This window comes from Pseudomonas graminis (assembly GCF_004364335.1).
In the GTDB taxonomy this organism is placed as follows: domain Bacteria; phylum Pseudomonadota; class Gammaproteobacteria; order Pseudomonadales; family Pseudomonadaceae; genus Aquipseudomonas; species Aquipseudomonas graminis_D.
This window is the reverse complement of record NZ_SOCR01000001.1, coordinates 1-230,686: the sequence shown is the minus strand read 5'-3', so window position 1 is coordinate 230,686 and position 230,686 is coordinate 1. Positions and strand designations below refer to the sequence as shown.

General features: G+C 60.1%; 192 protein-coding genes and 9 pseudogenes (1 of these 201 cut by a window edge). 91 read left to right on the top strand and 110 right to left on the bottom strand.

All coding sequences use genetic code 11. The features are described from left to right. On the bottom strand, positions 1–1,151 hold the beginning of the coding sequence (locus tag EC919_RS01000; protein WP_133770355.1) for a DUF3772 domain-containing protein. 1,279 nt of this gene lie to the left of the window's left edge; 1,151 of the gene's 2,430 nt are visible here — the first part of the coding sequence; it begins with the start codon at positions 1,149–1,151; its stop codon lies beyond the left edge, outside the window. Between the two features lie 346 nt (positions 1,152–1,497). Here EC919_RS01000 and EC919_RS00995 point away from each other — a divergent pair, with 346 nt between their 5' ends. Then, on the top strand, positions 1,498–2,442 hold the full coding sequence (locus EC919_RS00995; RefSeq protein ID WP_133770353.1) for a DNA/RNA non-specific endonuclease: 945 nt from the start codon (positions 1,498–1,500) through the stop codon (positions 2,440–2,442). An 86-nt stretch (positions 2,443–2,528) separates the two neighbouring features. Here EC919_RS00995 and EC919_RS00990 read toward each other — a convergent pair whose 3' ends face one another. Together EC919_RS00990 and EC919_RS00985 are read right to left on the bottom strand one after the other, a co-directional pair. Continuing rightward, positions 2,529–4,127, bottom strand: a complete 1,599-nt coding sequence (locus EC919_RS00990; RefSeq protein ID WP_133770351.1) for a J domain-containing protein — start codon at positions 4,125–4,127, stop codon at positions 2,529–2,531. 3 nt (positions 4,128–4,130) lie between these two features. Next, complete coding sequence (locus tag EC919_RS00985) at positions 4,131–5,828, bottom strand: molecular chaperone HscC (protein WP_133770349.1); 1,698 nt, start codon at positions 5,826–5,828, stop codon at positions 4,131–4,133. 349 nt (positions 5,829–6,177) lie between these two features. Here EC919_RS00985 and EC919_RS00980 point away from each other — a divergent pair, with 349 nt between their 5' ends. From EC919_RS00980 to EC919_RS00965, 5 genes and pseudogenes are all read left to right on the top strand, one after another. Next, entirely contained in the window at positions 6,178–6,879 is a 702-nt protein-coding gene (locus EC919_RS00980) for a DUF3053 domain-containing protein (protein ID WP_133770347.1), read from the top strand. 142 nt (positions 6,880–7,021) lie between these two features. Further along, on the top strand, positions 7,022–9,208 hold the full coding sequence (locus tag EC919_RS00975) for a M48 family metallopeptidase (RefSeq protein ID WP_133770887.1): 2,187 nt from the start codon (positions 7,022–7,024) through the stop codon (positions 9,206–9,208). A 323-nt stretch (positions 9,209–9,531) separates the two neighbouring features. After that, positions 9,532–10,932: pseudogene (locus EC919_RS00970) on the top strand (right-handed parallel beta-helix repeat-containing protein); the annotation flags it as partial. Between the two features lie 620 nt (positions 10,933–11,552). After that, positions 11,553–11,708 (top strand): hypothetical protein, encoded by a 156-nt coding sequence (locus EC919_RS27315; RefSeq protein ID WP_243842163.1) that lies wholly within the window; start codon positions 11,553–11,555, stop codon positions 11,706–11,708. A 21-nt stretch (positions 11,709–11,729) separates the two neighbouring features. Further along, positions 11,730–12,236 carry a DUF1835 domain-containing protein gene (locus EC919_RS00965; RefSeq protein ID WP_243842162.1) on the top strand — a complete coding sequence of 169 codons (507 nt, stop codon included), beginning with the start codon at positions 11,730–11,732 and terminating at the stop codon, positions 12,234–12,236. Here the strand turns inward: EC919_RS00965 and EC919_RS00960 are convergent. Then, complete coding sequence (locus EC919_RS00960; protein ID WP_133770345.1) at positions 12,233–12,694, bottom strand: GNAT family N-acetyltransferase; 462 nt, start codon at positions 12,692–12,694, stop codon at positions 12,233–12,235. The two genes, EC919_RS00965 and EC919_RS00960, sit on opposite strands and share 4 nt — an antisense overlap. 180 nt (positions 12,695–12,874) lie before the next feature. After that, positions 12,875–13,768, bottom strand: a complete 894-nt coding sequence (locus tag EC919_RS00955) for an AraC family transcriptional regulator (RefSeq protein ID WP_133770343.1) — start codon at positions 13,766–13,768, stop codon at positions 12,875–12,877. 137 nt (positions 13,769–13,905) lie between these two features. Between EC919_RS00955 and EC919_RS00950 the strand changes: the two genes are divergently transcribed. The 3 genes from EC919_RS00950 to EC919_RS00940 are packed head-to-tail and all read left to right on the top strand — an operon-like array spanning position 13,906 to position 16,065. Further along, on the top strand, positions 13,906–14,649 hold the full coding sequence (locus EC919_RS00950; protein WP_133770341.1) for an SDR family NAD(P)-dependent oxidoreductase: 744 nt from the start codon (positions 13,906–13,908) through the stop codon (positions 14,647–14,649). A 19-nt stretch (positions 14,650–14,668) separates the two neighbouring features. Then, entirely contained in the window at positions 14,669–15,070 is a 402-nt protein-coding gene (locus EC919_RS00945) for a VOC family protein (RefSeq protein ID WP_133770339.1), read from the top strand. Next, a complete protein-coding gene (locus tag EC919_RS00940; protein ID WP_133770337.1) occupies positions 15,067–16,065 on the top strand; it encodes a saccharopine dehydrogenase family protein in 999 nt (332 codons plus the stop codon). Before EC919_RS00945 ends, EC919_RS00940 begins: the two co-directional genes overlap by 4 nt. Before the next feature lie 18 nt (positions 16,066–16,083). On the opposite strand, the gene EC919_RS00935 is transcribed toward EC919_RS00940, so the two are convergent. From EC919_RS00935 to EC919_RS00920, 4 genes are all read right to left on the bottom strand, one after another. Further along, positions 16,084–16,983, bottom strand: coding sequence for an MFS transporter (locus tag EC919_RS00935; protein WP_243842185.1), 900 nt, complete (start codon positions 16,981–16,983; stop codon positions 16,084–16,086). A gap of 160 nt (positions 16,984–17,143) precedes the next feature. After that, positions 17,144–17,710: a manganese efflux pump MntP gene (gene mntP, locus EC919_RS00930; RefSeq protein WP_133770335.1), complete on the bottom strand. Its 567-nt coding sequence runs from the start codon at positions 17,708–17,710 to the stop codon at positions 17,144–17,146. A gap of 245 nt (positions 17,711–17,955) precedes the next feature. Then, the gene (locus EC919_RS00925) at positions 17,956–19,266 is read right to left on the bottom strand and encodes an ATP-binding protein (protein WP_133770333.1); all 1,311 of its coding nucleotides are present in this window, start codon (positions 19,264–19,266) and stop codon (positions 17,956–17,958) included. A gap of 154 nt (positions 19,267–19,420) precedes the next feature. Then, on the bottom strand, positions 19,421–21,493 hold the full coding sequence (locus EC919_RS00920) for a M10 family metallopeptidase C-terminal domain-containing protein (protein ID WP_133770331.1): 2,073 nt from the start codon (positions 21,491–21,493) through the stop codon (positions 19,421–19,423). A gap of 407 nt (positions 21,494–21,900) precedes the next feature. On the opposite strand from EC919_RS00920, the gene EC919_RS00915 reads away from it, so the two are divergent. Genes EC919_RS00915 through EC919_RS00900 form a run of 4 tightly spaced genes read left to right on the top strand, consistent with a single transcriptional unit; the run spans position 21,901 to position 25,498 of the window. Next, on the top strand, positions 21,901–22,941 hold the full coding sequence (locus EC919_RS00915; RefSeq protein ID WP_133770329.1) for an NAD-dependent epimerase: 1,041 nt from the start codon (positions 21,901–21,903) through the stop codon (positions 22,939–22,941). After that, positions 22,941–23,699, top strand: a complete 759-nt coding sequence (locus EC919_RS00910) for a glycosyltransferase family 2 protein (RefSeq protein ID WP_133770328.1) — start codon at positions 22,941–22,943, stop codon at positions 23,697–23,699. Before EC919_RS00915 ends, EC919_RS00910 begins: the two co-directional genes overlap by 1 nt. Continuing rightward, positions 23,696–23,974, top strand: coding sequence for a lipid-A-disaccharide synthase N-terminal domain-containing protein (locus tag EC919_RS00905; protein ID WP_133770326.1), 279 nt, complete (start codon positions 23,696–23,698; stop codon positions 23,972–23,974). Before EC919_RS00910 ends, EC919_RS00905 begins: the two co-directional genes overlap by 4 nt. Before the next feature lie 3 nt (positions 23,975–23,977). Then, complete coding sequence (locus EC919_RS00900) at positions 23,978–25,498, top strand: ArnT family glycosyltransferase (RefSeq protein ID WP_133770324.1); 1,521 nt, start codon at positions 23,978–23,980, stop codon at positions 25,496–25,498. Between the two features lie 535 nt (positions 25,499–26,033). Here EC919_RS00900 and EC919_RS00895 read toward each other — a convergent pair. Next, a complete protein-coding gene (locus EC919_RS00895; protein WP_133770322.1) occupies positions 26,034–26,234 on the bottom strand; it encodes a DUF2986 domain-containing protein in 201 nt (66 codons plus the stop codon). Between the two features lie 164 nt (positions 26,235–26,398). On the opposite strand from EC919_RS00895, the gene EC919_RS00890 reads away from it, so the two are divergent. Continuing rightward, positions 26,399–27,025, top strand: coding sequence for a pyridoxamine 5'-phosphate oxidase family protein (locus EC919_RS00890; RefSeq protein WP_133770320.1), 627 nt, complete (start codon positions 26,399–26,401; stop codon positions 27,023–27,025). Between the two features lie 62 nt (positions 27,026–27,087). Here the strand turns inward: EC919_RS00890 and EC919_RS00885 are convergent, their stop codons facing one another. The 9 genes from EC919_RS00885 to EC919_RS00845 all read right to left on the bottom strand — a co-directional run bounded on the left by EC919_RS00885 (position 27,088) and on the right by EC919_RS00845 (position 35,833). Continuing rightward, positions 27,088–27,963 carry an EthD domain-containing protein gene (locus EC919_RS00885; RefSeq protein WP_133770318.1) on the bottom strand — a complete coding sequence of 292 codons (876 nt, stop codon included), beginning with the start codon at positions 27,961–27,963 and terminating at the stop codon, positions 27,088–27,090. 73 nt (positions 27,964–28,036) lie between these two features. Further along, entirely contained in the window at positions 28,037–28,285 is a 249-nt protein-coding gene (locus tag EC919_RS00880) for a hypothetical protein (RefSeq protein WP_133770316.1), read from the bottom strand. A 33-nt stretch (positions 28,286–28,318) separates the two neighbouring features. Beyond that, positions 28,319–29,113 (bottom strand): NYN domain-containing protein, encoded by a 795-nt coding sequence (locus EC919_RS00875; protein ID WP_133770314.1) that lies wholly within the window; start codon positions 29,111–29,113, stop codon positions 28,319–28,321. Between the two features lie 119 nt (positions 29,114–29,232). Continuing rightward, positions 29,233–30,162 (bottom strand): 2-hydroxyacid dehydrogenase, encoded by a 930-nt coding sequence (locus EC919_RS00870; protein ID WP_133770312.1) that lies wholly within the window; start codon positions 30,160–30,162, stop codon positions 29,233–29,235. Continuing rightward, a complete protein-coding gene (locus EC919_RS00865) occupies positions 30,143–31,519 on the bottom strand; it encodes an MFS transporter (protein WP_133770310.1) in 1,377 nt (458 codons plus the stop codon). The genes EC919_RS00870 and EC919_RS00865 overlap by 20 nt, the downstream gene beginning before the upstream one ends. A gap of 311 nt (positions 31,520–31,830) precedes the next feature. Beyond that, on the bottom strand, positions 31,831–32,280 hold the full coding sequence (locus EC919_RS00860) for a thiol-disulfide oxidoreductase DCC family protein (protein ID WP_133770308.1): 450 nt from the start codon (positions 32,278–32,280) through the stop codon (positions 31,831–31,833). After that, positions 32,277–33,272 carry an aldo/keto reductase gene (locus tag EC919_RS00855; RefSeq protein WP_133770306.1) on the bottom strand — a complete coding sequence of 332 codons (996 nt, stop codon included), beginning with the start codon at positions 33,270–33,272 and terminating at the stop codon, positions 32,277–32,279. Before EC919_RS00855 ends, EC919_RS00860 begins: the two co-directional genes overlap by 4 nt. A gap of 67 nt (positions 33,273–33,339) precedes the next feature. Next, the gene (locus EC919_RS00850) at positions 33,340–34,971 is read right to left on the bottom strand and encodes a methyl-accepting chemotaxis protein (RefSeq protein WP_133770304.1); all 1,632 of its coding nucleotides are present in this window, start codon (positions 34,969–34,971) and stop codon (positions 33,340–33,342) included. A gap of 160 nt (positions 34,972–35,131) precedes the next feature. Further along, a complete protein-coding gene (locus EC919_RS00845; RefSeq protein ID WP_243842161.1) occupies positions 35,132–35,833 on the bottom strand; it encodes a glutathione S-transferase family protein in 702 nt (233 codons plus the stop codon). Between the two features lie 136 nt (positions 35,834–35,969). Between EC919_RS00845 and EC919_RS00840 the strand changes: the two genes are divergently transcribed. The 6 genes from EC919_RS00840 (at position 35,970) to EC919_RS00815 (ending at position 41,858) form a co-directional block, all read left to right on the top strand. Continuing rightward, positions 35,970–36,545, top strand: a complete 576-nt coding sequence (locus tag EC919_RS00840; RefSeq protein WP_133770302.1) for a TetR/AcrR family transcriptional regulator — start codon at positions 35,970–35,972, stop codon at positions 36,543–36,545. Between the two features lie 282 nt (positions 36,546–36,827). Beyond that, a complete protein-coding gene (locus EC919_RS00835) occupies positions 36,828–37,739 on the top strand; it encodes a LysR family transcriptional regulator (protein ID WP_133770300.1) in 912 nt (303 codons plus the stop codon). 106 nt (positions 37,740–37,845) lie between these two features. Next, a complete protein-coding gene (locus EC919_RS00830; protein WP_133770298.1) occupies positions 37,846–39,039 on the top strand; it encodes a CaiB/BaiF CoA transferase family protein in 1,194 nt (397 codons plus the stop codon). Continuing rightward, on the top strand, positions 39,036–39,974 hold the full coding sequence (locus tag EC919_RS00825; RefSeq protein ID WP_133770296.1) for a hydroxymethylglutaryl-CoA lyase: 939 nt from the start codon (positions 39,036–39,038) through the stop codon (positions 39,972–39,974). The genes EC919_RS00830 and EC919_RS00825 overlap by 4 nt, the downstream gene beginning before the upstream one ends. 108 nt (positions 39,975–40,082) lie before the next feature. Further along, positions 40,083–41,420, top strand: coding sequence for an MFS transporter (locus EC919_RS00820; RefSeq protein WP_133770294.1), 1,338 nt, complete (start codon positions 40,083–40,085; stop codon positions 41,418–41,420). Positions 41,421–41,477: 57 nt separating this feature from the next. Then, a complete protein-coding gene (locus EC919_RS00815) occupies positions 41,478–41,858 on the top strand; it encodes a VOC family protein (protein ID WP_133770292.1) in 381 nt (126 codons plus the stop codon). A gap of 1,473 nt (positions 41,859–43,331) precedes the next feature. Here EC919_RS00815 and tssA read toward each other — a convergent pair. From tssA to EC919_RS00740, 15 genes are all read right to left on the bottom strand, one after another. Next, a complete protein-coding gene (gene tssA, locus EC919_RS00810; RefSeq protein WP_133770290.1) occupies positions 43,332–44,432 on the bottom strand; it encodes a type VI secretion system protein TssA in 1,101 nt (366 codons plus the stop codon). Between the two features lie 101 nt (positions 44,433–44,533). Beyond that, positions 44,534–45,052 carry an Hcp family type VI secretion system effector gene (locus EC919_RS00805; protein ID WP_065988935.1) on the bottom strand — a complete coding sequence of 173 codons (519 nt, stop codon included), beginning with the start codon at positions 45,050–45,052 and terminating at the stop codon, positions 44,534–44,536. A 156-nt stretch (positions 45,053–45,208) separates the two neighbouring features. Then, entirely contained in the window at positions 45,209–47,704 is a 2,496-nt protein-coding gene (tssM, locus tag EC919_RS00800; protein ID WP_133770288.1) for a type VI secretion system membrane subunit TssM, read from the bottom strand. Continuing rightward, entirely contained in the window at positions 47,701–48,627 is a 927-nt protein-coding gene (tagF, locus tag EC919_RS00795) for a type VI secretion system-associated protein TagF (RefSeq protein WP_133770286.1), read from the bottom strand. The genes tssM and tagF overlap by 4 nt, the downstream gene beginning before the upstream one ends. Positions 48,628–48,682: 55 nt before the next feature. Continuing rightward, complete coding sequence (locus tag EC919_RS00790; protein WP_133770284.1) at positions 48,683–52,621, bottom strand: type VI secretion protein IcmF/TssM N-terminal domain-containing protein; 3,939 nt, start codon at positions 52,619–52,621, stop codon at positions 48,683–48,685. Positions 52,622–52,651: 30 nt separating this feature from the next. Continuing rightward, on the bottom strand, positions 52,652–53,449 hold the full coding sequence (gene icmH / locus EC919_RS00785; RefSeq protein WP_133770282.1) for a type IVB secretion system protein IcmH/DotU: 798 nt from the start codon (positions 53,447–53,449) through the stop codon (positions 52,652–52,654). Continuing rightward, positions 53,446–54,789 (bottom strand): type VI secretion system baseplate subunit TssK, encoded by a 1,344-nt coding sequence (gene tssK, locus EC919_RS00780; protein ID WP_133770280.1) that lies wholly within the window; start codon positions 54,787–54,789, stop codon positions 53,446–53,448. Before tssK ends, icmH begins: the two co-directional genes overlap by 4 nt. Next, positions 54,782–55,555, bottom strand: coding sequence for a type VI secretion system lipoprotein TssJ (tssJ, locus tag EC919_RS00775; RefSeq protein ID WP_133770278.1), 774 nt, complete (start codon positions 55,553–55,555; stop codon positions 54,782–54,784). The genes tssK and tssJ overlap by 8 nt, the downstream gene beginning before the upstream one ends. 38 nt (positions 55,556–55,593) lie before the next feature. Continuing rightward, on the bottom strand, positions 55,594–58,191 hold the full coding sequence (tssH, locus tag EC919_RS00770) for a type VI secretion system ATPase TssH (RefSeq protein ID WP_133770276.1): 2,598 nt from the start codon (positions 58,189–58,191) through the stop codon (positions 55,594–55,596). Continuing rightward, a complete protein-coding gene (gene tssG / locus EC919_RS00765) occupies positions 58,188–59,258 on the bottom strand; it encodes a type VI secretion system baseplate subunit TssG (RefSeq protein WP_108122374.1) in 1,071 nt (356 codons plus the stop codon). The genes tssH and tssG overlap by 4 nt, the downstream gene beginning before the upstream one ends. Next, the gene (tssF, locus tag EC919_RS00760; protein ID WP_133770274.1) at positions 59,222–61,054 is read right to left on the bottom strand and encodes a type VI secretion system baseplate subunit TssF; all 1,833 of its coding nucleotides are present in this window, start codon (positions 61,052–61,054) and stop codon (positions 59,222–59,224) included. The genes tssG and tssF overlap by 37 nt, the downstream gene beginning before the upstream one ends. Then, positions 61,054–61,536: a type VI secretion system baseplate subunit TssE gene (tssE, locus tag EC919_RS00755; RefSeq protein ID WP_133770272.1), complete on the bottom strand. Its 483-nt coding sequence runs from the start codon at positions 61,534–61,536 to the stop codon at positions 61,054–61,056. Before tssE ends, tssF begins: the two co-directional genes overlap by 1 nt. A 27-nt stretch (positions 61,537–61,563) precedes the next feature. Further along, a complete protein-coding gene (tssC, locus tag EC919_RS00750; protein ID WP_133770270.1) occupies positions 61,564–63,066 on the bottom strand; it encodes a type VI secretion system contractile sheath large subunit in 1,503 nt (500 codons plus the stop codon). Between the two features lie 14 nt (positions 63,067–63,080). After that, positions 63,081–63,614: a type VI secretion system contractile sheath small subunit gene (gene tssB, locus EC919_RS00745; protein ID WP_062387737.1), complete on the bottom strand. Its 534-nt coding sequence runs from the start codon at positions 63,612–63,614 to the stop codon at positions 63,081–63,083. A gap of 69 nt (positions 63,615–63,683) precedes the next feature. Continuing rightward, positions 63,684–64,433, bottom strand: a complete 750-nt coding sequence (locus EC919_RS00740; protein WP_065988947.1) for a hypothetical protein — start codon at positions 64,431–64,433, stop codon at positions 63,684–63,686. 597 nt (positions 64,434–65,030) lie between these two features. On the opposite strand from EC919_RS00740, the gene EC919_RS00735 reads away from it, so the two are divergent. Next, positions 65,031–65,612 (top strand): hypothetical protein, encoded by a 582-nt coding sequence (locus EC919_RS00735; RefSeq protein ID WP_133770268.1) that lies wholly within the window; start codon positions 65,031–65,033, stop codon positions 65,610–65,612. 362 nt (positions 65,613–65,974) lie between these two features. Here the strand turns inward: EC919_RS00735 and EC919_RS00730 are convergent, their stop codons facing one another. The 3 genes from EC919_RS00730 to EC919_RS00720 are packed head-to-tail and all read right to left on the bottom strand — an operon-like array spanning position 65,975 to position 67,162. Beyond that, positions 65,975–66,523, bottom strand: coding sequence for an HD domain-containing protein (locus tag EC919_RS00730; RefSeq protein WP_133770266.1), 549 nt, complete (start codon positions 66,521–66,523; stop codon positions 65,975–65,977). A 5-nt stretch (positions 66,524–66,528) separates the two neighbouring features. Continuing rightward, the gene (locus EC919_RS00725) at positions 66,529–66,885 is read right to left on the bottom strand and encodes an immunity protein Tsi6 family protein (protein WP_133770264.1); all 357 of its coding nucleotides are present in this window, start codon (positions 66,883–66,885) and stop codon (positions 66,529–66,531) included. A 13-nt stretch (positions 66,886–66,898) separates the two neighbouring features. Next, a complete protein-coding gene (locus EC919_RS00720; RefSeq protein WP_133770262.1) occupies positions 66,899–67,162 on the bottom strand; it encodes a hypothetical protein in 264 nt (87 codons plus the stop codon). A gap of 199 nt (positions 67,163–67,361) precedes the next feature. Here EC919_RS00720 and EC919_RS00715 point away from each other — a divergent pair, with 199 nt between their 5' ends. The 3 genes from EC919_RS00715 (at position 67,362) to EC919_RS00705 (ending at position 69,377) form a co-directional block, all read left to right on the top strand. Next, positions 67,362–68,090: a hypothetical protein gene (locus EC919_RS00715; RefSeq protein WP_133770259.1), complete on the top strand. Its 729-nt coding sequence runs from the start codon at positions 67,362–67,364 to the stop codon at positions 68,088–68,090. Positions 68,091–68,345: 255 nt separating this feature from the next. Further along, positions 68,346–68,591: a hypothetical protein gene (locus EC919_RS00710; protein ID WP_133770257.1), complete on the top strand. Its 246-nt coding sequence runs from the start codon at positions 68,346–68,348 to the stop codon at positions 68,589–68,591. Positions 68,592–68,645: 54 nt separating this feature from the next. After that, on the top strand, positions 68,646–69,377 hold the full coding sequence (locus tag EC919_RS00705) for a hypothetical protein (protein WP_133770255.1): 732 nt from the start codon (positions 68,646–68,648) through the stop codon (positions 69,375–69,377). 426 nt (positions 69,378–69,803) lie between these two features. Here the strand turns inward: EC919_RS00705 and EC919_RS00700 are convergent, their stop codons facing one another. The 10 genes and pseudogenes from EC919_RS00700 to EC919_RS00655 all read right to left on the bottom strand — a co-directional run bounded on the left by EC919_RS00700 (position 69,804) and on the right by EC919_RS00655 (position 74,770). Next, entirely contained in the window at positions 69,804–70,067 is a 264-nt protein-coding gene (locus EC919_RS00700; RefSeq protein ID WP_133770253.1) for a hypothetical protein, read from the bottom strand. Positions 70,068–70,272: 205 nt separating this feature from the next. Beyond that, complete coding sequence (locus tag EC919_RS00695; RefSeq protein ID WP_133770251.1) at positions 70,273–70,782, bottom strand: SMI1/KNR4 family protein; 510 nt, start codon at positions 70,780–70,782, stop codon at positions 70,273–70,275. 45 nt (positions 70,783–70,827) lie between these two features. Then, complete coding sequence (locus EC919_RS00690; protein ID WP_133770249.1) at positions 70,828–71,358, bottom strand: hypothetical protein; 531 nt, start codon at positions 71,356–71,358, stop codon at positions 70,828–70,830. Positions 71,359–71,450: 92 nt separating this feature from the next. Next, positions 71,451–71,882, bottom strand: coding sequence for a hypothetical protein (locus EC919_RS00685; protein WP_133770247.1), 432 nt, complete (start codon positions 71,880–71,882; stop codon positions 71,451–71,453). Between the two features lie 6 nt (positions 71,883–71,888). After that, positions 71,889–72,197 (bottom strand): hypothetical protein, encoded by a 309-nt coding sequence (locus tag EC919_RS00680; protein WP_133770245.1) that lies wholly within the window; start codon positions 72,195–72,197, stop codon positions 71,889–71,891. Positions 72,198–72,259: 62 nt separating this feature from the next. Then, positions 72,260–72,562, bottom strand: a complete 303-nt coding sequence (locus tag EC919_RS00675; RefSeq protein ID WP_133770243.1) for a hypothetical protein — start codon at positions 72,560–72,562, stop codon at positions 72,260–72,262. Between the two features lie 345 nt (positions 72,563–72,907). Further along, positions 72,908–73,225: a hypothetical protein gene (locus tag EC919_RS00670; RefSeq protein WP_133770241.1), complete on the bottom strand. Its 318-nt coding sequence runs from the start codon at positions 73,223–73,225 to the stop codon at positions 72,908–72,910. A gap of 127 nt (positions 73,226–73,352) precedes the next feature. Further along, positions 73,353–73,652, bottom strand: a complete 300-nt coding sequence (locus EC919_RS00665; RefSeq protein ID WP_133770238.1) for a hypothetical protein — start codon at positions 73,650–73,652, stop codon at positions 73,353–73,355. Positions 73,653–73,802: 150 nt separating this feature from the next. After that, positions 73,803–74,059, bottom strand: a pseudogene (locus EC919_RS27310) (hypothetical protein). A gap of 177 nt (positions 74,060–74,236) precedes the next feature. After that, positions 74,237–74,770, bottom strand: coding sequence for a hypothetical protein (locus EC919_RS00655; RefSeq protein WP_133770236.1), 534 nt, complete (start codon positions 74,768–74,770; stop codon positions 74,237–74,239). A 390-nt stretch (positions 74,771–75,160) separates the two neighbouring features. Here EC919_RS00655 and EC919_RS00650 point away from each other — a divergent pair, with 390 nt between their 5' ends. Both EC919_RS00650 and EC919_RS00645 read left to right on the top strand, forming a co-directional pair. After that, positions 75,161–75,703 carry a CbrC family protein gene (locus EC919_RS00650; RefSeq protein ID WP_133770234.1) on the top strand — a complete coding sequence of 181 codons (543 nt, stop codon included), beginning with the start codon at positions 75,161–75,163 and terminating at the stop codon, positions 75,701–75,703. A gap of 18 nt (positions 75,704–75,721) precedes the next feature. Further along, the gene (locus EC919_RS00645; RefSeq protein ID WP_133770232.1) at positions 75,722–76,192 is read left to right on the top strand and encodes a hypothetical protein; all 471 of its coding nucleotides are present in this window, start codon (positions 75,722–75,724) and stop codon (positions 76,190–76,192) included. A gap of 2 nt (positions 76,193–76,194) precedes the next feature. Here the strand turns inward: EC919_RS00645 and EC919_RS00640 are convergent, their stop codons facing one another. From EC919_RS00640 to EC919_RS00625, 4 genes are all read right to left on the bottom strand, one after another. Continuing rightward, positions 76,195–76,479: a hypothetical protein gene (locus tag EC919_RS00640; protein ID WP_133770230.1), complete on the bottom strand. Its 285-nt coding sequence runs from the start codon at positions 76,477–76,479 to the stop codon at positions 76,195–76,197. Beyond that, positions 76,476–77,402: a hypothetical protein gene (locus tag EC919_RS00635; protein ID WP_133770228.1), complete on the bottom strand. Its 927-nt coding sequence runs from the start codon at positions 77,400–77,402 to the stop codon at positions 76,476–76,478. The genes EC919_RS00640 and EC919_RS00635 overlap by 4 nt, the downstream gene beginning before the upstream one ends. A 574-nt stretch (positions 77,403–77,976) precedes the next feature. Continuing rightward, positions 77,977–78,279, bottom strand: a complete 303-nt coding sequence (locus EC919_RS00630; protein ID WP_133770226.1) for an immunity protein Tsi6 family protein — start codon at positions 78,277–78,279, stop codon at positions 77,977–77,979. Continuing rightward, positions 78,276–79,712 carry a polymorphic toxin type 46 domain-containing protein gene (locus tag EC919_RS00625; RefSeq protein WP_133770224.1) on the bottom strand — a complete coding sequence of 479 codons (1,437 nt, stop codon included), beginning with the start codon at positions 79,710–79,712 and terminating at the stop codon, positions 78,276–78,278. Before EC919_RS00625 ends, EC919_RS00630 begins: the two co-directional genes overlap by 4 nt. Before the next feature lie 749 nt (positions 79,713–80,461). Here EC919_RS00625 and tssI (EC919_RS00620) point away from each other — a divergent pair. From tssI (EC919_RS00620) to EC919_RS00470, 31 genes and pseudogenes are all read left to right on the top strand, one after another. Continuing rightward, complete coding sequence (tssI, locus tag EC919_RS00620; protein ID WP_133770222.1) at positions 80,462–82,315, top strand: type VI secretion system tip protein TssI/VgrG; 1,854 nt, start codon at positions 80,462–80,464, stop codon at positions 82,313–82,315. A gap of 11 nt (positions 82,316–82,326) precedes the next feature. Further along, positions 82,327–82,905 carry a hypothetical protein gene (locus EC919_RS00615; protein ID WP_133770879.1) on the top strand — a complete coding sequence of 193 codons (579 nt, stop codon included), beginning with the start codon at positions 82,327–82,329 and terminating at the stop codon, positions 82,903–82,905. A gap of 35 nt (positions 82,906–82,940) precedes the next feature. Continuing rightward, on the top strand, positions 82,941–83,408 hold the full coding sequence (locus tag EC919_RS00610) for a DcrB-related protein (protein ID WP_133770220.1): 468 nt from the start codon (positions 82,941–82,943) through the stop codon (positions 83,406–83,408). Positions 83,409–83,413: 5 nt separating this feature from the next. Further along, a complete protein-coding gene (locus EC919_RS00605) occupies positions 83,414–87,616 on the top strand; it encodes an RHS repeat-associated core domain-containing protein (protein WP_166650458.1) in 4,203 nt (1,400 codons plus the stop codon). Then, a complete protein-coding gene (locus EC919_RS00600) occupies positions 87,610–88,152 on the top strand; it encodes a hypothetical protein (protein WP_133770218.1) in 543 nt (180 codons plus the stop codon). Before EC919_RS00605 ends, EC919_RS00600 begins: the two co-directional genes overlap by 7 nt. Positions 88,153–88,171: 19 nt before the next feature. Beyond that, complete coding sequence (locus EC919_RS00595) at positions 88,172–88,480, top strand: hypothetical protein (RefSeq protein WP_133770216.1); 309 nt, start codon at positions 88,172–88,174, stop codon at positions 88,478–88,480. A gap of 450 nt (positions 88,481–88,930) precedes the next feature. Further along, positions 88,931–89,227 (top strand): hypothetical protein, encoded by a 297-nt coding sequence (locus tag EC919_RS27710; protein WP_432213781.1) that lies wholly within the window; start codon positions 88,931–88,933, stop codon positions 89,225–89,227. A gap of 32 nt (positions 89,228–89,259) precedes the next feature. Further along, the gene (locus EC919_RS27705) at positions 89,260–89,865 is read left to right on the top strand and encodes an RHS repeat domain-containing protein (protein ID WP_432213780.1); all 606 of its coding nucleotides are present in this window, start codon (positions 89,260–89,262) and stop codon (positions 89,863–89,865) included. Then, a pseudogene (locus tag EC919_RS00585) lies at positions 89,831–92,704 on the top strand (RHS repeat-associated core domain-containing protein); the annotation flags it as partial. The gene EC919_RS27705 and the pseudogene EC919_RS00585, both read left to right, overlap by 35 nt. 10 nt (positions 92,705–92,714) lie before the next feature. Then, on the top strand, positions 92,715–93,134 hold the full coding sequence (locus EC919_RS00580; protein WP_133770212.1) for an NTF2 fold immunity protein: 420 nt from the start codon (positions 92,715–92,717) through the stop codon (positions 93,132–93,134). A gap of 723 nt (positions 93,135–93,857) precedes the next feature. Beyond that, positions 93,858–95,264: pseudogene (gene tssI / locus EC919_RS00570) on the top strand (type VI secretion system tip protein TssI/VgrG); the annotation flags it as partial. Continuing rightward, on the top strand, positions 95,261–95,866 hold the full coding sequence (locus EC919_RS00565; RefSeq protein WP_133770208.1) for a hypothetical protein: 606 nt from the start codon (positions 95,261–95,263) through the stop codon (positions 95,864–95,866). The pseudogene tssI (EC919_RS00570) and the gene EC919_RS00565, both read left to right, overlap by 4 nt. Positions 95,867–95,901: 35 nt before the next feature. Continuing rightward, entirely contained in the window at positions 95,902–96,369 is a 468-nt protein-coding gene (locus EC919_RS00560; RefSeq protein WP_133770207.1) for a DcrB-related protein, read from the top strand. Positions 96,370–96,371: 2 nt separating this feature from the next. Beyond that, positions 96,372–100,607: an RHS repeat-associated core domain-containing protein gene (locus EC919_RS00555; protein WP_133770206.1), complete on the top strand. Its 4,236-nt coding sequence runs from the start codon at positions 96,372–96,374 to the stop codon at positions 100,605–100,607. Positions 100,608–100,620: 13 nt separating this feature from the next. Beyond that, entirely contained in the window at positions 100,621–101,106 is a 486-nt protein-coding gene (locus EC919_RS00550; protein WP_133770205.1) for an SMI1/KNR4 family protein, read from the top strand. A gap of 306 nt (positions 101,107–101,412) precedes the next feature. Further along, complete coding sequence (locus EC919_RS00545; protein WP_133770204.1) at positions 101,413–105,483, top strand: DUF6531 domain-containing protein; 4,071 nt, start codon at positions 101,413–101,415, stop codon at positions 105,481–105,483. Beyond that, positions 105,477–105,935, top strand: coding sequence for a hypothetical protein (locus tag EC919_RS00540; RefSeq protein WP_133770203.1), 459 nt, complete (start codon positions 105,477–105,479; stop codon positions 105,933–105,935). The genes EC919_RS00545 and EC919_RS00540 overlap by 7 nt, the downstream gene beginning before the upstream one ends. A 127-nt stretch (positions 105,936–106,062) precedes the next feature. Continuing rightward, positions 106,063–106,307 (top strand): annotated as a pseudogene (locus EC919_RS00535) (hypothetical protein); the annotation flags it as partial. A gap of 67 nt (positions 106,308–106,374) precedes the next feature. After that, positions 106,375–106,845, top strand: a complete 471-nt coding sequence (locus tag EC919_RS00530) for an SMI1/KNR4 family protein (protein ID WP_133770199.1) — start codon at positions 106,375–106,377, stop codon at positions 106,843–106,845. Between the two features lie 272 nt (positions 106,846–107,117). Further along, positions 107,118–110,653: pseudogene (locus tag EC919_RS00525) on the top strand (RHS repeat-associated core domain-containing protein); the annotation flags it as partial. Then, positions 110,650–111,168 carry a hypothetical protein gene (locus tag EC919_RS00520; protein ID WP_133770197.1) on the top strand — a complete coding sequence of 173 codons (519 nt, stop codon included), beginning with the start codon at positions 110,650–110,652 and terminating at the stop codon, positions 111,166–111,168. The pseudogene EC919_RS00525 and the gene EC919_RS00520, both read left to right, overlap by 4 nt. 751 nt (positions 111,169–111,919) lie before the next feature. Then, positions 111,920–112,306: a hypothetical protein gene (locus EC919_RS00515; RefSeq protein ID WP_133770195.1), complete on the top strand. Its 387-nt coding sequence runs from the start codon at positions 111,920–111,922 to the stop codon at positions 112,304–112,306. 608 nt (positions 112,307–112,914) lie between these two features. Next, positions 112,915–113,934 carry a hypothetical protein gene (locus tag EC919_RS00510; RefSeq protein ID WP_243842160.1) on the top strand — a complete coding sequence of 340 codons (1,020 nt, stop codon included), beginning with the start codon at positions 112,915–112,917 and terminating at the stop codon, positions 113,932–113,934. A 142-nt stretch (positions 113,935–114,076) separates the two neighbouring features. Beyond that, on the top strand, positions 114,077–114,280 hold the full coding sequence (locus EC919_RS27700) for an RHS repeat protein (protein ID WP_133770193.1): 204 nt from the start codon (positions 114,077–114,079) through the stop codon (positions 114,278–114,280). Positions 114,281–114,313: 33 nt separating this feature from the next. Beyond that, positions 114,314–116,497 carry an RHS repeat-associated core domain-containing protein gene (locus EC919_RS00500; RefSeq protein WP_133770191.1) on the top strand — a complete coding sequence of 728 codons (2,184 nt, stop codon included), beginning with the start codon at positions 114,314–114,316 and terminating at the stop codon, positions 116,495–116,497. A gap of 3 nt (positions 116,498–116,500) precedes the next feature. Beyond that, a complete protein-coding gene (locus tag EC919_RS00495) occupies positions 116,501–117,145 on the top strand; it encodes a hypothetical protein (protein ID WP_133770190.1) in 645 nt (214 codons plus the stop codon). 585 nt (positions 117,146–117,730) lie between these two features. Continuing rightward, on the top strand, positions 117,731–118,165 hold the full coding sequence (locus tag EC919_RS00490) for a hypothetical protein (protein ID WP_133770188.1): 435 nt from the start codon (positions 117,731–117,733) through the stop codon (positions 118,163–118,165). A gap of 186 nt (positions 118,166–118,351) precedes the next feature. After that, entirely contained in the window at positions 118,352–118,813 is a 462-nt protein-coding gene (locus EC919_RS00485) for a hypothetical protein (protein ID WP_133770185.1), read from the top strand. Between the two features lie 335 nt (positions 118,814–119,148). Continuing rightward, positions 119,149–119,520, top strand: a complete 372-nt coding sequence (locus tag EC919_RS00480; RefSeq protein ID WP_133770183.1) for a hypothetical protein — start codon at positions 119,149–119,151, stop codon at positions 119,518–119,520. 474 nt (positions 119,521–119,994) lie between these two features. Next, complete coding sequence (locus tag EC919_RS00475) at positions 119,995–120,681, top strand: hypothetical protein (RefSeq protein WP_133770181.1); 687 nt, start codon at positions 119,995–119,997, stop codon at positions 120,679–120,681. A 117-nt stretch (positions 120,682–120,798) separates the two neighbouring features. Then, complete coding sequence (locus EC919_RS00470; protein ID WP_133770179.1) at positions 120,799–121,518, top strand: hypothetical protein; 720 nt, start codon at positions 120,799–120,801, stop codon at positions 121,516–121,518. 117 nt (positions 121,519–121,635) lie between these two features. Here the strand turns inward: EC919_RS00470 and EC919_RS27695 are convergent, their stop codons facing one another. The 9 genes from EC919_RS27695 to EC919_RS00430 all read right to left on the bottom strand — a co-directional run bounded on the left by EC919_RS27695 (position 121,636) and on the right by EC919_RS00430 (position 126,749). Then, positions 121,636–121,917, bottom strand: coding sequence for an SRPBCC family protein (locus EC919_RS27695; protein WP_133770877.1), 282 nt, complete (start codon positions 121,915–121,917; stop codon positions 121,636–121,638). Continuing rightward, positions 121,878–122,075 carry an SRPBCC family protein gene (locus EC919_RS27690; protein ID WP_133770177.1) on the bottom strand — a complete coding sequence of 66 codons (198 nt, stop codon included), beginning with the start codon at positions 122,073–122,075 and terminating at the stop codon, positions 121,878–121,880. The genes EC919_RS27695 and EC919_RS27690 overlap by 40 nt, the downstream gene beginning before the upstream one ends. 126 nt (positions 122,076–122,201) lie before the next feature. Continuing rightward, complete coding sequence (locus EC919_RS00455) at positions 122,202–122,588, bottom strand: nuclear transport factor 2 family protein (RefSeq protein ID WP_133770175.1); 387 nt, start codon at positions 122,586–122,588, stop codon at positions 122,202–122,204. 61 nt (positions 122,589–122,649) lie between these two features. Next, on the bottom strand, positions 122,650–123,393 hold the full coding sequence (locus tag EC919_RS00450) for an SDR family oxidoreductase (RefSeq protein WP_133770173.1): 744 nt from the start codon (positions 123,391–123,393) through the stop codon (positions 122,650–122,652). A gap of 114 nt (positions 123,394–123,507) precedes the next feature. Further along, positions 123,508–124,611 carry an alkene reductase gene (locus EC919_RS00445; RefSeq protein ID WP_133770171.1) on the bottom strand — a complete coding sequence of 368 codons (1,104 nt, stop codon included), beginning with the start codon at positions 124,609–124,611 and terminating at the stop codon, positions 123,508–123,510. 58 nt (positions 124,612–124,669) lie between these two features. Further along, on the bottom strand, positions 124,670–125,251 hold the full coding sequence (locus tag EC919_RS00440) for a TetR/AcrR family transcriptional regulator (RefSeq protein WP_133770169.1): 582 nt from the start codon (positions 125,249–125,251) through the stop codon (positions 124,670–124,672). A 70-nt stretch (positions 125,252–125,321) separates the two neighbouring features. After that, positions 125,322–125,654 carry a GNAT family N-acetyltransferase gene (locus tag EC919_RS00435; RefSeq protein ID WP_347876975.1) on the bottom strand — a complete coding sequence of 111 codons (333 nt, stop codon included), beginning with the start codon at positions 125,652–125,654 and terminating at the stop codon, positions 125,322–125,324. After that, on the bottom strand, positions 125,651–125,806 hold the full coding sequence (locus EC919_RS27625; RefSeq protein WP_347876974.1) for a hypothetical protein: 156 nt from the start codon (positions 125,804–125,806) through the stop codon (positions 125,651–125,653). Before EC919_RS27625 ends, EC919_RS00435 begins: the two co-directional genes overlap by 4 nt. Beyond that, positions 125,799–126,749, bottom strand: coding sequence for a LysR family transcriptional regulator (locus EC919_RS00430; RefSeq protein WP_133770167.1), 951 nt, complete (start codon positions 126,747–126,749; stop codon positions 125,799–125,801). The genes EC919_RS27625 and EC919_RS00430 overlap by 8 nt, the downstream gene beginning before the upstream one ends. Before the next feature lie 130 nt (positions 126,750–126,879). On the opposite strand from EC919_RS00430, the gene EC919_RS00425 reads away from it, so the two are divergent. Both EC919_RS00425 and EC919_RS00420 read left to right on the top strand, forming a co-directional pair. Next, entirely contained in the window at positions 126,880–127,269 is a 390-nt protein-coding gene (locus EC919_RS00425) for a RidA family protein (RefSeq protein ID WP_108119461.1), read from the top strand. A gap of 122 nt (positions 127,270–127,391) precedes the next feature. After that, the gene (locus EC919_RS00420) at positions 127,392–128,087 is read left to right on the top strand and encodes a tRNA (adenine(22)-N(1))-methyltransferase (protein WP_133770165.1); all 696 of its coding nucleotides are present in this window, start codon (positions 127,392–127,394) and stop codon (positions 128,085–128,087) included. 67 nt (positions 128,088–128,154) lie between these two features. Here the strand turns inward: EC919_RS00420 and EC919_RS00415 are convergent, their stop codons facing one another. The 3 genes from EC919_RS00415 to EC919_RS00405 form a co-directional block, all read right to left on the bottom strand. Beyond that, on the bottom strand, positions 128,155–129,576 hold the full coding sequence (locus EC919_RS00415) for a sugar porter family MFS transporter (RefSeq protein WP_133770164.1): 1,422 nt from the start codon (positions 129,574–129,576) through the stop codon (positions 128,155–128,157). 196 nt (positions 129,577–129,772) lie between these two features. Further along, positions 129,773–132,469, bottom strand: a complete 2,697-nt coding sequence (locus EC919_RS00410; protein WP_166650456.1) for an ATP-binding protein — start codon at positions 132,467–132,469, stop codon at positions 129,773–129,775. A gap of 221 nt (positions 132,470–132,690) precedes the next feature. After that, positions 132,691–133,503 (bottom strand): phosphatase PAP2 family protein, encoded by an 813-nt coding sequence (locus tag EC919_RS00405; RefSeq protein WP_133770162.1) that lies wholly within the window; start codon positions 133,501–133,503, stop codon positions 132,691–132,693. Positions 133,504–133,840: 337 nt separating this feature from the next. Here EC919_RS00405 and EC919_RS00400 point away from each other — a divergent pair, with 337 nt between their 5' ends. Next, complete coding sequence (locus EC919_RS00400) at positions 133,841–134,527, top strand: histidine phosphatase family protein (protein WP_133770160.1); 687 nt, start codon at positions 133,841–133,843, stop codon at positions 134,525–134,527. A gap of 25 nt (positions 134,528–134,552) precedes the next feature. Here EC919_RS00400 and EC919_RS00395 read toward each other — a convergent pair whose 3' ends face one another. Further along, positions 134,553–134,846, bottom strand: coding sequence for a winged helix-turn-helix domain-containing protein (locus EC919_RS00395; RefSeq protein ID WP_133770158.1), 294 nt, complete (start codon positions 134,844–134,846; stop codon positions 134,553–134,555). A gap of 180 nt (positions 134,847–135,026) precedes the next feature. Continuing rightward, positions 135,027–136,958 (bottom strand): LTA synthase family protein, encoded by a 1,932-nt coding sequence (locus tag EC919_RS00390; RefSeq protein ID WP_133770156.1) that lies wholly within the window; start codon positions 136,956–136,958, stop codon positions 135,027–135,029. 456 nt (positions 136,959–137,414) lie between these two features. Between EC919_RS00390 and EC919_RS00385 the strand changes: the two genes are divergently transcribed. Next, on the top strand, positions 137,415–138,893 hold the full coding sequence (locus tag EC919_RS00385) for an ArnT family glycosyltransferase (RefSeq protein WP_133770154.1): 1,479 nt from the start codon (positions 137,415–137,417) through the stop codon (positions 138,891–138,893). Between the two features lie 289 nt (positions 138,894–139,182). Here the strand turns inward: EC919_RS00385 and EC919_RS00380 are convergent, their stop codons facing one another. From EC919_RS00380 to arnB, 8 genes and pseudogenes are all read right to left on the bottom strand, one after another. Then, positions 139,183–140,577 carry a UDP-glucose dehydrogenase family protein gene (locus EC919_RS00380; protein ID WP_133770152.1) on the bottom strand — a complete coding sequence of 465 codons (1,395 nt, stop codon included), beginning with the start codon at positions 140,575–140,577 and terminating at the stop codon, positions 139,183–139,185. Then, positions 140,555–140,960: pseudogene (gene arnF, locus EC919_RS00375) on the bottom strand (4-amino-4-deoxy-L-arabinose-phosphoundecaprenol flippase subunit ArnF). The gene EC919_RS00380 and the pseudogene arnF overlap by 23 nt, the downstream one beginning before the upstream one ends. 38 nt (positions 140,961–140,998) lie before the next feature. Further along, positions 140,999–141,343, bottom strand: coding sequence for an EamA family transporter (locus EC919_RS00370; protein ID WP_133770150.1), 345 nt, complete (start codon positions 141,341–141,343; stop codon positions 140,999–141,001). Then, entirely contained in the window at positions 141,340–142,992 is a 1,653-nt protein-coding gene (gene arnT, locus EC919_RS00365; protein WP_133770148.1) for a lipid IV(A) 4-amino-4-deoxy-L-arabinosyltransferase, read from the bottom strand. The genes EC919_RS00370 and arnT overlap by 4 nt, the downstream gene beginning before the upstream one ends. Beyond that, a complete protein-coding gene (gene arnD / locus EC919_RS00360; RefSeq protein WP_133770146.1) occupies positions 142,989–143,870 on the bottom strand; it encodes a 4-deoxy-4-formamido-L-arabinose-phosphoundecaprenol deformylase in 882 nt (293 codons plus the stop codon). Before arnD ends, arnT begins: the two co-directional genes overlap by 4 nt. Beyond that, positions 143,870–145,882 carry a bifunctional UDP-4-amino-4-deoxy-L-arabinose formyltransferase/UDP-glucuronic acid oxidase ArnA gene (gene arnA / locus EC919_RS00355; RefSeq protein ID WP_133770144.1) on the bottom strand — a complete coding sequence of 671 codons (2,013 nt, stop codon included), beginning with the start codon at positions 145,880–145,882 and terminating at the stop codon, positions 143,870–143,872. Before arnA ends, arnD begins: the two co-directional genes overlap by 1 nt. After that, positions 145,879–146,904 carry an undecaprenyl-phosphate 4-deoxy-4-formamido-L-arabinose transferase gene (arnC, locus tag EC919_RS00350; protein ID WP_133770142.1) on the bottom strand — a complete coding sequence of 342 codons (1,026 nt, stop codon included), beginning with the start codon at positions 146,902–146,904 and terminating at the stop codon, positions 145,879–145,881. The genes arnA and arnC overlap by 4 nt, the downstream gene beginning before the upstream one ends. Continuing rightward, entirely contained in the window at positions 146,901–148,049 is a 1,149-nt protein-coding gene (gene arnB, locus EC919_RS00345; RefSeq protein WP_133770140.1) for a UDP-4-amino-4-deoxy-L-arabinose aminotransferase, read from the bottom strand. Before arnB ends, arnC begins: the two co-directional genes overlap by 4 nt. A gap of 1,207 nt (positions 148,050–149,256) precedes the next feature. Between arnB and EC919_RS00340 the strand changes: the two genes are divergently transcribed. Beyond that, positions 149,257–150,144 carry a LysR family transcriptional regulator gene (locus EC919_RS00340; RefSeq protein ID WP_133770875.1) on the top strand — a complete coding sequence of 296 codons (888 nt, stop codon included), beginning with the start codon at positions 149,257–149,259 and terminating at the stop codon, positions 150,142–150,144. Position 150,145: 1 nt separating this feature from the next. Here the strand turns inward: EC919_RS00340 and EC919_RS00335 are convergent, their stop codons facing one another. Continuing rightward, positions 150,146–151,366, bottom strand: coding sequence for an MFS transporter (locus tag EC919_RS00335; protein ID WP_133770138.1), 1,221 nt, complete (start codon positions 151,364–151,366; stop codon positions 150,146–150,148). Positions 151,367–151,486: 120 nt separating this feature from the next. Continuing rightward, complete coding sequence (locus EC919_RS00330) at positions 151,487–152,866, bottom strand: HD domain-containing phosphohydrolase (protein ID WP_133770136.1); 1,380 nt, start codon at positions 152,864–152,866, stop codon at positions 151,487–151,489. Positions 152,867–153,187: 321 nt separating this feature from the next. Between EC919_RS00330 and EC919_RS00325 the strand changes: the two are divergent. After that, positions 153,188–154,096 (top strand): annotated as a pseudogene (locus tag EC919_RS00325) (ATP-binding protein); the annotation flags it as partial. A 3-nt stretch (positions 154,097–154,099) separates the two neighbouring features. Here EC919_RS00325 and EC919_RS00320 read toward each other — a convergent pair. The 15 genes and pseudogenes from EC919_RS00320 to EC919_RS00250 all read right to left on the bottom strand — a co-directional run bounded on the left by EC919_RS00320 (position 154,100) and on the right by EC919_RS00250 (position 168,378). Beyond that, entirely contained in the window at positions 154,100–154,912 is an 813-nt protein-coding gene (locus EC919_RS00320) for a DUF1206 domain-containing protein (protein ID WP_133770132.1), read from the bottom strand. Between the two features lie 363 nt (positions 154,913–155,275). After that, positions 155,276–156,256, bottom strand: coding sequence for an alpha/beta hydrolase (locus EC919_RS00315; protein ID WP_133770130.1), 981 nt, complete (start codon positions 156,254–156,256; stop codon positions 155,276–155,278). A gap of 67 nt (positions 156,257–156,323) precedes the next feature. Next, complete coding sequence (locus tag EC919_RS00310; RefSeq protein WP_133770128.1) at positions 156,324–156,959, bottom strand: LysE family translocator; 636 nt, start codon at positions 156,957–156,959, stop codon at positions 156,324–156,326. A 1,004-nt stretch (positions 156,960–157,963) separates the two neighbouring features. Beyond that, positions 157,964–160,306 carry a type II secretion system secretin GspD gene (gspD, locus tag EC919_RS00305; RefSeq protein WP_166650454.1) on the bottom strand — a complete coding sequence of 781 codons (2,343 nt, stop codon included), beginning with the start codon at positions 160,304–160,306 and terminating at the stop codon, positions 157,964–157,966. Further along, positions 160,303–160,818 (bottom strand): general secretion pathway protein GspN, encoded by a 516-nt coding sequence (locus EC919_RS00300; RefSeq protein WP_133770126.1) that lies wholly within the window; start codon positions 160,816–160,818, stop codon positions 160,303–160,305. Before EC919_RS00300 ends, gspD begins: the two co-directional genes overlap by 4 nt. A gap of 134 nt (positions 160,819–160,952) precedes the next feature. After that, positions 160,953–161,543 (bottom strand): annotated as a pseudogene (gene gspM, locus EC919_RS00295) (type II secretion system protein GspM); the annotation flags it as partial. Next, positions 161,533–162,564 carry a PilN domain-containing protein gene (locus tag EC919_RS00290; RefSeq protein WP_133770122.1) on the bottom strand — a complete coding sequence of 344 codons (1,032 nt, stop codon included), beginning with the start codon at positions 162,562–162,564 and terminating at the stop codon, positions 161,533–161,535. The pseudogene gspM and the gene EC919_RS00290, both read right to left, overlap by 11 nt. After that, positions 162,561–163,289 (bottom strand): type II secretion system protein GspK, encoded by a 729-nt coding sequence (locus EC919_RS00285; RefSeq protein ID WP_133770120.1) that lies wholly within the window; start codon positions 163,287–163,289, stop codon positions 162,561–162,563. Before EC919_RS00285 ends, EC919_RS00290 begins: the two co-directional genes overlap by 4 nt. Next, positions 163,286–163,897, bottom strand: a complete 612-nt coding sequence (locus tag EC919_RS00280) for a prepilin-type N-terminal cleavage/methylation domain-containing protein (RefSeq protein WP_133770118.1) — start codon at positions 163,895–163,897, stop codon at positions 163,286–163,288. Before EC919_RS00280 ends, EC919_RS00285 begins: the two co-directional genes overlap by 4 nt. Then, on the bottom strand, positions 163,894–164,262 hold the full coding sequence (locus tag EC919_RS00275) for a type II secretion system protein (protein ID WP_133770116.1): 369 nt from the start codon (positions 164,260–164,262) through the stop codon (positions 163,894–163,896). Before EC919_RS00275 ends, EC919_RS00280 begins: the two co-directional genes overlap by 4 nt. Beyond that, positions 164,259–164,696 carry a GspH/FimT family pseudopilin gene (locus EC919_RS00270; RefSeq protein ID WP_133770114.1) on the bottom strand — a complete coding sequence of 146 codons (438 nt, stop codon included), beginning with the start codon at positions 164,694–164,696 and terminating at the stop codon, positions 164,259–164,261. The genes EC919_RS00275 and EC919_RS00270 overlap by 4 nt, the downstream gene beginning before the upstream one ends. 1 nt (position 164,697) lies before the next feature. Then, positions 164,698–165,123, bottom strand: a complete 426-nt coding sequence (gspG, locus tag EC919_RS00265; RefSeq protein WP_133770112.1) for a type II secretion system major pseudopilin GspG — start codon at positions 165,121–165,123, stop codon at positions 164,698–164,700. A gap of 10 nt (positions 165,124–165,133) precedes the next feature. Continuing rightward, complete coding sequence (gspF, locus tag EC919_RS00260; protein ID WP_133770109.1) at positions 165,134–166,336, bottom strand: type II secretion system inner membrane protein GspF; 1,203 nt, start codon at positions 166,334–166,336, stop codon at positions 165,134–165,136. Between the two features lie 2 nt (positions 166,337–166,338). Continuing rightward, positions 166,339–168,057, bottom strand: coding sequence for a type II secretion system ATPase GspE (gspE, locus tag EC919_RS00255; RefSeq protein ID WP_166650466.1), 1,719 nt, complete (start codon positions 168,055–168,057; stop codon positions 166,339–166,341). 93 nt (positions 168,058–168,150) lie between these two features. Continuing rightward, on the bottom strand, positions 168,151–168,378 hold the full coding sequence (locus tag EC919_RS00250; RefSeq protein WP_133770106.1) for a hypothetical protein: 228 nt from the start codon (positions 168,376–168,378) through the stop codon (positions 168,151–168,153). A 468-nt stretch (positions 168,379–168,846) separates the two neighbouring features. On the opposite strand from EC919_RS00250, the gene EC919_RS00245 reads away from it, so the two are divergent. Beyond that, on the top strand, positions 168,847–171,588 hold the full coding sequence (locus tag EC919_RS00245) for a beta-glucosidase (RefSeq protein WP_133770104.1): 2,742 nt from the start codon (positions 168,847–168,849) through the stop codon (positions 171,586–171,588). Between the two features lie 141 nt (positions 171,589–171,729). Here the strand turns inward: EC919_RS00245 and EC919_RS00240 are convergent, their stop codons facing one another. Next, the gene (locus EC919_RS00240; RefSeq protein ID WP_133770102.1) at positions 171,730–172,356 is read right to left on the bottom strand and encodes a TetR/AcrR family transcriptional regulator; all 627 of its coding nucleotides are present in this window, start codon (positions 172,354–172,356) and stop codon (positions 171,730–171,732) included. A 290-nt stretch (positions 172,357–172,646) separates the two neighbouring features. Here EC919_RS00240 and EC919_RS00235 point away from each other — a divergent pair, with 290 nt between their 5' ends. Continuing rightward, positions 172,647–172,868 (top strand): hypothetical protein, encoded by a 222-nt coding sequence (locus EC919_RS00235; RefSeq protein ID WP_133770100.1) that lies wholly within the window; start codon positions 172,647–172,649, stop codon positions 172,866–172,868. A 46-nt stretch (positions 172,869–172,914) separates the two neighbouring features. Here the strand turns inward: EC919_RS00235 and EC919_RS00230 are convergent, their stop codons facing one another. The 6 genes from EC919_RS00230 to EC919_RS00200 form a co-directional block, all read right to left on the bottom strand. Continuing rightward, complete coding sequence (locus EC919_RS00230; RefSeq protein WP_133770098.1) at positions 172,915–173,055, bottom strand: DUF2256 domain-containing protein; 141 nt, start codon at positions 173,053–173,055, stop codon at positions 172,915–172,917. Beyond that, entirely contained in the window at positions 173,052–174,590 is a 1,539-nt protein-coding gene (locus EC919_RS00225) for a cryptochrome/photolyase family protein (protein WP_133770096.1), read from the bottom strand. The genes EC919_RS00230 and EC919_RS00225 overlap by 4 nt, the downstream gene beginning before the upstream one ends. A 147-nt stretch (positions 174,591–174,737) precedes the next feature. Continuing rightward, a complete protein-coding gene (locus tag EC919_RS00220; RefSeq protein ID WP_133770094.1) occupies positions 174,738–175,043 on the bottom strand; it encodes a protealysin inhibitor emfourin in 306 nt (101 codons plus the stop codon). Positions 175,044–175,068: 25 nt separating this feature from the next. Next, positions 175,069–176,133 carry a M4 family metallopeptidase gene (locus EC919_RS00215; protein ID WP_133770092.1) on the bottom strand — a complete coding sequence of 355 codons (1,065 nt, stop codon included), beginning with the start codon at positions 176,131–176,133 and terminating at the stop codon, positions 175,069–175,071. Positions 176,134–177,077: 944 nt separating this feature from the next. Next, positions 177,078–177,824, bottom strand: a complete 747-nt coding sequence (locus EC919_RS00205; protein ID WP_133770088.1) for a response regulator transcription factor — start codon at positions 177,822–177,824, stop codon at positions 177,078–177,080. Beyond that, positions 177,809–179,107 carry a GAF domain-containing sensor histidine kinase gene (locus EC919_RS00200; RefSeq protein WP_133770086.1) on the bottom strand — a complete coding sequence of 433 codons (1,299 nt, stop codon included), beginning with the start codon at positions 179,105–179,107 and terminating at the stop codon, positions 177,809–177,811. Before EC919_RS00200 ends, EC919_RS00205 begins: the two co-directional genes overlap by 16 nt. 265 nt (positions 179,108–179,372) lie before the next feature. On the opposite strand from EC919_RS00200, the gene EC919_RS00195 reads away from it, so the two are divergent. The 5 genes from EC919_RS00195 to EC919_RS00175 all read left to right on the top strand — a co-directional run bounded on the left by EC919_RS00195 (position 179,373) and on the right by EC919_RS00175 (position 184,811). Continuing rightward, on the top strand, positions 179,373–180,413 hold the full coding sequence (locus EC919_RS00195) for an ABC transporter substrate-binding protein (protein ID WP_133770084.1): 1,041 nt from the start codon (positions 179,373–179,375) through the stop codon (positions 180,411–180,413). 73 nt (positions 180,414–180,486) lie between these two features. After that, a complete protein-coding gene (locus tag EC919_RS00190; protein WP_133770082.1) occupies positions 180,487–181,944 on the top strand; it encodes a sugar ABC transporter ATP-binding protein in 1,458 nt (485 codons plus the stop codon). Beyond that, positions 181,941–182,930 (top strand): ABC transporter permease, encoded by a 990-nt coding sequence (locus tag EC919_RS00185; protein WP_133770080.1) that lies wholly within the window; start codon positions 181,941–181,943, stop codon positions 182,928–182,930. The genes EC919_RS00190 and EC919_RS00185 overlap by 4 nt, the downstream gene beginning before the upstream one ends. Then, positions 182,927–183,883 (top strand): ABC transporter permease, encoded by a 957-nt coding sequence (locus EC919_RS00180; protein WP_133770078.1) that lies wholly within the window; start codon positions 182,927–182,929, stop codon positions 183,881–183,883. Before EC919_RS00185 ends, EC919_RS00180 begins: the two co-directional genes overlap by 4 nt. A gap of 16 nt (positions 183,884–183,899) precedes the next feature. Beyond that, positions 183,900–184,811, top strand: a complete 912-nt coding sequence (locus EC919_RS00175; protein ID WP_133770076.1) for an SMP-30/gluconolactonase/LRE family protein — start codon at positions 183,900–183,902, stop codon at positions 184,809–184,811. Positions 184,812–184,855: 44 nt separating this feature from the next. Here the strand turns inward: EC919_RS00175 and EC919_RS00170 are convergent, their stop codons facing one another. Beyond that, positions 184,856–186,880, bottom strand: a complete 2,025-nt coding sequence (locus EC919_RS00170) for a methyl-accepting chemotaxis protein (RefSeq protein WP_133770074.1) — start codon at positions 186,878–186,880, stop codon at positions 184,856–184,858. A gap of 376 nt (positions 186,881–187,256) precedes the next feature. On the opposite strand from EC919_RS00170, the gene EC919_RS00165 reads away from it, so the two are divergent. Continuing rightward, on the top strand, positions 187,257–189,065 hold the full coding sequence (locus EC919_RS00165; protein ID WP_133770072.1) for a sensor domain-containing diguanylate cyclase: 1,809 nt from the start codon (positions 187,257–187,259) through the stop codon (positions 189,063–189,065). Between the two features lie 452 nt (positions 189,066–189,517). Here EC919_RS00165 and gloA read toward each other — a convergent pair whose 3' ends face one another. Then, positions 189,518–190,048, bottom strand: a complete 531-nt coding sequence (gene gloA / locus EC919_RS00160) for a lactoylglutathione lyase (protein ID WP_133770069.1) — start codon at positions 190,046–190,048, stop codon at positions 189,518–189,520. A gap of 200 nt (positions 190,049–190,248) precedes the next feature. Here gloA and EC919_RS00155 point away from each other — a divergent pair, with 200 nt between their 5' ends. Beyond that, a complete protein-coding gene (locus EC919_RS00155) occupies positions 190,249–190,752 on the top strand; it encodes a DUF4946 domain-containing protein (protein WP_243842184.1) in 504 nt (167 codons plus the stop codon). 493 nt (positions 190,753–191,245) lie between these two features. On the opposite strand, the gene EC919_RS00150 is transcribed toward EC919_RS00155, so the two are convergent. The 5 genes from EC919_RS00150 to mexE all read right to left on the bottom strand — a co-directional run bounded on the left by EC919_RS00150 (position 191,246) and on the right by mexE (position 199,136). Continuing rightward, entirely contained in the window at positions 191,246–191,611 is a 366-nt protein-coding gene (locus EC919_RS00150; protein WP_133770065.1) for a histone-like nucleoid-structuring protein, MvaT/MvaU family, read from the bottom strand. Between the two features lie 355 nt (positions 191,612–191,966). After that, a complete protein-coding gene (locus EC919_RS00145; RefSeq protein WP_208294935.1) occupies positions 191,967–193,064 on the bottom strand; it encodes a tetratricopeptide repeat protein in 1,098 nt (365 codons plus the stop codon). A 229-nt stretch (positions 193,065–193,293) separates the two neighbouring features. Next, entirely contained in the window at positions 193,294–194,691 is a 1,398-nt protein-coding gene (locus EC919_RS00140) for an efflux transporter outer membrane subunit (RefSeq protein WP_133770063.1), read from the bottom strand. Next, positions 194,691–197,882: an efflux RND transporter permease subunit gene (locus EC919_RS00135; protein WP_133770061.1), complete on the bottom strand. Its 3,192-nt coding sequence runs from the start codon at positions 197,880–197,882 to the stop codon at positions 194,691–194,693. The genes EC919_RS00140 and EC919_RS00135 overlap by 1 nt, the downstream gene beginning before the upstream one ends. A gap of 12 nt (positions 197,883–197,894) precedes the next feature. Beyond that, a complete protein-coding gene (mexE, locus tag EC919_RS00130) occupies positions 197,895–199,136 on the bottom strand; it encodes a multidrug efflux RND transporter periplasmic adaptor subunit MexE (protein WP_133770059.1) in 1,242 nt (413 codons plus the stop codon). A 291-nt stretch (positions 199,137–199,427) separates the two neighbouring features. Between mexE and EC919_RS00125 the strand changes: the two genes are divergently transcribed. From EC919_RS00125 to EC919_RS00090, 8 genes are all read left to right on the top strand, one after another. Beyond that, entirely contained in the window at positions 199,428–199,742 is a 315-nt protein-coding gene (locus EC919_RS00125) for a helix-turn-helix domain-containing protein (RefSeq protein WP_133770057.1), read from the top strand. Continuing rightward, entirely contained in the window at positions 199,735–200,994 is a 1,260-nt protein-coding gene (locus EC919_RS00120) for a type II toxin-antitoxin system HipA family toxin (protein WP_133770055.1), read from the top strand. The genes EC919_RS00125 and EC919_RS00120 overlap by 8 nt, the downstream gene beginning before the upstream one ends. 329 nt (positions 200,995–201,323) lie before the next feature. Next, positions 201,324–202,724 carry an LLM class flavin-dependent oxidoreductase gene (locus EC919_RS00115; RefSeq protein WP_208294941.1) on the top strand — a complete coding sequence of 467 codons (1,401 nt, stop codon included), beginning with the start codon at positions 201,324–201,326 and terminating at the stop codon, positions 202,722–202,724. A 626-nt stretch (positions 202,725–203,350) separates the two neighbouring features. Beyond that, positions 203,351–205,036, top strand: coding sequence for an ABC transporter substrate-binding protein (locus EC919_RS00110; RefSeq protein WP_133770051.1), 1,686 nt, complete (start codon positions 203,351–203,353; stop codon positions 205,034–205,036). Continuing rightward, positions 205,033–206,070, top strand: a complete 1,038-nt coding sequence (locus EC919_RS00105; RefSeq protein ID WP_243842158.1) for an ABC transporter permease — start codon at positions 205,033–205,035, stop codon at positions 206,068–206,070. The genes EC919_RS00110 and EC919_RS00105 overlap by 4 nt, the downstream gene beginning before the upstream one ends. Next, positions 206,070–206,933 (top strand): ABC transporter permease, encoded by an 864-nt coding sequence (locus tag EC919_RS00100; RefSeq protein WP_133770049.1) that lies wholly within the window; start codon positions 206,070–206,072, stop codon positions 206,931–206,933. Before EC919_RS00105 ends, EC919_RS00100 begins: the two co-directional genes overlap by 1 nt. After that, complete coding sequence (locus EC919_RS00095) at positions 206,930–208,645, top strand: dipeptide ABC transporter ATP-binding protein (RefSeq protein WP_133770047.1); 1,716 nt, start codon at positions 206,930–206,932, stop codon at positions 208,643–208,645. The genes EC919_RS00100 and EC919_RS00095 overlap by 4 nt, the downstream gene beginning before the upstream one ends. 26 nt (positions 208,646–208,671) lie before the next feature. After that, positions 208,672–209,880, top strand: coding sequence for an acyl-CoA dehydrogenase family protein (locus EC919_RS00090; RefSeq protein WP_133770045.1), 1,209 nt, complete (start codon positions 208,672–208,674; stop codon positions 209,878–209,880). A 454-nt stretch (positions 209,881–210,334) separates the two neighbouring features. On the opposite strand, the gene EC919_RS00085 is transcribed toward EC919_RS00090, so the two are convergent. From EC919_RS00085 to EC919_RS00075, 3 genes are all read right to left on the bottom strand, one after another. Continuing rightward, the gene (locus EC919_RS00085; RefSeq protein WP_133770043.1) at positions 210,335–210,736 is read right to left on the bottom strand and encodes an ExbD/TolR family protein; all 402 of its coding nucleotides are present in this window, start codon (positions 210,734–210,736) and stop codon (positions 210,335–210,337) included. Between the two features lies 1 nt (position 210,737). Further along, positions 210,738–211,475: a MotA/TolQ/ExbB proton channel family protein gene (locus EC919_RS00080; RefSeq protein ID WP_133770040.1), complete on the bottom strand. Its 738-nt coding sequence runs from the start codon at positions 211,473–211,475 to the stop codon at positions 210,738–210,740. 94 nt (positions 211,476–211,569) lie between these two features. Continuing rightward, positions 211,570–212,397 (bottom strand): energy transducer TonB, encoded by an 828-nt coding sequence (locus EC919_RS00075; RefSeq protein WP_133770039.1) that lies wholly within the window; start codon positions 212,395–212,397, stop codon positions 211,570–211,572. 541 nt (positions 212,398–212,938) lie between these two features. On the opposite strand from EC919_RS00075, the gene EC919_RS00070 reads away from it, so the two are divergent. The 6 genes from EC919_RS00070 (at position 212,939) to EC919_RS00045 (ending at position 220,983) form a co-directional block, all read left to right on the top strand. Further along, entirely contained in the window at positions 212,939–214,984 is a 2,046-nt protein-coding gene (locus EC919_RS00070) for a TonB-dependent receptor (protein ID WP_133770867.1), read from the top strand. Positions 214,985–215,052: 68 nt separating this feature from the next. Then, entirely contained in the window at positions 215,053–215,652 is a 600-nt protein-coding gene (locus EC919_RS00065; RefSeq protein ID WP_133770036.1) for a histidine phosphatase family protein, read from the top strand. A 200-nt stretch (positions 215,653–215,852) separates the two neighbouring features. Then, positions 215,853–216,893 (top strand): alpha/beta fold hydrolase, encoded by a 1,041-nt coding sequence (locus EC919_RS00060; protein ID WP_133770034.1) that lies wholly within the window; start codon positions 215,853–215,855, stop codon positions 216,891–216,893. A 147-nt stretch (positions 216,894–217,040) separates the two neighbouring features. Beyond that, the gene (locus EC919_RS00055; protein ID WP_133770032.1) at positions 217,041–217,550 is read left to right on the top strand and encodes a sigma-70 family RNA polymerase sigma factor; all 510 of its coding nucleotides are present in this window, start codon (positions 217,041–217,043) and stop codon (positions 217,548–217,550) included. Continuing rightward, positions 217,547–218,512, top strand: a complete 966-nt coding sequence (locus EC919_RS00050; protein ID WP_133770030.1) for a FecR domain-containing protein — start codon at positions 217,547–217,549, stop codon at positions 218,510–218,512. Before EC919_RS00055 ends, EC919_RS00050 begins: the two co-directional genes overlap by 4 nt. Positions 218,513–218,580: 68 nt before the next feature. Next, on the top strand, positions 218,581–220,983 hold the full coding sequence (locus EC919_RS00045; protein ID WP_133770028.1) for a TonB-dependent receptor: 2,403 nt from the start codon (positions 218,581–218,583) through the stop codon (positions 220,981–220,983). A gap of 250 nt (positions 220,984–221,233) precedes the next feature. On the opposite strand, the gene EC919_RS00040 is transcribed toward EC919_RS00045, so the two are convergent. Then, positions 221,234–222,403: a mandelate racemase/muconate lactonizing enzyme family protein gene (locus tag EC919_RS00040; protein ID WP_133770026.1), complete on the bottom strand. Its 1,170-nt coding sequence runs from the start codon at positions 222,401–222,403 to the stop codon at positions 221,234–221,236. Positions 222,404–222,515: 112 nt separating this feature from the next. Between EC919_RS00040 and EC919_RS00035 the strand changes: the two genes are divergently transcribed. Then, on the top strand, positions 222,516–223,424 hold the full coding sequence (locus EC919_RS00035) for a LysR family transcriptional regulator (RefSeq protein WP_133770024.1): 909 nt from the start codon (positions 222,516–222,518) through the stop codon (positions 223,422–223,424). A gap of 243 nt (positions 223,425–223,667) precedes the next feature. Here EC919_RS00035 and EC919_RS00030 read toward each other — a convergent pair whose 3' ends face one another. After that, positions 223,668–224,042: a hypothetical protein gene (locus EC919_RS00030; RefSeq protein WP_133770022.1), complete on the bottom strand. Its 375-nt coding sequence runs from the start codon at positions 224,040–224,042 to the stop codon at positions 223,668–223,670. 40 nt (positions 224,043–224,082) lie between these two features. Continuing rightward, positions 224,083–224,997 carry a LysR family transcriptional regulator gene (locus EC919_RS00025; RefSeq protein WP_065990323.1) on the bottom strand — a complete coding sequence of 305 codons (915 nt, stop codon included), beginning with the start codon at positions 224,995–224,997 and terminating at the stop codon, positions 224,083–224,085. Between the two features lie 485 nt (positions 224,998–225,482). Here EC919_RS00025 and EC919_RS00020 point away from each other — a divergent pair, with 485 nt between their 5' ends. From EC919_RS00020 to EC919_RS00005, 4 genes are all read left to right on the top strand, one after another. Next, the gene (locus EC919_RS00020; protein ID WP_133770020.1) at positions 225,483–226,505 is read left to right on the top strand and encodes a zinc-dependent alcohol dehydrogenase family protein; all 1,023 of its coding nucleotides are present in this window, start codon (positions 225,483–225,485) and stop codon (positions 226,503–226,505) included. A 521-nt stretch (positions 226,506–227,026) separates the two neighbouring features. Further along, the gene (locus EC919_RS00015; protein WP_133770018.1) at positions 227,027–228,529 is read left to right on the top strand and encodes a hypothetical protein; all 1,503 of its coding nucleotides are present in this window, start codon (positions 227,027–227,029) and stop codon (positions 228,527–228,529) included. 102 nt (positions 228,530–228,631) lie between these two features. Then, on the top strand, positions 228,632–230,029 hold the full coding sequence (locus tag EC919_RS00010; protein ID WP_133770015.1) for a PLP-dependent aminotransferase family protein: 1,398 nt from the start codon (positions 228,632–228,634) through the stop codon (positions 230,027–230,029). Between the two features lie 73 nt (positions 230,030–230,102). Beyond that, positions 230,103–230,686: transposase (locus EC919_RS00005; protein ID WP_208294934.1), on the top strand; the 584-nt coding region annotated here is incomplete at its 3' end.

Genomic DNA, 230,686 nt, shown 5'->3' with positions numbered 1-230,686 from the left:
AGCGAAACGGCCAGCGCCGTCAGGCCGTTGACCGCTACGGTCAGGGCCAGGCTGCTGGCAATGACACTGTTGATGCGCTCCTGGGTGCCGATGATCATCAGCGCCAGGGCCAGCACAGGCGGAAAGCGGCCCATGGCAGCAGCGATTTCGTCCGGTATGCCGGGCAGGCGCCACGAGGGGTGCGGCAGCATCAACAGCGCGCGACCCAGGCCCACAATGAAGGCGCAGAAGGTGATCAGCGTTTGCAGTTGGTCGAGCAGATTGACCACGTCGTTGCTGAGCACTGCATTATCGACGATGCCCCAACGCAGCAATGACGTGGCGGCGGTGATGGTCAGCACGGTCGACAGCCCGACGGCGAGTGCCAGGGCGCTGCGGCGCAGACGGCCCTCGGGCAGCCGACGGACCATCAGGCGGATCAGCAAGCTTTCCAGAAGCCGGCGCACGACCACCCAGATCAGCAGCGCGCCGATGACGACGCTGGCAAACAACATGCGGTTGCCGGGTGCGAGGGCGCTGGTGAACACGCTGCGGACGTCGTCCAGCAGACCGTTCATGCGCCTGAGGTCGTCATCGGTCGGGCGTATCAGGGTCGACCAGAACGCCGAACTGAGGGGGCTTGCGGTGCGAGTGCTGATCTGTGAATCAAACAGGCTCCGGCGCAGGCTAAAGATCTGCGTAGCGAGATCCCGAGCCGACTGACTCAAGGTATTGGTCTGGCGTTCGTCGCTGACCAGCGCGTTTTTCTGGGCGGTCAATGCCTTGCGCTGGCTGGTCAGGGTGGGCGCTTCGTCCGGTTGCACCGGGCCAAGGATATTCAGCTGATCGTTCAGGTGCTCGATGTCGACCGCCTGTTTGGCGATCAGATCATCGGCCTGCTTCTGCACCTGCAATGCGGCCTGGCGCAGGCTCGAGAGCAGGTCATCGTTGGCGCTCACGGTGACTTTTTGCCGGATCTGGTCAAGCTGCTCGCTCAGGTCATCCAGGCTTGGCGCCTCGACTTCCGGCGTTGCATCACTCTGGCTGGCGGCCTGTGTCGCGGGTTGGGGCGCGACCTGCGCCGCCGCAGCTTGTGCGAAAGCTGGCACGGTGACGCACAGCAACAGCGCGAGCAGCCCAGCGTGGAAACGGTTCAACGTAGCGTGTTGCATTCGGGTTCCTTTGGGGCGTTAACCGGTTGTGCGATCTGATCGTCTGGCGCAGGGATCGAACGGGAGGCGGGGGCTCTCGACCATTCGTGCGCGCGGGGGCGGATGATAGCAAGTATTGGGTCGGGACGACTCTCAAGCGATTTAGCGGCTCACTGGATATCCGCGATGAGTAGGACCGGCTTCAGCCGGGAAGGGGCCCTCTCGGTCAACATCAATTCGTGCTGTGAACCACCGTTAGCCGATACCCCCGTCAGGTCATGTGATATTCACATTTTGCGGCACATGATCGTGTTCGTTGTATCAAAAGGGGCGCCCGACGGGCCTCCATCAATCAAGAGGTAGCAGGATGCCAACACACAACGCTCCGGTGGATCTCGCCCACCGCCCCCGTCTCGCCGATCTTCAGCCCATCATCGCCGATCCGTCATCCCATGCCACCGCGCTGCGATCAACCCCACAAGGACGGGTCACGCCGGCGTCGCAACTGGAAGGCCGATCAGGCTACAGCGGCGATTTCCTCGGGGAGTTCGTCGTGCCATGGCCGACGACATCAACGCCTGACGACGTGTTTCCCCTGGGCAACCCGGAGAACCGTCTGGACTACACGCATTTCTCGATCAGCATGTCGCGGAGTCGGCGCATCGCGCTGTACGTCGGGGTGAACATCGAGGGGGGCAGCAGCGTCGAGATTGTGCGGAGTCAGGACGCCTGGGCCTACGACGGCCGCCTGCCGGTCGACGCGCAGATTGGCGATGATCTGTACCGCGACAACCTGCTGGATCGCGGCCATCTGGTTCGCCGGCAGGACCCGAACTGGGGAGCCGAGGCGCAGACCGCCAATCAGGACACCTTCCACTTCACCAACTGCTCACCGCAGATGTCTGCCTTCAACCAGAAAACCTGGCTGGAGCTCGAAGACTTCATCCTCGACAACACCCGCCGCTGGAAAGAGCGCGCCACGGTCTTCACCGGGCCGGTCCTGCGCAGTGATGACCCGCTGTACCGGGGCGTACAAATTCCCCGAGCCTTCTGGAAGGTCGTCGCGTTTCTCGGCGATGACGGCAAACCTTCGGCCAGCGCGTACGTCATCGACCAGACCCGCGAGCTGGGCAAGCTGGAGCTGGTCTTTGGCGCCCTCAGGACGTATCGACGCAGTGTCGCTCAGATTGAAGAGCTCACTGGCATCAGCTTTGGCGAGCTGGCGCGGTATGACGGGTTTTCCAATGAAGAACAGATCACCGGTACCCGCATCGAAGCGCTGATTCAACGGCCGGAGGATATTCGGCTCTAGCGCCATCCTGCGATGCCGCTGCCAGGGGGCCTCCATTTTTTACGGCCAGGCCTTCCTGTGCAACTTCTCCACGAAGCGGCTTGGTCTCAGGTGCCTCGCGTCAGCACAGTGTCGGGCATGTCCAGCTGCACATATACAATCACACCCACCATGACGATGCAGAACAGCCACTGCAGACGGCTGAGTCCGGCGATCCGGTAGATCGCCTGCAGCGGCTTGCGCCAGCGATATTGGCGATCCACTGGCACTGCACTTTTGGGTTGCAGTCTGCCGATCAGGCCAGTGATGACGTAGGTGGCCACCCCCAGAAGTCCCAGCCATTTCCAGAGCAAAAAGGCCAGGGCCAGCACCGGTACGCCGTTGCGGATCACCAGATAACGCCGATTTCGCGTCAGGGTCTGGCGTGCGCACCATGCGCTGAAGCGTTGATCCTCATCGTAGAAGGACTCCGTGAATCTGACCCAGGGCTCATACAGCTTCTTGCCGACGTAAGTGAGCACTATCCCTGCCATCAAGATGAGCGGCGATAAGACCGCAAGGAGCAGTAGAGCGGCGGGGACGGGGAGTATGCATTTCAGTGCGAGGGCAATGGTCAGAACAATGCCCGCCCGCTGCGTGACGTGCGGCGGACTTTCCGGGCCCACCAGTGCTTTCCAGAACCACGGATTGTGGTCCGGGAACCTCCTTGGCCAGTCGGGAAACCGCAGGGTGAACGCCTCGGATAGTTGTTCGCAAGCCTGCCAGTCAGCCTCGGTGAATGTCGCGACGCGTGCCTGAAGGCGTTCTGCAGATGAACCCGTCAGGAACAGCGCAGCTGCATTGCCGCGCGGGTTGGGATGCTGCTCGCCCTCGCGCACCAGCGCCCGCAGTTCGTCGAGCCATTTCTTCTCTTCGTTGCGCGCAAGCAGGGTGTGCCATTGCTCATCGACGATAGGAACAGCCGCTGCCTCAGTGTCCCAGCCGAACATCTGCAGGACCCTTTGAAACAAAGCGGGGGACCAGTTCTTGTGTTCGAGAAAAAGATCGAGCACCTGCACGTGAAGCGTCTGGCGACGCGCCAAATCGCCCAGCCACCCTTGTCGACTGTGGTGCTCAAGGCACCCGATGAAGCGTGTTTCTTCGCCGGCCGCCATGTACTGCTCAAGCCGGCGGTACAACCCCATGGAGAGCAAATGGCCAAGCCGCTGCTGATCGGCATCCCGCGGGCGAACCTGCTGCCAGGGTGTCAGCCACTGGCGGGTTTCAAGGCCCCAGTGCAACAGGTTCGAGTGCGCGTCCGGCGCCTGCACGCAACGCACGAACAGCAGGGCTTCGACGGTTGCTTCAATGCCACGCGCGATCGCCTCATTCCAGCATTGATCCACGGCAGCGTCGTCAAACGTATCGAGCAGCTCAGCGGCCTGCTCCTGAGCGGAACGCACCACTGGCCGAGTGACCGGCGCAGGCCTTTGCACCAGAGGCGCTGCTGAGGCCTGTACAAACGAAGCGTCACCCCCGACGCCATCGTCGCCCTCGCGGGCCAGATGCAATGCGCGCTCGTAGGCTTCACGCAGTTGCTGAAACGCGACGGGGTCTTCGTCCGGGCGGGTGACCTTCAGCAGTTTGGCGTACTGCCGCTTGACGCTGCGCTCATCGGAGCGGGCGGGGAGATCGAGAATCTTCCAGCAATCGAGAGTCGTGTCCATGGGTCAGTGCCAACCGCCGCGTTCCAGCTGGCCAAGCCGCTCGTCCAGCTCGGTGCGCGTCTGCCGGATGATCCGATCGTCCTGACTGTCGAGGGCGCGCTGAAACTGGCTTGCCCAGTTATCGATCAGCTCGCGGCGCGCGCCCAGGCTCTCCTGATAGAGATGCTCCAGGCGCGCCGTCAACAGCGTGTTGATCTGCTGATCACGCGGATGAACCTTGAGCGCAGCGAGTGCTTGCAGGCGCTGGGCAATTTCTTTGGGGCTGAGCACGCCGGGGTTGTTTTCGATGACCAGTGCAGACTGCTCGCCGGTGCTGGGAATGGTGACCTGACACTCGAGAATGCCGTTGTTGTCGTAGGTAAACCGTACATCGAGGTTGAGATTGCCACCGCTGCGCGGCGGTAGCGGTATTTCCAGTTCCCCCAAGGGTATGTTGTCGCGCACGAGGCGACTTTCGCCCTGGAAAATCTTCACCATCACGCTGGTTTGTGTGTCGTCGACGGGACAGACCGTTTCCACCCGGCTGACCGGTACGGTGGTGTTGCGCTCGATGATCGGCAGATAGTGCCCGCCCTCAAAATGCTGACCGACCTGGTGTGAGGTCGCGATACCCAGGGTGTAGGAGCAGACGTCGGTCAAGACTACTTCTTCCAGGGCTGCATCCCGGGATTTCAACGCCGCCTGTATCGCTGCGCCGTGGGCCACGGCTTCGTCCGGGTTGAGCTGAATAGAAGGAAAGCGCCCGAACATGCCGGCTGCCAGTTTGCGCACCAGCGGCATACGCGTGGTGCCGCCCACCATCAGGATTTCGTCGAGATCGCCGACCTGCAGCCTGGCATCGCGCATGGCGCGTTCGACCGGATTGCGCAGCCGCTCGAGCAACGGTGCATACAGCGCGGCCATGTCCTCCTGGGTGAAGGTCTGCTGCCACTGCCGGCCATCCACGCGCAGCACGAACGCGTCGCTACGGACCTGACCCAGGGCGATGCGCAGGCGTTGGGCCTCGCGATGCAGCGCGTGAACGATGGATTCGGGGGCGGGGAAGCCTGGCTGGTCGGCCTGGGTACGAACGAAAGCCTCGGCCAGCAGCCGGTCAAAATCTTCGCCACCGAGGAAGTTGTCCCCCGCGCTGGCGCGGACCTCCATCACGCCCTCGAACAGCTCGAGAATCGACACGTCAAACGTCCCGCCACCCAGGTCGAACACCAGAAACGAACATTCCTTGCCGTGCTGCGGCAAGCCGAACGCCAGTGCGGCGGCAGTGGGCTCGTTGATCAGCTTGTCGACCTTGAGGCCGGCCAGTTCCCCTGCGATACGCGTGGCTTTGCGCTGGGCATCGCTGAAGTAGGCCGGGACGCTGATGACTGCCTCGACGACGGTTTCGCCATAGGCACGCTCGACGTCTTCCTTGAGACTTCTGAGCACCAGCGCCGAAAGCTCCTCGGGACGAAAGGTGTGATTGCCCAAGGTGGTTGTGTGGGCGCTGCCCATGTGGCGTTTGAACAACGCGGTGGTCAGAGAAGGGTGGGTGTGCAGGCGTTCGCGGGCGGCTTGCCCGACCAGAATCCGGCCCTCATCGTCCAGCCCGACCACGGACGGCGTGAGTAATTGGCCCAGCGCGTTCGGCACCAGCATGCTGGCATCGTCTTTCCAGACCGCGACCAGGCTGTTGGTCGTGCCGAGGTCAATCCCGACAATCATGGGTGAGTGCCTGGGTACAGGCATGAGGAACCGTGGGCGTTGATGAGCGGTATGAGGTTCATGATCTTTGTCTTCCTTGAGTCAGGTGGCGGTGTGCGGGAATTTGAGAACGGTCATCGCGAGGGGTTCAAGTGCTCATTCGGACCCACTGCGCCGACTGCGTAACATTTCGCAAAAATACAAAAAAACAGGATCCAAAAGGAATTTATTTTTGCGTAAGCTATCTAGCATCACGCTTACAGTCGGTTCATCGGCATAGGCAAGCTGCCGACTGAGCCCGAACGCCGTACCGCCCCGCAGCAGAATGCATCTGCCACCGGTTTGTTTACTTCCTGGAGATTCTCCGACAATGACCGTCTCATTCAGCCGCCACTGGCTACTCGCCCTCGCACTGCCGCTACTACTGACCGCTTGCGGCAGCAGCGAGCCTGACCAGCGCGCCGCGTTCAAGCAGTTCCTGCAAACCCGCATCATCGACAAGCCGGGCGTGCACGTGCCCAAGCTGACACCTGAAGAATCGAAGTCTTTCGGCGATTACACCCAGCACTACGCCGTGATCACCGACTTCAACAGCGGGATGGACGCCAGCATCAAACCCCTCAACGGCTTCGTGCAGAAAGGCGCGTTCCATTCATTGGGTGATGTGATTGAGCGCCGCGATGATCTGAAGACGGTGCAAACCGGCGTGAATGACTTGATTGCGCAGCTTAAGCAGGAGTTGGCGAAAGCCGACGCAGCCCATGCCCAGCTCAAACAGCCGGACGATCTGAAAACGGTGTACGACAGCGCCTATGACCGCACCGTCACGGTGCCGGCCAACACCTTTCTGACCGTGATGCCGCAGGTTAACGGCACCTTCGAATCGGGCCTTAAAGTGGCCGACTACGTTGACGCTCACAAGGCGCAGATCCAGATCAATGGTTCGGTGATCCAAGTGACGGACCCCAAAGTGCAGGCTGAATTGAACACGCTGCTGCAGGACCTGAATGCTAAAGCCAAGGCGGTCCAGGAAGCACAGATACGCATGCAGGCCGTCATGTTGGGTCGCTGAATGCCGACCTGATAAAGCCCCGAGGATTCCTCAGCCCTCGATGTCGTAAAGCACGCAAAGGTCGTCTGGCCTTTGGTCAAGGACGTATGCGCGCGCCAGGGATGGCACTCGGCGGCGCAGTGAAGAGAGCCGCCACATGAACGTGAAAAAGCTGAAACTGATCGCGGTACTGGTCTTATTCCCGCTGGCGCTGAATCTGGTCGGTGTCTGGCAGCTGCAACGCAGCACCGACGACCGCGCCGAGTATGTCGCCTATCAAGCCGACCTCGCCGGATTTCTTCCAGAACTCCAAGCCATCGCCGACAAGAGCGGTTCACGACCGGTGATGGTCGACGTCGGCGACGGCGAGAAAATGGAAGTGAAGATGGCGTTGTCCCGCGTCACTGAGATGCAGGACGAGCTGGACACCTTGCTGCCGCTGACCAACGTCATGGTCTGGCTGGCAAGAGGCACCATCATCCTCGGTTTACTGGCTGCCCTGGTGGGCGGGCTCGGCTTGCTTGCCCTCACCTGGGCAGGCCGGCGTGCCATGCAATCACGGGAACAACTGCTGCACAGCTTCACCCGCGTGACCCGGCTGCTGCCCTTCGTTCTGGTCGGTCACGTGGTGGTCATGGGGGCGGCCATTGCCGCCATCGTTGCATTCGAAGCGTTGGGTGCCTGGCATGTCGGGCGACTGTCGGCAGGCGAAATGAAGTTCATGTTCTTCGCCATGGTCCTGGTCGCCGGTTGCCTGTACTCGATCTGGCAGATGGGCACGCAATTGCGCGTCATGCTCAACATGTTCCAGCCCACGCCGATGGACGTGATGGGGGAGGCGGTCAGCGCCGAACAGGCGCCGGTGCTCTGGGCTTACGTCAACGATCTGGCCCGGAAACTGGGCGCACTGCCGCCCGACCACATCGTGCTGGGCATGGCCGCCGGCTTTTACGTCACCTCCGGCGACATCCTCCTCGCGCCGGCCAATACCACCTTGGCGGGCCGCACCCTGCATGTGCCGCTGGTGTACTTGGGCATCCTCGATGAAGCCGAGACCACCGCGGTCATCGGCCACGAGCTGGGGCATTTTGCTGGCGCGGATACCGAGTTCAGCATGCGCTTCGTGCCGATTTACCACGGCATCGAGCGCAGTCTGGTGGTGATCGGCCAGACCCTGGTCGACAGTGAATGGCTGCAGCGCGCGACCCTGCACCCGGCGTTCATGCTCGGTGCCTGGTTCATGGAAAGCTTCGATCACGCGGTGATGCATTGGAGCCGTGTGCGCGAGCTGGAAGCCGACGCCGCCGGTGCGCAGCTGGCGGGCAATCTGGCGGCCGCTTCGGCGCTGGTGCGCATTTCCGCCATCGATCCGCTGCTTCAGGACCGCCTGGCGACCCACATCGCGCAAGCCGCCCATCTGACGCCGGAGCAGAGCGCCGTTCAGGATCTGCCCACGTCACTTCTGCATGAGATGGCTGCGCAGCCACTGACCCTGTCGGACGAGGAAATGGCCACGCAGCTGCCGCATCCGTCAGACACGCATCCTTCGAACGGCGAGCGCGTGGCGTCCCTCAAGGTGTCGATCGACGACGCCGTGCGCACGGGCACGCGGCCGCTGGATCCCGCAGTGGCCTGCGCTGCCATGGACCGCTATTTCGCTCAGCCCGAGGTGTTGCGCAGTCGCCTGACCCAGGACTACCTGACCCATCATGTTCAGCAGGACGCTGCCATCGTGGAGGCGTTGCGCACCCACGCCGGCAACGTAACCGGCGACGTAGCACTGCACGAAGGGGCGCGCTTGCGGGGTCAGATCCTGCTCGGGTTCAGTGGCCTGTCGGCGCTGGCGGGGCTGGCTCTGCTGCTTGCCCCACTGCTGTTTTCGGGGGTTGCAGGGCATGATCCGCTGCCGTTCTCTGTCGGTGGCGGCGTCGCTCTGCTCATCACGCTGTGCACGTTGCCCTTTGGATTGCGCTTCTTCAGACGCGCCCACAAAACCGCGCTGCTGCTGACGCCGGATCACTTCGTGTTCGCCAACCTCAAAGCGCCTCTGCCGATTCGCGACATTGCCGATTTCAGCCTTCACGTCGGCAATGTGCTCATGCTGACTGTTCTGCTTGAACACGACGCACCGCTGCCGGAGCTGACCCCACGTTCGTTTTTCTCGCCTGATGCCGTGCTCAACAAGAAGAAACGCTGGTTGATGTTGCCCCTCTCCCAGTTCTGCCGCGATGACAAAAAGCTCAAGCTCCTCGAGCTGGCCGAACTGATCGGGAGCTACGTCAACGCGGGTGCAGCGCGGCATTTGCTGCAGCAGCGGTTTGAGCAGGATGGGGAATTGAAGGCTGGTTAGATGAAAACAGCTTGCAGCGACATTTGGACACATCAGGCGTGTGAATAGTAGGACCGGCTTTAGCCGGGAAGGGGCCGGTCTGACCACCCTCAAATTCGCGGTATGACACCTGACGCTTTCCCGGCTAAAGCCGGTCCTACGAACCGCACGCGACTCGGCGACCCGATTGGGTCGCGAAGGCTTTGATCCCATGCCTGCGCTGAAAAGGGGAGAGACCGAGCACGGGATTTCCCCACCGCCCGTCACCTATCCCGTCAGATGACCTGCCTTTCACACAGCATGCCCATACTGCACCCGTCTCTTCAGTTGAAACGGAGCACGTTATGACACTGCAATTCAATGTCCGAGACTACGGTGCAGTTGGCGATGGACATACATCTGACACCGCAGCCATTCAGGCCGCCATCGATGCGGCGGCCAAAGCCGGCGGCGGCGACGTTTACATTCCTGCCGGCACCTGGAGCCTGACCCCGGGCGACAAGCCAGCCGACGGCGCGCTGATGCTCAAAAGCAATGTGTTCATCAAAGGCGAGGGCATGGGCACCACGGTGCTCAAGCTGGCAGACGGCACCGACCAGGCGGTCACCGGCATCATCCGCTCGGCCAGCGGAGAGGCGACCCACGATTTCGGCGTGAGCAACCTCACCCTCGACGGCAATCGAGACAACACCAGCGGCAAGGTCGATGGCTGGTACAACGGCTTTCTGCCAGGGCAGCCGGGTCAGGACAGCAATGTCACGCTCTCCGGCGTCGAGATCCGTGATTGCTCGGGCTACGGCTTCGACCCCCACGAGCGCACCGCGAACATGCTTATCGAAAACAGCGTGTCCCACGGCAACGGGCTGGACGGCTTCGTTGCCGACTACCTGATCGACAGCACGTTTCGCAATAACCTGGCCTACGACAATGACCGCCACGGTTTCAATGTCGTCACGACCACCCACGACCTGGCGCTGCTGAACAACGTCTCCCACGACAACGGTGGCGGCGGCATCGTCGTCCAGCGCGGCAGCGAAAACATTCCCTCGCCGTACCACATCACCATCGAAGGTGGCGAGGTGTACGGCAATGCGGCTGAAGGCGTGTTGGTGAAGCTGTCCAATGGCGTTGATATCAGCGGCGTGGACATTCACCACAACGGCACCTCCGGCGTGCGTGTCTATGGCAGCACGGACGTTGAGGTTCGCGGCAATCTGATTCACGAAAACGCGCAGAAAGCCGGCATCGCTGAAGTGCTGCTCCAGCCCTTCGACGATCGCGGCGGCGTCTCCGGGAAGCTTCATCCGTCTGATCACAACACCTTCGCCGACAACATCATCACAGGCGGCGACAACAGCACGTTTGGGGTTGCAGAGGAGAGCGGTCAGACCGGCAGCACCTCGGTATACGGCAACACCTTCGCCCATCTGCAACAGGGCGCCGTATCGCTGCAAGGCGGGGGCGACCACGTCGGGACCAACCCTGTGCTGAACGCCATCGACGGCGCAAGTGCCGGCGATTCCCTCAATGGCACGGCCAAGGCCGACTCGATCAATGGCAAGGACGGGGCAGACACCCTCGACGGCGGATCGGGGGCGGACCTGCTCTGGGGCGGCGCCGGCCATGACCGACTGCTGGGCGGCAGCGGCAACGACACCCTGATCGGCGGCGCCGATGCCGACGTGCTGTTTGGCGGCGCGGGCTCGGATCTGTTTCTGTTTACCTCAGTGTCCGACAGCTACCGGACGGCGACTGCCAGCCATGCCGACCGCATCGGCGACTTCGATGCCGCCCACGACACAATCGATGTGTCGGGCCTCGGTTTTACCGGTTTCGGCGACGGCCATGACGGCACCTTGAAGTTCGCCACCAACGCCGAGCACACCCGGGTCTACCTGAAAGACCTGGACGCCGACGTGCAAGGGCATCGGTTCGAACTGGTGCTGGACGGTGATTTCAAAGCCGGGCTCCCATCGAAGTCCGTGGTATTTGCCGACACACCCGCGTTGTTGGCCAGCCCATCCACGACAGCGGATGCGGCGTCAGTGGAGCTGGTCGGCGTGGCTCAGGATCATCCGGAGGTTGCGCTCGTCTGACGCAGCGTCGGGTCCTCTCCGGCAGCACGCCGTGATGATCCGAGACAGGCACGCGCCGTGAGGTAATACCCACGGCGTGATGCCATTCAATTCCTGCACCCATTTCCGCACCCACCTTTGCATCCTTGCGACCTTCCCGCTAAAGTCGGCCTCCGGGCGTTTGCTGCGCCTGCGGTCCGCGCGAAGGGGTTTCCCCAAGGCAAGCGTTTTCCCGATCATTCATTCCAGCTCCCGGCTTGTCGGCGGACCGAGCCCTGTAAGGAGTTGGCATGCCTGCCACGAATGCGTCCCGTCAACACGGTCTGCTCGATGCACCAGCGTTGCGCAAGCGCGCAAAACGTCTGCTCAAAGCCCTGAAAAACGATGAATCGGAAGACGCCCGGTCGCAACTGCGCGCGATGGGTCTCCCTGGCCCCGATTATTGACTCGCCGACACCCAATGGCTGGTGGCCCGCGAGGCCGGGTTTGCCAGTTGGCCCAAATTGATCGCCCACGCCGATGCCGTCGCGTTTGCCACCCGCCATCCGGATTTCGCGGCGACGGGTGAGGCAAGCGTTCAGCACTGGCGCTGCGGCAACGACATCGAGCGCAGCTTGCGCGTTGCCGGCTTCGCAGGCTCGTTCCAGATGTTCGACGACCCCATGGTCATGGGCCCGGTACCGGCACTGCCCGACGATGACTATTGGGCGGTGCGCGCTGCGTTTGCCCAACACGCCTTCGGCTTGTCAGCCGGTGATGCCGGGCAGCGCCAGGCGGTTCAGCGTCGTGCCTTGGCCCGCCTGAATGCCGACAGTGAACTGGTGCTGTGGTGCGAGGCCGATGCCTACGATCAGCTGTTTCTGGTGCGCTTGCTGGCGAGTCTGCGCAGCGCTGGGTCGGCGGTGTGCAGATTGTTGCCGATCGCTCGCCCTGGGTGGCCAACGAAGAAGGGCGGGTGTGGCGCCGCTGACTAGGACGGAGAGGTCAGCGACTTCTCCATGATGATCGTCCGCTCCTCGCCATGGTATTCATCCCGAATTGCCGAGTAGCCCAGTGACCGGTAGAAGCCCTCGGCCGTGATGGAAGAGGGCACACGCAACTGACTGACGCCGTGGGTGGTGGCGGCCGATTCCACGGCCGCCATCAACGCGCGCCCGGCCCCCTGGCCTTGGTATGCGGGTGCGACGAATACGCTGCGGACCGTGGCTTGATCAAGGCTCGCCGTGGCAATGATCTCTTCGCCGAGGCTGGCCACGTACACCTGCCGCTGCGCCAGCAAACGCAGGATCGCCGACGGGGAAAAACTCAGCTCCACCTGGGCGATGACGGCGGCAGAATAGTCCTGGCTATTGGACTCGCGCAGGGTGGCCACAATGACGTGGCTGATCGCGTTGGCATCCTTGTCCGTTGCCTTGCGGATCAGGCGGTTCATGGGGCTGCGCTCCTGAGAAAACTGAAAACTCCTGCCTTCTGACACGAGCTCTCGAAGTAATAGGGCAATGCCTTGATTGCGGCCATGGCCGCGCAATTTTCCTTCAGCTCACCCGGAAAATCTTGAGTTTGGGCCGTTTTGCCGAATTTTTCTTGACTGCATATATTCGTGTCTGTGCCTTCACCGCCCGACCACGCCGGTATCTTTGAGGATCCTGCCGGCATCCCGCGCCGGAGGAAGCCCGAACACCCGGGCGTAATCACGACTGAACTGGGTGGCGCTCTCATAGCCCACCTCGAACGCGGCCGCCATGACGCTCCTGGCGTTGGCGACCATCAGCGTTCTGGCCTGCAGCAGGCGAACCCGCTTCTGGTACTGCAAAGGGCTCAGGTGGGTGACCGCCTTGAAATGTCGATGAAACGCCGAGACGCTCATTGAAGCATGCTCTGCCAGCCGCTCCACCCCCAAGGGTTGAGCGAAGTCACGGCGGATCCACTGGATGGCCATGTTGACCCGGGCCATCGCGCTGTCCGGCGCGGCGATTTCGCGCAACATCCAGCCGAGCGGGCCCTGGAGCACGCGGAAGATGATTTCCCGTTCATAGACCGGGGCGAGGGCGGCGATGGCATCCGGGTCGCCCATCAGCCGCAGCATTCGCACCCAGGCATCCATGAGGTCATCTGTCATCAATGCGACGGAAAACCCCGCATCCTGTTCAGCGCGGCCGGCAGGTTTGGGCAGGTCGGCGAACAGCGTGGCGAGCACGGCCGGGTCCAGCGTCAGGCTGACCGCCAGATAAGGCTCGCCCGTTTCGGCCGGATGCACAGAACCCACTGCAGGCAGATCGATGGACATCACAAAATAGGTGGCCGGGTCGTACCTGAGCGTACGATTTCCCACGGTCATGCTTTTGCTGCCCTGCAAGATCACGTTGATCATCGGGTCATAGACCGCCGCCAGCAGGTGCTCGGGGACTTTGCCCTGGACCATGGCCACCCGGGGAATGCCCGTTTCGGTGCGACGGTTCTCAGCACCGGCGGCAAGCAGTCTGAGTTCATTCAGTTGTTTTTCCATGGGCAGCATGCTGAGGCTGAGCGTCATCCCACGCAAGGGAAAAGCAGAAACGGACAGGTTTGGAGCAGGAACGGACACGTCCTTGAACGCTGTGGTGGGTACTGTGGAGCCACATTCGAATCACAGAGGAACACGGCATGGGCGTTATCGTGATTACAGGCGGCAGCCGCGGGATTGGTGCAAGTGCAGCCGAACATGCGGCGAAGCGGGGGATGGGGGTCATCCTGACTTACAACGCCCACCCTCAGGCCGCGGCGTCGGTCGTCGAACGCATTGCACACGCCGGTGGTAAAGCCGTTGCGCTGAAACTCGACGTGTCTGACGTCGGCAGCTTCGCGGCGTTTCGCGAATCGGTGGTCAGTGCGCTGGGTGAAATCTGGGCGACAGACACGCTGAGTGGCCTGGTCAACAACGCCGGCTACGGCCTGTTCAACCCATTGGCGACGGTCAGCGAAGCGCAGTTCGACGGGCTTTTCAATGTACACCTCAAAGGTCCGTTCTTCCTGACTCAAGCGCTGCTGCCGTTACTGGCCGAGAACGCCAGCATCGTCAATCTCACCAGCGCCACCACGCGAGTGGCCACCGCAGGCGTCGCACCCTACGCCGCGTTCAAGGGCGGCCTTGAGGTGCTGACCCGCTACATGGCCAAGGAATTCGGCGAGCGGCGAATTCGTGCCAATGCGGTATCACCGGGGGCCATCCGCACAGAACTGGGTGGCGGCCTCAACGATGAGTTCGAAGCGATGCTGGCGGCTCAAACAGCGCTCGGCAGAGTGGGCGAACCGGAAGACGTTGGCCGGGTGATTGCCATGCTGCTGTCCGACGAGAGCGGCTGGATCAATGCCCAGACCCTTGAAGTCGCCGGCGGCTACAACATCTGACCACGGGAGGGTTTTCAGAATGCTGGATCATATTTTTCTGTCAGTGAGCGACATCCCGCGTTCCGTCCGCTTCTACGACGCAGCGTTGAGGGAACTGGGTATTACGTCACGGCTGGACTACGACGGCAGGGACGGCCCGCCTGGGCACCCTGACCTGAAAGGCTTCGGCGCCAACGGCCGGGTGTTTTTCTGGCTACGTGAAGGGGTTGTCGAAGGACGCGCTGTCCACGTCGGCTTCGTCGCCAACAGCCAGGCTGAAGTAGACGCCGCCTACGCCGCCGCCATGAATCACGGCGCGGTGGACAATGGCGCGCCGGGCGCACGCTTGCACTACGACCCCGATTACTACGCTGCCAATGTGCTGGACCCGGATGGCTACAATCTCGAATTCGTCTACAAAAAATGGCAGCACGGCCAATGAGCATCCTTCTGATCTATGGCGCCACGGGTTACACCGGGCGCATGGCCGCCGAGCGCGCGAAAGCCCAAGGGCTGGCGTTCGAAATCGCCGGGCGCAATCATCAGCGCCTCGAAGCACTGGCTGCACAACTAGACGTGCCTTATCGGGTGTTCGGTGCCGACGCCAATGCCGCCGCTTCGCTGTCAGGGATCTCGGTTTTGCTCAACTTCGCCGGGCCGTTTGCGCACACGGCCGGACCTCTGATGCGCGCCTGCATCCTCGCCGGGGTGGACTATCTGGACATTACGGCGGAGATCAACGTGTACCGGTTGGCCGAGCAACTGGGCGCCGAAGCGGCGGCACACGAGGTGATGTTGCTGCCTGGCGTCGGCTGGGATGTCGTCCCGACGGACTCGCTGGCGGTGCATGTCGCCAGGCGCGTTAACCAACCGCGCTCGCTGAGTATCGCGCTGCAGGTCCCGGGCTCGATGTCTCGGGGCTCCGCCATGAGTGTCAGCGAAATCATCGGCGCCGGGGTGCTCGCGAGGGTCAAGGGCGAACTTGTCGCAACGCCTGATGCACAGCCCCGTCAGTTTGATTTCGGTCAGGGACCACTGCTCTGTGCGCCGCTGTCCTTCGGGGATCTGGTGACGGCGTGGCATGCGACCGCCATTCCCGACATCACGATGTATGTGCACCTCTCGGGCGAAGCGTTTCCGGAGGGCGACCTTTCACTGCTTCCCGATGGCCCCGATGCTGCTGAGCGCGACACCCATCGCGCCCGGGCGGCGGTTGAGATAATGGGCGCCGATGGCTCGATGGCGCGGTCGGTCATCGAAACCGTCAACGGCTACACCTACACGCCACTCGCTGCGGTTGAAGCCGCCCGCCGCGTATTGGGCGGAGAGCGGCGGCCAGGTTTCGCGGCGCCGTCGCAGGTGTTCGGCGGCGGGTTTGCACTGAGCATCGCGGGTACGGCCATCACCGACCTGCCGGCCAGGCAGTGGCGGTCATGAAACTGCCGGCGGCGCAGCTCAGTTCGCTGCGCAGGGCAGTGCGGCGTTTCGTTTGACCCCGTGAGCGACCGTGAGCCAGCCCGAGGCGATGGCCAACAGCAAGGCGAACGTCGAGAGAATGCCGCCCACCCAGTTGGGCGCGGCGAAACCAAACCCCAAGGCGATGACCCAGCCGCCAAGCCAGGCGCCGATCGCGTTACCCAGGTTGAACAAGCCGATGTTCACGGAAGCAGCAAGGTTGGGGGCGCCTGCCGCGCGGGCCTTGTCCATCACCAGCCGCTGGATGGGCGCCACGCTGGCAAAGCCGAAGCCCGCCATCAGCAATACACAAATGGCCGATGCCACACGACTTTCCACCACGAAGAAGAACGCGAACAGCACCAGTGCCTGTCCCGCCAGCGTGGCATACAGCAGCGGCATCAATGCCCGGTCCGCCAGCTTGCCTCCGAGCAGGTTACCGATGAACAGGCCCAGGCCAAACAGAAAGAGAATGCCCGTCACGCCGTTGTTCGAGTACCCCGTCAGCTCCGTCATCATCGGCGAGATGTAGGTGATCGCCGTAAAGAAGGCCGCAGGACCCAGCACCGTGATGCCCATGGCAAGCAGCACGTGCACATTGACGAACGCGGACAGCTCGCGTCGCAGGCTCGGCACCGGATGCGGCTTGCCCTTGGGCACCAGCAAGGCCACGGCCAGCATGGCTACCACGCCGATGACGGTGATCGCCATGAAGGTCGCGCGCCAAGACACCATTTGCCCCAGCCACGTACCGGCGGGGGTGCCGACGAGGTTGGCGAGCGTCAGGCCGCTGAACATGAAGGCGATGGCACTGGTCCGGCGGTTGGGCGCTACCAGTTCGGAGTCGCCGCTGGTGTTTGACGCCCGTTGCGCCCCGCGCAGGGTGATGGGGCTGTTCACCGTCAAGTGGACTGACCCCGCTAGGCCAGACGTTCGCTCAGGCAGTCGAAATGCTCTACTGCTGGCGAGAGGACCACCCGCAAGCGCTGGACGATCTGGAGGCCAATATGGCCCGCGCCCGACCCGACAGTCTGTAAGCGCGGGCATTGTCGTCCCGTGATCACGCCGCCGACAGATGCTCGTACAGGATCGTCGCGCCGACCAGCATCAGCACAATGCCGCCGATGATTTCAGCGCGTTTGCCCACCACGGTCCCGAGCACGCGGCCCAGCATCACGCCGATGGTGACCATGATCGTCGTGGCGACACCGATGGCGGCGGCAGCGATCAGGATATTGACGTTGACGAAGGCCAGGCCAACGCCCACGGCCAGCGCGTCAATGCTGGTGGCGAAGGCGGTCACGGCCAATATCAGGAAGGAGTGCTGGTTGGGCTTTTCTTCTTCGGCCTCTTCGTGCTTGAGGCCGTTGTAGATCATGTGCACGCCGAGGATCAGCAAGAGCGTGAAGGCGATCCAGTGATCCCAGTTCTGGACGTAGGCTGTGGCGGCCTGGCCAATGAGCCAGCCGATCAGGGGCGTAATGCCCTCAATCACGCCAAAGATAATGCCGGTGCGCAGCGCTTCTATCAAACGAGGTTTGTGCAGGCTCGCGCCTTTACCGATGGCCGCTGCGAAAGCGTCCGTGGACATGGCCAAAGCCAGAAGAATGAGGGAAATCGGGTTCACGGTTATGTTCCAGTCGGGCTATGAGTCAACGACGCAACCACACGCCCGACTTTAGGCATGGATGCATCGTTGGTCTCGCCAACCCGAAGGTGTTCGTGCCACGGCAGGCCGCCGAGAATGTTGACACGAACGCTCTGTGACACGGGGTCCAGAGCAGGCTACTCCCCAACAAGGGCCGCTACTATAACCCGTGAATGTAAAAAAAATGTCGACTCACCCTGTGTTTCAGCGAGTCAGCTTTGCGCTTAACCCGCTTCCGACGTCGCGATACACCCCAGGATTCTCAAGTACAGGCTCACTGTCGTACCCGCCCCGGGCGCCGTTTCGATGCGGGCGTCACCGCCCGATTTGATCGCGAAATCTTTTACCTGAGCCAGCCCTAGCCCTGTGCCTTCGCCTGTCGCTTTGGTGGTGAAGAAAGGCTCGAACACCTGACGCGCGACCACGGCAGTCATGCCAGGGCCGTTGTCGCTGACGCTGACCACGAGGTAGTCGCCCTGTTGCAGCGACAGATCATCCTCCACATGCACCCAGCGGGTGGACACACGAACCTGGCCGGAACCCTTCAACGCATCACGGGCATTGCTGAGCAGGTTCATCACGACTGCGTGGAGTTGGGCTTCGACACAGAGGACGCCCCAGCCCCATTCCGCCAGATCGAAATCAAGATCGATGCCTTCGCTCATCGAGTGGCGCATCAGCGGCTGCGCTGCGTGAAGGCGTGCGGTGACATCGATGCAAATCAGTTCAGGCCCGTCACCGCGCACGCTGGACATCAAATAACTGATGAGCTGCCGGCCTTGCTCAACGGCTTGCAGACCGGTTTCGGCGAAACGCTCAACGTCTACTGGTCGCCGGGACCGCAGGCGGGTCATCTGAAACGCGGCGCTGACGCTTTGCAGCAAATTGTTGAAGTCATGGGCAATGCTCGCGGTAAGCATGCCCAGCGACGAAATGCAGCGTTCGTTCTGCAGCAGGGGCGTGACCTCGCCCGGATTTTGCTCGGCTTGGGTGAATTGTTCCTGAAAGCGCGCCAGTTGCTGGGCACGTTGCTTGCTGAGCAATCGGGCTTCCAGCAACGCCGCCGCCTGCCGGGCCAATGCCTGCAAGGCAAGGTATTGGCGTTCGCTCAGCTGCCGGGGTTGCGTATCGATCACGCAGACGGTGCCCAGTGCGAGGCCGCTGTCCGTAATAATGGGCGCGCCTGCGTAGAAACGTATGTAGGGCGGGCCGAGCACCAGAGGGCTGTAGGCAAAGCGAGGGTCCAAGGCCGCGTCTTCGACGACCAGCACCTGCGCGGGATCAAGAATCGCATGGCCGCAGAACGCCAGGTCCCGGTGGGTTTCCTGCACCCCGAGGCCCACGCAGGCCTTGAACCACTGGCGATCCCGATCCACCAGCGACACCAGCGCAATGGGCGCGTCGCACAAGGTGGTGGCCAGCAGGACGATGTCGTCGAATGCCTTCTCACTGGCAGAGTCCAGCACATCCAGGTGCTCGAGCGACAGGGCGCGCTCTTCCTCGTTGAAAGGAAATGGGGCGGGATGGTGGGCCATCGATAGTCTGCGTTGGGAAATAAATAATTGCGCATCATGCGCTGTGGCCAGTTGCCCGGCAAGGGCGGCGGTCTGTTGACCAGTCGCCGCAGTAGAGGGAATTGTCAAAGCGCCGTCAGGTGACCCGATCACCCGATTCTCCGGGCCAGGCCTGTCAGACATGGATAACCTCACTTGCCATGCCCACCAGGGTTACCTCATTCGTCGGGGCGAAGATCATGTCAGCATTGCGAAGGTCCTGGGTCCAGTCGCCGGTGAGCCCGATTTCGAACCGATGGCCCTGAGCGTCCGGTTCCACATCCTTCAGGTAGGTGCGGTCCAGGTCTTGGTTATAGACCATCTTCAGTGTGGTCCCGGTACCGTCTCCGAAACCTGTGTAACCCAACGCCGACACGTCGATCTTGTCGTTGTTGTCGGCGAACCGGACAATCAGGTCCACGAAGCTCTGGCTGTCCGTGCGGTAGCTGTCAGTGGCTGCCGTGTAGCGGAACACGTCAGCGTCATTGATGCCATTGCGCCCATAGACTGAAAGGTTCGGGTCGTCGCCGCCGCTCAGCAGGTCGGCCCCCGCGCCGCCGATGATCACATCCGAGCCTCTGCCGCCATCAATACGGTCGTTACCGGCCAGGCCGTAGATGACCTCCGACATGGCACTCCCCGTGATCAAGTCCTTGCCAGCCGTCCCTTCGACGGTGGGCGCCGTGAACACCAGGTTGGTGCTGTTCAACTGCCCCGTCAGGTTGCCTTCGAGCGCCAGTTCAAAGCGCTGCCCGTCGGCATTGGCCTCGAAACTTTTCAGGTAAGTGCGGGTGCCGTCAGCGTTGGCCTGGATGGCCAGCGTGCCATTGTGGCCGTCGCCAATGCCGGTGAATCCCAACGCGATCAGGTCTACCCGGTCCTGGGAGGCGTCGAAGTCTAGAATCCGGTCGCTGCCGGTTTCCGTAGCGGTGCGGTAGCTGTCGCTGATCTGGCTGAAACGGAAAATGTCTGCACCCGTCCCGCCTGTCAGCACGTCACGGCCACCCGCGCCCTGCAGCAGATCGTCACCGCCCAGGCCGCGAATGATCTCGGCCGTATCATTGCCGATCAGGTGATTGGCCTCGCTGGAGCCCTCCACATGGAATTGCCCGTCCTGGCTGCCAAAGGTGGTGTCCAGGCTGCCATCGGCGTTCAGTCGGGTGATCACATCGCCGGCGATCAGGATTTTGCCATCGGGCTGAACGATTGCCGAGTGGGCATAGGCGGAGTCGCCCTGGGGCACCTGAAGGGTGAGCTTGCCATCACCGCTAAAGGAGGTGTCGAAGGAACCGTCCGCATTCAGCCGCAGTACGTTGAAGGCGGTACTGTCGTGACTCTCGCCGGCAATGATGATCTTGCCATCGGCTTGTACGGTGATTGCAGCGCGGTAGTCCAGCCCCAGCGCGGTATCGAAGTACACCACGCCGTCCACGCCAAACGCGGTATCCAGGTTGCCGTCGGCTGCAAGTCGCTGAACGGCATAGACCGGATCGCCCGGGTCGTGGGGGCCGTCTGAGCCCACGTACAGCCAACTGCCGAGCAGTACGCTGCCGTCATGCTGCACAACGGTGGCGATATTGCCGGTGCCGTAACGCCCGGTCGGGTTGAGGACAAGTGCGCCGTCGGCAGCGAAATCCTCGACCGGCGCCCCGGTGCCGTCCAGCTTGAACACGATCGCTTGGGACGTGCCACGAAGGCTGACGTACACCGAGCCGTCTGCTGTCGCATACATCGCCAGGCCGTCGTAGCTGAAGGGCGGGACCACTGCTGCGGCGCCGTCGTGGCCGAAGGTGGTGTCCAGGGTGCCGTCCAGATTAAAGCGTTCGACTTTTAAACCGCCAAGCCCCGGCTGCGCTGCGAGCACTTTGCCGTCGGCCTGCACCGCCATGACATAGTCGGCATCGTCTTCCGGATCCAGGTTGCCGGGCACGAGGGCAACCCCGTCCTGGCTGAACGTGGTGTCCAGGCTGCCGTCAGTGTTGAGGCGCACCGCCGTGAAGCTGCCGCGCGTGCCATAGCTTTCATCGCCCGGCGAGCCCGGGTAACCAATGGTGGTCTGGAAGCTTTCGCCGCCAACGAGGATCTTGCCGTCAGGCTGGAGAATGATGCTCCAGGTCTGATCGCCCCCCGTGGAGGGGTCCACCTGCACGGTGCCTGGGCCGGTGCGGACGGTGTAATTGATGGTGGCCTTGCTGTCGGTTGAAGCCATGACATTGTCCTTTTGACATGGAGCTTGACGGGATTTGACGGCGTGCGGGAATGACCCAGTGAGGTTGACCATGGAAGCGTCAATAAATGCGACCGATTTCGCTTTGTCGGTCCAAGGCTGTCAGCGCTCCACTTGAAAAGTGGATCGCCTGACGGGTCTGCGCCGTGCTCGTCAAACGTCTTGCGCGAAATCACGTCGGGCTGCGGCGGTCACCTTCACATTGCTTAAATATTGCTGTGACACAGTTTCATGTCGCTTGATCAAGCATCCGACAGAGTCAGACAGCCGCTCCAGGGATTCCGGGCGGCTGGCTGGTTCTGTAAAAGGACTCATGAAATGAATGTCACCGTCTTAAGCGCAGGATTCGCACGACTGACCCAGGCTGATCGCCGCCAGGCGGTAGCCCAATGACGGTGCTGGTCACCGGGGTTGCCGGGTTCATCGGCTTTCACATGGCCAGAACCTTGTGCCGCCAGGGCGTTCACGTGGTGGGCATCGACAACCTCAACGATTACTACAGCGTTGACCTCAAGCGTGCCCGACTGGCCCAGCTTGAACACTTCCCGTCCTTTCAATTCCAGCAAATCGACATCGTCGATCCAAACGCTTTGCTTGGCCTCTTCATCGCGTGGGGCTTCAGCGAGGTCATTCATCTGGCGGCGCAGGCGGGGGTTCGGTATTCCATCGACAACCCGGGCGTGTACGCCGACGCCAATCTGGTCGGGTTTCTCAACGTGCTCGAAGCCTGCCGGACGTACCCCGTAAAGCACCTCGTTTATGCGTCGAGCAGTTCGGTGTACGGCGCCAATACCAAGATGCCGTTTGCGGTGGAAGACGCCGTTGAACAACCCGTTTCGCTGTATGCCGCGACCAAGCGTGCCAATGAGCTGATGGCCTACAGCTATTCGCATCTGTACCGGATTCCGGCGACGGGCCTGAGGTTTTTTACCGTCTACGGGCCGTGGGGGCGCCCGGACATGGCGCTGTTCAAATTCACCCGGGCCATCCTCAACGGCGAGCCCATCGATATCTACAACGACGGCGAGATGGCGCGGGATTTCACCTACATCGACGACATCATCGAGTCGATGAACCGGCTGTTGCCCCGGCCACCGCCGCTCACGGGAGAGGCGGCGCCGTGTCAGCTTTTCAACATCGGCCGAGGGGCGCCGGTAAAGCTTCTCGACTTCGTGCAGTGCCTGGAATCGGCGTTGGGGATTCAGGCCAAGCGCAACTATCTGCCGCTTCAGCCGGGTGACGTGCTGCAAACCTGGGCCGACGTTGCCGGCCTGGCGAGATGGATCGACTTCAGTCCCCAGGTCGGGCTGGAGCAGGGCGTGGCTGAATTCGTGCGCTGGTATCGCGATTTCTACCCCTGCAAACAAGGCCAGCAGGCCAGACAGGCAAAACAGGCCAGACAATCAAAACAAGAGGCGCGGTGGGCGTGATGAGTGAATCGCTGTTTGTGTCGGTGTTGATCCCGGCAAAGAATGAAGCGCAAAACCTGCCTTCATTGCTCAATGAAGTACGCACCGCGTTGGCCGGTGAGCGCTACGAGGTGCTGGTGGTCGACGACGGCAGCACCGACGACACGCTGCGTGTGCTGCAGCAGATCAAGGCCGAGGGCTACGAACCGCTGCGGATCCTGCACCACGGGGTTTCCCTCGGGCAGAGCACATCGATCTGGCATGCCGCCCACGCCGCGCGCGGTGAGTGGCTGGCGACGCTGGACGGTGACGGCCAGAACGACCCCGCCGATTTGCCCGGCATGCTGACGCTGGTGCGCCATGCAGGAGAGGGCAACGACCAGAACCCACTTGAGCCGCTGACCTTGGTGGCGGGGCACCGCGTCAACCGCCGGGACACCGCCAGCAAGCGCTGGGCGTCCCGCTTCGCCAATGGCTTGCGCAGCCGCCTGCTCAAGGACGCGACGCCTGATACGGGCTGCGGGCTGAAGCTGATCCAGCGAGCGGCGTTTCTGCGACTGCCTTATTTCGATCACATGCACCGCTTCATCCCCGCGTTGATCCAGCGCCATCACGGCCGAATGATCGTCCATCCGGTTCACCATCGGCATCGGCAGGCCGGCGTTTCCAACTACGGCAACCTCGACCGGGCGCTGGTCGGCATCCTCGACTTGTTCGGGGTCTGGTGGCTGGTGCGCCGCACCCGACTCAACACCCGGCCCGAGGAGATGAACGGATGAATTTCACCCGCGAAACGCTCTGGCTTGCGGTGGGATTTCTCGGTCAGGCGGTCTTCACCGGCCGTTTCGTCTTGCAGTGGCTGTACAGCGAAATCAAGAAGCGCAGCGTGATTCCGGTGGGGTTCTGGTACCTGAGCATGCTCGGCAGCGCATTGCTGCTGATCTATGCCATCTACCGCGAAGACCCGGTGTTCATCATTGGCCAGTCGTTTGGCTTTCTGGTTTACCTGCGCAACCTGCAGCTGATTGCCAAACACAAAGACCTGAAGGAATAGCCGGTGGGACGTTTTCAATCTCCCGCGTGGCAATGCCTGGCGCTGGTGGCGCTGTCCCTGCTGCTGGTCGGCGCAGGCTTTGGCATCAGGCAGCCGCTTAATGTCGACGAAGAAAGGTTCCTGGGCGTAGCACTGGAGATGCTGCACAGTGGCAGTTGGCTGATCCCCCATCGGGCCGGCGAAATCTACGGCGACAAGCCGCCCTTGTTCATGTGGACGGTGGCGTTTTTCACCTGGCTGACCGGCTCGCCGTCGCTGGCACTCTTCATCCCGGGCCTGCTCTCGGCGGCGACCTCCACGGCGGTGTTGTACGACTTGGGCCGTCGCCTGTGGTCCCGCAGAGTGGGGCGCATTGCTGCGCTGCTGTTTCTGGCGACTTACCAGACCTACAGCATTCTGCGCACCGGCCAGATCGACAGCTTCCTGTGCCTGTGGGTCGCGCTCGGCTTCTACGGCATGGTCCGGCATCTTCTGCTGGGGCCGGCGTGGGGCTGGTTCTACCTCGGGTGTCTGGCCATGGGCCTGGGCATCATCAGCAAGGGGGTCGGTTTTCTGCCGGCGTTGATGCTGGTGCCCTACGGTTATGCCGTGCGAAAGGGCTGGCCGGGTGTGGCCGTCATGCCGGGGCAGGGGCTTCGCTGGGCGGCCGGTTTTCTGGGGGTGCTGGCGGGTTGTGCGGTCTGGCTGGTGCCGCTGCTTGTCACTGTGTGGCTCAAGGGTGGCCCTGACGAAGTGGCGTACCTGAAGGAAATCCTGTTTCACCAGACCGGTGGCCGCTACGCGTCGGCCTGGGATCACCGCGAACCGTTCTGGTATTTCCTCACCGTCATCCCGCAGTACTGGCTGCCGTTGGTGCTGGCGTTGCCGTGGCTGGTACCCGCCTGGCGTCGCCAACTGCGAAAGCACGACGCCCGGATTTTGCTGTTGCTGGGCTGGGTGGTCCTGGTGGTGCTGTTTTTCTGCCTGAGCACCGGCAAGCGCAAAATCTACATCTTCCCTGCGTTACCAGGCCTGGTGCTGGCCGCCGCGCCGCTGATTCCGTGGCTGCTTCGACGCTGGTTTGGCGATCGCCCGAAGGCTCGCGCCGTGTTTGGTGTGGCGGTGGTGGCGTGGTTTTGCCTGTGGTTCGGCCGTGGCTTCGTCGAGCCGTTCACCGACGGCCCCAATCCGCACAAGGTGCTGATGGGCGAAGCGGCCCGGCTGACTGATGGCGCCGAACTGGTGCTGGTCGGCTGGCGGGAAGGGCATTGGTTGTTCGCCCGCCAGCCGGTGGTGCACTTCGGGTTCGCCGATCAATCCGCCGTCGAGCACGCCGCGCTCTGGCTGCGCACCCATCCTTCGGCATTCGCCTTGGTGCCAGCCGCTGAACTGGAGCACTGTTTCATGGCAGACAAGGCTCGCCGGTTGGGGTCAACGTCGAGGGCGGAGTGGTGGATCGTCGGGCCCGAGGCGGACAATGGTCGCTGTGAGCCGCCCGCGCCTGTGCGAGCTTATCGCTTCTCATGGGGTTCTGACGCGCTGTAGGCCCGTTGCGCACGCGGGCCGGTCTTTCGAGGGCGGCAGATCAGAGGCTCCGTGATTCAATCACCGCTGCTGAAAACACCCATTGAGATCCTCGATCAAACCCGGGCCGGTCGGGACACCCTCGGCGCAGGTGCTGAACCGGATTGCCGCCGATGCCGATCGTGTACGGGCGGCGATCGAAGACCATTCCCGGCTGAAGCCGGGGCTTTCTGTGGAAGCGGCATTAGCCGGGAAGACGTCGGAACTAACACTGCAAAATTGATGATGCCCGCACTGGCCTCTTCCCGGCTGAAGCCGGTCCCACGGAAACACCGCGAGCACCTGTAGGACTGGCTTTAGCCGGGAAGGCGTCGGCAGCCACACTGGAAAATGGATGGCGTACGAAGGCGTCTGAACTTTCTGTGCATCAAGATCAAGATCAAGAGCAGATCAAAGGCTTCCCGGCTGAAGCCGGTCCTACGGAAACACCGCGAGCACCTGTAGGACTGGCTTTAGCCGGGAAGGCGTCGGCAGTGGCGCTGCAAACTGAGGACGTTCACACCGGCTCGGAAGGGCTGGCCGCTCCGGGTGCGGATTCGGTTGTGGAATCTGATCCGGCTTCAGCACTGGCCTTAGCCGCCAGCTTCAACCGGTCGGCCTTGCTGACGTAGGTATCCTTGTTCTTCGGTGCCAGTTTGGCACTCGCCTTCTTTGCGTTGGCTCTGAGGATCTGGTTAAGTTTCTTGCGACGGTTCATGCCTGTGTACCCGGTGTGCAGATGCTGGACGGTGAAAAGGCAGGCAGTGAATCAGATCGCCGGTCAATCTGCCACAGGTGTCTGGCACTATTGCCCCGAACGGACACGAAGCATCAAGGCATGCTGTGCCTGTCCAGCCACGAAGACATTGCAGAGAGCTCACGATGGACGTTGAAGACAGCTCATATCTGACAACCGTGCAGGCCCTGGAAGCGATCTATGGTCCGATCGCACCGCCATCCCTGATCAAGGAAGTCGACCACATTCACCCGGTTTACCGGCCGTTCATCGAAGCGGCCTCCTTTGTGATCCTCGCCTCGTCGGGCGCAGGTGGGCTGGACGCCTCGCCGCGCGGCGATCAGCCGGGGTTCGTGCATATCGAAGACAGCAAGACGCTGTATCTGCCCGATCGCCGTGGCAATAACCGCATCGATACCCTGCGCAACATCATCGAAGACCCGCGCGTCGCGTTGTTGTTTCTCGTCCCGGGCGTCGGCGAAACCTTGCGCGTTAACGGCACGGCGCAGATATCCATCAACCCCGACCTGCTGGAGCGTTTTGCCGTGGACGGGAAGCCGCCGAAATCGGTGCTGCAAATCACCGTCACCAGCGTGTATTTCCAGTGCAGCCGAGCGGTGATCAGGGCAGGGCTGTGGGATGCGTCCCGGCAAGTACTGCGCAGCGCGTTGCCGAGTGCCGGGCAGATTCTCAAAGAGGTTTCGAAGGCAGCCATCGACGGTGAGGCGTATGACAAGGCGCTGCCGGGGCGGATCGCCAATACGTTGTACTGACGACCAGGTAAACCCGAAGCAGCAGATTGGCAGCCACAGGACATGGCTGCCGAAAGCCGCGTTTATGCGTTTTGCACGCCTTTAAGCATCAATGCCTCAACATCCGGCTGAACCTGATTCACCGCGCCCAGGTATTCAATCAGCTCGGCCGCCCGACTGCCGCGCAATCCTGCGGTGGTCAGGGACTTGTCGCGCACGTAGGTGTAGAGCCCCGAAACGGCGAACGCCTTGAGTTGGGCAATGTGCTGCGACTGCTCAGGCAAGGTGTTCTGGAACACGTCGCTCTGGAAAAACCGGCGACGCCCCAGCGGCGACTTGAACGCGATTTCCAGCACCGCCAACTCGGCGCGCGCCGGGTTGGCGAAATGCGCGACGTTGGGCGCAGGTGGGTGCTGCCCGTCGTTCTCGAAGGGTTCGCACAAGTGCAGACCGACCTTGACCACATCGTCGGCCGCGGCCAGCAGCGGCCCCAGCGTCGACTTCAGGTACGCGTGCAACTGCGGCAGTGTCCCGCGCGGACTGAAATGCACGTGAATGCGATCGAAGGTATCGGTGCCGTTGAAGCGCTCATCGGCCAGCGCGTTGGTCAAGGTCAGCGAACCTTGGGGCAGGGCGTAGGCCAGGGTCTCGTCGAACATGTTTTGCTCGTCCGAAAACAGAATCGGGCTGGCGTCCTGAAACTGCTTCTGGTCGGCGGCAGACTCGAAACCGATCTCCACGCCGCCGTCCAGTTCGTAGTCCTCAATCTCGCGGATGCCTTCGGCGAGGGGCCAGAGATGGGCATCCTGCTGTCGTGAAAAATGGTGCTGGATGTACAAGCCAAGGCCCGGAAGCCGCGAGCACAGAGGGCCGTGGACGTCGCGCCAGTAATGAGCGAAGACGTCATGGGGCACGCGCTCCCGTCGTTTGACGGTCGTGTAGCTGTTGATCTCGATCATGGGGCACCTGTCAGTCGGGAAATGTTCAGTCGTAGTGATCGGATGCAGGTGCCGCCGCAGGGTTCAACGCGTTTTACCGGACGTTATCGCTCGCCGCGTGCGTGACGCGAATGTCCGTCAGTCCGAGCTGGCCGGCCTGTTCAATGATTTCATCCGGTTCGGCATCGGCGTTGGGCATGATCAGGCTGTTTTCGCTGTCGCCGAAATGCAGCTCCAGCAGGTGCATCGCGGCGTCGGGCGCCGACAGATCTGGCTGATTCAGGTCGAAGCGATGATTGCGCGGTTGGTCTTTGAAGCGATAGTCGATTGAGAAGACAGGCATGGAAGCCTCCATGGATGAAACTGGCTGATGGGTTTATTTACCGTTCTGTTTGTGCCTGACGTACATCACCGCCGTGCCACTGGACGCGGGCCTGGCCTGCAGCTCGAAGGCTTGCGGGTAGCCCTTGATCAGGTCACTGAGCTTTTTGTAGCCATGGGTGCGCGGGTCGAATTCCGGTCGCAGCTTGGTGATGTTGGTGCCCAGTGCGCCGAGCTGCACCCAGCCGTCTTCGTCGGCGATGTCGTCGAGGATTTTTGCGATGAAGCTGATGGGCGCTTTGGGCCGTTTCGGCGTCTCGGTCGCGGCGGGTTTCGCCACGTCGGACTGCGCGGGGGCGTCGAGGGGCTGTTCCACGCTGGCGGCGGCAATCACCTCTTCGCGGAGCAACTCGATGTAGATGAATTTGTCGCAGGCCGCCACGAACGGGCGGGGCGTTTTTTCTTCACCGAAGCCGATCACGGTCAGGCCCTCTTCGCGCAGTCGCGAGGCCAGGCGGGTGAAGTCGCTGTCGCTGGAAACCAGGCAAAAGCCGTCGAAGCGCCGCGTGTACAGCAGGTCCATGGCGTCGATGATCAGCGAGCTGTCGGTGGCGTTCTTGCCTTTGGTGTAGGCGAATTGCTGGATGGGCTGGATCGAGTGATCCAGCAGGACCTTCTTCCAGCCGCCGAGCTGCGGCCCGGTCCAGTCGCCGTAGATCCGCTTGACGCTGGCGACGCCATATTTGGCGATTTCTTCGAACAGGCCTTCGACGATGGCGGCGGGGGCGTTGTCCGCATCAATCAGAACGGCGAGGTGCTTTTGGGCATGACTGGAGGGGTGCGTGGCCATGAATCTTCCTTGGCAAGGGAAAGCCACACCATACCTCCAAACCCTCACTGCCAACAGGCGACGAATCTCGTCTTCTGCGCCTCGGCTGATTTACTCCATGCGCGGCTGGCGACGTCGGCTTATTCCGGCACGGGCGTGGGCAAGTCTGCGCCGCTGTGCCAGGCGTGGAGGTTGGCCATGACCAGATCCGACATCGCCTGCCGAGTGTCCCAGGTCGCGCTGGCCATGTGCGGGGTGAGCAAGACGTTGTCCAGATCCCGAAGCGCAGCGGCGGGGTGCGGCTCGTCTTCGTAGACGTCCAGCGCCGCGCCGGCCAGACGACCTTCCGCCAGGGCCTGGGCGAGGGCGGTTTCATCGACCACGCTGCCCCGGCCGACGTTGATCAGATAACCCTTGGGACCCAGCGCCTCCAGCACCTGCGCGTCCACCAGATGATGGGTGCTGGCGCCACCGCCGACCGCGACCACGAGAAAATCCACTGCACCAGCGAGCTCGACGGCTGACGCGTAATAGGTGAACGCGACGTCCTGGGGCCGGCGCCCGGTGTAGGCGATCGACATGTCGAAACCTTGAGCCCGGCGCGCGATGGCGGCGCCAATGCGGCCCAGACCAATGATGCCCAAGCGAGCCCGGCTGACCTTGCGGCTGAAGGCGATGGGGCCATCTGCCCAGGCACCCGAGCGGGTGAAACGGTCGGCCACCCGCAGGTTGCGGGCGATGCCCAGCATCAAGGCCATGGCAAAATCAGCCACGTCCTCAGTGAGCACATCGGGGGTGTGGGTGACGTGGATACCACGCTCCCGCGCCGCCACCACATCGACGCCGTCGTAACCCACGCCGAACACGACGATGACTTCCAGCGCAGGCAGGCTGTCGATCAACTGGCGGCTAACCGTGGATTCGCCATTGGCGACCATGGCGCGGATGTCGGCGGTGGATTCGTCGACGCCGGTGCCGTCCTGATTGGCTTCCACCACCTCGTAGGTCGCATTCAGCGCGTCATCGAGCATGGCCGGCAAACGGGCGATTTTAAGGAGCCTTGGCTTCATCTAGACCTCGAGTGGTGTGTGTGGTGGCAGGAGCAGCAGCAGGATCCGTTGCGCGGGCGGTGACAGGTGCAGCACGGGGCGCGCGGGCCAGGAACAGTCCCAACACACCGCCGGCGAGCAAAGCTGCGGAGACCAGCAGCAGGGCGTAGTCGTAGCTTTGCGTGGCGTCCTTGATCCAGCCCATGACAGGCGGCAGGCCTAGACCGGCGACGTTGGCGATCGAGTTGATCAGCGCGATGGACGCCGCGGCGGCAGCGCCCGACAGGTATTCGGTGGTCGTCGCCCAGAACACCGGCGTAGCGGCCCAGTTCAGACCGACCGCCAGCACCAGCAGTGCGTACGCCAGCCATGGGTTGCTGGTCCACACCGCGAACGCCAGCAGAACACCGGCCGCCATCAGCGGCAGCGCCAGGTGCCAGCCGCGTTCGCCCTTGCGGTCGGAATGGGTGCCGTTGAAATACATGAACACGCAGGCGAACAGGAAGGGCAGGGCGGACATGACGCTGACGGTGAACGACTCCTGGCCGGATACCGATTTGACGATCAGCGGCAGGAACAGCGTGATGCCAATGGTGCCGAACGCCTGCAGCAGCCAGAACAGGCTCAACAGCCAGACCTGACGGCTGCGAAAGGCGGTCTGCCAGGCGGCGTGGTGGGAGATCGGCGAGTTCGCTTGCTCGGCCGCGATGGTGCGGCTCAGCCATTCCTTCTGATCGGCGCGCAGCCAGTGGGTGGTCTGCGGCGAATCCGGCAGATAGCGCAATACGACGATCCCGAGGATCACCGCCGGCAGGCCTTCCAGCAGAAACAGCCAGCGCCAGCCGCTCACACCGAAATACCCGTCCAGGTGCAGAAACGCGCCCGACAGCGGCAAGCCGATCACCGACGCCAGCGCGGCGCCGATGTAGAAGAACGACATGGCCCTGGCCCGATCGGTCTTCGGGTACCACTGCGACAGGTAGTAAATGATCCCCGGCGTAAAACCGGCCTCGGCGGCGCCCAGCAGCAGGCGCATGCCGTACAGCTGATTGGCGCTCTGCACGAAGGCCATGCCCGCCGCGACGATGCCCCAGGTAATCATGATCCGCGCAATCCAGCGCCGCGCGCCGACCCGCGTGAGGATGACGCTGCTCGGGACTTCGAGAAGGATGTAGGTCAGAAAGAACAGCCCCACGCCGATGCCGTACATGCGGGCGGTCAGGCCCAGCTCGGCATTCATCTGCAACGCGGCGACGGAAATGTTCGACTTGTCGATGTACGCGACCATGTACAGCAGCATCAGGAAGGGGATCAACTTGAGGTTGAGGCGCTTAATGGTGCTGGCGTGCAGGCCCGAATCCAGAGAGGGCGTGGGCATGGGGCTTCCTGTTGTTTTTTTATGGGGAGCTATGGGGGTGCTATGAGGGACTCACTCGTTCCACCATAGACGACATACCCTGATACCTCAATATGTGATTGGGTGTCCCACATATTGGGATTTAAGGGGGGGGTAGAAAGCGTGTTCACGAAGACGCCGTGGCATTCGGCGACTTTCTATGGGGAATGAAAATAACCCTTCGCGAGCAAGCTCACTCCTATGGGATCGCGGAACGGCCTGACATTTCGAGCCCTGCACAAGACGTGTGTGAGTGAGCCTGCTCACGAAGGCGGCATTCAGCTGCTGAAGATTTAGCGGTTGTGGAGGGCGTTCTTGCCCAAGAAGCGTCCAGGATAATCCGCCGCCGGCAAGTGACAGGCGTCATAACGGCCAAACAGCTGGTAGCGGTTCAGCGCGATCCTGTCGTAGAGCCAGTCACGCAAAACCCTCGGGAAGATCCGCGCGATGAGCAGCCAGTGCCACCGCGCGGGCAGGTGGGCGAGGATCTTGAACATCGCGTCCGAACGCACATAAAAGCGATCGTTTTCCACCAGCACGATGGTATTGAATTGATCGTGCGGCAATCCCGCCCATTTCAGCAGCGCCTGTCCCTCGGGCGACTGCACGGCCGCCAGCGTCAGACGGTGATCGCGGTCCTGGCTGATGATGAAGGTCGCCCAGCCATTGCACAGCTTGCAGGTGCCGTCGAACAACACGACGGCCCGGCCCGTGGCAAGCCCCGAAGTGCCGTTCGGCTTCACGCGAAGCCCGTGACAGCATGGGGAACGTAGGGCGCTTCGAGGCGTTTCACGTCGTCGTCGCTGAGCACCAGGTCCAGCGCCGCGATTGCATCGTCGAGATGGTGCGGCTTGGAGGCACCTACAATCGGCGCCGACACGCCACGTTGGGCCAACACCCACGCCAGGGCGACTTGCGCCATGGGCACGCCGCGCTCGCCGGCAATCTGCTCGACCACGTCGATCACACGGCCATCCTCGGCTTCCGTCGCCTCGTAAAACGACTGGCCGGAGATGTCGGTCTTGGTGCGTTCGGTCTGCTGACCGTGGGGCCGGGTCAGCCTGCCACGGGCCATCGGGCTCCACGGCATCAGTCCGACGCCCTGATCCAGGCACAGCGGAATCATTTCGCGCTGTTCTTCGCGGTACACCAGATTGAGGTAGTTCTGCATGGACACGAAGCGGCTCCAGCCATGGGCCACCGCGACCTGCTGAGCCTTGGCGAACTGCCAGGCGAACATCGACGACGCGCCGATGTAGCGCGCCTTGCCGGCCCGCACCACGTCGTGCAGCGCTTCCATGGTTTCTTCGATGGGGGTGTGATAATCCCAGCGATGAATCTGGTACAGATCGACGTAATCGGTGCCCAGCCGGGTCAGGCTGGCGTCGATGTTGGCCATGATGGCTTTCCTCGACAGGCCCTGCTCGTTGGGGCGCGTCGAGCCTTCCCACATGTTGGCCGGAAAAAACACCTTGGTCGCGATGACGGTTTCTTCGCGACGGGTGAATTCCTTCAACAGCTTGCCGACGATGACTTCCGAGGTGCCTGCCGAATAGCTGTTGGCCGTGTCGAAGAAGTTGATGCCTTGCTCGACCGCGTGTTTGATGATCGGCCGACTGGCGTTTTCATCCAGCGTCCAGGGGTGCGTGCCGGCATCCGGGTCGCCGAACGTCATGCACCCCAGGCACAGCCTCGACACGTCCAGCCCCGTGGAACCCAGCTTCACAAACTTCATGCGTTTACCTCCGAAATCGGTTGATGCCGCAAACAGGCGGCTCAGTGGTGCGATCCCTCGCGTCCGATTAAGTTCTGAATTGCATCACCAGGCCGTTCAGGCCCACCGCCAGTTGCGACAGCTCGTTGCTCGCCGCCGAGGTCTGATGGGCGCCGGCAGAAGTCTGCAGCGACAGGTCGCGGATGCTGGTCAGGTTGCGGTCGACTTCCCGCGCGACCTGGGCCTGTTGTTCCGTGGCCGTGGCGATGCTGACGTTGCGCTCATTGATCAGCACGATGGCGGTTTTAATGTCGGCAAGGGCACGACCGGCGGCACCGGCAACGTCCAGACTGACCCGCGCACGTTCGCTGCTCTGGCCCATGGCCGTGACTGCCTTGTGGGTGCCGCCCTGGATCGAGTCGATCATTTTTTCAATTTCGGCCGTGGACTGCTGAGTGCGGTGCGCCAGGGCGCGGACTTCGTCGGCCACCACCGCAAAACCACGTCCGGCTTCGCCTGCGCGGGCGGCTTCGATGGCTGCGTTGAGGGCGAGGAGGTTAGTCTGATCGGCGATGCCGCGGATCACGTCCAGCACGCCGCTGATGTTCTGCACCTGGCCGGCCAGCCCATTGATCTCATCGGCGGTAGTGCCAACCGAGTCGTGCAGCTCGTTGATCGCCGAAATGGTTTCGTTGACCCGCAGGCGTCCCTGTTCCGCCGAGTCGCTGGAATCCCGCGCGGCCGTCGAGGCCAGGGAGGCGTTGTGGGCGACTTCTTCCACCGCTGCGCTCATCTGATTGATCGCCGTGGCGGCCTGATTGATTTCGTCATTCTGACGCTGAACCCCGCGCAGGGATTCTTCGGTCACCGCGGTCATTTCTTCCGAGGTCGAGGCCAGCTGATTGGACGAGTGGCCCAGCTCCGAGAGGGTGTGGCGCAGGTTGTGCTGCATCACTGACAGCGCTTGCAGCAGACGACCCGGCTCATCGGAACCGTCCACTTGAATCGGCTTGCTCAAATCGTTGGCTGCGATGTTTTCTGCAATGGCCAGGGCTTTGGCAATCGGCGCGACCAGACTGCGGGTGAACAGCGCGGCCAGGGCCAGGGTAGCGGCCAGCGCAATCACGATCGCGGCGATGATGACATTGCGGGACTGAGCGTAACTTTCATCGGCAGCCACATCCGAATCCTGCATTTTCTGGTTGCCCAGGTCGGCGATGGTGGCGATGTCTTTGGCGAGCGCGTCTGCCGCGCGGGTTTGTTCGCCGGACGGCTCGGTCAGTGAGGCGACGACGTCATCCCGTTTCTGCGCCACGGCATCGAGAAAGCGCGTATGCACGGCAAGGTAGGCCTGCATGTCGCGTTCCATCTCGGCGTAGGCATTCAAACCGCGCTCGCTGACCAACAGTGATTTCAGGCGCTTTGTATCGCTCTCGAGATCGGAACGGCCCTGGCTGACGCGCTTCATGGCCGAGTCGGTGCCGGCGGCGCTCTGCGCAGCGCGCAGGCTGGTGTTGCCGAGGCGGATGGTCAACAGATCATTTTTGATGTCGGCGATGGCGAGGAGGGTGGGGAGTACGTTGTCCTGCAGGGCGTCCCGAGCGTCTTTGAGCTTGGACGATTGCATCAGTGAGAACAGTCCGACGGCGGAGATCAGTACGGCGAAAAAACCGAAGCAGATCAGGGAGCGGGGAGCGATGTTGAGGCGTCTGAGGTTCATGTCGGGGCTGTCCATAGAAAAAGGAATCACCCTGTTATCGACATGAACCGGTTCAGCTTGATGACAGATTGTCCTCTTTTTGGCAGAAATGCAGTGTGGATGTGCTGTTTCAGATGGATCGCGTTTGCCGTAGCCGTGTTCGGACGGCAACCGCAGCACTTCAGCCCTGGGGCGCGCCCGCAGCGACCATGGCCCGCCAGGTCTGGACGCTCGGACGTTCATTCATCCGTGCGTGCCAGGCCAGCAGCGCCTCACAGTCTGCCGGCACCGCGAGCTCCACCAGCGAGGCGAAGATCATCCCGCCGAAGACCGCGATATCAGCCATCGAAAACGAATCCCCGGCCACGAAGCGCTGCGCCTTCAGCACGCTGTCGAAACAGCGCATGCCCCGGACCGCCTTGTCACGCATGCGGTTGCCCCATTCGGCGTTCTGGTACAGCTCGACTTCAGGCCCCAGGCCAGGCGTGCCGTGATGGAAATACGTGCTGACCGCGTCGAGAAACTCGATCTCCGCGCGTTTGGTCATCATGTGAATGCGGCCTTTCTCCAGCGGCGTCGTGCCAGTGAGGTCGGGGCTGCCGGCGAGGGCGTCCAGGTACTGGGTGATGGCGGTGCATTCGGCGATAAGCGTGCCGTCTTGCAGTTCCAGCACAGGCAGCGTGCCGGAGTAGTTGATGGCCAGAAACTCGGGTTGCTTGTGCTCGCCCTTCCACAGGTTCACCGATAGGAATTCGATTCGCGGCAGCAGGTTTTTCTCTGCCAGGGCGATGCGGACCCGTGCTGGGTAAGGGCCATTGAACCAGTCGTGGATTTTCATCATGGGAATAACCGAGAGATCGGACTGCGGTATGGAGGAGTTCATAATGTGTCTGCCTGTCAGTTGGTAGGCAAACTTTGAGCGTGTTCGAAGGGACTGTCAACCCCTACCTGTCAATTGGCAGGTTGAGGTCTTTTGGAGTAGCATGCGGGCCATCAATCGACCCTTCGAGGAGTTCAGCGTGAGCGAAAATGCGCGCGAGGCCATTCTGGCCGCTGCGAAAACGGCGGCGCAGTTGCACGGGTACAGCGGCATCAATTTCCGCAGCATCGGCGAAACGGTGGGCATCAAGAACGCCAGCATCTACTACCACTTCCCGAGCAAGGCCGAGCTGGGCGCTGCGGTGGCGGCGCGTTATTGGCAGGACACTGCCAAGGCGCTTGACGCAATACGCGAGGCGAATCCTGATCCGCTGCGCTGCCTGGCGCTGTATCCGTCGATCTTTCGCACCTCGCTGGCAAACGGCAACCGGCTGTGCCTGTCCAGCTTCATGGCCGCCGAGCACGAAGACCTGCCGGAAGAAATCCGCCGCGAGGTAAAAGCCTATGCCGATGCCAGCGTGGCCTGGCTGGCGGACAGGCTGATGGAGGCGGGATTGGGCAGCGTCGAGCAATGCCAACGCCGCGCACTGGCGATTTACACCGCCGTGGCCGGGGCGCAGTTGATTGCGCGGACGCGATCCGACATCGAACTGTTCGACGCGCTGATTCAGGACTACCGCGACGCCGGGCTGATTCCGACGGTCTCACGCCGGTAGCGCCCCCCTGACACGCCCGGATCCCGGGCAGGACTGGCGTTAGCCGGGAAGGCGTCGGACGTCACGCTGCAAAATTGAGGTTGCACACGCTGGCCACTTCCCGGCTAAAGCCAGTCCTACAGGCACAGCGCGCATTCAGTAGGACTGGCTTTAGCCGGGAAGGCGTCGGACGTCACACTGCAAAATTGAGATTGCACACGCTGGCCACTTCCCGGCCAAAGCCAGTCCCACACAACAGCAGCGCGTGTATGCTTTCGGCCGCGCCCTGATCGAGTACGTCCCATGCTGCACAAAAACCTCATCCGCCGACTCGACCTGATTACCCTCAAGCTCTTCGTTGCGGTGTACGAAGAAGGCACCCTGACCCGGGCGGCGGTCCGCGAGGCGATTGCGGTGTCGGCTGCCAGCAAGCGGCTGATGGAGCTGGAAGAAGTGCTCGGCATCGGCCTGTTCCTGCGCAATGCCAAGGGCATGCTGTTGACCGCAGCAGGCGAGACGATGCTGCACCATGCCCGGCGGATGCTCTCCGATCTTGAAAAAATGGGCCTTGAACTCGACGAGCACCTGCAGGGCATGCGCGGTTATGTGCGGATGCTGGCCAACCTCTCGGCCATCATTCAGTTCTTGCCGGAAGACCTGCACGCCTTTGTCGCCAGTCATGAGTTGGTCAAGGTCGATCTCGAAGAGCGGCCCAGCAACGGCGTCGTGCAGGGACTTGTCGACGGTGTCGCGGACATCGGCATCTGCTCTGAAGACACCGATGTTCAGGGGCTTCACAGCGCACCGTATCGGCGCGACGAACTGGTCGTGGTGATGCGTGACGATCACGCCCTCGCCGGGCTGCAGCAGGTGGCCTTCGAAGACACCCTCGGCAGCGACTACATCGGCCTGCACGCCGCCAGCTCCATCCACATGCGCACACAGAACGCCGCTCGCTCCCACGGCAGGCCGCTGCGGGTGCGTATTCACGTGCCGGGTTTCGATGCCATGTGTCGGATGGTCCAGGCCGACATGGGCATCGGCGTGCTGCCGCGCAAGGCGTTCGATCTGCTCGGTCCGTCGTTGGGCCTCAGGGCCGTGGGCTTGAGCGATGGGTGGGCCCGGCGCACGCTGATTCTGGTGGTGCGCGACACCGCGGCGCTGTCCCCGGTTAGCCAGTTGCTGTTCGAGCATCTGCAGAGCCACGAGGAGTGAGCCTTCGCGTTTCGCGAACGGTCGTTGCCAACTGACGGTTGGATTTGCCGAACCCCGCTGCTCTAGTCTTGGCGACAAATTCCAAGAAAGACTCGAGGTAACCGCTATGACAGGCCCCCTTCAAGGCGTGCGCGTCATCGAAATCGGCACGCTGATCGCTGCACCCTTCGCCGCTCGCCTGCTGGGCGAGTTCGGTGCCGAGGTGATCAAAATCGAATCCATGGGGCAGGGCGATCCGCTTCGTAAATGGCGAAAGCTGCACGAAGGCACCTCGCTGTGGTGGTACCTGCAGTCGCGCAACAAAAAATCCCTCTCGCTGAACCTCAAATCCCCCGAAGGCATCGACATCGTCAAGCGGCTGGCTGAAAGCGCTGACGTGCTGATCGAAAACCTGCGGCCCGGCGCACTGGAAAAACTCGGTCTGGGTTGGGACGTGCTCCACGCGCTGAACCCCAAACTCACCCTCGTGCGCATTTCCGGCTACGGTCAGTCCGGCCCGTACCGCGATCGCCCGGGTTTCGGCGCCATTGGCGAGGCCATGGGCGGCATCCGCTACACCACCGGCACGCCGGGCTCACCCCCGGCGCGGGTCGGGGTCAGCCTGGGGGATTCGCTGGCGTCGATGCACGCGGTGATGGGCGCGCTGATGTCGCTGTTGCGGGTCAAGACCGGCCAGGGCGATGGTCAGGTGGTCGATGTGTCCCTGGCCGAAAGTGTGTTCAACGTCATGGAAAGCCTGGTGCCGGAGTACGACATGCTCGGCCACGTCCGTGAGCGCAGTGGCGGCGCGCTGCCGGGCATTGCGCCGTCCAACACTTACCCGACCGCCGATGGTGCCTATGTGGTCATCGCCGGCAATAGCGACCCGATCTTCAAACGCCTGATGCAGACCATTGGCCGCGCTGACCTGGCCGAGAACCCCGAGTTCGCCCATAACGATGGCCGCGCCGCCCAGAGCGACCTGCTGGACGGGGCGATCAGTGCGTGGTCGTCTGCCTTGCCCATTGACGCGGTGCTCAAGGCGCTGGAGCAGGCCGAGGTGCCAGCGGGACGGATCTACAACGTCGCGGACATCGTCGCCGACCCTCACTATCAGGCGCGCGGGATGATTCTCGACGCCGATCTGCCGGGCGGGGCCACGGTGAAGATGCCGGGCATCGTGCCGAAACTCTCGGAAACCCCGGGCTCGGTCAACTGGCAAGGTCCTGCGCTGGGGCAGCACACCGACAGCGTGCTCGGCGAGCTGGGCATGAGCGCCGCCGACATTGCGCAGCTCAAGCACAGTGGGGTGGTGCAATGATCACCGACTTCTCCCAGCGCCTGATCGTGCAGGAAGTGTCGCCGCGCGACGGTTTGCAGATCGAGCCGACCTGGGTGGACACCGCTGACAAGATCGCCTTGATCGACCAACTTTCTCTCGCCGGTTTCAGCCGTATCGAAGCCGGTTCTTTTGTTTCCCCCAAAGCCATTCCGGCCTTGCGTGACGGGGATGAGGTGTTCCGCGGCATCCGGCGCCAGCCCGGTGTGACCTACGTCGCCCTGATTCCCAACCTGCGCGGTGCCCAGCGGGCCATCGAGGCGGGCGCCGATGAGCTGAATCTGGTGATGTCCGCCAGCCAGACCCACAACCTGGCGAACATGCGCATGCGCTGCGAGCAGTCCCTGGCGGCCTTCGCCGATGTGGTTTCGCTGGCCTCGGGCACCGGGCTTAGCCTGAACGGCTCCATTGCCACCACGTTCGGTTGCCCGTTCGAGGGCTGCATTGATGAAGACCGTGTGCTGCGGATCGTCGATGACTATCTGGCGTTGGGCATGCACGGCATTTCCCTGGCCGACACCACCGGCATGGCGAACCCCCGTCAGGTGTTTGCGCTGGTCCAGCGCGTGCTTGCGCGCGTTCCGGCATCGGCGCTGACGCTGCATTTTCACAACACCCGCGGCTTGGGGCTGAGCAATGTGCTCGCTGCTTACGAAGCGGGGGCGCGGCGCTTTGATGCGTCGCTGGGCGGGCTCGGTGGCTGCCCGTTTGCGCCAGGCGCCTCGGGCAATATCTGCACCGAGGATCTGGTGAATATGTGCGATGAAATGGGCATCGAGACGGGCGTTGACCTGGCGCATCTGCTCGTCCTGTCGCGCGGTTTACCGGCGCTCCTGGGCCATGAAATGCCGGGACAGGTGGCCAAGGCGGGACGCAACGGCGATCTGCACCCGGCGCCCGCAAATCTGCCCGGCTGACCCGCCGGCCGTCCCGTTTTTCCCCACAAACGCGCGCACTCCGCTGCGTGCGCGTCCAGACAACAAAAACAATAGGGCTCTCTCAGGGAGTCCATCTGGAGTATCGCAATGACCGTCTCTGTTCTGACCCCGAACAGCAGCCTCGCCGAGGTTGTGAGCGCCGAAAAGGCACTGATCCGCAAGGTCGCGTGGCGCTTGATGCCGTTGATCATGGTCTGCTACCTGTTCGCATTTTTTGACCGCATCAACATCAGCTTTGCCAAGTTCCAGCTGCAAACCGATCTGAGCCTAAGCGACACCGCCTACGGGCTGGGTGCGAGCCTGTTCGTCATCGGCTACGTGCTGTTCGAAGTGCCGAGCAACATCATGCTGTACAAGGTGGGCGCGCGGCGCTGGATTGCCCGCATCATGATGTCGTGGGGCGTTGCCACGGCGCTGATGGTCTTTGTCACCGCCGAATGGCAGTTCTATGTGCTGCGTTTCATCATCGGCGCCATGGAAGCGGGTTTCGCCCCGGGCGTGCTGTTTTACCTGACGCTCTGGTTCCCGCAGACCTACCGGGGTCGCATCACCTCGATTCTGTTCCTCGCGTCGGCCTTCGCCGGGCTGCTCGGTGCACCGGTCTCGGGGCTGGTGCTCGGTCATATGGACGGCGTGATGCAGCTGCGTGGCTGGCACTGGCTGTTCCTCCTCGGTGGGCTGCCGTGCATCGCCCTGGGTTTTGCGGTGCTGAAGCTGCTCAAAGACCGTGTCGCGGACGCGCACTGGCTGACCGATGCCGAGAAGACGTATCTGTCGAGCCGCATCGCCCGGCATGAGCCGAACAAGCATGGCGGCTCGCTGCTGACCGCGCTGAAAATGCCGGGCTTCCTGATGCTCGGGCTGATTTATTTCCTGATCCAGGTGGCGTCCTACGGCCTTAACTTCTGGGCGCCGCAGCTGATTCGCAGCGCGGGCGTCGAAAGCCCGGCGATCATCGGGCTGCTCACGGCCATCCCGTACATCTTCGGCGCCATCAGCATGATCGTTGTCGGACGCCTCTCGGACGCCAGCGGCGAACGCCGCAAATTCGTCTGCGGGCTGATGGTGCTTGGGGCCATCGGCTTCTTCAGTGCCGGATTTTTTGCCCAGCACACCAGCCTGTTGATCGTCTCCCTGGCCATGCTCGGTGGCGGGGTTGTCGCCGCCATTCCGGCATTCTGGACCCTGCCGCCCAAGCTATTGGCGGGCGCAGGTGCCGGCGCGGCGGGCGGTATCGCGCTGATCAACACCCTGGGGCAGTTCGGCGGCATCGTCAGCCCGGTGATGGTCGGCGGGATCAAGGACCTCACCGGCACCACCACGCCTGCGCTTTACGTCATCGGCGTCAGCAGTCTGGTCGCGGCTGGCCTGTTAATGTGGGCATTGCCGCAGAAGCTGAGAACGCTGGACAAGAACGAACACTGAGGTCCGTGCCGCAGGGCTGCCTCACGGTCGACCCATTTAGCCCACGGAGCGCACGCAATGATTGATCACCTCGACCATCTGGTCCTGACCACCGTGGACGTGGAGGCCTGCACGGATTTCTACGTGCGCGTGATGGGCATGCGCCTGGAAACCTTCGGCAGCGGGCGGCTGGCTTTTAGATTTGGCAACCAGAAGATCAACGTTCACGAGCGCGGTCACGAGTTCGAACCCAAGGCTCACCTGCCAGTGCCCGGCGCGCTGGACCTGTGCTTTATCGCGAGCGAGGGTCTCGACGCGGTGATCGCCCACCTACAGGCCGAGGCCTGGCCGATCATGGAAGGGCCGGTCCTGCGCACCGGTGCCACAGGGCCGATTCGGTCGGTTTACGTGCGTGATCCCGATCTGAACCTGATTGAGATTTCCGAGCTGACCCGTTAACGGCGACGGAACCCTACTCCAGGTCGACGTTGACTTTGTATGAACGGGCTTGTTGGCGAACGCGTCGGGTCAGTGACGAAAAGGGCGGCTGACACCCTGCATTCGCCAGCAAGCCGGCTCCTACGGAGATTTGCGCCTTTACCGAAACGGAAGGTTGACGCCGAATGTGTAGGAGCCGGCTTGCTGGCGAACGCGGTGGGTCAGTGATGAAAAGGGCGGCTGACACCCTGCATTCGCCAGCAAGCCGGCTCCCACAGTAGATCTCGGCAGTGCGCGAAATCAGCGGCGGACGCAAAATCTGTAGGAGCGCGCTTGCCCGCGAATGCGGTGGGTCATTGCCTGCATCAGCGGCTGCATGAACGCCATCGCGGGCAGGCGCGCGCCTACACGTCGTCCGTGAGCCACCATCAAGTTTGACGCCGGATTTGTAGGAGCCGGCTTGCTGGCGAACGCGTCGGGTCAGTGATGAAAAGGGCGGCTGACACCCTGTATTCGCCAGCAAGCCGGCTCCTACAGTAGATCTCGGCAGTGCGCGAAATCAGCGGCGGACGCAAAATCTGTAGGAGCGCGCTTGCCCGCGAATGCGGTGGGTCATTGCCTGCATCAGCGGCTGCATGAACGCCATCGCGGGCAAGCGCGCTCCTACACGTCGTGCGTCAGCCACCCTCAAGTTTGACGCCGGATTTGTAGGAGCCGGCTTGCTGGCGAATGCGGTGGGTCAGTGATGAAAAGGGCGGCTGACACCCTGCATTCGCCAGCAAGCCGGCTCCCACAGTAGATATAGGCTGTGCGCGAAATCAGCGGCGGACGCAAAGTCTGTAGGAACGCGCTTGCCCGCGAATGCGGTGGGTCATTGCCTGCATCAGCGGCTGCATGAACGCCATCGCGGGCAAGCGCGCTCCGACAGGTCGTGCGTCAGCCACCCTCAAGTTTGACGCCGAATCTGTAGGAGCCGGCTTGCTGGCGAATGCGGTGGGTCAGTGATGAAAAGGGCGGCTGACACCCTGTATTCGCCAGCAAGCCGGCTCCCACAGTAGATCTCGGCAGTGCGCGAAATCAGCGGCGGACGCAAAATCTGTAGGAGCGCGCTTGCCCGCGAATGCGGTGGGTCATTACCTGCATCAGCGCCCGGGTGAACGCCATCGCGGGCAAGCGCGCCTACACGTCGTGCGTCAACCACCCTCAAGTTTGACGCCGGATTTGTAGGAGCCGGCTTGCTGGCGAACGCGGCGGGTCAGTGATGAAAAGGGAGGCTGACACCCTGTATTCGCCAGCAAGCCGGCTCCTACGAAGATGTTCACCTGTACCTAAACGGAAGGTTGACGCCGGCTCCTACGGAAATGTTCGCCTTTACCGAAACGGAAGGTTGACGCCGAATGTGTAGGAGCGCGCTTGCCCGCGAACGCGGTGGGTCAGCGCATCCATCAGCGGCTGCATGAACGCCATCGCGGGCAAGCGTGCTCCTGCGTGATATCAGCCCTTCGGCTCTTTCGTCCCCAGCACGTCGCGAATGCTGTCCACCACGTTGTTGTCCTTGATGACGTCGCTGAGCCAGCCTTCCAGGGGCATGTTGCCCCATTTGATCGCGCGTTCGATCAGGTACGGCACCGGGCTTTGTGGCTCGGTCTGTTTGAAGAACTGGGCGACGCCGGCGAGCATGGTGAAGGCTTCGTCGCGGGTCAGCGGGGTGGTGCGCAGTGGCGCCGACGCGGTGTCTTTCAGGGTGATGGTCATGGCAGGCCCCGCAGCGGGTTGATCGGCTGTTTCGGCGACAGGCTCTTCAGTCGGCTGGGCAGGCGCGGGATTGATTTCCACGCCGCGGTCCTTGAGCAGTTTTTCAGCCAGTTGCGCGGCGCGGGAAAGGATCTCGCTCAGGCCGGCAAAGCTCGGTGCTTCGTTGCCGAACAGGCGATCAGCCGTGGCTTGCAACTGCCGGCACGCCTGCAGGCTGTCGGTGATTTCCGAGGCCTTGCGCAGGAAGTGATCGGTGTCGGTCAGCACCACCGAACGCTGGAAGATTTCCGCGTTGATCTTGCCTTCGTCCAGGGCGATGCGCATGGCCTGCGGGTTCTGCAGCGCCAAGTTCTCGATGTGCCGGGACTCGTCGTAGCGCAGCAGACCGAACTGATCGCCCTGGGTGATCGGCAGCCCGCCCACCACATCGGCCAGGGTGGTCTTCAGCCAGGCCAGGCGCGCCGCGCGCTCTTCCAGGCCTTCGTCCAGCGCCGGGTACAGGTCATCCCAGAAACGCTCAAGAATCCGCTCGGCCAGGGTCAGGCCGAAGGTGATGCCGAGAAAGTGGTATTTGTGCGCCAGGGCTTCGCTGAGCCAGGCCACGAGCATCAAATCCTTGCTCTGCTGTGCAAGGCCTTGTGCCGCCAGGGTGATCGTCAGGTCCCAATCCGAAGATTTCAGGTCGGTCTGCCAGTCACCCTGGGTCAGGTAATCAGGGTCCGCTCGACGAGCTTCCTTGACGTTGTCGAACAGCGTGGAAAAGCTCAGGTCTTCGCCGCTTCCTCCATCGATCGGCGCTGTCAGTTCGGTCAGTGAAAGGTCGTTGAGAAATTCAGACATGGTCAACTCGGGATGAGAAAAAAGAACACCGCGCCCATCCAGCCGGCGCGGTGTTGAATACGGCCCGCTGCGCCAGGCAACGGACCGCTGTGACTACTCGATCAAGCGAAAACCTTGTTGGCCGTACGGTCCCAACCGCCGGTGACGTTACCGCCACCCTGGCCGTCGGCACGGCTCTGCTGGGTGTAAGTGGTCTTGATGCGAGCGAAGTTGAAGCTGATTTCTTCGATCGGCAGGTCGCTGACGGCTTTGTCTTCGCCATCCTGACTGCCACCGGCTACGGCCTTGACCGACGACACCACAACCTCTTCCAGGTTGATGGTCAGGTAGGTCAGCTTGTCGCCGCCGGCACGGTTGACGTTCAGCTGGATCTTGGCGATGTGAGTGCCTTTGCAGCACGCTTCGAACAGCTTCGCCGAGGCCTTGTCGACCGCTTTGCGGATGCTGAAATCGCTCAGTGCAACGCGCTCGGAGGACGCACCGCCTGAAGAGCTGGCAGTCGCCGACGTCGCTTGGGTGGCGCCGTACTCGTAGCCGAGTACTTCGATCCAGTCCTTGTGCTTGTCATCCAGAACTTCGCCTGGAATGCCGTCGATCTGAATATATGCGTCAAATGCCATTTCTTGATTCTCCTTACTTACAGGTTGGGGCTAGCCGTCCAGCGGCCAGGTCACGCCCCTTGATTTGACCCCTCTGAATATTCAGAGGAATCGGTTGCCGCTGCCCGGGCCTTCATGCAACAGGGCCCGGACGCCGGATTCTTTAGATGCGCGCAATCAGTTCAGCGCCCGCACCTCGATTTCTACGCGCCGGTTCGGCTCCAGGCACTGGATCAACTGCGCGCGCGGCTGCTGCATGTCGCACTTGACCAGTGGCTTCTCGCTGCCTTCGCCCACGGCTTCCACCAGCTCGGCGGGCACGCCCTTGCCGACCAGGTAGGTCTTGATGGTTTGCGCCCGCTGCCTGGACACCTGCAGATTGCCCTGGCGGTCGCCGAGCTGATCGGCGTGACCGGCGATGATGATCTTGCCGATGTTCGGCGTGCTCAGCAGCTTGCCGGCGATGGCGCTCAACTGGCTCTGGCCCTCGGTTTTCAGGCTCTGGAAATCAGCACGGCCGAAGGCGAACAGGGTGTCCGACTCCAGGGTGATGGTCTCGATGGAGCGCAGCGATTGCGAGAGCAGGCTGTTGATGTAATTGCGCGAACTGGACGTCAGGAACGCGTTGTCGAGAATCCTCGGCACGTCCGGTTCGTGGATCTGGTCGCTGTAGAAATTGACCTGGCGGCTGGCGAGCTCGTAGTCAGTGCCCGAGTTGGTCGCAGCGCCCGTCGCACCGATGGTTTTGCCGGTCTGTTTGGCGATGGCCGGGTACCAGTAGTCAGGGATCTTCGCTTTGAGGAAGGCCGGGTCGGCTTTTTCCCGCTGGGAGCGCGAGAGCTGAACGTAGGTCTCCAGGGTGGCCTTGCCAAAATCAGCGATGGACTGCGCGCGGTTGTCGTTGGGCAGGGCGCGGGGCTCGACGCTGTCCACACCGGTGACCGGCATCAGGTCCTTGGCGTTGCGCTGGTAGACCTTGATCGTGGTCAGCAGGTACAGCGAGCGGGTGAGGTTATCGGCGGTCGGCTTGAGCATGACCGTTTCCAGCCGGCTGAAGTAACGCGCACGCACCAGCGGCTCGACGTTGTAGCCCTGATAAAGGCCCAGACGCAGGCGCAATGGCACGCCCTGATCGTGGTGCCGCACATAGTAATCGGCGGTTCGCACGCGCAGGCGATCAAGGGTTTGCCAGGCGGTGTACTGCCCCGGCGTCGCGGTGTCCTGGGCTGCTGCCGCAGTCAGCTCGGAAGACAGCGTCTGGATCTCGGTCTTGTTGTTCCAGTACGACCAGCCCCACGCGCCGCACAGCAGCAGGGCAATAAGGCTGGCCCCGCCGACCCACGCGGCCTTGCGACGGCGTTCGCGGACGTTGCTGGTGTACAGCGCCACCAGATGCTGGTCGGGAATGATCACCTTGCGGAACAGGCTGTTGATGAACAGCGGCTGCGGCTGGGCCTGGCCGTGAGCGGTTGCCTGTTCGGCTTCCAGGGAGAACCGCTCGCTGACCTGACGGGTGTGGCCACCCAGTTCCGGCGCGTCGGCATCCAGTGCGCTGGTGAAGTAGAAGCCACGCAGCAGCTCGGCATTCTGGTACGGATTGGCGCGCAGCAGGGCGTCGACGAACAGTTGCAGCCGAGGCTTCAGCGCTGCGAATTCCAGCGGAAAACGGTAGACCGCCGAATCCCGACGGGTGATCTGGATGTCCTGCAACACCAATTGCTGGCTGGCCACTTCCTTCCAGTAGTTGACCAGTTCGTCCATGGCCACGCCGAAACGCTGGGCCCAGTCGGTTTTTTCAAAGTCTTTGTGGGTGAAGGTCTTGCCCATCACTTCGCCGCGGGCGACGTCGTCCAACTGGCGATAGAACGGCGCGAAGCCCGGCACCAGGTCGCATTTGGTGAAGACCAGGTAAATCGGCAGGCGCACTTCCAGTAGCGAGTACGTTTCCTGAATGCGTTCACGCAGGCGCTTGGCCAGACGCTCCTGATCTTCCAGCGAGGCCTGGAGGATGTCGTGGATGCTCACCGTCACGATCAGCCCGTTGAGTGGGCGGCGCTGGCGGTGCTGACGCAGCAGCTGCAGAAAGCCGCGCCATTTGCCGGCTTCTTCCTGATCGGTCATGTAGCGCCCGGCGGTGTCCAGCAGCACCGCTTCGGAGCTGAAGAACCAGTCGCAGTTTCGTGTGCCGCCCAGCCCGGCGACCCGCACGCCTTCGCGCTCGGCATAGGGGAAGTTCAAGCCGGATTGATAGAGCATGGTGCTCTTGCCCGCTGCCGGCTGGCCCACCACCAGATACCACGGCAGGGCGTACAGCGCGTCTTTGGCACGGGTGCCGCGGGGAGTATTGCTGCGCAGGCGATCGATGCTTTGCAGCAGGCGTTCGCGCAGCAGGCTGACCTCTTCACGGTCCGCGGGGCTGGCATTCAACACCGCCTGATCGGCGTCGTCGCGCAGCAGACCTTCAAGGTTGTGCTGCCGCGAGGTGCTGCGGTAGAGAAACAGCACGTAGCCGATCGACAGCAGCAGAAACACCGCGATGCCGGTCAGCAGGCTGCCCAGGGAACTGAAGTCCATCGCGCGGCCCAGCCCCCAGACGATGAAGATCGTCAGGAAGAAGCACACCCCCAGAATGTAGGGTTGGTAGCGCAGCAGGTAATACTTGAGCTTGTTCATACAGACTTCACATCCAGCGCGTCGACAAAACGGTCGATGACGTCAAAAAGGGGGCGGTCGGTGTCGGGAAACTGAGGCGGCCGGTGGTGTTCGTCGAACGCTGCGAAATCCGCCAGCACGTCGTAATGCTCGGGCCGCTCGGCCGGGTCGGTCAGGGCCGTATACAGACCGGTGTCACTGCGTGATGGAAAGCTCAGCAACTTCGGCCGCATGAAATCGTCGGCCAGCACGTTGACCTGGGGCGATACGCGGCCGGTTTTCATCCGTGTCAGCCAGTCGACCCAGAGGTCCGCCGTCGGGTTTTTCAGGCCACGTTCGGCGGGCAGCGGCAGGCTGATGCCCGGCGCCTGTGGTTGATTCAGCGGGCGGCGCAGCGCATGCAGGCGGGTCAGCACGGCGTTGGTGACGAACTCCGGCCAGGAGTGACCCAGCGCCGTGGCGATGTCCCGAAGATTGAAGTTACGCAGGAATTTCTCGTGCACCTGGCGGAACAATGCGAAGTCCTGACCCTGCAACGGGCGCAGCGCCTTGATCCGCTCGAACAACACGGCCGACTGCTCGCCCTGGGCGCCGAGGTGCAGCAGCGGCTTGATCTGCGCGCAGAACAACTCGCTCAGGGTGAACGGGTTGACCAGCGGCTCGCCATCGCCAGCCTTCACGGACTGAAAGATGAACAGCGGGTAGCGACGCTGGCTGGAATCCATCGAGCTGACCAGTCCGCCCAGCAGCCAGTTGCCCGAGCGCGCGCGGTACGAGAAAAAGCACACCGGCAGGCGGTCGAACTGCGCCCGCCAGTCGTCGCCCCCATGAATGGCCGCGAGGGACGTCTGCAGCCAGCCGTCGAACTCGCAGACGTCATCTCCGGCGCCGTGCAGGCTGACGAAGTCCGCGCTCGACGGCAGCTTGCCGAAGCAGCCAATCATCGACGGCCCTCCCGGCTGCTCACACGGCAGCGATTCGAACACAGCGCGCCGCTCATCACTTCGCCGATCCTTGCGCCACGTCTTTGGACGGGGTGTTCAGCGCGCTGAGGGATTTGACGTTGGCAAGGTCAGTCAGCTTGACCCCACCGTAGTTGCGCACCGCGAGGCTGACCTGACCGTTGGCGGTGTTCCAGCTGAAGCGCTGCTGGATGCCGTCGAGGTCGTCGACCCGGGCGCTGTCGTTCATGCGCAACAGGCCCCAACGACCGGGGTAATCGAACACAGTGATGCGTTCGCCGGTCAGGGTGACGACGTCCAGACGTGCGCCCGGTGCGGTGGTGGTGCCCGGCCAGGAGAAGCGGCTCCAGCTGGTCTTGCCGTTGCGGTAATGCTGAACCTGACCGTCGAGGGTGAAGATGATGTCGGTGAAGAACGCCGACGGTTCCAGCATGATTTCGAAGCCGTTTTCCTTGTCTGATAGGCTGGCGATGACCTGGCCGAGGGAGCTGGCCTTGTCGATGCTGGTGACCATGTTCGGGTTGACCAGCGGCGCGGCCTTGGCGCCGCTGCCCATGCCCAAGCCTTCACCGCCGGACAGGTTGCCGATTTCGTTGCGCTTGAAGTTCGGCAGCAGGCCGGACTCGGGGTCGACGAAACGCTGCAGGTCTTTGACCGACGCTTCGTTGCGGCTGCCCGCAGCGATCGGATAACGGTGGGCCATAACCTGTTCCCACGGCTTGGCAATCTGCTGCGCCCAGGCCTTGGCGATCTGCTGGCCGGCCGGGTCGCGCAGGGTTTCCCAGGCGAACTGGATCGGCAAGCTGAACAGGCCCTGCAGCGACTCCGACAAGCCGCCCTGGCTGGTGTCCACCGTGGTCTCGACGTAGTTGCGCACGTTGGTCACTTCGCTCGGCTGACCTTCGAGGGTTTCGCTGATCAACTGCTTGCTGCTTTTGCCAACGTCCTGGGAGCGCTGGATGTTGTTCATCCGCACCTTCAGTTTGCGCAGTGCCGCCAGGTAGCGATCCATGATCGTGCTGTCGGCGCCCTCGGCGTTCTGTGTCGCGAAGACCCGCGACACCGGCTCGAAGCGCTGGGCCAGGCTGCCGTCGTCCACCGCCGGCAACGGCGACAGCATGGCCGCGGTTGGGGCTTGCGGGCCGTTCATCAGCCCGGTGACCTTGCTCCAGAAATCATCAGGCTTCGGCGCGCCGGCCTGCTGATTCACCTGGGGCGCAGGCACGTCCCACTGGGTGTTGTCGTTGACCCCGGACAGCAGGATTTTCACCGGTGAATTCTGCACGTCGCTCAACAACGACAACTGTAGCGTGGCGTTGGCCATGTCGGTGAAGTGACGCACCCCGACGCTGCTCAGCAAGGTGTACCAGGACTGGGCGTAGTCACGCTTGTAGCGGGCCATGAACTCGCGCATGAAGTTGGCTTTCTGGATGATGCTATCGCCGCCGTCACCGTCCAGCACCCAGTCGGACTCGTTGCGCAGGTTGCTCGACATCAGCTTGATCAGTTCGGGTTTGACGAAACCGTTCCAGCCCTGGCGGGTGAAGATCGCAGGCACCGCTTCGCTGCCGTAGAGCAATTGACGGCCTGGCAACGGCACCAGCTCGTTGAGGCCCACGGCCGGGAATTGCCGACTGGCTTCCAGTTGCAGGCGCAGGTATTCACGGTCCACCAGCGAGCTGGAAATCATGAACGACTTGAGGCTCTTGCGGGTTTCTTCGACCAGTTGATCGTTGCGGGGCAGGGCAGGGGCCTGTCCGGTCTTGAGCAATTGCACGTACATCGGCACGTTATCGGTGATCACCTCATCGCTGACCGGGCTCTCTGCCGACGCGGTGTTGCTCCAGGCGACGGGCAAGGCGGCGCTGACGAATTCCGGGTCCGAATGCGCGTTGGGCTGCGTGAGCATCAGGTAGAGCTTGAGCGAGTTGTAGGACTCGATGATCGACGCGACTTGCTGCTCGTCCAGACGGCCGAGCATTTCTTCGGACAACGACAGCCCGCCGGTGGTGGCCGACAGTTCTGCGGCGTCGCTGGCCTTGGCCGGATTGCGCAGGTCGGCGAGGGCCGCTTCGCGGGTTTTGGTCACGTTGCTGCGCACAGCGCCTTTAACGCGGCTGCCGACATCGCCGACGCTGCGCGGAATGCTGCTCAGGCTTGGCTTGCCGGTGTTGGCGGCGAAACTGCGCACGCCCCGATCCACCAGTTTCTGACCCTTGCCCGATTTGCCGCCGGTTTTGTCGGTTGACTTACCAGCAGTGGCACCGAGTTCGTTCTGTGGGTCAACGGATTGAGTGAACTCGTTGAACGCGCGCATCTGCATTTGCAGCTTCAGCGCCACCGGCTCAAGGGCCTGGCTGCGCAGTTGCTGGAGATAGGCGGTTTGCGCGGCAGCAAAGATTTCGTCACCGCGGTACAGGCCGGCACTCAGTTGCAGCGGAACGCCCCTGGCACGGTGTTTCTCGATCTGGGCCAGTTCGTGGCGCAGCAGCTCCAGGCCTTCGCCTGCCGCCATGCGCTGGGCGCGGTCGGGGGCGTCGTCCAGCTCGGTCAACTTGTCTTGCAGGGCGGCGATCCATTCACGGTTGTGCTGGAACGACAGCGCCTGCCAGCCGATGAAACCGAAACCTGCGAGCAGTGCGGCGGCGATGACCACCGGGGTCATGGACCTGTCGCGGCCGTCCCGTGACTGATACGAGATCAAGTCGCGATCGGGGAAAATCACCCGGCGAAACGTATCAGTGATGAAGTAGCTGCGGTCGCCGGTTTTCCGGCCATTGGCCTGGCCGGTTTGGGCGCTGTCGCTGGCCGGCTGGAGAGCGAAGTCTTCGGCCAGATCGTCGTCGAACACCTGGCTCAGCTGTTGAGCGGTCTGCAGCGCACTGGTGAAATACAGGCCGCGCAGCAGCAGCGGGCTGCCATGGCTGGCGGGCTGGGTGAAGTGCTCCAGGAACGGCACCAGCACGCCTGATAGATCGGCGAAGTAATTGGGGAAGTTGAGCAGCGCGCTGTTGGCGTCAGAACCGAGCCTGATCATCTGCGCATCGACATGACGCTGCACGCCACGGTGCAGGTTCTTCAGTTTGCTGTCGAGGACTGTCTTCAAGCCCTGGGTGCGGATTTCCGACAGCGCGAAGGTCATGCCCAGCGGCTGCTGACGCTCGTTCAGGTCCAGACCGTCGAAGGCCTGATTGAAGCCCGGCAACTGATCGGTCTTGCTCAGCATCAGATAGATCGGCGGATGGGCGTCGAGGCTGCGGCTGTACTCCTCGATGCGTGCGACCAGCTGGATCGCCATTTCCGCACGCTCATGGGCCGTGGCCGCCAGCAGTTCCGGCAGGCTGACCACCAGCACCAGCCCGTTGATCGCGGTTTTCTTGCGCTGCTTTTTCAGCAGTTGCAGGAAGGCAGTGAATTCGCTGGCGGCCGAGTCCTCGGCCAGGTAACGGCCGGCCGTGTCGATAAGCACCGCCTCGGGGCTGAAGTACCAATCGCAATGGCGGGTACCGCTTTCGTCGGTGGTCTGGCCACTGGCGGTGGTGGCGGAAAGCCCCGAGCGGGTGAGCAGCGACGTCTTGCCGGCCGCTGCCTGGCCGATCACCAGGTACCACGGCAACTCGTACAACGCCGACGAACCGCCGCCGCCTGCCGAGCGATCGGCGCGCAGCATGGTGATCGCGTGCTTGAGGCGGTCGCGCAGCACTTGCTGGTCGCGGAAATTGCCGTCGGCCGGCAATGAACGGTCGACTTCGTGGTGCACCAGACGCTCGATATTGTGCTCTTTCTGAATGCGCCGTATCTGACGAATGACACAGACAAACAGGTAAAAACCGCTGACCACCAGCAGGGTTTCCAGCAGGTATTCCCGTGACCATTGGCTGCGCGCCGCCAGGGCCACGCACGCGGCGAGGCTTATCAGCCACAGCGTGATGACGAGGAACCAGAAACTTTTTAAAGCGCGAAGTAGTGTTTTCATGTCTTCCTGACTCGCTTACCCGAGCAGTGCTCAGGCACTGAACAATTGGCTGATGTGTTCGGACAATAAGGCGACGTCCTTGCCCAGCAGCCAGTCCAGCGTCAGGTAGACCGCCAGACAGACCAGTGCGATCAGCGCCAGGTAAACCCACACCGGTACTTCGTGGCGCAGCATCTGCGAGACCTGATCGGGCAGCGCCCAGTCCGGCGACAGCGCTTTGGGGGTCTTGCGATAGCGGGCGATGTCCTGACCGAGGGTGTTGGCCAGGTAGCGCAGTTGATCCTTGCCCTCACCGACGCTGAATTTGCCTTCGAACCCCAGGGCCAGGCACAGGTGATACACCTCCAGCACGTCCAGGTTGCGTTTCACATCCGCGCGCAGGGTTTCGATCTTGTCGAAGAACCCTTCGCCCGCCAGGTGCACGCCGAAGTGGCGGAACTGCAGCGGCGACACTTCGATGTGCCGGCGCAGTTCGTTGACTTTCTCGGCCGGCGCCTCCAGTGCGGCGTTGGCTGAAGGGGTAGAACCCTCGGCTTTTGCCACCACCGGCGCTTCGGGCATCTTGGCCCGCAGCACGCTTTCGTCGAGAAACGCGCACAACGCGTATTGCGTGTCCTTGACCTGCTCGACGCTGTAATTCGACGCGCGGGCTTCTCGCTCCAGGGCGGCGAAGAACCGATCGACGCTGTCCTCGAACGCGCTGACCGAGGTCACTTGACGGCCACGACGCAGGATCAGCGCCATGCTGATGAAATCCTGCACCAGGTCTTTGAGGGTCGGTTTTGGCTGGTCGGCGGCCATGGCGCCTTGCATTACGGCTTCGCTCATTTGAGTACTGCCATCAGTTCAAGCTTGAGGTTGGTGAAAGCGCTGGGTGCGTAGAACGAGATCGCCTGGGCGCTCATCATGCGTTCGTAGACCCGGCCATGGGGTTCGATCGAGAAGTAGTGGTTGTCCAGACGCACGGGAATGGCGTTGGGCAATCGCGTCGAATGGTTGAGCGTGGCGCCGGGCATGGCGCTGTTGACCACCACTTCGATGTCTTCCGGGGAGCCGACCTTGACCGCACGCGGCACCAGTTCCAGCAGGCTGGAGCCGGGCATGTCGGCGTGCACGGAAATATAGAAATCGGCATCGACCAGTCGTGGGTCGTGCAGCTGGCCCTGCCAGTACGACGGCTTGGTCTGAGTCAGGTTGATGACGATGCACTGGTTCGGGATGACGTTGTCCAGCAGCGTGCGGATCATCTGGTCCAGCGCGACCAGCGACGCCGCCGGGTCGTGGTGGTTGTACTCGGGGATGTCGTTGAGCTCGACCTCCAGCGAGAAGGTCAGCAAGCCACCGGCCAGTTCCGCGAGGAACAAATACAGACGCTCCGGGTGCAGACGCGGGTGGGCCAGCAAGTGCGCCAGGTTCGGGTACGCGCGGTTGACCGTGTTGAGCAACCAGAACAGCGTGACGTCGCTGGAACCGAATTCGGCGATCTGGTCGGCACGTTCCCGGCGGCGGCCCGACAGCGCCTTGCTTTTTGAGTGCAGCGCGCCGAGCAGACGTTTGCCCAGACCGATCAGGGTTTCGTGGGTGCCCAGGTGCAGGGTCGGGTGCACGAAATGGGTGTCGAGGCTGAAGCCGCCGATGTTGTTGCGTGACAGCCGCGCGATCGGGCAATAGCTGTAGCCGTCCAGCGTGTCGCCGTCGATCAGCATGACCACGTTCAGGCGCAGGCTGGTGATTTCGTTCTCCAGATCGCCTTCGTTGAGGTCGGGCAGGGTGTCGAACTGCTTGCGGAAACGCCGTGCGTTTTTCTGCTCCTGGCCGTCTTCGACGTAATTGAGGCCGAACGGCTCAGGCAGCTTCAAGGCGGCGTAGACCTTGAAGTCATTGCCTTTGAGCAACTCGCGCAAATCCCGCGCAGCCGGCAGCGGATCGTGTGACGGCGCGTCGAACAGGCTGCCGTCGGGAAACACCAGCTTCAGCCGCTTGAATTGCAGGGACCCGCCGGCCAGCGCTTCTTCGTCGATCTGCATGGCCTGCACGCCCCAATGGAAGGGCGTGCTGCGCAGCGTCGATTCGGCCAGCTGATGCTGATGGAACTCATCCTGATACTGGAAGTGCTGCGGCAGAAGAAACATGCCCTCGGACCACATCACGCGGCTCTGTTTACTCATGAACGCCTTCCACTAATGAATCAAATTTTGATTGCGCGCCTTTCTGAGCGGAGTCGACCGCCGAGTCCTGGGCCTTTTGCACCGCCGCGTCCTGCACCTGTTGAGTCAGGGACGGATTACCTGGATTGGCGGCGGGCGTGGCTGTGGGCATGACGTTGCTTTTGGCGAACTGCGCCTCGGTCTGCGGCTTGTTCAGCACGTCGTTGCCGCGTACCGCCAGCACGTGGTTGTTGTCCACCAGGACGCGCAGGCCGTCGGAGGAAAACCAGATGCCGTCCTTGCGCAGGGAGTTGGCATCGAAGGCGACTTTCCAGTGGCTCTTCTCGTCGGAGCGGAAGAACGCAGCGATGCCGACATAGCCGGTGGCGGTGTTCAGCGGCCACTGGTCGATCTGGCCCATGCCCGGCAGCAGGGTGATTTCCTGGCTGTCGATAAGCGTGTTGCCAAGGGCCTGCTGCGGGTTGTCCCACAGCGAATCGGCGTCAATGGACGCAAACCGCTCAAGCGCCGTCAGCTGATAAACCCGCAGCACGACCGACAGCGGCCGGCCGCTTTCATCGGGATTGAGCTGGTTGCCGCCGTCAGCGGTGAGGATGACTTTTTCCTTGTCGCCGAACAGCATGTCGCCGGCCCACGTGTCATCGACGCGCTTGCTGGCGCGGTCGGTGATGCCGCAGGCGGTGAGCGCCATCACGACCGTCAGAAGGGTCACGCGGGTAGCCCAGCCAGCCCCGGCGCAAAGACGTTCCCTGTTTCGCATGTTCATGACTGCATACCTATGAATGCTCGATCAATCCAGCCAGCTCAAACCAGTCGATAGGCGAAACCGCCGTCGCTGCCCAGCTCGATGTTCAGGCTCTGAATCGGTTTGTCCTGGGCCATGCGTTCCAGCACGTGCTGGGACAGTTCCGGCATGAGGGTCTTGGACAGAATGTTGTCGATGTTGCGTGCGCCGCTGTCCACCTCGGTGCAGCGCGCGGCGATGGCTTTGACCAGCGCCTCGTCATAGCCGAGCACGGCCTGATGATTGCGCTCGAAACGTTTGCGAATGCGCTCCAGCTTGAGCGCGACGATGCGCTCCAGAATCTCGTCCTGAACCGGGTAGTACGGCACGATGGTCAGACGCCCGAGGAAGGCCGGCTTGAACACCTGGTTCAACTCGTCGCGCAGGTCCTCGACGATCTCGTCCGGGGTCGGCTGCTCGGCGGTGTTCAGGCAGCGCTCCATGATGCGATCGGTGCCGGTGTTTGAGGTGAGGATGATCACCGTGTTGCGGAAGTTGATCTCGCGACCTTCGCCGTCATCCAGCACGCCCTTGTCGAAGACCTGGAAGAACAGCTCAAGCACGTCAGGGTGGGCTTTTTCCACTTCGTCCAGCAGCACCACGCTGTAGGGTTTGCGCCGCACCGCTTCGGTCAGCACGCCGCCTTCGCCATAACCGACATAACCCGGCGGCGAGCCTTTGAGGCTGGAAACGGTGTGGGCTTCCTGGTACTCGGACATGTTGATGGTGATGACGTTGCGCTCGCCGCCGTACAGGGTGTCGGCCAGCGCCAGGGCGGTTTCGGTCTTGCCGACGCCGCTCGGGCCGAGCAGCAGGAACACGCCGATGGGCTTGTTCGGGTCTTCCATGCGCGCACGGGAGATCTTGATGCGTTTGCCGATCTCCGCCAGGGCATGATCCTGCCCCAACACGCGCTCACCCAGCAGAGCAGGCAGGCGCTGCACGGTGTCGATTTCGTTGCGCAACATCTTGCCCAGCGGGATGCCGGTCCAGCCGGAAATCACCTCGCCGATGGTGCCGCCGTCGACCAGTGCGTGGACCAGTGGCTGCTCGCCCTGAACGGCTGACAGCTCGGCGCGCACGGCGGAAATCTCGCTGACATCGGGTGTCTCGACGCTGCCCAGTTCAGCCAGTTTCTTGACCAGGTCCAGCTCGCGCTGCCATTGCTGTTCCAGGGTTTCGCGGGTGGTCTGGACGCTCTGCAATTCCTCGTTCAGTGCAGCGAGACGGCGAGAGTGGTCACTGCCCTTGGCGGCTTCCTGCTCCAGTACGGCGATCTCGGCCTGGACGTTGTCGATCTGGCGTTTGCAGTCTTCCAGCGGGCCGGGTTGCGCCGACTGCGCCAGGGCCACGCGAGCGCAGGCGGTGTCGAGCACGCTGACGGCTTTGTCCGGCAACTGACGCCCGGTGATGTAGCGGTTGGACAGGCGCACGGCCTGCACCAGCGCTTCGTCCATGACCGTGACTTTGTGGTGCTCCTGCATTTTGCCGAGCAGGCCACGGAGCATGTAGATGGCTTTGTCTTCGTCTGGCTCCTCGACCTTGACCACCTGGAAACGGCGGGCGAGGGCGGCGTCTTTCTCGAAGTACTTTTTGTATTCAGCCCAGGTGGTCGCCGCGATGGTGCGCAACTCGCCACGGGCCAGTGCCGGTTTCAGCAGGTTGGCGGCGTCGTTCTGCCCGGCCTGACCACCGGAGCCGATCAGCGTGTGGGCTTCGTCGATGAACAGGATGATCGGGTGCAGGCTGCGTTTGGTTTCTTCAATCACTGACTTCAGGCGGTTTTCGAACTCGCCCTTGACCCCGGCCCCGGCTTGCAGCAGGCCCAGATCGAGGGTGTGAATCGCCACGTCCTTGAGCACCGAAGGCACGTCGCCCTGGACGATGCGCAACGCCAGGCCTTCAACGACCGCGGTTTTACCCACGCCGGCTTCACCGGTGAGGATCGGGTTGTTCTGTCGGCGACGGGTGAGGATGTCGACCATCTGCCGCACTTCGAACTCGCGGCCCAGCACCGGATCGATGCGGCCGTCGCGAGCGCTCTGGGTCAGGTTGATGGTGTATTGATCCAGCCCCGGCGTTTTGCCGTTGCCTTGAACAGCGCGGCCGTTGGCGGCTTTCGGGCTTTCCAGCGGACTGGCCAGACCCGATTCCGGGCTGCCTTCCACCAGTGCGGCGAGGTTGACCCGTAGGTCGTCGGCGTTAATTTTTTCCAGTTCCGGCGCAGAGGCCACGACCACGCGGTGCAGCTCGTCATCGTCCAGCAACGCCTGAATCAGGTAACCGGTGCGGATCTGGCTCTGGCCGAATTCAATGGAGGCCAAAACCCAGGCCTGCTCGATCATCCGGGTGATGTGCGGCGACAAAGCCGGGGTACGCGTGTTGCCCTTCTTGAAGGTGCCGAGGGCGGTGACCAACTGGGCCTGCAGGCGCTCGGGGACCACGTCGTAGTGACGGAGGATCGCCGGCAAATCGTTGTCGTTGCTTTCCAGCAACTGCAGCAGCAGGTGCTCGACTTCAACGTCGTAATGGTTTTCTGACAAGCACAGGGCGGCAGCGCCTTCTGTGGCTGTGCGACTGGTTTCGTTCAGTTTGGCGAACAGCGACTTCAGGTTCACAGTGAGACCCCATCAAAAGGAATATGGAAAAGAGCACAACGGGCCGGCTCGACATCGGCGCCCGGACGTTTCAACCAGCCCAGCCAGCCCAGCGCGACGTTGCCCTGACGGCCGATTTTCGCCAGCGGCACCGCTTCACGCTTGAGCGTCGGCGCGATCTGGAAATCCAGGTGCGCGCCGACGTAAAACCGCACCAGTTCCACCAGCTTCTGGTAGTCCTCGGTGCCGGGCTGAAAACGCTGGTAATCGGCCAGCGCCAGCGGGCCGATGTCGATGCGCACGCTGGACTGGTAATCCCAAACGCGGTTGCCGACCACAGCGCTCTGCCCGAGGGCGGCGTTCTTGCGGCCCAGCTGCGTGCACTGGCTGACGTCGAGCTTTAGCCAGCGCCCGGCGAACTGCCGCACCTTGAACGGCAGCGAGAAGTAAAAGCTCAGCATCACTTGCAGGTTCAGCGCGTTGCGCGGCTTCTGCGCGAACATCCCCGAGAAATAGCTGAACAGCTCCCGGCGCAGCGGCGAGCCTTCCGGGCCGAACTTCTGCTTCTGCGCCTGCGGGCCCAAGCCCACCAGGTGCAGCAGGTAGCGATCGAAGTCCGACGTGCCGTTGCGCTCGTACTCGATGTAGAACTTGTACTTCTGCCAGGCCTCGTAGAACAGCGTGGTCATGCGGTGGGAAAACACGTCAAGAAACGCGTGAGCAGCGTCGTCGCGGTACTGAATGTGGCGTTCCAGCAACAGCTCGGTGTACGGGCGTGGCAATACGCCGGACGGCCCGACCAGACCCATGAACGTCACCTGCACTTCGGTCAGTGGCAGCCCGGCCGCGGACACCTTGCCCTCGCGCTCGAACTTCAGGTCGCTGACTTCGCTCGCCGGGAAATTCAGCGACAGCTGCGAACGAAAGCGCAACGGGTCTTCATGGGGCCGCGTCTGCAGGTCCATTCGCCCGTTCCTGCTGTAGTGCAGGCGGAGCAAGCGCACCAACTGAAAGAATTCGAATCGGTGCGGCTCAGCCCGTGCCTGGTCGATCAGACCAGGGGTTGATCGCCGGTTCGCGGGGGCCATTGGACCACTCTCTTTTCGCGCTGCAAGGTGCGCAGGGTTAATTGGGTAAAGCTGTTGATCGAGCAGTACTGGCCGAAGAAATGATCGAGCACCATGCCGAACAGAAACACGCCGCTGCCGGTGTATTGGCTTTCATCGAACTTGAGGGTGATGCCGACGCCGCGCACGAAGTTCGGACGCGGGTGGCCGATCCGCGCGACCACCGGCTCGCTGCTCACCGAGACGATGCCGTTGATCTGCTTACGGATCGCCGAGGTGTTGCGGTAGTTGTAGAGCGACAGCAGCTCCAACAGTACGTCGCGGCCTTTGCTGACCAGCGACATGTGGTTCAGCGACAGGTGCGACACCAGGCGCCAGATCACGCCGTTGCCCAGTGGCACGCGCACCGAGGCCGTGGGTTTGCGCAGGCAGCGGATGTCATCGATGACCGAGCCTGCCGGGACACTGAAATCCCCGCGCGCGCCGCCGAAGGGGAGCAGAGAAGGCAGGTCCCGATTGCTGCAGGTCAGGCGGATACTCAAGGTATCGCTGGCCGAGTTGATCAGCTCCAAATCCCGGTCAACCACCCGAATGAACATGTCGGTGCCGTCCCGTTGGCGGCTCTGGGAGGGACGTCGGCGGGCGATCCAGAAGCTGTTGCCCGGCCCCTGATCAGCGCGCGGCTCGAAGAACGGATGGCAGTTGGTGACCTGCTCCAGGCCGCCGACTTTCTTGACCCGGCGCACCTGGTCGATGGACACCACCTCGGCCGTGTTTTGCATGCGCACGTCCGGGATGATTGCGTATTCATGCTGCGCATGGGTCAGGGTGATCGGCTCGGCCTGCTGACGGAACAGGTTGATGATCGGCGTGCAGTTGAGCTTGAAATTGGCGCGGCCGATGTTCTGCGTCAGGCGCGCCAGGCGGTCGTGCAGGTCGTAGTCGGAAAAGTAGAAATTGATCTCGACTTTGCCCAGCTTCTTGCCCGCCAGAATGCGACCGAAACCGGACAGGTCGAAGAACATGAACTTGTCCGGGAAAGTGAAGTATTCGTGCAGCAGCCGGTAGCCGAGAAACGAACGCTCCGAGTAGTCCACCAGCCCCTCATCCAGACCGTAGCCGACCGCCTTCAGCGCGTTGGCCGGCAGGGCCACTTCGCGCATACGACCCTCGTCTTCAAAGGTCAGGGTGGCTTTGGCCAGGTTGTTGAAGAGCAACTCGTACAGCTGCAGCATCAGCGTGCTTTCGCCGTCGAGGAAGAAGCGCAACGAGTCCAGCTCCATCTGACCGAACAGCACGTCGGAGGTTGCCGTCAGGCCGATGCGTAAACGTGCCACCAGATCCGCGCTGTGGCCGTTGAACGCCGAGCGTTCCATCTCGACGAACGAGGCCTGCTGCACGCTGATGGGCCAAAGGTCCACCGGGTAGCAGGTGCGGAACTTGCACACCACGCTGTCGATGGGGGTGGCGTGGATCTCGGTGTGACGCGCCACGCGATAGGCCTCGGTGACCTTCTCGTTCTTGCCCAGGGTGAACTCGACGATGGACATGGACGGGGTAGGGCGCAGGTAGTGCGGGTACAGCACCTCAAGGAACGATTCGACGATTTCCGGAAACTCGTCATCGAGCTTCTTGTGCACCCGTGCCGCGAGAAACGAAAACGCCTCGATCAACCGCTCGGTATGAGGGTCCTCGCAGTTATCGCCCTCGATGAGCAACCGCGAGGCGATTTTCGGGTACTGGCTCGCGAACTCCTGGCCCAGAAAGCGCAGGTGCGACAGTTCCTTTTCGTAATAGGGGAGCAGGTCGTCGAGCATCAGTTGAGGTTCTGTACTGTGTATTCCTGGGTATTGACCTGCAACACCGCGTCAAAGGAAACCTGACGGGAGATGTCTTGCAGGCGCAGTACGGCGTCAACGCGAAAGGTCAGCATGCGTTGGCCGGTTTGTTGTGCGAGCAGTTGTACCTTGACGCTGCGAAAGCGCCGGTCGCCGTCGGAAATCGCTTTCTCCAGCTGCTGCTGAATCAGGTAGCGGTCCCGGGGGTCGAGCACGCTTTTGCTAGTGAAATCGGGCATGCCGTAATCGAGGATCGTCCCGGGCAGTTGCGGGAAACCAGCGAGCTCGCCAGCCACCAGCGACTGACGGGTGTTCACCAGGATTTCCAGGTCCCGCACGATGCTGGCCTTGTAATCGGCCAGCGAACACAAGCGTTGCGCCGAGGCTTCAACGGACTGGTGCGGACGGTCGTCCAGCAACCGGTCCAGCAGTGACGGCAACAGCTTGTGTTGGCTACTCATGTTGCCTCCCTGGCAGACCCGATTCGGTTAACCGCGTGTGGATTGCGGCAGTTCTGCGACCAATCGCAGCGACGCCGTCAGCTCATCCAGTTGGTAGTGCGGACGCAGGTACGTCACGGCCTTGTACACGCCAGGCTTGCCCGGCACTTCGAAGACTTCGGCGCGGGCTTCACGCAGCGGGAACTTGGCCTTGGCTTCCTGGCTGGCGGTGTCGTCGAGCAGCACGTAGCTGGACAGCCACTTGTTGAGGAACATCTCGACGTCTTTGCGTGATGCAAAGCTGCCGACCTTGTCGCGCATGATCGCCTTCATGTAGTGAGCGATGCGCGAGGTGGCGAAGATGTACTGCAACTGCGCCGAAAGACGGGCGTTGGCGTTGGCGATGTCGGTGTTGTAGTGCTTTTGCTTCTGCGTCGACTGAGTGCCGAAGAACGCCGCGTAGTCGGTGCCCTTGCAGTGCACCAGCGGGATAAAACCGAGGTCGGAGAGTTCTTTCTCGCGGCGATCGGTGATCGCGATTTCAGTCGGGCATTTGAGGGCGATTTCGCCGTCATCGGTCTTGAACGTGTGGGTCGGCAGACCTTCCACCAGACCGCCGCCTTCGACGCCGCGAATCGCCACGCACCAGCCGTAACGCGAGAACGCGTCGGTGACGCGAGTGCCCAGTGCGTAGGCAGCGTTCATCCACAGGTATTTGTTGTGATCGCGGCCATCGACGCTTTCGACGAAGTTGAATTCTTCGACCGGCGTGGTATCCGGGCCATACGGCAGGCGACCCAGCACGTGGGGCAGGGTCAGGCCGACGTAGCGGGAGTCTTCGGAGCTACGGAAGGATTTCCACTTGGCGTATTCGACGGTGTCGAAGATCTTCGCCAGGTCCCGCGGGCCGGACATGTCGGTGAACGAGTCCCAGCCGAACAGCTCGGGCGAGGCCGCCGAAATGAAGGGCGCGTGGGCCGCGGCGGCGACGTGGGAGATCTCTTCGAGCAGGTACATGTCTTCCGGGTTACGGTTGAACTCGTAATCACCCAGCAGCATGCCGAACGGAGCGCCACCAAAGGTGCCGTACTCTTCTTCGTAGATTTTCTTGAACAGCGCGCTCTGGTCGAATTCCGACGAGGCCTTGAGATCGCGGACCAGGTCTTTCTTCGAGGCGTTGAGCAGCTGAATCTTCAGCGTGGTGCTGGTCTCGGTCTGATCGACCTGGTATTTCAGGCCACGCCAGGATGCTTCCAGCTGCTGGAATTCACGGGCGTGCATGATCTCGTTCATCTGATCGGAGAGCATCGAATCGATCTCGGCGATGCGCGCATCGAGCACGGCGATCAGGTCTTTGCTCGGCGTCATTTCGCCTTCGAGCACCTGACCCACCAGCTCGCCGATCAGATCACGGGTGCGGGTGCGTTCGGTTTCGGAGCGGGCGACACGGCTTTCGGAAATGATGCTGTCGAGCAGCGAAGACTGCGGGGCGAAGTTTTCCACTTCAACCAGATCAGTGTCCTGCTGGGCCACGGTTTGTTTGTCGTTCATGGTCGTGCTCCTGCTTACTCTTTGGCGTCGGTGGCGGGAACGGCGGCTTCACGACCGAATTCCTTGCCCAGCGTTTTCAGCTTCTCGGTGTTCTGCAACACGTCCATCAACAGCTCTTCGAGCTTGTCGTTACCGCCCATCTTGTTGCGCAGGTCGGCGAGCTTGTTGCGCACTTCCAGCAGCTTGCGCAGCGGCTCGACTTGCTTGACCACGTTCTGCGGCTCGAAGTCTTCGAGGGCGTTGAAGTTGAGCTCGACGCCCAGCTGCGTGCCGTTCTTGGCAAGCGTGTTGTCGACGCGATAGGCCAGGCGCGGCTTGATGCCTTTAAGCACGCCATTGAAGTTGTCGCGGTCAATGAAGATGAATTTGCGATCCTTGAGCTTGGGCAGCGGCTCAAGGGGGTTGCCGGAAAAATCGCCCAGCACGCCGACGACAAAGGGCAGCTCTTTCTTTTCCTGAGCATCGCCGATGTCGACGTCGTAGGTGATGTGGACCCGAGGGGCGCGAACGCGGTCGAGTTTGTGCTGGGTACTTTCCTTCTTCGCCATCGTGTTCTCCTGTGCGAGCAACTCGCTGCAAGTCATTTTGCGTGTCGGCTCGACGTTGAGCCGAGTGCTTTACAGTCCTTCGATCGTCATCAGCAGGCGCTGACGAATCTCATCTTTCATGTCCATGATGCTGTCCTGGCCCACCAGTTCTTCAAAACTGGCGTTCCCGGCAATCTGCGTGCTGCTGCGAATGACCGAGTCGTCCGGCAGCGTCGAGCGCACCGGCGAGCTGATCACGCAGAACGGCAGGTCGCCAAAGTCCTTCAGTCGCTCAAAGCTCACCGGAAAACGCAGGCCGTCGAACAGACGCCCCAGGCCCGGTGATTTGCTCACGCAGTAAAACAGCACCAGGTAGTGCACGACGAAGCGGTATAGCTCGGCGCTGCTGCGATTAGGGTCTTTGATGACGCTGCGAAAGCGCGCCAGATCAAAGGAGTTGAAGCCGATCACCCAACGGGTCGGGCTGGTGATGCGGATGGTCTGACCGCTGTCGGCCAGGACCTTGTCGTATTCCAGCGGAAACAGCTCGGGCGTGGTGCTGATCAGGTTCAGCGGCACTTCCATCTCATTGACCAACTGGAACGGAGACGCCGAACCAATCCTGTCGTACAGCTCTTTGAGTTCCTTGAAGTGATGCTGGGTCTCCCGGCCACTGCTACGCTGGGCACCCTGAAGGTACTCACCAAACAGATTCTGGGGACGAATCAACAATGCCAGCGTGGCCAGGTAATCGGACGCCTGTGCTTTAAGCACGTCGGAAATAGCCCGGGTCTGGCTGCGCAGCTTTATGAGTGCTTCTACGTCAAACGTTTGAGTCATGGGTACATCGTCCCTGAACCTTTCTCAACAATGCGGCGAATGCGACGAGACAGCGTGGAGAGATACGCGATGCCCGGCTGGCACACCTTCTCGAAAAGCTGATTCGGATCAACGTCATCCCGAAAACTCGCTGCGAAGGTTAGGCGCATGAAACGTGGCCGAACACCGATAGCTAGTAGCCAGCAGTGTCAGCTCAGGCAGTTAATTGTGTGGGAAAGTTCCTACAGACGCGAAGTTTTTCTCACATTTGGTACAGGCTGCAATGATGCTTTATGGCCACTATGCCCCTCGCGGGCGGCTTGAAAATGGCCGCAGGCCTTGTGGTTCAAGGGCTGCAGGGTTTTATTGGATCTCTTTGGCAGGTTTAAAGAAAAGGGCGGGAAGGTGAACCGGTTCACCTACTGATCTGAACTAAACGGGCAACTAAGGAAAATCGGTGCAAATGCGCCTTGCGGGAGGGGTGACGAATCTGTGGTTTTTTGGGTGGCGTCTGGATTCTCTCGGGGGCTGGGTGGTGTAGTTTGCCGGGGCGTGGCTTGGGTCGATGGCTTGGGTTGAGCGTCGTGTTTGTGGACGGGTTTTTGAGGGAAGCGGGCTATGGAAGTGCGAGGTTGGTTGAGGGCGGTGCTGGGGCGCGAGGGGCGGGTGGAGGAGGTTGTGCCGAGTTCGAATTCGGCGTCAGCTTCTGCCGACGGCAAGGCACGGGGGCAGGAGGAGCCGTTGTCGCGGGTGCAGCAACTTCTCAGCGGGTTGCCGGTTTGTCCGGCGCCTGGGGCGTTCGCGACGCCGCCGCCCGTTTGTCCTTCGGTCTGGGAAAGAGATAAGGCATTACTCGCCAGGTATCACGCCTATGTGGACGACGCCGAGAAAATTGGCTGGCGAGCGCTGCCAGACGCTTCTCGGGAAGAGGGACGTGCGCTCGCAGCGCAATGGCGGTCCAGGGCGATCGACCTTTCCAACGCTAAAGCCACCGAGCAATGTGACGGAATTTACTGGTACTTCCAGAGCGCAGCCATCGCTTCACTTTTTGCGGACGGACCGCAATCGGAAGCCTTTGCCCGCTACAGGAGGGACGCGGAATCGTATCGGGGATGGAGCAGGGTGGGTGGTCAGGTGCAACGGTTTGATGAGTATGTGACCGCGATTGCGTCTGGCGCACAGCTCGGGGCGGATATTTAGTGACTGACTGGTTTCTGTGGGAGTGAGTTTGCTCACGAAGGCAGTGTGTCAGTCGATATGTTCGTTTCCGACCCACCGCGTTCGCCAGCAAGCCGGCTCCTACGGATCGCGTTAACGCCGACGATTGTGTGCGTTACCAAGATCCCCTGCGTATTGTGTGCATGCCGAAGATTGTGTGCGTTACCAAAATCCCCTGTAGGAGCGCGCTTGCCCGCGAAGGCAATCTGCCTGTGACGAATGTCTAGCCTGACACACCGCTTTCGCGGGCAAGCGCGCTCCTACAGGGGATCAGGTGGCATCGAAGATCAGCACTGGACGCAAGACCATCGAGACCCTGCTCGCGATGAGGACCTCGGACTCCCTCACTGCCCGTCAACGTACAAAGATTTGTACCGCGCTATGGCATCCGTGAGCCGGCGATTCAGGTAATCATTGGTATGCCCAAGCGCTGCCAGGATCTGCGCAGATTCCTCGTGATAAGACGCGCGCTTTTCCAGCGACCACGTCGATGGCGCGGATTGGAGATTGGTGATCCGGTCGCACAATTTGATCGCCGCCGCTTCCCGCGAATGCGCGGCGATCGCCTGGAAATAGCGCTCATCCGAGAAGGGCACGATAAGGTTCTTGCTCAGGCAGGCGACAGTCGATGCGACAGCGGCGCCGAACACGTCAGCCAATGCCTCTTCTGACGTTCCAGTGTCCTCGATCACGTCGTGCAGCAGCGCGGCAGGCATGGCGATGACCAGATCACCGATGTCACTTTCCCGGTCCGCAAAAATCAGTTCGTTGGCCACCATCGCGACATGCGTGGTATACGGCAAATTCGAACCTTTCATCATCTGCCCGACGTGGGCGTGGGAAGCGAACAGCCAGGCTTTGTTGTAGAGGTCCTGCAGGTCGGTGGACGACAATCAATTCACTCCTGAGAGGGGGGAGATGGGCGGTGAAGGCTTTCGAGGGGCTGGCCGTCGGGGAGCCTAATTTTTAAACCGCGACCGATCTGGATGCCGATGTAGTAAGCGATGCCGAGTGCATGGGCAAGCTCCGGATCCGTCTCCTCGAACTCCTTCCCGGCCCACGCGCCAATGGTCAATTTGTGCAGACGGCTCTTGTCTTTTTCGACGCCCAGCAAGATGTTTCTGATGAAATCGAGTTGGATCAGCGAGCTTGCGTAAAGGGGGAACGCTGGACACGATGCCTCCCTCAGGCGGGTGATCGCAATGGCTTCGTCGATGTAGTCGATGGCTTTTTTCAATTCGTCGTTCCCTGTCATGCGGCCGCGTTTGCTAGATCGCGCTGCCTCGGTTCGAACCTGGCTTCTGCATTAATAATTCGTCCAGCTCTCGCCGGCGGCAACGGTTGACGAATTCAAGCGCTGAGGCGAGATCGTAGTGGAAGCGTTCGAACGTGTCCGCGTCAATTGCGTAATATTCTGCATAGTCCACAAAGCCGCTGCTTACGGGGAGTGATACGTAGAACTGGCCTGAGGTTTCTTCGACTCCCAGGGAGAACATTTCTTCGCGGTTTACGTAAGTGTTGCTGAATGTCATCGTTCGGAGGGCTCCAGTTTGCTTGCCAAAGCAGTTTTACCGCTGCCTCATTATGGAATATCTGGTAAAGCTCGCTGCGCAGAGCTTTACACAGGTTGGTTGTCGTTGAGCAAGGCGGTGCGAATGAGGTCGAGTTTTTGTCTGGTCAACCGTCAGTGATCGACGATGAACGTATGTGCTTATGGGCTAGGGAACGGTAATGATTGATGCGCATAATCTCAAGAAGGTCAGTTGGACATTGCTAACATTCCTTTTATCCATGATGGCCCTAGGTCCATCCAATCTTGAATATTTCTGGCGTCTGTACCTCGTGGTGGCGCTGCTGGCGATTCTGTGGACTCTCTACCTGGTTTATTTCTGTGAGAGATTTACCGTTTATATGATCTCGCTGGTGGTGGCGTTTTTAGGCGCGTTTTGTTTACCAGTCTGCTCGGTCGCGTATCTCGCTGCAGGAAGCATCTGGGGCAAAGAGTGTCTTTTGCCCATATTGCTAGGGTGCGCGCCGGTTGGTATCACGTTGCTGACCTACTATGTACTGGCCGGAGGTAGACCATCCTTTCATCCGTTCGAATATGACGGGCTAAAAGTTCAGCCGAGGTATGAGAATAGACAGCGATCAGTTGCCTCGTATAATCCCGTGTTAGTTGCCGGGGCTACAACCTTCGCGGCAAGTATTACTATAAATTCACTCGGACATTTAACTGGTGCAATGGTCGCTATGGTTGGACTACAAGCGTTCTGCATCGCCGCGTTGTTTCACGCTCGGCACATCATCAGGGGGCTACGCGCGCTCCGCCTTCAAGAACAATCAATGCCTACGCCCTACACGTTCATGCAAATTGACCAAATCCGTGAAGCGCGGAGTCGTTGGTATTTGAGCAGATGGTTCACGTCGATCGCGTCTTTGAGGGCGTCGCAGGATGACTGATTGCTCGATGATTCGTCTCGACTTGGTTTGGTGGGTATCTCGCGTCGCTGTGTTGGGCGTCTTTTTTTGCTGCGTGGCCCTTATGCTTTATGAACGTGATGCGATTAGCGGCCTGCGCACCCTCCGTTCTCGGGAGAAGTCCATGTCTGCTCCATTCACCTTCAAGCGAATCGACGAGATCCGTGAAGCCCGCAGCCGTTGGTGGATCAGTAGGTTGTTCAAGTGGATTAGCTCCCGGCACCAGTGACCAGGTGCATGATTAAAGGTGATTCTGCGCATGCTGAATTGCCTGTTCGCGTGTTCACCCAAGGGGTAACGGAGATTTACATGATCATGGACCTCGCATCTTTTCTCGCGCCGCAGAACGTACAGCTGATCGCGTCCAGGCTCTGCCAATCCGAAACCGCCCAATGGCGCGCTGGCGACGGACGCAGCACCTCTAGCAAATCAAAGTTTTTGCTCGGGGGGTATGATTGGGTTGGAATATTTATCGATCCATAGGGTTGAGGCAAAAAGATGAAGTATGCGTTTAAGCGTTGAAAAGGGTGATGGCTGATGATTTTGGACTCCGATTATCTTAAGCGTAGTGCTTGGGTCTGTTTCAGTGTGCTTGTGTTTGCCATGGTTTTAGGGTTCTCTGTTGTACCATTCTTCTGGTGTGTCTACTTATTTGTTTTTATCGTGAAGCTTAGCTGGTTTCTTTACCTGATCTATTTTTGCGAGAGGTTTACATTTTATTTGTGGTCGGTCTTAGCAAGTGTGCAGAGTTTTCTGGTCGTGCTGGCAAGCAGTGTTGCGTTTTCTTCCGCCGCTGACGTATGGGGCTTGGCAAGTGCCGAGGCATTCATTGCAGGATTGTTACCCGTCGTTTTAGTATTTTTGACTTATTGTATAATTGCGCGCACACAACCGTCGTTTCATCCGTTTGAATACAGTGGAAAAAAGGTAAAGGTAGTGCCGAGAATTAGTCAGAGTAAGTCAGCAAGGTATCCGGCTGCGTTGTTGGCTGGTGCCTCCACATTAGTCGCGAGTATCTTCGTCATAATCTTTGGGGTACCCGCAGCGGGAGTTGTTGGTGCGGTCGCCCTGACGACCTGCGCTTTAGTGATTCTTTACCACCTGCGTCATTCAGTTAGAGCGCTGCGCACGTTGAGCATAAAAGAAAAAACCACATCAGGGCGCTACACGTTTATGGAAATCGACGGCATCCGCGAAGCGCGCGGTCGGTGGTGGATCAGTAGATTTTTCACCTGGGTTGCCTCTAGGTGCGCCTCGACGGACGCCTAGGCCATTCGGGGTATGGTAGCCCGTATTTCCCAGTACTTTCGGCAGGTACCCGGTACAAACGGGATTCCGGCAATCGGCTCTACCAGAATGCTGGAGTAACTATAGGTGATTTTGTTCCCCACTTGACGTAGCTAGTAGGCTGTCTGGCTCTGTAGTGCCCTCTGGATCTGGTGAATCCTCACTAAGACATTGAGCTTGACCCTGAAACTACGGCGCCGCCGCGGTAAGGGTAGATCACTAAATGTGTATCTGATGTGGGGCCAAGTTCACGAGTGGCCATGGCTAGGTCACTTTTAGGGAGGATTTACACATTAGCCTTGACCACCTTTGTCGTCGGCATCGTAAATGACTTGGGAGAGAGTAGCCTTGCTGCCAAGCGTTTCCAGCCCTCAAGACGCTGCCATATTCGTGAATTGTTTCGGCGAGTTATATAGCTTCCCCTCGTCTAGTTCCGGGCTTCTGTATGAGCAACTCGTCCAGCTGTCTGTTGCGGCATTTGGTAACGAACGTCAGTGCGGCATTCAGATCACTTTGGAATAGATCAAGCTGCGCGCGATCAATTTCGTAATATTCTTCATACTCAGTCATGTCATTTCTCACCGGAAATGAAGCATAGAACTTTCCTGAAGATTCCTCTATTCCTAGTGAGAAGCGCTTTTCGCGATTGAAGTAAATATCTGTAAAGTTCATAAGATCCTCTGCGATAGATCAGTCGTTAAAATTCGAGGCGCGGATACCTCTTATTGATGCCGGCAGGTGTCCTCCATCACGTCGTGCAGAAGCGCGGCAGGTATCGCGATGGACAGATCACCGATGTCACTTTCCCGGTCCGCAAAAAATCAGTTCGTTCGCGCTCACCATGCCACCTGGGCGAACCGCCCTAAAGAGTGATATCTCAGAAGGACAAATCGATGCTGATGATCTTTTTGCTTTTTTCCAACGCTTCATTATCGCTTGTCCCGTCTGGCGCTAACCGGTTGAGGAAGTCTTCAAGGCTGGACGAAATCAAAACATATCCCCGCTCTTCATTCGCTGCGTCATGTACCCAGTAATGAACGGCTCCAGTTGCTTTATCGATGCAAAACTGGTCGCCCGTCGGCGACTCGCCGAATGTGTAGGTGTTGTTGGAGATTCGTCCGGAATACATGTTGTTCCTGTGGAAGATGTTGTATCCGTCGGGTGATAGGCCATAGATGATGTCCAGGTCGTAGGTCCCGGTCTGGCTCACGCACTGGGCACCTCGGGTGAAGACTACTGCTCCGCCTAGATCGGAGCTGAGATCCAGCAATAGCTCATTAATCTCAATGACACATCCCTCCTGCAGAAGTTCGTCAATCTGGCGAGAGGTTGGGTTTGCGCAATGAGCCCCGAGTACTTCAGACAGTCTTTTGCTGATTGCTCTCATGTTGCCGCTCCTGACCCGATGACCCAGTGCCGATCCTTCAAATGATTATGCTCCATCAGGAACGTGGTCAGGGCCGTCAAGCTTGTCCCGGACGTGGTGTGCTGTACGCACCAAGGGATCCCACAAGCCTGCCTCGCTGTTCCAGGCAGCGCCTGCCCAACGTTGGTCGGCGGTCAACTCAGCCCTGCGTTCGACCAAGCGTCGTTTGAGGATATCTGACACGGCACTCAAATCAATCTTGGGCAGCGCTGCATATGGCCCGTCTGGCTGCGCGTCTTTATTCGCGAGGCAGTAGCAGTAGCACCAGATCCAGCCTTGAGCCATATAGATCGCCCGATTTTGATCTGGATAATGGTTGAGCAGTTTCAGCAAAGCCTGAACAAAACTCGCTGAGAATGAAGCGTTACGGGCGTTAAATTGCGGCATGAACAGCTGATCGAAAGCGACGACAACATTTTGAGGGTCGGCGTTGTCGTCTTTGGTCTCGAGAAAATAAAAGGGCTCGCCTGCGAGAAATCTGTCGAATTCATCGTGATGCAACGCAAGCTCAAGTACGTTGGCAGGTTCCTTGTCCATTCAGTTCTCCATCGTGAGCGTGTGGTGCGTGAACCAGGGTCATTTACGGCGTGGTCTGCGCGGGCTGCTTAATTGGAGGGAGACTACATCAGTTAGATCGCTTCGAAGGCGTGTTCGGCTTCGATAATGATAAGACCCAGTGACAAGTTGTAAGGCCACTGATCCGTAATGACTCTAGCCATCCCGAGCTTACGATGGCTGATCAGCTCCGGAATCTCGCCTCGCGAAATCAGGTGTAAAGCCTTCAGTAGTTCTGCTTTGAAGCGAATGAGTTGATCCTCGGTGGTGATCTCAAAAATCGCCTGCGGCCGCTCAGTCAGTGCGCAGTCAATTGCACGAAGGGCCGCTTCTATTTTTTGTTTGGCGGTTTCGCTGCGGTTCATGGTGGTGGCGTCCTGCATGACTTTTCTTCCGTTTCCATGATTCAAAACATCCCCGCGCACGTGACCAAGACTGTCGGCAGCATACCGGTGATGGGCGCCGGTTGAGGAGAGCGGGCGTTGCTCAAGCCAACCGAACGCCATCAGCGCCTAGTCGTCTTGAGACATGAATTCACGCATCCATTTCAGGGCCGGCGTTTCTCCCCCCGTGAGCTCAATGCAAAAAGTTGCAAACGCCTGCTCAAGCGCTTCGTACGCCTGGAGGCCTCGCTCGCTAAAGCGGTATCGCCCCGGAATCTGGCCCCACTCCCAAGGCGTCGTAATCACCCCTTGCATGACGAGCTTTAGCAGAGGCCTCAGGTCAGCGTATAGCTCGGCTGCCTCCGCATCGAGATCGGCATACGCCTTGAGCTCGGTTTCCAGGTTGAGCGCTGCCGCGTGAAGTTTGTTGTTACTCATGGTGAATACCTTCGCATGCAGCTGTGCGTGCAAATCCTTTGTAGATAGTGCGTTCGGGCGTGTTACTGGCCGCGTCTCGCTTTGAAGGCTTTGAGAGCCTCGGATTCGCCGCCGGTGAGCTCAATGTAGAACGCAGCGTACGCTTCGGACAAATCATCGTAGCCCTGGAGCCCGGTATGCGAGAGCAGCTTGTACCCTGGGATATCTCCGATATCCACCGCCTGAAGAATGCTGCATCGTTCGGCCCTCTCGATAAGGTCCTGAAGCGAACCCGATAGTAACGCTGCGGCAGGTTCAATGACTGCGTATTTATCTCGCGTGCGCCGGAGCTCACGCGCCGATGCCTGGAGCTTGTTTTTATTCATCGCGCCTCTCTTCAAAACTGCCTTCCTGCGCATTACAAAACATGACCCTGCTGGTCAGCGCTCTGCGGCAGGTTGCCGGTCTGAACGTGAATTCAGTCATCCGCTAGCCCTCGCTGCTCAAGTGGTGTTGAAGCTGAGCCGCCACGGCTCTGCTGATGGTTCGGTAACCGCACCTTCGTGGCGTTCGGACCGCAGTCCGCAGGCTGTGATCTGTCCTTTGCAGCCTTTGATACCGGGTGGGGCATTAAGGCCCTGGCTTCGATTATGGCTATGTATTGACCTAGTGGGGCTGATCGACGGTTACCACGCGCGCTCGCATCGTGGCGGGAGCAGTCGAGATAGCATTTACTCACCGTTCTGCCCATTATTCCTGGATTCGATCCATAGGCTCAGCGACAGTGGTTCGCCGCCCGTCACCTCGGTCGAAAAATCAGCGTACGCGTCTTCAAGCTCGCCGTACCGTTGAAGATTTTTCTCGGTAAACCGATAGTGGCCAGGTACTGCTCCTATCTGAATGGGTTCGGACAGGTGGCCCGCTTTTGCCAGCTCCAATAACGGCTTTAAATCGGAACAGAGGGCAGCAGCTTCGGGATCTATGTTTGAGTATTCATCGAGCTGATGTTGTAGCTTTAAGGCAGTGCTTCTTAGTTTGGTGATATTCATCGCTAATTTCCTGCGATCTCTGGTGCCCGCCCGGGGGCAAAGCACGTCTACGGTCATGGGCGTAGTTTTGAGCGAGACAAACGAAGGGTGCAGCCGACGCTAGCACGTATCGGTGGAATGCGGGTTGTCACTTCATCTGTTCTTTAAGCCACTTCAATGCTGGCGTCTCTCCCCCTGATGTCTCAATCGAAAAGTCCGCGAATGCATTTTCCAAGTCGCGATACTGCTGGAGGTTTCTCTCTGTAAAGCGATAACGTCCCGGTACGTCTCGCACTTCAAGCGGGCTCGTGAGCGTGCCAGCTTTTGCATGTATCAATAATGGCTTCAAGTCAGCATGAAGAGCCACGACTTCAGGATCTATCTTGGAATGGATCAACAGCTGGTATTCAAGGGCAATGGCTAGTTCTTTGAGTCTTGGGATGTTCATGGTTAATTCCCGATTGAGCCTATAGGTTTGACGGATGACCAATCTCCGCGATTTGGAATAAAGTACCACGCCGCGCCGTGCTGCTGGGTACCGGATGTTATCCATTTCCAGCAGCTGCTGCCATCACTATGTTTGGCTTGGGAGTGTCATTCAGGCGAACCTCTCACATCCAGGCTTTTGGATAAGCAACTCGTCTAGTTGTCTGTTTCGACATTTCGTGACAAACGCTAATGCAGCGTTAAGGTCCTTTTTAAATAGTTCGAGCTGTGCATGACTAATCTCGTAATATTCTTCATAGTCAGTCATGCCGTTAGTCACCGGAATTGAAGCATAAAACTTCCCCGAGGACTCCTCAATACCTAGGGAGGCCGCGCCTCGCGATTAAAGTAAATGTCTGTAAATTTCATAAGGTTCTTTTCGGTAGTAGAGTGGTCATAAATCGATCCGCGGATAATTTGCCGGGATCAATAATGGCGTGAAAGATTTCAACTAAGGTCACAGGTCCTGAAATAGAATCAGCTTTCACGCGCCCGGCATACCTCTGTCAAAGCTTCAAGCGCAAGTGCCATGTGGCGAAGGCATCGCTAAAGATTGTTAGGCACGAAATTCGGACCTTCAAGCTTATCTCGGACCCATGATGCCAGGCGCATCAATGGCTCCCAGAGCCCTTGCTTACTATTCCACGACGCGCCTCCCCACCGAGTATCGGTAATCAATTCAGCTTTGTTAACCTCCAACTCCTGCTTAAGAATACCTGCGACGACGTCTGTGTCCATTTCAAAAAGCTCACGATACTTGCCATTTGGATTTAGCCTCTTTTGGGCCAAACAATCGTGGTAAAACCAGATCCAGTCAGATACAGCATAGATCGCTCGATTTTTGTCTGGATAGCTTTTCAGAACTTTCAACATTGCTGTTACTAATTCGCCCGGAAACGTTTTATCTTTAGTCTTTGTCCAATAGTCGAGCACCAGCAAGTTGAAGGCCGCTCTCACGTTTTGCGGTCCGTCTGTGTCTCTCTTAGCTTCTTGAAAATAGAAAGGCTCGCCGACAATAAATTTGTCGAGTGCGCCGTCCGCTAGCGCGATCAGCAACACATTGTCCAGGTTATCTGTCATTGGGTTCACGTCCTTGCGCAGTCAATTGCACGGATGGCCACCTCTTTTTTTGTTGGCGGTTTCCCTGCGGTTCATAGCGGGGGTGGCATCTGGCATGATTAATCCTTTCGTTTCCAGGGCCCAAGGCCTACCCGGGGCACGTGACCATACTCCCGCTAGCATACCGGTGATGCGTACCGGCCGGGTAGGATGAGCTCCTCAGCTTGAAGCTAGATATTAGCTATGGTGAATTTGCTCCGAACGCAGCTGTGTTTCCAAGCCAAGCGCGTGTTCGCTGATCGCCATGGAGATGTGCCGATTTATGGTCACCTGGATGAGCAATCCGCCATTTTTTTGCTCGATTCAATTAGCGTGTAAGAATGCGATTAAGCAATCACCAAGGATGCGTTTATGACTCTGCCACACTTTACCTACCATCCCGATCCCGTCGGTACCGGTTCGGTGCAACCTTCTTCCGCCACGTGCGTGAGTTGCAATCAGGCCCGCGGCTACATCTACGAAGGGCCGGTATACGCCATTGAGGAATACGAAAACTGCATCTGCCCTTGGTGCATTGCCGACGGTAGTGCGCACCAGCGTCTGGGCGCGACGTTTGTCGATGACGAAAGTATCGGCCTGGATGGCGAAGACACGTTGAACGAGGCGCAGATCGCCGAAGTCTGTCAGCGCACGCCTGGTTTTAATGGCTGGCAGCAAGAATGCTGGTTCACTCACTGCGACGACGCGGCCGAATTCATCGGCAAGGCTGGCCACACAGAGTTGCTTGAAATGGGCCCGGCAGCCATCGCCGCCGTTCAGGACTCAACGGGATTGGAGGAGGGGCCGAAGTGGCAAGCGTTCTTTACTGCCCTGGATAAGGATCATGGGCCTACGGCTTACCTCTTCAAATGTCGCCACTGCGCCACGCTAGGCGCTTATCAAGACAACCATTGACGCACAACGTTGAAGTCTATGAATAAAACCGAATGGCAAGCCCTCAAGCTCAGGCTTAAAAAGTACGTCGCGATTTTCTTCCTGATCTGCCTTGCAGGGGCGCTTACCTATGGCTACGTGCACAAACCTGAACTTCCTCCGCAAATAGTCCTGAAGCAAAACTTCATACCGGGGGAGTGGCTTTATATCGTGGAGGAGGCGAGGGACTGTTCAGACCCCAAGTGGTTAAAGTTCTACATGGATCATCGTGAATCGACTGACGAAACCATGAAGGTGTATTTGGGCAAGACCCCGCCCTTCCTGGTCTCGGACACTGACTTGAAAGACGTGGAAATCCAGCGTGTCTCCAACGGCCTGCATATCAAGCTGAAAGGAGCCGTCTCGGATTACCGCAGCGACCTTTACCTGAAAGACGGGGACACTTACACGACTTACCGTGTGAGCCTTGAACAAGCCGAAACCCGACCGCCCTTGCCGAGCGGTCGGTGAGCTTATTTCAATAAGGCGACCACTGCGCAGGCAAGCATGATCAACAGCGCCGGCCACTGCATCGGTATGAAAAAGAAGTGGTGGCGAACACCATCGGGGTGAAGCTCGCGATTCAACACAAAGCCCAGGACAACGTTGATGGCTGAACCAATACCCACTGCCAGCAAGAATTGCATGAGCGATAAATCACTGGATTTAGCGCTGGGGTCCATCAACAACCAGCTCAGTAACAGCACCATGGCCAGTGGTGTTAACAGAGTCATCCAGCCCGCGCCGCGATAGATCATCGTTGGATGTTCATTTCAAAAACATTAGCGGCTGGCTTGCGTGCCTGCTCTTCAACCGCCAATACGATATCGAGCGTATTGAGGAACAGGTCATGGCTCAGGATGCCGGTAGCGATGGTCGACAATACGGGCTTGCCGTTCTCGTCCTTGATCACCACGTTTTCGGTCCAAGTGCCGAGATTCACCGTGCGCAGCGACGACATCGGCACTTTGTTGCCTTGGTACTCGAGGAAGTCGCGGTGCACAACAATCGGCGCCGTAGTGACTTTGAGGAAGTTGCCGGTCACTCGCTTGCCCCAGACCTGTTTTGAACTGATGCAGTTGAAGGTGACCGAGCGGCCCGACTCCAGCGCTTCGGCCACGGCCGGCAGCCGCGCCCGTACGTGTAAGTCTCGGACCAGTTCCTGGAATGCCTGGAAGGCTTTCAGGGTATCGACCACTCGATGAAAGGGTTCTGATGCATTGCGGCGATAGGCCAGGTTTGTGATCAGGCCCGTCAATACAGTTTGCCCGGAGCTGAACAGGTACAGGTCCTCTATCTCGGCAAACGCCGTGTAGTCGCGGCGGTCTTTAGTGATGCGCACGATGCCGTTTCCATAAACTTCGTAGTCGGTATTACGCAGCTTCTTGTGCCAAGCGGTGGTACCCAACAGGCATAGACCGATAAGGGCCAACAAGCCGGTCGTGAAACTAAATACGACGTCCTTGCTGGCGAAATTCATGGTCATCCCGCGGGACGTGTGAAGCGTGACCGGGCCGTTATCGCCCATTGGCACAATCGTGCTCAGATAAAAGACGAACGCGGCGAGGCCCAAAAATACAACGGCCAATATCAGGCCGAAAATCAAAAAGGCCTTGCCTTGGCGGAACGTCGCGATCAGCTCGCCGGTGCCGGAAGAAGTGTGGAAGTTGTTTGGTTGCATGAGTGTTTGCGTCCTTGTCTTTGAATGGGTGCGCGGCCTTAGGCGCGGGGGAGGGTAGGTGGTGCTTTCTCTAGAGAGTGGAGCGGTATAGCTGGATTCATGGCATGCCCGGCGTGATTACTGTCAACGCTCCCTATGCCCGGTCTGCTTGTTTGAGCAGTCCGCCAACGCTGTTAGTCAGCGGCGGATACGACAGCGATGGCGTATAGGGATAGCTAGTGTTGCATGCAGAGCTCACATAACCGGGTTCACAATTCGGCAAACTCATTGTTCTTGTCGATCAAGGGCTGTTCGTCACAGTACAAAACGATGTCAGTCAGCGACCCCATTTCTCCATACAGTCCGATTATCTGTGAGAGGGCGAAGTCAAAGTCGCTGGCAGGGCTTGGAGTTCTTTGTCGTAATTCGCGTGTTCACTTTTAGACATCCTGCGGGGACAAACACCTATTTAACTACCACGTCATGTTGGGTGCTACAGCATTAACCAGCAAGCGGAGCCAGGCTCACGTGCTTCTTGATGCGATTCATAGGTTGCCATTCCCTGCATAGCTTCGACGTTAACATTGAATCTGGCTCAGGGTAACGTTGGTAACTTTATCTTTAGGCCGCGTCCACGCTGGATGGCTACGTAATATGCGTCACCAAGCGCTTTGCATAACTCCGGGTCGGTTTCTTCGAATTCTTTAGATGCGATAGCTCCGATAGTGAGGCGGTGAAGCTTTGATCTGTCTTTCTCAACCCCTTCGAACACCGATTTTACGTACTCCAATTGGCGTAGAAGCAAATCATAAATCGGCAATTGTGGGCATCCGTTTCTTCGATCAATAGTCAGTGCTATCGCTTTTTCAACATAGGCCAGCGGAGTCGTGAGTGTCATGGAGTATCTGCTCTCATAAGTTTAAAAACATCTTTTTGTGCAGAGGTCATTTGCCTTGCACCGCCATTAACGAAGACAGGAACATTCGGCACGGACCAATCATCTAGAATTGGGGCGGATGTGCTTCGCAGCATTGGAACCTTTTCCGTCGTTTGGTACATATTCAGGGCTTTTTCTACGACAGTTTCGGATTTGTAAGCTCTACCTAGCGGGTTTATACCGAGTTCCGCAGGAAAGACTTTTGGCGTCGGAGAGTACCAAATACCCTGCCATTCGCCGACGGAGTATTGCCAGAGCTTTTTCCCACGGTTAACAATATCCACGGTTACAGGTTCAGAGAGGACCAGTCCGTTCATCCATTTATCGTACGTCTCCGCAAGGTATCCCTGAGACTCAAAAAACTTAGCTGCCGTCTCCCGATTCGCTCGGATATTTATATCCTTCAGCACATCACCGGTGCGGCCGTACAGGTTGTTCAGATATTCGCGGCGTGATACGACTTTGGTAGCACTTTCCTCAATGGGCTCTGCTGCCTGCTTGGTCGGGGGCAGCTCGTTCACCGGCTCGGGCTCCTGTTTGCTCAACGGAGTCGGTTCCTTCGGTTGCAATTCCTGCAGTTTAAGAAGCTGCTGCTCATTGCGCGCTAACCACTCGGCAAATTCCTTGTTCGTGATTTCAGCCCGCAGCCTGAAACTCCGAGTCGCTACGCTTTCCATGGCGTTTAGCGAGTACCTGCCCATTAAAAACGCCACGATGGCGGTCAAAAGCAGCAGAACGTACTGCTCTTGCCCGCTTGCGAATTGTCGGGCGGCGCGTTCGATCCGCTCTTGAATCATCGCGGCTGAACCGCCGGTTGGGTCGAGACCTGGGGGTTTCAAACCATCTTCGGCCCGCCATGCGGTCATGAATCCTTCACTTAAGCTGCTAGCGCATGGCCCGACGCCTTGCCGGAAGTAGTCAGCTATGGACGCCAATCCCAGCGCCATGAGAATAATATTGCCCACTTCCAGGCCAATACTGCCGCCGACCGCTGCTCCCGGTAGTGCGCCCGCGCCGAAAGCAAGGGAGCCGACTGCGCCTCCAATCCCGGCGCCTACTGCAACGCTCCCACCCATTATCATCACCACTTCCCGCACCAGTTTGAGCAACACCGGCAAGATTTCAGTGATGTTGATCGAAGCCAACTTCCGCGTGAGGTCGTCCAGCACTATCGGGTAGGAAAGGGTCAACGCTTGCCGGACATGATCAATCTGGGCCCCCCCATGGTCGGCATAGACTTGGCTTGCGCCATTGCTAAGTCTACGGGTGAACCCGTCCCAACCATCGTTGGCGCTCTGGAGGCCCTTATCGATGCTTTGGTTTAGCTCACCGAAGGTTTGGTCGAGATTTCGCTCGATGTCGTCCCAGCTAGGTATGTTGGCTAAAAAGTCCATTTACACATCACAGTCCTGGAGAGAGGCGCCATGGAGCGCTTTGAATGAGCGTGTCGGTTGCGGCTGGCCGTTATAGCTAGCACGTTGCCAGCAGCAGACGTCAAGTCCGCTATCGACCGCTAAAGTACGATTTAATTTCCAGCGCCGGGCATTTTTCTCAGGTTTTTTACACTCGGCAATGATGGCAGAACACCGTCACTCAACCAACTGATGCCTATATCCCCCGGCCAGCGCCTTTGATTACGGGCACTTCGACATATTCGTTCACCGTTTAACAAATTTAAAATGGGATCCACCGTGGCGCGCGGCCTTTCGCAAAATCGATTCACCGGGTTGACAGAGGGAGGCGCATAAGTGTCTCCTTTGCCGCTGTGAAACTTCTGTAACGATTTCGAGACTGTGATGTCGTTCGCGAATTCCAGTGCCTGGTGGCACTTTCGCATTGCAGTGTGGTCGCAGTGTCCAGCAATTGAGTTTTTTACCAGGAACCAGGTGCGGTGCTGCCGATTGCGCACATGCGCGCGGACCTAACCGTCGATTCCGAGACTGTTGTTTTAAAGAAGCGTCTGTAGCTCGGGTCCTACGTGATTGTAGGAATGCCCCCACGACCGATGCCGAACCCGCCCGGTGGCGCGTCATCGACCCGTTAGCGACGATGCAACAAGGGCTCCGGCCCCCTTGTCGGCTCGTAACCTGTTGTTGCTGAGCATGGCGGTAGCGTTCTACCCCGTGCCATCCAGGAGATTTTCATGATGATGGACCTTGCCGCGTTGCTCTCGCCCCAGAACCGGCGCCTGTTCAAGTTCAATAACCTCGCCAACCCGGAACAGCAATTGCTGCTCGAATCCTTCAAAGGTCGGGAAGCGCTGTCCCAGGCGTATAGCTTCGAGCTGCTGCTGATCTGCGAAGATTCCGGCGTCGAGCTCAAGTCGATGATGGGGCAATTGGTCACCATCGAAATCGAACTGGCCGACAGCACGCCGCGCCATATCGCCGGCTACCTTACGCGCTTTGCCAGCACCGGCAGCGACGGCGGCATGGCCCGCTACACCGCGACGCTCAACCCTTGGTTCTCGATGCTGAAAAACCGCTTCGACACGCGGGTCTTTCAGGGCAATACCGTCGAGGAAGTGGTGACCCAGGTGTTCGCCCTGTGCCCGGCGTTCTCCCGCCATGAATTCCGCCTGACCAAGCCGCAAAAGCGCTACACCTACATCACCCAGTACCGCGAAACCGACTTCAACTTCGTCCAGCGTCTGCTCGAAGAAGAAGGGATGTTTTACTACTTCGAGCACACTGCCGAAGGCCACACCATGATCATCTGCGACGACTCCAGCATGCTGCAGCCGTTGCCGGAACAACCGCAGATCCGCTTCCACACCGCGTCCGTCACCGAGACCGCAGACTCCATCACTCAGTGGAGCGGCAACCGCCAGTTGCAGGCGGGCAAGATGGCCGTTCAGACCTTCGACTACCGTCAGCCGAACAACCGTCTGCCCGTCGGGATGAACAGCCTGAACAAACAGGGCGACGTCGAGACGTTCGAGATCTACGACTTCCCCGGCCAGTACACCCACGGCACCTACGACGAGGGCGAAACGCTATTGCGCCTGCGCATGGAAGCCCTGGAAATCCGCGGCAAGAAGTTCGAAGGCGCGAGCAACTGCCGTGCGATGAAGCCCGGGTACACCTTCGAGCTGGTGCAGCACTACGACCACGATCAGGGCTCCGCCGACGATCGTCAGTTCCTGCTGATGGGCGTCGAAAGCGAAGGCCACAACAACTATTTGAACGGCCATCAGGCGAGCTACTACAACACCTTCTCCTGCGTGCGCAAAAAGATTCCCTTCCGCCCGCAACTGTCCACGCCGCGGCCGACCATCTCTGGGCCACAGACCGCCATCATCGTCGGCCCGCCGGGCGAAGAAATCTTCACCGACGAACTCGGCCGCGTGAAAGTCCAATTCCACTGGGACCGCAACGGCAAGTACAACGACCACAGTTCCTGCTGGGTTCGCGTCGCCCAATCCGGCGCCAGCGGCGGTTTCGGCAGCATCCAGATCCCGCGTGTGGGCGATGAGGTAGTCGTGGTTTTCCTGGACGGCAACCCGGACCGCCCGTTGATCATGGGCAGCGTCTACAACAGCAAGAACACGCCGCCGTGGTCGTTGCCGGCGAACAAGACGCAGAGTGGTTTTCTCACGCGCTCGACCAAGGGCCATGGCGGTACGGCGAACTTCTTCCGTTTCGAGGACAAGTCTGGCGCCGAGCAGATCATCATGCACGCCGAACGCAACATGGACACCGAGATTGAGCTGGATGAAAAGCACGACGTCGGGAATAACAGGACCATTACCGTAGGCGGCACCCACACCGAAACGATCAAGAAAGACACGGTGATGACCATCCAGGACGGTTCGCTGACGATTCAGGTCGACAACCAGTTCATTCAGATCGGTGCCCAGACCCACATCATTCTTCAAGTTGGAGAAAGCTCCATCACGATCACGCCGGACGGCATTGAAATTAAAGGTAAAACCATTTCCACCGTCAGCACCGGGACGACGCAGATCAAGGGCTCTCAAGTGCGGGTCAACGATTAAGGATGCGAATCATGGCCAGAACCAGCATGTACGATCGGATATCGGAGAAGCGTCTGGCTGCGGAAGCTGCTGCGCGCGAGGAAGAGTTGCTCAAGGCCCAAGCAGTCAAGCCGGCACCCGAACCAGAGCCAGTGACTCCGTTGAAGAACGTACCCAGCAGCTTCAGCTTCGGCGGGTTCGAACTGCTTTTCCCCCAGGGCTTCAGCTTCCGTGACATCCAGACGACGATCGAGCATGAAGGCGACCCTGTGGTGCTGACGATCAAGCGTCGGGATGTGCCTGAAGGCGCGACGCTGGACAACCTTCTGGCAGAGTCGATGCAAACGTTCCGCAAGCTCTACCCGGAGCTTCGCGTCATCCGCGAGCGCGACTGCACCTTTGCAGGGAGTGCTGCAAAAGCAGTGGATTTTTACTTTGCGATCGGTCACGCCGAACGCCATGGTCGTCTCGTCGGCAGCATCGTCCCCGTCGCGGATCAGCGTGAATCGCAGTGGCTGACCCTGTCCTGCGTCATTGATCCGGTTAAACCGAACTTGAGCCTCTGGCTGGTCGACTTCGACAATATGCTCTCCGGCATGGCTGCCGCCTAAGCGACGTTATTTTAGATTTCAGGAAGTGAGTTCAAATGGACTATGAGTTGCAAGAGGGCAGCATCGCGCTGCCACAAGGATTCCAGGACCGCACCGTCAATATGTTCGTGCTGGGCGCGAGCATCCCGGCTCCGCTGAGTATCACCATTTCCAGAGATACATTGCTGCCGTCCGAGACGCTCAAGGCTTATGTCGATCGGCAAGTAAAGATGCTGGCGTCCAAATTGCGCGGCTACACGCTGCTGGGCAAAAAAAATGCAGAGCTGTCTTATGCTACGCCGATTGATGGCCTTCAGATTGACGCTTACTACATGAATGAAGGCCGGCCGTTCTATCAGCGCCAGGCAGCCTTCTTGATTGAACCAGACCGCGCGTTGATTTTCTCCACGACTGCCCAGGCCGACTTCAGCGCTGAGCAAAATCAGAACTGGCTCGATTTGCTCGCCAGTTTCAAGGTAAGGCAAAACGGTCAGACCGTGCCCGACGCCAGCGAACAGGAGTAGCCCTCATGTTCGAAGCCGCTCGGTTTGGTGATGAAATATCGCACACCAGTGCCTTGGGGGGATTTCTCCTCGGTGCTGCGTTGGGTATTGCACTCGTGGCCACAGTTGCTATTGCAACTTTCACCTGTGGTTTTGGTGTCGCTCTTTTAGCAGGTATGGCTGCAGGCATCGGAGGTAGCCTGCTCACTGCGGCGGGAGAAGCGTGGGGCCGCTCGTTTTCATCCCCTTCCGGCACGATTGTGACCGCTTCCCCCAACGTCTTCGTGAATAGCCGTCAGGCGGCGCATGTCGCTCAGAGTCTGGGCGCATGCAGCAAACATCCCGGTGCGCCAGCCCAAGTAGCCGAGGGGTCCACCAACGTCTTCATCAACGGTACAGCCGCAGCGCGCAAAGACGACAAGCTCACCTGCGGCAGTACGATTTCCAGTGGCTCAGATAATGTCCTCATCGGCGGCGGCACCCATCGTTATTTGCCCGTCGACGATGAGGTCCCCGCCTGGCTGCGCACAACCGTCGATGTATTGATGGCGGTGGCCGGTGCTGCCGGAGGCATCGCCCAACTGTTGAAACAGGGCGCACAAGCCGGCATGAAAGCGGTGATGCCCTGCGTGATGAAATTCACCGCAGGCTTTGTGGCGGGTGAAGTCGCCAGCCGATATGTGGTGGGTCCGACTATCGAGCGTGCGGTCGGTGGTCATGCAGGCAACCCTGTTGATCTGACCACAGGCCGTAAATTCATTCCCGATGAGGTTGATTTCAGCGTGCCGGGTTTGATGCCGATCGAGTGGTCGAGGTTCTATGCCAGCGACCTGGCAGTAGACAGTATTTTGGGCCGTGGCTGGATTCTGCCGTGGGAACAGAGCCTGCGCCGCAGTGGCCGTTTTGTTTACCTCACCGACAACCAGGGTCGCAGCGTTCCTTTCGTGGACGTGCAACCTGGCGAGCGGATCTACAACCCCCACGAGCAGGTTTATCTGGTCTGCACCGAGGGCGGGCATTACCTCCTGCAAACCCTCGACAACATCTTTTTCTACTTCGGCGAAATCCCGGAAGACAACACGCCCACGCCGGTCCAGCGAATCGAAAACGCCCTTGGGCATTTTCTGCATTTCACCTACACCGTCGCCGGCACGCTCACTGACATCAGTGCCACTGGCGGTGTACGTGTCCACCTGGATTACGACCATCCATTGGGGCGCCTGACTGACGTCAAACGCGTGGTCGATAATCTTGCCGTTGAAACCCTCGTCCAGTATCGCTACGACGACAACGGCCAGCTCGCTGAGGTCATCAACCGCAACGGCGACTCAACGCGCCGTTTCAGCTACGCCGACGGTGTGATGGCCAGCCATAGCAACGCGCTGGGCCTTAGCTGCAACTACCGCTGGGAAATCATCCAAGGCCAGCCGCGCGTGGTCGAGCATTGGACCAGTGACGGCGAACACTTTCATTTCCGTTACGACTTCAAAAATCGGACTTCCTGGGCGGTCGATGTATTGGGCCGCGAGCTGGAAGTGCACTACAACGCGGATCATCGCGTCGTCGCCAGCCGTGACTATGGGGGCGAGCGGTACGCGATTGAGATCGACGACAACGGCAACATGACAGGGCTGACGCTGCCAGATGGCAATCGTCTGACGTTCAAATACGACGAATACGCACGGCTTGTTGAAGAGACTGATCCGCTTGGTCGGACCATTTCCTATAGCTATCACCAGCTGACTACGCTGGTAGCGTCGGTGTCTTATCCAGACGGTACCACCTGGAAAGCGCGCTACGACAACAAGGGCAACCTCATTGCCGAAACCGATGCGCTCGGGCACAAGACCGAGTACCTCAACAGCGACGACGGCCTGCCGCACACCATCATTGATGCGACTTCCAAATCGAAATACCTGTGGTGGAATGGGCTAGCGCAGGTCGAGCGGTTTCAGGACTGTTCAGGTAAAAGCACGTTTTACGCCTACGATGATCGGTCTCATCTGATTGCCGTCACCGATGCGCTGAATCAGACGACACGACTTGAGCGCAAATTTGATGGCGAAGTTGTGCGCATCGAGCACCCGGATGGCACCGCTGAGTCGTTTACCTACAACACACTTGGCCAGGTGTTGACGCATACCGATGGCAAGGGTCAGACCACGCGTCTGCTCCGTACTGCACGCGGGCTTCCTTCTAGCCGACAGGATGCGAAGGGACAGCGCATTCGCTACGAGTACGACAAAGCGATTCGGCTGACAGCGTTGGTCAACGAAAACAACGCGGCTTATGAGTTTGCCTACGATGCTTCTGATCGTCTGATTGAAGAAAAGCGCATCGACAACCTCACGCGCCGCTTCAGCTATAACCTGGGCGGGCATCTGACGCGGGTTGATGAAATTGGCTACGGCGAACGGGCAGAGCGGCCGCAACGCAGTACGGAGTTTGAGCGTGATGTGATTGGACGGCTGCTGGCCAAGGTCAATCAGGATACGCGGCAGGATTACGCCTACGACGAAGCCGATCGGCTGCTGTCGATTGAGCGTTTACCCACAGCTATTGGTAAAAGACTCGGCATCGGCGCAGAAAAGCTGGAATTCGCTTACGACCTGCTTGGCCGATTGATTAAGGAGACCACCCCGCAAGGCGCGCTGGCCTACGAATACGATCCGCTAAGCAACCTGACCACGCTGACGTTGCCGACGGGCCAGCACCTCAATCATCTGTACTACGGCAGCGGCCACCTGCACCAACTTAACCTTGACGGTCTGCTGATCAGCGACATGGAGCGCGATGATCTGCACCGCGAGGTTTATCGCACGCAAGGCAAGCTCACCAGTTGCTTTGGTTACGACGCGATGGGGCGTAAGAGCTGGCAGTTCGCATCGACGATACCTGGCGAAAAGCTCTCGCAGATCCAGAACCCAGGCATCAACACTTCGTTGCTGGTGGATCATGCGTACAACCCGATACATCGGCGCTACGAGTACGATCCCGCGGGAGAGCTGAGCCGCACGCTCGATAAGCTACGCGGTGAGATCAAGTACGAGTATGAAGCGAACGGCCAACTGCACAGCCGTGACACCGGCAAACTCGTCGATAGCGAAGAGTTCCGGTATGACGCTGCGGCCAACCGCCTGAACTTCAACACCAGCCAGTTCGATCAGGTCAAAGACAACCGCATCAAGCAGTGGCGCGATCAGGAATATGCCTACGACGCCTGGGGCAACCTCATTGAAAAGCGCTCAGGGCTGAGCAAGCTGCAGACGTTTACGTATGACTGCGAAAACCGGCTTGTGCGTGCGGAGACGATGGTCAACAGCCACGTGCATAGTGTTGGCACGTATCGGTATGACAGTTTGGGTCGCCGGGTTGGGAAGACGTCTGAGATTGAAGGGCAAACCGAGCAGAAGGATTTTCTCTGGCAAGGACTGCGGATGCTACGTGAGGAAACGCCGTGGCAGAGCAGCCTCTACATCTACGAGCCCGGCAGCTACGCGCCCCTGGCCCGGATCGACCAGAGTGAAGGTGAGGATCAGCGAAAGCTTTACTACTTCCACACCGACCAGATCGGCACGCCGCTGGAGATGACGGATGTCGATGGCCAGATCGTTTGGCAGGCGACGTACAAGGCGTGGGGTGAGATCGAGTCGCTTGCGGTGGATGAAGTTGAGCAGAACCTGCGTTTCCAAGGTCAGTACTTTGACGATGAGACGGGCCTGCACTACAACACGTTCAGGTACTACGATCCGGGGGTGGGGCGGTTTATTACGCAGGATCCAATAAGTATTCTTGGCGGGATCAATCTATATCAGTACGCTCTGAATCCGTTAAGCTGGCTCGATCCACTTGGCTGGGCAGGTAATCCGGCAAATGCTACCCATATTACTTACGAAGGTCTCAAGAATGGTAAGCCGTATGTAGGCTATGCGAGCAAGCCAGGGTTAGGACATTCTGGTGCAGATGTATTGAGCTATAGATACTCTAACCTTGACCACTTTGATGTTAGACCTGAGCCATTTTTTGTCGGTGATGGGCAAGAGGGTAAGGATATCGCACGGGGCTTGGAACAACGGAGGTTTGAAGCGCATCGCGGGTTAGATGGCACTTCAAACAAACAAAATCCAGTGGGTAAGAATAATCCGAACCGAGATAGGTATCTGGCGGCTGCTGATGACCATTTAGATGGAGGTCACAAAGCCGCTGGGGTAAAAGGAGTAGCATGTTGAAAAGTTTGAAGTGGGAAGAAGGGCGAATGCTAAGCATTCAGGTGGGCGCAGATTTATACACTTTGGCTCAAATGAGGGCTAACTATCTATTAGAAGTTTTCGATGTATTTCGGACTACGGATGAGTGGGAGGGTATAGATCTCAATACTGCCAAGATAATTTTTTGTATCTTTGTCTCGCCGAAGAATATCAAAGGCATTTTTTCAGATCGGCCGGTCGAGGGTTCTGTCGTAAAAAATAGTCGCCCGATTAGGACGCGCATGTTATCGGCTATTCTTGGTGCTCCTGGTCAGATGGGCGCTAAGCTAATCGAGCTTACTGAGTCTTATTCGAATATCGGTGCAGAGGTTATAAAGTCGTCGCTGTCGGCAGAGGAGGATGCGGATCTGATTTACGAATACGATCTATGCGGTATGGAGGGTAATCCTGATCGGCTCTTAAAACGAATTAAGGTTTATCATCAAACAGGTGTTAACTGGGACGATACGAAAAAAATTCTTTTCCCGACCATTCAGCCTCCGCCACCTTCTAGATAATTCAATAGAGGTTTTTGCTATGCGCAGAATTGATACCGACGTTTTGTATCAGCAACTAGATTTCCTCGAAGGGGATGAGAGGTTTTTAGAAAAAGTAAAACCTGTCTTTCAAGAACTTATCAAGAATTTGTCAGGTCTTCCTGTACCGAGTGCTGGTGTAAGCGTGCTGCCTCTTTTAAAGAGCTGCATACTTAAAATCAATGATCTTGAAGAAGAAATTGAAACAGTAGAGCGTGATTCTTTGTTGGATGTGATTTATCGGCTAGGGGAGCTTGTGGGATTGCCTCGGGAAAGTGAGTTTGCGGAGGAGTGGCGCGGCGACTGGTAATCACAATGATGTACTCGTTTATGGAGGTCGGACGTCGTTTATTACGTATGCTTGATAGGCACTCGGCCAGGTATTGACGACGGATGGAAAGGGGCAGAGCACTCGTTTGCTGGGTAAGGCGCGCGGTCTGCCTCCAGCCGGCAAGATGCGAAAGGCCAGCGCATCAGTCATGAGTACGACAAAGCGATTCGGCTCACCGCGCTGGTCAACGAACCCAATGCGTCTTATGAATTTGCTTATGACGCTTCGGATCGCCTGGTTGAGGACAAACGCATCGACCATCTGACGCGTCGGTTCAACTGGAACATTGGTGGGCATCTGACGCTATGGCGAACGGGCGGAGCGTGCGCAACGCAGCGTCGAGTTTTGAGCGCGACAGCATTGGGCGTTTGCTAGAAAAAACTGAACAGCGACGCCCGTTAGTATTATCAATACGACGACTCAGAGCGCTTGTTGTTCATAGAGCGTCTGCCAACGTCCAGGGGTAAGAAACTCGGCGTCAGCGAAGAAAAGCTGCGTGTCGCCTACAACCTACTGGGCCGTTTGATCACGGAAACAACGCTGCAAAGTGTGCTGGCGTACGAGTACGATCCGCTCAGCAATCTGACGACGCTGACTTTGCCGACGGGTCAGCATCTGAATCATCTGTACTACGGCAGCGGCCACCGGCATCAGCTCAACCTTGCTGGTCTGCTCATCAGCGGCATGGAGCACGATGACCTGCATCGAGAGGTTTATCGGTCTTAAGGCAAACTCACCACTGCTTTGGTTACAACGCGATGGGCCGCAAGAGCTGGCAGTTTGCGTCGACTATTCCGGCTGAAAAGCTTTCGCTGATCCAGAACCCAGGCATCAACCCTTCATTGTTGGTGGACCACGCGTACAACCCGATTTACCGACGTTATCAACACGACGCAGCAGGTGAACTGACCCGCACCCTCGACAAACTACGCGGCGAGATCAAATACGAATACGAATACGAAGCGAACGGCCAACTTCACAGTCGTGACACAGGGCGCTTGGTAGATAGCGAAGACTTCCGATACGACGCAGCAGCCAACCGGCTGAATTTCAACACCAGCCAGTTTGATCAGGTCAAAGACAACCGCATCAAGCAATGGCGCGATCAGGAATATACCTACGACGCGTGGGGCAACCTGATTGAGAAGCGGGTAGGGCTGGGCAAGCTGCAGACGTTTACGTATGACTGCGAAAACCGGCTGGTGCGTGCAGAAACGATAGTTAACAGCCAAGTGCACAGCGTTGGCACGTATCGGTATGACAGCCTGGGCCGCCAGACTGGCAAAACCGCCGAGATAAACGGCGAGTCAGAACACAAGCAGTTCCTCTGGCAAGGCTTGCGAATACCGCTGGGAAACCATTGACGGCCAGCCGCGCGTGGTCGAGCACTGGACCAGCGACGGCGAACATTTCAATTTTGACTACGACTTCAAGGCGCGCACCACCCGCGTCACAGACGTGCTGGGTCGCGAGGCGCGGGTTCACTACAACGCCGATCGCCGCGTCACCGCTAGCCGCGACTTCGGTGGTGAAGAGTACGCAATTACGCTCGATGACTTCGGCAACATCGTCGGCTTGACGCTGCCCGACGGCAACCAGCTGACGCTCAAATACGACGAGTACTCGCGCCTGATCGAGGAGGTGGACCCGCTGGGTCGCAGCACGCGCTATCAACATCACCATCTGACCTCACTGGTCAAGCAGGTCAGCTATCCCGACGGGAGTACTTGGAAGGGCCATTACGACAACAAGGGAAACCTGATAGAGGAATACGACGCGCTAGACCAGCGCACCGAGTATTTCCACAACGATGACGGTTTGGTACACACCATCATCGATGCCAACCACAAGTCGAAATTCATCTGGTGGAACAACCACGCACAGGTTGAGAAGTTTCAGGACTGCTCTGGAAAGTGCACCACGTACCAATACAACGAGCGCCTGCAGCTGGTTTCGGTCACTGACGCACTGGGTCAGACCACCGAGCTGGAGCTGAAACCCGCGGGTGAAGTGCTGCGCATCAAACATCCTGATGGCACACAAGAAGGGTTTACGTACAACGCCTTTGGCCAAGTGCTTACCCATACCGACGGCAAGGGCCAGATCATCAGGTTGCAACGCAACGAGCGCGGCCTGCCAAGCTCGCGGCAAGACGCAAAAGGCCAGCGCGTTCGTTACGAGTATGACAAGGCGATTCGGCTCACCGCGCTGATCAACGAAAACAATGCGACTTATGAATTTGCTTATGACGCTTCGGATCGCTTGATCGAAGAAAAGCGCATCGACAACCTGAAGCGTCGGTTCACCTACAACGTGGGTGGGCATCTGACGCGGTTGGATGAAATCGGCTACGGGGACAGGGCGGAGCGGCCACAGCGCAGTACCGAATTTGAGCGTGATGTGATTGGTCGGTTGCTGGCCAAAGTGAATCAGGATGCGCGGCAGGATTACGTTTATGACGAAGTGGATCGGTTGCTCAGCATCCATCGGCTGCCTTCGAGCATTGGCAAAAAGCTGGGCGTTGAGGAAGAAAAACTCGACTTCAGCTATGACCTGCTAGGTCGTTTGGTAAAAGAAACTACACCGCAAGGTGCGCTGGCTTACGAATACGATCCGCTCAGTAACCTGACTACGCTGACGTTGCCGACTGGCCAACATCTCAATCATCTGTATTACGGCAGCGGCCACCTGCACCAACTCAACCTCGATGGATTGTTGATCAGCGACATGGAGCGCGATGATCTGCATCGCGAGGTCTATCGGTCCCAAGGCAAACTAACCAGTTGCTTTGGCTACGATGCGATGGGCCGCAAGAGCTGGCAGTTTGCTTCGGCTATTCCGGCTGAAAAGCTGTCGCAGGTCCAGAACCCAGGCATCAACACCTCGCTGCTGGTGGATCATGCGTACAACCCGATTCATCGGCGTTATGAATACGACCCGGCGGGTGAACTAGTTCGGACGCTGGACAAGCTGCGCGGCGAGATCAAGTACGAATACGAAGCCAACGGGCAGCTGCACAGCCGCGACACCGGTCGCTTGGTTGATAGCGAAGAGTTTCGCTACGACGCCGCGGCCAACCGGCTGAACTTCAGCACAAGTCAGTTCGATCAAGTCAAAGACAACCGAATCAAGAAATGGCGCGATCAGGAATATACCTATGATGCCTGGGGCAACCTGATTGAGAAGCGGTCGGGCTTATCCAAGCTGCAGACGTTCACCTACGATTGCGAAAACCGGCTGGTGCGTGCTGAAACGATGGCTAACAGCCAGCTGCACAGCGTCGGCACGTACCGGTATGACAGTCTGGGCCGCCGCGTTGGCAAAACGTCCGAGATTGGAGGTCAGACCGAGCACAAGCACTTTCTGTGGCAGGGCCTGCGGATGCTGCGTGAGGAAACGCCTTGGCAGAGCAGCCTCTATATTTACGAGCCCGGTAGCTATGCGCCACTTGCCCGGGTTGACCAGAGCGAAGGTGAGGCAGAGCGGACGCTTTACTACTTCCATACCGACCAGATTGGCACGCCGCTGGAGATGACGGATGTCGATGGCCAGATCGTTTGGCAGGCGATATACAAGTCGTGGGGCGAGGTCGAGACGCTTGCTGTGAGTGAGGTTCAGCAGAACCTGCGTTTCCAAGGCCAATACTTTGACGACGAAACGGGTCTTCACTACAACACGTTCAGGTATTACGATCCGAAAGTTGGACGGTTTATTACGCAGGACCCGCTTGGGTTGCTGGGGGGCAACAACCTGTACTCCTATGCCCCTAACACGAACGGTTGGATCGATCCATTAGGGTGGTGTGTGAGTACCGCTGTAACCAGAGGGGCGGCTGGTCAGCCTATTCGCGCGACGGCGAGGATCACTTTAGCTGATCTGCGTACTGGAACTGCAACCAACAAAACTTCGCGGGCATGGGCCCGAATGTTGGGAAGTTCCAATGATGATGCGGGCCATATTTTAGGAAAGCTTCTTGGCGGATCGGGTGGAAAAGATGGAGTATTTCCTCAACTACCTGGGATTAATAGGGGGCTATTCAGAGACTTCGAGAGGGATGTGGCAAACTTTGTAGAGAAGACAAAAGGCGCAGTAGATGTGGATATTAAATTTATCTATGGCAAGTCGTTGACCCGTCCGGAGGAGATCGTATACGAAGTGTCGCAGAGTGGTAAGCGTGTATTGTTCGATATTTTTGAAAACTGAGAGCCTTAAAATGATTGATGCATCTGAGCCATGTGAACTACTGAAACGATTTCTTGAAGAGATGAAGTTATGGGAGCGGGACTTCTTTGAAAAAAAAATGGAATTAATCGATAGCGGCCAATCCACGACTGAATGTAACCAATATTTTTCAGAATCTTTACGACTAATATTGGAAAAATATACCATCAAGGATGCTAAAAGTTGGGCTCGGCTGGAAGCACTTGGCTGTGGCGAACCAACGATGTATGATCCGGCACGCGATAAACTGCATGAGCCTACAATCAAAGGCTCTACAGTATTCATCGTGGTAGACCAAGTGGTGGGTTTGGAATCTAGGTTCAGATTTAGTTTGGTCAGAGAAAATGATCTCTGGAAGATAAAAAAGAAGGATACGTATAGGTCTGGTAAATGGGCTGGCTCGACTCTTTAATATCGGAATGATGTCCGAAGTTATCCAGCGCTGATCTTGCTTAGATTGGCCGACTACTCGCCAAGATTAATCAGCATTTGTGGTTTTATCAGGAGGTTACGAAGGCGATCAGCTTCGGTCGCTTATATGCATACCTACTGCCATTGGTAGAAGGCTTGGTGTATGGGGAGAAACTGTGCCTACATTTGGAATAATGCTCACTTTCCACAGTTAAGATTTAACAATCTAAAGATTAATTGGTTGCAGTGCATTGCGATTTATGAGGTTGAAAGAGTATTCATCGAAAAATTTGGTGGTGATGCGTTTGATGACTTGCTTTCCGAGCAGGAGATTAATACCTTAAATGCTCAAAGTCCACCAGTGAAGTTTGATTGATCTCAAGTGTTCAATTGTGTCTCTCTATGATGTCGTCGTTCGTTGGGATCAGATAAGATTGTGAACATTTGGTCGTTTTGCTGAGTCTAAACGGCCAAACATCCTTAAATAAAGTTTCTCATATCTGGTACTAAGCGTTGGGTGCGAATTTATGCGTTCCGATGCTGTTTGTATGGGTCGAATATTCAGCTGGGCTGCTGTCGCCTGATCGTCCAGTAGGAATGTTAATGCCTTTATTCAAATATGCTGAGTGCTTGATCTCCGAAGTTGGTGTAGATGTCCTTTACTTATTTTCAAGCGAGGGCGCTGGCGGAATTTTGTCATCGCTCCACTTAAACTGACGTATCGCAAAAGCGCTACACCTACATCACCCAGTACCGCGAAACCGACTTCAACTTCGTCCAGCGTCTGCTCGAAGAAGAAGGGATGTTTTACTACTTCGAGCACACCGCCGAAGGCCACACCATGATCATCTGCGACGACTCCAGCATGCTGCAGCCGTTGCCGGAACAACCGCAGATCCGGTTCCACACCGCGTCCGTCACCGAGACCGCAGACTCCATCACCAAGTGGAGCGGCAACCGCCAGTTGCAGGCGGGCAAGATGGCCGTGCAGACCTTCGACTACCGCCAGCCGAACAACCGTTTGCCCGTCGGGATGAATAGCCTGAACAAACAGGGCGACGTCGAGACGTTCGAGATTTACGACTTCCCCGGCCAGTACACCCACGGCACGTACGACGAGGGCGAAACGCTGTTGCGCCTGCGCATGGAAGCCCTGGAAATCCGTGGCAAGAAGTTCGAAGGCGCGAGCAACTGCCGCGCGATGAAGCCCGGCTACACCTTCGAGCTGGTGCAGCACTACGACCACGATCAAGGCTCGGCCGACGATCGCCAGTTCCTGCTGATGGGCGTCGAAAGCGAAGGCCACAACAACTACCTCAACGGCCATCAGGCGAGCTACTACAACACCTTCTCCTGCGTGCGCAAAAAGATTCCCTTCCGCCCTCAACTGTCCACGCCACGCCCAACCATCGCCGGGCCACAAACCGCCATCATCGTCGGCCCGCCGGGCGAAGAAATCTTCACCGACGAACTCGGCCGCGTAAAAGTCCAGTTCCACTGGGACCGTAACGGCAAGTACAACGACCACAGCTCCTGCTGGGTCCGCGTCGCCCAGTCGGGTGCAAGTGGCGGTTTCGGCAGCATTCAGATCCCGCGTGTGGGTGATGAAGTCGTGGTGGTTTTTCTGGACGGCAATCCTGACCGTCCGTTGATCATGGGGAGTGTCTACAACAGTAAGAACACCCCGCCGTGGTCGTTGCCGGCGAACAAGACGCAGAGTGGTTTTCTGACGCGCTCGACCAAGGGCCACGGCGGTACGGCGAACTTCTTCCGTTTCGAAGACAAGTCGGGTGCCGAGCAGATCATCATGCACGCCGAACGCAACATGGACACTGAGATCGAGCTGGATGAGACCCATAAAGTAGGTGGCAATCGCGAGATCGCCGTCAACGGTACTCACACAGAAGTGATCAAGAAAGACACGGTGATGAATGTTCAGGAAGGCTCGTTGACGATTCAGGTCGATAAGCAGTTCGTTCAGATCAGTGCGCAGACACACATCATCCTTCAGGTGGGATCCAGCAGCATCAAGATCACAGATGGCCGTATCGAGATCACCAGCGATTCGGTCGATATCTTCGGAAAGAACGACACCTTCGTTCACGGCAAACGGGTCGATATCAACAAATGAGAAACTCGTCGATTCCAGGCACCCGCACCAGCATGTACGACCGCATCTCGGAGAAGCGCTTGGCAGCAGAGGCGCTTGCTCGCGAGGAAGCCGAGCAGGCTGCCGCTGTGGCGGCGATTGCGATCACACATGAGCCCGCGCCCGTGTTGCCGCTGCAACCCTCGCGCAATGAGCTGAAGATTGCCGGGCTGGCCTTGGTGATGCCCCACCTCCTGGCATTTCGGGATCTCGACATGACGCTAGAGCGAGAAGGCCACCCGGTCACGTTCAGCGCGAAACGTCGGCCTGCGCCGGAGGGGCTGACGCTGGAGCGATCCACCGAGCTCTACGCCGACAATCTGCGTAAGCACCACAGCGACGTCACTGTAGTCCGCCAGAATGATTGCCTGTTGGCGGGTAGCCCCGCAGTGTCACTGGATTACGCATTCAAGGTAGGCCAGGAACGTCGGCACGGTCGAGCAATCAGCGCAATTATTGCGCCTGCCGATGGTAACGAGCGTCAGTGGTTCAGCGTGTCGACGGTGATCAATCCCGACCAACCCGCATTTGCCAACTGGCTGATCGAGTTCGACGAAATGCTGGGCAGCATCGCCGCCTGCTGAAATCTTTTTCTTATTACTTATGGAACACGCCTCCAATGGACTATCAGCTTCAGGAAGGATCGATCGTACTGCCGGAAGGCTTTCAGGACCGCACGGTCAACATGTTCGTGCTCGGCACTACGATTCCCGCGCCGCTGAACGTCACCGTCTCCCGTGACAACATGCTCCCTGCGGAAGACCTGAATACTTACATCGATCGTCAGATCAAACTGATTGCTTCAAAACTGCGCGGCTACACCTCTCTGGGAAAGAAGCCCGCCACGTTGTCTGCGCAACAGCCGTTGGCCGGTATCCAGATCGATGGCTACTACATGGATGGCGGTCGACCTTATTACCAGCGTCAGGCCGGATTTGAAATTCAGCCAGGTCGCATTCTGGTGTTTTCCACCACCAGCCAGACAGATTTCAGCGCCGCACAAACTGAAAGCTGGCTGCAACTGCTCGCCAGTTTCCAACCCCGCCAGACCCAGGATTCCCCTGCTGAAAACGCCGAGCAGGAATAACCATGTTCGAAGCCGCTCGATGGAACGACGAAATTGAACACACCGGCGCACTGGCCGGGTTTCTGGCAGGCGCAGTCATCGGTTTGGCCATTGCCGCTTATGCCGCCACCATGGTGTGCTCGGGAGGCACCGCTGCTTTCCTGATGCCCATCGCTCTGGGACTTCTTGCTAGTGCGCTGCCTGCCTTGGGGGAGTATTTCGGCAAGATGTTCAGCTCGCCGGCCGGGGAGATTCAGCTCCCCGGCTGCTCGACCGATGTGTTCGTCAACAACCGCAATGCCGCGCATGTAGAGCTCAGCCTCGGCCGGTGCGAAAAACACCCGGCGCCGGTTCAGGTCGCCGAAGGCTCATCCAACGTCTTCATCAACAGCGTGGCTGCTGCGCGTAAGGATGACAGGCTGACCTGTGGTGCACGGATTTCAGGCGGCTCGGACGATGTGTTCATCGGAGGCGGCACGGTTCAATACCTTCACATCGACGACGAAATTCCGGGTTGGCTTCGCGTCGTTGTCGACGTGCTGATGATCGTCGCATCGATGGGTAAAGCGCTGGTATCAGTCGCCAAGCTAGGGCTGACGCAAGGGTTGAAGGCTGCAGGGCCGTGCGCGCTGCGCTTCGGCGCGACTGTTGCCGCCAGCTACCTCACGGGCACCTACATCATTGGCCCGGCAGTCGGGAAAGTCTTGGGCGGTTTTATCGGCAATCCCGTCGACCTCACGACCGGCCGCAAACTGTTGCTGGATTCAGGCGAAACCGACTTCGTACTGCCCGGCCTGATGCCGATTGAGTGGTCCCGCTTCTACGCCAGCGACCTGACCGTCGACAGCGTGCTGGGCCAAGGCTGGGTCTTGCCCTGGGAGCAGAGCCTGCGCCGCAGCGGAAGCTTCGTTTACCTCACCGACAACCAAGGCCGCAGCGTGCCCTTTGTCGACGTCGAGCCCGGGGAGCGCATTTACAACCCCTACGAGCAGATTCATCTGGTACGCACCCTCGGTGGCCACTACCTGCTGCAAACCCTGGACAACGTGTTTTTCTACTTCGGCGAAGTGCCGGACGACAACACTTCGGTGCCGTTGCAGCGTCTTGAAAATGCCCTCGGCCATTACCTGCATTTCACGCGTACGGTCGACGGCACGCTCACCGACATCAGCGCGCCGGGCGGCGTGCGGATCCACCTGCATTACGACAACCCGCTGGGCCGCCTGAGCGACGTCAAACGCATCGTCGACAACCTGGCCGTCGAAACCCTCGTCCAGTACCGCTACGACGACAACGGCCAGCTCATCGAAGTGATCAATCGCAATGGCGACTCCATGCGCCGGTTCAGCTACGCCGACGGAGTGATGGCCAGTCACAGCAACGCATTGGGCCTGAGCTGCCACTACCGCTGGGAAACCATTGACGGCCAGCCGCGGGTGGTTGAACACTGGACCAGCGACGGCGAACACTTTCATTTTCGTTATGACTTCAAGAACAGAACGTCCTGGGCCGTCGACGTCCTCGGCCGCGAGCTGGAAGTGCAGTACAACGAGGACAAACGGGTCATCGCCAGCCGGGACTTCGGCGGCGAGCGCTACGGCATCGATCTGGATGAAGCGGGCAACACGACCGGCATCAGCCTGCCGGACGGGAATCGTCTGACGTTCAAGTACGATGACTTCTCGCGCCTGATCGAAGAGACCGACCCGCTCGGTCGAAGCATTACCTACAGCTACCACCTCAATACCACCTTGATCACCGAAACCGCTTTCCCGGACGGCAGCGTCTGGAAGGCCCGTTACGACGACAAGGGCAATCTGATCGCTGAAATCGATCCGCTGGGCCAAAAGACCGAGTACCTCAACAGCGAAGATGGCCTGCCGCACACGATTATCGACGCGACCTACAAGTCGAAATACCTGTGGTGGAACGAACTGGCGCAGGTGGAGCGCTTTCAGGACTGTTCGGGTAAAAGCACGTTTTATAGCTATGACGATCGCTCCCACCTGATCACCGTCACCGATGCGTTGAACCAGACCACACGGCTTGAGCGCAAGCCCGACGGCGAAGTGGTGCGCATCGAGCACCCGGATGGGACTGCCGAATCGTTTACCTACAACGCCCTGGGCCAGGTGCTGACGCACACCGATGGCAAGGGTCAGACCACGCGTCTGCTCCGTACTGCACGCGGACTCCCTTCTAGCCGACAAGACGCCAAGGGCCAGCGTATTCGTTACGAGTACGACAAAGCGATTCGGCTGACAGCGCTGGTTAATGAAAACAACGCGGCTTACGAATTTGCTTACGATGCTTCTGATCGACTGATTGAAGAAAAGCGCATCGACAACCTCACGCGCCGGTTTAGCTACAACCTGGGCGGGCATCTGACGCGTGTTGATGAAATCGGCTACGGGGATAGGGCAGAGCGGCCGCAACGCAGTACGGAGTTTGAGCGTGATGTGATTGGACGGCTGCTGGCCAAGGTCAATCAGGATGCGCGGCAGGATTACGGTTATGACGAAGGTGATCGGCTGCTATCGATTACGCGATCGCCTACCTCGGTTGGTAAGAAGCTCGGCATCGGTGAAGAAAAGCTGGAGTTTGCCTACGACATGCTTGGCCGCTTGATCAAAGAAACTACTTCGCAAGGTGCGCTGGCCTACGAATACGATCCGCTCAGCAACCTGACCACGCTAACGTTGCCGACAGGCCAACACCTCAATCACCTGTACTACGGCAGCGGCCATCTCCATCAACTGAACCTCGACGGTCTGCTCATCAGCGACATGGAGCGCGACGACCTGCATCGCGAGGTCTATCGGTCCCAAGGCAAGCTCACCAGTTGTTTCGGCTATGACGCGATGGGGCGCAAGAGCTGGCAATTTGCGTCGACATTGCCTGCGGAAAAGCTGTCGCAGATCCAGAACCCGGGCATCAACACGTCGTTGCTGGTCGATCACGCATATAACCCGATTCATCGGCGGTACGAGTACGATCCAGCAGGAGAACTGACCCGCACGCTGGACAAATTGCGTGGCGAGATCAAGTACGAATACGAAGCCAACGGCCAGTTGCACAGTCGTGATACCGGTCGTTTGGTCGATAGCGAAGAGTTCCGATACGACGCCGCGGCCAACCGGCTGAACTTCAATACAAGTCAGTTCGATCAAGTCAAAGACAACAGAATCAAGCAATGGCGCGATCAGGAATATACCTATGATGCGTGGGGCAACCTGATTGAGAAACGGTCAGGGTTAACCAAGCTGCAGACGTTCACCTACGATTGCGAAAACCGTCTTGTTCGCGCGGAGACAATGGTCAACAGCCAGACGCACAGCGTTGGCTCGTACCGGTACGACAGCCTGGGTCGGCGGGTTGGGAAGACGTCAGAGATCGAAGGGCGAACCGAGCACAAGAAGTTCCTCTGGCAAGGCCTGCGGATGCTGCGTGAGGAAAACCCGGCGCAGAGTAGCCTCTATATTTACGAGCCGGGCAGCTACGCGCCGCTAGCCCGTGTCGATCAAGCCGAAGGTGAGCTAGAGCAGAAGCTTTACTACTTTCACACCGACCAGATAGGCACACCGCTTGAGATGACGGATGTCGATGGCCAGATCGTTTGGCAGTCGACCTACAAGGCGTGGGGCGAGGTCGAAACGCTTGCCGTGAGTGAGGTTGAGCAAAATCTGCGGTTTCAGGGTCAGTACTTCGACGAGGAAACGGGGCTGCACTACAACACGTTCAGGTATTACGATCCGGAAATTGGGCGGTTCATTACCCAAGACCCGATCGGCTTGGCCGGTGGGTATAATCTTTATCGATATGCGCCGAATCCGAATGTCTGGATCGATCCCTGGGGTTGGGCGTTCAAGAGTGTTAATTTCGAGGGTTCAAAGGATCTGTTTCCTGTGTCTGGAAATCAGAAAAATATTGTTACCATCGAAATGCAAGGCTCTCGCGGCAGAGATTTTACGGAGGCTTATAAGCAGGCAGGCCTTAAGGAAGCGGACGTTAAAGCGCAAGGCAAATATACATGGCACCACCTCGACGATTTCGATCCGAAAACCGGCAGATCTACTATGCAGCTAGTCACGAAATCTGCACATGAAGCATCTTATCCACACACAGGATCAGTCGCCCAGTTCGAGAAGCATTTTGGGTTGCCCTCTGGTGCTTATGGTGGCAAAGATGCGGTCGGTATTTCGCAATCTAAAGGGTGGCTAAAAGGGCGTGCTCCTAGCGCTGCGTCATCAACCTGTTAAAAATGGAGCTCATATGCAAGACTTTAAGTTAATGCAACCCGAAAAAAAAATTGAACCATCTCACATAGCCGCATTAGAGAAATCTGTTGGATTCAAATTGCCGGCTTCCTTTATTGAACTCTACCTAAAGTCTAATGGAGGTATCCCCAGCAGGAGTTGGGTTGTCACAGAGGATGGATACGAACCGATGCAAATTTCGGACTTCAAGCCTATTTTTTTCGATGGGGCAGGAAACGCAAGCGATACGGGGTTTATTGAGGGGTGTTACAAGCTGATGTGTGAGCGGCAGGTAATTCCACACACACTTCTGCCGTTCGCGACAGATGATGGCGGTAACTTCTTCTGTCTTGATATGCTCAATGGTTCCGTTGTTTTTTACGCTGTGGATACATTTCGTGAGGAGGTAAGCATGGCTGCGAATCAAATTGCCGCTCAGAGAATGGTCGCTAAATCGTTTGATCAATTCATCGCAGAGCTTGAAGAAGAACCTCAGTTCTAGGGAATCACTACCAAGCTGCAATTCAGGTCGTGGGATCGGCGAACCCTAATGCAGCACTGCTCTTTAACAAGTTCAGATAACTTCTTTAGCAATTTCGGTCAGGCGCGCCGCTTAGGCCTATACCTAACGTTTCGATTGATACTTGTCAGTCTTCTCCGATGGGTGTCTTCGCCGTAAGTAAACCAGCTAATTCAGCGATTCTTTGGGGGGCGCCGCACAAACCGAAAACTGGCTGCAACTGCTCGCAAGCTTCCAACCCCGGCATACCCAGGATTCACCTGCTGAAACTCCCGAGCAGGAATAACCATGTTTGAAGCCGCTCGATACAACGGTGAAATTGAACAGACCAGCGCCCTGGCGAGGTTTCTGGCAGGCGCAGTCGTCGGTTTGGCGATTGCCGCTTATGCCGCCACCCTGGTGTGCTCGGGAGGCACCGCTGCTTTCCTGATGCCCATCGCCCTGGGGCTTCTTGCTAGTGCGCTGCCGGCTTTGGGGGAGTATTTCGGCAAGATGTTCAGCTCGCCGGCCGGGGAGATCCAGCTCCCCGGCTGCTCGACCGATGTGTACATCAACAACCGCAATGCCGCGCATGTCGAGCTCAGCCTCGGCCGGTGCGAAAAGCATCCTGCGCCGGTTCAGGTCGCCGAAGGCTCATCCAACGTCTTCATCAACAGCGTGGCTGCTGCGCGTAAGGATGACAGGCTGACCTGTGGTGCACGGATTTCAGGCGGCTCGGACGATGTGTTCATCGGAGGCGGCACGGTTCAATACCTCCATATCGACGACGAAATTCCGGGTTGGCTTCGCGTCGTTGTCGACGTGCTGATGATCGTCGCATCGATGGGTAAAGCGCTGGTATCAGTCGCCAAGCTAGGGCTGACGCAAGGGTTGAAGGCTGCAGGGCCGTGCGCGCTGCGCTTCGGCGCGACTGTTGCCGCCAGCTACCTCACGGGCACCTACATCATTGGCCCGGCAGTCGGGAAAGTCTTGGGCGGTTTTATCGGCAATCCCGTCGACCTCACGACCGGCCGCAAACTGTTGCTGGATTCAGGCGAAACCGACTTCGTACTGCCCGGCCTGATGCCGATTGAATGGTCCCGCTTCTATGCCAGCGACCTGACCGTCGACAGCGTGTTGGGTCAGGGCTGGGTCTTGCCCTGGGAGCAGAGCCTGCGCCGCAGCGGAAGCTTCGTTTACCTTACCGACAACCAGGGCCGCAGCGTGCCCTTTGTCGACGTCGAGCCCGGGGAGCGCATTTACAACCCCTACGAGCAGATTCATCTGGTCCGTACCCTGGGTGGGCACTACCTGCTGCAAACCCTGGACAACGTGTTTTTCTACTTCGGCGAAGTGCCGGACGACAACACCTCGGTGCCGTTGCAGCGTCTGGAAAATGCGCTGGGTCATTACCTGCATTTCACCCGCACGGTCGAAGGAACGCTAACCGACATCAGCGCGCCCGGCGGCGTGCGGATTCACCTGCATTACGACAACCCGCTGGGCCGCCTGAGCGACGTCAAACGCATCGTCGACAACCTGGCCGTTGAAACCCTCGTCCAGTACCGCTACGACGACAACGGTCAGCTCATCGAAGTGATCAATCGCAATGGCGATTGCATGCGCCGGTTCAGCTACGCCGAAGGCGTGATGGTCAGTCACAGCAACGCATTGGGTCTGAGCTGCAACTACCGTTGGGAAACCATCGACGGCCAACCGCGCGTGGTTGAGCATTGGACCAGTGACGGCGAACACTTTCATTTCCGTTACGACTTCAAGAGCAGAACGTCCTGGGCCGTCGACGTCCTCGGGCGCGAGCTGGAAGTGCAATACAACGAGGACAAACGGGTCATTGCCAGCCGCGACTTTGGCGGTGAGCGTTACGGCATCGATCTGGATGAAGCGGGAAACACGACCGCCATCAGTCTGCCGGACGGGAATCGTCTGACATTCAAGTACGACGATTTTTCGCGCCTGATCGAAGAGACCGACCCGCTCGGTCGAAGCATCACCTACAGCTACCACCTCAGTACCACCTTGATCACCGAAACCGCCTTCCCGGACGGCAGCGTCTGGAAGGCGCGTTACGACGATAAGGGCAACCTGATCGCTGAAACCGATCCGCTGGGCCACAAGACCGAATATCTCAACAGCGAAGAGGGTCTGCCGCACACCATTATTGATGCTACCTACAAGTCGAAATACCTGTGGTGGAATGGCTTGGCGCAGGTTGAGCGGTTTCAGGATTGTTCGGGCAAAAGCACCTTCTACACCTACGATGATCGATCTCATCTGATTGCCGTCACCGATGCGTTGAATCAGACGACACGACTTGAGCGCAAGCCTGACGGCGAAGTGGTGCGCATCGAGCATCCTGATGGCACGGCTGAGGCCTTTACCTACAACGCCCTTGGGCAGGTGCTGACGCACATTGATGGCAAGGGTCAGACCACGCGCTTGCTGCGTAATGCGCGCGGTTTGCCAAGCAGCCGGCAGGACGCGAAGGGCCAGCGCATTCGCTATGAGTACGACAAAGCGATTCGGCTGACGGCACTGGTCAACGAAAACAACGCGGCTTATGAGTTTGCTTACGATGCGTCGGATCGACTGATTGAAGAAAAGCGCATCGACAATCTGACGCGCAGATTCAGCTACAACCTGGGCGGGCACCTGACGCGTGTTGATGAAATCGGCTACGGGGATAGGGCAGAGCGGCCGCAACGCAGTACGGAATTTGAGCGTGATCAGATTGGCCGCTTGCTGGCCAAGGTCAATCAGGATGCGCGGCAGGATTACGGGTATGACGAAGCAGACCGACTGCTTGCGATTCACCGCTCGCCTTCGGCAATTGGTAAAAAGCTGGGCATCGGCGAAGAAAAGCTGGAATTTGCCTACGACATGCTTGGCCGCTTGATCAAAGAAACTACTTCGCAAGGTGCGCTGGCCTACGAATACGATCCGCTCAGCAACCTGACCACGCTAACGTTGCCGACAGGCCAACACCTCAATCACCTGTACTACGGCAGCGGCCATCTCCATCAACTGAACCTCGACGGTCTGCTCATCAGCGACATGGAGCGCGACGACCTGCATCGCGAGGTCTATCGGTCCCAAGGCAAACTCACCAGTTGCTTTGGCTATGACGCGATGGGGCGCAAGTCCTGGCAGTTTGCATCGACGTTGCCTGCGGACAAGCTGTCGCAGATTCAGAACCCAGGGATCAACACGTCGTTGCTGGTCGATCACGCATATAACCCGATTCATCGGCGGTACGAGTGCGATCCAGCAGGAGAACTGACCCGCACGCTGGACAAATTGCGTGGCGAGATCAAGTACGAATACGAAGCCAATGGTCAGTTGCATAGTCGAGACACCGGCCGCTTGGTGAATAGCGAAGAGTTCCGGTACGACGCTGCGGCTAATCGGCTGAACTTCAACACCAGCCAGTTCGACCAGGTCAAAGACAACCGCATCAAGCAATGGCGTGATCAGGAATATGGCTACGACGCCTGGGGCAACCTGATTGAAAAGCGGGTAGGGTTGGGCAAACTGCAGACCTTTACCTATGACTGCGAAAATCGCCTTGTTCGCGCGGAAACGATGGTTAACAGCCAGGTGCATAGCGTTGGTACGTACCGGTATGACAGCCTGGGTCGCCGGATTGGCAAAACTTCCGAGATAAACGGCGAGACAGAACACAAGCAGTTCCTCTGGCAAGGCCTGCGGATGCTACGTGAGGAAACGCCGTGGCAGAGCAGCCTTTATATTTACGAGCCAGGAAGCTACGCGCCACTTGCCCGGGTTGACCAGAGCGAAGGTGAGGCAGAGCAGAAGCTCTACTACTTCCACACCGACCAGATCGGCACTCCGCTTGAGATGACGGATGTCGATGGCCAGATCGTGTGGCAGGCGACGTATAAGGCGTGGGGTGAAGTCGAAACGCTTGCGGTGAGCGAGGTTGAGCAAAACCTGCGGTTCCAGGGTCAATATAAATATGTCCCGAGCCCGACAGGTTGGATCGACCCTTGGGGGTGGGAATGCTGGTCAACTGCACGGAAAAATTACTGGAAAAATACGGCAGCTGAAGAAATGAGTAAGCCCGTTTCCATCTATTCTCCGCGAAATCTAGCAGCAATGGCCGGGGGGCAGCCGCCGAACATAACTGCAAAAATAAGAAACCTGAAGACGGGTAAGGTAAGTGTTAAAGACTTACCCTATGAACTGCATCACACAGACGTTCCACAGCGTGTTGGCGGCGAAGGTGTACATGGTAGTTCCAACCTGACTGAGGTTGATCGCTGGCAGCATGCCGCTGTGGACAAGTTTAGGCACGCAGGTTCCGAATTGTTGGAAGTGATTAAGGGAGTGAACTCATGGTAGATATGGATAAGAGCTATATTTTATTTAGTTCAGTGGTCATCGAGATTGCATCGAAAAAGTTTAATGCCGGAGTCAGTCATGAGGAAGCTGAGCCGTTTGTAAAAGCGCTGTATGAAAAATATATTGGTTTGAATCTGCCGCGGCCGGATTTGACGTGGATTTCGGCAACGCCCAAGTCAGCAAAAGCTTGGGTTGCAGATGAACTAGAGGGGAGGTTCGTTAGTTACGGACAACGCCCTCGTTGGCTCCACCAACCAAGTTGGCGATATTTAGATGGTGTGCCAATGTCATTTGTACACCAGTTCTCTGTCGAGGCTGGAGGGGATGATTATTTTGGTGGAGTCATGACGTATGTCTTTTTTGGAAGAAATTTTATCGAGGGGGAGGATTGGGAACTCGTCGTAAAAATGGTTCAACAAGATGAAGATGAGGCCGGTTCCACTTTCCTATAGTGTCACTGCGAGAAGGCTTATCACCCCGACTAATCAAGGCCGGCCGCCAGACGGGCATGAAAGCCATTATGCCGTGCGTCATGAAATTCACCGCAGGGTTCGTTGCGGGCGAAGTTGCCGGTCGCTGGTGCCCTTGCAACGTCTGGAAAATGCGCTCGGGCGTTATCTGCATTTCTCCCGAACGGCCGACGTTACGCTTACCGACATCAGCGCACCCGGCGGCGTGCGGGTGCATTTGCACTACGACAATCCTTTGGGCCGCCTAACCGACGTCAAGCGCATAGTGGGCAATGAAGCCGTTGAAACCCTCGTCCAGTATCGTTACACCAACGGGGCCAGTTGGGCGAAGTGATCAACCGCAACGTCGAATCGCAGTCCTTTCAATGCTTGGAAAAACACCTATTTGAAAGAGCGGTCCTTAGTTTTTTGAGAGGTGATCATGACTTATATAGATATTATTGAAAACGAAATGAATTTGAGCAGTGACGAGCCTGCATTTTCCGGAGGCGCGAGTGATGAAGTTATAGCTGAGTTCGAAAAAGCATTAGGGGTTCAGTTTCCTGCCTCCTATAAGCTGTTCCTTAAAAAATTTGGTGCGTTATCTTTTGGTGGTAACACATATTATGGTATTACCAAAAGCGGGCTCACAGCCGCGGAGGTGCCCTGCGTGTGTTTTGCAACAAAGTTTGCTCGAGATGCGGGAGATGCGGATCCGAAAATGATCGTAGTTAAGGCATCGGGCTACGGTCCTTTATTTTCTATCGATACTTCTCAGCTTAGCCCGTCGGGCGAGGCGGTAGTAGTATTGACGGAGCTGGCTTTTAAGCGAGATGCTGCCAAAGAAGTTATGTACGAAAGTTTTGAAGCGTTTTTCTGCGACACTGTGCGCACCTCAATAGCTGAGCTCTAACTATTCGGAATATGCTTACCGCGGGCGTTATATTTTTGACACTTGGAATATGTGATAGAAGAGCCCTAACGTCAAGTTGGCGTAGCGGCGGTTAAGGGGTATTGCCAAAGGTGGATTATTGCGCCTAAGCGGAGCGACTAGTTAGGCTCGTAGCGTCGGTGCGGTTAGATTTCAGATAGCCACTCACCGGATGCCAAGACGCGGCAATTCCAAGCGTAGGCAGCTATCTCGCAGCCAGCTTCCGCACTGGCCTGCGCTCGGGACAGTCTTCGGGGCAGGTTGCCAATCCCGTCGATCTCGCAACAGGCCGCAAATTGTTGCTGGATTCAGGCGAAACCGACTTCGTGCTGCCCGGCCTGATGCCAATCGAATGGTCCCGCTTCTACGCAAGCGACCTGACCGTCGACAGCGTGCTTGGCCGCGGATGGGTCCTGCCGTGGGAGCAAAGCCTGCGCCGCAGTGGTAGCTTTGTTTACCTCACCGACAACCAGGGCCGCAGCGTGCCCTTTGTCGACATCGAGCCCGGCGAAAGTATCTACAACCCCTACGAACAGATTTATCTGGTCCGATCGCCCGGCGGCCACTACCTCCTTCAAACCCTCGATAACACCTTCTTCTATTTCGGCGAGGTTTCTGACGACAACACGCCGGCGCCCTTGCAACGTCTGGAAAATTCACTCGGGCATTACCTGCATTTCTCCCGAACCGCCGACGGTACGCTTACCGACATCAGCGCCCCCGGCGGCGTGCGGGTGCATTTGCACTACGACAATCCTTTGGGCCGCCTGACTGACGTCAAACGCGTAGTGGGCAATGAAGCCGTCGAAACCCTCGTTCAGTATCGCTACAGCGACGACGGCCAGTTGAGCGAAGTGATCAACCGCAACGCCGATACGATGCGCCGCTTCAGTTATGCGGAAGGCGTGATGATCAGCCACAGCAATGCGCTGGGCTTGAGCTGCAATTACCGCTGGGAAACCATCGACGGTCACCCGCGTGTGGTCGAGCACTGGACCAGCGATGGCGAACACTTTCATTTCCGCTACGACTTCAAGAACAGAACTTCTTGGGCGGTAGACGTCCTCGGCCGTGAGCTTGAAGTGCACTTCAACGAGGACCGCCTTGTCATCGCCAGCCGCGATTATGGCGGCGAGCGCTACGCCATGGACCTGGACGAAGCCGGTAACCTGACCGGCATCACGCTACCCGATGGCAATAAGCTGGCGTTCAAGTACGACGACTTCTCTCGCCTGATCGAAGAGACCGATCCGCTGGGCCGCAAGATCCGCTACAAACACCACCTCGGTACGACGCTGGTGACCGAAACCGCGTTCCCCGACGGCAGTGTCTGGAAAGCCCGATACGACGATAAAGGCAACCTGATCGCTGAAATCGATGCACTCGGCCACAAACCGAGTACCTCAACAGCGACGACGGTCTGCCGCACACCATCATCGACGCCACACACAAATCCAAATACCTGTGGTGGAACGCGCTGGCGCAGGTCGAGCGGTTTCAGGATTGCTCGGGCAAAAACACCTTCTACACCTACGATGATCGGTCTCATCTGGCTGCCGTCACCGATGCGCTGAATCAGACGACAAGACTTGAGCGCAAACCCGACGGCGAAGTGGTACGCATCGAGCACCCGGACGGCACCGCTGAGTCCGTTACCTACAACGCACTTGGCCAGGTTCTGACGCACACCGATGGCAAAGGTCAGATTACGCGTCTGCTGCGCACGGCGCGCGGACTGCCTGCCAGCCGCCAGGACGCCAAGGGCCAGCGCATCAGTTACGAATACGACAAGGCGATTCGCCTTACTGCCCTCGTAAACGAAAACAATGCTGCGTACCGATTTTCCTACGATGCCTCGGATCGGCTGATCGAAGAGAAGCGCATCGACAACCTGACGCGCCGGTTCACCTACAACGTGGGCGGGCATCTGACGCGAGTCGAGGAAATCGGCTACGGGGACAGGGCAGAGCGGCCGCAACGCAGCACCGAGTTTGAGCGTGATGTGATTGGCCGGTTGCTGGCCAAAGTGAACGAGGATGCGCGGCAGGATTATGGTTACGACGAAGCAGACCGGTTGCTGAGCATCCATCGCCTGCCTTCAAGCATTGGCAAGAAGCTGGGCGTTGAGGAAGAGACCCTCGACTTCAGTTATGACCTGCTGGGTCGCTTGGTAAAAGAAACGACGCCGCAAGGGGCGTTGGCCTACGAGTACGATCCGCTCAGTAGCCTGACCACGCTGACCTTGCCGACGGGTCAGCACCTGAATCATCTGTACTACGGCAGCGGTCACCTGCATCAGCTCAACCTTGATGGTCTGCTCATCAGCGACATGGAGCGCGATGACCTGCATCGCGAGGTCTATCGGTCCCAGGGCAAGCTAACCAGTTGCTTCGGTTACGACGCGATGGGCCGAAAGAGCTGGCAGTTCGCATCAACCATTCCGGCTGAAAAGCTGTCGCAGATCCAGAACCCAGGCATCAATACCTCGTTGCTGGTCAATCATGCGTACAACCCGATCCACCGGCGCTATGAATACGACCCGGCGGGCGAACTGACCCGCACGCTGGACAAACTGCGTGGTGAGATTAAGTACGAGTATGAGGCGAATGGTCAGCTTCACAGTCGCGACACTGGCCGCTTGGTTGATAGCGAAGAGTTCCGATACGACGCTGCGGCCAACCGTCTGAACTTCAACACCAGCCAATTCGATCAGGTTAAAGACAACCGCATCAAGCAGTGGCGCGACCAGGAATATACCTACGACGCGTGGGGCAATCTGATTGAGAAACGGTCAGGGTTAACCAAGCTGCAGACGTTCACCTACGACTGTGAACACCGGCTCGTGCGTGCGGAGACGATGGTTAACAGCCAGGTGCACAGCGTCGGCACGTATCGGTATGACAGCTTGGGGCGGCGGATTGGCAAAACCTCCGAGATAAAAGGCGAGACTGAACACAAGCATTTCCTTTGGCAAGGCTTGCGAATGTTGCGCGAAGAGGCGCCGGGCCAGAGCAGCCTGTACATCTACGAGCCGGGTAGCTACGCGCCTCTGGCTCGGGTTGACCAAAACGAATGTGAGGCAGAGCAGAAGCTTTACTACTTCCATACCGACCAGATCGGCACGCCGCTTGAGATGACGGATGTCGACGGCCAGATCGTGTGGCAGGCGACATACAAGTCGTGGGGCGAGGTCGAGACGCTTGCTGTGAGTGAGGTTCAGCAGAACCTGCGTTTCCAAGGCCAATACTTTGACGACGAAACGGGTCTTCACTACAACACGTTCAGGTATTACGATCCGGAAGTTGGGCGGTTCATTACTCAAGACCCGATCGGGTTGTACGGTGGACTTAACGTATACCATTATGCGGCTAACCCGACAGCATGGATTGACCCACTGGGATGGATGCCGTGGGCCTGGAACGTTGACGGGATGGGCCATCATATGATTCCAAGGGGGAAAGCTAATAGTGTCGGCCTTAATGAGTTAGGCACCAAGTGGAAAACTCCTAAGTTTTTCCCCATACCTTATGAAAAAGGCATGCATGAAGAGCTTCACAGAGCGATCAGGCCTGATATTGGGAGTTTGCAGGGTGGTTGGACTGGAAGTGCTGACGAGTTGATGGAGGCTGCTGGAAGAAATCTTGATTCTGTTTCTCATCTTAAAGGCGATCTTCGTATTCCGGCAACTGGCGAAGTTATTGCGAAGAACGTGACGCCTAAAGCGGCTTATGAGTCGTTAATTAATTGGTATAAGAAAGCTGCAGGCAGTGCCAAAGGAGGCTGTTCATGAACTTTGAGTGTGATGTTGATGTGGATTTCAATGGGATTGTAATATTTGTCTATCCGAGTTTGCTTAGCCTGTTCGGAGGTAAAATAATTAAAGGGCAGAATATATTAGAAGAGTTCACCACCACGGAAAAAGGAGATGAGGTTCTAGACCAGGGACTTGCATTACCTATAATGGGGATTGACGATGGAACCTACCGGGTTCGTTTTTTTGTAGATGAGTCGCCTGAGGTAGAAGGACGAAAGATAATATTTGAAGACAAGTTTTTTCATCTGTCTGCACTTGATGACGTATATGTTGCAGATATGGCGGTTTTTTGGGAGTGGGAAGACTATACCGGTTGGAAAAAACTTCCGATTCAACGTGGGTTGTATAAGGTCGTAGTTGCTGGTGTCCATACCTACAGTAAGAGTGGCGAAACGCAGTATGGGTTTGACGTGTGTTTCAGTACAGTATCCAAACCCTTCAAGCGGACAGTCGAGCCAAGGTCTGATTCTAGAGTGGTCGAAGTTATTTGAGTTGATGGTCATCGGTGATCTTGGCGATTGAATTATGGGTGGTTGAGTTTTTCAAGGCCAAAGCACGGTTACCAAATGTAGCCTTAGTGGGCACAAGTGCGTCAAGGCATAAGGAAGTTGCTGGAGTTGATGCCTTTGGCCATATTAATGAGTAGCTAAACAGCGACGATGGTCTGCCGCACACCATCATCGACGCCATACGCAAATCCAAATACCTGTGGTGGAAGGGACTGGCGCAGGTCGGGCGGTTTCAGGGTCAGTACTTCGCCTACGAAACGGGCTGCACTACAACGCGTTAAAATATTACGATCCGGAGGATGGGAGGTTCATTACGCAAGATGCGATTTGGGTTGCAGGGGGGCAACAACCTATACCCCTAAATCTAAGTGGTTGGATCAACCCGCCAAGGTGGCAGTGTGAAGTTGTACGGGGCGTAAGCGCTAATCATCCGGAGATTGCTAATGCGAGAAATGGTATCGTGAAGCGCGGGAATATTAATAGCACTCCTTGGGAAGAGACACATAACCTCGGCGGCGTTTCCGGGGAAAGCTCATTTACATCTTGAACGCGTGATCCGGAAGTTGCTAAATGGTGGGCAGAAAAGGACGGGCCGGGAAGCGTTGTGCTAGGTACTCCTACAGGAACTCCCAAGCCAGGTGATGCGTGTGCACGGAAGTTTTCTCCAGATGCGTATGGTGAGTCAGAAGTGCTACTGCAAGGAGTCGATCTGGCCTAAAGGTGTTTGATCCAAATGAACTCTAAAGATTTATTAGAGAGCGCAGACTTTGAAAGATTTATTAAATCTGGCCACTTTGATCGCCGAACTGCTGAGGTGATAGCTAAAGCAAAAATTGTAAATGGCCGACTTCCTATTCCTTTAGATGTAAATAGCTACAACGAAGAGGAATTGCCGGCAATCCGTTCCATAATAGAGTTTCGCGCTAATAACCTAAAATCTCAGGGGCGCGTGCTTAACGGTGCGACAAAGTGTCTGCAATCTTTAAGAGACAAAGATAATTCTGATAGGCGGGCTTGGGTTGCGATGAAAATCCACGAGAATATACTGATTTTTATCGTCAATGTGAGGACTTACGAAATTGACGGGTGTATGTCTTTACAAATCGTCGAGCCCGATTAGAGCACGCCGTTAACGGCGTGAAAGTCCCTATTTTATATTGATTCATCACCGCTGGCCCGCCTTTGACGACTGCAGCGCGTTTAACGAGGCTTCTGGGAGTACGTGTTCCATAGAGGACATGACCAAAAGGACGGTTCAAAGGCAAGAGGTTTGATCTCTCTCGGTGCTTTAGTTTCCTGATCGGAGCAAAACTGGCGAATCATGCCAGCCTGAGATCAGCTAGTGCTGACGTGGCTCTCGGCATTACCTGCATTTCACATGCACGGCCGATGGCACGCTAACTGACATCAGCGCGACCGGGCGCCTGCGCGTGCATTTGCACTACAACCACCCACTTGGTCGCCTCACCGAAGTCAAACGCATCTGCTAGGCCGCTCGTCACCGCAGATGCTGTGAGGGCGAAAGGGTTGACGAGCGAGGGTTGGCTCAAGTCGTTGGAAACTCATTATGACAATCCAGAAATTTCATACCTTAGAGGTGATGTAAGAATTATCCAAAACAGTCGGCCCGGTAAGAGTCTCGCGTCGAATGTATCGCCATCCCAGGCTTGGGAAGCAACAAGACAATGGGCGAGAAGTAAAGGGTTCGCCGTAGGGGGGGTGTAGTTGATGTTAAGCTTTGAAAGCAAGTATCTTACTTTGAACGATTCAAGGGTTGTCGCGAATGCGACTATAAGTTTAGGCGGCACTTCAATAGATCTTCGCGATTATGACTTCTCACGATTTTCAGAGGAGCAGCGTAAAGTCATTTTTCGATGGACCAGAAATGTGGGTTGTTTCGATTACGGTCCAACATTTAAGTCCACATTATTATCAAAAAAACAGGTTGTCATAAATCTGTCGTCTACAGCCGAAACTATTTCTATTGAGGTTGCCGGTGAGCGAGTTACTCTTGACTCGGCACCATTACCCGCTGGCATCTATCACCTAGATTTGGCTATTTACTTGGATAGGCCATTGGAGGCGCTAGGTGAGGTGCCCGATCATATTAAGCCCATGCTTGAATACAGTGAGATCGTCAACGTAACTGCAGTGCTTTCTGAACTAGGTAAGGCTCCGTCAGAAATTGAGCGTTATCCGGGGGGCGTGTACGATGGCGCTGCGCGGCTGGGTTTTTTTCTCGCTGACATAGATAAAATGGATGCCTTAATTAAACAAAACCTTTCTGGTGAGATAATTGATCTGCAGAAAGAGTTTTGTGAGACGGAAATCGCTAATTATTTATTTGAAGCAGGTCTGCTAGTTTTGGTATGGGGTATGACGCCCTGGCACTACTATATTCACGGGCTTGCCAAGTGCGAGGATGTTGATCTCGTTCCGAATGTGCCTTTACCTCAGTTCAATGGTAGATATAAGGTTAGGGACGATATCCAGGAGCTTAGCGTAGTCCCCGGCGAGCAATTGCTGAACTGGCCATTATGTCGGACGCAAGAATGGCCGAAAATAGCGCTGCCAGGCAGTGGCGAAGGTGTGTCAGTAGATGTGCACTTGAGGGCTTTTGATCCCATTCCAGGCGAATTTGGACCATTACTTGCAGTGATTACAGTTCAGCGAACAGGTGCTGATCCCGAGATCGCGCCGCTTCTTGCTGTAGATATCGAGAGCGCAGAGCCAGAACCTGGATATTAATTTGCTACAGCCGTCGTGGTCTTTTTCAGGTTCGATGGTTTCGTTTCTATGCGCGAGGGCTTGTAGCACGACGATGGAAAACGCTGGCATCTTGAAACTGTCGATACGATGAAGTCTACAAGTAGATTTGATCGTAATCCCCATGGCTAAGTGCTGCGCATCGAACATCTGCACAAGCGACGATGGTTTGCCGCACACCATCATCGACGCCACACACAAATCCAAATACCTGTGGTGGAACGAGCTGGCGCAGGTGGAGCGGTTTCAGGATTGCTCTGGCAAAAGTACGTTTTATACCTACGATGATCGTTCCCATCTGGTCGCCGTCACCGACGCTTTGAATTAGACGACAAGACTTGAGCGCAAGCCTGACGGCGAAGTGGTGCGCATCGAGCACCCGGACGGCACCGCTGAGTCCTTTACCTACAACGCTCTTGGTCAGGTCCTGACGCACACAGATGGCAAAGGCCAGATTACGCGTCTGCTGCGCACGGCGCGCGGGCTGCCTGCCAGCCGCCAGGACGCCAAGGGGCAGCGCATCAGTTACGAGTACGACAAGGCGATTCGCCTGACTGCCCTCGTAAACGAAAACAATGCTGCGTACCGATTTGCCTACGATGCATCGGATCGTCTGATCGAAGAAAAGCGCATCGACAACCTGACCCGCCGGTTTAGCTACAACATCGGCGGGCATCTGACGCAGGTTGAGGAAATCGGCTACGGCGATAGGGCAGAGCGGCCGCAATGCAGCACCGAATTTGAGCGTGATGTGATTGGCCGGTTGCTGGCCAAAGTGAATCAGGATGCGCGGCAGGATTACAGTTATGACGAAGCGGACCGGTTGCTCAGCATTCACCGGCTGCCTTCAGGCATTGGCAAGAAACTGGGCGTTGCGGAAGAGACGCTAGACTTCAGCTATGACCTGCTAGGTCGTTTGGTAAAAGAAACTACATCTCAAGGTGCGCTGGCTTACGAATACGATCCGCTCAGTAACCTGACTACGCTGACGTTGCCGACTGGCCAACATCTCAATCATCTGTATTACGGCAGTGGCCACCTGCATCAGCTCAACCTCGATGGATTGTTGATCAGCGACATGGAGCGCGACGATCTGCATCGAGAGGTCTACCGCTCTCAAGGCAAGCTGACTAGTTGCTTTGGCTATGACGCGATGGGCCGCAAGAGCTGGCAGTTTGCATCAACCATTCCGGCTGAAAAGTTGTCGCAGATCCAGAACCCAGGCATCAACACCTCGCTGCTGGTCGATCATGCGTACAACCTGATCCATCGGCGCTACGAGTACGACCCGGCGGGCGAACTGACCCGCACGCTGGACAAACTGCGCGGCGAGATCAAGTACGAATATGAAGCCAATGGCCAACTGCACAGTCGCGACACTGGCCGTCTAGTAGATAGCGAAGAGTTCCGATACGACGCTGCAGCCAACCGGCTGAACTTCAATACCAGCCAATTTGATCAGGTGAAAGACAACCGAATCAAGCAATGGCGCGATCAGGAATATACCTACGACGCTTGGGGCAACCTGATTGAGAAACGGTCGGGCTTTTCCAAGCTGCAGACGTTCACCTACGACTGCGAAAACCGGCTCGTGCGTGCGGAAACGATGGTTAACAGCCAGGTGCACAGCGTTGGCACGTATCGGTATGACAGTCTGGGTCGCCGCGTTGGCAAAACGTCCGAGATTGGAGGTCAGACCGAGCACAAGCACTTTCTGTGGCAGGGCCTGCGGATGCTGCGTGAGGAAACGCCTTGGCAGAGCAGCCTCTATATTTACGAGCCGGGCAGCTACGCCCCACTTGCGCGGATTGACCAGAGTGAAGGTGAGCCAGAGCAGAAGCTTTACTACTTCCACACTGACCAGATTGGCACGCCGCTTGAGATGACGGATGTCGATGGCCAGATCGTTTGGCAGGCGACGTACAAGGCGTGGGGCGAAGTCGAGACGCTTGCCGTGAATCAGGTGGAGCAGAACCTTCGTTTTCAGGGTCAATACTTCGACGACGAGACCGGGCTGCATTACAACACTTTCAGGTACTACGATCCGGAGGTGGGTCGGTTCATAACGCAAGATCCGATTGGTTTATTAGGCGGATTTAACCTATATCAATATGGTCCCAACACCACTGGCTGGATAGACACTTTTGGCCTATGCAAAAGCTCCGTAAGTGGGGACAAAGGTACGGCTAAGGCCGTCCATGACCTCGAACAGAATGGGTATGAGATTGTCGCTCAAGAGGTGACAATGAAGGTTAATGGCAGTAGAGTTCGCGCTGATATTGTTGCAAAAGATGGGCACGAGAACCTTCATGTTTTCGAGGTAAAGCATGGTTCTGGAGGGCTCACAAAAAACCAGAAAGCCTCTGGGGTCTACGATATGTCTAGTCCGGCTAACACTGCGCAGCATTTGGGTGGTGGTACTATAAAAACATCTCGAGGTACGGCGGGAACCTTTAAATTTGATACTAAGGGCAAGCCAGGTAAAGATCTAGGTGGCAAGGGTGCGATACATGATGCCACTTTCAATGTTTTGAAATGTCGGTGATTTATGAGTAAAGAAAATCGAATTTATTTTGAAAGTGAGCTTTTTCAGGAACTTAAAGGTATAGCGGTTTCTGAAATATCGATTAAGGTTTTGAAAAGTGGCATTAGATTTATCTACGACAAGAAAGTTGTTGCAGAGCTTGATTTTCAATACTTGGTAAAGTCTAATGCCTATATCCTTAATGGCCGCGTTTTCGGCGGCCCTATCTTTGAGTGCTCCTCTAAAATTGACCCTCCTTACAAAAGTCATTTGTTTAGCGATGCATGCTTTGCGTTTACGACGTCTGGAAGACAGGATAAAAAATTTAGCGATAATGTATACGGCAGCATCTATCTTCCACCTCCGGAACAAGTTGGGTCTGTGTGTAAGCGAATTAGAAACTCCCTTGAAAGTTACTATATCCCTATGATCACGGGGTGTATAGTGCCAGGTCCTAGGACCATCGAGGATGTTTTGCACTCACCTACCGATTATGCATATCCGGCAGTGTTTATTCATTGTGCCGTCGCCTGTAATCCAGAAATCATAAGTGAAGAAGTGGTTGAAAAGATAAAAGCCAACAAAAAGATTATTAGAAACAAATCCTTTGATCTAGAGCTTATAGAGGGGGCACTAGGCCCCTTGGGCAGTGGACAGGAATTTAGTTGATGGGGTGGCATGTAAACATGGTTTCTATAATCTGAATATTAATGGTTAAATTTTGATCATTAATCGTGTTTTTTTTGAGTGGGCGCGTAATCAGCGCAGCTACTGACCAAGTGTGGCCTGACCGACCTCAATTGTTTAGTCGGTAATATTTCCGGTGATATCCTCGCCCATTACCGCTACGACGACAACGTTCAGCTCACTGAAGTGATCAACCGAAACGGTCCCTTCAGGAATTGTGCATACGGTGTATCAGTAGTTACTGATGGGGACTTGCGAGTCAGTACTTGAATAAGGGGGTAGAAGTTCTGTTGTTGGGAAGAACGGCGGTTTTTCATAGCTGAAAGCTTACCATTCTAAGCAAGACGCCCTCGGCTCGCTCTTCGAGTTGACGGCAGATACACCTGAAGATTTCGGCAAAACAAATGCGTTGCACCCTCATGTGCTGGGCCAACACCCGATCAATTCGGTAGATAGCGATTTATTTAATGGCGATCGGGACGCTTAGTGGAGGGCGCGCGCTCAATCGGAAATCAATAGACGAAACTCTGGTGGTTCCAGAGTTTCTGCAAGCTGTGGGTAAATAAAATGCTCTCTAGCAAGGTTGTTGATTTTTGCAAAGCTGAAGGTTGGTGGTTCGATGACGCAAGCCCCGATTATGAAGTCGAGCTACAAAAATTGGGTGTGGACATTTCGTGCGATTTCGCAGAATTTTACCTTCACGTGGAGGACGGTCCCACCTTTATCCAAAACGGAAGAGAAATCTACCAAGTTTGTTGGTTTTCTAAAAACTCCAATTATGAACTTGCCTTAAAGCGAGCGCATGAAACTCTTAATATTCCTAAGGAATATCTTCCTTTGGATAGTTTTGAAGGTGAAGGCGGGTTTTTTTATAATATAATCACCGGCGATGTTGTAGAATTGTCGCTAGGTCAAGATCTGATTGGCTTTACACAAGGAAAACTAAAGCCGCAGTGGTCGAATTTTAATGATTTCCTAGAAGTGTACTTCAATCTGTCTTGACTTATTTGGATTGTTGAGTGATTCACTGATTTAGTGGTCGGGTGGATAGTAACCTTGATCAGTGCTTTTATGCTTTAGATATCAGCTTTGGCAATTCCTTCAAGTACACTGAAGAAAAAATGCAAGGCTACACATCAATTGTATACGTTACACGGCTTGTCCTCCAGCCGATAAGGAGTTGGATATATGGTAGATGTTAATGATGTATGCGATTGGATTGGAAGCGACACCTATGTAGAGCTTCTCGAATTCTTAAGAATAGGGCGGAAAGTCGCAGTCAATGACGAGGCGGTTGCTGAAATTTTGCTCGGTCACGATGTTAATAAAATGAATGCCGCAAGCGTTTCGATAGCGGACCTTAAAAAGGTCGCAGAGAATAAGCACCAGTTTGTTGATTTTTTCTCTGCCAAATTGAGGTTGATCAACGGCACTGAAAACGATCAAGAGGGGAAGTGCGAAGAGGACGACGATGATGTGGTGCTGAAGGTGCATCCTTTTTACAAAAATTTCTTGAATATTTATCTTATTGAGTTGTGTCTGCTCGTATCTAAGCCGGAGTTACTAGATTCATATTTAAAAGCAATCCGCATACCCAATAGCAAGAAGTATGCTAGTCAACTAAGGGTGGCTTATAAATCAATTTTGTGATGTTTAATACTTGTTTTAGAAGTCGGTGGTCCCAGTTTGTTTGCTATAAAACGAATAGTGTTAAGACTTCTCGGCGGAATCAGGCGGAGCATGCGATTCAATCTCGCTGTCATAGGCAGTAATTTTGCCTGCCGTTGATGCAAGAATCGCTGTTGACGATCGTAATTTCACTCTACAGAGCTAGGTCTTAGGCATAACCGAGATGCATCGACGAATCGACGTGATTGCGATAATACTTCTTGTAGCGATTTTCATAGGCAGGGGGGCATGATTGTCTATGAAAATTTAGCCGCGTTGATGGCGGAAACCCAAGAGATTAAAGAGAGTTCTACTAGATGGCGTCCCCAGACCTAGATAAATTGCATCGCGAAATAAGCGAGACCCGTTTCTTCGAGGGATTATCCGCTGTCGACAATTGGGACGAAAGCCTTGGTCAGCGGGATCAGGCGGAATTTGATAATGCATGGACCGAGAGTCAACGAGCATTAAGCAGCAAGCCTTATCTACATCATGCTGACGAGATCGAGGTTACGAATCTCCGTGAGTCAGTATTCAAGGCCGTGTTTCGACTGACCTCCAATGCAGAAGCAGCGGGGTATGTCGCGGACGACTTTGCGCTGATCGGTGAAGCTGTCTCCAAAGGTTGTCTCAGCGAGTGTATTGAGTGGCTCCTCAAGGTTTACAGATCCGGAAAGTTTCCATGGTAAATAACCATTTCCGTCCTCGATCAAAGATCAGTGAGTCCTGACGCCGACGACTATCTGGCAGGGCTTATTTATTATCGCGAGAATGATGATTTCATGGAGTGACAGCTGAGGTAGGTGCTCAGGGCTGTGACTGCACTGACACAAAGACCCAGGCCACAAGTCCCGAGCGCAGCCCAACACTCACTGCTTAGACTCGGGCAGTCGGTCGCACTGGCCGATACCCCCACTTGGGGCGCAGCAGCTATAGGTTGTGCGACACTTGCGTTGTCACGCCGAAGACAGGAAAGGATGCCCACCATGCAGCACACCAAAATCTAACCGCTTACCCCGGATGAGATCCCGCACTTGAGGGATGACGGCTACCCTCCAGCGCCCTCAGCAGTAGACTGCAGGCTTGAGGTGCCGGGCTCGGCTCTTCATCAGTGAGTGAATGGGCCGACCAGTGACGCTCAAATAAGCAGTAGGGAATTACTGATGTTTGATACAGATCCACACCGTTTCATGTCCATCATCTTCAGCACCTGGCTCTTGTTCACGATCCAAGCGGTGTTGTCTGCAGGTATTCTGCCCAGCCTTTTATTTCTTCCGATGTGCGCGGCGGTGGTGTGGTTGAGTCGGTGGTGTTTCGATTGCGCCTACCGCACCGAAAAATTCACCCGATATGCCAACCTCAGGCTTTTTCTGAATCTCGCCTTTGCACCAGGTTTTACATTTCTTCTAGTATTGATCGCAGCGCACAAGCAATTGAGATTAGGACCACTCACATCACTTTCATTGGCGTGCATTCCGCTGCTCATCGCATTCGTCATCTACGTAGCGCTGTACAGGTGGAGAAGTCGAACAACGGTACTCGTTGCCCGGGGAAATCGGGTCGAGGTGACCGCACCTCCTTTCCGAAACCAGTCGCTGCAGGGCGGAATAGGGGCGGCACTGTCGAGCATGATCTACCCTATGGTCCATTCCTACGACTCTCCCGCTTTATTGCTTGCCTTTATCTTTTTCGCAATCTCACTGTTCATGCTCTTTTACCATCGGGTCAGTATTGCGTCTCTTCGCAGTTTGAAGGAGCAGGAGCTCAAGGAGCGGGTGAGCTACACGTTCATGGAGGTGGAGAGGATACGCGCACGGCGTGCTGCCTCATTCATAGGCCGCTGGTCATGATGGTTCTGTGTATCCGCATCGAAGAAAAAATCGTTAGAGTGGGTGTGGGAAGATTAGCCCGCCGCGCGATGTGCGATAGGTACACACCGGTACCACATGCAAGGAGCTAGCGTCTAAATGTCCACTATCTACGATCCTGACGCCCGAACTGTCAACGCCCTGACACGGACGCTCTTCATAGTTGCCATTGGCTTGGGCGTCGTCGGTATCTTGCGTTCATCCACAGACGGATGGGTGTACGGGCTGCTGTTTTTCTTGCTCTCAGGTTATACGCTTTACATGAGATATTGGTGTGAGCGTTATACGACATTCGCCCTAAGTTACTTCACTTTGATGATTTTTCTCTTGGCCCTTGCCCCCGCGTGGGTCAGTTATACCGTGGTCACGGATGACTTGGGAGAATCTCCGACTGAGGGACGTATAACCGCCGGGTTGTTATTGGGTTTCATCGCGACGCTGTATGCTGGCCTTTATCTAACGCCTCCTCGAGGGTTCGCGTTCGACGTATCCGATAACAGGGTTTCATTTTCCGTATCTTCCACATCCGCGGGAGCGGAAGGGTTGATTGCCGGTGTTGGGACCTTGGCCGCAGGTGCAGTGATTAAATCAGTCACTCCGTTCACCACCGGCATTTTGATCATTCTGATTTTCCTGTTTGCCACCGTTTGCATGCTGATCCACGCTCGCGACCGTATCAGGGGGTTACGCACACTGCGCAAGAGAGAAAAGAACAGGCTCACGCCTTACACGTTCATGCAGATTGATGAAATACGCGAAGCACGCAGCCGCTGGTGGCTGGGCAGGCTGTTCAACTGGCTTGCTTCCCGGCGCCATTAGTCGGGCGTCTGCCTGGCCCGTCTCACTTGATCCCCAATGGACGTCGAAACCCGGCGCGCCGTGCCTCGGTCGGGCGCTGGCGTGCGCATCGCCCAATTCAATCTCAGACGCCCACCATCAACCCCGAACACCCCCCTCCAAACCCTCATGCCCCTGCACAATCAACCCCCTGACCAACTCCTCAAATTCCCCCTCCGTCCCAGCCTCCCGCACCTCAAACCGCGCGTTCCAGCACACCACACACCGCTCTACCACACCCGCAACCTCATCCACCCGAACCTGCGCCCGATACCCGTCCACCGGCAACGGCGACTCTTCAAACACATAAGCCAACGCTCTAATCCCATCATCAAACTCGGTCAAACGCTCCCGCAACACCGCGCCGTCCGCAAGCTCCAGCCGCCTGACCGCACCCCCCCTAAAACCCCAGCCCCACCCTCAATACCACTCTTCACAATCGCCGGATGCCAATCCGCAATCCCGCCAAAATCCCGCAGTACCTTCCACGCCTGATCCGCACTGCACGGCAGACCTGCGCTGTATTCAACCAAAGCCATAACGTCTATCTCCTGATTCACAAACGCGCATTCAAAAAACCAGCCACGAAGGCGCTCGACACCAAGCCGCGCCAACCCGGCGCACAAGCTCCGAGGCCTAAGCCCCAGAGCCTGCGCTCAGAAAACCTACCCCTCAAACTGGTGATAAACCTTCGCAATCACCTTCCAGTCCCCATTGATCTTGATCAACGTCAGGTAGTCGTTGTAATCCGCGCCGATCGCATCCTTCTCCATATCCACCCGCACAACTGCCGTGGTCGGTGTAATCGCCAACACATCCAGCCGAGTCGTGATGTCTGCCGCCTTACCGTTGCTCTCGACAAAGTCATACAAGTTGCTGATCGGCCCGCCCAGAAGCTGCCCGTTGGTAAAGCCATACATCACCGCCTCTTCATGAAAGGCCTGTTTGATCGTCGCAACACTGCCTTTGCGCAGCCCTTCAACGTAGCGGCTGGCGGTGTCGATCACAGCGTTGTAGTCGTGTGTAGCAACGGCTTTGATGTTCTTGCTCATGTTTATGACTCCAGGGTTTGAGTTAGATAAGCGATAGCTTCAATGACCAACAGCCGCGCCATCACCAGTCCTGCCGGGTGGGTGAGATGATCAGGTCGTTGACGGTGACGTTGGCCGGTTGATTCAGCGCGTAGATGACGGCGCGGCTGATGTCTTCCGGCGCGATGGCGATTTCGTTAAGCGCTTGTGCGGCTTTGCGGCCAGCCGGGTCGGTGACTTTGTCAGCCCAGCCGGTGTTGATGACGCCCGGACTGACGGTGTTGACGCGGATGCCGTGCTGCACGCCCAGTTCTTTGCGCATGGATTCGGTCATGGCCTGCACGAAGAATTTGGTCGCGCTGTAGACGCCGGCGCCGGGGCCGACTTGGTGGCCGGCCACCGAATCCATGTTGAGGATCTGCCCGGATTTCTGGTCGAGCATGAAGGGCAGGGCGGCGGCGATGGTGTTCAGGTAGCCCTTGATGTTGACGTCGATCATGGCGTTCCAGTCCTGGGTCACGAGGTCGACCCAGTTGGAGAACAGCATCAGGCCGGCGTTGTTGACGAGGATGTCGACCGAGCCGTAGGTGTCTTTGGCGAACTGCGCCAGGGCGCGGGTCTGTTCAGCGTCGGTCACGTCGGTGACGAAGCTGGATGCCTCGTAACCGGCCGAGCGGAGTTCGCTGACAAGGGCTGCGAGGGCTTTTTCGTCCAGCGCGGCAGCCACAACGTTGACCCCTTGAGCGGCCAATGCTCGGGCGGTTGCAGCGCCGATCCCTGACGACGCGCCGGTGACGATGGCGGTTTTCTTTTCCAGGTAATTCATGTTCTTGTTTCCTCAAATTCAAGGCGTGCGGGCAGCGTCGGCTTTCCTGGGAAAGCCTTGCCGTTTAGCCGTTATTGAATGCGGTGCTTGAAAGCGGTGCGGTTGCCAGCGCTGTTAGTAAGTGCCCAGCGGCCAGTCGGTGTAGCCCTTGGCGCCTCCGCCGTAATAGCTTTCACGGGGGGCGATGGTCAGTTCGGCGCCGTGGCGCAGACGTGCGACCAGGTCCGGGTTGGAGATGAACAGGCGGCCGAACGCGACGGCGTCGATCTTGCCCTGGGCGCGGCGCTCGATGGCCATGTCCAGGTCGTAGTTGTTGTTGCCAATGAACGGGCCGTTGAACTGCGCACTCAGCGCATCCATGTCGACGCCTTCCGGCACTTCACGGGACGTGGCGGTCGCGCCTTCGACAAAGTGCAGGTACGCCAGATTGAAGCGGTTCAACTGCTGAATCAGGTAACCGTGCAACGCCATGACGTTGCTGTCCGGCGGCGTGTTACCCGCGTCGGGCGTTACCGGCGACAGGCGAATGCCCACGCGGTCGCTGCCCCAGATATCAACGATCGCCTGGGTGACTTCCAGCGTCAGCCGCGCGCGGTTTTCAATCGAGCCGCCGTATCGGTCGGTGCGCTGGTTGGTGGAATCGCGCAGGAACTGGTCGAGCAGGTAGCTGTTCGCCGAGTGAACCTCAACGCCGTCGAAGCCTGCGCGCTTGGCGTTCTCGGCCGCTTGCTTGTACTGCTCGATGATGCCGGGGATCTCGTCGGTCTCCAGCGCGCGGGGCATCGACACCGGGACGAAGCCGTTGGCCGTGTACGTGTTGCCCTCAGCCTGAATGGCGGAAGGCGCGACCGGGGCTTCGCCGTTGGGCTGCAGGTCGACGCTGGAGAATCGGCCCACATGCCAGAGCTGGCTGACGATCTTGCCGCCGGCCGCGTGTACGGCGTCGGTGACGATGCGCCAGCCGGCGACCTGCGCTTCGCTCCAGATCCCGGGCGTCGCCGCATAGCCGCGTCCCTGGGCCGAGATGTTGGTGGCTTCGGCAACGATCATCCCGGCGGTGGCGCGCTGGGCGTAATAGGTGGCGTGCAGTTCACCGGGCACGCCGTCTTCGTCGTAGCGGCTGCGGGTAACGGGGGCCATGACAATGCGGTTGGCCATTTCGATAGCACCCATCTGCACGGGGGAAAACAAGTCGGTTCTGTTACTGATATCAATCATTGAGAATTACTCGCATATTTGACCGGTCGTCTACCAATCTTTGAAAAAAAAGCGCCTGCTACCGAAGCAGGCGTTGGGTCAGGCTCATGGCCGTGTCGAAGGACGTGGTGGACTTGTTCACCTTCACCAGAAGGGAAGCGCCCAGCCACAGTTGATACAGGGTTTCGGCGAAGGCTTCGCTGCCTTCTTCGATGTGCAGGCTGCCGTCTGCCACGCCCATGTCCACGCAGGCGGTGATGCGCTTGATGATCTTTGCCGTGCCGGCCTCCAGCACCCTGCGCATGTCCTCGGACAGGTCGCAGACTTCCGGGCCCAGCTTGACCACCAGGCATTTGCCTTCCGGGTGATCGGTGCCCTGGGTCTCGATCCAGTAATCGAAGTAAGCCAGCAGCTTTTCGACCCCGCTGCCCGAGCGCGTCATGACGGTGTCGACGCGGCCGAGGTACTCGGAGAAGTACTCATCGAGCAACGCAGCGCCGAACTCTTCCTTCGATTTGAAGTAATAGTAGAACGAGCCTTTCGGCACGCCCGCCGCGCTCACCACTTCTGCCAGGCCCACGGCGGTATAGCCCTTGTGGGTCATCAGCGACTTGGCGACGTCGATGAGGTGTTGGCGCATTTCCAGGTTGGGTTTCTTCATAATGCGCAGCACCTTAAGACAAAACTGACCGGTCGTCTACAACGTCTCTGTCAGGTGCGATGAACGGCACTCACGTCAACCGCATGCCCATCTCAAACGCCCGCGTCTCAAACCCGAGCTCTTCATACAACCGTCGCGCATGGGTATTGAAGCCCCACACCGACAGGCGAATATCCTGGGCACCGCGTTCCACCGCCCACGCTTGCACGTGCTGGATCAGCCCACGGCCCAAGCCCTTCCCCCAGAAAACCTGGGCCACGCACACTGAGCCGATTCGCGCGAATGCCATCGGCTGCAGCAATGGCCCGCCCGCTGAAAACATCCCTGCGCTGACAAACCCCGCCGCCCGATCCCCGACAAACGCCAGGAAAATAACCTGCTCCGGATTGTTCAGAAAGCTCATCCAGTGAGGGGCATCGCGGGTGTAGTCCAGGGTTCATCCGTGTAGATATCGGGACGCTCAGCGTGGTGAATCGCGTTGAGCAACTGCCCCAGTTCGCAGATTGCCGCCACGTCCTCGGCCGTCGCTTCTCGGTAACTGATCGCTTCATCCATTGCGCGTCGCTCCTTGTTCAGTCGTTTCGGAAGATCGGCTGTTGTACCCGTCGCCCATCAACTCTACAACCCAGTCAATGAACACCCGCAGCTTGATGCTGATGTGGCGGTTGGGCGGGAAGGCCACGTACATGGGCATGGATTCCAGCTGCCAGTCCTCGAACAGCGCCACCAGCTCACCGCTAAGCACCGACGGCTGGGCCATGTACTGCGGCAGCCAGAGGGCGCCCATGCCGGCAAGACCTGCCGCGAGGTACGCGTTGCCATCGTCCACCGTGAGCAAGTAGCGGCTCTGCACCTGAACCCTTTCGCCGTTTCGCTGCAGCACCATGGGGAACAGCTGCCCGGTGCGCGCCCAGCGGTAACCGACGATGCAGTGCTGCGGGTCTTCAAGATCCCGGGGATGGCCCAGCGTGCCTACGCGCTGCAGGTAGGCCGGCGCCGCGTAGACGCCCAGCTTCAAATCGGTGATGTGCCGCGCCATCAGCGACTGGTCGGTCAGCTCGCCACCGCGGACCACGCAGTCGACGTTCTCGCCGATGAGGTCGATCATGCGGTCGCTCACGCCCAGGTCGATCTGAATGTCGGGGAAGCGGGCGTTGAAGTCCGGCAGCGCCGGGATCAGCACCATGCGCGCGAATGGACTGGGCACGTCGACGCGCAAACGCCCTCGTGGCGCAGCGGAGGCGCTGGACAGACCGGTCTCGGCGTCGTCCAGATCCGCCAGCACGCGCAGCGCACGTTCGTAGAACACCGCGCCGTCGGCCGTGACGTTGACCTTGCGTGTGGTGCGGTTGAGCAACTTGACCCGCAACCGCGCTTCGAGCTGTTGCACCAGTTGCGTCACCGTGGTCTTGCTCATGTGCAACGTGCCGGCGGCCTTGGTGAAGCTGCCGGTTTCCACGACTCGGACGAAGGCCTGCATCGCGTCGAAACGGTCCATCGCGCCACCTGATTGTTTGGGCAATGCAAACAGTCTTGATCAGGGCTGCTGGTTTATCCAGCGAATCCGTAGCCCTACAGTCTGCCCATCGAAACCACGGAGCATCCCGCTCCGCTGAAGGAGAAAGCAAATGACTGTTCGTGACGTTGTATTCCCGCCCGGCCGCCACGCGTTGTACGAGCGCAATCGCTATTCGCCGGCGATCAAGTCCGCCGGCTTGCTGTTTGTGTCGGGGCAGGTCGGCAGCCGCGAAGACGGCTCGCCCGAGCCTGATCTGCGCGCCCAGGTCCGGCTGGCCTTTACCAATCTCAATGCCATCCTCAACGCCGCCGGCTGCACCTTCGATGACGTGATTGACGTCACCGTGTTCATGGTTGACCCGCAGTCGACCTTCGAAAAAGCCTGGGAAGTGGTGCCGGAGTTCTGGGGCGAGGCGCCGCACCCGACCATCACGGCCGTCGGCGTGACCTGGCTGTATGGCTTCGATTTCGAGATCAAGGTCATCGCCAAGCTGCCTTAGTGCCCGATGCTTAATCCGCCGGCCACGTCTCAACGCAGTTGAAATCCGCGCCACCGCCCGCCAGACTCACGCCCCGTTTCGGCAGGTCGTGCCGGGCGGTGGCGAGCAAAGGGGCTGCAAGGTTGAACGAACACACATTGTCCAGGCGTCTGGAGCGCGTGGCGGCCCTGGTGCCTGCCGACGCGCGACTGGCCGACATCGGCTCCGATCACGCCTACCTGCCGGTGGCGTTGATGCGCCGCGGGCTCATTGGGATGGCAGTGGCAGGGGAGGTGGCGACGACGCCGTTCAGGGCGGCCGAGCGTACGGTGCGCGAGAACGGCTTCGAGGAGCAAATCCGTGTGCGCCTGGCCGATGGCCTTGCCGCGATTGAAGCCGAAGACGGCATCACCGCCATCACCCTCTGCGGCATGGGCGGCGAGACCATTCGCGACATCTTTGAGGCCGGCAAAGGGCGGCTCAACGGAAGGGAGCTGTTGATCCTGCAGCCCAATGGCGGCGAGCCTGAGCTGCGCCAGTGGTTGATGGAGAACGGGTATCGCATTGTCCACGAGGACATGCTGCGGGAGAACCGCTTCGACTACGAAATCATCGTCGCCGAGCGCAGCGGGCCGGTGGTGTACAGCCCTGAAGCGCTGTACTTCGGCCCGCTGTTGATGCTCGAATGCAGTCCTGCGTTTCTCGAGAAGTGGCGGCGCCTGTTGCGTTACAAGCAGCGCACGTTGGCCAACTTGCAGCAGGCGCGGCAGGCGGTGCCGGACCAGAAACTTCACGAAATCGCGCAGCAAGTGCGCTGGATCACCGAATTGCTCGGCTGAATGTGCGCGGTATAAGCCCCTCGGTCTTAACGTCCCGGACGCAAGGCCCGGGACTCGAGACCTGGCCTCAGAGCTCCTTCTTCATGTGCTTCTCGATCTGCTCCAGGGACTTGCCCTTGGTTTCCGGCAGGCACAGGAACACGAAGATCAGCGAGCCGATGTTGATCGCCGCGAACACGAAGAAGGTCGGGTTGCCGAGGGTGTCCACTGCAATCGGGAACAGGAAGGCGACCGTGGCGTTGAACAGCCACTGCATCGACACCGCCGTGCCGGTGAGCAGGCCACGGACCTGCATCGGGAACAGCTCGGACATCAGCAGCCAGTACACCGGCGAGATGCACATCTGCATGAACAGCAGGAACACCAGAATGCACGCCAGCGCCGCATAGCTCTGGGTCAGGTTCTGCGGCATGAACATCAGCACGCAACCCAGCGCCGCCTGCATCATGATCACGATGACCAGACCGGTCATCAGCAGGTGCCGACGTCCGTAACGGCCGATGGCCCAGATCCCCAGCAGCGTGGCGATGACCGACACGATGCCGTTGCCGATGGTCGCGGTCAGTGCAGCATTGGTGCCCATGCCGGTGTGTTTGAGGATGATCGGCGTGTAGTACATGAACGCGTTGACGCCGGTGAACTGCGCGGTAAAGCCAAGCCCGACACCAATCAGCAACAGCTTCAACACCCACGGCTGACGCAGCAGCTCGCGAGCGGCGACGTGCTTGTGGGCCTGCTTTTCCTGGGTTTTCATTTCCTCGACTTCGCGCTTGGCGGCGTCTTTGGTGTCGCGCAGTTGTTCGAGCACCTGCTGCGCTTCATCGAAGCGGCCTTTGGAGGCCAGCCAGCGCGGCGACGGCGGTACGAAGAACGTGCCGATCAGCAGCAACACGCCCGGGACCATGGCGATGGCCAGCATGTAGCGCCAGATGCCAGGGGTGTGCAGCAACGCCGCGAGCACCGCGCTCAGCACGTAGGCCAGCAACTGACCGCTGACGATCATCAGCTCGTTGCGGCTGACCAGCCGGGCGCGACGGGAAGGACCGGCGATCTCGGCGATGAACACCGGCACCGTGGCTGAGCCACCGCCGACAGCGATACCCAGCAGAAAACGCGCGGCGACCATGAACGGCACCGACGGGGCGGTTGCCGTGCCGAGGGCACCGACGATGAACAACAGCGACAGCATGCGCAGGGTCACGCGTCGGCCAAAGCGGTCGGACAGGTAGCCGCTGGCCAGTGAGCCAAAGGCGGCGCCGACGATCAGCGATGCGGTAATCAGCCCTTCGCTGACGGGGTTCAGGCCAAGGCCGCCCTGATCGAGCGGCAAGGTCATGAAGGGCAGAGCGCCCGCGATGATGCCCGTGTCGTAACCGAAAGCGAGTGCGCCCATGGTGGCGACAAGGACCGAGATGAAAATCAGACGACGCGGCGAAGTGCGCTGCTCGTCTGGTTGGCCTATGGCGGCGGATGGGTTGCTGGAAGACATGGAAACCTAAACCTCTCGTGGAACGGGCATTGTGCCGGTTCGCTGACGTCGTGCTTAGGGGCATGCCAGGCCTGTGAGTTCCGTGATCGGGCGAAAAAAACTGACTGATCGGTCGTGTGCCGGTGTGCCGGGCCACAGCCTCGTATTCTCGGGGTCACCGGCACCGACGGGATAAGGGGGTCAGTCCGGGCCGGATTCAGCAGCCATCCACGACGCGGCCGGTGACTGGCGTGTTGCCCCGGTGTGCCAACGTCGTGAGCATCTCGCCCACCTTTTGCGCAAAGCTGTCCATCCCGAACGGTTTGAGCAACACCGCCATGCCGTTCGGCAGTTGATCGCCACTCACCGCCGAGTTTTGCGCGTAACCCGTGACGAACAGCACGTCGAGGGAGGGCAGCAGGGCACGCGCGGCGTCGGCAACCTGCCGGCCATTCATGCCGCCGGGCAGGCCGACGTCGGTCACCAGCAGATCAATCGAGGCCATCGACTGCAGCATCTGCAAGCCTGACGGTCCGTCCATCGCTTCGTTGACCTGATAACCGCGTTCGCGCAAGGCGTCGCACATCAGCATGCGCACGTGGGGCTCGTCGTCGATGACCAGCACGGTTTCGCCGCGAGTGCCGGGCTGCGAGGGGCAGCGGGACGGCACTTGTTCGCGGTCACCTAGATAGCGCGGCAAATACAACGAAATCGTCGTGCCCATGCCGTGGGTGGACCGCGCCTGAATGGTCCCGCCGGACTGATGCACGAAGCCATGGATCATCGACAGCCCCAGGCCGGTGCCCTGGCCGATGGGCTTGGTGGTGAAGAACGGGTCGAAGATCCGCTCGAGAACCTCCGGCGCGATGCCGGTGCCGGTGTCGCTCACACTGATTTCCACGAAGTCGCCGTCAGGCAGTGGCGAGGCCACGCCTGCAGCGCTGTCAGCCGAGACGTTGCGGGTCTGCACAGTGAGTTCGCCGCCGTTCGGCATGGCGTCGCGGGCATTGAGCGTCAGATTGACCAGCGCGCTTTCCAGCTGCGGTGCGTCGATCTTGCTCAGCCACAGGTCGCCGCTGGCGATGGTCCTTATGTTGATGGACGGGCCGATCGTCGACGAGATGAGCTGACCCATGCCTGCCACCAGACGGTTGACGTCGGTGGGTTTGGGGTCGAGGGTCTGGCGGCGGGAAAACGCCAGCAGCCGTTGGGTGAGGGTGGCGGCGCGATGCGCCGAATCGTGGGCGGCGTTGAGGTAGCGGTCCAGACCCTCCATCCGGCCATTGGCGATGCGCCGCTCGATCATTTCCAGGCTGCCGATGATCCCGGCGAGCAAGTTGTTGAAGTCGTGGGCGATGCCGCCGGTGAGCTGCCCGACAGCCTCCATCTTGTGTGCCTGGCGCAGGGCCGAGTGGGCTTCTGACAATTCCCTTGAGCGGGCAAACACGCGCTGTTCAAGGGTTTCATTGGCGCTTTGCACCTGTTGAAACAACGTTGCGTTGTCGATGGCGATGGCGGCCTGAGCCGCCAGCGCCGACATCAGTTTTTCATGACGCAGCGTGAACTGCGCCGGCGCCGAGTGTCCGTAGAACAGGCCTCCGAGCACCTCCCCCGACCGCGACACGACCGACATCGCCAAGTAGCTGCGCACTGGCGCATGACCGTCGGGCAAGCCGAAGTGCGGCGAAATCCGCCCATAGCGTGGGTCGAGCAGAATGTCATCGGAACGCATCACGCCTTCAGTCAGGAACGCCGGTGCAAACACCGGGCTCGCCCGCGGGCCTGGCAGCCGGGCCAATGTCGGCGACTCGGCGCCAGACAGCGTAAAGAGGTCGAAATGATCGCGGCCGGCGCTGTGAAAATACCCGCCGATCTCGGCGCCGGTCATCTCGCGGCCGGCATCGGTCACGGTCTGTACCAGCCGCTTGAGGTCCAGTTCGAGGGCCAGTTCCGCGCTCACTCGATTCAGCGTTTCCAGCGTGCGGGTCTGCTCGCGCAAGGCCGCTTCGCTGGCCTCCAGTGCGACCCTGGAGATATGCGCTTCGGTAACGTCATAGCCTTCACAGAAAATACCCGTCACCTGGCCCGATTCATCCAGCAGCGGCTCGTAGATGAAATCCAGGTAGCGCACCTCGCTCGGGGCACCGGGGTGATTGAGCTGGATCGGCGTGCGTTGCTGAACCAGCCGTTCGCCGGTGCTGTAGACCCCGTCCAGCCACTCGTAAAACCCTTGGCCGGCCAGCTCCGGGAACGCTTCGTAGATGGTTTTGCCGACGTAATTGCGCTCGCCGAACAGCCGGGTGTAGGACTGGTTGACGAATTCGAAGCGGTGCTCGGGGCCGTTGAGAACGGTAATGAAACCGGGGGCCTGCTCGAACATCTTGCGTTGGCGGGCCAGTTCCTCCGTCCGCCGACGTTCGGCGAGGACCCGGCCAGTGACCTCGTGGCCTTGATTGAGGATGCCCGCGATGCGCCCGTTTTCCCCGCGGATGGGCGTCAGGCTGTAATTCCACCAGCTTTCCTTCACCTTGCCAGCGCGTTCCATCATCAACAGTTGATCGAACGTCGAAAAGGCTTCGGCGCTTTTGTACGCCGCCTCGAACTGCGGGCCGACGACGTCCCAGATCGCTGACCAGACTTCTTGCGCCGGGCGGCCCAGCACGGCCGGATGGCGATCCGCCGGAATCGGCGCCCACGCGTCGTTGTACAGCAGACAGAAATCCTCGCCCCAGTAGATCGCCGTCGGGAAGCTGGAATGCAGGCAAATGCTGATGGCCGAACGCAGGGACTGCGGCCAGCCCGCCGGGTCGCCCAGCGAGGTCGACGCCCAGTCGAACTCCCGGATCAGCTGCCCCATCTCGCCGCCGCCAAGGAGAAAGTCCAGGGGGCCGATTTGTACGTTGTCCGACTTCATGGGCGACTTCTCGACGCTGTAATTCGAAAAAAATGGACTTGGAACGACGGGATAGATTTCCGCGACTGGATGAACGGCAGTGGGTATGCAGACATTACTGCCGCAGCAGCGTATGACTGGTCCATTAATGGGGACCGCCTAAGCTAAACGGATATATAGCCCGAAGCCATCATTTTGCTCGGCGGTCGCCAGTGTGACAGTAATGCGGGGAGCTGTGTGGCCTATCGAGCGACGGCCGCGATGGGGGAAGGAGCCTGCGCGACGGACGTTGCAAGTTGCCGCCAGCCATAAAAGGCAAGGGCGGTGAGCAGCGCGCTGATCCACACAATCACCCCGGCCCAGAAAGTGTGCGACATAAAGTGCCAGCCTTGCAGGACGCGGGTTGTACCGTATATCGCGCCCAGAACCATCGATGCATAGAGAATCGCCCGGGCATGGCGCCATTGATAGCGGCGCGCAACGAAGTACAGCGCGACCATGGTGAAGCCGCCCGACGCATGGCCGCCCGGCCAGCAGCGACCGGCGCCGGCTTCATGGAACAGGCTGAAATTCTCGAACCACTCCTTTTTCTCCATTGTTCCGCCGTATAGCGTGGTTTCCACCGGGCAATAGATGCTGGTGTGGCTTTTGAAGAAATGGATCATGCCGGTGATGATCGCGAAGGACACGACGATAAACAGGAAGTCCCGACGGTGCCGAGCGGTGAAGCGCAACACAGGGGCGATGCGCAAGGTCTCCAGCAACCTGATAGCCCGGTCGTGCCGCCCCGGTTTCAACAGCGGCCAGGCAAACGACAGAATCGACCCGATGATGGCCGCTTCCCCCGTGAGATCGGGGATGATGCGCGGCCAGCGGTGGGTCAGGTTTTCGAACAGGCGATTGTGGCCAAAAGGGAACTCGTGGCTGGGGTAATACAGCCAGTTGCTGATGATTTCGTCCAGCGAAGTCAGGTCGAAGACCACGAAGATCGCCAGCGCAATGGCGATCGGCAAACCCAGGTTCCACGCATAAAATCTTGATCGTTCAGTTGGCACGTTCGAGTGTCCTGATAAGTGATGAAACATCAACTTCGCCTGCCGATTGCCGGCTGCTTACGGAATATAAGCGGTCACGGGTCAAGCGGCAGTGAAGGGAATGTGAAAACGCCATTCATGTTTAAAAGTCTGTGGCGTTCCATTTAGATGACGTAATGGCTTGTCCGCGCATCAAGGCCTGACAATTTCCCTGCGGCTTGGAAATGAATAACCTTCAATGACCACTGTTTTTTTCACGTGCCGTTTACCAAATAACCATGCATCGCTGTTTACGCTTCGTTTCATTCAATGACGCAGACTTACGTCTGCCGATGGGCTGAACAGTCGGAGCGACACGATGCGCGAACACATTAATGTCACGCCCGCACGCAGCGCGGGTAAGTTATTTAAAGGCGCCAATAGATTCCGTGTTCTGCTGAGCGCCGCCGCGATCGTCGTTTCGCTGCTGCTGTTGACCGGTTACACCTACTGGCCGCGTTCACCCATCGCCCTCGCCAGCGGGCAAAACATGAGCAGGGCGGGCCTGTACGAGAGCTGGAAGAAAGGCGAAGTGGTGGTGCTGGTGCGCCACGGCGAGCGCTGCGACCGTTCGGATAATGAGTGTCTTGGCCCAAAGGACGGGATCACCCGCAATGGCAGCCAGGTGTCTGCAGAAGTGGGGCGTTCGCTCAGTCAGCTGGGGTTGGCGCAGACCGATATCCTCGCCAGCCCCTCCACGCGCACGGCGCAAACCGCTGAATCCCTGTTCGGCCATCCAGTGGCGTCACAGGACTGGCTGTTTGACTGCGAGAAGATGAACCTTGCCCAGGTCATGGCGCACAAGACGAGCGACCATAACCTCGTGCTGGTCACCCATAGCGGTTGCATCAGTCAGATAGAAAGCAAGCAGGGGTACCCCCATGCCGATACCAGCGAATATGACAGTGCGGTGTTCATCTCACTGGACAAACACAGCAGGCCGGTCATCAGGGGTTTACTTAATCCGCAAGACTGGAAGCAACTGGCAATGAAAGCGGGTGATTGAAACGACGTGAGGTATCAACGACGGCTTATTTGCACAGTTGATAACCCACGCCGTACACCGTATGAATCAGCGGGAACGCAAAACCGTCATCAACGATCTTTCTGATTTGATGGACCCGCGTACCCAGACCGCCGCTCTTGTTCACGCCCAGCTCGCCCCACAGCATTTGCGCGATCTCTTCCTTGCTGACGATGTCGGGACTTCTCAGCATCAGCAGCGCGAGTATGTCGATATTGGTCGGGTTGAGCTTGAGCGATCGTTGGGCGCGGGTCGCCCGGTATTTGCTTGTGTCCAACACCAGATCCTCGACAACCAACATAGATAAAACCCGCCACTCTAAACGTTGCGCGATCCTAGACAGGCGTTTGTCAAAAATAGGTTCGGCTGCCGTGAATATCTTGTCGTCTGCCAAAGCGATCCTACTGGCTTGCGAGCGATGACTGGATGGCGCCCACTCACCGCTCGTCTGCCGTACGCGCTTACGGTCCCCGCCTGCCGATCAAGGCTTTGAGGCGTCAGGCTTCCAGTCCAGCAAATGCTGTTTGAACCCTTCGCTTGCCACCTGGTAATAGGCGATGGCGCGGGCAATCAATGGATCGGCAGAGGTTGATTGGCTTTCGACACTTTCCCCCAGCGCGTTGTCGTGGCGGCGCAGGGCCTGGCGCGGGCTGAGAATGGCCAGATCCTTGCCGTCGAACAGTCCAAGGTGCTGGTAATTACCGACCACCACCCGGGGCGGCAAGGCCGAATCGAGGAACAGATTGCGGCCAAAGAAGGTGGACTGATAGTCCAGATTCAGCAGCCCCAGCAGCGTGGGCGCGAGATCGATCTGGCTCGCCAATTGAGAGAACTCCCGGGGCTGGATCATCTTCGGCGCGTAGATGAACAGCGGAATGAGGTAGTTGTCGATGGGCAAGTCTTCCTTGCCTGCGCTGCCGGCCGTGTGGTCAGCGACGAAGACGAACAGCGTGTTGTCGAACCAGGGTTTCTGGCGGGCGCTTTCAAGGAACTTGCCAATGGCGTAATCGGTGTATTTCACCGCGCCGTCGCGACCGTTGCCGGAAGGTATGTCAATGCGTCCCTCTGGGAAGGTGTAAGGGCGGTGGTTTGAGGTGGTCATCAACTGCAACAGAAACGGTTTGTTCGCAGCGTAGTCCGCATCCGCCAGATTCAGGGCCTGCTGGTAAAGGTCTTCGTCGGCCATGCCCCAGGCATTTTTGAAATGAATGTCCTGTTCATTGACGCTGCTCTGGTCCACCACGCGGTAGCCGTTGCCGCTGAAAAAAGCATTCATGTTGTCGAAATAGCCCCGGCCGCCGTAAACAAACACGCTGTCGTAACCGACGGCGCTCAGTTGCTGCCCCAGGCTGGCGAAACCGCTCTCGCGACCGACGCGCTTGACGATGGAACGTCCGGGCGTCGGCGGAATGGACAGGGTGATGGCTTCCAGGCCGCGGTCCGTTCGTGTGCCGGTGGCGTAGAAATTATTGAAGTACACGCTTTGCTTGCGCAGCGCATCCAGGTAGGGCGTCAGGTTGCGCGTGTCGCCGTTGCTGCCCAGGTATTTGGCGCTCAGGCTCTCAATGGTCACCAATACGATGTTGGCGTTGCGCGTCGTGCCCGGGTTGTCGATCGCGCGCCGGATATCCACCGGGTCAGTGCCGACAAATCGGCTGTTCGGCTCGGCCAGCTCCCGGCGCATCTGCTCGGCGACTTGAGGGTCGGGCAGGGTGGCGTAGAACTGCTGATAATCCAGCTCGTTGTTTCGGAATGCGGCGAAAAACTGATACGGACCGTTGCTCGCCAGTTCACGCTGATAAGCATTGCCGCCCAAACCGCGAGGGTTGTCCTGATCGACGAATTGCAGGCTGACGGCCGCCAGCGCCAGCAGCAGTGCGATACCGGCCAGCCTGCTACGCAGCGGCGGTGTCGGGGCTTTGATCGTGGCCGCGACGGCGCGGCTCATGATCGCGCTCAGTACTATTGCCACGATCGCCAGGGCGGTCAGCAGTTTGCCGATGGGGTAGGACTCGAGGATGTTGTTGAGGACCTCGTCGGAATACACCAGATAGTCCACGGCGATGAAGTTGAATCTCACGCCGAACTCGTCCCAGAAGAGCCATTCGGCCACAGCGACAAACAGCATCACGAAAATACTGAGTGTCATCAGCCCTTGGAGGAACCAGCGATGCCCGCGAGCTCGCCATAAGCGTGGCGGGCAGAGCAGGACATAAATGCCCAGCGGCACGGCGGCGTAGGTCAGGAATGCCAGGTCGTAGAGCAAGCCGGTGATGAAAGTGGCTATTACCTGATTGCCGGCTTCATCCAGATGGGTGGTGAATAAAACGAGACGGGTGAGAAAAAAGAGGGCGAGCCATGTGCCGGTTGCCAACAGCAGGAATCGGGCAGGGGCCGATGAGTAAATCCGCATGTGTCTAATCCTTTGGACGGTCATATCGAGTTTGCAGTTATCTGGCGCTGCGGCGTCTTCACCGTGATTTACAGGTGCGCACATAGCGCAGACAATTTTATTGTCAATTTTTAACGGTCTTAAATACGTTTCAAATTGTCACTCCTTTGCATGGGTGCATTCAGAACAGTCATCCATGGCCTGTCGGGCGGTCGGCGTAAAAGTTATGTGGCCGGAGTGTGAAAACCCCGTCAGTGTTTAATGTTCGATTGCACACTTATAAGTGCCTGGGCGCTTTGAATTGTGGCAAAGAGTATGCCAGTGATCATCCGTAAGTGCGCGTTTGTCAGCCATCCACTGAACCACTCGGCCGGCCGATCAAGTGCTGACAGGTCGTTGACAAGCCTTCAACAAAGCGCAGCCTATACTGCCAACAGCCATCCATTGATGATTCGTTCCCCAGCCGGTATTCCCTTGATGATGTCTCGTGCGCTCTCGCTGTTCGTGCTCGTTGCTGTGCTGTTTTTCTTCGCCTTGGGCAATCACCAGCTGCAAAACTCGACAGAGCCACGGGTGGCAGGCATCGCCATGGAGATGCACCTGAGCGATAACTGGGTGACGCCGACCCTCAACGGACAGCCCTTTCTTGAGAAGCCACCCCTGAGCGTCTGGCTGGATGCGGCGGCGATCCGCGTGTTCGGGGCCACGCCCTGGGCGGTGCGCCTGGCGTCGGCGTTCGCCGGGCTGTTCAGCGTGTTGCTCCTTTACCCCATGCTGTTGCGGTTCGGCCGGCCGGCCTCTGTGGCCTGGCTGGCGGCATTCATGCTGGCGACAACGGCCAGCTTCTGGAGCAACACGCGGCAAGTGGGCGAGGACGCGTTGCTGTCCCTCGGCGTGACCCTGGCGCTGCTGGCGTTTTTCCACGCCAGCGAGGGCGCGCGACGCGGGGCGCCGGCGCTCGGTCCCTGGTTTGCGTTTACCCTGGGCCTCGTGATTTCGACCTTGAGCAAAGGGGTGTTGGGGCTGGCGCTGCCGGGCGTGGTGATCTTCTTCTGGCTGATCTTCGAAACGGTGCAATTAAAACGCCTGAAGGTCGCCGACTGGATTCGCCCGGCAGCCTTCACGCTGCTGGCGCTGGTGCCGCTTCTTGTCTGGCTCGGGTTTCTGTACGGGCAGGGCGGTACAGCGTCGTTGAAAGAGGTGCTGTGGACCAACAGCGTCGGCCGGTTCAGCGGCTCGTTCACCGAAGCCGGGCATTATGAGCCGTTCTATTACTACCTGGCGAAACTGCCGGAAGCGTTTTTGCCGTGGAATCTGTTGGTGTATCTGGGGCTTTGGCACTTTCGCAGGCAATTGATGAGCAACCGCTATCTGTTGTTCTTCAGCCTGTGGCTCGGCGCGCAATTCCTCCTGCTGACCCTGGCGTCGAGCAAGCGCACGGTTTATCTCATGTCCTTGGCACCGGCCGCTGCGGTCATTGCCGCCGAATATGCGTCGGTGCTTGTGGCGAGGGTCCGCGCGCAGGCTAAAGGTTCGACGGTTGCGGCGGCGGTGATGCGCCATCGTCGAGGGATCAGCGGGCTAGGTGTCCTGTTGGTGGTCGTCACTTACCTGGGTGCAGCGCAATGGCTGGCGCCGCGCGAGGACAGGCAGTTGTCATTTCTGCCATTGACGGAAAAAATCCACGACCTGCAACAGCAAGGGGTGCAGGTGGCGCTGTTTCAACCCAGCGAACGATTGGCGGGTGCCAGCGTGTTCTATAGCCAGAGCCTGCTCCCAAGCGTCATGGCCGGCACCGAACTGGAGCGCTTTCTGGCACCGGGCGATGACCGAGTGGTAGTGATGGAAAGCGAATCCTCGCCGCAGCCCCCGCTGCGGGTGCTCGACCGGTTCGAGATTGGAGGACGCATCTACTATTTCGTCACTGCCGCCCCGACTACGGACCGCCGTTCATGAACGCGGAGCGTTTCGGGCTGCATTCCCACGCGAAGCGTGGGGACGATCATGCATCCAGGCATCGCGTGCATTCAGTGGCGCCGGCGCCGGACACCATTGCGGGACCCGCTTTAGCCGGTAAGGCGTCATGGGTCACACCGCAAAATTGACGGTGCACCCAAGGGCCTCTTCCCGGCTGAAGCCGGTCCCACTAAAAAGCATCGCGTGCATTCAGTGGGGCTGAAGCCGGTCCCACTACGAAGTATCGCTTGCATTCAATGGGGCCGGTGCCGGACACCACTATCGGCTGCTACACCATTACCCCACCCGCCACGCTTTTGTACGGCGTCCACTTCTTCTGCGGAATCGGCAGTTCGCAGGATTCCCCACGGCCGATCGGGAAGTAGTGAAACCCGCTCTGCGCCAGGCGTTCGGTGTCGTACAGGTTGCGGCCGTCGAAGATCACCGGCGCGGCGAGGCGTTGCTGGATCAGCTCGAAATCCGGGGCCTTGAACTGTTGCCACTCGGTGCAGATGATCAGCGCGTCCGCATCGTTCAACGTCGATTCCGGCGTGCCCATCAGAATCAAATCCTTGCGGTTGCCGTAAAGGCGCTGTGTTTCTTGCATGGCCTCGGGGTCGAACGCGCGCACCGTGGCGCCGGCGTCCCACAAGGCTTCCATCAGCACCCGGCTCGGCGCGTCGCGCATGTCATCGGTGTTCGGCTTGAACGCCAGGCCCCACAACGCAAACGTCTTGCCGCGCAGATCCCCTTCATAGAACGCCTTGACCCGCTCGAACAGTTTGTTCTTCTGCCGCTCGTTGATCGCCTCGACCACTGCCAGCAGATCGTTGGAGCAATGGGCTTCCCGGGCGCTGTGGATCAGCGCGCGGATGTCCTTGCCAAAGCACGAGCCGCCGTAACCGCAGCCGGGGTAGATAAAGTCGTAACCGATCCGTGAATCCGCGCCGATGCCCAGTCTGACCGACTCAACGTCCGCGCCCAGGTGCTCGGCCAGTTCGGCGATCTGGTTGATGAAGCTGATCTTGGTCGCCAGCATGCAGTTGGCCGCGTACTTGGTCAGCTCGGCGCTGCGCAGGTCCATGAACATGATCCGGTCATGGTTGCGGTTGAACGGCGCGTACAGCTCGCGCATCACTTTGCGCACGGCATCGCTGTCGCAGCCGATGACGATGCGGTCCGGGCGCCGGCAGTCATTGACCGCCGAGCCTTCCTTGAGAAATTCCGGGTTTGAGACGATATCGAACTGAAGCAAGCGCCCGGCCTGGCGCAAGGCTTTGTCGATGTGTGCACGCAGGGCATCGCCACTGCCGACGGGCACCGTGGACTTTTCAACGATGATCAGCGGCTCGGCCCGGTACATCGCGATGGCCTCGCCAACCGCGAAGAAGCCTCTCAGGTCCGCCGAGCCGTCCTCGCGGGACGGGGTGCCGACGGCGATGAACAACACCTCGGCGTGCTCGACCGCCAGTTGGGTGTCGCTGGTGAACTGCAATCGCTTGTTCTCCAGGTTCTCACGCACCAGGCCGGCCAGCCCCGGTTCGAAAATATGCACCTGGCCCTGGCGCAACTGCTCGACCTTGGCCTGATCGATGTCCATGCAGACCACGTCGTGGCCGACTTCAGCAAGCACGGTGGCTTGCACCAGCCCGACATACCCACTACCGAAAACGCTGATTTTCATGAACAAAAGCCCTGTGGAGGAGTGCTGGAAAGGCGCCGAAGGTTGATGGTCAGCACGCCCATCACGATCAGGATGACGCCCAAAGTTTTCGATACCGTGAACGTCTCATGGAAAAATGGCAGCGCCGCGGCCAGCGCATAGACCAGCACGTAGCTGACGCTGAGCAGGGAATAGGCGCGGCTCAATGGCAGATCGCGCAGGGCCAGTAGCCAGGCGAGCATCGACAGTGCATAGGCAATGATCGCGGCGGCGATCACCAGCACCGCGCTGATGTCCAGCTGCGCCAACACGGCCGGGTCCAGCCACAACTCGGGCGAGGGCAGACGACTCATGCCCCAGCGCATGCCCAACTGCGCCGAACTCACCAGCAGCACGCTGCCCATCGCCCACGCCGTTGCCCCGCGTCTGATAACCGACCGGCTCATGCCTGACGCCCCAACAAAACGACGCCCGCCAGAATCAACGCGACGCCCAACCAATGGACGGCGTCGGTGGATTCCTTGAAAACAAAACGGCCGGCCAGGGTGATCAGCACCACGTTCAGGCCCAGCATCGGATAGGCGATGCCGACTTCCAGGCGTTGCAACACCAGCAGCCAGCCGATAAGGCCCAATCCCAGACAACCCACCGCCAGCCACAACCAGACCGAACGCGCCGCCGCGAGTACGCCGGGAAAGGTGCCGCGCCAGCGCTCCACCGCGCATTTCTGCGCGACTTGGCCCATACACGTCAGCCCGCAGGTGGCCAACAGCAGCAGCCAGGTCATGGCGCTGACTTCGCGTAAATGAGGATGATCAGATTGCCTTCGTCATAGCGCTCGGCGTCCTTGGGCAGCAACTCGAGTTCGCGCAGTTCCTCGTCGGTTCTGCCGCGCATGACCACCCCGACCTGGCCCTCGCTGCGGGCTCTAGTCATCCAGGTGTTGATCCTTTTCAGGGTCACTTCGCGTCCTGTCGCGTCGGGATACGCCAGGCCATATTCCAGCTCGTTCCAAGTGTTGAAAAACGACACATCGGTTCTGTTCAGTCGCCAGGCCAGTGCCGAGGCGGCGCCCAGGTCATTGCTCAATAAGTGCGTGCTGGCCGCCAGTTGCGCCTGATGGGCGAGCACAAACTGGTCGGGGGTCTTGTTGTGCACGACGTCGTAGGGAAGGGCCGCGGGCAACAGCGCGACCAGCAACCAGCTGCCCAGTGCCGGCGCAGCCCAATACTTCAGCGGACGCAGGCCTTGCAGGGCATTGCTCGCACACCAGCCTGTCAGCACGATGATCGCCAGCATCAGGTTCACCGGCTCGTGGTCGTACACCGGCTGTTTGAGTTGCAGGTACACCAGCGCCAACAGCCCGATCAGCCCGGCGGCCGCGTTCAGCCAGCCGTTGATGCGCAAGGCAGTGAGCCGACCCTGCTGGAGCCGCTCGATCAGCGCATCGGCCATCAACAGCGCCACCGGCAGCAGGCACGGCAGAATGTAGGTCGGCAGCTTGCCGTTGCTAAGGCTGAGAAACGCCAGCGGCACCAGCAGCCAGATCAGGAGAAAGCCGGTTTCAGGGCGACGCTTGCGCTGCCAGGCCTGGCGGAACGTGACCGGCAACAACGCTGCCCACGGCAGGCAAGACACCACCAGCAGCGGCAGGTAAAACCACCAGGGTTCGGCGTGCTGGGCATCGGCCCCGGCGAAGCGCCGCACATGCTCATGCCAGAAGAAGAACCGCCAGAAGTCGGGTTCCTGGGCATGCACCGTGAGCACCCACGGCAGGCTGACGAGGATGGCGATCAGCACCGCCAGTGGCCCATAGCGAAGCAGCTCGCCGAGGCGCCGCTGCCAGAGCATGTAGGGCAGGGTGACCATCACCGGCAGCGCCCAGGCCAGAAACCCCTTGGTCATGAAGCCGATGCCGCAGGCCAGACCGATCACGGCCCAGGCACCCAGTCGAGCACGGCCGCTGCTGCGAATGGCGCACCAGAACCCGACCAGCGTCAGGTTGGCCCACAGGGTGAACTGAGGATCGAGGTTGGCGTAACCGGCTTGCCCGGCAATGAACGCGTAGCTCATGAACAGCAGCGCACTGGCGAAGCTCTTGCGCGGGTCGTTCCACATCCGCGCGGCGAGCCAGTAAGCGAGCATCACGCTCAGACCGGTGCTCAGCGCTGACACGATGCGTACGCCAAACAGGTTTTCACCAAAAATGGCTTGCCCCACGGCAATCAGCCAATAGCCCGCAGCGGGTTTCTCGAAATAGCGCAGGCCCATGAAATGCGGCGCGGCCCAGTGACCGCTGTTGAGCATTTCCTGACTGATCTGGGCGTAGCGGGTTTCATCGGGAATCCACAACCCGTGGGACCCCAACGGCAGCAGATAAAACGCGGCAAAGGCCAGCACCAGCAGGACGATGTTGCGGTGTTCGGCTTTAATCATCGCTGCACCCCCAACCAGCCTTCGCGACCGCGCAATGCGCCACGCACCAGATGGCCCGAAGGCAGCTGATCCAGCGAATCCGGCAGCAGCGCGCCAAGGGTTTGAAACTCAATGCTTCGGGTTTTCGCCTCACTCAATAGCGCACGAAAAGCCGGGGCCATGACGATGCCTTCGACCTCGGCGTGAACGGTGTAGACGTTCAGCCTGGAGGCTTCGAAGCGCCGAAGGATGTCGTCGTTGAAGGTCCGTGTATCGAGCTGTGGCGACACCAGTTCGTCGTAGGTCGGCAGGTCCACCGGAATCTGCGGCGTGCCCAACGCGCCGTCGGCCAGCATCGGCCGGAATATCGACGTGCCCCGGCAGTCACTGTTGTAGCGGAAATTGAATGCTTCTTTCGCCTGGACCACGCGCTCATCGGCGCGCCAGCCGGCGGCCGCGGAGCAGGTCACCGGGTGGCCGAGAATATCGTTCAACACGTCAACGCCGCGCTGGATCTGACCGGTCAGCTCGGCCTCGCTCCAGCGCCCGGCATGGGCCTGCCAGCCGTGGTGATCCCAGGCGTGCAAGCCCACCTCATGGCCGGCGTCCCGGGCCCGGCGCATCAGCGGCCCGAGATCGCGGCCGATGGGTTTGCCGGGCCACGCGGTGCCCGCCAGCAGAATGTCCCAGCCGTACAGACTGGCCGCCCGCGAACGCAGCATTTTCCAGAGGAACTGCGGGCGCGCCAGTCGCCACAGATGGCGGCCCATGTTGTCCGGGCCGACGCTGAAGAAAAACGTCGCCTTGACCTGCGCTTCGTCGAGCAGGTCCAGCAGTCGTGGCACGCCGTCGCGGGTGCCGCGCCAGGTGTCGACATCGATGCGCAGTCCGGCCGTCATCAGCCGCGTGCGCCGGGGGTAACGGTCAGTTGCGCCTTCTCGGCCATGGCTTCGCGGAGGAAAAAGTCCAGGGTCTTGCCGATGGTTTCGCTCAGTTCGATGGTCGGCGTCCAGCCGATCAGCCGCTGGGCGTTGTCGATGCTCGGCTTTCGGTGGCTGACGTCCTGATAACCCTTGCCGTAGAACGACTGGCTCTCGACCTCACGGAAACCGGCGAAGGGCGGGAAGTTATCGCGCAGTGGATGGGCTTCGAACTGACGCAGCAACTCGGCGCCCAACTGACGAATGCTGGCTTCATTGTCGGGGTTGCCAATATTGATGATTTGGCCGTTGCAGTGGCCGCCCTTGTTTTCGATGATCCGCGCCAGGGCTTCGATGCCGTCGACAACATCGGTGAAGCAGCGTTTCTGCGCGCCGCCGTCCACCAGCCGGATCGGCGTGCCTTCCACCAGGTGCAGAATCAGCTGAGTGATGGCCCGTGAGCTGCCGATGCGTGCAGAGTCCAGGCGGTCCAGCCGTGGCCCCATCCAGTTGAACGGGCGAAACAGGGTGAACTGCAAACCCTTCTGCCCATAGGCCCAGATCACCCGGTCCAGCAACTGTTTGGAAACGGAGTAAATCCAGCGCTGCTTGTTGATCGGGCCGACCACCAGATTCGAGGTGTCTTCGTCGAAGCTGGCGTCCTGGCACATGCCGTAGACCTCCGAGGTCGAGGGGAAGATCACGCGCTTGTTGTACTTGACGCAGTAGCGGACGATTTTCAGGTTTTCTTCGAAGTCCAGTTCAAACACCCGCAGCGGGTTACGCGTGTATTCGATGGGCGTCGCGATCGCCACCAGCGGCAGGACCACATCGCACTTCTTGATGTGGTACTCGATCCACTCGGAGTGGATGCTGATGTCGCCTTCGATGAAGTGGAAATTCGGTCTGGCGCGCAGGCGTTCGATGGCGTCCGAGCCGATGTCCATGCCGTAGATTTCGTAGCGGTCATCCTGCAGCAAACGCTCCGACAGGTGATTGCCGATGAAGCCGTTGACCCCCAGGATCAGCACGCGGGTGCGCCGGACCGGGCGTCGCGGGTCCTTGCCCTGCAAGCGCGAACCTTCCACCAGACCGAACTCCCGGGCCAGTTGCGCGCCGCTCAGGTACAGACCGTCGTCGCCACGCTGGCCGGCGCTGATCACCAGCGAGCCTTCGCCGCAGGCGATGCGCAAGGGCTCGCAACCGAGCACGGTGCCGGGCGCTTCGCCGTTGTTGCCGGCCTCTGCACGCGCGGCCCAGACAACCAGTTTGTGCTCACCCACCGGGCAGAAAGCGCCGGGGTAGGGCTGGGTCACTGCCCGCACCAGATTGCCCAGCCTAGTTGCCGGCAGCGACCAGTCGATCAAACCGTCGGCCGCGGTGCGACGGCCGAAATAGGTCGCGGCGGATTCATCCTGCGGTGTCCCCGACAACTGACCCTGGGCAAGCAATGGCAGGGTTTCCGAGAGCAGATCCGCAGCGGTGTCACGCAACTTGCCGTGCAGGGTCAGGGCCGTTTCATTCGGGCTGATGGAGATGCGCTGTTGCGCCACGATGGGCCCTGCGTCGGCGCGCTTGACCATCTGGTGCAGGGTCACGCCGGTTTCGCTTTCGCCGTTCACCAGCACCCAGTTGGCCGGCGCCCGGCCACGGTATTTGGGCAGCAGCGAACCGTGCAGGTTAAACGCGCCGTCTTTCGCACAGGCCAGCAGCGGTTCGCTGAGCAACTGGCGGTAGTAGAAGGAGAAGATGAAATCGGGTTCAAGCCGGGCGATGCGCTCAAGCCACAGCGGGTGATTGGGGTCTTCCGGCGCGTGGACAGCGATCTCGTGCTGCGCGCACAGCTGGGCCACCGAGCCGAAGAAGGTTTTTTCCTTGGGGTCGTCGGCGTGGGTGAACACTGCTGCGATTTCATAACCAGCGTCGAGCAGGGCTTGCAGGCCGACGCAGCCAATATCGTGGTAAGCAAAAACGACAGCTTTCTTGTTCATGGCGCAACCTTGTTGGCGTATGCAGGGGCAGAAGAGGGTGCAGCAGAATGGGGGGTGTCGAGGGCTGTTACGGGGGATCTGCGCACGACTTTTTCAATGAAGAAACGCGGCCGTGCGCGCACGTCGCTGTACATGCGGCCGAGGTATTCGCCGAGCAGGCCCATGCCGATGAACTGCCCGCCGGTGAACACGAACAGCACCGCAAACAGGACGAAGGTGCCGTGCCCGGCCCACGGAGCCCCGAAGATCAGACGCAGGACCACCAGCGCCAGGGCGAACAGCACACCCAGGACCGCCATGCCGACACCGACGATGCTCAGCAGACGAAGGGGCGTGGTGGTCATGCAGGTGATCAGGTCGAACATCAGGTTGACCAGGCGCATGGGGCTGTATTTTGAATCGCCGTGCTCGCGCTCGGCGTGCTCGACCAGGATTTCCGTGGTATGCCGGGCAAAGCTGTTGGCCAGAATCGGGATAAAGGTGCTGCGCTCCCGGCAGGCGAGCATGGCGTCGACGATGGTGCGCCGGTATGCGCGCAGCATGCAGCCGTAGTCGTTCATCGCCACGCCGGTGGAACGCTGAACCGCAAGATTGATCAGCTTCGACGGCCAGCGCCGCCAGGCGGAATCCTGCCGCTGGTTGCGCACCGTGCCGACCACGTCGTAGCCCTTTTCGGCGAGTCGCACCAGACGCGGGATTTCTTCGGGCGGGTTCTGCAGGTCGGCGTCCAGGGTGATCACCACATCGCCCTTGCACTGCTCGAAGCCGGCCATGATCGCCGCGTGCTGGCCGTAATTGCGGTTGAGAATGACCGCCACCACGTTGCTGCCTTCACGCTCGGCAGCCTCCTGAAGCAGCTCGGCCGAGTCATCGCGGCTGCCGTCGTCGACCAGCACGATTTCGAAGGCATGGCCGAGCAGGGCGCAGGCAGCCTCCGTGCGGCGCAGCAATTCGGGCAGGCTTTGCGCTTCGTTGTAGACCGGGATGACGATGGACACACAGCGGACGGGATAGGCTTTCAACGGCGCGCTCCAACGATGGATTCAATGGCGCGAACGACCCGCTCGACATCGTCGCGGGTCATGTCCGGGAACAGCGGAATCGAACACAGCCGTGCCGAATTCCATTCGGTGTTCGGCAGGTGCACGTCCGGGAAGCGCTGGCGGTAATAGCGGTGCAGATGGGTGGCGATGAAGTGAATGCCGGTGCCGATGCGGTGCTCTTGCAGCGCCTTCATGAACCCGTCGCGGTCCAGACCGCAGCGCTCGGGGTCGATGCGCAGAATGAACAGATGCCAGGCGTGCTGCTGCGAGTAGGCGGGCTGCGCCAGTGGCATGACCGGGCTGTCTGCCAGTCGGTCCAGGTAGTGGCTGGCCAGCCGGCGGCGTTGCTCGTTGATGTGATCGAGCCGGTGCAATTGCACAAGGGCGATGCTGGCGTTTATGTCCGCCAGGTTGTATTTGAAGCCGGGTTCGATGACTTCGGCCTGGGGCTTGCGGCCCAGGGTCAGGCGGTCGTAGGCATCGACGCCGAGGCCGTGGAATTTCAGCTGGCGCACCCGATCAGCCAGTTTCCCGTCATCGGTGACGAACATCGCGCCTTCTGCGCAGGTCATGTTCTTGATCGCATGAAAGGAGAAGATCGCCGTGCCGCGGCTGCCCACCGGCTGGCCCTTGTAGCCGGTGCCGGCTGCGTGGGCGGCGTCCTCGATGACAGCGATGCCGTGGCGCTCGGCCAGCGCGTAAATCGGGTCGAGGTCACAGGCGGCGCCAGCGTAATGCACCGGAACAATGGCTTTGGTGCGCGGGGTGATGGCCTGTTCGATCAAATCGGCGTCGGTCATCAGTGTGTCGCGGTCGACGTCGACAAACACCGGCGTTGCCCCCAGCAGGCAGATCATGTTGGCCGTCGAGACCCAGGTTTGCGAAGGCGTGATCACCTCATCGCCGGGGCCGACGCCCAACGCGAGCAAAGCGATGTGCATGGCGCCTGTCGCGGAGGAAACCGCCACCGCGTGCCGGGCACCGACCCGTTCGGCGAACTGCGCTTCGAGCTGCTGGCATTCGGGCCCAGTAGTGATCCATCCGGAGCGCAGGACGCGGGTAACCGCCGCCACTTCTTCATCGCCGAGGCTCGGTCGCGAGAAAGGAAGAAAAGCCTCATTCATAGTGTGAACGTCCCCGTGAAGTTCGATGTCTGGCAATGCGAACCGCAAGCAGAGTGATGCCCGGATCGTCAGTTTTTATTAAATGCGTATGGTTGATGAGCAGTGTGATCTTCCCCGGATATACCGATCAGGCGCGCCGGTTAAACATGTTCTGGCGGATCATTGAATCGCAGGTTAGTCGCTCAAATATGAAAATAATGTCTGTGGAGTGTAGGCGTTCTGTCTTGGAGGTTTGCTGTCAGGGTCAATGATCGCGGGCGTATCAGCTCGTTGTGACAATTGTTCGTGCGGGTTCATATTTGAGCCTGTTTATCAACAGTGTGGCCGCTGTTATTTCAATGGCAGACAGCATCTGTTCAGTAAGGTGTTTATTCAAGTTTGGTCGGATTCAACACCGTCTATGTCGGAAACAACACTAAGTCCTCCATTAATATGTAGTGACGCACGCAGCAATTACCCTCTGCTTCCAATGGGTGTGTACATTTCAAGGTAGTCCACCTATCGGGATTTCGCGAATGTGTTCGCAAAGGCCTGCGTTTACAAAGAGCGGGGCCACGCTCTTTCATGGCCGTTCCCTTAACGTTAGCGCCCGCATACTTAATCGCAGCTGAACATGAAGCAGGCTAGGACCGGCTTCAGCCGGGAACAGGCCAGCGTGAGCACCATCAATTCTGCAGTGTGACCGTCGACGCCTTCCCGGCTAAAGCCGGTCCTACATTAGTGTTCCACCGCCAGTCCCCTGGGTGCCTTGGATTTGTATCGGGGCCTAACCAATCTGACTGGACGCACGCGATGCTTTTAGTGGGACCGGCTTCAGCCGGGAAGAGGCCAGCGTGAGCACCATCAATTCTGCAGTGTGACCGTCGACGCCTTCCCGGCTAAAGCCGGTCCTACAATGGTGTTCCACCGCCAGTCCTCTGGGTGCCTTGGATTTGTATCGGGGCCTAACCAATCTGACTGGACGCACGCGATGCTTTTAGTGGGACCGGCTTCAGCCGGGAAGAGGCCAGCGTGAGCACCATCAATTCTGCAGTGTGACCGTCGACGCCTTCCCGGCTAAAGCCGGTCCCACAATTCGCGGCGCACCCGAGAACACAGTTCGCGGCGATAGCAGTCCCGCTTCATGTCCGCGATACTCCGGCGGGAAAACATCCAGCGTCAGCCCTTTATGCATCAACCTCATCTATCCAAGAGCCAATCACCCATGATGGACAGTCTCAACGGCATCACGGCGTTCATCACCGTGGCTGAAACCCGCAGCTTCACCGCAGCGGGGCGTTTGCTGGAGATATCTTCTTCCGCCGTGGGCAAGAGCGTGGCGCGCATGGAGGAGCGCCTCGGCGTGCGGCTGTTCCATCGCAGCACCCGCAGCGTCACCCTGACCACCGAAGGCGAGCTGTTTCTTGATCGCTGCAAACGAATCGTCAGCGAGGTCGAGGCGGCCGAGCTCGAATTGCTTGAACTGTCCGCCACCCCGCGCGGCAAAGTGCGCATCAGCGTGCCGATTCAGAACGTGCTGATCATGCCGGTGCTGGCCGGGTTCATGCGCGCCTACCCCGACATCGAGCTGGAAGTGGATATGTCCGACCGCATGGTGGACGTGATTGAAGAAGGTTTTGACGCAGTGATCCGCACCGGGGCTCCGCAGGATTCGCGACTGACCGCGCGCAAGCTCGGCGGTTTTCAGCTGCAACTGGTGGCATCGCCGGCGTACCTGGAGCGCTGTGGAGAACCGGCCCACCCCGACGATTTGTTCCGCCACACCTGCCTGCTGCACAAGTTTCCGGCCACCGGGATGATCGAGCGCTGGCCGTTGCGCGTCGGCGACACGCACATTCAGCCGAACCTTTCGCGGGCGTTGACGTGCACGACCACGGACCCGCTGGCCCATCTGGCGATCGACGGCGTAGGCATCGCCTGCCTGCCGGATTTTTCCATCCGCGCGGCGTTGGCCGACGGCAGGCTCAAGGTGGTGCTCGGGGATTACACCGACCACACCGGCAACCTGTGGATGCTCTGGCCTGCGTCGAAGCAGACGACACCCCGGCTGCGGGTGCTGATCGACTATTTCAAGGACAACATTCTCAAGGGCTGACTCAGCGATGCAACGCCTGAGCAATGGGCGCCCGGGCGACACCAAAGCTGAGCATCACCGCCAGGCCCAGGAGCCCCAACCCCGCGCCCAGCCACAACGCCGCCGACACGCCCTGGTGATCGACCATCAGCCCGCCGAACAGCGAGCCCGACGCGATCGCCACCTGAAACATGGTCACCAGCATCGCCGAACTGGCTTCCGGCAACTGCGGCGAGGTCAACTGCATCCAGCTGCTGACACCCAGCGGGATCGCGCCATAGGCCACGCCCCACACCAGCACCGCCAGCATCACGCCGAGGCCTTGCAGATGCGGCAACGCCAGCTGCGCCAGCACCATCAGCACGATCACGGCGCCCAGCGAAGCGCGCAGGTGCGTGGTGAGGGTCCCGGCCATGGCGAAGTTGGCCAGCATGCCCACCAGCCCGAAACCCAGCAGTACCCCAGTGATCGCGTTGGGTGAGAAACCGGCGTACTGGCCGAGAAACGGCGCAACGTAGGTGTAGGCGGTGAAGTGCGCAGCGACCACGGTGCCCAGCAACAGCATGCTGCGCCGCGCGGTGCCCCGCGACAGAAACGCCCGCAGCGCGCGGACGTTGAGCCCCTCACGCGAAGGCAGCGAGGGCAGGGTGAACGCCTGTGCACTAAGGGCTATCAGGCCCAGGCCGGCAGTGACGACGAAGGACATGCGCCATGAAAAGGCCGTGCTGACAAAGGTACCGAACGGCACCCCGAACACCGTCGCCAGGGTGATGCCGGCGAAGATCAACGCCGTGGCCTTTGCCGCCCTCGACTCGCTGACCAGACGCCCGGCCGCCGCAATCGCCACGGCCCAGAAACCGCCGAGGGAGATCCCCAATAGCCCGCGACCCAGCAGCATGATCGCCAGCGACGGCGACGCCGCGCAGATCAGGTTCGACAGCACCAGCAGCAGGCTCAACAACAACAGCAGAAGCCGTCGGTTCATGCGCCCGGCACCCAGCATGATTGCGGGGGCCGATATCGCCGCGACGATGCCCGGCACGGTGACCATCAGCCCGGCCACGCCATCGGTCACATTGAGGCTGTCGGCGATCTGCGGCAGAACGCCCACCGGCAGGTATTCGGAGGTGACGAAAGCAAACGCGCCCAGGGCGACGGAATACACCGCCAGCCAGTCGCGCCATGAGGAAGACGCCGCAGGCGCGGCTGTCCCGTGGGTCGATACAACGTGCAAATCGTGCATGGGCAAAGCTCCACCGTAATGAGTGGAGCCATGCTAGGGAGTGAGGACGCGGGGAAAAACAGGCTGTGGTTCCGATCACTGTGGATCGATGACTCCGCAATCACTTGATCGCAAGGCAGATCACCCGACCTGAGTCCAGTGGGTTTTCGGCGGTTCTGAACCGGGTACATGCTCGGGCAGGCGCACGAAAATGCTGTAGTGGGCCTTGTTGTCGATGGCTTCGAAAGCCGCCAGCTTTTCGATCAGCGCGGCGTTGACCACCTTGCCCGCATTCAGCAGCAGCATGCCGTTATCGGCGTTCAGGTTGCGCACCAGAATCATCCCCGGCACCAGTTCGCGGGTGGTAACGGCCTTGACGGTCGGGTCGTTGAGCACGGCATCGTTCAGGTACGCCGCGCACGCTTCGGCGAAATCCTCGATCAGGCCCGGGTCGTAGAGCTTGCCGGCGTAGCGGCGGATGAACAGCAAGGCCTCGCCGCTGCTCAGGTGCCGTTCCAGAATCAGCCCGCGCTGCAGTTCGATGAAGTCCACCGCCAGCTTGAGCAAACGCGCGCCGTAGGGAATCGCATCACCCTTGAGGTGCGCCGGAAAGCCGCTGCCGTCCCAGCGCTCCTGGTGATGCAGGATCAGGCTGGCGGCGTCCTGAATCGGTTCGAGGGTCATGAGCAACGATTCGCTCTGCTGCGGGTAGCTGCGCCAGGTGTCGCGGTCGGCGTGGCTGACCATGTCCGACGGGGTGTTGATCAGCGCGTCGCTCCAGCCCAGTTTGCCGATGTTGTACAGCGCGGCGGCCATGCACAGGTCGCGGCGCGTCGACTCGTCCAGATTGAGGTGGTTGCTGCACGCGTTGATCAGGTCGATGACGTCGCGGTTGGTCTGCTTGTCCGCAGGCAGGCGCTGGTTGACCAGCATCGAGAACACCTCGGTGCCGGTGGCGTAGCTGTGCTTGAGCTCGTCGTAGGCCAGATCGAGCATGTCGGCGGTCTGCTGCAATTCGGCGGTGCGCGCCAGCACGCGTTTTTCAAGGGTGGCGTTGAGGCTTTTCAGCTCATCGTTCTGCCGTTGCGTGAGCTGTTCGAGGCGCTGTCTTTCGCGTTCGGAAAACTGGAATGCCAGCGACTGACGCAGGGTCAGCACCAGTTCTTCGTCGGTCCAGGGCTTGGCGATGTAGCGATGCACATGGCCCTGGTTGATGGCTTTGACGATGGTTTCGAGGTCGGCGTATCCGGTCAGCAGGATGCGCGTGGTGTCCGGGTACAGGCTGTAGACCTGCGCCAGCAGCGCCGCGCCGTCCATGGTCGGCATGCGCGCATCGCTGACGATCAGATCGACCGGCCGTTCGGCCATGATTTTCAGGGCCTGTTCACCACTGGTGGCCAGCAGCACGTCATAAGGCTGCTCTCGGAGCAGGCGGCGCAGGCTGTTCAGAATTGATTCTTCGTCGTCCACCAACAGGAGGGTGGGAAGTGGCTGCACCGAAGCACTGGCTGAGGCTTCCATGATTGACCCTCACTCGTACCGACATCGTGCCCGTGTCCCGTCTTGTGGACCGACACGGACGGCTGGATGCCGCAAGATTAGTTGAGATATGGCAATAACTCGCGGGGTTCGAGCAATATAAATCGCCCCCTCAACTCCACCTTCGGCGCGCCGACACAAAGGCATGAGTCCATGGAGTGAGGCGCTCGGTCGATCATGTTGCTCCTGCAGATATTCTCGATCATTTCCGTCTGCCTGCTGGTGCTGCTGGGCCGCTGGCTGCTGCACAGCTATCAGGTGATCAACCGGGTCAACGAGGACCTGCAGGCGGCCAATGAAAGCCTGGAGCAGCGCGTCGAGGAGCGCACCCGGGCGTTCAAGCAGGCCAGTCATGCGTTGCAGGTTGAAATCGACGAGCGCAAGCAGCTGGAGAGCCAGTTGATCGGCGCTGAAAAGCTCGCCTCGCTGGGGCAGATGGCGGCAGGTATCGCCCACGAGATCAACAACCCCATCGGTTTCATCTCGTCGAACCTGGGCACCCTGGCGGTCTATTTCGGCAAGCTTGAGGCGATGCTGGACGCCTACAAAGCGGCCGAGGATCAGTTCGGATCGGCGGAGGTTCTTCAATCGCTCACGGCCTTGAAAACCCGTCTGGACCTGGCCTTCGTCGAGGCGGAAATCCCGCTGTTGATTCAGGAGTCCCGGGACGGCGTGTCCCGCGCCGCGCAAATCATCAAGGACCTCAAGGAATTCTCCCGGGCCGACACCAACCCGCAATGGCAGTGGGCGAGCCTGCAGCGCGGCATCGATTCGACGCTGAACATCGCCGCCAACGCGGTCAAGTACAAGGCTGACATCGTCAAGCATTACGTGCCGTTGCCGGACATCGAATGCCTGCCGGCGCAGCTTAATCAGGTGATCATGAATCTGGTGGTGAATGCCGCCCAGGCCATCGGCCCGGAGCGCGGCACCATTACGCTGCGCAACGGCGTTCAGGGCGACAGCGTGTGGCTTGAGATCAGCGACACCGGGAGTGGCATTGCCCCGCAGGTGCTGCCCAAAATTTTCGACCCGTTCTTTACCACCAAGCCGGTGGGCCAGGGCACGGGCCTCGGGCTGTCATTGTCGTACGGGATAGTGCAAAAACATCGCGGAACGATCAGTGTGCGCAGCGTGGAAGGAGCCGGCACGACGTTCCGCGTTGAGCTGCCCATTCAGCAGCAGCGCCCGGAGCAGGGCGCTGCAACTTGAGGTTCAGGCGTGGGCCATGCCGGGCACGTCCATGTTGATCCGTCGCCACGCGGCTTCGGCGAAGCTGTACACCGAAAATGCGATCAGACCCAGTGCCATGACCATCAGCACCACGCCACCGGCGGGCAGATTCTGCAGTGCGTTGAGCGCATCTTTCAGCCCGGGCGGGTGCATGGCCTGATAGCTGGAACCGCTGATAGCCAGCAGCACGCCTATTTCCACGAACGCCACACCGCGGGCGATCAGGCCGAAGCGGGACACCGGGGTCACGTATTTCATGACCTCATCGTCGGCCTCGAAGTACTTCTCGAACGAGGCTTTCCAGCCCTTGAAAAAATGCGCGATGCCGACGCCCAGCGGCACCAGTGCGACCAGGTAGACCACCAGATTGGAGTGTTTCCACGACAGCAATTGCGCGAGCAGGTCTTCGGTCTGACCGCCGCCGCCCCCGGAGCTGCGCAGACCGTCGATCAACAGGCCCAGGGCGAAGAACGCCAGGGCACCGTTGACCAGCCCGCCGGCGAGCAAGCCGCCACGTATGACCAGGCCCTTGAACTCGTTGCCGTGATGGTCGACGTCGCGGGTGGCCTGCAACACCCGCCAGGCGGCGAACGCCAGCAGACCGGCGACCACCAGCCCGACCAGAATGTGCCCGAAGGGCTGGCTGAACAGCGCTTCGAGGCTGCTGTGGCTGTCTTTGGGGCGGGATGAATCGCGGGCGGCGAGCAGGGCAAAAATGCCGATGATCAGGTACAGAACGCCACGGGCGGCGTAACCCGATCGGGCGAGCAGGACAAGGGTGTGATGCGGGGACATCGAAGGTTCTCCGGGTAAGCGATAGATCAGCAGACCCGAGACGACGCGAGGGGTTCGATTGGTTTGAAGGAGCCGCTGTGATTGCGTTTAGTAGGACCGGCTTTAGCCGGGAAGAGGCCGGTGTGCACTCCACCCATTTTGCAGTGTGGCTGCCGACGCCTTCCCGGCTAAAGCCGGTCCTACAGATCTGCGTCACGGCCAGATTCCACTGAATGCACGCGATTGCTTCGTGGGACCGGCTTTAGCCGGGAAGAGGCCGGTGTGCACGCCACCCATTTTGCAGCGTGGCTGCCGACGCCTTCCCGGCTAAAGCCGGTCCTACCAATGCGCGGCGCGTCAGCGGGGCCACTGAAACCGCTTCGATCAATCCGCTGGGGTTTGAATGCGCTGACGAATCCAGGCGCGGCTATGATCCAGCACGCGGTCGGCCATCATGGTCGGGAAATGGATGAAGCCATGGGGCGCTTCCGGCAGCAGGTGCACTTCGACCCCGGCGGTCCTGGCCCAGCGATCGGCCAGTTGCAGGGTGTCGTCGCGCAGCGGGTCCAGCTCGCCGACCCACATCAGCGCCGGCGGAAAGCCTGTGAAATCCCCATGCAACGGCGACAGCGGCGGCGTCTGACGCTGGGCATCGCTGATGCCGGGCGTCAGCAGGCGCAGGGCGTCGACCATACCCGGCCCGTCCAGCACCAGCGTGTCCTTGCCTGCCGTGCGCACGCTGGGCGTGCCGGTCAGGTCGTAAACGCCGTAATAGAGCAGGGCGCCGCACACCCGTTTGAACAGCTCGGGCCAGGCCTTGAGCTGCAGCAGAGTCGTCCCGGCCAGATGCCCGCCGGCGGATTCGCCCACGACGATCACCGGCAACCCGGCAAACTCCGGACAGCCGTCACCCAGCAACCAGCGTGCAGCTACCAGACAATCCTCCATCAGCCCTTCCACCGGCGTCGACCCGGCGAGCCGGTAGTCAACCGAAACCACCGCCACATCGCACGCCCGCACCATCGCCATGTTGAGGTCGTCGTTCATCTGCGCGTTGCCGATTACCCAGCCGCCGCCATGAATGTCCAGCACCACGCCCTTTGCGATGCCCTTGGGCCGGATGATCCGTACCGGCACGCGATGACCGTCGACACTCGCCGTGGTGGTTTCAGCGTGCAGGCCATGGCGGGCCAGCCTGGCCGAGCCATTCAGCTGACCGACGCGCAGCAGCGACTGGATCAAGAGAGGCGTGACACGGTTGCGGATACGGAACCGCGGCAGCCAGGCCAGCTTCTTGTTGAAGCGCCGCGCCTGCGCCAGTTCGTCTTCGGGAAAATGCAGACCGTCGTTGCTGTCCAATTGCATGCTCTCTCTCGGGCTCATACCCGGCAGTGATGGGTACTGTCTTGGTCTCCGCTCGAGGCCGAGAGTTTCACGCGCGTGACCACAACAGTTTGACGCCGGCCGTAGCGTAAACAACGGCGAGGGTGCCTTCGATCCAGCGCCGCGCCCTGCGGTAGGCACGGATCATCGGCGCGGTCGAAAAGACCATGGCGTAGCCACCGAAGATGGTGACGCTGAGCACCGCGCAACCGGCGAGGATAGTTGCGACGGTCTGTGGCGTCGCTTCTGCGCCCAACCCCAGCGTCATCGTCGCCACCCAGCCCAGCAGCGCCTTGGGGTTGGTGAGGTGCATGAGCAGGCCACGCTGATAGAGGTGCCAGCCTGAGAGGGCAGGTGCGTCGGCGAGCTCGCGATCGACCTTTTCAGTGGACGTCAGCGCGGAACGCGCCGCTTTGAAGGCGAGAAACAGCAGGTAGGCGCCGCCGAGGGTTTTCAGCAGCGTCAGCGCCTCGGCGTATTGGGTCATCACAGCGGAAACACCGGTGGCGGCCATAGACCCCCAGAAAAACGACCCGCTGATGACGCCCGCCGCGAGCATCAGCGCCGGGCGTCGGCCCCGGTGCATGGCCACGCCCATGATGCGCATGTTGCTCGGCCCCGGACTCGCCGCGCCGACGATGTAGGCGGTGTACACCAGCAGAAGGTGATGGAAATCGAAGGGCATGGGCCTTGGTCCTTTAAGGTCGCGGTGGGAGGGTCGTTTGAAAACCTGTTTTACCACGGCCCTGCGGTAACAGAGAGGACGATTCCCCCCATGGCACATCCCGCCAAACCCCACACACGCCTCGCCTGCCGCCCACCTGTAAGAGCACGCTTGCCCGCGATGGCGGTGTGTCAGTCAATCGATTCGTCACAGGGACACTGCTTTCGCGGGCAAGCGCGCTCCTACACTGATCTCGGCATTCCGCACAATCCCTGGCGTACGCAAAATCCGTAGGAGCCGGCTTGCTGGCGAATGCATTCTCGCCTCGCCGGCCGCCCACCTGTAGAGCACGCTTGCCCGCGAAGGCGGTGTGTCAGCCAATCGATTCGTCACAGGCACAATGCTTTCGCGGGCAAGCGCGCTCCTACACTGATCTCGCCACCCCGCACAATCTCTGGCGTGCGCAAAATCCGTAGGAGCCGGCTTGCTGGCGAATGCATTCTCGCGTTGCCGGCCACCCACCTGTAGGCGCGCGCTTGCCCGCGAAGGCGGTGTGTCAGCCAATCGATTCGTCACAGGCACAATGCTTTCGCGGGCAAGCGCGCTCCTACACTGATCTCTGCACCCCGCACAATCCCTGGCGTATGCAAAATCCGTAGGAGCCGGCTTGCTGGCGAATGCACTCTCGCCTCGCCGGCCACCCACCTGTAGGCGCGCCCTTGCCCGCGAAGGCGGTGTGTCAGTCAATCGATTCGTCACAGGCACAATGCTTTCGCGGGCAAGCGCGCTCCTACACTGATCTCGCCACCCCGCACAATCTCTGGCGTGCGCAAAATCCGTAGGAGCCGGCTTGCTGGCGAATGCATTCTCGCGTTGCCGGCCACCCACCTGTAGGCGCGCCCTTGCCGGCGAAGGCGGTGTGTCAGCCAATCGATTCGTCACAGGCACAATGCTTTCGCGGGCAAGCGCGCTCCTACACTGATCTCGGCGTGGCACACACTCTTTGTCGTGCACAGACGATCAATCTACCGGGCACTCATCGGCGGCGTTGGCTTGATCAGCTGCAACTGCTGACGGTAGTCATCGGTCACTTGCCGCGCCTGGCTGTTGCTGGTGATGACCCGTGGGGTGATCAGCACGACCAGCTCGGTGCGTTTCTTGCTCTTGACGGTGTTGCCGAACAGCCAGCGCAGGCCCGGGATGCTACCCAGATAAGGCACCGCGGACACGGTGTCGGTGTTGTCCTGTTTGATCAGGCCACCGAGCAAAACCGTCTGGCCGCTCTGCACCGCCACCTGGGTCGACACCGAACGCGTCGAGATCCGCGGATTGCCGTTGCTGTCGGTGACGTTGTCGTTGGCGTCGCTGACCTGCTGCTGAATGTCCATGTACACCAGACCGCCCGGATTGATGCGCGGCGTGACGTCGAGGATAACCCCGGTCTGCACGTATTCAACGCTGCTCAGGGTGGCGGTGGTGGTCGTTGTGTTAACCGTGGTCTGGCTGATCGGGATGTTGTCACCGACCTGAATCTGCGCCTGCTGGTTGTTCATCACCACCAGCGACGGCGCCGACAGCACCTGCGTACGGCCACTGGTTTCCAGGGCGTGAAGGGCGATCTGCAGGTTATTGCTGACGAACGAGTAAAACAGCGAATCGGTGGCGCCAAGGCCTGCGCCGCCACCGCCCAGAGCGCCCTGACTGCCGGTCGTGTTCGCCACAGTGGTGCTGGTGGAATTGCCGGCCAGCCGGCCGAGGTACCACTGCACGCCAAGGTCCAGTTCACCGGTCAGGTTTACTTCAAGAATTCGCGTCTCGATCTGCACCTGCATCGGTGCGTTGTCCAGCCGCTTGATGGCGGATTCGATTTCGGCCCACTGAGCCGGGCGCGTGCGGATCAGCAACTGGTTGCTGCTCTGCTGGGCGGTGATGCGCGTGCTGTCATCCAGACGCTTGCTGGCGCCTGAGCCGCTGGCTGCGGCGTCGGAACTGTCACCCTGACCGCTGCTGTCGGCGCTGTCTTCGGAGGTTCCGCCGTCCTGCTCCTCTTCACCTTGGGTGCCATTCTGCAAACCTCCATTGCCGCTGCTGTTACTCATGCCAGAACCCATGCCGCCACCCATCCCGGAAGAGCTGCTGTTCAGGCCCTGACCGCTGCCGCTCAAGCCACCGCTGCTGCCGGCGCCACTGCCGTTCAGCGAGGACAGCGAACGGGTGCGCAGACCCGGCGCGACCTTGGCCGCGCTGTCGTCCTTGATCTGGCCGTTGCCGTAGATCTGCCGCAGGTATTTGGCCAGGTCCGAGGCTTTCATGTTGCGCACGTCGTAAACGTACATTTGCGGCTCGTTGCCGCCGCCTTCGTCGATGGTGTGAATCCAGTCACCGACTTCGCTCAGGTAGCGCGGCTGCGAAGAAATCGCCACCACCGAATTGGTCCGCTCGATGGGCAGAAACTTGACCATGCCCGCCAACGGCATGCCGCTGTCCGGGCCGAACATCTTCTGCAGCTCGGGCATCAGCTCGCCGACGCTGGCGCGCTGCAAGCCATACACGGCGATGGACATGCCCTTGAGCCAGTCGACGTCGAAGGTGTCGATGGTGTCCTGGTAGTTGGCCAGTTCATCCGGCGTACCGGCCAGGCTCAACACATTGCGCGCCGGGTCGACCAGCAGGAAGGCGTTGTCACGGGCAAAAGGTTTGAGCAGCTTCTGCATCTCGGTGGCCGAGATAAAGTGCAGCGGGAACAACCGCGCCGACAGCCCGGTGGCCGGGCGTGCCACCGGCATCTCCGGCACCAGCTTGCCGGCCACGGCCTGGTTGGCCGGGAGGATCACGTAACGGTCGCCCTGGCGGATCATCGCGTTGTCGGTCCACGACAGCAGCGTTTCCAGAATCGACAGCGCCTGCTGCTTGTTCACCGGCTGCGAGGTGGAGAAGCTGACGTCGCCTTTCACCCCCTGATTGATGCTGTAGTTCTCGTGCAGCAAATCGCCCAGCACGGTGTTGATCACCGCTTCGATGGGCTGATTGGCGAAATTGAACGTGATGTCGCCGGCCGGCGCCGCCGCGCCTTTCGCACCCGCGCCGCTCTGGGCCGGGCCCGCACCGCGCACGAAGGTCTGGTTGCCGCGAATGATCTGCTGGCGCGCGGGCGCAGGCTTGGCACCCGGATTGTTCGGGCTCGGCGGTTCGACCGGATCGCTGACCGGGCCTCGCTGCGAGCCGGTGCCATTGAGTGCTTCCTGCATCAGGGCCGGATCGTTTTCAAAACGTTCCGGGGTGGACGCGCATCCGGCCAGTGCCACGGCGGTGGCCAGGCACAACAACGGGCTGCGTAAACGGAAAAACTCAGGCGTGCGATTGTTCATGGTGTGGGTACATTTGGAAGAGTAATAGGGGGGACTTTCGACGGCGGCGGAAGGCGCAGCAGGGGCAGGCGCAGTTCGCGGGTCTGGCCTTGATGGCTGAACGTGGCGTTTTGTGATGTGACCGAATCCAGGGTCCAGCCGTTGTCCAGCGTGCTGCCGACGGCCAGCTTCAGGCGGCGCTTCTGCGGCAGTTGCAGCAATACCCACTGTGAAGCGCCGTCAATGATCACGCCGCTCAGGCTGATGCCGTCCAGGGACGAGGCCTGGGATTTGCCGGTGACCAGATCAGGCTTGCGGTCCGGGCTGAACATCGACTGCTGCCACGTCAGCGTGAGGGCCTGGGCCGGCAGCGCAGGCAATGCCGCAGGCCCGGCCGTTGGCGTGGCTTCACGGGCTTCGCCGGCCGGCAACCAGTCAATGTCCTGACCGGCGCCCATGCCCAGACTGACGGCGACGGCGGCGAGGACAACAGTGGCCGCGCCAAGCGCGAGGGTAAGGGAGTCGAACTTCATGCGTCAGGCTCCTCGGACGGTGTCGGTGGTTCAGCTTGCTCATCCAGATCGGCTTGCTCGGCGGGATCAGGTTGCTGCCGGGATTCGGTGTCTGGCTCGCCGGCTTTGGTTTTAGAAGGCTGCGTCTTGTGCGGAGCGGCCTGCTGCAGATAACCGCGCAACAGCAGATGCACCTGCAAGCGTCCGGCGCCACCGCTGGCCGGCGCCGAGGTGGCGCGGCGAATGCTCAGGTTGTCGATGAACAGAAACGGCTGGCCGTATTCCAGCTCGTGCAGCAAACCCACCAGCGGCTCCATGGCGCAGTCCAGGGTCAGGCTGACTTTGACCTGACGATAGGGTTCGGCACTGTCACGCTCGGGAGTGATCGGCATGCGCTGGGTGACCTGGCAGCCGGGGCCTTGATCGGCGTGGGCCTTGACCAGATCGAGGCTGCGCTGCATCAGGTCGGCGGCCACGGCGCTGGGATCTTCGCCGGGCAACAGGCTGCTGCGGCTCGACGGGTCACGGCGGGCGGCCTGCAACTGCTGCTCAAGGCTGTCGCGCTGAGCGAGCGCGCCGGCATAGCGTTGTTCCTGTTGGCGCAGGGTGTCTGCCTGTTCCTGCACGTCGCTCAACGGATCGAGAAACCAGCTTTGCACCAGCAGCCACCAGGCCGCCCACAGCACCAGGGCCAGGGCGATCAGCGCGGCGCCGCGACGTTCACGGGGCGTCAGTTCACGGCGCATCGGCGGCCTCCTTGCGCAACTGGGCGCGCAGGGAAAAGCGCTCTTTGCCGGTCTGCGCGTCGGGTTGAATGATCCCCTGGAACTGCGCGTCGGTCAGGGTGCGGCAATCCTTCATACGGCTGATGAGGGCGCTGGCCTTGGCGCTCTGGCCGCTGAGCGACACGCTGCCGCCGTCGGAGATTTCCAGCTGTTCGACCCAGGTGTCGGCCCCCAGGCAACCGGTGAGGTCGGCGAGCACGCTGGAAGTGGTCGGCTGCGCGGCCTTTTGCTGGGCCAGATAGCGCGCGGCGCCCTGGGTGTTGATCAGTTCGCGGCGCAGGTTCTGCACGGCTTGCACCTGGCTGCGTTGTTCGTCGACATGCTGTTGCATCGCTTCGACCCGGGCCGTGCGCGCGTCCAGCCAGAGCACCATGCAGGTCAGCAGCAAGGCGCCACAGACCACGGCCAGGAAGCGCGGCAGGCGTGCGGAACCTGCGGTCGCTGGCTTCAGCTCGGCCGGCAGCAGATCGACATTCAGCCGTTCGCCTGTCCCGTTGCGCGCATCCACGGCATACAGCGACAGGCCACGGTCCTTGCAGGTGTCGATGATCGGCTGCAAACGCTCGCGCAGCACCGCCACCAGCAGCACCTGCGCCAGGGTTTTGCCCTTGGCGGTGACGCGCGCGACGTACTGCATCTGCTCGCGGGGGTAGGGCGTGTACTTGTCCAGTTCGAAGCCGACCACGCTGTGCAGATCGCGCAGGGCCGCCAGCGGCAGTTGCAGCGGCTGCGCCAGGACCATGCCGGCGGGAAGCATCAGGATCAGCCGCTCGCCGGCCTCGTGGGTAATGTGCTCGGGCAAGGGCCAGTCGATCAGCCGCTCGCGCACTTGGGGCATCAGCCGGGCGCGGACGCTGGCGGGCAGCAGCGCCTGCAACTCCTCGAGCCACGCCTGCCACAGGTGCTGCGCCGGGCTGTCACGCCACTGGCTGCGCACCCGGGCCTGCAAGGGCGCCAGCTGCTGTAAAAGTGATTGCTTCATTCTTGCCAACGCAGAACGCGATACGGTCGCGCTCCCTCCTTCGATGGGTTCAATAACAACGTGACGTTGAGCGTCGTGGTGTAACCGCCGGGCAATGTCGCCTGGCTTCGAATACTGATCACCGGGCCTGCGTCTTCGGTCGCGGGGCCGGCGTGGGGCAGCCCCAACGCTTGCTGCAGCCAGGGCGACGCCATGCGCGGATCCGGCGCGCTCAGGCCGCTCCATAACGTGACGTGCGGGCTGGCGCACTGGTACAGCGGCTGGCCGACGCCTGGCAATTCCCGCACTTCCTCGACCATGCGCAGCGGTGCCCGACCGCCGCCGCGACGCTGCTCCAGGCCCTGAGCCACTTGCCGCGCCAGGTCCGGATTCGCCCCGCACGCTACCAGCAGGCGGGCGAAGGATTCGGCCGGCGCCGCATTGAGGTCCAGCTTGCCGGTCTCACTGCCCAGACTGACCGCCAGCGCGGCGGCGTCGAAACGCAATTCGTGGGGCTGATTGTCGGCTTTCCAGTGACGCTCGGGGTCGCGGTCCAGCTGCGCCAGCACCGCCATGCCGATACCGGCTTCAGCAGCGAGCACCGCCTGGGTGTGCTGGCGTTGCCACAGGGCCTGACGGTTCTGCAGGTGCACCCAGCCGAGCAAACCGGCGAGCAGGGTACTGAGCAATGCCAGTACCCACAACACCAGCAGCAGCGCCACGCCTTTTTGCCGACGGGCGTTCATAACGTGTGCGCCTCGCCGGACAGGTCCAGGCGCAGATTGATGCTCTGCAACGGCCAAGGCACAGGGCCGCCCAGTTGCGCGTCGATGCGTACGCTGATGGGCAATCGTCCCGGCCATGGCCAGTGATCCAGCCATGCGGTCGACTCACCGGTGGGCGACACGCCGCGGTAACTCAATTGCAGCGATCGCACCTCATGCAACAACACTTGGGGCTCTTCGGCCGGCAGCAAGGCCTGACCGCGCAACCGCTCCAGGCTGATCTGCAAACGCTGACCCGCCGCCAGCGTGACGCTGTGCCGGTACAAACCGCCGCCCAATGTGGCGGGCAGCGGCGCATAGAAACGCATGGCCTGGGCGTCGCCCTCGAAAACCGGCGCCTGGCCGGGCTCGGAGCCCCCGGCCGCGAGGGGCAGCGCCTGACTGATGGCGCTGCGCAAGAAGTTCTGTGTCGATCGTATTTCGTCGAGCCGCGTGCTATAGCGCTCGGCCTTGGCCATGGCGCGGTTGGCGCCAGTGATCGCGGCGCCGACCATGGTCAGCAGCACGCCGAGCAGGCTCAGCACCACCAGCACTTCGAGCAAGGTAAAACCCTGAGCGCTGCGCTTCATTGCCCGGCTCCGGAGCCCGCGCTGCGCACTTGCAGGCTGCTGTAATGGGCGCGGCGCGCGCCGTCGCTGACCTCAAGGTCCAGCCGCCAGGCCGTCGCCGGCGCGTTGCCGCGGGGCAGCGCGCTGACATCCATCCGCCAGGTCACGCCGCTCCACTTGCCCTCGGTCCGACCCGGCTGCAAGCGGCCGGCGCTGGCTTCGTCGATCAGCGAACGCGCGGCCAGACTCAACCGGTCACTGCGCTGCGCTTGTTGCAAGGCACGCGCGCTCTGCCCGAACGCCACCACCAGCACGCTGCTGCACACCGCCAGCACAGCCAGGGCGGCAAGCATCTCCAGTAATGTGAAACCGCGCTGACACCTCAATTGAGCGTGCGCAACTGAACGTTGCCGGTCAGCCAGTTGATGTCCACGCGCCAGTGTTTGTCACCCCGGGCCAGCAGCAGATGGCCGCCGCTGGAACCGCCGTCCGGGTAGAACTCGAACGCCGGGCCCAGGCCGTCGGCAGTTTGCAATTGCACGCGCATGTCGGTGGGCAGTTGCACCGGCTTCAGGTGCGGGCCTTGAAGGCGGCCGTTGCGCAGATCAAAGCGCGTCTGCGCCGGTTGCCCGGTGACGATCGCCTGCACCCGCGCGGCGCGCAGGGACTGCACCACTTCGCTCAGCGCGCGACGTTCACTGGCCGCATGCAAACCCCGACCCACGCCAAAGCTCACCAGGCCGACGCTGATGCCGATCAGGACGATCACCACCAGCAATTCGAACAGGGTGAAGCCGCGGGCGCGGGGCAGGGCGCGCATGTTATTCCCAGTTACCGATGTCGGCCTTGTAGCCGTCACCGCCTGGCTGGCCGTCCTGACCGTAGAAGATCAGGTCAAAGCTGCCGTGCTCGCCCGGGTAGCGATAGCCAAACGCGTGGCCGAACGGGTCTTTCAGGTCCGAAGGCTTGGCGTACGGGCCGGCCCAGCCAGTGGCATTGGCCGGTTTGGTCACCAGTTGCTGCAGATTGGCCGGCGGCGTGCCGACGTCCAGGCCGTAGCTTTCGACTTTCATGCCGAGGCTGGCGAGTTGCGCCTTGCCTGCGCCGTATTTGCCCTTGTCGACGTTGCCGCCAACCTGACGCACGACGATGGTGGCGACGATGCCCAGCAGCACGATCACGGCGAGCATTTCCAGCAGGGTGAAACCGCCTTGGCGACGGCCTCGGGCAGCGTTGAATCGGGGCATGTGTATTTCCTCAAATGTTACTGGTAAGGCTCATCAACGGCAGCATGATGGCGAGCATGATCACCGCCACCATTACCGCCATGACGACGGTCAGGCTCGGCACCAGCGCGGCCAGCAGACGGTCGATGCCGCGCTTGGCCTCGACGTCGAACACGTCGGCGACCTTGAGCAGCATGCCGTCGAGGTTGCCGGCCTGTTCGCCGACTTCGATCATCTGCAGAGCCAGTTCCGGCAGCAGCGGTTGCTCGCCGAATGCCTGGGCCAGCGTGCCGCCACCCTTGACCCACTCGGTGGCCTGTTCGACCTGCGCACGCAGGGCGTAGTTGCCGCAGACCTGGCGAACAATGGTCATCGCCTGCAACAGCGCGACGCCGTTACTCAGCAGGGTGCCGAGGGTGCGCGCCAGACGCGCCGCTTCGATCCGCTGCAACAGCGGGCCGATGACTTTGATAAACAGCAGGCGCCGGTCATGGCGCTGACGCCGCTGGGGGTCGCGGCGCAGCACGGCGACGGTCCAGATCAGCCCGACGATGGCGCCAAGCAACAGCAATCCGTAGGCGCTGAGAAATTCCCCCAGCCACAGAATCGCCTGGGTGATGAAAGGGATCGGCACGCCCAGATCACGAAAGATCGGCACGAACTGCGGCACCACGTAGGCCAGCAGCAGGGCCAGCGAACCGAGCACGCCGACCACCAGAAAGATCGGGTAGATCAGCGCATTGATCACTTCGCCGCGCAGCATCTGGCTGCGTTCCAGGTACTCGCTGAGCTGACGCAGGGTGTTTTCCAGCGAACCGCCGGCTTCGCCCGCGCGGACCATGCTGATGTACAGGCTGGAAAACTGGCCGTGCTCTTCCTCCAGCGCCTGACTCAACGGCTTACCTGCCTTGACCTGCTCGCGAATGCGTTCGAGCAGCGCCTGGCGCTTGGGCTCGTGGGTTTGCTTGAGGAGGATGGTCAGGGCGCGTTCCAGCGGCTGGCCGGCACCGAGCAGGGTCGCCAGCTGCTGGGTGAAACTCACCAGCGCCGCGCCGTTCATCGCACCCCGGCGCATCGCCGCGCGCAGGCCGCTGTTGGTACTGGCTTCAAGGCTGAGCAGCAACAGGCCGCGCTTGTGCAGGGCCGCGGTCGCAGCGTTTTGATCAGCGGCTTCGAGGGTGCCGTGTTGGGCGACGCCGTCGGCATCCAGCGCGCGGTATTTGAAATGGGCCATGGTCAGTCGCCACGCGTAACGCGCAGCACCTCTTCAAGGGAAGTCACGCCGGCCACGGCCTGACGCAGGCCTTCCTCATATAAGGTGCGCAGGCCACCGCGACGGGCCGCTTGTTCCAGCGTCGAGGCATCGGCCTGACGCATCAGCAGGCCGCGCAGTTCTTCGTTCATGACCAGCAATTCGGTGATCGCGCTGCGGCCGTGATAACCGCCGCCGGGCAATTCGCTGGCGGGGCGATACAAGGTAATCGGGCGCTGATCGGTGAAGCGGTCCAGACCGTGTTCGGCGACCAGTTCCGGCGGTGCTTCGAAGGCGATGCGCGTGAGCGGATCGAGCCTGCGCACCAGCCGCTGGGCCAGAATGCCTTTGACGGTGGAAGCGATCAGATAGCTTTCGACGCCCATGTCCAGCAACCGCGTGATACTCGCTGCGGCACTGTTGGTGTGCAGGGTCGAGAGCACGAGGTGGCCGGTCAACGACGACTGGATGGCGATGCGGCAGGTTTCCAGGTCACGCATCTCGCCGATCATGATCACGTCCGGGTCTTGCCGGACGATGGAGCGCAGGGCGCCGGCGAAGTCCAGGCCGATGGCCGGCTTGACCTGAATCTGGTTAATTCCCTCCAGCTGATACTCGACCGGGTCTTCAACGGTGATGATCTTGCGCTCGGCGGTGTTGAGCCGTGACAGCGCGGTGTACAGCGTGGTGGTCTTGCCGGAACCGGTGGGGCCGGTGACCAGCAGAATGCCGTGGGGGTTTTCCAGCACGTCGAGGAAGTTCTGCAGGCGCTCGCCGTCCATGCCCAGGCTGGGGAAGTCGAAACTGACGGTCTGCCGATCCAGCAGACGCATCACCACCGACTCGCCGAAACTGGTGGGCACTGTGCTCACCCGCAGGTCCAGCTCTTTGCCCTGAATGCGCAGCATGATGCGGCCGTCCTGGGGCAGGCGACGCTCGGCGATGTCCAGCCGCGCCATGATCTTCAGTCGGGAAATAATGGCCGCCGAAGAACTGGAGGGCGGTGCTTCCGCTTCGTGGAGCACGCCGTCAATGCGGTAACGCACTTTCAGCTGGCTTTCAAACGGCTCTATATGAATGTCAGAGGCGCGTTGCTCGACGGCGCGCTGCAGGATCAGGTTGACCAGCCGGATCACGGGCGCCTCGGACGCGAGGTCCTTGAGGTGCTCGATGTCTTCTTCGGCGCCGCCGTGTTCGTCGAGGGTCTCGATCAGCGAACCCATGGCCGAACGGCCCTGGCCGTAATAACGCTCTATAAGCCCGTCGACCTCGCTGCCAGCGCCGACCGACACATACACCGGCGCCTGGCAGGCGTAGGCCACGGCGTCCAGCCCGTAGGCATTGCCCGGGTTGGCCGCCAATACGTGCACGCCATCGGCATAGGCGCCGATGGGCAGCAGGCGATAGTGGCGCAGGAAACGCTCGCTCAGCTCCGGCAGCGGTTCACCCGACAGTGTCACGTTTTCCGCCAGCAGCAATGGCGCCTGCAGCGTGGAGGCCCACGCCTTGGCCAGGTCCAGTTCGGACACCAGCCCCAGGCGAGTCAGCAGTTCGGTCAGCGAGCTGCCTTCGGATTCCTGAGCCAGCCGCTGTGCCCGTTCCAGGTCACCTGTCTTCAGCCCGGCATTGGCCAACAGCCACGCACACAGCGCTTCGGCCGAGTGCGCGGTCAATTGTTGGCTATTGATAGGGGACAGTTTTATGGACACAACGGGGATTCAAATAAGTGAGGTCTCTGACGAGACCTCGGGGTGATGAATAAACAGCCGTAATAAAACAGTAACTAACTGAATGCGTTAGTTTGTCGCAGACGAAGTGTTAGTCGTCGGACGGCCACGCTTGTTTTCATCAGCCTGATTCTGTTTGGTGGCTTTCTTCACCGCTTTTGCATCTTGTGTCTGGCTCATGACAGTCGAATCTGCTGCACCGGAAACAGTTTCCTGAGTGTCGGAGTCAGCGGCCATTGTTGCAGTTGCAAACGACAGGGTCAGTGCGGCGATGGCGCCCAGTACTGGCAGTTTCATGTGATGTTTCTCCAATGTTTGTCATGTGTTTGAAAGGATCGCAACGCTGGCTTCAGCGTGGGCTCACCGCCTACTTTGGGGGTGAAACCCAGTGTTTACGGGGTTTCAGGCGTTGAGCGGTGCAAATTGCTAAACCTACAGACCTGTAGGTTTAGCAAGAGTTCAGGTGATGTATCAAAAAATGTCGAGTTTGTTCGAGATTGATTATTTTGTTTGACATCACTTGAAAACAATTGCCTTAATTTAAACGTCTCGGGCAACGCTCGTGCAGTTCGGTGGCTCATCGCCATTAACGTTAGTTACAGAAGATCAAATTGCCCACACTCATCGTCACGTTGTAACGCCACTTTCCGATTCACCGATGTTCTTTCGAGAACTTCGGTATAGGCAGCTGACTGCCTGAAACAAAGGCTTGTGGCGTGTCAACTGCGACAAATGAGCGCGGGTGATACTTGGAGAGCGTCCCCTATGCGAAACCGTAAAACTTTCGGTGCCCACTCGGCACTGGCTTTGTTGAGCCTGGCCATCTGCCACGCCAACGCAGCCGACACCACGACCCAAGAGCAACTGGCGGCCAAGGAACTGCGCGCTGACAAAGCGGCAGAAAAAACCCTGGCGAAGATGACTCAGGAAGAAAAGCTGGCCTACATCGGCGGTATCGGTGGTTGGGACGTCAAGCCGCTGACCCAGTACGGCGTGCCACAGATCCACGGCGCTGACGGCGGCGCAGGTATCCGTTACACCAGCGAAGGCAACGATCCGGGCGTGGTCTATCCGTCCGGCCCGAACCTGGCGGCCACCTTCAACCCGCGTCGCGCCATCGACTTCGGCCGCGCCCTGGGCTACGACACCGCCAGTGGCGGCTACCAGTTCGTCACCGGTCCGGGCATGAACCTGTACCGCATGCCGTGGAGCGGCCGTGCCTTCGAATACCTCTCCGGTGAAGACCCGTTCCTCGGCGCCAGCCTGGGTCCAGCGGTGATCAACGGTATCCAGCAGCGTCGCGTCTGGGCAGAAGCCAAGCACTACGCCGGTAACGATCAGGAAACCAACCGTTTCATCCTCAATCAGATCATGCCTGAGCGCGTCCTGCGCGAGATGACCCTGCCGCCGTTCGAGTCCGCCACCAAGAACGGCACCGTGGCGATGATGATGTGCTCGTTCCAGAAGGTGAACGGCGAGTACGCTTGCGAGAACAAGCACCTGATCGCCGATATCCTGAAAAAGGAATGGGGCTTCAAGGGTCTGGTCCAGAGTGACTACAACGCCGTCGTCCACGGTCTGCCAGCGGCACAAGCCGGCACCGACCTGGACATGATGGGCGGCCAGATGAACAGCAAGGTGCTCAAGCCGTACCTGGACAGCGGCGAGCTGGACATGGCGACCATCGACGACAAGGTCCGCCGCATCCTCAAGAACATCTACCTGTACCAGTTCGACAAGTTCGCACCGCTGACCACGCACAACATGAACAGCGCCACCAGCAACAAGGTCGCTCTGAACATCGCTCGCGAAGGCATCGTGCTGCTGAAAAACCAGGGCGACGTGCTGCCACTGGACAAGAACAAGGTCAAGCGCATCGCCGTCGTTGGCGACCTGGCCAAGTACGCGCCGCCGACCGGTTTCGGCAGTGCTCACGTTGATGCCACCCGTTACATCAGCGAGCTGAGCGGTCTGCGCCAGATCGCCCCGGGCGCTCAGGTCGAGTTCCTTGACACCCTGTCCCTTGACCCGACAGCGATGCACTGGACCACCACCGACAGCAAAGGCAACAGCGTTGCCGGCATGAAGACCGAGTACTTCAACAACGCCACCTGGTCCGGCGACCCGTCGGCCACCCAGATCGACACCTACGTCAATCTGGACTGGTCCACCGACAGCGTGCCGAGCAACGGCGACACCGCCAACACCTCGATTCGCTGGAGCGGTCAGGTCACACCGACCATCAGCGGCGACCAGGTCTTCAAAGTCCGTGCCGACGGCGCAGTGCGTCTGTGGGTCAACGGCGAGAAGATCATCGACAACGGCGACGGTGAGAACATCACCAACAAGAGCATTCCGCCGACCATTCCTGTTTCCGGCAAGATCAAGCTGGAAGCCGGCAAGGCTTACGACGTGAAGCTTGAGTACTCGCGCCGTGACGGTTACCTGTCGACCATGGGCGGCCTGGTGGGCGTGCAGATGTCGACCGCTTCGCTGACCGCACCTTCCGACCTGTCGCAATACGACGCGGTCGTGGTTGCCGTGGGTAACAGCTCGGAATACGAAGGTGAAGGTTTCGACCACAGCTTCGATCTGCCTGAGTACCAGAACGAGCTGATCCAGAACATCGCCAAGGCCAACCCGAACACCGTGGTGACCATGCACGGCGGTACCGCGCTGAAAATGAGCGACTGGATCGACCAGGTGCCGGCTGCGCTGCACGCGTTCTACCCGGGTCAGAACGGTGGTCAGGCCCTGGCCGAGATCCTGTTCGGCAAGGTCAACCCGTCGGGCAAGCTGCCGATCAGTATCGAACGCAACATCGAAGACAATCCGCTGTACAAGGATTTCCCGAACTTCGATAACACCCGCACCAAGGTCAAGGAAATTACCTACGCTAACGACCTGACCATGCTCGGTTACCGTGGCTACGACAAGACCAACACCAAACCGCTGTTCGCGTTCGGTCACGGCCTGTCGTACACCCAGTTCACCTACAACAACATCTCGGTCACCCCGGGCGTTGCAGTGGGCAACACGCCGATCAAGGTCTCGTTCGACCTGACCAACAGCGGCAAGCGTGCCGGTTCCGAAGTCGCCGAGCTGTACGTCGGCCAGCAGAACCCGACAGTCGAGCGCGCCGTCAAAGAGCTGAAAGGCTACAAGAAGGTCTTCCTGCAGCCGGGCGAAACCCGTCACGTCACCATCGAACTGAACGATCGTTCGCTGGCGTACTTCGACGAGGCGAGCAAGCAGTGGGTGATCGATGCTGACACCTTCAACATCAGCCTGGGCGCGGCCTCGGACGACATCCGTCTGAACGCCAAGCTGGTCAACTCGTTCCGTCAGGAACTGTCGACCACCACCAGCAACCCGCTGCCACGTTCGGCGCTGAACTCGGTCAAAGTGACCTTGCCAGCGGTGAAGACCGGCGGTGTGCTTGATCAGACCGAAGACACCGACGCAGCCAACGGCAACACGGACTACGACGGCAACACCGAGTACTGATTGAGCGCTATTGGCGAGGGCTGAAACACTGGCCGGCGTCGGGAGTTGATCCCGGCGCTGGCTGAGGCCTGAACCGAGTGACAACCTGGGCTTGAGATACAGAGAGTGAGGCGATCCGGCCAGTCCGGATCGCCTCATTTTTTATGCGCGGATATCGCGCTCGACCTGCGCCATGTAGCTGTCGAACCGCTGCACCAGATCGACTTTCTCCGGGAAGCGCAGCCATTGCAGCTGCAGCCCGTCCATCATCGCCAGAATCTGGTGAATGAGCGCGTCCAGATCCACATCCCCACGCACTTCGCCGGTGGCCACCAGATGGTCGAGCCGTGCGCGCATGCGCCCGTGAATCGTCACGTAGCGGGACTGAAACCACTCCCACCCCGGATGGCTGTCCACCAGGCTTTCGGCGTTGAGCATGCTGAACGCGCGAATCACGCCGGGCGCCGTCGCGTTGGAACGGTTGATCTGCCGCAGGCCGCTGACGAAGCCCTGCAGTGTCGGCTCGCTGTGCAAGCTGCTGATCACTTTGTGATTGACCTCGTCGCGACGCGCGAGCACGCCCATCAGCAGGGCCACCTTGTTGGGGAAGTGATGCAGCACGCCCGCCACCGAGATGCCGACGATGTCGGCGATGCGGGCAATGGAGGCGCCGGTGTAGCCCTCCAGCGAAAACAATTGCAGCGCGGCGTCGAGCAGTTCTTCGCGGCGCTTTTCACCCTTGGGTGCGCGGCGGGTGCGGGGGAGTGTGTCTGACGTATTTCCTGTCATCGGGTTTACCTGGCGTCTCCATGATTTGCAGGTGTCTGGGCGCTTCGGCATGCCTGTCGCGACGCCGGGTTGCGAGGACGCAACGGGCAGAAAGGGCGCGGCAAGTCGTCGCGGGTGCTGAAACGGCACGCTCTGTTTAAGGGCGCAACCGGCTTTTGGCAAGCGAAAACTGATATTCAGGACTGTCGGCAGGCAGGTGCCACCGTTCGGGTGAGCCCCGTCCAGAAAATGGGAACTCCCGCCGTGCGTGCCTCTCCTTTGAAGTAACTGACAAACAAGGAGGATCCACCGTGAACGAACAAGCCAGTCCCGGAATTGCCTATCTGATCGAATGCGCCGAGGAGACGACGATTGATTCGCGGCTGTTTGCCATTTACGAAGCCCTGGCCGAAGCGGGCGGGCTCGTTCCCCAGGAATACTTGATCAGGGTTGCCCGTGAAACCACGGCAGGCCCCAAGCAGCAGTTATTGATCAGGCTCATCGGCAGGGCCAGCCGCGCTCAAGTCCATTGATCAGTCGGGTCATCCCGTGTGTGCCCACTGACGCTGATTGAACCCTTTACGTCTCCGAGCGCTTGCCCCGCCGGCAGCGCTCCGAGCAGTAACGCACCTCGTCCCAGCAGCGCGCCCACTTTTTCCGCCAGGTGAACGGCAGCCCGCACACTGCGCAGGTCTTCACCGGCAGCTCGCTCTTCTTCAAATGGCCTCTCCGGCGTCGAGTTTGCCCAGCAGCGCCTCGCCCCTTTGCCACAGCGCGTCCTGTTTGGCTTCGGTCATTCGGTCGAGATTTTTGTAGACCATGCCCATCCGTTGATTGGCCCGCAGCAGGTTGCTGTGGCGCATCACGAAATGCCAGTACAGCGAATTGAAGGGGCAGGCGTCCTCCGTCGTGCTTTCCTTGACCTTGTAGGCGCAGCTGCCGCAGTAGTCGGACATGCGCTTGATGTACTGGCCGCTGGCGCAATACGGCTTGGAACCGAGATAGCCGCCATCGGCGTGCATGACCATGCCCAAGGTGTTGGGCAGCTCGACCCACTCGAAGGCGTCCATGTAGATCGCCAGGTACCACTCGCAGATCTGCTTCGGCGCGATGCCGGCCAGCAGCGCAAAGTTGCCGGTGACCATCAACCGCTGGATGTGGTGGGCGTAGGCGTGTTCAAGGCTCTGACCGATGGCCTGGCTCATGCAGTTCATTTTGGTCTGCCCGGTCCAGTAGAGCTCCGGCAGCGCGCGAGTGTTGCCGAAGGCGTTGCCTTCGGCGTATTCCGGCATCTTCAGCCAGTAGACGCCGCGCACGTATTCCCGCCAGCCGATCAGCTGGCGTATGAAGCCCTCAGCCGCGTTCAGCGCGACGCTGCCCGACCAGTACGCCGATTCCACGTCGCTGCACAGCTGGCGCAGATCCAGCAGACCAATGTTCAGCGCCGCGCTGATGCGTGCATGGAACAGGAAGGGCTCGTCAGTGGCCATGGCGTCCTGATAGTCGCCAAACGCTGCCAGCCCGTAATCGAGAAAATACTGCCAGAGGGCCTGGGCGTCGGCGTGGGTCACCGGGTAGTCAAAATCGTCCAGCGAACCGTAGTGGCCGGAGAACCGCTCACGCACCAGCGTCAGCACGTCGCGGGTGATGGCGTCCGGGGCAAAACGCGCGGGGTAGGGCGCCGAGACCTTCTTCGGCAGCGCTTTGCGGTTTTCCGCGTCGAAGTTCCAGGCACCGCCCACCGGCGTGCCGTCGCTGTTGAGCAGCAATCGTTGCTTGCGGCGCATCTCCCGGTAGAAGAATTCCATGCGCAGCTGAACCTTGCCGCTGGCCCACCGGGCAAAATCCTCGCGGGAACACAAAAAGCGCGTGTCGCTGTGCCACACCAGCGGCAGTCCGCATTCCCGGACCGAGTGCTCCAGACGCCAGTCGCCGCACTCGGTGGCGTGGACTTCTTCGGCTTGCAACGACGCGTGCCAGCGCTGCAATTCAGTGGGCACCGAGCCGGTGTTCAGCGGGTCGTCCAGCGTCACGTACTGCACGATGATGCCCCGCTCCTGCAGCGCCTGGGCGAAATGGCGCATGGCGCTGAAGATCAGGGCGATCTTTTGCGGGTGATGGGGAACATGGGTGGCTTCTTCCATGACCTCGACCATCAGCACGGCGTCGCGCTCGGGATCGAGCTCGGCAACGCAGGCCAGGTCGAAGGACAGCTGGTCGCCGAGGACCAGGCACAGGCGGCGGACGGGCATCATCGATCAGCACCCTGTGACGCGTTGGCAGTGTGGGCTGTTAGCGTGATTCGACGGAGGGCAGATGAGAGAAGGTTGGGCACGGGATTCCTGATGGGCAGGGAGCGAGGGCGCCGAGCATAGCGGTTTGCCCGGCGCGCGGTCATGGGGCTAGCTGGATACGTGGCGCCTGACGCACTGCATCAGGCCCTGCAACGGGCCAGACGCGACAGGCGCGGGGACGCAGACAGTGCGCTCCCGGTCGCCTTCGCTGATGGTCAGCGTGTAATGCTGCATGCCGCGCAGCGCACGGGCCGGGTGTCGGCCTTCCGGCAACGCGAAGAACTCGGAGGCGTCGACCAGTTGCCGCAGCTCTTTCTGGTCGCCCTCCGGCAGGGCGTCCACTTCGATGGTGTTGGGCTTGTTCAGCCCGGGAAAATAGGCGACCCCGCCGCTTTCGCTGAATGAGATACGCATCTTGATGGTTCCTCGTCATGGCGGATCATTGCGCGTTGATGCCCACGGCCGCCCAGCCTTCTTGTACCGCGATTTGTGCTGCTTCGCCTACACCGTACAGCCGACCGGCGATGTCGTGGGTGATCCGCGCAAAGCGCACGAAGCCGGCATTGGGGCGCAGACGCGAATCGCGCAGCGCGTCGTACCAGATGCGCCCGGCTTTCTCCCAGGCATGACCGCCAATGCGCGTCGCCACTTGATAAAACCCATGGTTGGGGATGCCCGAGTTGATGTGCACGCCGCCGTTGTCGTCGTAGGTATGGACGAAGTCGTCCATATGACCGGGTTGCGGGTCCTTGCCGAGCACTTTGTCATCGAACGCGGTGCCGGGGGCTTTCATCGAGCGCAGCGCGCTGCCGGTGATCTTGTCGGTGAACAGCCCTTCACCGATCAGCCAGCTGGCCTGCTCGGCGGTTTGTTTCAGGGCGTACTGTTTGATCAGCGAGCCGAACACGTCGGACATGGATTCGTTCAGCGCGCCGGCCTGGTTGAAGTAGACCAGGCCGGCTTCGTCTTCGGTGACGCCGTGGGCCAGTTCGTGGCCGATCACGTCCAGGGCGATGGTGAAGCGGTTGAACAGCGACTGGTCGCCGTCGCCAAAGACCATCTGTGCGGAGTTCCAGAAGGCGTTGTTGTAGTCCTTGCCGAAGTGCACCGTGGCGTCGAGGGCCATGCCGGCGTCGTCGATGGAGTTGCGGTCGAAGACGTCGAAGAAGAAATCGAAGGTGGCGCCGAGGCCGTCGTAGGCTTCGTCGACGGCCACATCGCCACTGACGGGCTGGCCTTCACCGCGGACCAGGGTGCCGGGCAGGGTTTCGCCGCCGTCGGCGGTGTAGATGGAACGGCGTTTGCCAGTGAGTGGCGCAGCGGCCAGGTGAACCAGGCGTCGGTCGGGTTGTGCGCTGAGGCGCAGGGAGCGAAAGGTGTTGTCTTTGGCCCGGGTGCGCAGGGCGGCTTCGCGCTGGGCCTTGGTGCCGTTGCGCGCAATCTGGTCCAGCAGGTAGGGCGGGATGAGGCAAAGAATGGGGTTACGCGTGTGGTTCCTGCACATGGGCAATACTCCTGGGTGACATCGTTCAGTTGAGCGACGCGTCGCGGTCTCGCATTAATCGACAAGCGAAGAGGATGCCGTGTTCCCCAGGGTCAAAAGCGTCTGCCTGGGGGCAGACTGTTTCGCCTTCGGCGAGTTACTTGGAAAAGCACCCCAAGTTACCAAGGGTGCTTGCTCCTGGCTTGGTTCCTCCTGCGTCGGAATACCCTCACTCCGACGACGCTCCGTGGGCCCGCGCCGAACGGACATCCATGTCCTGACGGCGCTCTCGCCGCATCCATGCGGCTCGACCCACTGCGCGTCGTCTACGTTCGGCCAGCGCCCAAGTCGCGATTGTCGTCGTCTGAAATATTTGTGTATGAGGATCAAAAGCACAGCAACAGCAACAGCAACAGCAACAGCAAACGGCAAACGGCAAACGGCAAACGCGAGTTGTGGTGTGTTGACGTGCGTTTGCACAGTCTTTCCAACCGGCATGCGACCCCCTGTAGGAGCCGGCTTGCTGGCGAACGCGGTGGGTCAGGTATGAATATATCGACTGACACAATGCATTCGCCAGCAAGCCGGCTCCTACAGTGAAATCGCGTTCACCCAGTGGGACCGCCTCTGACAGTAGGACCGGCTTTAGCCGGGATGCCTTTGACCTGCTTGTGATCTGCTTTTGATCTTCTCCGCGGTAGTTCAAGCACCGCAAAACGCGACTTTGGTGCAGGCTGAACGGAGGTCTCGTGGAGTGGGCCGAGCGGCATGGATGCCGCGAGAGCCGCCCCCCGCCATGGATGGCGGATGGCGGCGGGCCCACGGAGCGAGACCGGAGTGAAGGAACCCCGAGGTACGAGGGGCCAAACCAGGAGCAGGCACTTTTGCTTACTTTTGGTGCTTTTCAAAAGTAAGTCGCCGAAGGCGAAACCCGAGGCCCTTAGGCCGACGCTCTTGATCTTCCCTCAGTCCCCTCCAACCCGATGCCGCCCGGGGTTTTTCAGCCACAGTTGCAGTTCGGCTTCGGCCTGTTCCAGCGCGGTGCGGTTGAGCAGGCGGCGGAGCAGGGCGATGTTGACGGCGCGGGCGCGGAGGTTGAAAGCGGTGCTGCGCTCCCCAGCCGCATCGGGCTGGTAGACCCCGAGCTTTTCGTAAAGCTGCTGCAACCGGTTCTGCACGCTGCGCAGCGACAGGTTGCGGCGAGTGGCGATGGTGCGGTCGGTCAGGCCTAAGGCGATGTCCTGCAGCACCTCGTATTCGCCATCACTCAGCCCGGACAACTGATCGTGGGCTTTGAGCTGCACGCCGCGAATCTCGCGGTCGATCACGCACTGCTGCTCGATGAACAAGCCCCGCAAGGCCAGACGCAAGCGCTCTTCCGAGGCGGTCTTGAGGATGTAACCGTAGGCCGCGCCCTGAGGCACGATCCGCGCGATGCCCCGCACGTAGGCCTCGTCCGAGTAATTCGACCAGAACAGAATCGACGTGTCCGGCTGCTGCCGCCAAATAGTTTTGGCCGCTTCGACCCCGGTGCGGCAGGGCATTTGCAAGTCCATCACCACCGCATCCACCGGGCTTTCGCTGAACAACCGCTCGCCGATCTGACCGTCTTCAGCCTCCAGCAAACGCGTGCATTCCGGCAGTGCCACTTCGATCACTTCGCGCAGGAACGCCCGATGCACCGGGTCGTCTTCAATCAGCAGGACTTGCATGGTGCCTCCGTTAAAAGCGCAGGCCCGGAAACCGCTGCCGCCTCATCAACCAGGTCCAGAGCAGCCAGCGGCAGGCACACCCTTACGCGCGTGCCTCGCTCGTGGGGCCCGCGTTCGATATACAGCTGCGCCGCCATCAGTTGCGCACGCACCTGCATGTTCTGAATGCCGCCGCTGTTAAGCCGGTGGCCGAGGTCCAGCCCCACGCCGTCATCGTCAATCGTCAGCTGTAACAGCCCGCCCGTGTGGTTGATGTGGATGACGATGCTGTCCGGCATGGCGTGCTTGATCGCGTTGTTCACCGCTTCCTGAATGATGCGGAACACCGCGACCTTCACCGACTCCGGCAAGCGATCGCCCATGCCGTCGGTGTTGTCCTGCAAACGCGTTTCGATGCTCAGGCCGCTGTCGCGTACGCTGCGCCGCAACAGATCTTCAACGCCTTCTTCGAAGCCGAACAACTGCAGCACCGTCGGCTTGACCGCATCGATCAGTTGCCGCAGCTCCTGCATGCTGTCCTTGAGCGAGCAGGCGATGCCACGCAAGTCCTCGCCCGGCACGCTGGGCAGGGTTTGCAGGCGGGCGATGCGTCGGTGCAGACGGGTCATGTCGGCGAGGGTTTGGTCGTGCAAGTCCATGCCGACCCGCTGACGTTCGCGCTCCAGCTCCTCGGTCAGGCGCAGCGCGCCCTGGCGCAGACCTTCCTCCCGCGCACGCACTTGGGCTTCGGCAATCGCCAACTGTTTGGCCTGTTCGGTCTGGCGCAGGGCGTACACGTACGAGGCCAGCAGATCGGCGACGTGCTGGGTGTGGCGCACGTCATCCAGGGTGTAGAAATGCTCGGTGTGTTTCGAACAGCTCAGGGCGCCGATGATTTCGCCCCGCGCGCGCAGGGGCACGTGCAAGCGACTGCGCAGACGGGCATCGAAAATCGGGTGGTTGACGGCGCCGGGGAAGGCGAAGCGTGCGTCGTTCATGGCGTCGTGGGTCAACAGAAACGCCTGCTCACCCAACAGCACCGCACGAATGGGGCTGGTGTGCACCGGCATCGGTTGAGCGACATCGCCCCACAGCGTGTGAACGCCGCTTTCATAGGTGATGTGCTCGCGGCCGTCGAGGATGAACAGGCATACATCGAGGTGATCGTGGGGCAGGATCGGGCTGATTTCCCGGGAGACGGCGTCGATCATCGACTGGAAATCCAGCTGGCCGGCGAGGGCGCGGGAGATACCGAGAAAATGATGCAGCACGTCTTCGGCAAGGGTGTGCGGTCGCTGTGCCATGGGCTTCAACCTGTTTTTATTGTCTGGATCGAACGCTTTTTGCAAAGAACTGAACAGCGGAGCAGTCCGGTCATTATGGCCCCTGTGCGGCAAAAAGAACGCAGGATCCTGCAGGTCGCTTGCGGGATCCCGCATCAGGTCTGCACGATTGACCGCTGACGCTCCGCACCGGCCAGTGCAGACTCGCCGCGTACTGTTCGTATAAAGGTGCGACCGACGCCGTCGGCCACTCTGCAGCCCCCATAAAAATAACAAGGGTTCAACTATGAAAAGTCGTCGTCATCCGCTACGCCGTTCATTGCTCTGTGCCGCACTGGCCGTGGCGCCCCTGATGGCTCTGCCCGACGCTTCCCACGCCGATACGGCTGACAAGAAGATCGCGCTCTCCAACAATTACGCCGGCAACTCCTGGCGCCAACTGATGCTCGCCAGCTGGCAGCAGACCACAGACAAAGCCGTCAAGGATGGCCTGATCGCGTCGGCTGACAGCTTTACCACGGCGGAGAATCAGGCCACCGAGCAAGCCGCGCAAATCCAGAACCTGATCCTGCAGGGCTATGACGCCATCGTCATTAACGCCTCCTCGCCGACGGCGCTCAACGGTGCGGTGAAGCAGGCCTGCGATGCCGGCATTATCGTCGTGTCCTTCGACGGCACGGTCTCCGAGCCTTGCGCCTACCGCATCTCCATGGACTTCAAACAGACCGGCATCGAGCAGATGGATTACCTGTCCGAGCGCTTCCCCCAGGGCGCCAATGTGCTGGAAGTGCGCGGCCTGGCCGGCGTGTCGGTGGACGAGCGCATTCACTCAGGCATCACCGCTGGCGCGCAGAAACACCCGAACCTGAAAGTGATCGGCGAAGTGAACGGCAACTGGTCGCCGACCGTGGCGCAGAAAGCCGTTTCCGGCGTGCTGCCCAGTCTGCCGAAAGTCGACGCCGTGGTGACCCAGGGCGGCGAAGGTGTCGGCATTGCCCAGGCCTTTGTCGCAGCAGGGCGTCCGCTGCCGGCGATCATCTTTGGCAACCGCGAAGAAGAGCTGAGCTGGTGGAAAAAACAAAGCGACACCCAGGGCTATCAGAGCTTCTCCATCAGCAGCGGACCGAGCATTTCCAGCCTGGCGTTCTATGTCGCGCAGCAGTTGCTCGACGGCAAGCAGATGCCCCATGACCTGTTGTCGCCAGCGGTTACCGTCACCCAGCAGACCCTCGACGCCAGCCTGAAGGACCTGCCCAAGGGCGGGATCGTCAGCGAAACCTACAGCGTCGACGACGTCGCCAAGCTCAAGCCCGCCGCTTCCCTGTGAGCTTTCCCCTGTGAGCCTGTCCATGTAAGCAAAGCAGGCCGCGCTGCCTGCGGCCCGCCAAGGAATTCCGACCATGAACGCAAATGGACCTGTGCGGGTGGCCTTCGCCGGCGCCGGCAAATCGTTCGGCGCCGTGCGCGCCCTCAGTGACGTCGACCTGAGCGTGCGCGCCGGCGAATGCCTGGGCCTGATCGGCCACAACGGCGCGGGCAAATCGACCCTGATGCAAGTGCTCGCCGGCACCCTGGCCGCCGATTGCGGGCAACTGCTGATCGAAGGCCGCGACCTGCGCCAAGGCTATTCAGTGCAAGTGGCGCGTCAGCACGGCATTCGCTGCGTGTTTCAGGAGTTGTCGCTGTGCCCCAACCTCAACGTCGCGGAAAACACCCGGCTGATGTCACCGGCCCTGCGCGGTTTTGGCTGGCGGCGTCGGGCCGGTGAGCTGATCGAAGCCATGCTGGAACAGATTTTCCCCGGCCACGGCATCGAAGCCGATGACATCGTTGCTGACCTGTCCATCGGCAAGCGGCAGATGGTTGAGATCGCCCGGGCGTTCATCAACGTCGACGAGCGCCTGGATCTGATCATCCTCGACGAACCTACATCATCCCTCGACGCGCGAGTCGCCGAGCAGCTCTTGCGCCACGTGCGGCGTTTCGCCGAGGGCGGCGGCAGCATCGTGCTGATCAGCCACATCCTCGGCGAAATGCTCGGCACCTGTGACCGCATCGCGGTGATGCGTGACGGCAGAATCGTCGAGACCCGCGCGGCCCGAGACTTCACCCACGATTCGCTGGTGGAAGTCATGGGCGGCACGGCGCGCGAACAGCAGCAGGCGACTGAGGATTTCGCCTCCCGACGCGAGCAGGGCAGCCCCCGCGTGGAACAGCGCCCGGCGCGTCAGGCGGATGGACGCACGGTGCAGGCGTTTGCCGGCGAGATCGTCGGGCTGTCCGGGCTGGCCGGGCACGGCCAGAGCCAGTTACTGACCCAGGTGCTGCGCGACTGCGTCAAGCACGGCAGCGGCGCGAGTTTCGTCGCCGGCGACCGCCAGACCGATGGCGTGTTTGCGCTGTGGTCCATCGCCGAGAACATCACCATCGGCTCGCTCAATCAGCTCAAGCGCGGCCTGTTGCTGAACCCCGACGCCGAGCAGGCCATGGCCGACGACTGGATGAAGCGCATGAGCATCCGCACCCCGGACATGAGCAATCCGATCCTGTCGCTGTCCGGCGGCAACCAGCAAAAAGCGTTGTTTGCCCGGGCCCTGGCCTCCGACAGCCAGATCATCCTGATGGACGATCCCATGCGCGGCGTCGACGTCGGCACCAAGCGCGAGGTGTACTCGATCCTGATGGAGGAGGCGGCCCGGGGCCGTACCTTCATCTGGTACACCACCGAGCTGGAAGAACTGACCTATTGCGACCACGTGTATGTCTTCCGCGACGGCCAGGCGGTGCTCGACATGCCGCGCAGTGAACTGAGCGAGGAGCGCATCCTGCGCAGCTCCTTCGCCGAGGAAACCCCATGAATGCCCCGTTGAATTCCGTTGCCCGCGCACCCGTCGCGGCACGCAACAACGCCGCACGCCGCGCCCGCATGCTCCGCGCGGCCTTGCCGGCGGTGTCGCTGGTGGTGTTGCTGGCGACCATCTTCATCATGCAGCCCCGGGCCATGAGCTACATGGGCCTGAATCTGATGCTCAACCTGGCGGTGCCGATCGCCCTGGCGACCATCGCGCAGATGCTGATCATCAGCGTCAACGATCTGGATCTGTCCATGGGCAGTTTCATCAGCTTCGTCGCCTGCGTGGCGGTGACGCTGCTCGATCAACACCCGTTTCTCGGCTGGCTGGCCTTGGCCGGGTGCGTGGGCGTTTATGCGGTGCTCGGCGCGCTGATCCACAGCCGCAACCTGCCGTCGATTGTTGTCACCCTGGGAATGTCGTTCATCTGGGTCGGCGGCGCGATTCTGCTGTTGCCTTCGCCCGGCGGGACGGCGCCGCAGTGGCTGCAAGCGCTGGTGCGGATCAAGCCGCCGCTGATTCCGCTGGCGATCATCGTCTGCATCGTGCTCGGGCTGGCGATGCACTTTTTCCTGATGCGCTCCACGGTCGGCGTGGTGCTGCGCGGGGCCGGCGGCAATCCGCTGGCGATCGCCAAGGCCGGCTGGTCGCTGCTGCGTATCAAAGTGGCGATGTACGCCATGGCCGGAGGCTTCGGCGTGTTGTCCGGGCTGTTTCTGGTGGGGCTGACCACGTCCGCCGACGCCAATGTGGCCCTGCGTTACACCCTGTTGTCCATCGCCGGGGTGATCCTCGGCGGCGGCGAATTCGTCGGCGGGCGGGTATCACCCATGGGCGCGGTGCTCGGCGCGCTGACCCTGGTGCTGGCCGGTTCGCTGCTGTCGTTCATCCGCATCTCGCCTGACTGGCAGATCGGCGCCCAGGGCGCGATTCTGATTTTCGTGCTGGCGCTGCGTGCGGCGGTCAATCGTATGGAGGTACGTCCGCTATGAGCACTTCAACTCTTGCAGCGCTGCGCGGCAAGCCGTGGCTGTGGTCATTCCTGGCGGCGTTATTGATCTGGGCGGCGACGCTGGTGTTCACCGGCGGGCAGGGCGCAGGCGCCTTACTGTCTGGGGCGCTGGCGTTCTCGACGTTCTTCGCGATTGTCGGCATCGGCCAGATGTTCGTCATCAGCACCGGGCCTGGGAACATCGACCTGTCGATTCCGGCCAACATCGCCTTGAGTGGCGCCTTGGGCATGAAGCTCATGGACGGCCAGGACGCGAACATCTGGCTGGGCGTGATCGGCGTGCTGGGCATCGGTGTGCTGGTGGGCTGCGGCAATTTCGCGCTGATCCGCCTGCTGCGCATTCCGCCGATCATCGCGACGCTGTCGGCCAGCTTCATCCTGCAATCCCTGGCGATTGCCTATGGCCGCAGCGTGCGGGTGCCGCCACCAGAGGGTTTCTACACCTTCGCCACGGGCCGCGTATTCGGCGTGCCGTATCTGGCCATTGTGGTGATCGCCGTGGCGGTGCTCATGGGTTACGTGCTGACCCGCACCCGCTACGGTCGCTCGGTCCTGGCCATCGGGCAAAACGCCCGCGCCGCCGAACTGGCCGGCATCCGGGTTGGCCGTATGCGCTTCGCCACCTACGTGCTGTGTGCGGTGTTCGGCAGCCTCTGCGGACTGACCCTGGCCGGGTTTTCCGGGGGCGCGTCGCTGGGCATGGGCGAGGAATACCTGCTGGCCTCCATCGCCGTCGTGGTGATTGGCGGGACCTCGGTGGCGGGCGGGTTTTCCAACGTGCCGGGCATCTGGGGCGCGTCGCTGTTCCTCTACCTGCTGGTGAGCATGCTCAACACCTTTGGCGCCAGTGCCGGGGTGCGGCTGATCCTCACCGGCCTGATCATCATCGCGGTGATTACCGCTGTCAGCGGACGCAAAAATGCCCGCGCCTGAATTAAGGATCGAACCTGTGTCCGACGACCTCTACGAATGCCATGACAAGCGTTTTCACCGCCTGATCCTGCCCAACACCCAGCTTGAGCGCCTGTATGACCAGTGCCGCTGGGCCGAAGGGCCGGTGTGGTTCAACGACGGCGGCTATCTGTTGTGGAGCGATATCCCCAACCAGCGCATGTTGCGCTGGACCCCGGAGCAGGGCGTGTCGACCTTCCGCACCCCGTCGAATTTTGCCAACGGCAACACCCGCGACCTGCTGGGCCGGCTGATCACCTGCGAGCACGGCACCCGCAGCGTCACCCGCACCGAACCGGACGGTTCGATCACGGTGCTGGCCGAGCGATTTGAAGGTAAGCGCTTGAACTCGCCGAATGATGTGGTGGTGCACCGCGATGGCGCGGTGTGGTTCACCGATCCCAGCTACGGCATCCTCACCGATTACGAGGGTTATCAGGCCGAAGAAGAGCAGCCGGGCCGCCATGTTTACCGGATCGACCCGGACAGCGGTGAGATTGCCTGCATGGCCAACGATTTTGTGCAACCCAACGGCCTGGCCTTCTCCCCGGACGGGCAGACCCTGTACGTCGCTGATTCCGGTCGCTCCCACGACCCTGACGGCCCCCACCACATCCGAGCCTTCGAGGTCATCAATGGGCGTGAGCTGGGGCAGTCGCGGGTGTTCGCGGTGATAGAGCCGGGCGTGCCGGACGGCATGCGCGTGGATGTGCAGGGCAATGTCTGGACCAGTGCCGGCGACGGCGTGCAGTGCTTCGCCGCCGACGGCACCTTACTGGGCAAGATCCGCCTGCCGGAGAAGGTAGCCAATCTGACCTTCGGCGGCCCTCGCCGCAACCGCCTGTTCATCACCGCGAACACCTCGTTGTACTCGGTGTACGTGGCAGTGGCGGGGGCCCAGATCCCTTGAACGATGGCTGAAGGGTGCGCGGCATTTTGCGCTGCGCCCGGTCCTCAGAGTTTGAAGCGACCGACCACGGTACGCAGTTCGCCGGCCAGCAGCGACAGTTCGTCCGCCGTTACCGCATTGTCCTCGATGCCTTCCATCAACACGAAGGTGCCATTGCGGATCTCGGTGACGTTGCGGTTGATGTCCTCGGACACGGCGTGCTGCTGAACGGCAGCGCTGGCAATCTGGGTGTTCATGCCGACGATCGACTCCACGCCTTCGTTGATCGCGTTCAGGCTCGATGACGTCTGATCGGCCGACGTCAGGCACTCCTGCGCCCGGTCCTTGCCCGCTTTCATCTGCTCCACGGCGGCGCTGGTCGCCAATTGCAATTGCTGGATGATCCGCTGGATTTCCGCGGTGGAGTTCTGCGTACGGGACGCCAGGGTCCGCACTTCATCGGCGACCACGGCAAAGCCACGGCCTTGCTCGCCGGCGCGGGCGGCTTCGATGGCGGCGTTGAGGGCGAGCAGGTTGGTCTGGTCGGCGATGTTGCGGATCACTTCAATGACCCCGCCGATTTCCTGACTGTGCAGCGCGAGGGCCGCAACCTTCTGCGCGCTGAGGTCAACTTCGCCGGCCAGCGCCTCGATGGTCTGGCGGGTCTGCTGCATGACGCCCAAGCCTTTGCCCGAGGCCTGGCTGGCCTGTTCCGCTGCACGGGCCGCGCCTTCGGTGTTCTGGGCGACGTCGGCGACACTGGCGGTCATTTCGTTGATGGCGGTGGCGACCTGTTCGGTTTCACCTTGCTGAGCGTTCATCGACACTTTGGCCCGGTCGATGGACGCACTCAGGCGGGCTGCGGCGTCTGACACCGAGCTGGAACTGCGCTCGACCTGGGCAAGGGATTCACCGAAAGCCTGAACCATGTGATTCAAACCGGTCCCGATGTCGGCCATTTCGTCTTTGCCAGCGACGTTGACCCGTGCGGTGAGATCGCCCTGGGCGATGCGGCGGGTGGCGCTCAACATGGCTTCCATGGCCCGACGCATGGCGCTGTAGATCCCGCTGAAGGCATAGATCAGCAGCAGGCCGGCGATGGCGAACATGGCCAGCATGGCGGCGCGTTCTGCCGACTTGTCCTGAACCCGTTGCTCCAGCACCGCAGACAGTGCCGCCTGCAAGGCGTCCTGCGCCTTGTACAGCTCGGCGACCACGGCGTTGCCTTTGGCCGGCAGCCCCTGCATGCCGCTGATGGTGTTTTGCGGTGAGGCGATCAGGGTTTCCACGTCATTGCGAAAGCCATCCAGACTCGAAAGCCCGCTGGTGACGGGGGACTGGATGCGATCGGCAAGGGCCGGCTCCTTGCGGCGCAGCAGGCTCAGACTCTGCAGCAATTCCTGGCGGATCTGGGTTTCCTGCTTGAGCAACGACTTGAGCGTGCCACGGGTGGCATCTGTCAGCGGCTGGCCTTCGTGGAGGCCGCTCGACAGGCCGCGCAACTGGCCAACCACGTTGATCTGGCGCGGCAGGCGTATGGTGCTTTGATCGATCAGGAACAGCGAGGCGTAGTCTTCGTCGAGGACCATCCCGGAGGTGGCGGAGACGAAGTAGATGAAATTCAGCGTCTGGGTCAGCTGTTCACTCCATGCGTCGAACATGCTTGCCGGGTCGGCCCCGGTTTTGGTCTGACTGATCAACCCTTCGGCCCCGGAACGCAGGCGCTGCACCCGATCGCCGGTTTCCAGCTCGACGGTGAACTGGCGGTCCGTGGCTTCCAGTTTGGTGTAGGCATCCAGGAGTTTGGTCTGGTTGGCGGCGAGGTCGGGCTGGGCGGTTTGATCCCCGCTGAGCAAGCGGTTGGTCAACGCTCTTTGCAGCATCGACAGGCGCAGCACGGGGGTGACGTCCATCAAATAGCGCTGACCGACTTGCTCGGAATGGATGTTTTCGATGCTCGTATTGAGTTGATGCAGCAGGCGGGCGCCCAACAAGGACAGCGGAAGCAGAACGATGATGGCCAGCACCGCAAACTTGGCAGGAAAGCGCAGGCGGTTGGTCAGGTACACGGCAGGGGCAAGAATATTCATGCAGCTCTCACAACCCCAAGCGGGGCAATTGGGTTTTTGTCGGTGAGAACGGTCCTTTTTTCTCGGGGTTCAATGGTGTTGGCGACGTTTTGCAGGAAGCGTCAGGGCTGGCCGCGCGTCGCTCTGATCCATCTGTCGGCAGTGATCGTATAAACTTTATAAAAAGTTGTACAACAGAATATATTTGTATAGCTTTGGAACTGAACCGATTAAGTGATGTCTTTGTGATATCACTTTTTTCGACTCAGCCGAACTCTCTTTTTGCCTCTGATCGTAGATATCGACCTTCCGTCATGATCGTGCGAAGATCACGTGCGGGGAGTAGTGGCCATGAGATATCATTCAATCTGTATTTTCAGAACCGAGGGCACATGCCATGAACTGTTCGCTGGAAATTGAGCAGAAGCGCCTGTCCGCGGTTCACGCTTTGCAATGGCTGGAAACCGCACACAGCGAGGATTTCGACCGCCTGTGTCGCTTGGCTGCCGCGCACTTTCGCGTGCCGACGGTACTGGTCTCGCTGGTGGAAAAAGACCGCCAGTGGTTTCCCGGTCGGGTAGGTTTCGACGCGAGTCAGACGCCCATCGAGCAGTCGTTCTGCCGCTACACCATTCAGAATTCCGGCGTCATGGTGGTCAATGACGCCACGCTGGACCCGCGCTTCGCCGACAACGCGCTGGTCACCCGACCTGATGGCATCCGTTTCTACGCCGGGGCGCCTTTGTTCAATCAGCATGGCGATGTGCTTGGCAGCTTTTGCCTGATCGACACAGTCCCGCGCACGCTGCAACCTGACGAAGTGGCTGTGCTCGAGGATTTCGCGCAACTGGTCATGGGACAGGTCGAACAGTGCCAGGCGATGCGCTACCGCCATCCGATCAGCCGTCTGCCCAATTTGCAGCAGTTCTTGCTGGACACCGAAGACGTTGCGGTGAGCGGGAGCGAGGTGCGGCTGATGGTTGTCATCCGTACCCAGCCGGTGCCGAGCCCTACGGATGTCAGCGTGAGCAGCAATCTGGATGCGCAACAAACGCGTCGAGAGATGGCTCACTGTCTGAGTCGACGTATGGATGGCATCGCCGAGCTGTACCACATCAGCGACCTGGATTTCTGCCTGCAGATGAGCTGCGAACAGTCTCGGCGGGACGACTTGGTCCGCATGCTGTTGGCCCTGATCACCGAGCCTTTTACTCACCATCAGGTTGCCGTGGGCCTGGCGTGCTGTGACGACGGTCAGAACTCCGCCGCTGCGCTCATGGGCAAAGCGACCCACGCGGCGGGGAGGGCCGTGTATCGGCAGGTGCCGTGGGCGGCCTATGACGAAGCCGAGGATTGCGCCCAGCGTCGCGCGCTGACCCTGCTCAACGAACTCGCCGAGTCGCTGGTCAGTGGCGACATCTATCTGGAGTACCAGCCACGCTTCAGCTTGCAGGACGGCCGCCTGCTCAGCGTCGAGGCGTTGATTCGCTGGACTCACCCGATTATGGGCAAGATCTGGCCAAGCGAATTCATCCCGCTGATCGAGAGCGCCGGCAGGATCAGCACGGTGACCCGTTGGGTGATCGACCGTGCCCTGAGCGACCTCAGCGGCTGGATCGACGAAGAGGTGCGGCTGTCGCTCAACCTGTCGCCGCTGGACTTCGCTGACCTGGACATCGCCTTGACGCTTCAGACCGCCTGCCATGACCACGGTGTTCAGCCCGCCCGTCTGGAAGTCGAGATCACCGAAGGCGAGTGGATTCGAGCGGACAAGCGCGTTATCGCTCAGCTCACCCGCATCCGCGAACTGGGCGTTGACGTGGCCATCGATGATTTCGGCGCGGGCTACAGCAACTTTGCCTACCTGCACGAAATCCCGGCGAACATCCTCAAGCTGGACAAATCCCTGGTCACCGACCTTGAGAGCAACCCCCGCAACCGCATCATTGCCCGATCCGTGCTGCATCTGGCCAGTGAGCTGGGTTATCGAACCGTGGCAGAAGGCGTCGAGACCTTTCGCTGCATGAGCCTGGTGCGTGAGTTCGGCTGCGAAGAAGCCCAGGGCTATTTCCTGAGCCGTCCCTTGAAGCTGCAGCAGCTTAAACAGCAGTGCCAGAACATCGCGCTGACATTCACCCCTGAGCCGTCGAACGCGCAGGTGTATGAAGATCTGGCTGATACGGATCAGGTGATAGAAGCAGCGTGACCCTGGCCGGGTTTCCCGAGTAGGACCGGCTTCAGCCGGGAAGAGGCCGCTATTGGCAACCTCAATTTTGCGGCGTGGCGCTTGACGTCTTCCCGGCTAAAGCCGGTCCTACGGTCGAGGTCATGCCGAATAGTCGACGTCATGGTTGAATAGTCGAGCTCACCGCCAATATTGCTGGATGCATGCGCTGCTTGCTGAATGCATGCGCTGCTTTTAGTGGGACCGGCTTCAGCCGGGAACAGGCCGGTGTGAGCAGCCTCAAATCTGCAGGGTGACCCCTGACGCTTTCCCGGCTAAAGCCGGTCCTACGGTCGAGGTCATCGCCGAATAGTCGACGTCATCGCCGAATAGTCGAGGTCATCGCCGAATAGTCGAAGTCATCGCCGAATAGTCCAGGTCACCGCCAGCCCCGTCCTGTCCCGATTAAAGCCAGTCGCGCTAAACGGGTCCGATTACTCGCCCGTTACTGGCGTCGGCTGGATGATTTCCACCCAGTAGCCATCCGGGTCCTTGATGAAGGCCAGGCTTTTCATGCGGCCATCGGTCAGGCGTTTCTGGAAGTCCACGCCCAGTTCCTCAAAGCGCGCGCAGGCAGCCTTTACATCGGGCACCGAAATGCAGATGTGGCCGAAGCCGCGCGGGTCGGCGTTGCCGTTGTGGTAGCAAAACTCAGGGTCGTTTTCGGTACCGTGGTTGTGGGTCAGTTCGAGTACGCCAGGGATGCCTTTCATCCAGACGTTGCGCGCGGCGTCGTCCTGCGGGATCTGTGCTTTATCCACCAGCGCCAGGAAGTACAGGCTGAATTCCGCTTCCGGGAAGTCGCGCTTTTCCACCAGGCTGAAGCCCAGCACGCGGGTGTAGAAGTCCAGGGAAGCGGTAGCGTCCTTGACCCGCAACATGGTGTGGTTGAACACAAATTGTGCGGTCGAGGCGTCCGGGGTGGCCGTGACGCCGGGGAAAGTGTTCAGGTCGTGCAGACTCATGGTTGTCTCCGGGTTAACGCTAAAATGTTGCGTAATGATACGGGCTCATGGCCGACGCGCCAAACCGAAGGCGCATAAAGCGCGGCTTTCGGCTTGTGGGCAAGGAATGACCAGCTCACACTTCGCGCCTCGACATTCAGGTACCGCCCATGCATCTCTCATTGCGCTCATGCGCCCGCGTTGCTTTCTGTCTCGTGCTGATGATTCCAGGCGTCGCGTCTTCGGCGGACGCTATGGTCGTCTGGCCCGACGGCTGGGAAGTTGAAGCGCTGCCCCAGCCGCCGGCGACCGAAGGTCAGCCCGCCGTGCAAATACGACAGCGTGCGGTCAAAAACGATCAGAACGGTGATCCGGCCATGGTGGTCGAGCTGACCCAGACGCAGCTGCAGCCCGGTCATTCGGTCAACGTGCAGAGCGTGCTGCTGGAAATGCGCAAGGCGGTGCAGGTCAATTTCGCGCGAGGCGGTTTTCAGAGTGTCTGCACGCGGATGAAGGACAGCACCCTGAGCGACATCCCTGCCATGGAAACCACGTGCACCATCACCCAGAACGGCAATCACGTCATGACCCAGACACTGGTGGCGGCGGCCAGTCCGGAATTGGCGTGGTCGTTGTCGTACGCCGGCTCGGCGGACGGCTACGCGGCCCATAAAGACGAGGTCTTGCAGATCAGGAAGGGTCTGCGCCTGGGGTCGGCGCCGTAGGTGAAGGCGGGTTTTTACACAAATCGCAGGCATAAAGAAGCCCGCCGAAGCGGGCATTGGGGCACTAATCCTTTAGTAGCCTCCATCCTCTACAACCCGGTGTGAAAAAAATGTGAAGCTCACGGGCCATTCAGCCGAAGAGGGAAATTTCATCTCAAGGTGTATGAAGGCTTATAGCCAGCTTTCATGTCATCCAAACCGGTTTGAAGGAATTAATCAGGCTGAAGATGCTCGACGGTTGAGCATGCTATGAGCCAGCGGTGCATTGAAAGCGATATATCCCACTATTGCGAATCTGTTCAGCTAATTGTCAGGTTGAATATTAAACGCAGACGTTGCGCCTCCACCCATTATTTAAAATCCGTCAGACATCGGTCGAAATCATCCGCGTTTAAAGCACTTGTTTCATCGCCATCTCCCTGCACTTGCAGAGAAGCTCCGCGAGCAGAGCTTCTTCTCAATGTTGCAGGACAATGTTACGGAGAGCAGAGGACTAGCGGCCTCGCAACCAGGAATCAACGACTTCAGCACCGTATTGTATTTTCCAGTTTTTCAAACCGCGATGGTTGCCGCCCTTGGTCTCGATGACTTCGCCGGTGTGGGGATTCTGATACACCTTGACCACCCGCGGGCGGCGGCGTTTCGGCGCTGCTGGGGTTGCGTTGGACGCACCCGTGTGGGGGTCGAGGATGGCGATGATGTCGCGCAAGGTCTTGTCGTACGTGCTCATCAGGGCCTGGAGCTGCTGCTCGAACTCGATTTCCTTCTTCAGTCCGGCGTCGTTCTTCAGGTACTCGAGCTGGGCCAGCTGCTCCTGAAGGGCTTTTTCTGCTGCGCGAAATTCGGCAAGTCTGGACAAAATGATACTCCGGCAATTAATGGCTGTTGTCAGCTCAATACAAGCAACGATGCAAGCAACAAGACGCGCATCCGGGTCTGCTGCTGTTGGTCTCGCCACTTCCTACCTGTCCCTGACATCAGGATCAGCCGTCGACACTAACTTCATGGGAATGAACGAAGGTATCAAGACGGGGTAGTTCAGTTGTGGCGCGAGTAAATAATGCACGTTTTTTACGCGTTGTAAAATAGCGGATGATTAATTGTTAGGTAAAACATGCTGGCGACGATAAGCGGGTCTGACAAGAAAAAAATAATAGGCGCTAAACGTTGTAAGTAATTTCTTATACTTTAGCGTTAATGGAAACTGTGCCGTCCTAGAGCCCCTGCTGCAAGGCAGGATCATCGGCGTTGAGCTGCTCCAGTTCAGCCAGCAGCACCTGCACTTTCTGCAGCTGCCCGGTCTCTGTCCAGTAACGGATCAGCAGAATTCTCGCGCGGCGGTCGGCGGGTTCGCGCTGCAGAATGTCTTCCAGCTGGCGCTGCGCCGCTTCCAGCTGATCCAGATCGTGAAGGGCGACGGCGAGGTCATAACGGTAACCGCTGTTGTCCGGTTCCAGTTCGATGGCCCGGGTCAACGGGAGCAGGGCGTATTCGGTCTGTTTATGACGCAGCAGCCATTGGCCCAGTGCGTGTTGCGCCAGAGCCGACTGGGGCTTTTTCTCCAGCCACTGGGCGAGCAACTGGCGCGAGCGATCGGCCTGGCCCTGACGGTCAAGCAACTGCACCAGCGCCAGGCCGGTCTCGAGGTTGTCCGGTTCCAGCTTCACGGCCAGTTCCAGCGCCTCAATTGCCTTTTGCGGGGTGCCGTTGTTGACATAGAGCCGAGAGAGCGCGAGCTGGCGTTGCGCACTCGGCGGCTCGGCGGTCAGCGCCTGTTCATAGTGCTGAGCGGCTTCCTGCAACGCGCCAAAGTACAGGCCTACTTCATCGGGACTCAACGGCAGCAGAGCCCGCACTGCGCTGAAGCGCACCTCATCGTCGGCATCGTCCAGCAACGGGCCGATCAGCATGCTCCGTTGTTCTTCAGGCAGCATCGCCGTCACCGTCTGGATGGCCGCCTGTTGCACCAGCGGCGCAGGGCGCATGAGATCGCCGCGCAGAATTTTCAGCGCCTGGGGCCCCGGGTAATTGACCAGCTCGGCGAGCAGGCCGGCGCGGCGGATGTCGGACAGGTCGGTGCGACTGAATTGCTGATACAGCACCCGCGCGGCGCCGGGCTTGCCGCCGTGGGCCTGCTCCAGTGCTTCGGCGTAGCTGTGATTGACCTGCGGTGCGGCCGGCGGCGCGTGCCAGTTTCGCACCAGCATCGCCATGGCGATGATCAGCAGCAACAGCGCCAGCGCAATTGCCACCTGCCAGCGCCGTCGCGCCTTGAGCTGAGCGGGTGTGCGCCGGGAAGACGATTCGGACATATCGGTTTCCGTGTGTGCGTGTGCAGCAGCTTCGGGGAGAGACCGCCGAGTGTCAAACGCTGTAGGGAGGGGTGACTCCCTCGAGCGCTTCCTCGGTGTTTATCAACGGTCCAGAAAAAAAGCCCCGAACCTTGTGGGTTCGGGGCCTTCGAGAGGGGCAGATCGTGGCGGCAGATCCGCGCTGCAGATCTGCCGCCGGTCAAGCGATCCCGCCGCTCATCCCATTACCTCAGGCGTTCGGTTGCCAGCCACCGCCCAGGGCTTTGTAGATGGCAACGATGCCGCGATACAGATCGATTTCGGCCAAGGCCTGGCTGTCTTCGGCGGCCAGACGCTCGCGTTCGGCGTCCAGCAGGACGAGGAAGTCGGCCGTGCCTTCGCGGTACTGGATGTTCGCCAGATTGGCCGCCGAACGGCTGGCTTCACTCTGCCGCACCAGCGACACCAGACGCTGTTGACGCTTGTCGTAGTCGCTGAAGGCGTTTTCGGTTTCTTCCAGGGCCAGCAGCACTTGCTGCTCGTAATTGGCCAGCGCGCCTTCGGCATCGGCGTTGGCGCCGCGAATCCGCGCCCTTACGCTGCCCAGGTCAAACGCCGCCCAGGTGATGCTTGGGCCGAGGCCCCACGCCTGGGCCGCGCCGGACCCGATCTGCGAACCGCGGCTGGCGGTAAAACCCAGGAAACCGCTGAGGCTGACCCGTGGGAACAGGTCTGCGGTCTGCACGCCGATCCGCGCGGTCTGCGCCGCCAGTTGCCGTTCGGCACTGCGCACGTCCGGACGGTTTTCCAGCAGCTTGGTCGGATCACCGATCGGCAGGGCCTTGGAGATCGCCGGCAGTTTGGCCGGAGCGAGGGTCACGGTCATGGCGTCCGGACGTTCGCCGAGCAGGGTGGCGATGCGATTCCGTTCACGTACCTGTTCGGCCTGAAGCTGCGGAATAGTGGCTTCCACCGCCGCCAGACGCGCGTCGGAACGCACCACGTCGAGTTCGTTGCCCACGCCTTCGTCACGCAACTGGGCGGTCACCCGGCGGGAGTCCTGCTGGTTTTTCAGGTTGTCCCGGGCGATGTTTTCGCGCAGTTGGGCGCCGCGCAGCTGGCCGTAGGCGTCCACCAGTTCGGCGATCATCGTCACCTGCAGCTGATAGAGGTTGGCCTCGGCAGCCTGTTGATCGGCGTCACTGGCTTCCAGTTCGCGCTGGATACGGCCGAACAGGTCCAGTTCCCAGGCCATGTCCAGGCCCAGGTCATAACGTTCCTGATTGACCCGTTTCTCGGTTTCACCCGGCACTTGCGCGCGGCCGATCTGGCTGCTGGCGCGACTGGTCACCACCGGCATGGCGTCGTTGCTGATGTCGTCACGAATCGCACGGGACGCCTTCAAACGGGCGAAGGCGACGCGCAGCTCGCGGTTGCCCTGCAGCGATTCGGCGACCAGTTTGTTCAGGGTCGGGTCGTCGAACTGCTGCCACCAGATGGTCTCGATGTGGCTGCGGTCATAGGCCCGCTGTGTGGCGGCCTGGATGTTGGCCGCCGCGGTTTCCGGCTTCTTGTAGTCCGGGCCGACGGCACAGGCCGCCAGCGCGAGCACCAGCAGGCTCGGCAGGAAGAGTTTTACAGCCTTCATCAATGAGCCTCCGCAGCGTTGTTCTGAATGCGTTGTGCCTTGGCCGCCTTGCGCGCCTCTTTGCGTCCAACGTAGTTACGAATCAGTACATAGAAGACCGGCGTCAACAGCAGACCGAAGAAGGTCACACCGAGCATCCCGGAGAACACCGCCACGCCCATGGCATGACGCATTTCGGCACCGGCGCCACTGGAAAGGACCAGCGGAACCACACCCATGATGAACGCGAAAGAGGTCATCAGGATCGGCCGCAGACGCAGGCGGCAGGCTTCAAGCACAGCTTCCAGCGGGGTCTTGCCCTTGTCCTGCTCATCCTTGGCGAACTCGACGATCAGAATGGCGTTCTTGCACGCCAGGCCCACCAGTACGATCAGGCCGATCTGGGTGAAGATGTTGTTGTCGCTCCCGGCAATGATCACACCGGCAATGGCCGACAGCAGGGTCATCGGTACGATCAGGATCACCGCCAGCGGCAGGCTCCAGCTTTCATACAGTGCGGCCAGTACCAGGAACGCCAGCAGGACGCAGAGCGGGAAGACCAGCAACGCAGTGTTGCCCGACAGGATCTGTTGATAGGTCAGGTCGGTCCACTCGTAGGTCATGCCGTTGGGCAGTTCTTCCTTGAGCAGTTTTTCCATCGCCACCTGCGCCTGACCCGAGCTGAAACCCGGACCCGCCGCGCCGTTGATCTCGGCCGTGATGAAGCCGTTGTAGTGCATGACGCGGTCCGGGCCCGAGGTGTTGGTGACCTTGAGCAGCGTCGCCAGCGGGATCATTTCGCCGCGGCTGTTGCGCACCTTCAACTGACCGATCTGTTCAGCGTCCTGACGGAACTGCTGCTCAGCTTGCACGTTGACCTGATAGGTCCGGCCGAAACGGTTGAAGTCGTTGGCGTACAGCGAGCCGAGGTAGACCTGCAGGGTGTCGAAGATGTCGCTGATCGGCACACCGAGGGTCTTGGCTTTTTCGCGGTCGATGGCGGCATCGACCTGGGGCACGTTCACGGTGTAGCTGGTGAACAGCGCAGCCAGTTCCGGCACGCTGCGGCTCTTGCCGATGATGTTCATCGTCTCTTTGTACAGCTCGTCGTAACCCAGGTTGCCACGGTCTTCGATCTGCAGACGGAAACCGCCGATCGTGCCCAGGCCCTGTACCGGCGGCGGCGGGAAGATCGCCATGTAGGCTTCCTGGATCCCGGCGTACTTGGCGTTGAGGGCACCGGCGATGGCGCCCGCAGACTCACTGGCCAGCTTGCGCTCATCGAAGGACTTGAGGGCGACGAAGACGATGCCGGAGTTCGGGCTGTTGGTGAAGCCGTTGATCGACAGGCCGGGGAAGGCAATCGCGTTTTCTACGCCCGGTTGCTCCAGGGCAATCGCGGACATCTTTTTGATCACATCTTCGGTACGGTCCAGGCTTGCGGCGTCCGGCAATTGCGCGAAGGCCACCAGGTACTGCTTGTCCTGGGCCGGCACGAAACCGGTCGGTGTGGTGGAGAAACCCAGCCAGGTCATGACGATCAAACCGACGTACACCACCAGCGCCACACCGCTGAAGCGGATGACCCGGCCGACCGAGTTCACATACCCGTTGCTGGCCTTGACGAAGAAGCGGTTGAACGGCCGGAATAGCCAGCCGCCAAACAGCTTGTCGAGGACGCGCGAGAAGCCGTCCTTCGGCGCATCGTGAGCGCGCAGCAACACGGCAGCCAGTGCAGGCGACAGGGTCAGCGAGTTGAAGGCGGAGATCACCGTCGAGATGGCGATGGTCAGCGCAAACTGTTTATAGAATTGCCCGGTCAATCCGGAGATGAACGCCGCCGGAATGAACACCGCACACAGCACCAGTGCCGTTGCGATGATCGGGCCGGTCACTTCACGCATGGCGATCTGTGTGGCCTCCATAGGCGGATGGCCTAGCTCGATGTTCCGCTCGACGTTCTCCACCACCACGATGGCATCGTCCACGACGATACCGATCGCCAGTACCAGTCCGAACAGCGATAGCGCGTTGAGGGAGAAGCCGAACAGGTGCATGACTGCGAAGGTACCGATCAGCGACACCGGCACCGCGACCAGCGGGATGATCGAGGCACGCCAGGTCTGCAGGAACAGAATCACCACGAGCACGACGAGGATCAACGCTTCGAACAGCGTGTGGACCACCGCCTCGATGGAGCCGCGCACGAAGATCGTCGGGTCATAGACGATGCTGTAATCCATGCCTTCCGGGAAGTTTTTCTTCAGCAGTTCCATCTCGCCGCGCACTTCATTGGAAATGTCGATGGCGTTGGAGCCTGGGCGCTGGAAGATCGGGATGGCCACCGCCGGCTGGTTGTTCAGCAACGAACGCAAGGCGTACTGGCTGGAGCCCAGTTCGACGCGAGCGATGTCTTTGACCCGGGTGATTTCGCCATTGTCGCCGGCGCGAACGATGATGTTCTCGAACTCTTCTTCAGAGACCAGACGGCCCTGGGTGTTGATCGACATCTGGAAGCTGGTGGCGCTCGGGGAGGGCGGTGCGCCCAGTTGACCGGCGGCCACCTGACGGTTCTGCTCGCGAATGGCGTTGACCACGTCGGTCGCCGTGATGTTGCGCGAAGCGGTTTTGTTCGGATCGAGCCACACACGCAGGGAGTAGTCGCCCATGCCGAACAGCTGCACGTCGCCGACACCGCCCAGGCGCGCCAGCTCGTCCTTGATGTTGAGAACCGCGTAGTTGGACAGGTACAGCATGTCGTAGCGCTGATCCGGCGAGGTCAAGTGGACCACCATCGTCAGGTCAGGCGAGGCCTTGTCCACGGTGATACCGATGCGCGTCACTTCTTCCGGCAGCTTGGGCTCGGTCCGGGTGACCCGGTTCTGAACCTGCACTTGCGCGGTGTCGAGGTTGGTCCCCAACGCGAAGGTGATGGTCAGGGTCAGCTTGCCGTCGGCCGTGGCCTGGGAGGACATGTAGAGCATGTTCTCGACGCCGGTGATCGCCTGTTCCAGTGGCGCGGCGACGGTTTCGCCGATCACTTTCGGGTTGGCACCGGGGAAGTTGGCGCGCACGACAACGGTCGGCGGCACGACTTCCGGGTATTCACTGATCGGCAGCTGGAACAGCGAGATCGCGCCGGCGATCAGGATCAGCAGCGAGAGCACCGCCGCGAAGATCGGCCGCGTGATAAAGAACTTGGAGAAATTCATCGAGTGTGTCCCTTAACCGCGTGGCGTGGCGGAAGCAGCCACCTTGGCGTCCAGCTTCGGCTGGGCCTTGGGTTGGTTGCTGGCTTCAAGCGCCTGGCGTTGTTGTTGCAGTGCGGTGAGTGTTTCGGCGCTGGCCATCGGCGTGTCCTGCGGGTCAACCGGTGAGCCCGGGCGCACGCGTTGCAGACCGGTGACGACGATGCGGTCGTCTTTGCTCAGGCCGCTGCGCACGATGCGCAAGCCCTCAAGCTTTGGTCCCAGATCGACGCTGCGATAGATCGCCTTGTTGTCCTTGTCGACCACCAGCACGAATTTCTTGCCCAGGTCGGTGCCGACCGCTTCGTCCTTGATCAGCATGGCCGAGTAGGTGCCGCTGCCGACCAGCTTCAGGCGTGCGTACAGGCCCGGGGTGTATTCGCCCTTGCTGTTGTCGAACACGGCGCGGCCCCGAATGGTGCCGGTGCGCGGATTGACCTGGTTGTCGACGAAGTTCATCTGACCCAGGTGCGGGTTTTCCGCTTCGTTGGACAGGCCCATGTACACCGGCGTGGTCGCGCCGCGTTTGCCGTCGCGGGCCAGTTGGTTGTACTTGAGGAACACGCGCTCGTCGGCGTCGAAATAGGCGTAGACCTTGTCGGTCGAAACCAGGCTGGTGAGGATGCTCTGGTCGGCGGTGACGATGTTGCCGGCGGTGATTTCGGCGCGGCTGACGCGGCCGGTGATCGGCGCTGTGACGCGGGTGAAGCTCAGGTTCAGGCGCGCCAGATCAAGCTGTGCCTGGATGGCGGCAACGGCCGCCTTGGATTCCTGGGCGGTGGTGGTGCGTGAGTCGGCGAGTTCGGCGGAGATCGCATTGTTGGTGCGCAGGCGTTCGCCACGCTGGGCTTCATTGGTGCTGCGCTGGGCAGCGGCCTTGGACTGCTGCAGTTGCGCTTCCAGACGATGCACTTCCGCTTCGAACGGGCGCGGGTCGATCTGGAACAGCAGGTCGCCTTTCTTCACCAGCTCGCCGTCAGTGAACGCAACCGAATCGATCTGGCCGGAAACACGTGGGCGTACCTGAACGGTTTCCGGCGATTCGAGGCGGGCGGTGACTTCGTCCCACTCGTTGACCGGTTGCTCGATCACCTTGGCCACGTTGACTTTCGCCGCCGCCGGCGCAACCGTCGCTTCAGGCGTCCGGCCGCACGCGCTGATGACCACAAGGGTCAACGCGGCGAGGGGATAGCGCAAAGGAGTTAAAGACTGAAGCATGGGAGAATCCGCCGATGTTATTGAGATGGGCGGATAATGTTCTCGGGGCTGTTATTGCACGAATCGAATGGCGCGAAGGTAACTATCAGTATTAATGATGTTCGGCGTAATAAAAGGTCTGCAATCGATCCGCCGCACCTTCCTGATGCGCCGTCATATAAATCCATTATATTGGACCTTATATGCGTTATTCGAGCATAAGCCACATTATAATGGATTTATTCAGGTTGAGCTTGTTAGTGGACTGGCTCATACTTGCTCGCGTCAAAGGCACACAGGCCACTCACGCTCATGTTGGATTTAAGCTTCAGCAAGCCCGGCGAAATCGTCGACCGCCTCTGCGCCCGGTTGCGCGCCGAGCGCCTTGCGCTGCAGATGACCCAGGCCGACGTCGCCAGCCGCGCCGGCGTAGGCGTTAATACCGTTTCAAATCTCGAAGCCGGGCGCAATGTCAGCTTCGAAAATCTGGTCCGTGTGGCCATGGTCCTCGGACGAACCAAGGAGCTGGAAGGGCTGTTCATGCCCAGGCTCGACAGCCTGGATGACATTCGCCGCTACGAAGCCGCTGCCGAGCGCCAACGTATAAGGAAGTCGGGCGATGCTTGAGCAGGTCGAGGTGTATTACAACGGCTGGGACGAGCGCTGGCTGTGGGGCACGTTAGTGTCGACCACGGCCATCACCGGGCGTCCGCAGATTGTCTTCGAGTACAGCGACGAGGCCCGGTCCAGGGGCTTGGAACTGTCGGGTTACACGCTGCCGCTGGAGGGTCCGCGCCTGCGCCGTGGCTTCGCCGCCCACCAACTCGGTCTGCCGGGGCCGGTCTACGACGCGTTGCCGGATGGTTGGGGCATGCTGCTGATGGACCGCTTGTTCAGGCGTCGCCAGCTCACTGCGGCGCGCATCGGACCGCTGGAGCGACTGGCCTACATCGGGAATACGGCCATGGGCGCAATGTCGTTCGAGCCTGTCGCGCCCGAGGGACTGGAGCCCCAGGCCCACGTTCCCATCGAATTGCTGGCCGCCGAGATTCAAGAGGTGATGCAGGGTGACGGCGGAGAATTTCTGCACACGCTGATGCGGGTTGGCGGCTCGCCCCAGGGTGCGCGGCCCAAGGCGCTGGTCTACCGCGATCCCGAAACAGGCGCCTTCACCACCGCCGCGACACCGGGTTTCGAGGCTTGGCTGATCAAGTTTCCGGCCAAGGGCGAGCACGCCGAAGTCTGCGCCATCGAGATGGTCTACGCCCACTGCCTGCGTTTGTGTGGCATCAAGACGCCTGACACTCAGCATTTCGTATTGCCCAACGGCCTGGCGGCGTTCGCCAGCCGGCGCTTCGACCGCATTCAGGGCAAGCGCGTGCCGATGCAAAGCCTCGCCGCCTTCACCGGCGCGGACTACACCTCGCCGGGGTCGCTGGACTACGTCAATTTCCTGCGCGCGACGCAACTCTGCACCAACGACGTCCGCGAAAAAGCCATCGCTTTCGAGCGTGCCGTGTTCAACGTGGCGTTCAACAACCGCGACGATCATCCCAAGAATTTTGCCTACCTCATGTCGGCGTCCGGTACCTGGACATTGGGGCCGGCGTATGACGTGACCTTCTGCGAGGGGCCGGGCGGTTATCACCAGATGGACGTGCTGGGCGAGGCGCTGGCGATCGATCGAAAGGCGATGCTCCGGCTTGCTGATGAGGCCGAGGTTTCAGCGGAGAAAGCGGGCGGGGTGATTGACGGGATCTGTGAGGTGGCGAGTCGGTTCTCAGCGATCGCCGATCAGATCAGCCCGGACCTGATTACCCCGGCGACTCTCGCGATGCTGCAGGCGCGGATTGACGAGAACGTTGGGCTGCTGCGCTGATGACTTAAAGGCTGAAGCCGGTCCTGCCAGGCAACCCCCTTCAGGGAGCCGCGCGCGTAATGCCGGCCATTCCGGCGCGCCGGCCGGTTTTTCAACTCCAGCCCGGAGCGAGTATTCAACAGCGGTTAAACAGTCTGTGGCTGGGCAGACAACAGACCCGCACGTCGGGCGGCGCGAGGGCCCCGGCACTCAGTGATTTTTTCCAGGGCCTCACCTGCGAATAAGCCGTGGCATGTTCGCTGCATTGCACAGCGGGAACATGGGTTATCAAATGTCCGCAGAACGCGGCACCTACCGGATGAGTCATCATGAGTCAGGGAGTCAGCGCAGTGCCCAAGCAGCTGCATGTCAATTTATTCGAAATGAACTGCGTCAGCCATATCGTCCACGGTTTGTGGGTGCACCCGGACAACAACCGACACCGCTTCAACGATCTGGATTACTGGACCGAGCTGGCGCAACTGCTGGAATACGGCACCTTCGACGGGGTGTTTCTGGCTGACGTGATCGGCACGTACGACGCGTTTCGCGATGGCCCGGAAACAGCGTTGCGCGAAGCCATGCAGATCCCCAGCAACGACCCCCTGCTGGTGATTCCGGCCATGGCTGCCGTGACCCAACACCTCGGTTTCGGCGCGACGTTTTCCACCACCTACGAACCGCCTTTCGCCTTCGCCCGGCGCATGAGCACCCTGGACCACCTGACCAAGGGGCGGGTGGGCTGGAACATCGTCACCTCCTACCTGCCCAATGCCGCGCGCAACTTCGGTCATGACACGGAAGTGGTTCATGACCATCGCTACGAGATCGCCGACGAGTATCTGGACGTGCTGTACAAACTGTGGGAGGGCTCGTGGGACGACGACGCGGTGATCCAGGACCGCGAGCGGCGGATCTACACCGATCCGGGCAAAGTGCGCTACATCGATCACGTCGGCGAGCATTTCAAGGTTGCCGGGCCGCATCTCTGTCAGCCTTCGCGACAGCGCACGCCGGTGTTGTACCAGGCCACCGGTTCGCCCGCCGGCATCGAGTTCGCCGGGAGGCATGCAGAGGTGGTGTTCACCGGCGGCATGGACACGGCGGCGGTGCGGGCGAACATCGAGGCCATGAGGCAAAAAGCCCTTGAGCATGAGCGTGATCCCGCCGGCCTGAAATTCATCGTCATGGCCGGCGTAATCGTGGGCCGTACCGACGCTGAGGTCAGCCAGAAGCTCGACGACTACCGCAAACTGATGAGCGTCGAGGCATCACTGGCCCACGCGCAAATGGCCGTGGACCTCACCGCGTACCCGCGCGATACGCTGATCAGCGAGCTGATCAAACGCGAGGTCAAAGGCTGGCAAAGCCTGTCCCGTTTCAAACCCCACCTGCGAGTATCTGACGTGCTCGCGCAGCTGGAAGGCTTTAACCGCGAGCGCTTTTTCGTGGCCGGCACACCGACGGTGGTCGCCGACGAAATCGAAAAATGGCTCGACGTCGACGGCATCGACGGCATCAACCTGCGCCAGTACCTGTCCTTCGAAACCGCCCGCGACTTCATCGAACTGGTCATCCCGGAACTGCGCCGCCGAGGTCGTTTCCGCGAGCGCTACAGCGAAGGCGAAACCTTGCGCGAACGCCTCTTCGGCGCCGGACAGTCACGCCTGCCCAACGACCACTTCGGCGCCCGCTACCGCGACCCGGCCGCCTTGCGCCAGCCGGCGAAGCCGTTGCGGTTTCCGGGGTGACCGTTCCATGCGCGAGCTGGGTGAATGGGATACCGCATTCGCGAGCAAGCTCGCGCCCACAGGCACGGTGTTGCTTCTCCAGAACACCGGCGACTGAACTGGCCTCTTCCCGGCTGAAGCCAGTCCCACAAAAGCACGCGTACACCCGGTAGGATCGGCTTCATCCGGGCAGCCGTTGATCTGCTCTTGATCTTCTACGCGGTAGCCCAGACACCACCAATCGCGACTTGGGTGCAGGCCGAACGCAGACGACGCGCAGTGGGCCGAGCCGCATGGATGCGGCGAGAGCGCCGTCAGGACAGGGATGTCCGTTCGGCGCGGGCCCACGGAGCGTCGTCGGAGTGAGGGAACCCGACGAAGTCGGGCCCAACCGAGAGCAAGCACCCTTGGTTACTTGGGGGTGCTTTTCCAAGTAACTCGCCGAAGGCGAAATGTCTGCCGTTAGGCAGACGCTCTTGATTTTTCACACCGGCACCCCGGCCTGGAGCTGTTGCCCCACCAACACCCCCCACACAAATTGCCCCGCCAGCAACCCGAAATCCGCCTGACACACCGCATTTACCGCCCCAAAAACCCGGCATGCCTTGTGCAATAACCCTGATCCCGGACCAAAGGCATCAGGACCCATGCGAGAACGCGCCCCCACATTGCGACTGCCCGACCCGCAACCCAGGTCGTGGACCCAATCCACCGCCATCCTCGGCGTGGCCACCCTCTGCAGCCTCATGCTCGGCTGCGGACAAAGTACCTCCACCGTCGCCCGCAGCGAACAACCCGTCAAAGGCGGCACGCTTGTCTACGCCACCGACCGCGAACCCACCTGTCTCGACCCCCATGTCGCCGGCGACATGCCCCAAGTGTTCATCGGCCAACAGTACCTCGACTCACTCGTCTCCATGGACGCCGAAGGCCGCATCGGGCCATGGCTGGCGAAAAGCTGGGAAATCTCCGATGACGGCCTGACCTACACCTTCCACCTGCGCAACGACGTGCACTTCACCGACGGCACCCCCTTCAACGCCGCGGCGGTCAAAGCCAACCTCGATCACATGGCCAACCCCAAAACCCAGTCCAGCACCGCCGGCGGCTACATTCGCCAATACCGCAGCACCGACGTCATCGACGCCGACACCGCCGTCGTCCACCTCACGACGCCCTACGCCGCCTTCCTCGAAGTGCTCGCCCAGGGCTTTCTCGGCATCGAATCACCGACGGCCCTCCAGCGCCCCCGTGACACCAACTGCGAAAGCCCGGTCGGCAGCGGACCCTTCAAAATCGTCCGCTGGGACCGCCAGAGCCAGGTCGAACTGGTGCGCAACCCCGATTACAACTGGGCCCCGCCCACCGCCAAACATCAGGGCCCGGCATGGCTGGACCGCGTCGTCTGGAAATTCATTCAGGAGCCCTCGGTGCGTTTCGCCTCGCTGCAGGCCGGTGAAGTGGACGTCATCGAGGCGCTGCCCCCGGAATCCCATGAAGCGGCCCGGCGCAATCCCGACCTGCAACTGATCATCGCCCAGCGCCCCGGCAACCCCACCAACGGCACGCTGAACATCACCCGCGCGCCGTTCAACGACCTCAAGGTGCGCGAAGCTTTCGTGCGCAGCGCCGACATCGATGGCGCCCTGAAAAGTGTGTACTTCAATGAGTTCCCTCGCGCAGGCGGACCCTTGAGCCCGGCTACACGTTTCTACAGCCCGGACTTCCAGCATGCCCAGGATTACGACCCTGCCAGGGCTGCGCAATTGCTTGATCAGGCCGGCTGGACCCGGCGGGACAGCGACGGCTATCGCACGAAAGAGGGCAAGCGCCTGCAAGTTCACGTGGTCATGGGCAACCGCACGCCACCCTCCGAATACACGCTGTGGGAACAGGTCCAGGCGACCACGCGGCAGGCCGGCTTCGAGTTGATCGTCGATCAGATGAGCGACGTGCAGGCGACCAAGCGTCAGGCCGATTGGGACTACGACATCCGCCTGGGCTACTGGAACACCAACACCGCCGATGTACTGCGCATCATCTTCGGGAGCGAGTTCATTCGTCCCGCAGGGGTAGGTGGCTACCACCAGAACACCGCCGGCTTCAGCGACCCTGCGTTCGACTCGCTGGTCCAGCAGGCCCTTGCGACCCAGGACGCCGAGCAGCGGCGGGCGCTGTATTACAAGGCGCAACAGATTGCCTCCCGCCAGTACCTGGAACTGACCACCTACCCGCAGAGCACTCGACTGGGCATCTACAAGACCACCCAGGGTGTTCGGCTGGAAACCTCGCTGGCGGTGACTTATCTCTATGACGCATGGGTGAACAAATGACCGATACAGCGTCAAGCAACGGGCTGACAAACGCGCTGGGCAATAACCCCGAGGCCGACCCAGAAGCCGGGTCCGCGAACCCGCGTCGGGAGCGTTTGCGACGGCTGGGCAAGCGCGCATTGTGGCGCCTGGCGGGCGGTATTCTGGTGCTCTGGGCGGTCGCTACACTGACCTTCTTCGCGCTGCGTCTGATGCCCGGCGATCCGGTGCTGGCGATCCTCGGTGGACCGAGCGGCAATCCGACCGCCGAAACCATTGCCGAAGCCACCCGCGAATACGGCCTGGATAAACCGCTGGCCGTGCAGTACGGGCTGTATCTCGGGCGGCTGGTGCAAGGTGATCTGGGGATGTCCTATTCCCAGCATCTGCCAGTCACCCGCGTGCTCGCCGAGCAATCCTGGCCGACGCTGGAGCTGACCTTCACCTCCCTGGCCCTGGCGTGGCTGCTGGTGCTGGCGCTGACGGTGCTGACCGCCGGGCGCCGCCGCTGGGTCAGCACCCTCGCATCGCTGGCAGAAACGGTATCCGCCGCGCTGCCGCATTTCTGGCTGGGAATTCTGCTGCTGGCCGTGTTCGCGTTCGGCTTGCGGCTGTTTCCGCCAGCGGGCAGTGACGGCTGGCGCACGCTGGTGCTGCCGTCCCTTGCCCTGGCGATCCCGCTGGCGGGTTTCATCGCCCAGGTCACCCGTGAATCCCTGGACCTGACCCTCGAACAGCCCTTCGTGTTAACCGCCAGAACCCGTGGGCTAAGTGACTTGAACGTGCGCTTCAAACACGCGCTGCGTCATGCCGTGCTGCCAGGTATATCGCTGTCAGGCTGGGCCATCGGCGCGCTGATCAGCGGCGCGGTGGTGATCGAGGTGATCTTCTCCCGCAAGGGCCTCGGACGTCAGTTGTACCAGGCGGTGCAAGCCCAGGACCTGCCGCTGACCATCGGCATCAGCCTGGTGGTGGCCGCCGGTTATGTCCTGGCCAACGTTCTGGTCGACCTGCTTTATCAGTGGGTCGACCCTCGCCAACAGGAGAACCCGTGATGAGCGACCTGATTCTCGACAAGCCCCTGCCTGCGGTCCGGGTCCAGCGCACGCCGCGTACATGGCGAATCGGCCCGTCGCTGGCATTGGGTTTTTTACTGTTGGTCATCCTCGCCGCCCTCGCGCCGCAGTGGTTCGCCCACAGTGATCCGCTGGCCATCGTGCCGCGCGATGCGTTTCATCCACCGGGCTGGGCGCACTGGTTCGGCACCGATCAATCAGGGCGGGACATTTTTTCCCGCGTGATCTACGGCACGCGCCAGTCGCTGTTCATCGGCCTTGCGGCGACCGCCATTGCCATGAGCATCGCCATCGTTCTCGGCCTGCTCGGCGGGTTGGGCGGTGCCCGGGTCGACCGCGCCGTGGGCTGGGTGCTCGAGGTGCTGTTTGCCTTTCCCAGTCTGGTTCTGGCGCTGCTGCTCGTGGCGATTTTCGGCAGCGGCATCGGCCCGCTCATCGTCGCCACCGGTCTGGGCGGCGCTCCCGGTTATGCGCGGATGGTCCGTGGCCAAGTGCTGGCGGTGCGCAATGCGGGCTACATCGAATCGGCGAAAGCCCTCGGCCATCCGCCGCTGCGCATCATCACCCGGCAACTGTTGCCCAACGCGATGCGGCCGCTGATCGTCACGCTGACCATGGGCGTCGGTCAGGCCATCGTATGGGCGTCGGCGCTGAGCTTCCTCGGCCTTGGTGCGCGTCCACCGGCGCCGGAATGGGGAACCATGCTGTCGATGGGCCGCGACTTCATCGCCAACGCCTGGTGGCTGACGTTTTTCCCCGGCCTGTTCATCGTGCTCACTACGCTGTCGACCACGGTCGCCGGTCGTTACCTGCAACAACGTCTGGAGGGCCGACTGTCATGAGCGAGCCGAAACGTTTGATCGTCGAAGGCCTGTCCATCGAGTTCGCCGGGCAGTCGGTGGTGCGTGATCTGTCGTTCACCCTGGAACCGGGCAAGACCCTGGCCCTGGTCGGCGAATCCGGCTCGGGCAAGAGCGTGACGGCGCGCAGCCTGATCGGGCTGGCGGGCGAAGGCGCGCGGGTCACGGCACGCCGGCTGAGTTATGCCGGGCGTGATCTGCTGGCGCTGTCGGAGCGCGGTTGGCGAGACCTGCGCGGCAGGGAAATCGGTTTTGTGCTGCAGGATGCGCTGGTGTCCCTGGACCCGTTGCGCCCGGTGGGCAAGGAGATCCTCGAAGTGCTGCAGACCCACGGCTGGGGCGATCGCGTCAGCCGGGGCCAGCGGGTCATTGAATTGCTGGAAACCGTTGGCGTACCCGATCCGCGTTTGCGCGCACGGCAGCGGCCTGACCAGCTTTCCGGCGGCTTGCGTCAACGCGCGCTGATCGCCAGTGCCTTGGCGTTGAGTCCCGGACTGGTGATTGCCGACGAGCCTACCACCGCGCTGGACGCGACGGTGCAGGCGCAGATTCTCGGCGTCCTGCAACAGATCCGACAGCGCGGCGATTCGCTGTTGATCATCAGCCATGACCTGGCGGTGGTCGCGCAACTGGCTGATGAGGTGCTGGTGCTGCGCCATGGCGAAGTGGTCGAGCAGGGCCCCATCGAGCAAGTGCTGCGCAACCCGCGTCATGCCTACACCCGCTCATTGCTGGATGCGGTGCCCGCCGAACATGCGCGGGGGACGCGGCTTTCATCGGCGCAGAGTGGCTCATCCGTGCAGGCTCGGGCGGGGGCGGATGCTCCGGTGTTGCTCAAGGCTACCGGGCTGGGCAAGCGCTACGTCGGCCCCGATCAACAGGCGCGGCAGGTCGTCGATGGCGTCAGCTTCGAGCTGCGTGCAGGTCGCACCCTGGGCATCGTCGGCGAGTCCGGGTCCGGCAAGACCACCGTGGCGCGCATTGTGCTGGGCCTGCTGGAGCCCGATGCCGGCGCGGTGCAGTTTCTCAATGTGCCTTGGACGGGGGCGGGCAGCGGGCGCGTCGAGGAGAAAACCCGGCGCTTGCATCGGCGCGACATCAGCGTGATTTATCAGGACCCCCTTAGCTCGTTCGACCCGCGCTGGAGCGTCGGCCAGATTCTCGCCGACGCCCTGGATGTGGCCGGCATTGCGTTCGAGCAGCAGCGCGCGCGCATTGCCCAACTGCTACATGAAGTTCGCCTGCCCGTCGAACTGTCGACACGCCGGCCGTTGCAGTTGTCCGGCGGTCAGCGTCAGCGCGTGGCCATCGCCCGGGCCATTGCCAGCAACCCCAAAGTGATCATCTGCGACGAGCCGGTCTCGGCGCTGGACGTGTCCGTTCAGGCCCAGGTGCTCGACCTGCTGGCCGACCTGCAGGCGTCACTGGGCCTGGCGTATCTGTTCATTTCCCATGATCTGGGGGTGATTCGCCATGTCAGCGACGAAGTGCTGGTGATGCGCCACGGCAAGGTGGTCGAAACCGCGCCGGTCGAGACGCTCTTCGACAGCCCCCAACACGAATACACACGGCGCCTGCTGGGCGCGGTTCCGCGTCTGCCCGGCGCCGGAGCCACGCGGGTGGTGCCGCCGGTGGAACCGGAAAGCGCGGTGCTGCTGTTTGATGAGTCCCGCCTGTGGAAAATCGCCATTTAGGTTCGAATTCAGAACAAGGATCTGCCATGAGTACGTTGTCTGCTGTACCCAAACCTGCCGTCCTCACGGTCGCAGAACTCAACGCGCGGCTGGACCGCCTGCTGCCGGATATCGCTGCGGGTGCCGCCCGGCGTGAACGTGATCGGCAATTGCCTTATGAGGCCGTCGCGCAGATCGCCAAGGCGGGTTTGTTCACCGCGCGCATTCCCGCGCGCTTCGGTGGCGCCGGGGCGACGGTCAGGGACGTGATCGCGCTGCTGATCCGTATCGCGTCCGCCGATTCCAACGTCGCCCAGGCATTGCGCCCGGGTTTCGGTTTTGTCGAGGGCTTGCTGGCCTCCCAGGCTGACGACGCCGAGGCTGAGCGCGAGCGCTGGTTTGCGCGCTACCTGCAAGGCGCGGTGGTGGGCAATGCCGGCTGGGAAGTGGGCGGCGTCAATGGCGCGATCAGCGCGCGTATCGTCCGCGATGGCGACGATTACCGGGCCCGCGGCAGCAAGTATTACAGCACCGGTTCGCTGTACGCCGACTGGGTCAGCGCGGTGGCGCTGGACGAGAACGATCAGCCGGTTTCATTCATCCTGCCTCGGGACCGGCAGGGCCTGGAGTTGGTGGATGACTTCGACGCCATGGGCCAACGCTTGACCGCCAGCGGCACCACGCACTTGCACGACGTGCGGGTCAAGGCGGAGGAGATCCGTACCCGCACGGTGGAGGAGGGCAAACGCACCATCGTCACGCCGTTTCTGCAGGTGTTTCTGGCGGCGGTCAACGCCGGGATCGCGCGCAATGCCTTGAACGACGCGGTGAGTTTCGCCCGGGATCACGCGCGGCCGATCAAGCACAGCACGGCGACGCGCTCGGTGGATGATCCGTACGTCGAGCTCAGCGTGGGCGACATTGCCGCCCGTGCCTTTACTGCCGAGGCGGTGGTGTTGCACGCTGCGGCGTCGATCGACCGGGCGTGGGCCGCCGAGCTGGACGCGGTGGCGGTTGATCAGGCCGCCGTTGATGTGGCTCAGGCGCAGTACATTGCCGCCGAGTCAGCCTTGAAAGCGGCGGAGCTGGTGTTCGATGTGGGCGGTGCTTCGACGACGGGACGGGCGCACAATCTGGATCGTCACTGGCGCAACGCGCGCACGGTGTCCAATCACAACCCGCGGCAGTGGAAGGCAGCGGCGGTGGGTGCCTGGCAGCTCAAGGGGACACCGCCGCCGACGTCGGGGTTGTTTTAAGAGATCAAGATCAAGATCAAGATCTTTAAGATCAAGGGCGTCTGCCTGGGGGCAGACTGCTTCGCCTTCGGCGAGTTACTTGATAAAGCCCGAAGTAACCAAGGGCTTGTGCTCCTGGTTGGGCCCGACTTCGTCGGGTTCCTTCACCCAAGTCGCGATGGGTGGTGACTGAGCCTTATGCGTATGAAGATCAAAAGCAAAAGCTTCCCGGCTGAAGAAGGTCCCACTGGGTGAACGCGATTTCACCGTAGGAGCCGGCTTGCTGGCGAAAGCGTTGGGTCAGATATGAATAGAGTGACTGACAGAATGGATTCGCCAGCAAGCCGGCTCCTACGAAAAAAATGCGTTCTTTCGGGTACGACGGTGACCGATCAAACATCGTCGAAACAACACGCGCTCAGTAGGACCGGCTTCAGCCGGGAAGCCCTTGATCTGCTTTTGATCTTATAAACCGTCATTTAGCGGTAATCACCGAAAGCTTCGTAATACCGGCCTTTTCGATCGAGGCCATGGCCCGCGCCACTTCGCCGTAATTCACGCCGTTGTCGGCTTGCAACTGCACGCGCACGTCGGCGTTCTTGTCCTTGGCTGCCTTGAGGTTGCTCTCCAACAGATCCGCCTGAATCTCGTCCTTGTTGATGAACAGCTTGCCCTTGTCGTCGATGCTCACCACCAGCGGGTCCTTCTGCTCCACAGGCGCCACCGCCTCTGTTTTTGGCAGGTTGATCGGGATGGAATGGGTCAACAACGGCGCCGTCACGATGAACACCACCAACAGCACCAGCATCACGTCCACCAGCGGCGTGACGTTGATCTCGCTCAGCACTTCGTCATTGTCTTGTGTGGAAAAAGCCATCTCAGGACGCCTCCTTCGCTTTCTGGCCGGCACTCGTTGTGCCAGCCGCAGCGGCCGACTTGTTCAGCACCGGATGCAGCAACACGCGGAACGAATGCTTCTGCGCCAGGCTGTAGAAGTCGTGGGCGAAGTCGTCGAGATCAGCGGCGGTCAGCTTCAGGCGACGCAGGTAATAGTTGTAAACCAGCACCGCCGGCACGGCGACGGCGATACCGACGCCGGTGGCCACCAGTGCGGCGCCAATCGGACCGGCCACGGTCTCAAGGCTGGCCGACCCTGCCGCACTGATGCCTTTGAGCGCTGACATGATTCCCCACACCGTCCCGAACAGGCCGATGAAAGGTGACGTACTGCCGATACTGGCAAGGATGGCCAGGCCAGTCTCCAGCGAACGGCGCTCGCGTACGATTTGCTGACGCAGGGCGCGTTCGAGTCGATCCTGATGGTTGATCGCCTGGCTCAAATCGGCGGCGTGGTCACCTTCCGGCACTTGAATCGCCGCGTAACCGGCCATGGCGACGCGGGCGGCGGCACCCGGCCGGGTCTGCGCGAGCTCAGCGGCCGAGTCCAGGCTTGAGGCTGCCCAGAATTGCTTGTGGAATTTTCGGTCCTGCGCCTTGAGGCGAGCAAACTGCAGGCCCTTGAGCAGGGCCAGGCTCCAGGTGGCGACGGAGAAGAGGATCAGCACCCAGATGACGGCGTGTTCAATGGAATCGAAGGGTGAGGCGATAAGGTTCATGTGCGGCTCCAACAAGGCAAATAAGCAAGGCAAAAAGGGGCTAAGCGATGCGCCTTTTGTCAGGTAGCCCGCGATGTTGCGACCAGGTGGTCGATCACCTGATTTTGAAGTCGATGGGCACGCTGACCCAGCCGTCGATGGGATCATTGCCCCGTTTGGCGGGGACGAAACTCCAGCGTTTCACGGCCGCCTGAGCGGCCTCGTCAAGTTGCTCATGGCCACTGCTTTTCTGCACCTGGATCTCACTCGGTTTACCGCTGCCCAGCACGTGGACGCGCAGTAATACGGTGCCTTCCCAGTTGCGGCGCATGGCCAGGGCCGGGTATTCCGGCGCAGGGTTGTGCAGGTAACCTGCATTGGCCGAAGCCGGTGTGACCGGTGCAGGCGCGGGTGCGGGCGGCGCAGGCGGTGCCGGCGCGGCGACCGGTTGCGCTGGAGTCGGCGGTGCAGGTGGCTGCTCCACCGGTTTGGCGACAGGTGTGGGCACCGGCTTGGCGACCGGCTTGGGCTTGGGTTTCGGGACGGGCATGGGCGGCGGCGGTTTCGCGGCCAGTTCGTCCTCCACCGGGGGCGGCGGCTGTTCCACAGGTTGCGCGACGGGCTCGGGCGGCGGCGGTGGCGTCTCGACAACCGGAGGGGCGGGCTGTGAAAACTCGATGGTCATCGGCGGGATTTCCGGCGGGACCACGGGCAGGGCGGCGGCGGGAGAACTGTTGATCCAATAGATCACCGCACCGTGCAATACCAGGGCGAACACGCCCAGCAGCAATGCCTCGCGACGGTTCAATACCTGCCGGGGCGTGGTCTGCAGTCGCGACAGCGCCAAAGGGCCTCGGTACACCCGCCCCAAGTCGAGCAATTCCCCGCCCGGAGCCTGGCGCCACAGCACATCCAGTGCGCTGGCGGATTGGGCATTGGCCATTGAGTAACTCCAGCTGTTTAACAAACGGAAACCGAAGTTCCCTGATCCTGTTGATGCCGGTGCCACCTGCACCGGCTTGGTTCCGGGAGCAATACCCATACCAAGTATTCAATCCCCGCAAAATGGCCGGTCTAGAGCGTTGGACGGCAATGGCTGTTGTGCCGTGAGCATTGTTTTGTCGATCAGCTGTTGCGTCAGAAACAGTGAGCGTTATAAGGCGCTTTTAGCCGGTTACAGGGGTTTTCGAATGAGGTTATAAGCAGTGGTGCAAGGGCCTTGAGTACCTGGCAACTGTTGGTCACCCGACAGCGTTGCAGCAACGTGTCGCCTGCCCAACGTTTTGAATATTAAAAACCGGATAAAAAGGGCAACTAACAGATGGCATGAACTCTGCAAAGTCCCTGCCGAGCGCGACTATACGAATAGATGCTCCCACTGACGTTTAACTGCGGAGACTCTTGTTTTGACACAGCACTTTTTTAATACGCGCGCTCGGCGCTTCGATCCTTTGGCAACGGCGTCCAGCCTGGGCGTTCTGCTAATGCTGGTCCATGGGCCATTGTTCGCCGCCGAGGATAACGCCGGGGGTTCGCAAGACCCGCGACTGGCGACCGTGACGGTGACCAGCGCGGCGGCAAGCGGAGCGCAGAAGGCGGAGCAGCAACTGGCGAAGGTGCCCGGCAAGACGGCCGTCATCGATAACCACGAGATTGAAAAAGGCCGCGCCTCCAACGCCGAGGATGTACTGGCCTTGCAGCCCGGGGTATTCGCCCAGGCCACCAGCGGGTCAGCGGCCAACAAGATCTCCATTCGAGGGTCAGGACTGAACACCTTTTATCAAGGCTACGTGCTGGGCATCAAGTTTCTGTTCGACGGCCTGCCACTGACCGGCCCCGGCGGTACTCAGGAAGACATGCTCGACATGGCCGGCGTTGATCACACCGAAGTGTTATACGGCGCCAACGCGTTCAACTATTCGGCGTTATCGCTGGGCGGGGCGATCAACTTCGTCAGCAAGACCGGCCGCACCGACCCGGGCAGTTACGCGCGCTTCGAAGCCGGAAGTTATGGCTATCGCAAGCAGGTATTGAGCACCGGCGGCGTGGAGGGTAACGCCGACTATTACGTCAGCCTGCAACATAACGAGCGGGATGGTTATCAGGACGATACCGCCAACAAAGGGCAGGGCATCGTTGCCAACTTCGGTTATGTGTTCAATCCCAAACTGGAAACCCGGTTCTTCCTGCGTTATCGGGAAGAGACCCTCAGCCAGGGCAACACACTGACCAAATACCAGATCAAACATGACCCGAAAAGCAACGCCGTGCCCTTCGGCCGCAAGAAGGACGGCACGACCCTGCTTGGCAGCAAAACCACGTATACCTTCGACGACAATGCCAAGCTGGAGGTCGGCCTGGGCTACAACGATTACCCGCTCTATAACGGCTGGCGCTACTCCGCGACGCCTCAGGACTGGCGCTCGAAGGACATCAACCTGACCTTGCGTTATTTGCGCACCGGCGACACGTTTCTGGGCTTGAACAGCGACAGCACCGCCACCTTCAGCGCCACTCGGGCGTACCTGGCCGACGTCAAATCCCACAGCAGGGCGACCAGGATCAAGCAGCAGGAAGCGAACTACACCGGCTCGCGCGACACCACTTTCTCGCTGGGCAACGAGCTGCAGCTGACAGATGACCTCTGGCTGTCGACCGGGCTGTCATTCATCGACATCAAGCGCAAGGCGGAGATCGAGTACACCACCGGGATCAATACCACCGCGTTTCCCAACGGCGTCGAATACGAAGAGCATGACCTGGCGCCGCGTATTGGCCTGCGCTACAACATCTCCCCCGAGTTCGAGCTGTTCGGCAACGTCAGCCATTCCATTGACCCTCCCGTCACCTGGCAACTGGGCAGCACCGGGACACCCTACCTCCAGAACGTCCGCCCGCAGAAGGCCAACACCGTGGAACTGGGCATCCGCGGAGCCCACGGGATTTTCGACGGCAGCCTGACGCTGTATCGCTCGTGGGTGCAGAAGGAGTTGCTGTCGGTGGTGGTGCGTCAGGCCACCGCGACGCAGGACCAGTTGATCGCCACCTCAAACGGCAGCGGCACGATCCATCAAGGCATCGAGGCCGGTCTGAATGCGTTGTTGTGGGAAGGACAGGGTGACACCGTAACCTTGCGCCAGGCGTTCACGTACAACGATTTCCACTACCGCAATGACGCGACATTCGGCGATAACGAGCTGCCAGGTTTGCCGCGTCAGGTCTATCAGGCGGCGCTCGAATATCGGCAGGCCAGCGGGTTTTATACCGAAGTCAACGCGCGTTCCGCTTCCAGCTACTACGTCGATTTCGCCAATTCGCTGCATGCGCCGTCCTACACACTGTGGGGCGCGAAGGTCGGCTATGAAGCGCCAGGCCGGAAATGGGAGGTGTTCGTCGATGCCCGCAACCTGACCAACGAGCGCTATGCCACGGCGTCCAACACGGCGTACGACGCAAGAGGGCAGGACTCGGCCAACTTCTACGTCGGTGATCCGATCAACGTGACCACCGGTGTTTCTTACCGTTTCTGACCCCGCCACGCAGGCCTGCCATCCGGCAGGCCCTATCGGAATGGGCCGACATCGAACGGAGACATTGCATGCGTTTATACGTCGCACGTCACGGCCAGACCCACGCCAACGCCGAGCACCGCTACCTTGGCGCACTCGACCCCGGCCTGACAGAGACCGGCCGCGAACAGGCGGCGGCGTTGCGTCTGGAATGGCCTGACTCAATCCGCCGGATTGTCACCTCGCCGTTGCAGCGCGCCAGGCAGACGGCTGACATCCTCAACTACCGGTTGAACCTGCCCTTGCAGGTGATTCCGGCGTTTCGCGAGAGGGATGTCGGGCTATTCGAGGGCCTGACCCAGGCCGAGGCGCGGGCGCGCTATCCGCAGGAGTGGCAGCGCAACGTCACGCGCCAGTGGGACAGCGGGCCGCCGGAAGGGGAGTCGATCGCTGAAGTGGTCAAGCGCGTTCACGAAGGCCTGATTGCCCTGATCGACTTGCCTGCCGCCGAAGACATTCTGCTGGTGGGTCACGGCTTTGTGGCGAAGACCATTCGGGCACTGGTGAACCGGGATTTCTCGGACTTTTTTGACTGGCAACTGGGCAATGGACACTGGCTGGTGCTGGAGCATGTGGAGCGGGTTGTCGATTATAGAGTGCCAGTAGAGAGTCCGTTGCCGGGCGCGTGAAGGACTTGCATTTGCAGCGTGACGCCTGAGGCTTTCCCGGCTAAAGCCGGTCCCACTAAGGCGTGCGGTCTGCTGTCGCTGTTCGCATGAGCCATGACAGCGTTGCAAAAACCGCAATGGTGAGTTGAGTTTCCTGGTGATTCACAGCCCTCGCTGCGGACAATAGGCTTGCGCATGAATTCACTCATGCAGGTCTCATTATGAATACCTTCGATTCGGCCAACGCCTCGAACAGCACGCCTGGTGTCAGTCGCCGCGGCATCTTGCAAGCGTCTGCGGTGGGAGCGGCGTCTGCGGTGGCGGCTTCATTCGTAAGCGCTGCACCGGCCAGCCCACAGCCTCCTGCCCGGCACATTGGCGTCGAGTTCGATGATGCTTTCCGGGTCAGGTTCCACACGCAAAAAGTCGGCGATGTCGAGGTGTTTTACCGCGAAGTCGGTGCTAAGGATGCCCCGGTACTCTTGCTGCTCCACGGCTTTCCGAGCGCCAGCCATATGTTCCGCAACCTCATGCCGCTGCTGGCCAGCCAGTACCGCCTGATCGCGCCGGATTTGCCCGGTTTCGGCAACACCCTGGCGCCACCGCGTGGCCAGTTCGATTACACCTTCGACAACCTCTATAAAGTGGTCGAGGGTTTCACCGAAGCACTGGGGCTGACCCGATACGCGCTGTACCTCTTCGACTACGGGGCGCCCACCGGTCTGCGCCTCGCCGCCGCGAACCCGGAAAAGGTGACGGCGATCATCAGCCAGAACGGCAACGCCTACCTGGAAGGCTTCAGCGATCAGTGGGACCCGTGGCAGGCCTATTGGCGTGATCCTTCGCCGGCCAACCGCGAAGCCTGTCGCCCGTCGTTGTCGCCCAAGACCATCCGCGACTGGCAATACGGCACCGGTGCCGATCCCGAGAAGCTCTCGCCCGACGGCTATAACCTGGACATTTTTTACATGGCCCGGCCCGGCGCGGAGGACATCCAGCTGGACCTGATTCTCGACTACCGCAGCAACGTCGCCGCCTATCCCGCGTTTCAGGCCTATCTGCGCAAGCATCAACCGCCATTGCTCGCGGTGTGGGGCAAGCACGACCCGGCCTTCATCCCGCCGGGTGCGCAGGCTTTTCGCAAGGACATCCCGAGTGCCGAGGTGCATCTTCTGGACGCCGGACACTTTGCACTGGAGACCCACGCGCCCGAGATTGCGCAGTACATTCGGGACTTCCTGTCGCGAAAGCTGAAGGCGTGAGAACGCCTGTGTCTCGGCATCCTCAAGCGGTGATGCGCTGAGGCGCCGGGCAATCGGAACAGACCTTTTAAAAAAGAGCATGGACTCGGCATATCGCACTGATTAGAATCATTCTCATTTGGCGTATCCATGCTCAAGGCTCTTGTCATGATTGACACAGCGACGCTCCCTCCGCAGACCCTCCATTCCCTGTACCGCGACCATCACGGCTGGCTTGAACACTGGCTGCGCAAGCGAATGGGCAATGCCTGGGATGCGGCGGACCTGAGTCAGGATACCTTTTTACGGGTGCTCTCCAGCTCGCAACAGATCGCCGATATGCAGGAACCCCGGGCGTATCTGTTGACCGTGGGCAAGCGCCTGCTCAGCAATTTCTACACGCGGCGCAGTCTTGAGCAGGCCTATCTGGAGGCGTTGGCCCGGTTGCCTGAAGACTGCGTGCCGTCCCCCGAACAGCGCTGGCTGTTGCTGGAAACCCTGCAGGCACTCGACGAGTTGCTGGACGGTCTGCCAGCGCCGGTACGCCGGGCATTTCTCTTGAGTCAGCTTGAAGGCCTGGGCTATCGCGACATTGCCCAGCGTCTGGAGGTGTCCGAGCGCACCGTCAAGCGCTACATGGCGCAAGCCTATGAGCACTGCCTGCTGGTGGATTGGTGATTCGGTCGTCACCTTCGAACGAAGAGCGCGAGGTGGTTCGCAGCGCTGCACGGTGGCTGGCGCTGCTCGAATCCGGCAGTGCCCGTGAGGAAGATCACGCCGAGCTGCAGCACTGGCGTGAGAGTGCGGTTGACAATGAGCGGGCCTGGCAAAAAGCTCAGCAGCTGCGTCAGCGCTTTTCGGCCTTGCCGGCCAATCTGGCGATGGCGACGCTGGACCGTCCCGACAAGGCTCGACGCGCCGCGCTGAAAAGCCTATTAGGCGTCGCCGCATTGGCTCCGGCGGTATGGCTGTTGGGACGTCAGTTACCGCTGGAGGTCTGGCGCGCCGACCTGCACACCGCCATTGGTGAACACCAGCGCCTGCCACTGGCCGATGGCAGTGTCCTGCAACTGAACACCGACAGCGCCGTCAATGTCGATCTGGGTGCCCGGCAGATCACGCTGATACGCGGAGAAATCGCACTCAACGTGCTAGGCAGCGCGCCGTTGAATATCAACAGTCCCTACGGTCGTGTCAGGGTCAGCCAGGGTGAAGTCTGCGTGCGTCTTGACGAGAACGACTGTCGGGTCTCGGTGGTCCGCGGCTCGGTGCAGGTCCACCCGTTGCAAGGCCCTGCACTGGTTTTGCAGGCGCAACAGCAGATCAGCCTGCAAAGAAACGGTGCAGGGCCGGTCACCGCCTTCGACGCCATGCTGCCTGGCTGGCGTGACGGCGTGCTGACTGCGCAGAATCAGCCGTTGGGTGAGTTTCTGCGAGAGCTCGCCCGATACCGCCCCGGCCTGCTGCGCTGGGAGCCCGAGCTTGAAGCATTGCGGGTCACCGGCAGCTTCCAGCTCGATAACACTGACCGGGTCCTGTCGCTGCTGGCAGCCAGTCTGCCAGTAGACATTCACACGCGTACCCGCTACTGGGTCACCCTGGCCCCTCGAAAAAACGCACCGCAAAAAAATAGTGCGTGAAGCCTGTCCCTTTTTTTCGTCTCACCGGTCATTCCAGGTAGTGAAAAAAATGACGAGAGCTTCCCTTTATGTCTGCAGTTTCTCCCCACCGTTTGCGCCCGCTGTTGCATTTCAGTTTGTTGCTGACCCTGAATTCCAGTCCTCTGTTCATCTCGACCAGCTGGGCCGACACCGCGAACAGGCGCGCCTACGAAGTGCCCGCAGGCACGCTGAGTGCCGCGCTGACCCGGTTTGCCGGGCAGGCCGGCGTCAACCTGTCGGTAGACCCTGCGCTGGTGAACGGACGCAACAGCGCCGGTTTGTCGGGCGACTTTGCGGTCGAAGAAGGCTTTGCGCGACTGTTGCAGGGCACCGGTCTGCAACTGGTCTCCGTCGGCGATCAGGCGTACACGCTGATGCCTGCCGTGCAAAGCACGAGCATGCAGCTGGCGCCGACGTCGATTGTCGGCGACGGCGGCTCCACAGACGGTCAGGACTACGCAGGCGGTCAGGTGGCGCGCAAAGGATCGCAAGGCATGCTTGGCTCGCGGGATTTCATGGAAACGCCGTTCAGCATGACCACCTACACCCAGGAGGCGGTGAAAAACCAGCAGGCCCGCACGTTGGGCGACCTGATTGCCAGTGATCCGTCGGTGCGCTCCACCAACCCGGCGGGCGGACGTTACGAGCAGTTCACCATTCGTGGTTTCAGCCTGTTCAACAGTGACGTTTCCTACAACGGTCTTTACGGCATCCTGCCCACTTACACGATCGACATGGAAATGGCCGAGCGGGTCGACATCCTTAAAGGCCCGAGCCAGATGATCAACGGCATCTCGCCGCGTGGCAGTGTCGGCGGCGGCATCAACGTGGTGCCGAAACGGGCAACCGACAAGCCAGTCACCGAATTCACCACGAGCTATGCCTCCAAAGGGCAGGTCGGTGGCGCCGTGGATGTGGCTCGCCGGTTCGGTGAAGACGACAAGTTCGGTATCCGCTTCAACGGCGTGAAGCAGTCTGGCGATACCGAGTGGGATCACCAGAGCGTCGACCGCGAGATGGCTGTGCTGGGGCTGGACTTCCGCGGCGAGCGTTTGCGCCTCTCGACCGATGTCGGCCACACCGAACGTGACACCGACGCACCCCAGGAGCGCGTGCAGGTCGGTGCCAACGCCAAAGTGCCCAACGCCAACGATGTGCGAGACAACTATGCGCAGGCCTGGAGTAAGGCGCGCACCCGGGACACCTTCGGGGCGGTGAATGCCGAGTACGACGTCAATGATTCGGTCATGCTCTATGGCGGCGTCGGTGCGCGCAAAAGCAACCATGAGTTCCTGCGCCATGCGGTGTCGGTGACCAATAATGCGGGCGATTTCAGCGTCCAGCCCCGCGACTTTACCCGTGACGAAAATGTCCGGACGGCCAACGCCGGGGTGCGCAACTGGTTCCACACCGGTCCGGTCAGCCACGAGGTCAATCTGGCTGCCAGCTATTTCTACATGGACTTCGAGAACGGCGGCGCGCGCTATGCGTCCTCGCCCAGCAATCTGTACGACCCGGTCGAGACGCCGACACCCGTCAACCCGACTCGATCCGACGCCAGGGTCTACACCGAAAACCGTTTTAGCGGCGTGGCCCTGACCGACACACTGGGTTTCTTCGATGACCGCCTGCTGCTGACACTCGGTGCCCGCTGGCAGCGGGTCAAGGTTGACGACTGGACTGACAACGTCAAGGGCGACACCGCCTACGACGAGGAGAAGGTCTCGCCTTCAGGCGGCATTCTGTACAAGGTCACTGATGACTTTTCGGTGTACGCCAACTACATGGAAGGCTTGAGCCAGGGCAAAATCGCGCCGTCGACCTCGATTAACGAAGACGAGATATTCCCGCCGTTCGTCAGTCGTCAGGTCGAAGTCGGTGCCAAGTATGACCTGGGATCTTATGCGTTCACCGCCAGTGTGTTCCGTATCAAGCAGCCGGCTTACGAGACCAACGCCACGTCACGGGTCTTCGGCCCCAATGGCAAGCGTCGGAATGACGGTGTCGAACTGACCCTGTTCGGCGAACCCCGCAAGGGCTTCCGCCTGCTGGGCGGGGTGATGTACATCGACAGCGAACTCACCAACACCGTCAACGGTCAGTTCGATGGCAACCGGGCACCTGCCACGCCCGAATACAATGCCAACCTGAGTGCCGAGTGGGACGTGCCGCAGGTCAAGGGCCTGACCCTGACCGGGCGGGCCATCTACACCAGTTCGCAGTATCTGGACCAGGCCAACAGCAAAAGCATCGATGCTTCAGAGCGTTTCGATCTAGGTGCGCGTTATGCCTTCAAGGTCGACCAGAAGGACATCACGCTGCGCGCCAACATCGAAAACGTCATGGACAAGCGTTACTGGGCCTCCGCCGGCGCCTCGGATGACAGCGAGCCCGGTCTGACACTGGCGACCCCCAGGACCTACCTGCTGTCGGCAACCATTGGTTTTTGAGTGCAGTTGACTGCCCCGCCTACCGGGATAGGCGGTGCTGTTAGTGGGACCGGCTTTAGCCGGGAAGAGGCCGGCATGAACACCCTCACATGTGCAGCGTGGCGCCTGACGTCTTCCCGGCTAATGCCGGTCCTGCATCCGAGTTCAGCATTCACACACTGGAGAGCAAGCGTGACCCACTCTCATCCCGCCCGGTGCGCAGAGGTCTCGCGAGTGCATCCCGACAGCCGACTACCGACGCCATCGCCAGTCAGTCTTCACCCAACTCGCGCATCACGGCGTACAAGGCGGACTTCGCTTCAAAGCCAACCCCAGGAATATCCGGCAACCCGACATAGCTGTTTTCCACCTTGATCCCGTCAGCGAAACCGCCGAAGGGCTGGAAGACGTCCGGGTAGGATTCGTTGCCGCCCAGGTGTAGGCCGGCGGCGATGTTCAAGGACATCTGGTGACCACCGTGTGGCACCACGCGACGTGACGACCAACCCATGTCTTCCATTACTTTCAGGGTGCGCATGTATTCCACCAGTCCGTAGGACAACGCGCAGTCGAACTGCAGAAAGTCGCGATCAGCGCGCATGCCGCCATGGCGCAGCAGGTTGCGGGCGTCCTGATGGGAGAACAGGTTTTCACCGGTGGCCATGGGCAATTCGTAATGATTGGCGAGCTCGGCCTGGAGCGCGTAATCCAGCGGATCACCGACTTCTTCGTACCAGAAGAGGTGGTACGGCTTGATGGCTTCGGCGTAAGCAATACCGGTTTCCAGATCAAAACGGCCGTTGGCATCGACCGCCAGCCGACGGCCGTCCCCGACCACCTCCAGCACCGCTTCGATACGGCGGATGTCTTCGTCCAGTGGCACCGCGCCAATCTTCATTTTGACCACGTCATAACCGCGATCCAGATAGCTCTGCATCTCCGCCTTGAGCTTGGTCTGGTCGTTTCCGGGGTAGTAATACCCGCCTGCGGCATAGACCCAGACTTTGTCATCAGCCACGCCGCTGCGGTAACGGTCAGCCAGCAGGCGATAGAGCGGTTTGCCTTCAATCTTGGCGACCGCGTCCCACACCGCCATGTCGATAGTGCCCACCGCGACCGAGCGCTCACCGTGGCCGCCTGGCTTTTCGTTGGTCATCAGGGCGTTCCAGATGGCGAACGGGTCCAGGTTATTGTTTTCGTGATCAATGAGGGTGTCGGGGTTCGCTTCGGTGATGCGCGCCAGAAAGCGATCCCGCATCAGCGCGCCCTGGCCATAGCGACCGTTGGAATTGAAGCCGTAGCCGATCACGGGTTTACCGTCGCGCATCACATCGGTGATGACCGCCACGACCGAGCAGGTCATCTTGGAAAAATCGATATAGGCGTTGGCGATGGGCGAGGCGATGGAGACGGTTTTTTCACGGATGTCGACGATGCGCATGGCGGGTTACTCTTGTTGTACGTGCTGTTGTTCGTGTCCCCACGTTAGGCTTTGCGACGTTACGCGCCCAATGCTATTAATGCCGCACCCTATGCACAGGAGGCATGGCCCCTTGGAACTCGTCTGGCTCGAAGACCTTTCAGCGCTGGCGGAGTACGGCAGCTTTGTCCGTGCAGCCGAAGCACGGCACGTGACCCAACCGGCCTTCAGCCGCCGCGTTCGCTCGCTGGAGAACTGGATGGGCGTGGAGTTGTTCGTGCGCACACCACAGGGCGCAACGCTGACCGAAGCCGGCCGGCAGATTTTGCCCAGTGCTCAGGAGGCGGCCCGGCACCTGTACCGGATGCGCAACGAGGCCCAGGAAGTGGCCGGGATGGCAGCGCGGTCACTCAAGTTCGCGGCGACTCATTCGCTGTCGTTCACCTTCTTTCCCAAGTGGCTGCGAAGCTCGGAAAACGGCGCGCTCATCGAGGCCGTGCAACTGCACTCCGACAGCATGGCCGTGTGCGAGCAGATGCTGATCCATGGCCAGGTGCAGTTTCTGCTCTGCCATCGCCACCCCGACGTGCCGCCGCTGCTGGCCCCTGATCAGTTCATCAGCAAGAAGGTCGGTGAGGACGTGCTGGTGCCCCTGGCGAGCACGTCAACCCGTTTCGGCACCGCGCCGGCGGCACTGCCGTATCTGGCGTACACCCATGAATCCGGGCTGGGACGTATCGTCGCCCACAGACTGCGGGGCAAAGAAGATTACCTTCACCTCAAACCGCTCTTCAGCAGCCACCTTGCCGCCGTGCTGATGTCCATGGCGCTGGAGAGCAAAGGCGTGGCGTGGCTGCCCAAAAGCCTCACCGAGCAGGAAGTGCTGGAAGGGCGTTTGGTCAGAGCGCTGGATGAAAGCTGGGACATTCCGCTGGAGATTCACCTGACCCGGCCGAAGGCGCAGTTGAGTCAGGCGGCGGAGGGGTTTTGGGGGGAGGCTGTCGGCGGTGCCAGGCGGGCGTTGGGGGGACAGGCTGGTTGATGCGATCCGCTGTCAAACCCTTATTCAGGACTCGAAAATGTTAATCAGAGCGGGGCGGTTCGCGTAAACGATAATTGGATGGGGCAAAAGGCCTGATGCTCACTGGATCCCGGTGGGGGCTTTGTGCATTGCTTTATGGTGAAGTGCTGAAGTTGCGACGCCCTGATGCGTGTGATCGCGCGGTGCCGCTATTCAAAACGCGATGCTGCAAATCAACCAGTGTGAAGATGAGATTCGATTTTATTACCTCGGCAACGAGTAGTGCTTAATCCGGCAAGGATAAGCATTACCGTCGCCTTTACAGGTGCCGTCCAGGTACCGGTAATCAAAGCGCACCACTTGCCCTTTTTTTGGCCAGCTTCGGCGTGGAAGCACCGCCTGATAGTCCGACGTTTCCGGCGTAAACATGAAAGTCGCGCCCCGCTCCGGGCAGACGACATTGGCCGTTTTTGCGCTCACTTCCAGGATCTCGGCCTGCAACTGTGGAAAGGGTTTTGTCACGACATCAGTAATACGCAACTCCATCCTGCAGATCTGCCACGACGATGCCAGGACGGGTTGGCAGAACAGTGAAAGCATCACAGTGAACAGCGTGTAGCAGGGAGTTGGATGTTTCATTGCTGGCGTTGCTCTTCAATAAATGTCCACGGGCCATCCGTTACAAGCTATCCGGATCCCCAAAAAACATCTGTATCCGCGACCTTAACCATCTCTCCCCCGGATCATTGTCCTGTGACCCGCGCCAGGCCATGTGCAGCTCAAACGTACGCGATTCGATCGGCAATTCTTCCGAGCGCACACCTCCGGCAGCCGTCAGCACGGCGGCAGCGTAGTCCGGCACTGTCGCCACAATGTCGGTTCCGGCAATCAGCGTGGCCAACCCGTTGAACTGCGGAACCGCCAGCACGACGTGACGTTTGCGGCCGATTTTTTCCAGGTGCTCGTCGATGAAACCGCCCAGGTCGCCGGCGAAGGACACCAGTGCGTGGGGGCGGGCGCAGAAGTCGTCCAGGGTGATTGGCCCTGGCATGGTGTCGGCGCGCAGCAGTTTGGGTTTGCTGCGGCGCAGCACTTTGCGCTTGGCGTTGGCGGGGAGGTCGTCGGTGTAGCTGACGCCGATGGAGATTTCGCCGGAAGACAGCAGCGCCGGCATCAGGATGTAGTTGGTGCGGCGTACCACCAGCACGATGCCTGGCGCCTCCGAGCGCAGACGCTTGAGCAGTGACGGCAGCAGGGCGAATTCGACTTCATCGGACAGGCCGATGCGGAACACCGCCGTGCTGGTGGCCGGGTCGAAGTCGGCGGCGCGGCTGACGGCGGTGGAAATGGAGTCCAGGGCAGGGGACAGCAGACCAAAGATCTCGATGGCCCGCGCGGTGGGTTCCATGCTGCGCCCGGTGCGCACGAACAGCGGATCGTCGAACAGCCCGCGCAACCGCGACAACGCTGCACTGATCGCCGGCTGACCGAGGAACAGCTTCTCGGCAGCGCGGGTGACGCTGCGTTCGTGCATCAGTGTTTCGAAAACGATGAGCAGGTTGAGGTCGACGCGACGCAGGTCGTTGCGATTCATGACGGGGGTCTCGGGGACGTTGGTCGATACATTTTCAAAACAGCAGCGGCGGCCCAGACGCGCGCCACGTGTTCAACTCAGGCAGGGATATTACGGGTAAATACCGGTTGTCTGCATCGTTGAATTTTCCTGCGTGTCTGTAAATGCGCTTCCCGCCACCACCGCTGAGGCCCGCCGACGCGCGTCGATGAAACCTTGACGGTTATATACACACCAATTTCTACGTACTGGCCCTTTGTAATCCGGGCCGATGCAGCCAGCGTGGGACGCGGGATTCATCGATATGTGGCCTCCGGGTTGCAATGTCGCGGTGAGCACCCAACAATGTGCGCCCAGCTGGCCCGGGACGGCCGCTACAGATTTGGCGAGCGCCTGCATCATCAGAATCGACAGCAGGCATGTTGACTATTAATAGCCACTGATAGTGTTACCGGCGGCGTCCGGATAGAGTTCATGGCATCAAGGTTCATAAGGCGAGGTTCGAAATGTCCCGCACGATCCGTTTTCATCAGTTCGGTCCGGCCGAGGTGCTCAAAGTAGAAGAGCTGCCGGTCGCGTTGCCTGCACCCGGTGAGGTGCAAGTGCGCGTCCAGGCGATCGGCGTCACCTGGTACGACGTGCTGTGGCGACAAAATCTGGCTTCATCCCAGGCTCGCCTGCCGGCCGGCCTGGGTTCGGAAATGGCGGGCGTCATTACCGCCATCGGCGATGGCGTGACCGAGCTGAAAGTGGGGGACAAGGTTGCCAGCTTTCCTTCGGCTGACGTCAATGTGTACCCGGTCTACGGCGAGCTGATTCTGCTGCCCCAGACTTCCGTGACCCGCTATCCGGACGTGCTCACGCCCAATGAGGCGGCCGTTCATTACACGCCGATGCTGGTGGCGTACTTTGCTTTCGTTGAATTGGCGCGGGCAAAACCCGGGCAAACGGCGCTGGTCACCGACGCCAGCCATTGCGCGGGCCCTGCGTTCCTGCAACTGGGCAAGGCGCTCGGCGTCAAGGTGATCGCGGCGACCAAGACCGACGCGTGCCGCGAATACCTGCTGAAAATGGGTGCGGACAAGGTGATCGTCACCGAGGAAGAGGATTTGCTTCTGACGATCAACCGCTACACCGACAACCGTGGCGTGGACATTGTCCTCGACGGTTTGGGTGGCCCGCAGATGTCGATTCTGGGTGATGTGCTGGCACCCCGTGGCAGTCTGATTCTCTATGGCCTGCAAGGCGGCAACCAGACGCCGTTTCCGGCGTGTGCAGCGTTTCAGAAGAACATTCAGTTCTTTGTGCACTGTGTGGGCAACTTCACCGGCAAGCCGGAGCTGGGCATCAAGCAGGACGAAGAGGCGATCAAGCGTGCCTTGCGCGACATCAACCAGATGACGGCGGATGGCATGCTGTTACCGCAGATCACCAAGGTGTTCCCGTTCGATCAGTTGGTCGAGGCGCACCGTTTGATGGACGGTTGCCCGGTGGGCGGTCGCGTGGTGGTTGAGGTTGATCCATCCTGAGGGCAGACCATCGCGCTCATTGAATGCTCGACGCTTTTGACCTGGCGTCGGGATTGAGGTGTCGGAGACCGGGTTAAAGGTATCCGCCCTGTCAGTCATCGGTCACGTTGTATTCTCTGAAGCCTTCCGGAATGTTCTGGAAGGCTTTTTTGTTTATGGGGTGTTTAATGGAGTGATCCACGCGCCACGTGCGTGGCGTTGATAAAACTTTTCGAATCGATGGGCTGTTCGTTTTAATAAACCCTTATTTAAACATCCTTGTTTAATTCCGGTTCGGAATTGTCGAAATGAGAACATTAACGTGTCGGTGATGGCTGGCTTGTAATTGTTCAGGGTGCGTCGATAATAGTTTCAATAATTAAATGCTCAAGGAACGAGTCGATGCTTGTTGACCTGCCGCCCTTTGCTTTGCCTGATGATCGATCCGCCGCGCCCACTCCTGTTGGGCCTGCCTCATGCCAAGTTATCAAGGTCGACATGGCGAGCAGTGTCGCCAGGCTGATCAGTCGGGTGTTGAAGCCATGAGTTCAATGCACGAACAAGCCATGAACTACGTCTATCAGCAAGTGCTGCAACGCCTCTCGGGTTATATGAATCGCAACGAACGAACCGCGCTTCAGTTATTGATACAGCGTCTGATCGTCGCTGCGGGCGGGATAGACAGGATCGGCGGCTATAAAGTGCTGGTGGCCTTCAGCGGCGGCAAGGACAGCGCCTATACCGTGGCCATGTTGCGTGCCGCGCAACTGAGCATTGCTGCACGGGGGCCGGCCACGTTCAGGCTGCGGGTGGCCAATATGCGCCATGCGGGCATTACCTCGGCGGTGATGGGCAACATCGACCGCTGTTATTCGGCGTTGTTTCTGCACGACGACCCGAGGGTCGAGCTGCTGGTGATCGATCATCAGTACGTGCAGGTCTTCGAGCCCGACTTGCCTTTTTCGACGGCGGGTCGGGAACAGAACCGCTCCGACCTGCTGCTGGGCGGGCACCTGACCGCGGGCGATGCGCGGACCACCTTCTGCAACAGCTGTTATCTGGGCATGGCGGATTTCATGGTGCGCGCCGCCAGCTGGGGTGACGGCGTCAATGCGGTGATCAGCGGCGACTCGCTCAAGGAGCAGAAGCAATATGCGACGTGGATCATGCGTCTGGCGCGCCATGGCGGGCAGAAAATCGAGCCTTGGCACACCTTGGGTTTCAGCGGCGCATTGAGCGTCATCGACCGTGTCGGGCGCGCTTACTACGAGGAGCTGTACGGCGAGTCGGCCGACGCGTTGGGCTATGGCCGGCCACCCGTCTACCTGAACCGAACCATCGCCCCGACCTTGCTGACCGCGGCGGACCTCATTGGCTTTCGCACCGAGGAACACTGGGGGCTGCTCACTGACTTTCTGGGCTTCCGGTTCGATGACCTGGCGTTTAACTTCAGTGAGTCCGACTGCGCCAACCCGCTGCTGATGGCCCACCTGCGCGGACTAAAGGCCGAATTCATCGAAGGGCGGGCGTACAGCGAAGGCATCGCCGAGTACCTGGAGCTGGCGGCGGCCATGATGCGCCGCAAACGCATGCCTGCCCGATTGATCGCCCAGGCGCTGGCCGCCTACGACAGCCCCGAAAAAATCGACGATCGCCGTCAGCTTGCCGAAGGCTACGGTCAGGAGGCGTTTGGCCTGGGCGAGACCCAATGGGTGTGCCTGTTGTTTTCCCCCTTTGTAGACGCCGGCGCCCGGCTTGAGGATTTCCTGCGTCGCTATCACCCCGGCATGCTGGTGGGGCTCAGCGATCTGCACAAGACCCTCGCCGGGCAGCTCGTTCCGGACCTCGTGCCGCACTGGCTGGTGGAAGTCAGCGGCCTGAGCCTGAAGGGGCTGCAATCGCTGTACGCCAAGCGCCACGTGGACTTTAACGACGACCGCTCGATCATCGCCCGGGTACGCGCCAGCGACCCCGACAAACACCGGGTGGCGACGGTCGACCCGCACACCGGCGCCCTGACCACGGAACTGATTTCGGGGCGCTGAAGGCTGCACGGTGAAATGACGCTACGGGATGCGCCGAGCCTCGGGCGGTCGACGGGGCTCTTTCTCAATAACCCTGCGCCTTGCGCATGGAAGGGGTGTTCGATGAATAACAACAAGACCGACTTCGCTTACCAGATGGTTTACCGCTACCTGCTCAGGCTGACCAACGAACTGTCCGCCGGGCCGGCTGTGCGCTTGCCCTCGTTGCGGCTGCTGGCGCGACGGCTGCGGGTGTCGATTTCCACGGTGCAGAACGCCTACAGCCTGCTCGAAAAAGAAGGGCGCATCTGCGCCGTACCCAAATCCGGCTATTTCGCGCTGCCCAACCCCTGCAACGACTTGCCGCTGGAAGGCGATGACGTGTTCACGCGTTTTCATGCCAGCGCCCGGCGCCCGGACATGTTCGTCTTTGGCGCCGATGAACCGACGCTGTTGCTGTCGCTTCACGGCGCGTTATTGAGCGTTGAGCGCGACCTCATGCGTCATTATCCTTGCCAGCCCGACCCGCGTTTTCAGCCCTTCGGCGATGTCGAGCTGCGCACGGCCCTGGCCGGCCACTACACCTCGTCCACCGAGCACTGCTGGCACCCGGACAACGTGTTCATCGGCCCGGACAAGACCGGCGTGCTGAAAGCCGTGATCGAAGCGTTGCAACTGCGCGACGGCGCCCTGCTGGTGGAGTCGCCGTGCGGCTGGAGCATCCTGCGCACGCTGCAGACGTACGGGATTCGGGTGATCGAAGTCTGCACCGACGCACAAGGAGGGATCGATGTCGATGAGCTGGGTGCGGTGATCCAGCGGGAAGACGTGAAGATGGCTATTGTGTCGTCGCAGATGGACCCGGTTCGTGGGCAGATAATGCCATCCGCCCAGCGTGCGCAGATGGCGGAGGTGCTGAACCTGCACGGGTTGTGGGTGCTGGAGAACGATACCCATGGCGCGTTGTGTTTTGAGGACGACCGTTCGCCGTTCCGGGATTTGATTGATCCGGACCGGTTGTTGGTGCTGGGGGCGTTCGACAAGATGATCGGGCTGGAGGCGCCCTTCGGGTATCTGTTGAGTCGGCATTCACGGGCGCTGTTGCATCAGCAGTGGGTGTTGCGCTCGTTTCGGTTGCCGCCGGTCCGGCAGAAGGCGATCGCGCGGTTGTACGCGTCGGGGCAGCTGGATCGGCATATGGGGGAGTTGCGTGGTTGTCTTGAGCAGCGAGTCGGTGAGTTGGCGAGCGGGGTTGAGGCGTATCTGGGGGATGAGGTGACGTTTGCGCGTCCTCGGGGTGGGGCGTCGATCTGGCTGGAGAGTGTGCATCGGGTGGATATGGCGCGGGTGTTCAATCGGTTGCTGGAACAGCGGATCGTGGTGGCGCCAGGGGAGTTGTTCAGTGTGCGGGGGTTGCATCAGCAGTGTTTGCGGATCAGCGGGACGGTGGATTGGGATCAGGATATTGAGTCGATGCTGGTGGTTATTCGCAATGCGCTGGTGCAAGAACGGCTTGTTTAGCTGCGTGGCTTATGCATATCAGGGGGTGTCAGAAATTTTGTGTTTGGGCATAACATGAGTAGGAGGTGCATGTATGCCAACCAAAAAGAAACCTGCGTTGCGTGAGCTACCGAAAATCCCTAAGGAGCTGCTTGAGCAGTTCGGCGGCGGATTGATGACCGCTGAAGCCATCGAGGACGCCTCTGCGGCGTTCAAAAAGGCGTTGATCGAGCGAGCCCTGAGTGCCGAACTCGGCCATCACCTGGGCTATCCGTCGGGCGCGCAGCGCCCAAAGGATGAAACTAACCAGCGTAATGGCAAAAGCGGCAAGACGGTTCTGACCGGGGATGGCCCGATCCGGCTGGATATTCCTCGCGACCGAGACGGTAGCTTTTCGCCCATTTTGATCCCCAAGCACGAGCGCCGTTACACCGGTTTTGACGACAAAATCATCGCCATGTACGCCCGAGGAATGACGGTCAGGGAAATCCGCGCGTTTCTCTCCGAGCAGTACGGTACGGACGTTTCGCCTGACTTCATCAGCTCTGTCACCGACGAGGTCATGGCTGAGATCGGTGCGTGGCAACAGCGGCCTCTGGAGCCGATGTATCCGGTTATTTTCTTCGATGCCCTGCGTGTCAAAATTCGCGAAGAAGGACTGGTGCGCAACAAGGCGAT

Excerpts from the sequence above, each read along its gene's own strand:
- EC919_RS00995 (WP_133770353.1), top strand. The coding sequence starts at position 1,498 with ATGCCAACACACAACGCTCCGGTGGATCTCGCCCACCGCCCCCGTCTC.
- EC919_RS00990 (WP_133770351.1), bottom strand. The coding sequence starts at position 4,127 with ATGGACACGACTCTCGATTGCTGGAAGATTCTCGATCTCCCCGCCCGC.
- EC919_RS00985 (WP_133770349.1), bottom strand. The coding sequence starts at position 5,828 with ATGATTGTCGGGATTGACCTCGGCACGACCAACAGCCTGGTCGCGGTC.
- EC919_RS00980 (WP_133770347.1), top strand. The coding sequence starts at position 6,178 with ATGACCGTCTCATTCAGCCGCCACTGGCTACTCGCCCTCGCACTGCCG.
- EC919_RS27315 (WP_243842163.1), top strand. The coding sequence starts at position 11,553 with ATGCCTGCCACGAATGCGTCCCGTCAACACGGTCTGCTCGATGCACCA.
- EC919_RS00960 (WP_133770345.1), bottom strand. The coding sequence starts at position 12,694 with ATGAACCGCCTGATCCGCAAGGCAACGGACAAGGATGCCAACGCGATC.
- EC919_RS00955 (WP_133770343.1), bottom strand. The coding sequence starts at position 13,768 with ATGGAAAAACAACTGAATGAACTCAGACTGCTTGCCGCCGGTGCTGAG.
- EC919_RS00950 (WP_133770341.1), top strand. The coding sequence starts at position 13,906 with ATGGGCGTTATCGTGATTACAGGCGGCAGCCGCGGGATTGGTGCAAGT.
- EC919_RS00945 (WP_133770339.1), top strand. The coding sequence starts at position 14,669 with ATGCTGGATCATATTTTTCTGTCAGTGAGCGACATCCCGCGTTCCGTC.
- EC919_RS00940 (WP_133770337.1), top strand. The coding sequence starts at position 15,067 with ATGAGCATCCTTCTGATCTATGGCGCCACGGGTTACACCGGGCGCATG.
- EC919_RS00925 (WP_133770333.1), bottom strand. The coding sequence starts at position 19,266 with ATGGCCCACCATCCCGCCCCATTTCCTTTCAACGAGGAAGAGCGCGCC.
- EC919_RS00920 (WP_133770331.1), bottom strand. The coding sequence starts at position 21,493 with ATGGCTTCAACCGACAGCAAGGCCACCATCAATTACACCGTCCGCACC.
- EC919_RS00915 (WP_133770329.1), top strand. The coding sequence starts at position 21,901 with ATGACGGTGCTGGTCACCGGGGTTGCCGGGTTCATCGGCTTTCACATG.
- EC919_RS00910 (WP_133770328.1), top strand. The coding sequence starts at position 22,941 with ATGAGTGAATCGCTGTTTGTGTCGGTGTTGATCCCGGCAAAGAATGAA.
- EC919_RS00905 (WP_133770326.1), top strand. The coding sequence starts at position 23,696 with ATGAATTTCACCCGCGAAACGCTCTGGCTTGCGGTGGGATTTCTCGGT.
- EC919_RS00895 (WP_133770322.1), bottom strand. The coding sequence starts at position 26,234 with ATGAACCGTCGCAAGAAACTTAACCAGATCCTCAGAGCCAACGCAAAG.
- EC919_RS00890 (WP_133770320.1), top strand. The coding sequence starts at position 26,399 with ATGGACGTTGAAGACAGCTCATATCTGACAACCGTGCAGGCCCTGGAA.
- EC919_RS00885 (WP_133770318.1), bottom strand. The coding sequence starts at position 27,963 with ATGATCGAGATCAACAGCTACACGACCGTCAAACGACGGGAGCGCGTG.
- EC919_RS00880 (WP_133770316.1), bottom strand. The coding sequence starts at position 28,285 with ATGCCTGTCTTCTCAATCGACTATCGCTTCAAAGACCAACCGCGCAAT.
- EC919_RS00875 (WP_133770314.1), bottom strand. The coding sequence starts at position 29,113 with ATGGCCACGCACCCCTCCAGTCATGCCCAAAAGCACCTCGCCGTTCTG.
- EC919_RS00870 (WP_133770312.1), bottom strand. The coding sequence starts at position 30,162 with ATGAAGCCAAGGCTCCTTAAAATCGCCCGTTTGCCGGCCATGCTCGAT.
- EC919_RS00865 (WP_133770310.1), bottom strand. The coding sequence starts at position 31,519 with ATGCCCACGCCCTCTCTGGATTCGGGCCTGCACGCCAGCACCATTAAG.
- EC919_RS00855 (WP_133770306.1), bottom strand. The coding sequence starts at position 33,272 with ATGAAGTTTGTGAAGCTGGGTTCCACGGGGCTGGACGTGTCGAGGCTG.
- EC919_RS00850 (WP_133770304.1), bottom strand. The coding sequence starts at position 34,971 with ATGAACCTCAGACGCCTCAACATCGCTCCCCGCTCCCTGATCTGCTTC.
- EC919_RS00845 (WP_243842161.1), bottom strand. The coding sequence starts at position 35,833 with ATGAACTCCTCCATACCGCAGTCCGATCTCTCGGTTATTCCCATGATG.
- EC919_RS00835 (WP_133770300.1), top strand. The coding sequence starts at position 36,828 with ATGCTGCACAAAAACCTCATCCGCCGACTCGACCTGATTACCCTCAAG.
- EC919_RS00830 (WP_133770298.1), top strand. The coding sequence starts at position 37,846 with ATGACAGGCCCCCTTCAAGGCGTGCGCGTCATCGAAATCGGCACGCTG.
- EC919_RS00825 (WP_133770296.1), top strand. The coding sequence starts at position 39,036 with ATGATCACCGACTTCTCCCAGCGCCTGATCGTGCAGGAAGTGTCGCCG.
- EC919_RS00820 (WP_133770294.1), top strand. The coding sequence starts at position 40,083 with ATGACCGTCTCTGTTCTGACCCCGAACAGCAGCCTCGCCGAGGTTGTG.
- EC919_RS00815 (WP_133770292.1), top strand. The coding sequence starts at position 41,478 with ATGATTGATCACCTCGACCATCTGGTCCTGACCACCGTGGACGTGGAG.
- tssA (WP_133770290.1), bottom strand. The coding sequence starts at position 44,432 with ATGTCTGAATTTCTCAACGACCTTTCACTGACCGAACTGACAGCGCCG.
- EC919_RS00805 (WP_065988935.1), bottom strand. The coding sequence starts at position 45,052 with ATGGCATTTGACGCATATATTCAGATCGACGGCATTCCAGGCGAAGTT.
- tssM (WP_133770288.1), bottom strand. The coding sequence starts at position 47,704 with ATGAACAAGCTCAAGTATTACCTGCTGCGCTACCAACCCTACATTCTG.
- tagF (WP_133770286.1), bottom strand. The coding sequence starts at position 48,627 with ATGATTGGCTGCTTCGGCAAGCTGCCGTCGAGCGCGGACTTCGTCAGC.
- EC919_RS00790 (WP_133770284.1), bottom strand. The coding sequence starts at position 52,621 with ATGAAAACACTACTTCGCGCTTTAAAAAGTTTCTGGTTCCTCGTCATC.
- icmH (WP_133770282.1), bottom strand. The coding sequence starts at position 53,449 with ATGAGCGAAGCCGTAATGCAAGGCGCCATGGCCGCCGACCAGCCAAAA.
- tssK (WP_133770280.1), bottom strand. The coding sequence starts at position 54,789 with ATGAGTAAACAGAGCCGCGTGATGTGGTCCGAGGGCATGTTTCTTCTG.
- tssJ (WP_133770278.1), bottom strand. The coding sequence starts at position 55,555 with ATGAACATGCGAAACAGGGAACGTCTTTGCGCCGGGGCTGGCTGGGCT.
- tssG (WP_108122374.1), bottom strand. The coding sequence starts at position 59,258 with ATGGCCCCCGCGAACCGGCGATCAACCCCTGGTCTGATCGACCAGGCA.
- tssF (WP_133770274.1), bottom strand. The coding sequence starts at position 61,054 with ATGCTCGACGACCTGCTCCCCTATTACGAAAAGGAACTGTCGCACCTG.
- tssE (WP_133770272.1), bottom strand. The coding sequence starts at position 61,536 with ATGAGTAGCCAACACAAGCTGTTGCCGTCACTGCTGGACCGGTTGCTG.
- tssC (WP_133770270.1), bottom strand. The coding sequence starts at position 63,066 with ATGAACGACAAACAAACCGTGGCCCAGCAGGACACTGATCTGGTTGAA.
- tssB (WP_062387737.1), bottom strand. The coding sequence starts at position 63,614 with ATGGCGAAGAAGGAAAGTACCCAGCACAAACTCGACCGCGTTCGCGCC.
- EC919_RS00740 (WP_065988947.1), bottom strand. The coding sequence starts at position 64,433 with ATGACTCAAACGTTTGACGTAGAAGCACTCATAAAGCTGCGCAGCCAG.
- EC919_RS00735 (WP_133770268.1), top strand. The coding sequence starts at position 65,031 with ATGGAAGTGCGAGGTTGGTTGAGGGCGGTGCTGGGGCGCGAGGGGCGG.
- EC919_RS00725 (WP_133770264.1), bottom strand. The coding sequence starts at position 66,885 with ATGACAGGGAACGACGAATTGAAAAAAGCCATCGACTACATCGACGAA.
- EC919_RS00720 (WP_133770262.1), bottom strand. The coding sequence starts at position 67,162 with ATGACATTCAGCAACACTTACGTAAACCGCGAAGAAATGTTCTCCCTG.
- EC919_RS00715 (WP_133770259.1), top strand. The coding sequence starts at position 67,362 with ATGATTGATGCGCATAATCTCAAGAAGGTCAGTTGGACATTGCTAACA.
- EC919_RS00710 (WP_133770257.1), top strand. The coding sequence starts at position 68,346 with ATGATTAAAGGTGATTCTGCGCATGCTGAATTGCCTGTTCGCGTGTTC.
- EC919_RS00705 (WP_133770255.1), top strand. The coding sequence starts at position 68,646 with ATGATTTTGGACTCCGATTATCTTAAGCGTAGTGCTTGGGTCTGTTTC.
- EC919_RS00700 (WP_133770253.1), bottom strand. The coding sequence starts at position 70,067 with ATGAACTTTACAGATATTTACTTCAATCGCGAAAAGCGCTTCTCACTA.
- EC919_RS00695 (WP_133770251.1), bottom strand. The coding sequence starts at position 70,782 with ATGAGAGCAATCAGCAAAAGACTGTCTGAAGTACTCGGGGCTCATTGC.
- EC919_RS00690 (WP_133770249.1), bottom strand. The coding sequence starts at position 71,358 with ATGGACAAGGAACCTGCCAACGTACTTGAGCTTGCGTTGCATCACGAT.
- EC919_RS00685 (WP_133770247.1), bottom strand. The coding sequence starts at position 71,882 with ATGGCGTTCGGTTGGCTTGAGCAACGCCCGCTCTCCTCAACCGGCGCC.
- EC919_RS00680 (WP_133770245.1), bottom strand. The coding sequence starts at position 72,197 with ATGAGTAACAACAAACTTCACGCGGCAGCGCTCAACCTGGAAACCGAG.
- EC919_RS00675 (WP_133770243.1), bottom strand. The coding sequence starts at position 72,562 with ATGAATAAAAACAAGCTCCAGGCATCGGCGCGTGAGCTCCGGCGCACG.
- EC919_RS00670 (WP_133770241.1), bottom strand. The coding sequence starts at position 73,225 with ATGAATATCACCAAACTAAGAAGCACTGCCTTAAAGCTACAACATCAG.
- EC919_RS00665 (WP_133770238.1), bottom strand. The coding sequence starts at position 73,652 with ATGAACATCCCAAGACTCAAAGAACTAGCCATTGCCCTTGAATACCAG.
- EC919_RS00655 (WP_133770236.1), bottom strand. The coding sequence starts at position 74,770 with ATGACAGATAACCTGGACAATGTGTTGCTGATCGCGCTAGCGGACGGC.
- EC919_RS00650 (WP_133770234.1), top strand. The coding sequence starts at position 75,161 with ATGACTCTGCCACACTTTACCTACCATCCCGATCCCGTCGGTACCGGT.
- EC919_RS00645 (WP_133770232.1), top strand. The coding sequence starts at position 75,722 with ATGAATAAAACCGAATGGCAAGCCCTCAAGCTCAGGCTTAAAAAGTAC.
- EC919_RS00640 (WP_133770230.1), bottom strand. The coding sequence starts at position 76,479 with ATGATCTATCGCGGCGCGGGCTGGATGACTCTGTTAACACCACTGGCC.
- EC919_RS00635 (WP_133770228.1), bottom strand. The coding sequence starts at position 77,402 with ATGCAACCAAACAACTTCCACACTTCTTCCGGCACCGGCGAGCTGATC.
- EC919_RS00630 (WP_133770226.1), bottom strand. The coding sequence starts at position 78,279 with ATGACACTCACGACTCCGCTGGCCTATGTTGAAAAAGCGATAGCACTG.
- EC919_RS00625 (WP_133770224.1), bottom strand. The coding sequence starts at position 79,712 with ATGGACTTTTTAGCCAACATACCTAGCTGGGACGACATCGAGCGAAAT.
- tssI (WP_133770222.1), top strand. The coding sequence starts at position 80,462 with ATGATGATGGACCTTGCCGCGTTGCTCTCGCCCCAGAACCGGCGCCTG.
- EC919_RS00615 (WP_133770879.1), top strand. The coding sequence starts at position 82,327 with ATGGCCAGAACCAGCATGTACGATCGGATATCGGAGAAGCGTCTGGCT.
- EC919_RS00610 (WP_133770220.1), top strand. The coding sequence starts at position 82,941 with ATGGACTATGAGTTGCAAGAGGGCAGCATCGCGCTGCCACAAGGATTC.
- EC919_RS00605 (WP_166650458.1), top strand. The coding sequence starts at position 83,414 with ATGTTCGAAGCCGCTCGGTTTGGTGATGAAATATCGCACACCAGTGCC.
- EC919_RS00600 (WP_133770218.1), top strand. The coding sequence starts at position 87,610 with ATGTTGAAAAGTTTGAAGTGGGAAGAAGGGCGAATGCTAAGCATTCAG.
- EC919_RS00595 (WP_133770216.1), top strand. The coding sequence starts at position 88,172 with ATGCGCAGAATTGATACCGACGTTTTGTATCAGCAACTAGATTTCCTC.
- EC919_RS27705 (WP_432213780.1), top strand. The coding sequence starts at position 89,260 with ATGGGCCGCAAGAGCTGGCAGTTTGCGTCGACTATTCCGGCTGAAAAG.
- EC919_RS00580 (WP_133770212.1), top strand. The coding sequence starts at position 92,715 with ATGATTGATGCATCTGAGCCATGTGAACTACTGAAACGATTTCTTGAA.
- EC919_RS00565 (WP_133770208.1), top strand. The coding sequence starts at position 95,261 with ATGAGAAACTCGTCGATTCCAGGCACCCGCACCAGCATGTACGACCGC.
- EC919_RS00560 (WP_133770207.1), top strand. The coding sequence starts at position 95,902 with ATGGACTATCAGCTTCAGGAAGGATCGATCGTACTGCCGGAAGGCTTT.
- EC919_RS00555 (WP_133770206.1), top strand. The coding sequence starts at position 96,372 with ATGTTCGAAGCCGCTCGATGGAACGACGAAATTGAACACACCGGCGCA.
- EC919_RS00550 (WP_133770205.1), top strand. The coding sequence starts at position 100,621 with ATGCAAGACTTTAAGTTAATGCAACCCGAAAAAAAAATTGAACCATCT.
- EC919_RS00545 (WP_133770204.1), top strand. The coding sequence starts at position 101,413 with ATGTTTGAAGCCGCTCGATACAACGGTGAAATTGAACAGACCAGCGCC.
- EC919_RS00540 (WP_133770203.1), top strand. The coding sequence starts at position 105,477 with ATGGTAGATATGGATAAGAGCTATATTTTATTTAGTTCAGTGGTCATC.
- EC919_RS00530 (WP_133770199.1), top strand. The coding sequence starts at position 106,375 with ATGACTTATATAGATATTATTGAAAACGAAATGAATTTGAGCAGTGAC.
- EC919_RS00520 (WP_133770197.1), top strand. The coding sequence starts at position 110,650 with ATGAACTTTGAGTGTGATGTTGATGTGGATTTCAATGGGATTGTAATA.
- EC919_RS00515 (WP_133770195.1), top strand. The coding sequence starts at position 111,920 with ATGAACTCTAAAGATTTATTAGAGAGCGCAGACTTTGAAAGATTTATT.
- EC919_RS00510 (WP_243842160.1), top strand. The coding sequence starts at position 112,915 with ATGTTAAGCTTTGAAAGCAAGTATCTTACTTTGAACGATTCAAGGGTT.
- EC919_RS27700 (WP_133770193.1), top strand. The coding sequence starts at position 114,077 with ATGGCTAAGTGCTGCGCATCGAACATCTGCACAAGCGACGATGGTTTG.
- EC919_RS00495 (WP_133770190.1), top strand. The coding sequence starts at position 116,501 with ATGAGTAAAGAAAATCGAATTTATTTTGAAAGTGAGCTTTTTCAGGAA.
- EC919_RS00490 (WP_133770188.1), top strand. The coding sequence starts at position 117,731 with ATGCTCTCTAGCAAGGTTGTTGATTTTTGCAAAGCTGAAGGTTGGTGG.
- EC919_RS00485 (WP_133770185.1), top strand. The coding sequence starts at position 118,352 with ATGGTAGATGTTAATGATGTATGCGATTGGATTGGAAGCGACACCTAT.
- EC919_RS00480 (WP_133770183.1), top strand. The coding sequence starts at position 119,149 with ATGGCGTCCCCAGACCTAGATAAATTGCATCGCGAAATAAGCGAGACC.
- EC919_RS00475 (WP_133770181.1), top strand. The coding sequence starts at position 119,995 with ATGTTTGATACAGATCCACACCGTTTCATGTCCATCATCTTCAGCACC.
- EC919_RS00470 (WP_133770179.1), top strand. The coding sequence starts at position 120,799 with ATGTCCACTATCTACGATCCTGACGCCCGAACTGTCAACGCCCTGACA.
- EC919_RS27690 (WP_133770177.1), bottom strand. The coding sequence starts at position 122,075 with ATGGCTTTGGTTGAATACAGCGCAGGTCTGCCGTGCAGTGCGGATCAG.
- EC919_RS00455 (WP_133770175.1), bottom strand. The coding sequence starts at position 122,588 with ATGAGCAAGAACATCAAAGCCGTTGCTACACACGACTACAACGCTGTG.
- EC919_RS00450 (WP_133770173.1), bottom strand. The coding sequence starts at position 123,393 with ATGAATTACCTGGAAAAGAAAACCGCCATCGTCACCGGCGCGTCGTCA.
- EC919_RS00445 (WP_133770171.1), bottom strand. The coding sequence starts at position 124,611 with ATGATTGATATCAGTAACAGAACCGACTTGTTTTCCCCCGTGCAGATG.
- EC919_RS00440 (WP_133770169.1), bottom strand. The coding sequence starts at position 125,251 with ATGAAGAAACCCAACCTGGAAATGCGCCAACACCTCATCGACGTCGCC.
- EC919_RS00435 (WP_347876975.1), bottom strand. The coding sequence starts at position 125,654 with ATGAGCTTTCTGAACAATCCGGAGCAGGTTATTTTCCTGGCGTTTGTC.
- EC919_RS27625 (WP_347876974.1), bottom strand. The coding sequence starts at position 125,806 with ATGGATGAAGCGATCAGTTACCGAGAAGCGACGGCCGAGGACGTGGCG.
- EC919_RS00430 (WP_133770167.1), bottom strand. The coding sequence starts at position 126,749 with ATGGACCGTTTCGACGCGATGCAGGCCTTCGTCCGAGTCGTGGAAACC.
- EC919_RS00425 (WP_108119461.1), top strand. The coding sequence starts at position 126,880 with ATGACTGTTCGTGACGTTGTATTCCCGCCCGGCCGCCACGCGTTGTAC.
- EC919_RS00415 (WP_133770164.1), bottom strand. The coding sequence starts at position 129,576 with ATGTCTTCCAGCAACCCATCCGCCGCCATAGGCCAACCAGACGAGCAG.
- EC919_RS00410 (WP_166650456.1), bottom strand. The coding sequence starts at position 132,469 with ATGAAGTCGGACAACGTACAAATCGGCCCCCTGGACTTTCTCCTTGGC.
- EC919_RS00400 (WP_133770160.1), top strand. The coding sequence starts at position 133,841 with ATGCGCGAACACATTAATGTCACGCCCGCACGCAGCGCGGGTAAGTTA.
- EC919_RS00395 (WP_133770158.1), bottom strand. The coding sequence starts at position 134,846 with ATGTTGGTTGTCGAGGATCTGGTGTTGGACACAAGCAAATACCGGGCG.
- EC919_RS00390 (WP_133770156.1), bottom strand. The coding sequence starts at position 136,958 with ATGCGGATTTACTCATCGGCCCCTGCCCGATTCCTGCTGTTGGCAACC.
- EC919_RS00385 (WP_133770154.1), top strand. The coding sequence starts at position 137,415 with ATGATGTCTCGTGCGCTCTCGCTGTTCGTGCTCGTTGCTGTGCTGTTT.
- EC919_RS00380 (WP_133770152.1), bottom strand. The coding sequence starts at position 140,577 with ATGAAAATCAGCGTTTTCGGTAGTGGGTATGTCGGGCTGGTGCAAGCC.
- EC919_RS00370 (WP_133770150.1), bottom strand. The coding sequence starts at position 141,343 with ATGACCTGGCTGCTGCTGTTGGCCACCTGCGGGCTGACGTGTATGGGC.
- arnT (WP_133770148.1), bottom strand. The coding sequence starts at position 142,992 with ATGATTAAAGCCGAACACCGCAACATCGTCCTGCTGGTGCTGGCCTTT.
- arnD (WP_133770146.1), bottom strand. The coding sequence starts at position 143,870 with ATGACGGCCGGACTGCGCATCGATGTCGACACCTGGCGCGGCACCCGC.
- arnA (WP_133770144.1), bottom strand. The coding sequence starts at position 145,882 with ATGAACAAGAAAGCTGTCGTTTTTGCTTACCACGATATTGGCTGCGTC.
- arnB (WP_133770140.1), bottom strand. The coding sequence starts at position 148,049 with ATGAATGAGGCTTTTCTTCCTTTCTCGCGACCGAGCCTCGGCGATGAA.
- EC919_RS00340 (WP_133770875.1), top strand. The coding sequence starts at position 149,257 with ATGGACAGTCTCAACGGCATCACGGCGTTCATCACCGTGGCTGAAACC.
- EC919_RS00335 (WP_133770138.1), bottom strand. The coding sequence starts at position 151,366 with ATGCACGATTTGCACGTTGTATCGACCCACGGGACAGCCGCGCCTGCG.
- EC919_RS00330 (WP_133770136.1), bottom strand. The coding sequence starts at position 152,866 with ATGGAAGCCTCAGCCAGTGCTTCGGTGCAGCCACTTCCCACCCTCCTG.
- EC919_RS00320 (WP_133770132.1), bottom strand. The coding sequence starts at position 154,912 with ATGTCCCCGCATCACACCCTTGTCCTGCTCGCCCGATCGGGTTACGCC.
- EC919_RS00315 (WP_133770130.1), bottom strand. The coding sequence starts at position 156,256 with ATGCAATTGGACAGCAACGACGGTCTGCATTTTCCCGAAGACGAACTG.
- EC919_RS00310 (WP_133770128.1), bottom strand. The coding sequence starts at position 156,959 with ATGCCCTTCGATTTCCATCACCTTCTGCTGGTGTACACCGCCTACATC.
- gspD (WP_166650454.1), bottom strand. The coding sequence starts at position 160,306 with ATGAACAATCGCACGCCTGAGTTTTTCCGTTTACGCAGCCCGTTGTTG.
- EC919_RS00300 (WP_133770126.1), bottom strand. The coding sequence starts at position 160,818 with ATGAAGTTCGACTCCCTTACCCTCGCGCTTGGCGCGGCCACTGTTGTC.
- EC919_RS00290 (WP_133770122.1), bottom strand. The coding sequence starts at position 162,564 with ATGAAGCAATCACTTTTACAGCAGCTGGCGCCCTTGCAGGCCCGGGTG.
- EC919_RS00285 (WP_133770120.1), bottom strand. The coding sequence starts at position 163,289 with ATGAACGCCCGTCGGCAAAAAGGCGTGGCGCTGCTGCTGGTGTTGTGG.
- EC919_RS00280 (WP_133770118.1), bottom strand. The coding sequence starts at position 163,897 with ATGAAGCGCAGCGCTCAGGGTTTTACCTTGCTCGAAGTGCTGGTGGTG.
- EC919_RS00270 (WP_133770114.1), bottom strand. The coding sequence starts at position 164,696 with ATGCGCGCCCTGCCCCGCGCCCGCGGCTTCACCCTGTTCGAATTGCTG.
- gspG (WP_133770112.1), bottom strand. The coding sequence starts at position 165,123 with ATGCCCCGATTCAACGCTGCCCGAGGCCGTCGCCAAGGCGGTTTCACC.
- gspF (WP_133770109.1), bottom strand. The coding sequence starts at position 166,336 with ATGGCCCATTTCAAATACCGCGCGCTGGATGCCGACGGCGTCGCCCAA.
- EC919_RS00250 (WP_133770106.1), bottom strand. The coding sequence starts at position 168,378 with ATGAAACTGCCAGTACTGGGCGCCATCGCCGCACTGACCCTGTCGTTT.
- EC919_RS00245 (WP_133770104.1), top strand. The coding sequence starts at position 168,847 with ATGCGAAACCGTAAAACTTTCGGTGCCCACTCGGCACTGGCTTTGTTG.
- EC919_RS00240 (WP_133770102.1), bottom strand. The coding sequence starts at position 172,356 with ATGACAGGAAATACGTCAGACACACTCCCCCGCACCCGCCGCGCACCC.
- EC919_RS00225 (WP_133770096.1), bottom strand. The coding sequence starts at position 174,590 with ATGATGCCCGTCCGCCGCCTGTGCCTGGTCCTCGGCGACCAGCTGTCC.
- EC919_RS00220 (WP_133770094.1), bottom strand. The coding sequence starts at position 175,043 with ATGCGTATCTCATTCAGCGAAAGCGGCGGGGTCGCCTATTTTCCCGGG.
- EC919_RS00215 (WP_133770092.1), bottom strand. The coding sequence starts at position 176,133 with ATGTGCAGGAACCACACGCGTAACCCCATTCTTTGCCTCATCCCGCCC.
- EC919_RS00205 (WP_133770088.1), bottom strand. The coding sequence starts at position 177,824 with ATGCAAGTCCTGCTGATTGAAGACGACCCGGTGCATCGGGCGTTCCTG.
- EC919_RS00200 (WP_133770086.1), bottom strand. The coding sequence starts at position 179,107 with ATGGCACAGCGACCGCACACCCTTGCCGAAGACGTGCTGCATCATTTT.
- EC919_RS00195 (WP_133770084.1), top strand. The coding sequence starts at position 179,373 with ATGAAAAGTCGTCGTCATCCGCTACGCCGTTCATTGCTCTGTGCCGCA.
- EC919_RS00190 (WP_133770082.1), top strand. The coding sequence starts at position 180,487 with ATGAACGCAAATGGACCTGTGCGGGTGGCCTTCGCCGGCGCCGGCAAA.
- EC919_RS00185 (WP_133770080.1), top strand. The coding sequence starts at position 181,941 with ATGAATGCCCCGTTGAATTCCGTTGCCCGCGCACCCGTCGCGGCACGC.
- EC919_RS00180 (WP_133770078.1), top strand. The coding sequence starts at position 182,927 with ATGAGCACTTCAACTCTTGCAGCGCTGCGCGGCAAGCCGTGGCTGTGG.
- EC919_RS00170 (WP_133770074.1), bottom strand. The coding sequence starts at position 186,880 with ATGAATATTCTTGCCCCTGCCGTGTACCTGACCAACCGCCTGCGCTTT.
- EC919_RS00165 (WP_133770072.1), top strand. The coding sequence starts at position 187,257 with ATGAACTGTTCGCTGGAAATTGAGCAGAAGCGCCTGTCCGCGGTTCAC.
- gloA (WP_133770069.1), bottom strand. The coding sequence starts at position 190,048 with ATGAGTCTGCACGACCTGAACACTTTCCCCGGCGTCACGGCCACCCCG.
- EC919_RS00155 (WP_243842184.1), top strand. The coding sequence starts at position 190,249 with ATGATTCCAGGCGTCGCGTCTTCGGCGGACGCTATGGTCGTCTGGCCC.
- EC919_RS00145 (WP_208294935.1), bottom strand. The coding sequence starts at position 193,064 with ATGTCCGAATCGTCTTCCCGGCGCACACCCGCTCAGCTCAAGGCGCGA.
- EC919_RS00140 (WP_133770063.1), bottom strand. The coding sequence starts at position 194,691 with ATGAAGGCTGTAAAACTCTTCCTGCCGAGCCTGCTGGTGCTCGCGCTG.
- EC919_RS00135 (WP_133770061.1), bottom strand. The coding sequence starts at position 197,882 with ATGAATTTCTCCAAGTTCTTTATCACGCGGCCGATCTTCGCGGCGGTG.
- mexE (WP_133770059.1), bottom strand. The coding sequence starts at position 199,136 with ATGCTTCAGTCTTTAACTCCTTTGCGCTATCCCCTCGCCGCGTTGACC.
- EC919_RS00125 (WP_133770057.1), top strand. The coding sequence starts at position 199,428 with ATGTTGGATTTAAGCTTCAGCAAGCCCGGCGAAATCGTCGACCGCCTC.
- EC919_RS00120 (WP_133770055.1), top strand. The coding sequence starts at position 199,735 with ATGCTTGAGCAGGTCGAGGTGTATTACAACGGCTGGGACGAGCGCTGG.
- EC919_RS00110 (WP_133770051.1), top strand. The coding sequence starts at position 203,351 with ATGCGAGAACGCGCCCCCACATTGCGACTGCCCGACCCGCAACCCAGG.
- EC919_RS00105 (WP_243842158.1), top strand. The coding sequence starts at position 205,033 with ATGACCGATACAGCGTCAAGCAACGGGCTGACAAACGCGCTGGGCAAT.
- EC919_RS00100 (WP_133770049.1), top strand. The coding sequence starts at position 206,070 with ATGAGCGACCTGATTCTCGACAAGCCCCTGCCTGCGGTCCGGGTCCAG.
- EC919_RS00095 (WP_133770047.1), top strand. The coding sequence starts at position 206,930 with ATGAGCGAGCCGAAACGTTTGATCGTCGAAGGCCTGTCCATCGAGTTC.
- EC919_RS00090 (WP_133770045.1), top strand. The coding sequence starts at position 208,672 with ATGAGTACGTTGTCTGCTGTACCCAAACCTGCCGTCCTCACGGTCGCA.
- EC919_RS00085 (WP_133770043.1), bottom strand. The coding sequence starts at position 210,736 with ATGGCTTTTTCCACACAAGACAATGACGAAGTGCTGAGCGAGATCAAC.
- EC919_RS00080 (WP_133770040.1), bottom strand. The coding sequence starts at position 211,475 with ATGAACCTTATCGCCTCACCCTTCGATTCCATTGAACACGCCGTCATC.
- EC919_RS00075 (WP_133770039.1), bottom strand. The coding sequence starts at position 212,397 with ATGGCCAATGCCCAATCCGCCAGCGCACTGGATGTGCTGTGGCGCCAG.
- EC919_RS00070 (WP_133770867.1), top strand. The coding sequence starts at position 212,939 with ATGCTGGTCCATGGGCCATTGTTCGCCGCCGAGGATAACGCCGGGGGT.
- EC919_RS00065 (WP_133770036.1), top strand. The coding sequence starts at position 215,053 with ATGCGTTTATACGTCGCACGTCACGGCCAGACCCACGCCAACGCCGAG.
- EC919_RS00060 (WP_133770034.1), top strand. The coding sequence starts at position 215,853 with ATGAATACCTTCGATTCGGCCAACGCCTCGAACAGCACGCCTGGTGTC.
- EC919_RS00055 (WP_133770032.1), top strand. The coding sequence starts at position 217,041 with ATGATTGACACAGCGACGCTCCCTCCGCAGACCCTCCATTCCCTGTAC.
- EC919_RS00045 (WP_133770028.1), top strand. The coding sequence starts at position 218,581 with ATGTCTGCAGTTTCTCCCCACCGTTTGCGCCCGCTGTTGCATTTCAGT.
- EC919_RS00040 (WP_133770026.1), bottom strand. The coding sequence starts at position 222,403 with ATGCGCATCGTCGACATCCGTGAAAAAACCGTCTCCATCGCCTCGCCC.
- EC919_RS00030 (WP_133770022.1), bottom strand. The coding sequence starts at position 224,042 with ATGAAACATCCAACTCCCTGCTACACGCTGTTCACTGTGATGCTTTCA.
- EC919_RS00025 (WP_065990323.1), bottom strand. The coding sequence starts at position 224,997 with ATGAATCGCAACGACCTGCGTCGCGTCGACCTCAACCTGCTCATCGTT.
- EC919_RS00020 (WP_133770020.1), top strand. The coding sequence starts at position 225,483 with ATGTCCCGCACGATCCGTTTTCATCAGTTCGGTCCGGCCGAGGTGCTC.
- EC919_RS00015 (WP_133770018.1), top strand. The coding sequence starts at position 227,027 with ATGAGTTCAATGCACGAACAAGCCATGAACTACGTCTATCAGCAAGTG.
- EC919_RS00010 (WP_133770015.1), top strand. The coding sequence starts at position 228,632 with ATGAATAACAACAAGACCGACTTCGCTTACCAGATGGTTTACCGCTAC.